This is a genomic window from Ruminococcus sp. AM26-12LB, from assembly GCF_003480785.1.
Lineage (GTDB): Bacteria > Bacillota > Clostridia > Lachnospirales > Lachnospiraceae > Blautia_A > Blautia_A fusiformis.
On record NZ_QUJX01000003.1, the window covers coordinates 1 to 230,686 of the forward strand.

General features: G+C 43.6%; 200 protein-coding genes, 8 tRNA genes, 1 other RNA gene, 5 pseudogenes and 1 riboswitch (1 of these 215 cut by a window edge). Of the genes and pseudogenes, 172 read left to right on the forward strand and 42 right to left on the reverse strand.

Translation table 11 applies throughout. The features are described from left to right. Nucleotides 1-431 precede the first annotated feature (431 nt). On the forward strand, nucleotides 432-1,043 hold the full coding sequence (locus DW694_RS02255; protein ID WP_118752486.1) for an ECF transporter S component: 612 nt from the start codon (nucleotides 432-434) through the stop codon (nucleotides 1,041-1,043). Between the two features lie 239 nt (nucleotides 1,044-1,282). Here the strand turns inward: DW694_RS02255 and DW694_RS17095 are convergent, their stop codons facing one another. Beyond that, the gene (locus tag DW694_RS17095) at nucleotides 1,283-1,585 is read right to left on the reverse strand and encodes an AraC family transcriptional regulator (protein WP_242981921.1); all 303 of its coding nucleotides are present in this window, start codon (nucleotides 1,583-1,585) and stop codon (nucleotides 1,283-1,285) included. 308 nt (nucleotides 1,586-1,893) lie between these two features. On the opposite strand from DW694_RS17095, the gene DW694_RS02265 reads away from it, so the two are divergent. After that, nucleotides 1,894-3,300, forward strand: a complete 1,407-nt coding sequence (locus DW694_RS02265) for an MATE family efflux transporter (RefSeq protein WP_118752488.1) — start codon at nucleotides 1,894-1,896, stop codon at nucleotides 3,298-3,300. On the opposite strand, the gene DW694_RS02270 is transcribed toward DW694_RS02265, so the two are convergent. The 3 genes from DW694_RS02270 to DW694_RS02280 form a co-directional block, all read right to left on the reverse strand. Beyond that, nucleotides 3,282-4,424: an RluA family pseudouridine synthase gene (locus tag DW694_RS02270; protein WP_118752489.1), complete on the reverse strand. Its 1,143-nt coding sequence runs from the start codon at nucleotides 4,422-4,424 to the stop codon at nucleotides 3,282-3,284. The two genes, DW694_RS02265 and DW694_RS02270, sit on opposite strands and share 19 nt — an antisense overlap. A 65-nt stretch (nucleotides 4,425-4,489) precedes the next feature. Then, nucleotides 4,490-5,110 carry a response regulator transcription factor gene (locus DW694_RS02275; protein WP_118752490.1) on the reverse strand — a complete coding sequence of 207 codons (621 nt, stop codon included), beginning with the start codon at nucleotides 5,108-5,110 and terminating at the stop codon, nucleotides 4,490-4,492. Nucleotides 5,111-5,243: 133 nt separating this feature from the next. Continuing rightward, the gene (locus DW694_RS02280) at nucleotides 5,244-6,425 is read right to left on the reverse strand and encodes a sensor histidine kinase (protein ID WP_118752491.1); all 1,182 of its coding nucleotides are present in this window, start codon (nucleotides 6,423-6,425) and stop codon (nucleotides 5,244-5,246) included. A 330-nt stretch (nucleotides 6,426-6,755) separates the two neighbouring features. On the opposite strand from DW694_RS02280, the gene DW694_RS02285 reads away from it, so the two are divergent. The 7 genes from DW694_RS02285 (at nucleotide 6,756) to DW694_RS02315 (ending at nucleotide 13,180) form a co-directional block, all read left to right on the forward strand. After that, nucleotides 6,756-7,697: an ABC transporter ATP-binding protein gene (locus tag DW694_RS02285; RefSeq protein WP_330591194.1), complete on the forward strand. Its 942-nt coding sequence runs from the start codon at nucleotides 6,756-6,758 to the stop codon at nucleotides 7,695-7,697. Between the two features lie 12 nt (nucleotides 7,698-7,709). Beyond that, complete coding sequence (locus DW694_RS02290; protein ID WP_118752492.1) at nucleotides 7,710-8,834, forward strand: ABC transporter permease; 1,125 nt, start codon at nucleotides 7,710-7,712, stop codon at nucleotides 8,832-8,834. Beyond that, nucleotides 8,821-9,966, forward strand: a complete 1,146-nt coding sequence (locus tag DW694_RS02295) for an ABC transporter permease (RefSeq protein WP_118752493.1) — start codon at nucleotides 8,821-8,823, stop codon at nucleotides 9,964-9,966. The genes DW694_RS02290 and DW694_RS02295 overlap by 14 nt, the downstream gene beginning before the upstream one ends. A 71-nt stretch (nucleotides 9,967-10,037) precedes the next feature. Then, complete coding sequence (locus DW694_RS02300) at nucleotides 10,038-11,009, forward strand: D-2-hydroxyacid dehydrogenase (RefSeq protein ID WP_118752494.1); 972 nt, start codon at nucleotides 10,038-10,040, stop codon at nucleotides 11,007-11,009. Nucleotides 11,010-11,147: 138 nt separating this feature from the next. Beyond that, nucleotides 11,148-11,747 (forward strand): NUDIX hydrolase, encoded by a 600-nt coding sequence (locus DW694_RS02305; RefSeq protein WP_114001704.1) that lies wholly within the window; start codon nucleotides 11,148-11,150, stop codon nucleotides 11,745-11,747. Between the two features lie 176 nt (nucleotides 11,748-11,923). After that, nucleotides 11,924-12,715: a uridine phosphorylase gene (gene udp, locus DW694_RS02310; protein WP_015524320.1), complete on the forward strand. Its 792-nt coding sequence runs from the start codon at nucleotides 11,924-11,926 to the stop codon at nucleotides 12,713-12,715. A 36-nt stretch (nucleotides 12,716-12,751) separates the two neighbouring features. Further along, complete coding sequence (locus tag DW694_RS02315; protein ID WP_118752495.1) at nucleotides 12,752-13,180, forward strand: cytidine deaminase; 429 nt, start codon at nucleotides 12,752-12,754, stop codon at nucleotides 13,178-13,180. A 172-nt stretch (nucleotides 13,181-13,352) separates the two neighbouring features. On the opposite strand, the gene DW694_RS02320 is transcribed toward DW694_RS02315, so the two are convergent. Together DW694_RS02320 and DW694_RS02325 are read right to left on the reverse strand one after the other, a co-directional pair. Continuing rightward, a tRNA-Trp gene (locus DW694_RS02320) sits at nucleotides 13,353-13,423 on the reverse strand. 127 nt (nucleotides 13,424-13,550) lie between these two features. Then, a tRNA-Ser gene (locus tag DW694_RS02325) sits at nucleotides 13,551-13,638 on the reverse strand. A 156-nt stretch (nucleotides 13,639-13,794) separates the two neighbouring features. Here DW694_RS02325 and epsC point away from each other — a divergent pair. The 5 genes from epsC to DW694_RS02350 all read left to right on the forward strand — a co-directional run bounded on the left by epsC (nucleotide 13,795) and on the right by DW694_RS02350 (nucleotide 15,168). Beyond that, nucleotides 13,795-14,715: a serine O-acetyltransferase EpsC gene (epsC, locus tag DW694_RS02330; RefSeq protein ID WP_022426729.1), complete on the forward strand. Its 921-nt coding sequence runs from the start codon at nucleotides 13,795-13,797 to the stop codon at nucleotides 14,713-14,715. Between the two features lie 124 nt (nucleotides 14,716-14,839). After that, nucleotides 14,840-14,910 (forward strand) — tRNA-Gly (locus DW694_RS02335). Nucleotides 14,911-14,913: 3 nt separating this feature from the next. Then, nucleotides 14,914-14,986, forward strand: a tRNA-Gly gene (locus DW694_RS02340). Nucleotides 14,987-15,021: 35 nt separating this feature from the next. Next, a tRNA-Gly gene (locus DW694_RS02345) sits at nucleotides 15,022-15,092 on the forward strand. Between the two features lie 3 nt (nucleotides 15,093-15,095). Next, nucleotides 15,096-15,168 (forward strand) — tRNA-Gly (locus DW694_RS02350). Nucleotides 15,169-15,273: 105 nt separating this feature from the next. Here the strand turns inward: DW694_RS02350 and DW694_RS02355 are convergent. Together DW694_RS02355 and DW694_RS02360 are read right to left on the reverse strand one after the other, a co-directional pair. Further along, entirely contained in the window at nucleotides 15,274-15,489 is a 216-nt protein-coding gene (locus tag DW694_RS02355) for a DUF378 domain-containing protein (RefSeq protein WP_015524323.1), read from the reverse strand. A 211-nt stretch (nucleotides 15,490-15,700) separates the two neighbouring features. Beyond that, nucleotides 15,701-16,864, reverse strand: coding sequence for a DUF5067 domain-containing protein (locus DW694_RS02360; protein ID WP_244095926.1), 1,164 nt, complete (start codon nucleotides 16,862-16,864; stop codon nucleotides 15,701-15,703). A 240-nt stretch (nucleotides 16,865-17,104) separates the two neighbouring features. Here DW694_RS02360 and DW694_RS02365 point away from each other — a divergent pair, with 240 nt between their 5' ends. The 3 genes from DW694_RS02365 to DW694_RS02375 all read left to right on the forward strand — a co-directional run bounded on the left by DW694_RS02365 (nucleotide 17,105) and on the right by DW694_RS02375 (nucleotide 20,151). Next, the gene (locus tag DW694_RS02365; protein ID WP_118752535.1) at nucleotides 17,105-18,043 is read left to right on the forward strand and encodes an alpha/beta fold hydrolase; all 939 of its coding nucleotides are present in this window, start codon (nucleotides 17,105-17,107) and stop codon (nucleotides 18,041-18,043) included. A gap of 97 nt (nucleotides 18,044-18,140) precedes the next feature. Next, the gene (gene malQ, locus DW694_RS02370; RefSeq protein ID WP_092071385.1) at nucleotides 18,141-19,685 is read left to right on the forward strand and encodes a 4-alpha-glucanotransferase; all 1,545 of its coding nucleotides are present in this window, start codon (nucleotides 18,141-18,143) and stop codon (nucleotides 19,683-19,685) included. Nucleotides 19,686-19,722: 37 nt separating this feature from the next. Continuing rightward, a complete protein-coding gene (locus DW694_RS02375; RefSeq protein WP_092071388.1) occupies nucleotides 19,723-20,151 on the forward strand; it encodes a hypothetical protein in 429 nt (142 codons plus the stop codon). A gap of 129 nt (nucleotides 20,152-20,280) precedes the next feature. On the opposite strand, the gene DW694_RS02380 is transcribed toward DW694_RS02375, so the two are convergent. After that, a complete protein-coding gene (locus DW694_RS02380) occupies nucleotides 20,281-20,811 on the reverse strand; it encodes a VanZ family protein (protein WP_022426633.1) in 531 nt (176 codons plus the stop codon). A gap of 224 nt (nucleotides 20,812-21,035) precedes the next feature. On the opposite strand from DW694_RS02380, the gene thyA reads away from it, so the two are divergent. Beyond that, entirely contained in the window at nucleotides 21,036-21,884 is an 849-nt protein-coding gene (gene thyA, locus DW694_RS02385; RefSeq protein ID WP_015524333.1) for a thymidylate synthase, read from the forward strand. Nucleotides 21,885-21,907: 23 nt separating this feature from the next. Next, complete coding sequence (locus DW694_RS02390) at nucleotides 21,908-22,402, forward strand: dihydrofolate reductase (RefSeq protein WP_015524334.1); 495 nt, start codon at nucleotides 21,908-21,910, stop codon at nucleotides 22,400-22,402. A 149-nt stretch (nucleotides 22,403-22,551) separates the two neighbouring features. On the opposite strand, the gene DW694_RS02395 is transcribed toward DW694_RS02390, so the two are convergent. After that, nucleotides 22,552-23,577 carry a branched-chain amino acid aminotransferase gene (locus DW694_RS02395; RefSeq protein WP_059085425.1) on the reverse strand — a complete coding sequence of 342 codons (1,026 nt, stop codon included), beginning with the start codon at nucleotides 23,575-23,577 and terminating at the stop codon, nucleotides 22,552-22,554. Between the two features lie 149 nt (nucleotides 23,578-23,726). On the opposite strand from DW694_RS02395, the gene DW694_RS02400 reads away from it, so the two are divergent. The 6 genes from DW694_RS02400 to DW694_RS02425 all read left to right on the forward strand — a co-directional run bounded on the left by DW694_RS02400 (nucleotide 23,727) and on the right by DW694_RS02425 (nucleotide 34,700). Next, the gene (locus tag DW694_RS02400; protein ID WP_092071403.1) at nucleotides 23,727-24,962 is read left to right on the forward strand and encodes a 5-bromo-4-chloroindolyl phosphate hydrolysis family protein; all 1,236 of its coding nucleotides are present in this window, start codon (nucleotides 23,727-23,729) and stop codon (nucleotides 24,960-24,962) included. Nucleotides 24,963-25,033: 71 nt separating this feature from the next. Next, on the forward strand, nucleotides 25,034-26,182 hold the full coding sequence (locus tag DW694_RS02405; protein WP_059085427.1) for a toxic anion resistance protein: 1,149 nt from the start codon (nucleotides 25,034-25,036) through the stop codon (nucleotides 26,180-26,182). Between the two features lie 84 nt (nucleotides 26,183-26,266). Beyond that, a complete protein-coding gene (gene ispG, locus DW694_RS02410) occupies nucleotides 26,267-27,331 on the forward strand; it encodes a flavodoxin-dependent (E)-4-hydroxy-3-methylbut-2-enyl-diphosphate synthase (protein ID WP_021651821.1) in 1,065 nt (354 codons plus the stop codon). Further along, complete coding sequence (locus tag DW694_RS02415) at nucleotides 27,331-31,824, forward strand: PolC-type DNA polymerase III (RefSeq protein ID WP_118752496.1); 4,494 nt, start codon at nucleotides 27,331-27,333, stop codon at nucleotides 31,822-31,824. Before ispG ends, DW694_RS02415 begins: the two co-directional genes overlap by 1 nt. A 98-nt stretch (nucleotides 31,825-31,922) precedes the next feature. Then, the gene (locus tag DW694_RS02420; RefSeq protein ID WP_021651819.1) at nucleotides 31,923-33,881 is read left to right on the forward strand and encodes a fructose-bisphosphatase class III; all 1,959 of its coding nucleotides are present in this window, start codon (nucleotides 31,923-31,925) and stop codon (nucleotides 33,879-33,881) included. 60 nt (nucleotides 33,882-33,941) lie between these two features. After that, nucleotides 33,942-34,700 (forward strand): hypothetical protein, encoded by a 759-nt coding sequence (locus tag DW694_RS02425; RefSeq protein WP_049947001.1) that lies wholly within the window; start codon nucleotides 33,942-33,944, stop codon nucleotides 34,698-34,700. A gap of 105 nt (nucleotides 34,701-34,805) precedes the next feature. Here the strand turns inward: DW694_RS02425 and DW694_RS02430 are convergent, their stop codons facing one another. Then, nucleotides 34,806-35,021, reverse strand: coding sequence for a helix-turn-helix transcriptional regulator (locus DW694_RS02430; protein WP_015524345.1), 216 nt, complete (start codon nucleotides 35,019-35,021; stop codon nucleotides 34,806-34,808). Nucleotides 35,022-35,241: 220 nt separating this feature from the next. On the opposite strand from DW694_RS02430, the gene DW694_RS02435 reads away from it, so the two are divergent. The 11 genes from DW694_RS02435 (at nucleotide 35,242) to DW694_RS02485 (ending at nucleotide 48,192) form a co-directional block, all read left to right on the forward strand. Continuing rightward, a complete protein-coding gene (locus DW694_RS02435) occupies nucleotides 35,242-36,777 on the forward strand; it encodes a YifB family Mg chelatase-like AAA ATPase (protein WP_227945533.1) in 1,536 nt (511 codons plus the stop codon). Between the two features lie 25 nt (nucleotides 36,778-36,802). Beyond that, entirely contained in the window at nucleotides 36,803-37,690 is an 888-nt protein-coding gene (gene dprA, locus DW694_RS02440) for a DNA-processing protein DprA (RefSeq protein ID WP_110103465.1), read from the forward strand. Between the two features lie 75 nt (nucleotides 37,691-37,765). Next, the gene (gene topA, locus DW694_RS02445) at nucleotides 37,766-39,838 is read left to right on the forward strand and encodes a type I DNA topoisomerase (protein WP_118752497.1); all 2,073 of its coding nucleotides are present in this window, start codon (nucleotides 37,766-37,768) and stop codon (nucleotides 39,836-39,838) included. 145 nt (nucleotides 39,839-39,983) lie between these two features. After that, nucleotides 39,984-40,769 (forward strand): GTP-sensing pleiotropic transcriptional regulator CodY, encoded by a 786-nt coding sequence (gene codY / locus DW694_RS02450; protein ID WP_015524350.1) that lies wholly within the window; start codon nucleotides 39,984-39,986, stop codon nucleotides 40,767-40,769. Between the two features lie 297 nt (nucleotides 40,770-41,066). Continuing rightward, a complete protein-coding gene (groES, locus tag DW694_RS02455; RefSeq protein ID WP_021651813.1) occupies nucleotides 41,067-41,351 on the forward strand; it encodes a co-chaperone GroES in 285 nt (94 codons plus the stop codon). Between the two features lie 47 nt (nucleotides 41,352-41,398). Continuing rightward, nucleotides 41,399-43,018, forward strand: a complete 1,620-nt coding sequence (groL, locus tag DW694_RS02460; RefSeq protein WP_021975898.1) for a chaperonin GroEL — start codon at nucleotides 41,399-41,401, stop codon at nucleotides 43,016-43,018. Between the two features lie 117 nt (nucleotides 43,019-43,135). Beyond that, nucleotides 43,136-43,639, forward strand: coding sequence for a DUF6106 family protein (locus DW694_RS02465; protein WP_021975899.1), 504 nt, complete (start codon nucleotides 43,136-43,138; stop codon nucleotides 43,637-43,639). Between the two features lie 67 nt (nucleotides 43,640-43,706). Further along, complete coding sequence (gene guaB / locus DW694_RS02470; protein ID WP_021975900.1) at nucleotides 43,707-45,161, forward strand: IMP dehydrogenase; 1,455 nt, start codon at nucleotides 43,707-43,709, stop codon at nucleotides 45,159-45,161. 112 nt (nucleotides 45,162-45,273) lie between these two features. Further along, nucleotides 45,274-45,990 carry a peptidoglycan recognition family protein gene (locus DW694_RS02475; RefSeq protein ID WP_044961668.1) on the forward strand — a complete coding sequence of 239 codons (717 nt, stop codon included), beginning with the start codon at nucleotides 45,274-45,276 and terminating at the stop codon, nucleotides 45,988-45,990. A 97-nt stretch (nucleotides 45,991-46,087) separates the two neighbouring features. After that, nucleotides 46,088-46,169, forward strand: a riboswitch (ZMP/ZTP riboswitch). An 86-nt stretch (nucleotides 46,170-46,255) separates the two neighbouring features. Beyond that, the gene (locus DW694_RS02480) at nucleotides 46,256-46,969 is read left to right on the forward strand and encodes an IMP cyclohydrolase (protein ID WP_015524355.1); all 714 of its coding nucleotides are present in this window, start codon (nucleotides 46,256-46,258) and stop codon (nucleotides 46,967-46,969) included. A gap of 38 nt (nucleotides 46,970-47,007) precedes the next feature. Beyond that, complete coding sequence (locus DW694_RS02485; protein WP_110103451.1) at nucleotides 47,008-48,192, forward strand: phosphoribosylaminoimidazolecarboxamide formyltransferase; 1,185 nt, start codon at nucleotides 47,008-47,010, stop codon at nucleotides 48,190-48,192. A gap of 164 nt (nucleotides 48,193-48,356) precedes the next feature. Here the strand turns inward: DW694_RS02485 and DW694_RS02490 are convergent. Next, nucleotides 48,357-48,429 (reverse strand) — tRNA-Gly (locus DW694_RS02490). A 166-nt stretch (nucleotides 48,430-48,595) separates the two neighbouring features. Beyond that, entirely contained in the window at nucleotides 48,596-49,285 is a 690-nt protein-coding gene (locus DW694_RS02495) for a lysozyme family protein (RefSeq protein ID WP_044961647.1), read from the reverse strand. A 162-nt stretch (nucleotides 49,286-49,447) separates the two neighbouring features. On the opposite strand from DW694_RS02495, the gene DW694_RS02500 reads away from it, so the two are divergent. Next, a complete protein-coding gene (locus DW694_RS02500; RefSeq protein ID WP_044961645.1) occupies nucleotides 49,448-50,527 on the forward strand; it encodes a 3D domain-containing protein in 1,080 nt (359 codons plus the stop codon). A gap of 104 nt (nucleotides 50,528-50,631) precedes the next feature. Here DW694_RS02500 and DW694_RS02505 read toward each other — a convergent pair. Together DW694_RS02505 and DW694_RS02510 are read right to left on the reverse strand one after the other, a co-directional pair. After that, nucleotides 50,632-50,704 (reverse strand) — tRNA-Phe (locus DW694_RS02505). A gap of 130 nt (nucleotides 50,705-50,834) precedes the next feature. Further along, the gene (locus tag DW694_RS02510; RefSeq protein ID WP_118752498.1) at nucleotides 50,835-52,019 is read right to left on the reverse strand and encodes an iron-containing alcohol dehydrogenase; all 1,185 of its coding nucleotides are present in this window, start codon (nucleotides 52,017-52,019) and stop codon (nucleotides 50,835-50,837) included. A gap of 312 nt (nucleotides 52,020-52,331) precedes the next feature. On the opposite strand from DW694_RS02510, the gene DW694_RS02515 reads away from it, so the two are divergent. The 3 genes from DW694_RS02515 to DW694_RS02525 all read left to right on the forward strand — a co-directional run bounded on the left by DW694_RS02515 (nucleotide 52,332) and on the right by DW694_RS02525 (nucleotide 55,509). Further along, the gene (locus tag DW694_RS02515) at nucleotides 52,332-53,234 is read left to right on the forward strand and encodes an FAD-dependent oxidoreductase (protein WP_021651805.1); all 903 of its coding nucleotides are present in this window, start codon (nucleotides 52,332-52,334) and stop codon (nucleotides 53,232-53,234) included. Between the two features lie 49 nt (nucleotides 53,235-53,283). Beyond that, the gene (trxA, locus tag DW694_RS02520; protein WP_021651804.1) at nucleotides 53,284-53,583 is read left to right on the forward strand and encodes a thioredoxin; all 300 of its coding nucleotides are present in this window, start codon (nucleotides 53,284-53,286) and stop codon (nucleotides 53,581-53,583) included. A gap of 102 nt (nucleotides 53,584-53,685) precedes the next feature. Then, nucleotides 53,686-55,509: a DUF6020 family protein gene (locus DW694_RS02525; protein ID WP_118752499.1), complete on the forward strand. Its 1,824-nt coding sequence runs from the start codon at nucleotides 53,686-53,688 to the stop codon at nucleotides 55,507-55,509. Here DW694_RS02525 and DW694_RS02530 read toward each other — a convergent pair. Continuing rightward, on the reverse strand, nucleotides 55,506-56,186 hold the full coding sequence (locus tag DW694_RS02530; RefSeq protein WP_021651802.1) for a Crp/Fnr family transcriptional regulator: 681 nt from the start codon (nucleotides 56,184-56,186) through the stop codon (nucleotides 55,506-55,508). The genes DW694_RS02525 and DW694_RS02530 overlap by 4 nt on opposite strands. Nucleotides 56,187-56,409: 223 nt before the next feature. On the opposite strand from DW694_RS02530, the gene DW694_RS02535 reads away from it, so the two are divergent. The 3 genes from DW694_RS02535 to trmL all read left to right on the forward strand — a co-directional run bounded on the left by DW694_RS02535 (nucleotide 56,410) and on the right by trmL (nucleotide 59,384). Next, entirely contained in the window at nucleotides 56,410-58,095 is a 1,686-nt protein-coding gene (locus tag DW694_RS02535) for a B12-binding domain-containing radical SAM protein (protein ID WP_118752500.1), read from the forward strand. A 104-nt stretch (nucleotides 58,096-58,199) separates the two neighbouring features. Then, nucleotides 58,200-58,811 carry an AIR synthase-related protein gene (locus tag DW694_RS02540; protein ID WP_243874182.1) on the forward strand — a complete coding sequence of 204 codons (612 nt, stop codon included), beginning with the start codon at nucleotides 58,200-58,202 and terminating at the stop codon, nucleotides 58,809-58,811. A 72-nt stretch (nucleotides 58,812-58,883) separates the two neighbouring features. After that, nucleotides 58,884-59,384 (forward strand): tRNA (uridine(34)/cytosine(34)/5-carboxymethylaminomethyluridine(34)-2'-O)-methyltransferase TrmL, encoded by a 501-nt coding sequence (gene trmL / locus DW694_RS02545; protein WP_015524365.1) that lies wholly within the window; start codon nucleotides 58,884-58,886, stop codon nucleotides 59,382-59,384. Between the two features lie 101 nt (nucleotides 59,385-59,485). Here the strand turns inward: trmL and DW694_RS02550 are convergent, their stop codons facing one another. The 3 genes from DW694_RS02550 to DW694_RS02560 are packed head-to-tail and all read right to left on the reverse strand — an operon-like array spanning nucleotide 59,486 to nucleotide 63,990. Then, complete coding sequence (locus tag DW694_RS02550; protein WP_118752501.1) at nucleotides 59,486-60,895, reverse strand: HAMP domain-containing sensor histidine kinase; 1,410 nt, start codon at nucleotides 60,893-60,895, stop codon at nucleotides 59,486-59,488. Beyond that, nucleotides 60,892-61,593, reverse strand: a complete 702-nt coding sequence (locus tag DW694_RS02555; protein WP_114001719.1) for a response regulator transcription factor — start codon at nucleotides 61,591-61,593, stop codon at nucleotides 60,892-60,894. The genes DW694_RS02550 and DW694_RS02555 overlap by 4 nt, the downstream gene beginning before the upstream one ends. A 15-nt stretch (nucleotides 61,594-61,608) precedes the next feature. Continuing rightward, nucleotides 61,609-63,990: an endonuclease MutS2 gene (locus DW694_RS02560; RefSeq protein ID WP_015524368.1), complete on the reverse strand. Its 2,382-nt coding sequence runs from the start codon at nucleotides 63,988-63,990 to the stop codon at nucleotides 61,609-61,611. Between the two features lie 307 nt (nucleotides 63,991-64,297). Here DW694_RS02560 and DW694_RS02565 point away from each other — a divergent pair, with 307 nt between their 5' ends. From DW694_RS02565 to DW694_RS02575, 3 genes are all read left to right on the forward strand, one after another. Next, complete coding sequence (locus DW694_RS02565; RefSeq protein WP_015524370.1) at nucleotides 64,298-65,245, forward strand: HD domain-containing protein; 948 nt, start codon at nucleotides 64,298-64,300, stop codon at nucleotides 65,243-65,245. A gap of 3 nt (nucleotides 65,246-65,248) precedes the next feature. Further along, nucleotides 65,249-66,610 (forward strand): 23S rRNA (uracil(1939)-C(5))-methyltransferase RlmD, encoded by a 1,362-nt coding sequence (rlmD, locus tag DW694_RS02570; protein WP_118752502.1) that lies wholly within the window; start codon nucleotides 65,249-65,251, stop codon nucleotides 66,608-66,610. 280 nt (nucleotides 66,611-66,890) lie between these two features. Further along, complete coding sequence (locus DW694_RS02575; protein WP_110103442.1) at nucleotides 66,891-68,516, forward strand: hypothetical protein; 1,626 nt, start codon at nucleotides 66,891-66,893, stop codon at nucleotides 68,514-68,516. 64 nt (nucleotides 68,517-68,580) lie between these two features. Here the strand turns inward: DW694_RS02575 and DW694_RS02580 are convergent, their stop codons facing one another. The 10 genes and pseudogenes from DW694_RS02580 to DW694_RS02615 all read right to left on the reverse strand — a co-directional run bounded on the left by DW694_RS02580 (nucleotide 68,581) and on the right by DW694_RS02615 (nucleotide 73,571). Further along, nucleotides 68,581-69,495 (reverse strand): recombinase family protein, encoded by a 915-nt coding sequence (locus DW694_RS02580; protein ID WP_243269366.1) that lies wholly within the window; start codon nucleotides 69,493-69,495, stop codon nucleotides 68,581-68,583. A gap of 35 nt (nucleotides 69,496-69,530) precedes the next feature. Then, nucleotides 69,531-69,878: pseudogene (locus DW694_RS17100) on the reverse strand (ATP-dependent helicase); the annotation flags it as partial. A gap of 1 nt (nucleotide 69,879) precedes the next feature. Further along, nucleotides 69,880-70,233 (reverse strand): annotated as a pseudogene (locus DW694_RS02590) (hypothetical protein); the annotation flags it as partial. 54 nt (nucleotides 70,234-70,287) lie between these two features. Further along, the gene (locus DW694_RS02595; protein ID WP_110103440.1) at nucleotides 70,288-70,473 is read right to left on the reverse strand and encodes a hypothetical protein; all 186 of its coding nucleotides are present in this window, start codon (nucleotides 70,471-70,473) and stop codon (nucleotides 70,288-70,290) included. A 66-nt stretch (nucleotides 70,474-70,539) separates the two neighbouring features. Further along, nucleotides 70,540-70,728, reverse strand: a complete 189-nt coding sequence (locus DW694_RS02600) for a hypothetical protein (RefSeq protein WP_015524375.1) — start codon at nucleotides 70,726-70,728, stop codon at nucleotides 70,540-70,542. Nucleotides 70,729-70,743: 15 nt separating this feature from the next. Beyond that, nucleotides 70,744-71,316 (reverse strand): DUF2815 family protein, encoded by a 573-nt coding sequence (locus DW694_RS17040; RefSeq protein ID WP_173740051.1) that lies wholly within the window; start codon nucleotides 71,314-71,316, stop codon nucleotides 70,744-70,746. An 18-nt stretch (nucleotides 71,317-71,334) separates the two neighbouring features. After that, nucleotides 71,335-72,447, reverse strand: a pseudogene (locus tag DW694_RS02605) (DUF2800 domain-containing protein); the annotation flags it as partial. A gap of 1 nt (nucleotide 72,448) precedes the next feature. Beyond that, nucleotides 72,449-72,763, reverse strand: a complete 315-nt coding sequence (locus DW694_RS02610; protein ID WP_110103439.1) for a DNA ligase — start codon at nucleotides 72,761-72,763, stop codon at nucleotides 72,449-72,451. Beyond that, nucleotides 72,699-72,908 (reverse strand): hypothetical protein, encoded by a 210-nt coding sequence (locus DW694_RS16815; protein WP_146207156.1) that lies wholly within the window; start codon nucleotides 72,906-72,908, stop codon nucleotides 72,699-72,701. The genes DW694_RS02610 and DW694_RS16815 overlap by 65 nt, the downstream gene beginning before the upstream one ends. A gap of 144 nt (nucleotides 72,909-73,052) precedes the next feature. Next, nucleotides 73,053-73,571: a hypothetical protein gene (locus DW694_RS02615; RefSeq protein ID WP_110103438.1), complete on the reverse strand. Its 519-nt coding sequence runs from the start codon at nucleotides 73,569-73,571 to the stop codon at nucleotides 73,053-73,055. 311 nt (nucleotides 73,572-73,882) lie between these two features. Here DW694_RS02615 and DW694_RS02620 point away from each other — a divergent pair, with 311 nt between their 5' ends. From DW694_RS02620 to DW694_RS02695, 16 genes and pseudogenes are all read left to right on the forward strand, one after another. Then, nucleotides 73,883-74,785, forward strand: a complete 903-nt coding sequence (locus DW694_RS02620) for a hypothetical protein (RefSeq protein WP_110103437.1) — start codon at nucleotides 73,883-73,885, stop codon at nucleotides 74,783-74,785. After that, complete coding sequence (locus tag DW694_RS02625) at nucleotides 74,775-75,422, forward strand: hypothetical protein (RefSeq protein WP_118752505.1); 648 nt, start codon at nucleotides 74,775-74,777, stop codon at nucleotides 75,420-75,422. Before DW694_RS02620 ends, DW694_RS02625 begins: the two co-directional genes overlap by 11 nt. A 41-nt stretch (nucleotides 75,423-75,463) precedes the next feature. Then, complete coding sequence (locus tag DW694_RS02630) at nucleotides 75,464-75,664, forward strand: helix-turn-helix domain-containing protein (RefSeq protein ID WP_008976224.1); 201 nt, start codon at nucleotides 75,464-75,466, stop codon at nucleotides 75,662-75,664. 21 nt (nucleotides 75,665-75,685) lie between these two features. Continuing rightward, the gene (locus DW694_RS02635) at nucleotides 75,686-77,962 is read left to right on the forward strand and encodes an AAA family ATPase (RefSeq protein ID WP_110103435.1); all 2,277 of its coding nucleotides are present in this window, start codon (nucleotides 75,686-75,688) and stop codon (nucleotides 77,960-77,962) included. Between the two features lie 83 nt (nucleotides 77,963-78,045). Next, nucleotides 78,046-80,148 carry a class I SAM-dependent DNA methyltransferase gene (locus DW694_RS02640; protein WP_110103434.1) on the forward strand — a complete coding sequence of 701 codons (2,103 nt, stop codon included), beginning with the start codon at nucleotides 78,046-78,048 and terminating at the stop codon, nucleotides 80,146-80,148. A gap of 12 nt (nucleotides 80,149-80,160) precedes the next feature. Beyond that, nucleotides 80,161-81,447, forward strand: a complete 1,287-nt coding sequence (locus DW694_RS02645; protein WP_110103433.1) for a restriction endonuclease subunit S — start codon at nucleotides 80,161-80,163, stop codon at nucleotides 81,445-81,447. Continuing rightward, nucleotides 81,447-82,205 (forward strand): toll/interleukin-1 receptor domain-containing protein, encoded by a 759-nt coding sequence (locus DW694_RS02650; RefSeq protein ID WP_110103432.1) that lies wholly within the window; start codon nucleotides 81,447-81,449, stop codon nucleotides 82,203-82,205. The genes DW694_RS02645 and DW694_RS02650 overlap by 1 nt, the downstream gene beginning before the upstream one ends. A 13-nt stretch (nucleotides 82,206-82,218) precedes the next feature. Continuing rightward, on the forward strand, nucleotides 82,219-85,290 hold the full coding sequence (locus DW694_RS02655; protein WP_180215018.1) for a DEAD/DEAH box helicase family protein: 3,072 nt from the start codon (nucleotides 82,219-82,221) through the stop codon (nucleotides 85,288-85,290). Nucleotides 85,291-85,305: 15 nt separating this feature from the next. Continuing rightward, complete coding sequence (locus tag DW694_RS02660) at nucleotides 85,306-87,702, forward strand: AAA family ATPase (protein ID WP_110103431.1); 2,397 nt, start codon at nucleotides 85,306-85,308, stop codon at nucleotides 87,700-87,702. Continuing rightward, nucleotides 87,699-88,769 carry a 5-methylcytosine-specific restriction endonuclease system specificity protein McrC gene (gene mcrC, locus DW694_RS02665; protein WP_118752506.1) on the forward strand — a complete coding sequence of 357 codons (1,071 nt, stop codon included), beginning with the start codon at nucleotides 87,699-87,701 and terminating at the stop codon, nucleotides 88,767-88,769. The genes DW694_RS02660 and mcrC overlap by 4 nt, the downstream gene beginning before the upstream one ends. A 65-nt stretch (nucleotides 88,770-88,834) precedes the next feature. After that, nucleotides 88,835-89,872, forward strand: coding sequence for a virulence RhuM family protein (locus DW694_RS02670; protein ID WP_110103429.1), 1,038 nt, complete (start codon nucleotides 88,835-88,837; stop codon nucleotides 89,870-89,872). Between the two features lie 422 nt (nucleotides 89,873-90,294). After that, nucleotides 90,295-90,468 (forward strand): annotated as a pseudogene (locus DW694_RS17105) (23S rRNA (uracil(1939)-C(5))-methyltransferase RlmD); the annotation flags it as partial. A gap of 19 nt (nucleotides 90,469-90,487) precedes the next feature. Next, entirely contained in the window at nucleotides 90,488-91,177 is a 690-nt protein-coding gene (locus DW694_RS02680; RefSeq protein WP_118752507.1) for a response regulator transcription factor, read from the forward strand. After that, nucleotides 91,153-92,418: a HAMP domain-containing sensor histidine kinase gene (locus DW694_RS02685; protein WP_118752508.1), complete on the forward strand. Its 1,266-nt coding sequence runs from the start codon at nucleotides 91,153-91,155 to the stop codon at nucleotides 92,416-92,418. The genes DW694_RS02680 and DW694_RS02685 overlap by 25 nt, the downstream gene beginning before the upstream one ends. A 177-nt stretch (nucleotides 92,419-92,595) precedes the next feature. Beyond that, on the forward strand, nucleotides 92,596-93,270 hold the full coding sequence (locus DW694_RS02690; RefSeq protein ID WP_006426335.1) for an ABC transporter ATP-binding protein: 675 nt from the start codon (nucleotides 92,596-92,598) through the stop codon (nucleotides 93,268-93,270). After that, complete coding sequence (locus DW694_RS02695) at nucleotides 93,267-95,711, forward strand: FtsX-like permease family protein (RefSeq protein ID WP_118752509.1); 2,445 nt, start codon at nucleotides 93,267-93,269, stop codon at nucleotides 95,709-95,711. Before DW694_RS02690 ends, DW694_RS02695 begins: the two co-directional genes overlap by 4 nt. Here the strand turns inward: DW694_RS02695 and DW694_RS02700 are convergent. Continuing rightward, the gene (locus tag DW694_RS02700; RefSeq protein ID WP_118752510.1) at nucleotides 95,655-96,161 is read right to left on the reverse strand and encodes a transposase; all 507 of its coding nucleotides are present in this window, start codon (nucleotides 96,159-96,161) and stop codon (nucleotides 95,655-95,657) included. The genes DW694_RS02695 and DW694_RS02700 overlap by 57 nt on opposite strands. Before the next feature lie 126 nt (nucleotides 96,162-96,287). On the opposite strand from DW694_RS02700, the gene DW694_RS02710 reads away from it, so the two are divergent. The 21 genes and pseudogenes from DW694_RS02710 to DW694_RS02795 all read left to right on the forward strand — a co-directional run bounded on the left by DW694_RS02710 (nucleotide 96,288) and on the right by DW694_RS02795 (nucleotide 117,816). After that, complete coding sequence (locus DW694_RS02710; RefSeq protein ID WP_256163680.1) at nucleotides 96,288-97,970, forward strand: recombinase family protein; 1,683 nt, start codon at nucleotides 96,288-96,290, stop codon at nucleotides 97,968-97,970. Nucleotides 97,971-98,251: 281 nt separating this feature from the next. Continuing rightward, entirely contained in the window at nucleotides 98,252-98,965 is a 714-nt protein-coding gene (locus DW694_RS02715; RefSeq protein ID WP_243269331.1) for a pentapeptide repeat-containing protein, read from the forward strand. Between the two features lie 328 nt (nucleotides 98,966-99,293). Continuing rightward, complete coding sequence (locus DW694_RS02720) at nucleotides 99,294-100,139, forward strand: MerR family transcriptional regulator (protein WP_173740228.1); 846 nt, start codon at nucleotides 99,294-99,296, stop codon at nucleotides 100,137-100,139. Nucleotides 100,140-100,156: 17 nt separating this feature from the next. After that, the gene (locus tag DW694_RS02725) at nucleotides 100,157-100,366 is read left to right on the forward strand and encodes a hypothetical protein (RefSeq protein ID WP_118752513.1); all 210 of its coding nucleotides are present in this window, start codon (nucleotides 100,157-100,159) and stop codon (nucleotides 100,364-100,366) included. Between the two features lie 221 nt (nucleotides 100,367-100,587). Next, nucleotides 100,588-100,722, forward strand: a complete 135-nt coding sequence (locus tag DW694_RS17110; RefSeq protein WP_256163681.1) for a hypothetical protein — start codon at nucleotides 100,588-100,590, stop codon at nucleotides 100,720-100,722. A gap of 20 nt (nucleotides 100,723-100,742) precedes the next feature. Beyond that, nucleotides 100,743-100,919, forward strand: coding sequence for a hypothetical protein (locus DW694_RS16820; RefSeq protein ID WP_173740227.1), 177 nt, complete (start codon nucleotides 100,743-100,745; stop codon nucleotides 100,917-100,919). A gap of 2 nt (nucleotides 100,920-100,921) precedes the next feature. Next, nucleotides 100,922-101,212: pseudogene (rhuM, locus tag DW694_RS02730) on the forward strand (RhuM family protein); the annotation flags it as partial. A gap of 359 nt (nucleotides 101,213-101,571) precedes the next feature. Continuing rightward, nucleotides 101,572-102,672, forward strand: coding sequence for a glycerol dehydrogenase (locus DW694_RS02735; protein WP_118752515.1), 1,101 nt, complete (start codon nucleotides 101,572-101,574; stop codon nucleotides 102,670-102,672). A 157-nt stretch (nucleotides 102,673-102,829) separates the two neighbouring features. Beyond that, a complete protein-coding gene (locus DW694_RS02740; RefSeq protein WP_286186774.1) occupies nucleotides 102,830-103,765 on the forward strand; it encodes an AraC family transcriptional regulator in 936 nt (311 codons plus the stop codon). Between the two features lie 87 nt (nucleotides 103,766-103,852). Further along, nucleotides 103,853-104,365, forward strand: a complete 513-nt coding sequence (locus tag DW694_RS02745; protein ID WP_021651763.1) for a hypothetical protein — start codon at nucleotides 103,853-103,855, stop codon at nucleotides 104,363-104,365. 319 nt (nucleotides 104,366-104,684) lie between these two features. Next, nucleotides 104,685-105,974 (forward strand): extracellular solute-binding protein, encoded by a 1,290-nt coding sequence (locus tag DW694_RS02750; protein WP_015524390.1) that lies wholly within the window; start codon nucleotides 104,685-104,687, stop codon nucleotides 105,972-105,974. Nucleotides 105,975-106,064: 90 nt separating this feature from the next. Continuing rightward, nucleotides 106,065-106,964, forward strand: a complete 900-nt coding sequence (locus tag DW694_RS02755) for a sugar ABC transporter permease (RefSeq protein WP_022426329.1) — start codon at nucleotides 106,065-106,067, stop codon at nucleotides 106,962-106,964. 94 nt (nucleotides 106,965-107,058) lie between these two features. Continuing rightward, complete coding sequence (locus DW694_RS02760) at nucleotides 107,059-107,787, forward strand: carbohydrate ABC transporter permease (protein WP_243148508.1); 729 nt, start codon at nucleotides 107,059-107,061, stop codon at nucleotides 107,785-107,787. Nucleotides 107,788-107,968: 181 nt separating this feature from the next. Next, complete coding sequence (locus tag DW694_RS02765; RefSeq protein WP_114001732.1) at nucleotides 107,969-109,993, forward strand: beta-galactosidase; 2,025 nt, start codon at nucleotides 107,969-107,971, stop codon at nucleotides 109,991-109,993. Between the two features lie 88 nt (nucleotides 109,994-110,081). Continuing rightward, on the forward strand, nucleotides 110,082-111,197 hold the full coding sequence (locus DW694_RS02770; RefSeq protein WP_015524392.1) for an aminoglycoside phosphotransferase family protein: 1,116 nt from the start codon (nucleotides 110,082-110,084) through the stop codon (nucleotides 111,195-111,197). A 33-nt stretch (nucleotides 111,198-111,230) separates the two neighbouring features. Then, complete coding sequence (gene gnpA, locus DW694_RS02775) at nucleotides 111,231-113,393, forward strand: 1,3-beta-galactosyl-N-acetylhexosamine phosphorylase (RefSeq protein WP_110103022.1); 2,163 nt, start codon at nucleotides 111,231-111,233, stop codon at nucleotides 113,391-113,393. Between the two features lie 193 nt (nucleotides 113,394-113,586). Beyond that, nucleotides 113,587-114,075 (forward strand): YitT family protein, encoded by a 489-nt coding sequence (locus tag DW694_RS17115; RefSeq protein WP_255620649.1) that lies wholly within the window; start codon nucleotides 113,587-113,589, stop codon nucleotides 114,073-114,075. Further along, a complete protein-coding gene (locus tag DW694_RS17120) occupies nucleotides 114,062-114,424 on the forward strand; it encodes a YitT family protein (protein ID WP_270389026.1) in 363 nt (120 codons plus the stop codon). The genes DW694_RS17115 and DW694_RS17120 overlap by 14 nt, the downstream gene beginning before the upstream one ends. A 157-nt stretch (nucleotides 114,425-114,581) precedes the next feature. Next, nucleotides 114,582-115,442: an alpha/beta hydrolase gene (locus tag DW694_RS02785; protein ID WP_015524395.1), complete on the forward strand. Its 861-nt coding sequence runs from the start codon at nucleotides 114,582-114,584 to the stop codon at nucleotides 115,440-115,442. Nucleotides 115,443-115,525: 83 nt separating this feature from the next. Then, on the forward strand, nucleotides 115,526-116,515 hold the full coding sequence (locus tag DW694_RS02790) for a guanosine polyphosphate pyrophosphohydrolase (protein WP_059085460.1): 990 nt from the start codon (nucleotides 115,526-115,528) through the stop codon (nucleotides 116,513-116,515). An 11-nt stretch (nucleotides 116,516-116,526) separates the two neighbouring features. Next, nucleotides 116,527-117,816, forward strand: a complete 1,290-nt coding sequence (locus DW694_RS02795) for an MATE family efflux transporter (RefSeq protein ID WP_118752516.1) — start codon at nucleotides 116,527-116,529, stop codon at nucleotides 117,814-117,816. Between the two features lie 125 nt (nucleotides 117,817-117,941). On the opposite strand, the gene DW694_RS02800 is transcribed toward DW694_RS02795, so the two are convergent. Continuing rightward, nucleotides 117,942-118,433, reverse strand: coding sequence for a DUF2798 domain-containing protein (locus DW694_RS02800; protein WP_118752517.1), 492 nt, complete (start codon nucleotides 118,431-118,433; stop codon nucleotides 117,942-117,944). Between the two features lie 487 nt (nucleotides 118,434-118,920). Between DW694_RS02800 and eno the strand changes: the two genes are divergently transcribed. The 19 genes from eno to rlmD (DW694_RS02895) all read left to right on the forward strand — a co-directional run bounded on the left by eno (nucleotide 118,921) and on the right by rlmD (DW694_RS02895) (nucleotide 143,040). Further along, entirely contained in the window at nucleotides 118,921-120,216 is a 1,296-nt protein-coding gene (gene eno / locus DW694_RS02805; RefSeq protein ID WP_044961624.1) for a phosphopyruvate hydratase, read from the forward strand. A 139-nt stretch (nucleotides 120,217-120,355) separates the two neighbouring features. Continuing rightward, nucleotides 120,356-121,132 carry an ABC transporter permease gene (locus DW694_RS02810; RefSeq protein WP_118752540.1) on the forward strand — a complete coding sequence of 259 codons (777 nt, stop codon included), beginning with the start codon at nucleotides 120,356-120,358 and terminating at the stop codon, nucleotides 121,130-121,132. 12 nt (nucleotides 121,133-121,144) lie between these two features. Beyond that, nucleotides 121,145-121,882 carry an ABC transporter ATP-binding protein gene (locus DW694_RS02815; protein ID WP_092072899.1) on the forward strand — a complete coding sequence of 246 codons (738 nt, stop codon included), beginning with the start codon at nucleotides 121,145-121,147 and terminating at the stop codon, nucleotides 121,880-121,882. Nucleotides 121,883-122,031: 149 nt separating this feature from the next. Beyond that, nucleotides 122,032-122,775 carry a nickel pincer cofactor biosynthesis protein LarB gene (gene larB / locus DW694_RS02820; protein ID WP_118752518.1) on the forward strand — a complete coding sequence of 248 codons (744 nt, stop codon included), beginning with the start codon at nucleotides 122,032-122,034 and terminating at the stop codon, nucleotides 122,773-122,775. Then, a complete protein-coding gene (gene larC, locus DW694_RS02825) occupies nucleotides 122,776-124,161 on the forward strand; it encodes a nickel pincer cofactor biosynthesis protein LarC (RefSeq protein WP_118752519.1) in 1,386 nt (461 codons plus the stop codon). 138 nt (nucleotides 124,162-124,299) lie between these two features. Next, complete coding sequence (locus tag DW694_RS02830) at nucleotides 124,300-125,328, forward strand: LacI family DNA-binding transcriptional regulator (RefSeq protein WP_022426319.1); 1,029 nt, start codon at nucleotides 124,300-124,302, stop codon at nucleotides 125,326-125,328. Nucleotides 125,329-125,735: 407 nt separating this feature from the next. Further along, nucleotides 125,736-126,770 carry a 5-dehydro-2-deoxygluconokinase gene (iolC, locus tag DW694_RS02835; RefSeq protein WP_015524405.1) on the forward strand — a complete coding sequence of 345 codons (1,035 nt, stop codon included), beginning with the start codon at nucleotides 125,736-125,738 and terminating at the stop codon, nucleotides 126,768-126,770. A gap of 18 nt (nucleotides 126,771-126,788) precedes the next feature. Further along, on the forward strand, nucleotides 126,789-128,720 hold the full coding sequence (gene iolD, locus DW694_RS02840; RefSeq protein ID WP_118608902.1) for a 3D-(3,5/4)-trihydroxycyclohexane-1,2-dione acylhydrolase (decyclizing): 1,932 nt from the start codon (nucleotides 126,789-126,791) through the stop codon (nucleotides 128,718-128,720). A gap of 16 nt (nucleotides 128,721-128,736) precedes the next feature. Then, the gene (locus DW694_RS02845) at nucleotides 128,737-129,522 is read left to right on the forward strand and encodes a 5-deoxy-glucuronate isomerase (protein ID WP_114001738.1); all 786 of its coding nucleotides are present in this window, start codon (nucleotides 128,737-128,739) and stop codon (nucleotides 129,520-129,522) included. Nucleotides 129,523-129,660: 138 nt separating this feature from the next. Continuing rightward, a complete protein-coding gene (locus DW694_RS02850) occupies nucleotides 129,661-130,812 on the forward strand; it encodes an iron-containing alcohol dehydrogenase (RefSeq protein WP_015524408.1) in 1,152 nt (383 codons plus the stop codon). 119 nt (nucleotides 130,813-130,931) lie between these two features. Continuing rightward, nucleotides 130,932-131,879 (forward strand): substrate-binding domain-containing protein, encoded by a 948-nt coding sequence (locus tag DW694_RS02855; protein WP_118752520.1) that lies wholly within the window; start codon nucleotides 130,932-130,934, stop codon nucleotides 131,877-131,879. Between the two features lie 306 nt (nucleotides 131,880-132,185). Next, nucleotides 132,186-133,553 carry a glycoside-pentoside-hexuronide (GPH):cation symporter gene (locus tag DW694_RS02860; RefSeq protein WP_015524410.1) on the forward strand — a complete coding sequence of 456 codons (1,368 nt, stop codon included), beginning with the start codon at nucleotides 132,186-132,188 and terminating at the stop codon, nucleotides 133,551-133,553. A 134-nt stretch (nucleotides 133,554-133,687) separates the two neighbouring features. Continuing rightward, nucleotides 133,688-135,427 (forward strand): sensor histidine kinase, encoded by a 1,740-nt coding sequence (locus tag DW694_RS02865; protein ID WP_118752521.1) that lies wholly within the window; start codon nucleotides 133,688-133,690, stop codon nucleotides 135,425-135,427. Further along, nucleotides 135,427-137,013, forward strand: a complete 1,587-nt coding sequence (locus DW694_RS02870; RefSeq protein WP_118752522.1) for a response regulator — start codon at nucleotides 135,427-135,429, stop codon at nucleotides 137,011-137,013. The genes DW694_RS02865 and DW694_RS02870 overlap by 1 nt, the downstream gene beginning before the upstream one ends. A gap of 15 nt (nucleotides 137,014-137,028) precedes the next feature. Continuing rightward, entirely contained in the window at nucleotides 137,029-138,072 is a 1,044-nt protein-coding gene (locus tag DW694_RS02875; RefSeq protein ID WP_015524413.1) for a LacI family DNA-binding transcriptional regulator, read from the forward strand. Nucleotides 138,073-138,820: 748 nt separating this feature from the next. Next, the gene (iolG, locus tag DW694_RS02880; RefSeq protein ID WP_015524414.1) at nucleotides 138,821-139,834 is read left to right on the forward strand and encodes an inositol 2-dehydrogenase; all 1,014 of its coding nucleotides are present in this window, start codon (nucleotides 138,821-138,823) and stop codon (nucleotides 139,832-139,834) included. A 25-nt stretch (nucleotides 139,835-139,859) separates the two neighbouring features. After that, nucleotides 139,860-140,759 (forward strand): myo-inosose-2 dehydratase, encoded by a 900-nt coding sequence (gene iolE / locus DW694_RS02885; RefSeq protein ID WP_118752523.1) that lies wholly within the window; start codon nucleotides 139,860-139,862, stop codon nucleotides 140,757-140,759. Between the two features lie 160 nt (nucleotides 140,760-140,919). Further along, nucleotides 140,920-141,765 (forward strand): class II fructose-bisphosphate aldolase, encoded by an 846-nt coding sequence (locus DW694_RS02890; protein WP_118752524.1) that lies wholly within the window; start codon nucleotides 140,920-140,922, stop codon nucleotides 141,763-141,765. A 102-nt stretch (nucleotides 141,766-141,867) separates the two neighbouring features. Next, on the forward strand, nucleotides 141,868-143,040 hold the full coding sequence (rlmD, locus tag DW694_RS02895; protein WP_059085471.1) for a 23S rRNA (uracil(1939)-C(5))-methyltransferase RlmD: 1,173 nt from the start codon (nucleotides 141,868-141,870) through the stop codon (nucleotides 143,038-143,040). On the opposite strand, the gene eutJ is transcribed toward rlmD (DW694_RS02895), so the two are convergent. Together eutJ and DW694_RS02905 are read right to left on the reverse strand one after the other, a co-directional pair. Further along, entirely contained in the window at nucleotides 143,037-143,861 is an 825-nt protein-coding gene (eutJ, locus tag DW694_RS02900) for an ethanolamine utilization protein EutJ (RefSeq protein WP_015524418.1), read from the reverse strand. The genes rlmD (DW694_RS02895) and eutJ overlap by 4 nt on opposite strands. A 59-nt stretch (nucleotides 143,862-143,920) precedes the next feature. After that, the gene (locus DW694_RS02905) at nucleotides 143,921-146,053 is read right to left on the reverse strand and encodes an alpha-amylase family glycosyl hydrolase (RefSeq protein WP_118752525.1); all 2,133 of its coding nucleotides are present in this window, start codon (nucleotides 146,051-146,053) and stop codon (nucleotides 143,921-143,923) included. A 214-nt stretch (nucleotides 146,054-146,267) separates the two neighbouring features. Between DW694_RS02905 and DW694_RS02910 the strand changes: the two genes are divergently transcribed. Continuing rightward, nucleotides 146,268-147,449: an ATP-binding protein gene (locus DW694_RS02910; protein WP_092070442.1), complete on the forward strand. Its 1,182-nt coding sequence runs from the start codon at nucleotides 146,268-146,270 to the stop codon at nucleotides 147,447-147,449. A 20-nt stretch (nucleotides 147,450-147,469) separates the two neighbouring features. On the opposite strand, the gene DW694_RS02915 is transcribed toward DW694_RS02910, so the two are convergent. Beyond that, entirely contained in the window at nucleotides 147,470-147,838 is a 369-nt protein-coding gene (locus tag DW694_RS02915) for a hypothetical protein (RefSeq protein ID WP_015524421.1), read from the reverse strand. A 263-nt stretch (nucleotides 147,839-148,101) separates the two neighbouring features. Here DW694_RS02915 and pap point away from each other — a divergent pair, with 263 nt between their 5' ends. Next, nucleotides 148,102-149,580: a polyphosphate:AMP phosphotransferase gene (gene pap, locus DW694_RS02920; protein ID WP_015524422.1), complete on the forward strand. Its 1,479-nt coding sequence runs from the start codon at nucleotides 148,102-148,104 to the stop codon at nucleotides 149,578-149,580. Nucleotides 149,581-149,644: 64 nt separating this feature from the next. Here pap and sigG read toward each other — a convergent pair whose 3' ends face one another. Both sigG and DW694_RS02930 read right to left on the reverse strand, forming a co-directional pair. Further along, nucleotides 149,645-150,424 (reverse strand): RNA polymerase sporulation sigma factor SigG, encoded by a 780-nt coding sequence (gene sigG, locus DW694_RS02925; protein WP_015524423.1) that lies wholly within the window; start codon nucleotides 150,422-150,424, stop codon nucleotides 149,645-149,647. 113 nt (nucleotides 150,425-150,537) lie between these two features. Next, complete coding sequence (locus tag DW694_RS02930; protein WP_015524424.1) at nucleotides 150,538-150,792, reverse strand: YlmC/YmxH family sporulation protein; 255 nt, start codon at nucleotides 150,790-150,792, stop codon at nucleotides 150,538-150,540. A gap of 138 nt (nucleotides 150,793-150,930) precedes the next feature. Here DW694_RS02930 and nrdR point away from each other — a divergent pair, with 138 nt between their 5' ends. Continuing rightward, complete coding sequence (gene nrdR / locus DW694_RS02935; RefSeq protein WP_021976805.1) at nucleotides 150,931-151,380, forward strand: transcriptional regulator NrdR; 450 nt, start codon at nucleotides 150,931-150,933, stop codon at nucleotides 151,378-151,380. Nucleotides 151,381-151,571: 191 nt separating this feature from the next. Here nrdR and gdhA read toward each other — a convergent pair whose 3' ends face one another. Next, nucleotides 151,572-152,906, reverse strand: coding sequence for an NADP-specific glutamate dehydrogenase (gene gdhA / locus DW694_RS02940; RefSeq protein WP_118752526.1), 1,335 nt, complete (start codon nucleotides 152,904-152,906; stop codon nucleotides 151,572-151,574). Nucleotides 152,907-153,126: 220 nt separating this feature from the next. On the opposite strand from gdhA, the gene DW694_RS02945 reads away from it, so the two are divergent. The 35 genes from DW694_RS02945 to feoB all read left to right on the forward strand — a co-directional run bounded on the left by DW694_RS02945 (nucleotide 153,127) and on the right by feoB (nucleotide 187,700). After that, a complete protein-coding gene (locus DW694_RS02945; protein ID WP_015524426.1) occupies nucleotides 153,127-154,344 on the forward strand; it encodes an aminotransferase class I/II-fold pyridoxal phosphate-dependent enzyme in 1,218 nt (405 codons plus the stop codon). Nucleotides 154,345-154,591: 247 nt separating this feature from the next. After that, nucleotides 154,592-155,953 (forward strand): citrate/2-methylcitrate synthase, encoded by a 1,362-nt coding sequence (locus DW694_RS02950; RefSeq protein ID WP_015524427.1) that lies wholly within the window; start codon nucleotides 154,592-154,594, stop codon nucleotides 155,951-155,953. A gap of 21 nt (nucleotides 155,954-155,974) precedes the next feature. Further along, complete coding sequence (locus DW694_RS02955) at nucleotides 155,975-156,481, forward strand: YqeG family HAD IIIA-type phosphatase (protein ID WP_110103007.1); 507 nt, start codon at nucleotides 155,975-155,977, stop codon at nucleotides 156,479-156,481. Continuing rightward, nucleotides 156,478-156,987 (forward strand): shikimate kinase, encoded by a 510-nt coding sequence (locus DW694_RS02960; RefSeq protein WP_015524429.1) that lies wholly within the window; start codon nucleotides 156,478-156,480, stop codon nucleotides 156,985-156,987. Before DW694_RS02955 ends, DW694_RS02960 begins: the two co-directional genes overlap by 4 nt. 86 nt (nucleotides 156,988-157,073) lie before the next feature. Further along, entirely contained in the window at nucleotides 157,074-157,631 is a 558-nt protein-coding gene (efp, locus tag DW694_RS02965) for an elongation factor P (RefSeq protein WP_015524430.1), read from the forward strand. A 261-nt stretch (nucleotides 157,632-157,892) separates the two neighbouring features. Further along, nucleotides 157,893-158,238, forward strand: a transfer-messenger RNA (tmRNA) gene (ssrA, locus tag DW694_RS02970). A 116-nt stretch (nucleotides 158,239-158,354) separates the two neighbouring features. Continuing rightward, complete coding sequence (locus DW694_RS02975) at nucleotides 158,355-159,515, forward strand: FtsW/RodA/SpoVE family cell cycle protein (RefSeq protein ID WP_110103029.1); 1,161 nt, start codon at nucleotides 158,355-158,357, stop codon at nucleotides 159,513-159,515. Between the two features lie 141 nt (nucleotides 159,516-159,656). Next, nucleotides 159,657-159,890 (forward strand): acyl carrier protein, encoded by a 234-nt coding sequence (acpP, locus tag DW694_RS02980; RefSeq protein ID WP_118752527.1) that lies wholly within the window; start codon nucleotides 159,657-159,659, stop codon nucleotides 159,888-159,890. Nucleotides 159,891-160,064: 174 nt separating this feature from the next. Continuing rightward, nucleotides 160,065-161,519 (forward strand): glutamate--tRNA ligase, encoded by a 1,455-nt coding sequence (gltX, locus tag DW694_RS02985; protein ID WP_015524432.1) that lies wholly within the window; start codon nucleotides 160,065-160,067, stop codon nucleotides 161,517-161,519. Continuing rightward, nucleotides 161,506-163,368 carry an ATP-dependent helicase gene (locus DW694_RS02990; protein WP_330409222.1) on the forward strand — a complete coding sequence of 621 codons (1,863 nt, stop codon included), beginning with the start codon at nucleotides 161,506-161,508 and terminating at the stop codon, nucleotides 163,366-163,368. The genes gltX and DW694_RS02990 overlap by 14 nt, the downstream gene beginning before the upstream one ends. Then, nucleotides 163,365-163,913, forward strand: coding sequence for a 4'-phosphopantetheinyl transferase superfamily protein (locus DW694_RS02995; RefSeq protein ID WP_110103006.1), 549 nt, complete (start codon nucleotides 163,365-163,367; stop codon nucleotides 163,911-163,913). Before DW694_RS02990 ends, DW694_RS02995 begins: the two co-directional genes overlap by 4 nt. Nucleotides 163,914-163,930: 17 nt before the next feature. Beyond that, complete coding sequence (locus DW694_RS03000) at nucleotides 163,931-165,079, forward strand: hypothetical protein (RefSeq protein ID WP_022426373.1); 1,149 nt, start codon at nucleotides 163,931-163,933, stop codon at nucleotides 165,077-165,079. Between the two features lie 84 nt (nucleotides 165,080-165,163). Beyond that, nucleotides 165,164-166,096 carry a stage III sporulation protein AA gene (spoIIIAA, locus tag DW694_RS03005; RefSeq protein ID WP_015524435.1) on the forward strand — a complete coding sequence of 311 codons (933 nt, stop codon included), beginning with the start codon at nucleotides 165,164-165,166 and terminating at the stop codon, nucleotides 166,094-166,096. After that, nucleotides 166,081-166,599 (forward strand): stage III sporulation protein AB, encoded by a 519-nt coding sequence (locus DW694_RS03010; RefSeq protein WP_158526436.1) that lies wholly within the window; start codon nucleotides 166,081-166,083, stop codon nucleotides 166,597-166,599. Before spoIIIAA ends, DW694_RS03010 begins: the two co-directional genes overlap by 16 nt. 58 nt (nucleotides 166,600-166,657) lie before the next feature. Beyond that, a complete protein-coding gene (gene spoIIIAC, locus DW694_RS03015; RefSeq protein ID WP_021650700.1) occupies nucleotides 166,658-166,852 on the forward strand; it encodes a stage III sporulation protein AC in 195 nt (64 codons plus the stop codon). Nucleotides 166,853-166,867: 15 nt separating this feature from the next. Further along, nucleotides 166,868-167,254, forward strand: a complete 387-nt coding sequence (locus DW694_RS03020; RefSeq protein ID WP_110103003.1) for a SpoIIIAC/SpoIIIAD family protein — start codon at nucleotides 166,868-166,870, stop codon at nucleotides 167,252-167,254. Then, nucleotides 167,251-168,393 carry a stage III sporulation protein AE gene (locus DW694_RS03025; RefSeq protein WP_110103002.1) on the forward strand — a complete coding sequence of 381 codons (1,143 nt, stop codon included), beginning with the start codon at nucleotides 167,251-167,253 and terminating at the stop codon, nucleotides 168,391-168,393. Before DW694_RS03020 ends, DW694_RS03025 begins: the two co-directional genes overlap by 4 nt. After that, complete coding sequence (locus DW694_RS03030) at nucleotides 168,390-168,962, forward strand: stage III sporulation protein AF (protein ID WP_158526435.1); 573 nt, start codon at nucleotides 168,390-168,392, stop codon at nucleotides 168,960-168,962. The genes DW694_RS03025 and DW694_RS03030 overlap by 4 nt, the downstream gene beginning before the upstream one ends. Next, the gene (locus DW694_RS03035) at nucleotides 168,928-169,242 is read left to right on the forward strand and encodes a stage III sporulation protein AG (protein WP_021650696.1); all 315 of its coding nucleotides are present in this window, start codon (nucleotides 168,928-168,930) and stop codon (nucleotides 169,240-169,242) included. Before DW694_RS03030 ends, DW694_RS03035 begins: the two co-directional genes overlap by 35 nt. Nucleotides 169,243-169,253: 11 nt before the next feature. Beyond that, on the forward strand, nucleotides 169,254-170,078 hold the full coding sequence (locus tag DW694_RS03040; RefSeq protein WP_110103000.1) for a SpoIIIAH-like family protein: 825 nt from the start codon (nucleotides 169,254-169,256) through the stop codon (nucleotides 170,076-170,078). Between the two features lie 87 nt (nucleotides 170,079-170,165). Continuing rightward, the gene (locus tag DW694_RS03045) at nucleotides 170,166-171,755 is read left to right on the forward strand and encodes a peptide chain release factor 3 (RefSeq protein ID WP_022426368.1); all 1,590 of its coding nucleotides are present in this window, start codon (nucleotides 170,166-170,168) and stop codon (nucleotides 171,753-171,755) included. 80 nt (nucleotides 171,756-171,835) lie between these two features. Continuing rightward, nucleotides 171,836-172,222, forward strand: coding sequence for an Asp23/Gls24 family envelope stress response protein (locus DW694_RS03050; RefSeq protein WP_015524453.1), 387 nt, complete (start codon nucleotides 171,836-171,838; stop codon nucleotides 172,220-172,222). Nucleotides 172,223-172,254: 32 nt separating this feature from the next. After that, nucleotides 172,255-172,731, forward strand: a complete 477-nt coding sequence (gene nusB / locus DW694_RS03055) for a transcription antitermination factor NusB (protein WP_015524454.1) — start codon at nucleotides 172,255-172,257, stop codon at nucleotides 172,729-172,731. After that, nucleotides 172,728-173,933, forward strand: a complete 1,206-nt coding sequence (xseA, locus tag DW694_RS03060) for an exodeoxyribonuclease VII large subunit (protein WP_022426367.1) — start codon at nucleotides 172,728-172,730, stop codon at nucleotides 173,931-173,933. The genes nusB and xseA overlap by 4 nt, the downstream gene beginning before the upstream one ends. Further along, on the forward strand, nucleotides 173,933-174,151 hold the full coding sequence (xseB, locus tag DW694_RS03065) for an exodeoxyribonuclease VII small subunit (RefSeq protein ID WP_021650691.1): 219 nt from the start codon (nucleotides 173,933-173,935) through the stop codon (nucleotides 174,149-174,151). Before xseA ends, xseB begins: the two co-directional genes overlap by 1 nt. Next, a complete protein-coding gene (locus DW694_RS03070) occupies nucleotides 174,123-175,028 on the forward strand; it encodes a polyprenyl synthetase family protein (protein WP_022426366.1) in 906 nt (301 codons plus the stop codon). The genes xseB and DW694_RS03070 overlap by 29 nt, the downstream gene beginning before the upstream one ends. Nucleotides 175,029-175,050: 22 nt before the next feature. Then, nucleotides 175,051-176,937, forward strand: coding sequence for a 1-deoxy-D-xylulose-5-phosphate synthase (dxs, locus tag DW694_RS03075; protein ID WP_182465472.1), 1,887 nt, complete (start codon nucleotides 175,051-175,053; stop codon nucleotides 176,935-176,937). Nucleotides 176,938-177,021: 84 nt separating this feature from the next. Beyond that, a complete protein-coding gene (locus tag DW694_RS03080; RefSeq protein WP_021650688.1) occupies nucleotides 177,022-177,831 on the forward strand; it encodes a TlyA family RNA methyltransferase in 810 nt (269 codons plus the stop codon). 23 nt (nucleotides 177,832-177,854) lie between these two features. Beyond that, complete coding sequence (locus DW694_RS03085; protein WP_015524460.1) at nucleotides 177,855-178,715, forward strand: NAD(+)/NADH kinase; 861 nt, start codon at nucleotides 177,855-177,857, stop codon at nucleotides 178,713-178,715. Between the two features lie 16 nt (nucleotides 178,716-178,731). After that, nucleotides 178,732-179,193: an arginine repressor gene (gene argR / locus DW694_RS03090; protein WP_021650687.1), complete on the forward strand. Its 462-nt coding sequence runs from the start codon at nucleotides 178,732-178,734 to the stop codon at nucleotides 179,191-179,193. Between the two features lie 42 nt (nucleotides 179,194-179,235). Continuing rightward, entirely contained in the window at nucleotides 179,236-180,921 is a 1,686-nt protein-coding gene (recN, locus tag DW694_RS03095; RefSeq protein ID WP_110102999.1) for a DNA repair protein RecN, read from the forward strand. Nucleotides 180,922-181,071: 150 nt separating this feature from the next. Further along, on the forward strand, nucleotides 181,072-182,277 hold the full coding sequence (gene spoIVB, locus DW694_RS03100; RefSeq protein ID WP_118752528.1) for a SpoIVB peptidase: 1,206 nt from the start codon (nucleotides 181,072-181,074) through the stop codon (nucleotides 182,275-182,277). Nucleotides 182,278-182,601: 324 nt separating this feature from the next. Next, a complete protein-coding gene (spo0A, locus tag DW694_RS03105) occupies nucleotides 182,602-183,408 on the forward strand; it encodes a sporulation transcription factor Spo0A (RefSeq protein WP_015524464.1) in 807 nt (268 codons plus the stop codon). A 58-nt stretch (nucleotides 183,409-183,466) separates the two neighbouring features. Next, the gene (gene glgA / locus DW694_RS03110) at nucleotides 183,467-184,912 is read left to right on the forward strand and encodes a glycogen synthase GlgA (protein WP_015524465.1); all 1,446 of its coding nucleotides are present in this window, start codon (nucleotides 183,467-183,469) and stop codon (nucleotides 184,910-184,912) included. Nucleotides 184,913-185,321: 409 nt separating this feature from the next. Further along, nucleotides 185,322-187,700: a ferrous iron transport protein B gene (gene feoB, locus DW694_RS03115; RefSeq protein ID WP_110102997.1), complete on the forward strand. Its 2,379-nt coding sequence runs from the start codon at nucleotides 185,322-185,324 to the stop codon at nucleotides 187,698-187,700. 10 nt (nucleotides 187,701-187,710) lie between these two features. Here the strand turns inward: feoB and DW694_RS03120 are convergent, their stop codons facing one another. Continuing rightward, nucleotides 187,711-188,586, reverse strand: coding sequence for a LysR family transcriptional regulator (locus DW694_RS03120; protein WP_110102996.1), 876 nt, complete (start codon nucleotides 188,584-188,586; stop codon nucleotides 187,711-187,713). Between the two features lie 171 nt (nucleotides 188,587-188,757). Here DW694_RS03120 and DW694_RS03125 point away from each other — a divergent pair, with 171 nt between their 5' ends. From DW694_RS03125 to DW694_RS03135, 3 genes are read left to right on the forward strand one after another with little or no spacing between them, the layout of a single operon-like run. Further along, the gene (locus DW694_RS03125; RefSeq protein WP_110102995.1) at nucleotides 188,758-190,224 is read left to right on the forward strand and encodes a UbiD family decarboxylase; all 1,467 of its coding nucleotides are present in this window, start codon (nucleotides 188,758-188,760) and stop codon (nucleotides 190,222-190,224) included. Beyond that, entirely contained in the window at nucleotides 190,221-190,790 is a 570-nt protein-coding gene (locus DW694_RS03130) for a UbiX family flavin prenyltransferase (protein WP_173733886.1), read from the forward strand. The genes DW694_RS03125 and DW694_RS03130 overlap by 4 nt, the downstream gene beginning before the upstream one ends. Next, nucleotides 190,775-191,155 carry a hypothetical protein gene (locus tag DW694_RS03135; protein WP_110102993.1) on the forward strand — a complete coding sequence of 127 codons (381 nt, stop codon included), beginning with the start codon at nucleotides 190,775-190,777 and terminating at the stop codon, nucleotides 191,153-191,155. Before DW694_RS03130 ends, DW694_RS03135 begins: the two co-directional genes overlap by 16 nt. Before the next feature lie 122 nt (nucleotides 191,156-191,277). On the opposite strand, the gene DW694_RS03140 is transcribed toward DW694_RS03135, so the two are convergent. Next, nucleotides 191,278-192,651 carry an MATE family efflux transporter gene (locus DW694_RS03140; protein ID WP_092070399.1) on the reverse strand — a complete coding sequence of 458 codons (1,374 nt, stop codon included), beginning with the start codon at nucleotides 192,649-192,651 and terminating at the stop codon, nucleotides 191,278-191,280. A gap of 277 nt (nucleotides 192,652-192,928) precedes the next feature. Here DW694_RS03140 and DW694_RS03145 point away from each other — a divergent pair, with 277 nt between their 5' ends. From DW694_RS03145 to DW694_RS03155, 3 genes are all read left to right on the forward strand, one after another. Further along, nucleotides 192,929-194,419: an AAA family ATPase gene (locus DW694_RS03145; protein WP_110102992.1), complete on the forward strand. Its 1,491-nt coding sequence runs from the start codon at nucleotides 192,929-192,931 to the stop codon at nucleotides 194,417-194,419. 225 nt (nucleotides 194,420-194,644) lie between these two features. Then, nucleotides 194,645-195,676 carry a LacI family DNA-binding transcriptional regulator gene (locus DW694_RS03150; RefSeq protein WP_110102991.1) on the forward strand — a complete coding sequence of 344 codons (1,032 nt, stop codon included), beginning with the start codon at nucleotides 194,645-194,647 and terminating at the stop codon, nucleotides 195,674-195,676. A gap of 87 nt (nucleotides 195,677-195,763) precedes the next feature. Beyond that, on the forward strand, nucleotides 195,764-196,267 hold the full coding sequence (locus DW694_RS03155) for a gamma carbonic anhydrase family protein (protein ID WP_059086860.1): 504 nt from the start codon (nucleotides 195,764-195,766) through the stop codon (nucleotides 196,265-196,267). A gap of 107 nt (nucleotides 196,268-196,374) precedes the next feature. Here DW694_RS03155 and DW694_RS03160 read toward each other — a convergent pair whose 3' ends face one another. Both DW694_RS03160 and DW694_RS03165 read right to left on the reverse strand, forming a co-directional pair. Continuing rightward, entirely contained in the window at nucleotides 196,375-197,754 is a 1,380-nt protein-coding gene (locus DW694_RS03160) for a sodium:alanine symporter family protein (RefSeq protein ID WP_353615791.1), read from the reverse strand. 219 nt (nucleotides 197,755-197,973) lie between these two features. Beyond that, nucleotides 197,974-198,882 (reverse strand): LysR family transcriptional regulator, encoded by a 909-nt coding sequence (locus DW694_RS03165; protein WP_059085489.1) that lies wholly within the window; start codon nucleotides 198,880-198,882, stop codon nucleotides 197,974-197,976. A gap of 114 nt (nucleotides 198,883-198,996) precedes the next feature. Between DW694_RS03165 and DW694_RS03170 the strand changes: the two genes are divergently transcribed. From DW694_RS03170 to DW694_RS03180, 3 genes are all read left to right on the forward strand, one after another. Continuing rightward, complete coding sequence (locus DW694_RS03170; RefSeq protein ID WP_021650670.1) at nucleotides 198,997-200,301, forward strand: NCS2 family permease; 1,305 nt, start codon at nucleotides 198,997-198,999, stop codon at nucleotides 200,299-200,301. 15 nt (nucleotides 200,302-200,316) lie between these two features. Next, nucleotides 200,317-202,053, forward strand: coding sequence for an adenine deaminase C-terminal domain-containing protein (locus tag DW694_RS03175; RefSeq protein ID WP_092070388.1), 1,737 nt, complete (start codon nucleotides 200,317-200,319; stop codon nucleotides 202,051-202,053). A 203-nt stretch (nucleotides 202,054-202,256) separates the two neighbouring features. After that, complete coding sequence (locus DW694_RS03180) at nucleotides 202,257-203,723, forward strand: sensor domain-containing diguanylate cyclase (protein WP_110102990.1); 1,467 nt, start codon at nucleotides 202,257-202,259, stop codon at nucleotides 203,721-203,723. Between the two features lie 90 nt (nucleotides 203,724-203,813). Here DW694_RS03180 and DW694_RS03185 read toward each other — a convergent pair whose 3' ends face one another. Beyond that, the gene (locus DW694_RS03185) at nucleotides 203,814-205,157 is read right to left on the reverse strand and encodes an MATE family efflux transporter (RefSeq protein WP_353615792.1); all 1,344 of its coding nucleotides are present in this window, start codon (nucleotides 205,155-205,157) and stop codon (nucleotides 203,814-203,816) included. Nucleotides 205,158-205,771: 614 nt separating this feature from the next. Here DW694_RS03185 and DW694_RS03190 point away from each other — a divergent pair. The 23 genes from DW694_RS03190 to DW694_RS03290 form a co-directional block, all read left to right on the forward strand. Continuing rightward, a complete protein-coding gene (locus DW694_RS03190) occupies nucleotides 205,772-207,238 on the forward strand; it encodes an aminotransferase class V-fold PLP-dependent enzyme (protein WP_015524484.1) in 1,467 nt (488 codons plus the stop codon). Nucleotides 207,239-207,243: 5 nt separating this feature from the next. Beyond that, on the forward strand, nucleotides 207,244-208,098 hold the full coding sequence (speE, locus tag DW694_RS03195) for a polyamine aminopropyltransferase (protein ID WP_015524485.1): 855 nt from the start codon (nucleotides 207,244-207,246) through the stop codon (nucleotides 208,096-208,098). 3 nt (nucleotides 208,099-208,101) lie between these two features. Continuing rightward, nucleotides 208,102-208,959, forward strand: coding sequence for an agmatinase (gene speB / locus DW694_RS03200; protein WP_110102988.1), 858 nt, complete (start codon nucleotides 208,102-208,104; stop codon nucleotides 208,957-208,959). A gap of 42 nt (nucleotides 208,960-209,001) precedes the next feature. Next, a complete protein-coding gene (locus DW694_RS03205; protein ID WP_022426348.1) occupies nucleotides 209,002-210,261 on the forward strand; it encodes a saccharopine dehydrogenase family protein in 1,260 nt (419 codons plus the stop codon). Next, nucleotides 210,261-211,478 (forward strand): carboxynorspermidine decarboxylase, encoded by a 1,218-nt coding sequence (locus tag DW694_RS03210; RefSeq protein ID WP_092070382.1) that lies wholly within the window; start codon nucleotides 210,261-210,263, stop codon nucleotides 211,476-211,478. The genes DW694_RS03205 and DW694_RS03210 overlap by 1 nt, the downstream gene beginning before the upstream one ends. 315 nt (nucleotides 211,479-211,793) lie before the next feature. Beyond that, complete coding sequence (gene yfcC / locus DW694_RS03215) at nucleotides 211,794-213,314, forward strand: putative basic amino acid antiporter YfcC (protein WP_021650661.1); 1,521 nt, start codon at nucleotides 211,794-211,796, stop codon at nucleotides 213,312-213,314. Nucleotides 213,315-213,346: 32 nt separating this feature from the next. Beyond that, nucleotides 213,347-214,495 (forward strand): beta-aspartyl-peptidase, encoded by a 1,149-nt coding sequence (gene iadA / locus DW694_RS03220; RefSeq protein WP_110102987.1) that lies wholly within the window; start codon nucleotides 213,347-213,349, stop codon nucleotides 214,493-214,495. Nucleotides 214,496-214,579: 84 nt separating this feature from the next. Next, nucleotides 214,580-215,614, forward strand: coding sequence for an alcohol dehydrogenase (locus DW694_RS03225; RefSeq protein ID WP_015524494.1), 1,035 nt, complete (start codon nucleotides 214,580-214,582; stop codon nucleotides 215,612-215,614). Between the two features lie 27 nt (nucleotides 215,615-215,641). Further along, nucleotides 215,642-216,004: a hypothetical protein gene (locus DW694_RS03230; protein WP_110102986.1), complete on the forward strand. Its 363-nt coding sequence runs from the start codon at nucleotides 215,642-215,644 to the stop codon at nucleotides 216,002-216,004. Between the two features lie 731 nt (nucleotides 216,005-216,735). After that, nucleotides 216,736-217,203 (forward strand): DUF6075 family protein, encoded by a 468-nt coding sequence (locus tag DW694_RS03240; protein ID WP_117548357.1) that lies wholly within the window; start codon nucleotides 216,736-216,738, stop codon nucleotides 217,201-217,203. Next, nucleotides 217,190-217,354, forward strand: a complete 165-nt coding sequence (locus tag DW694_RS16825) for a hypothetical protein (protein WP_166462287.1) — start codon at nucleotides 217,190-217,192, stop codon at nucleotides 217,352-217,354. The genes DW694_RS03240 and DW694_RS16825 overlap by 14 nt, the downstream gene beginning before the upstream one ends. Before the next feature lie 15 nt (nucleotides 217,355-217,369). Beyond that, nucleotides 217,370-218,146 carry an AAA family ATPase gene (locus tag DW694_RS03245; protein WP_096241086.1) on the forward strand — a complete coding sequence of 259 codons (777 nt, stop codon included), beginning with the start codon at nucleotides 217,370-217,372 and terminating at the stop codon, nucleotides 218,144-218,146. Continuing rightward, nucleotides 218,139-219,044, forward strand: a complete 906-nt coding sequence (locus DW694_RS03250) for a ParB/RepB/Spo0J family partition protein (protein ID WP_117548358.1) — start codon at nucleotides 218,139-218,141, stop codon at nucleotides 219,042-219,044. Before DW694_RS03245 ends, DW694_RS03250 begins: the two co-directional genes overlap by 8 nt. 13 nt (nucleotides 219,045-219,057) lie before the next feature. Continuing rightward, nucleotides 219,058-220,200 carry a DUF6017 domain-containing protein gene (locus DW694_RS03255; protein WP_353615793.1) on the forward strand — a complete coding sequence of 381 codons (1,143 nt, stop codon included), beginning with the start codon at nucleotides 219,058-219,060 and terminating at the stop codon, nucleotides 220,198-220,200. Nucleotides 220,201-220,206: 6 nt separating this feature from the next. Next, on the forward strand, nucleotides 220,207-220,545 hold the full coding sequence (locus DW694_RS03260) for a DUF6050 family protein (protein ID WP_117494604.1): 339 nt from the start codon (nucleotides 220,207-220,209) through the stop codon (nucleotides 220,543-220,545). A gap of 109 nt (nucleotides 220,546-220,654) precedes the next feature. Further along, nucleotides 220,655-221,011: a helix-turn-helix transcriptional regulator gene (locus tag DW694_RS03265; protein ID WP_083864366.1), complete on the forward strand. Its 357-nt coding sequence runs from the start codon at nucleotides 220,655-220,657 to the stop codon at nucleotides 221,009-221,011. A gap of 126 nt (nucleotides 221,012-221,137) precedes the next feature. Further along, a complete protein-coding gene (locus DW694_RS16830; RefSeq protein ID WP_004612798.1) occupies nucleotides 221,138-221,287 on the forward strand; it encodes a hypothetical protein in 150 nt (49 codons plus the stop codon). Nucleotides 221,288-221,456: 169 nt separating this feature from the next. Next, nucleotides 221,457-222,092: a sigma-70 family RNA polymerase sigma factor gene (locus tag DW694_RS03270; RefSeq protein ID WP_118408418.1), complete on the forward strand. Its 636-nt coding sequence runs from the start codon at nucleotides 221,457-221,459 to the stop codon at nucleotides 222,090-222,092. 3 nt (nucleotides 222,093-222,095) lie between these two features. After that, nucleotides 222,096-222,518, forward strand: coding sequence for a sigma-70 family RNA polymerase sigma factor (locus DW694_RS03275; RefSeq protein WP_005338497.1), 423 nt, complete (start codon nucleotides 222,096-222,098; stop codon nucleotides 222,516-222,518). A gap of 407 nt (nucleotides 222,519-222,925) precedes the next feature. Further along, nucleotides 222,926-228,907 carry a SpaA isopeptide-forming pilin-related protein gene (locus tag DW694_RS03280; RefSeq protein WP_118752531.1) on the forward strand — a complete coding sequence of 1,994 codons (5,982 nt, stop codon included), beginning with the start codon at nucleotides 222,926-222,928 and terminating at the stop codon, nucleotides 228,905-228,907. 100 nt (nucleotides 228,908-229,007) lie between these two features. Then, entirely contained in the window at nucleotides 229,008-229,160 is a 153-nt protein-coding gene (locus DW694_RS16835) for a hypothetical protein (protein WP_004612794.1), read from the forward strand. 39 nt (nucleotides 229,161-229,199) lie between these two features. After that, entirely contained in the window at nucleotides 229,200-229,715 is a 516-nt protein-coding gene (locus tag DW694_RS03285) for a PcfB family protein (RefSeq protein WP_117548360.1), read from the forward strand. A gap of 89 nt (nucleotides 229,716-229,804) precedes the next feature. After that, nucleotides 229,805-230,686, forward strand: partial view of a VirD4-like conjugal transfer protein, CD1115 family gene (locus DW694_RS03290; RefSeq protein WP_353615794.1) — the 5' portion only. It continues 921 nt past the right edge of the window; 882 of the gene's 1,803 nt are visible here — the first part of the coding sequence; it begins with the start codon at nucleotides 229,805-229,807; its stop codon lies off the right edge, out of view.

Here is a 230,686-nt window from a genome sequence, read left to right on the forward strand (position 1 = left end):
GGGGCGGAACAAGCTTGCTTGTGGAGAACCATTTATGGTACAGACTGGACATTTGCGAAGCAAATGACATCGAACGACGGAGTCGTGAGATGACCACCGCTGGAGTAGCCAAAAGAACAGGCGATGTAGCTTTAGCTGCGAGCCCGTGAAAAAAGGTGAATCGGTACGCAGGTTAAAATTGATTCAAAAAAGATTAACGATCATCAACAGAACATGTATGTAGTTTTGAATATACAATCATGAAAGAGTGGCTTAAACAGCCACTTTTTTATTACCCATAAAAACTGTCCCCTAAAAAAACATAAAAATTGCCCCTTGTAATATACCCAAACAAGCGGTACTATAACATCCAAGTTATTACATTCCTACATTAATACAATCATACATTAAAGTAATAACAAAGGTAATAACGAAACGAGAGGGGAATTATTATGAACACACAGAACAACACAGTAGTTAAACTTGCAGAAACTGCGTTATTAGCAGCTTTATGTTATGTATCCTTCACATTTCTGCAGATCAAGATCCCGGTGCCGGGCGGAGACGCAACATCCATTCATATTGGAAATGCTTTCTGCGTACTTGCAGCACTGCTTCTGGGTGGCGTATATGGCGGACTTGCCGGAGCTATCGGAATGGGAATTGCAGATATCATGGACCCTGTTTATATCACAGGCGCACCGAAAACCTTTGTACTGAAATTCTGTATCGGTCTGATCGTAGGTCTTGTGGCACACAAGGTTGCAAAGATCAATGAGAGTACAGATAAAAAATATGTTTTCAAATGGAGTGTGATCGCATCTGTCGCAGGACTTGCATTTAACGTAATTGCAGATCCTGTCGTAGGATATTTCTACAAACAGTACATTTTGGGACAGCCACAGGAACTGGCACAGGCACTTGCAAAAATGAGTGCGGCGGCAACCTTTATCAATGCAGTTGTATCTGTAATTCTGGTAGCGATCATCTATAATGCAGTACGTCCGGTACTGATCAAAAGTCATCTGATCACAGTTACCAACAACAAAAATCAGGTTGCGTAAAACGATATACTAAAAAAATAATAGAAAACAAGAAATAACACAAGACAGCGAAATGGAAGTTAAAATCCATTTCGCTGTTTTTTTATGCGGGTATAGGATCATTTTTTATATGGTTATCCGCACATAGAAAACAAATTTCGGAACAACCAAGATCTGTTTTGACGTATCCATGGCAGTGATCGCCGCAGTATTTTCCTTCGTATTTGCGGGAAGACTGGATGGTGTAAGAGAAGGTACTGTTATTTCCGCATATTCTCCCGCACCTTCGTAGGTGTGCACCCGAAGTGCTCTTGGAACATCCGTCGAAACAGCTTATAATTGGTGAATCCATGGCGTTCCAGAATCACATGCACAGGGTCTTTCGTATTGATCAGATCTTTGTAGATAAAAGAAAGTCTGTATTCATTCTGATATTCCAGAAATGTAACCCCCATCTTTTTCTTGAAAAAACGGCAGAAATATCCAGTCTGGAGATAAGCAACACCTGCAATCTCATCCAGAGAAATAGGCCGTTTGTAATTCTCAGAAATATAATTCAGCACCAGATTCAGCCGGTCCAGATCTTTTTTCAGCCGGCTTAGATCACTTTGAAAAACTTTGACACTGAAATTGTGACACGGCTGGAACAAAAGTTCAAAGATCAGGATATTGCAGACGAGAGTCGTATGGTGGAGTAAAAAGATACAAAAAAGCGGAGATTTATCGTTATAAAGACTATTGAAAATAAAAGAAGTTTGTAGTAAGGTAGTAGCTACAACGCTTACGAAAGGGAAGACTGTTTCGGGTGGGCAGTCTTCTTTTTGTGGAGAATTTTGGATGAAGGAAAACGAAAAACAAGGGGGAAGAATTTATGGAGAAGGTAAAAGAGAAATCTTCTTTTTTCCGAAAGTTCGTAGGAGATAAGAGGTTTTATCTGATGGTCCTGTCTATTGCAGTACCGATCATGGTACAGAACGGGATCACAAATTTTGTCAGTCTTCTGGACAATATTATGATCGGTCGTATCGGTACCGAACAGATGTCTGGAGCGGCGATCGTCAATCAGCTGATTTTTGTATATAATCTATGTATTTTCGGCGGGGTGTCCGGAGCGGGAATTTTTACAGCACAGTATTTCGGACAGAAGGATCATGAGGGTGTCCGCCAGACACTTCGTTATAAACTGTGGATGGCAGTGATTCTGACAGCGATCACCATTATACTGTTTCTGACAGCTGGGGGTTCACTGATCAGCATGTATTTAAAAGGTGACGGAACCGCACAGGAGATCAGGGATACTCTTATTTATGGGAAACAGTATTTATGGATCATGCTTCTGGGACTTCCGCCATTTATGATGGTGCAGGTCTATGCAAGTACCTTACGTGAATGCGGTGAGACCGTACTTCCAATGAAGGCCGGGATTGTGGCAGTGCTGATCAATCTGATATTTAATTATCTTCTGATCTATGGAAAATTCGGATTCCCGGAAATGGGAGTAAGAGGTGCGGCTGTTGCCACAGTACTCTCCAGATATGTGGAAGCCTGCATTGTCCTGAGCTGGACACATAAGCATACAGAAAAGAATATTTTTGCACAGGGTCTGTATTCAACATTAAAGGTTCCGGCGAACCTGACAAAGAAGATACTTATTAAGGGAACCCCGCTGCTTCTGAATGAGACTTTATGGGCAGCCGGAGTGGCTATGCTGACACAGTGTTATTCAGTCCGTGGACTGAACGTGGTTGCGGGATTAAATATTTCCAATACCATCAACAATGTATTTAATATCGTATTTATCGCACTTGGAGATTCGGTAGCCATTGTTGTAGGACAGCTTCTGGGGGCAGGTAAGATGAAGGAAGCCAGAGATACGGACAACAAGATGATCGCATTTTCTGTGTTCTGCTGTACCTGCGTGGCAGCTGTGATGTTTGTAATGGCACCACTGTTTCCAAGGCTTTACAATACCAATGCTGAGGCACGTACTCTGGCGAAATATTTTATTATGCTCACAGCATTTTTCATGCCGCAGAATGCATTCTTGCATGCAACATATTTTACTTTGCGTTCCGGTGGAAAGACCATCGTTACATTTCTGTTTGACAGTGTGTTTATCTGGGTGGTAAGTGTAACGATCGCATTTACCTTAAGCCGTTTTACAGGTCTGCCTGTACTTGTGATCTACGCAATGGTCCAGGCAGCGGATATGATGAAATGTGTCATTGGATTTATCCTTGTAAAAAAAGGCGTATGGCTTCAGAATATCGTTTCATAGAATTTTTTGAAATCTTCCGGGAGGGGTGCTTCCAGGGAGATTTCTTTTTTGGCATTTTTGTCATGATGCATGGAAGCCCGGGTGTCGGAAGCAGATTCATCAATTGAAAATGGAAGTTGAAATTTAAGCTTCCATGCGTGGAGTGCAGCCCGGGAAAACGGATTCGATATGTCCGATAAACAGTACAGAGAATCACCCAGAAGAGGATGCCCGAGAGATGCCATGTGTACACGGATCTGATGGGTACGGCCGGTTTTCAGACGGAGCATTACAAGAGAAGCCGGAGCTGCTGCGTCAGGGCCGGTAGATTTCAGAACAGAATAAAGGGTTTCTGCATGTTTGCTTCCGGGAAGCGTGCCATCTGTGGATACGACCATTTTCAGACGGTTATCCGGGTCAGGTGCAAGGGGAACGGAGATCCTGTGAAAAGCTCCATCTTCATCCACAGGCATGAAACCGGAAACTGCAGCCAGATAGGTTTTCTCTGAAATCCCTTCTTCACGCTGGTTCTGTAATCTGGCGGCAGCAGTCTGGTTCCTGGCAAAGAGCAGGATACCGGAGGTTTCTTTATCCAATCGTCCGATAGACCGGACTTTGGTAGGCTCTCCTTTGGAACGGAAATAGGAAGCCACCTGGTTGGCGAGACTGTCACTGTAGTGAGAACCGGAAGGATGAGTGACAATCCCGGCAGGTTTATTTATGGCGAGGATATCCTGGTCTTCGTATATGATCGCCAACTCAGGAAGAAACTGTGACGTTGCAGCCAGTGAATGATAAATGTGAGAATTGACATCAGAACCTGCAAATTCTGAAGTTGCGGAATCAGAATATGAAATTGCGTCTGCGGAGAACTGGAAATTGTGATTGGACGAATAGACGGTAAAGGATGAAGATTCCAGCTGGGCAGAATCCACATCGTCCGCTTCCAGGCATACTATGATCTGATCCCCGGGATAAGCGTTTTCCGTTACCCGGCACTGCTGTCCGTTTTTCCGGATACCACCGGGACGAAACTTCGCCTGGCTGATCTGCTTTTTTGTAAGACCTGCCTGCGTGCGAAGAAAGCGGGAGACAGGTGCCGGAACAGCTGTTTTCGGGATATAGATAGTAAGATAGCGGTTCATTGTGAGGAATCCTCCGATTCTATTAAATTAATAAATATTTACAGGAATTTGGATGCAGGAGATTTTTACTTATGCTGATAATAAAAAACAGCAACTTGAGTCCGATCCCTCAGCTGCAGTTTATCCAGAATGGAACTGAGATAATTTCGTACCGTTCCCTCACTGAGAAACAGTTCTGTGGCAATCTCCTTATTGCTGTATCCGTTGGCGATCAGCCGGATGATATCCAGCTCCCGTTCACTGATGTTTCTGGAAGCATAATCAAATCCGTCGGAAGACTGCAGGAGTTCAGGGATTTTGGATATGATCTCTGTGCCGAATACGGTCTGGCCGGAGTAAACCGCCTGAAGAGCCGGAAGAATGCTGGTATGATCCTGCTTCAGAAGATAACCCTTTGTGCTGAGGCGGAGGGCTTTTACAATATATTCATCATCGGAAAAAGTAGTCAGAAGAAGAATTTTTGCCTCCGGAAATTCGCCCAGGATCTTTCTGGACGCTTCCAGTCCGTCCATTCCTTTCATACGGATATCCATCAGAAGAATATCCGGAAGATACTCTCTGTACAGAGAGCAGGCTTCTTCACCATCAGAGCCGGTGGCAGTCACTTCGATATCCGGGTTTGCTTCAAGAATGGTTTTTAGTGCTCCTGCAACCAGGCAGTCGTCGTCTACGATTATAATTTTCATGTCAAAATCTCCTGTTTATGAGTTATAAAAAGTAAATTTACAGATCAGAAAAAACAGACGGATCCAATATGCCGGGAAAGTACTTTGATCAAATCAGGAAGGTTTCCGGCAAAGTGAGAAATATCTGTCTGATTCAATTAGAAACAGATTTCGGGATCGTCACAAAGATCCGAAAACCATTCTCCTGCGTAATCTGGACCGTACCGCCCAGCGCCTTTGCACGGTCACGGATATTGGACAGTCCCATACCACCGGAAATATTTTTGGCCTTATTGCTGTCTGATCCAGTTTGAATATCCGGAATTCCATTTTCCGGTGTCCCATTATCCTCAATGCACAATTGATAAAGTGCAGGATGCTCCCGCAGAAGAATATCCACAGAATCCGCATTACTATGCCGCATCACATTGGAAAGCCCTTCCTTTGTAATACTGATCAGACTGTATTTCACCTCTCTTGGAATCTGCCTAGACATATCACAAGTAAGATTCACCGGGCAGAAGGTGAAATCCTTTACAAGTCCTTTTATGGCATCTTCCAGATCTATCGCATCGTCATGAAGATCATGTACACTGGAACGGATGCTGTTCATAGCACCGTTCAGGGATTCTTCCAGATTTCCAAGCAGAGGATCAAGAGAATCATTTTTGTTGATGGTTTTGCAGGCAGCAGTCATAAGGATAGAACGGGATAGTACATGTCCCACATTATCATGGATCTCTCTGGCAATTCTGTTTCGCTCGCGCAATGTAGCAGCATAAATCTCGTAATCCTGTTTTTCCAGAAGTGCCTTGTTTTTTTCAGAAAGAAGAAGCGTATGTTCCTCACTGTCATCCCGGATCTGATGAAAATCCTGGTAAAGAGCCTGATATTTTCCGGCATAAAGCCAGAGAAAAAATGAGAGAACGAAACCAAAAATCCCAAGCAGACAAAGAACTGCCGGAAATCTATTGATCTGAAAAACCAGAAATCCCCAAAGTGGAAGCGCAGCCACTGCCAGAGGAAAAAGCCCGGCAGATAAGGTCTGATACAGCAGCAGCGGGAAAAACAGAAGAAAATCCGAAAACCATAGGGAACATAATCCAAAGATCACATAGCTTCCTGCAAGAACCGGAATGATATTTCCGGCGGGTTTCAATACTGGCAAAGAATTGTGGGAACAGGATTCTGTTTTACATACCCTGCACAGATAAGTAATGCAGCAAAGGATCACCGCAAAAAGGAGGGCAAACACAAGAGCCTGATCTGCAGGCACATAAAAAAATGTTAAAGTACTGTATAAAAGCAATAGTATGGAATCTGTAAAATAACGCATAAAAAATATACCCTCCTTTCTACTACAGCATTTTCCGAAAGTCAGGCAGATAACCGGCTAAAATTATCGTATCCTGTTCCGTGAGAACCCCTTTTGCTGCACAAATTTCTGAAATCAATGTGCCTTTATTATAATATACCGGTTCCTTCCCTGCAAAGAAAAATCTATCCTTCTGAAAAAGACATGACATTTGTCATTCGCAGGTGGTGACATTCAACACTTGGAGCAGACAGAAGAAAAGGATATAATGGCATCATAGAAGAAATATGAATTTCTGCGAAAAAGACATAAAAGTCCTGTTTAACGGACTGTAAAAAAGGAGGAAAACATATGCCACAGAGTATGGTCCACATAGAAAATCTGGTAAAACGATACGGTGATCTTACCGCACTGAATCATCTGGAACTGGATATCCGGGAGGGTGAGATCTTCGGATTACTTGGTCCCAACGGCTCGGGAAAAACAACGGCCATCAGCTGCCTTTTGTCACTTCTGAAATATGACAGAGGTGAAATAAAGATATTCGGAGAAGAGATGAAGCCGGACAGCTATAAGCTCAAGGAACAGATTGGGATCGTGCTTCAGAATGTAGCCGTTTTTGATGAGCTGACAGTGCAGGAAAATATCGATTATTTCTGCGGCCTTTACATACGGGACAGGAAACAGAGAAAAGAGCTGGTGGAGGATGCCATTGAATTTACAGGTCTTGAAGATTTTCGCAAAATGTACCCGAAGAAGCTTTCCGGGGGCCTTTTACGAAGATTGAACATTGCCTGCGGGATCGCCCACAAGCCAAGACTGATCATTATGGATGAGCCGACGGTAGCTGTAGACCCACAGAGCAGAAACAAGATCCTGGAAGGGATCCAGACGCTGAACCACCAGGGCTCCACCATTATCTACACATCCCATTACATGGAAGAAGTGGAGCAGATCTGTACCAGGATCGCCATCATGGATCACGGAAGAGTCATCGCTCAGGGAACAAAGGAAGAATTGAAGCAGATGATCAAAACAGGAGAGACCATCACCGTAGAAGCCATTGCCCTGGAAGAAAAAAATCTCCGGGATATCCGCACACTGGAGCATGTGTTTGATGTGCAGTATGAAAAACAGGTGCTGGTCGTGCGCTGTACCGATGCGAAGCATAACCTGATCCGGCTTCTTAATTATCTGCAAAGCCAGGATATTTCTTTTGGAAGAGTCTTTTCCGAACTGCCTACATTAAATGATGTCTTTCTGGAGATCACCGGAAAACAGCTGAGAGATTAGGAGGGATGGGAGATGTTGCATTTACTGAAATACAGTTTTCTTTCCAAGATCCGGAATTTTAACATTGTATTCTGGCCGCTGGTCTTTCCGCTTGTGCTTGGAACTTTTTTCTATTTTGCATTCGGAAATATCAATGAAGCAGATTTTCAGACGGTTCCGGTGGCAGTGGTGAAGGAAGCTTCTGCGGATACGTTTTTAATGACCTATCTGGATGAAGTGGAAAAAAGCAGCCCAGATCTTTTAAAAGCAGAAGAAATGTCGGAAAAGGAAGCGCTGGAAGCACTGCAGGATAAAAAAGTAGAAGGGATTTATTATGTGGGAAAAGAGCCTTCCCTTACAGTAGCAGGAACCGGAATAGAAGAAAGTATCCTTCAGACAGTTCTCGACAGCTGTGAAAACACCAGAACGACCATCACCAATATCATGAAAAAAAATCCGCAGATGGATATGGAAACCATGAAATCCTTGTTAAGTTCCGACAGCCTGGTAAGGGAAGTCTCTCTTGGCGGCCGGACCATTGACGGAAATGTGCAGTTCTTTTACGCACTGATCGCCATGGCCTGCCTGTATGGATGCTTTATCGGATTTGGCTCTGCGATCGGGATTCAGGCCAATATCACACCTCTGGCAGCCAGAAGGTGTGTAACGCCGACCCACAAGCTGAAGCTGATCCTTACAGACCAGCTGACATCTTTTGCTCTGGGCTATGTGGACGTGATCATTCTGATCCTGTATCTCCGGTATATTCTCAATCTGGATTTTCAGGGACAGATGGGAAAAATGCTGGTGGTATCTTTTTTCGGAAGTCTCATCGGTGTATCTATGGGAATGTTTATAGGCAGCTTCGGAAAAATGCAGGAAGGCGTCAGAATCGGGCTCATGCTTGGAATCTCTATGGTAAGCAGCTTTCTTGCCGGACTGATGAACGGAAATATGAAGGATATCGTGGAAAAAAGTGTTCCGTTTGTGAACCGGATCAATCCTGCATCACTGATCTCAGATGCGTTTTACTGTATCAATGTATATGATGATATGACCAGATACTATAGAAATCTGATCACACTGGCGGTAATGTGCGTGGTGCTGGTGATGGCATCCTTTTTCATGGTCAGGAGGGAACGTTATGACAGTATTTAAAGGCTATATGAGGATCATGAAAAAAAATACAGGTCTGATCCTCCTGTATCTGGGCATTTTTTTCGGAGTGACAATGGCACTTCAGGCAGCGGCCGGTAAGGAAACTTATACCAGCTATGAAAGCGAAAAAATAAAGATCGGAGTGGTGGATAAAGACAACGGACCACTTGCAGAAGGACTGGTAAAATGGCTTGAAGGTACGCATCACGTGACCATGCTGGAGGATAACAGAGAGAAGCTTCAGGAAGAGCTTTTTTACAGAAATGTGGAGTACATCGTGGTGATTCCTGAGGATTTTTATGAGAACTGTATGGTAAACGGCGAAAGTATTTCTGTGACCAAGGTGCCCGGATCTTATTCGGCATATTATGTGGATCAGCAGCTTGAGAGCTGCCTGAATACAATGCGGACATATCTGAAAGCCGGTTTTTCCCAGAAGGAAGCGGCAACAGCGATCCTGGATAAAAAAAGAGGAGAAGTCACCATGCTGGATACAGATGAAAACAGTGGTACGTCCGGATGGCTCTATTATTTCCGATATATTCCATATCTGTTTCTTGCATTACTTTGCTATGTGATGGGATATGTTCTGATGGCTTTCAAAAAAGACGATATACCAAAGAGAATGCAGGCATCTGCGATCTCTGCAAGACGACAGAGTCTGGAAGGGCTTCTGGCCATGTTTGTGATGGGTGGGGGCTTATGGGGAATCGGTATGGCTGGAGCTATCCTTATGTATGGAAAAACATTTCTCAGTTCAGAAAATTTAGGATACTATGTACTGAACACTCTGGTAATGATGGCAGTGGCACTTTCACTTTCCTATCTGATCGGTCTTTTTGTAAAAAACAGCAACATGTTAAGCGGAATCGCAAATATCCTGTCTCTTGGAATGTGCTTTCTGTGTGGTGTGTTTGTTCCCATGAATATTATGGACAGAAACGTCCTGAAGGTGTCTCAGTTTCTTCCTGTGTACTGGTATGAAAACGTAAATGAGACTCTTGGAAGTTATAGCCACCTAACAGGTGAGGCAGCTGTATCGGTGTGGAAAGGCATTGGACTGGAAGCTATGTTTGCGGTAGTTTTTGTCTGCATGATCCTGGCAGTGACCAGGTATCAGAGGCAGAAATAACAGAAAATAATAGCAGATGGCTGTTAATTATGGTAGGATATAGCTGATAAAGATGATTTGCGGAGAAAAACATGAAAAAAATACAAGTTTTACTAAAACCACAATGTAATGCAGAAATTCAAAATCAGTTTGCAACAAAATTCGGAGATCAGTGCGAATTTACATTTCAGGGCAAAGAAACTGAGGATGCGATCGCAGCAGCAGAAGTAGTGATCGGAGAGCCAGAGGAAGAAGAAATCCTGAAAGCAGAAAATCTTCGCTGGATCCAGCTGACCTGGGCCGGTGCGGACAAATATACAAAAATGAAAGCATTTCCGACAGGAGTTACATTAACCAATGCTTCCGGCGCTTTTGGAAAGATCATATCAGAATATGTGATCGGGAATATCATTGCGCTGTACCGTGAACTTCCGAACTACTGGAAGAACAAACAGAAACACCTCTGGGTACAGAATCGATCATCAGAAACCATATATGGAAAAAACATTCTCATCCTGGGAACAGGGGATATAGGAAGAAATATTGCCCATAGAATGAAAGCGTTTGAAACGCATGTGACTGGAATAAAAAGAACTGCAGTCCCGGAGCATTTGCAGCAGATGAAAGAGTTTGATGAGGTATATGATCTGACAGCGCTGGATCAGCAGCTTCAGAAAGCGGATATTGTGATCGGCTGTCTCCCGGGAACACCGGAAACAAAAGGCCTTCTGAATTACGAACGGCTGTATTCCATGAAAAAAGATGCAATTCTGGTTAATGTAGGAAGAGGAAGCCTCATTCCAACAGAAGACCTGATCAGAGTACTGGAGGAAGGCCACTTAAAAGGAGCGGTCCTGGATGTATTTGAAACAGAACCATTGCCGGAGACATCACCTCTTTGGAATATGGAAAACGTCCTTATCACTCCACACATTGCAGGCCCGAGTTTCGGTGGAAACGCTGAAGTCCAGGATATGATCTGGAACATCTGTATGGAAAATATGGAACGATATCTGAATGGAAAAAAATTAAAAAATATTGTCCGGTTAAAGGATGGGTATTAAATAAAAAAGATAGTTACAAGCTCCTTCTGATAAACTGTGAAGCAGTTATCCGGTTATGAGCAAGTAGCGAAGCGGATTCTTTTATCCGCTTGACTAAAAATACATTTATGGATATTTAAGAAAGAGACAGAGTGCATAATGATAACACGCCAGAAACTGATCGATCAGATAGAAAAATACAAGCCATATAATGAGCAGGAGGAAAAAGATAAAATCCTGATCCTGGACTGGATCAGGAATAATGAGAATGCTTTTTCCAGGGAAAATGCAGTAGCCCATATGACAGCTTCTGCCTGGGTAGTAAACAGAGAACGGACGAAAGTCCTTATGGTATATCACAACATATACAATTCCTGGTCCTGGCTTGGAGGACATGCAGATGGAGAGACGGATTTACTGTTCGTTGCTGTCAGAGAAGTAAAAGAAGAGGCAGGGATTTCCAATGTTCGTCCGGTGTCAGAAGAGATTTTTTCCCTGGAATCCCTGACTGTAGACGGCCATATGAAAAAAGGAAAATATGTATCCAGCCATCTGCACTTTAACCTAACATATCTCCTTGAGGCAGATTCAGAAGAGGCTGTTTCCATAAAAGCAGATGAAAACAGCGGTGTAGCCTGGTTTTCACCGGAAGAAGCATTGATGAGATCAACAGAACCGTGGTTTGTGGAACATGTTTATATTAAGCTTTTGAAGAAAATGAATCTATGTTATAATGGGATAAAGACAAAAGAGGTTTGACATTGACTGAGCAAATACGAAAATCTGACTGTAATGTAAGACAATACAGTTTTGCAGGAATCGACGGGAAGCAAGGCTAAAATAAAAGAATAAAGGACTGGATTGTATGAAAATGCAGTCTTTTTTTTATTCATAAGGAATAGGGAAACTGTTAGCTGAGAAAGGGGGAAACAAACATGAAAAATTATTCAGAGGATGCGGACAGACAGTATCACATTCAGGTAGCAAAAGGAGAAGTGGGACGTTACGTTATTTTACCGGGAGATCCGAAACGCTGCAAAAAGATCGCACAGTATTTTGATGATCCGGTTTTGGTAGCAGATAACCGGGAATACGTAACATACACCGGAACACTGGACGGAGTGAAGGTAAGTGTGACATCTACCGGAATCGGCGGACCGTCCGCTTCTATCGCAATGGAAGAGCTGTATCGGTGCGGGGCTGATACATTTGTACGCATCGGAACCTGCGGTGGAATGCAGCCAGAGGTAAAAAGTGGTGATATTGTTGTTGCAACGGGCGCGATCCGTATGGAGGGCACCAGCAAAGAGTATGCACCTATTGAATTCCCGGCAGTGGCAAATCTGGAAGTGATCAATGCACTTGTGGAAGGAGCAAAGAAAGAAGAATGTGAATTCCACACAGGTGTGGTACAATGTAAGGATTCCTTTTATGGCCAGCATGAGCCGGAAACCAAGCCGGTCAGCTATGAACTGATGAATAAATGGGAAGCGTGGAAACGTCTCGGCTGTCTTGCGTCGGAGATGGAATCCGCTGCTCTTTTTATAGTGGCAAGCCATTTAAAAGTACGTGTGGGCTCCTGCTTCCTGGTGCTTGCAAATCAGGAAAGAGAGAAGCTGGGTCTGGATAATCCTGTGGTACATGATACCGATAAGGCAATCCAGGTTGCAGTACAGGCGATCCGTGAACTGATCCGTGCAGATCAGGCACAGAAAAAAGAAGAATAACGTATACATGCCTGATTCAGGAAAGGTGGGAAAATCATGGAAAAGAAGCAGATCAAAGAAATGATCGATCTGGCGATCAGACAGATGGACTATTCCTATGCGCCATACTCACATTTTCATGTAGGGGCGGTACTTCTTGCAAAAAACGGTACCTATTATACCGGGTGTAACATAGAAAATGCTGCATATACTCCAACAAACTGTGCGGAAAGAACTGCTTTTTTCAAAGCGGTCAGTGAAGGCATGAGAGACTTTCAGGCAATCTGTATCGTTGGCGGCAAGGATGGTGTTCCTACAGAGTATGCAGCACCCTGTGGAGTATGCAGACAGGTTATGATGGAGTTCTGTGATCCGGAAACCTTTCAGATCATACTGGCAGTCAGCAGAGAAAAATATGATATCTTTACGTTAAAGGAACTGTTGCCATTTGGATTTGGACCGGATAATCTGAAGAAACTGAAGTGATAAGCGCATGTGGATACGTGCAGAGATTTTCACGATATGAATGCAGTGAGAAGTAAAATATTGAAAAGTGATCGCCCGGATGTTGATATGACAGGCCGGGCGATCACTTTTTCTGCCATACAATAAAAAACGCTGAAAATCCTTAATTAAGGTTTTTCAGCGATTCTAATAGCAGGGGATGAGAGAATCGAACTCCCACCAAAGGTTTTGGAGACCCCTATCATACCATTTGACCAATCCCCTATATTAAATTGTGTTTTCATCACTGTTGCAATTATACATATAAAATATACAATTGTCAAGAGATGAGAGTGCTTTTTGTATAATAAAATATAAATAAAATTCTTCCTGTCATAAATCGGCAGAAAAGCGGAGATGGAGGGATTTGAACCCTCGCGCCGGTTGCCCGACCTACCGCATTTCGAGTGCGGACCCTTCAGCCACTTGGGTACATCTCCGGATGCAAACCTTTATTATTATATAAGGTATCCGGAGAAAGGTCAATCTTTTTTAAAACTTTTCTTTTTTGTATTATTGACGAATCTTCCAGACTATAATATGATAATGAGATAAAGTGTACAGACAGAAGTGGATGTGCAGAAATGGAGGGAATTATGAGCGATAAGAAATCAGCGATTCTCAGAGCGGCGAAGGGTCTTACTGAGAATTATGCTTCAGAAGAACTTTTTATGCCGAAGAGCGGTAGACGTTTGCCGAACCGTTCGGTGATCATTGATATAGTAAGAGATCTGAAATCTATTGTATTTCCGGGATATTTCAGTACGGATACCAGTGCTACCGTATTTCCGGAGTATTATGTGGGACACAGACTGAATGATCTTTATGACAGATTGAAGAATCAGATCGAGATCGCACTTCTTTATCACGGAGAGGAACCGGAAGAAGCAGCAGCTCATGCAGACAGAACTGCATGTGGATTTTTTGAGCAGCTTCCTGAGATCCAGAGACTGCTTCTGACAGATGTACAGGCTGGTTTTGATGGTGACCCCGCAGCCAAGAGCAAGGAAGAAATCATTTTTTCATATCCGGGATTATTTGCTATCTACGTGTATCGTCTGGCACATGTTCTTTATAAAGAAGAGATCCCATTTATCCCGCGCGTGATGTCGGAATATGCTCATGGCCGTACAGGAATCGATATCAACCCGGGAGCGACCATCGGAGAGTATTTCTTTATCGATCATGGTACCGGTGTGGTTGTAGGTGAGACTACAGAGATCGGAAATAATGTAAAACTGTATCAGGGAGTGACACTGGGAGCGCTTTCCACAAGAAAGGGACAGCAGCTTGCCAATGTAAAACGTCATCCGACGATCCGTGATAATGTAACGATCTATTCTAATTCCACAGTGCTCGGTGGTGAGACGGTTGTAGGAGAGAATACGATTATAGGTGGTAATACCTTTATCACAGAATCCATTCCTGCAAATACCAAGGTCAGTGCAAAAAGTCCAGAGCTTGTGATCAAGAAACCGAAGGCCCAGGTTTCTGCCACAAATGTATGGGAGTATTGATAAAAAATCCAATAAATAAAAAAATAAAAAATTTCAAAAAACCTGTTGACAAATAAAACAGCATGCTATATACTAATCATCGTTGCAGCGGTCAAGTGATCGGTAATCACCGAAGCGACGATGCGCGGGTGTAGTTCAATGGTAGAACACCAGCCTTCCAAGCTGGATACGTGGGTTCGATTCCCATCACCCGCTTATGCGATAGTGGCGTAGTTGGTAACGCGCGACCTTGCCAAGGTCGAGACCGCGGGTTCGAGCCCCGTCTATCGCTCTCATCGAAGGATGAAGATTTACAATTTCATAACTGCGGGTGTAGTTCAATGGTAGAACACCAGCCTTCCAAGCTGGATACGTGGGTTCGATTCCCATCACCCGCTTGTGCGATAGTGGCGTAGTTGGTAACGCGCGACCTTGCCAAGGTCGAGACCGCGGGTTCGAGCCCCGTCTATCGCTCTTCGGAACTCTGAGGATGATCAGAGTTCTTTTTTGTTGCGAAAAAATCCTCTGCTTTATTTTTATGCAGCAGAGGATTTTTCGCGTTATGTGTTACTGCGTAGCTTATTCAGTTGTTTCACCCTGATCGATCAGAGTATAGAAGGTCAGAAGATAAAGCCCGCATAAGCCTACAAGTCCGTAGATGATCCGGGAGAGCCAGCTCATGCTTCCGAACAGGAATGCTACCAGATTAAAATTAAAGAAGCCGATCAGACCCCAGTTTATGGCACCGACCACAGCAATGGTCAGGGTGAAGTACTGCAGACATTTATTTGACATAAGTCACCATCCTTTCGTTATACATGAAATAGTTTTTCATGGAATCGAAAAAATATACACAGGAATGAGAAAAAGAAAAACGGAAATTTCTGCCAGCCATGAAAAAATCATGAAGGAGAAATTTCCGTTTTCCTTTCATATGCAAGATAAAATGTAAATTTCCGGTTTATCGAATTTGGATCGTAAATATCCGCCAGGCGATTCCGATATCTTACTTCAGCTTCAGAATCTGAGAGGTTGTCTGTCCGCCGCTTACATTCAGAGTTTCTTTGCCCTGAAGCGTTACATCACTGGTAGTATCCTTCAGAAGAAATACCTGGCATACAGTGACGGTTTTTCCGGGATCAATGGTGCTCATGTAGTTATCTACAGCATCATCGCTGGCTTCCGGATAAGTTCCTTCCAGAACTTCTCCGTTCTGGGAAGCCTGCAGGGTGAAGTCTACAAATGCACTGGACTGGGAATCGCCGGAGTTTGTATAGTCGTAGTAGATCATCAGACAGGGATTTCCGCCGTAGTCCTTGGAAATCGCAAACTGTTTGAAACGGACGGAGAATTTGTCAGTTGTAATATCAATGGATGCACTTGTGCCCTCAGCAGAGGCCGTGCTGCCTGGGGTGGAAGAATCCTCTGCAGCGGCAGAACTGCTATCTGTGCTGTCATCCGTAAGCTGGGATGATATTTCGTCTTTTACGCTTTTGAAGTTTGCACACATAACCTTGACTGTGGTGTCATCCAGAGAAACGATCTTCCAGTCGCTGCCGATTTTGATCAGAGGATAGGTAATATCGATCTCACTGTATTTCTCATCAGCTGTGGAAGCATTTTCGGCAAGAAGTGCAGCGAGCATTTCCTGGATATCATCCTGTGTCATTTCCTTTCCGGCATAGGCTGCGACAGCAACCTTACGGGTGTATTCCTGAATAGTTGCTGCATAGATATTGGTTCCGTCAATATATTTCATGTGAACCGTTATCCTGGCAGTTCCGTTCTGGATGTCAAATTTGTTTTTGGTGATCTTGTAGGTCATTTTTTTGTTGACGGTAGTGAAGAAATCTGTGTAAGCAGAATCACGGATATCTGCATCATCCAGAGCGCTGAGATCATGACTCTGGAGAAGGTTCTCCATTGTGGTAAAATCCATGTTCTGCATTCCTGTGAGAAATTTTTCTGTGGCTTCTACCGGTTTATGGCGCTGCATCATATACCAGGCGGTTCCGCCGGCTGCGGCAGCGATCAGAAGGATGATCAGACAGATCACGAGAGGCTTTTTGCTTTTTTTCTTTCTGTGGGGAGTGTCGCCTTCAAAATCATTGGAGATCAATGATCTGGAGAGCTCATCGTCATAAAAATCATTATTGTCTTCTGTATTCATTATTCCTCCTTACAATAAGTCATTCTGGTTTTCGGGTGGGTAAGTCAGAGGATATCTGTTTGCATTTGCGGGCAAACAGCATCACCCTGTGTTACCGTAACGATTATATCATAGGTTTACTGTTTGAGAAACCCCCTGTGTTATGATATACTGGAAGACACAGAAAAAGTGGTTGAGTACAGGTGACAAAGCGGAATGCGAATGCCCGCTTTATGCAGCAGAAAAGGTGAGGTGAAATATATGTTACGGACAATTCAGTATTCATTTCCTTCAAAAGCAGACGGATTGGAAATTTCCTGCCTGGCAGTAGTGCCGGAGTTGGAACGTAATGAGAAATACCGTGGGATCATACAGATCGTTCACGGAATGAGTGAGTACAAGGAACGCTACATTCCTTTTATGGAATATATGGCAGAGCGAAAATATATAAGTGTGATCCATGATCACCGTGGCCATGGGAAAAGCGTACGCAGTAAAGAGGATCTTGGGTATATGTACGGTGGGGGGGCGGATGCCATGCTGCAGGATATCCATACGGTGAACTGCTTGATCAAGGATCATTTCCCAGGTATTCCGCTGATCCTTTTCGGACACAGCATGGGCTCTCTGGCAGTTCGTGCCTATGCAGCGCATCATGACAGCTGTATGGATATGCTGATCGTCTGCGGCTCACCCAGCTATAATGTATTTCGTCCGGTCGGAGTAGCTCTGGCAAAGGCGGGAAAGACTGTTTTCGGGCCTAAACACAGTGCGGGTCTGATCGAGATGATGTCTTTTGGAAGCTATGCAATGCGCTTTAAAAAAGAAAAAAACCGTTTTTCCTGGATCTGCTCTGATCCGCAGGTTGTGCAGGATTATTCGGATTCAGAATACTGTGGATTTACCTTTACGGATGATGCATATCTGGCACTTTTTGACCTGATGAAAAGAGCCTATGATGTGAAGCACTGGAAGTGTACAAAGCCGGAAATGCCGGTGCTGTTTATCAGTGGGGCGGAGGATCCCTGCATGGGAAATGTGAGACAGTTTGCGAAGTCTGTCCGTGCCATGCGTTGTGCAGGATACCGGGATGTCCGGGGAAAATTATATCCGGGAATGCGCCACGAGATCCTGAATGAGAAAGACAGGGAAAAGGTTTATCATGATATATTTACATATATCTGCAAAAAAGGACTTTGAACGCTCTGTGACAGAGTGATATAATAAAAATCTGAGTGCTCCTGCAGACATCTGTGAGAGGGCGCAACTACTGAGAAAACAGGAGGATTCGTAAATTATGAGAGCAAGTGGGATTTTACTTCCAGTGTCCAGTCTGCCATCGAAATATGGGATCGGATGCTTTTCTGAGGAAGCATATGAGTTTGTAGACCAGCTGGCAAGAGCAGGACAGAAATACTGGCAGATTCTTCCTCTCGGACCTACCGGATATGGAGATTCACCATACCAGTCTTTTTCTACCTTTGCGGGAAATCCGTATTTTATTGATCTGGAGGCTTTTGTAAAAGAGGGATATCTGGATAAAAGTGATTGCGAGGACTGTGACTGGGGTACAAACGAGAGCTATGTGGATTATGAGAAGATTTATAATTCCAGATTTCGGCTTTTGAGAAAAGCCTTTGAAAATTATGACTGTGAGACAGATCAGGAGTACCGGAAGTTTGTAAAAGAAAATGCTGCCTGGCTGGAAGATTACAGCCTGTATATGGCAATCAAGGACAGCCTGAATGGGATCAGCTGGATCGAATGGCCTACGGAACTTAAAAACAGAGAAAAAGCTGCATTGGCTGAAGAAAGAGAGAAGCTTGCAAAAGAAGTGGGATTTTACTGTTTCCAGCAGTTCTGCTTTTTTAAACAGTGGACAGCACTGAAAGCTTATGCAAATGCTAAGGGAGTGGAGATGATCGGAGACATCCCGATCTACGTTGCGTTTGACAGTGCGGATGCCTGGGCACAGCCGGAATTGTTCCAGTTTGATAAGGAAAATATTCCGATCGGCGTTGCCGGATGTCCGCCGGATGCTTTTTCCGCCACAGGGCAGCTCTGGGGAAATCCGCTTTATGACTGGGAATATCACAAGAAAACAGGCTATGCATGGTGGACACGCCGAATGGCAAATTGTATGAAGCTTTATGATGTGGTAAGGATCGACCATTTCAGAGGCTTTGATGAGTATTATTCCATTCCGTACGGAGATAAAACTGCGGAGTTCGGTCACTGGGAAAAGGGACCGGGAATGGATCTGTTCCGTGCGCTTGAAAAGAATCTTGGAAAGCTGGATGTGATCGCAGAGGATCTTGGTCTCCTTACAGACAGTGTGATCGAGATGGTGGAAGAATCCGGATTCCCGGGAATGAAGGTATTGCAGTTTGCTTTTGACGAGAATGAGGACAGTCCGTATCTGACGCACAGATATGAAAGGAATTGCATTGTTTACACAGGTACTCATGACAATGAGACAACAAGAGGATGGTTCCGCAATCTGAGCCAGCATGACCGAAATTTTGCCAGGGCCTATATTGGCTGTGAGGGCAAGCATGAGACTGCGGCAGTGTGGAGCATGATACGTGCGGCGATGTCCAGTGTTGCAGATCGCTGTGTGATCCCGGTACAGGATTATCTCTGCCTTGGAAATGAGGCAAGGATCAATGAACCGTCAACTCTTGGTGACAACTGGAAGTGGCGTATGAAAAAAGGCCAGCTCAATGAAACAATTATTCAGAAGATTTATAAAATGACAAAGCTTTATGGAAGACTTGTAAAAGAAGAAACGGAAGAGAAGGAAAAAACAGAAGCTGACAGGGAAAAGATATCTGACAAATAGAGAAATATAAGGATATCAGAAAGGACAGAAATACATCATGGAAGAACAGAAAAGAGAAAATAAGGAAGAGCTGCAGCAGGAAACTGCTGAGGAAAAGAATTCCGGACAGGGAAATTCTTCCACAAGAAGCAGTCTTCTGTGGATCTTTGCAGGAGGCTATCTTGTGTATACAGGATATCGTCTCTGCGCCAGTGTCATAAGCGGAGCAGAAGACTCCGGTGTGGTATTTCTGGCAGCGGGAGGTATTTTTGTTGTGATCGGAGCAGTGCTTTTGATCATGGCGATCCGTAATCTTGCAAAGGCTGGCGCACAGAAACATGAGCTGGAAGAAGCTGCTGCGAAAAAAGCGGCAGAGGAAGCTTCTCAAAATCCGGAAACCGTGGCAAAGAAAAAAATGTCAATTGCGGAGCGGGCGCATCTTGCGGAAAATCTGGATGACGCACCGGAGGAGAAAGACGAAAAATAAAACTGGATGCAGGTGAGAGTAAAATGCCTGCTGAGATATGACGATTAGTAATAGCAAAAACGGAACATCATAAGGCCCAAAAATCCTTATGTATGTTCCGTTTTTTAGATCAGGCAGATCGCAAAACAGTTATCTGCGTCTTTGCGCGTTTCTGCGTTTTTTTCGAGATTTTTTTCTGTTGGGGGTATGTAAGGTAGACCAGCAGAATGCCTGTACCAGCAAAATTCCGATCATTGCTCCGCAACTGTCGATCCCTACATCCCTTACGGAAGGTCCGCGGGCCTCTACAAAAGACTGATGGTATTCATCCAGTCCGGCAAATCCCACACATACAAATCCGGCAAGGAGCATCAGCCAGATTCCCCGAACTCCGTATACATAGAGGGGGAAGGAAATAGATATGGCCAACAGGCAGTATTCTGTCATGTGAGCAGCCTTACGGACATAAAATTCGATACCTGCAGCTTCCTGGGAAAGCTGTTCCAGGCTTTTGCCGGAAGCTAATATTTCGTTTTTGGTTTCTACGATCTGGTAGCTGATCTTATAGCTCAGGGCACCGGAAACATCTCCGGTCTGTGCGGAAAAAGAGTAGATCACGCACATCATCAGGATCGCAGGTGCAAAAGAAAAAGGTTTTAATAATGTAATCAGTATTTTCATGGCTCTTAATATAGCACTCCCGCATGGAAAAGTCCAGAAAAATACAGAAAAAGAACAGGGAAAAGGAAAAACAGGGAGAGAAGGTTAAATGGGATAGGAGGTTAAAGGGGAAGTGGACAGTAAGGACTGAAATGTGTTAGAATATAAAATAAATTTCAGGGGCATTTTTAAGAAAAAAGCAGCCCGGGATCGAATAGAAGAAAATTACAGGAGGAAATCAACAAATGAGTCTTGCAGATAATATATTCATTGACATGTGCAAAGATGTCATAGAAAACGGAACCAGCACAGAAGGTGAGAAGGTACGTCCTGTGTGGGAGGATGGAACTCCGGCTTATACCATCAAGAGATTTGGTGTTGTGAACCGTTATGATCTCCGGAAGGAGTTTCCGGCACTGACTTTAAGAAAAACAGCGTTAAAGAGTGCAATGGATGAGATTCTATGGATCTGGCAGCAGAAATCCAATAATATCCATGATCTTCACAGCCACATCTGGGACAGCTGGGCAGATGAGAATGGTTCCATCGGAAAAGCCTACGGCTATCAGTTAGGTGTGAAGCATCAGTATAAAGAGGGAATGATGGATCAGGTAGACAGAGTTCTTTTTGATCTTAAGAACAATCCGTACAGCAGAAGGATCATGACCAATATTTATGTACATCAGGATCTCCACGAGATGAATCTTTACCCATGTGCCTATTCCATGACTTTCAATGTAACCAAGGAACCCGGAAAAGACAAGCTGGTCCTTAATGCAGTGCTGAACCAGAGATCGCAGGATATCCTGGCTGCAAACAACTGGAATGTGTGTCAGTATTCTCTTCTTCTCATGATGATCGCACAGGCCTGCGATATGGAAGCCGGAGAGCTTGTTCATGTGATCGCAGACTGCCATATTTATGATCGTCATATTCCGGTAATTAAAGAACTGATCTCCAGAAAACCGTATCCTGCACCGACAGTAAAACTGAATCCGGAGATAAAGGATTTTTATAAATTCACCACCGATGATCTGATCGTGGAGAATTATGAGACATGGCCACAGATCAAAAATATTCCCATTGCAGTATAATTGCATAAAGAAAGGAAGAAAGAATGAATATTATTGTTGCAGCAGATAAAAACTGGGGAATCGGAAGAAATAATGAACTTCTGGTAAGTATTCCGGCAGATATGAAGATGTTCCGTGAGGAAACTACAGGAAAAGTGGTTGTTATGGGAAGAAAAACACTGGAGTCTTTTCCAAACGGACTTCCTCTGAAAAACAGAACCAACATTGTGATCACCGGCAACAGGGATTATCAGGTAAAAGGTGCGGTGATCGTTCACAGCATCGAGGAAGCACTGAAGGAAGTGGAGAAATATCCGGCAGAGGATGTGTACTGTATCGGCGGAGACAGTATTTACAAACAGATGCTCCCGTACTGTGATACAGCTCATGTGACAAAAATCGATTTTGCATATGAAGCGGATGCGTATTTTCCAAACCTGGATGAGGACCCGGACTGGGAGATCACAGCGGAGAGTGAAGAACAGACATACTTTGATCTGGAATATGCGTTTGTAAAATACGAGAGAAAAGATAGGTAATGTGAGCACAGATCATAAAGCAGAATGAGAATGCCCGCTTTGTACAGAAAAACAATGAAGAAATAATAAAAAAACAGACCACCGAAAAAAATACGGCGGTCTGTTTTTTTTACTTAATGAATGTTATGTATAATATCAAAATCCGGTAATTACTCGATTACGTGGATCCATCCCTTCGGTGCTTCGATGCGTCCCATCTGGATACCGGTCAGTGTGTCGTACAGCTTCTGGATGACCGGACCCATCTTCTCCATTCCGCTTGGGAAGCAGATTTCCTTGCCGTGATCATTGATCTTTCCGACAGGAGAGATAACTGCAGCAGTACCGCAAAGACCACACTCTGCAAAATCTTTAACCTCATCGAAGTAGACCTCACGCTCTTCAGCTTCCAGTCCAAGGTATTCCTTTGCAACGTAGATCAGAGAACGACGTGTGATGGAAGGAAGGATGCTGTCAGACTTCGGTGTTACAACCTTGCCGTCTTTAGTAACGAAGATGAAGTTTGCTCCGCCTGTCTCCTCAACTTTTGTACGAGTCTTGGGATCAAGGTACATGTTCTCATCAAAGCCCTGTTTGTGAGCATCTACGATAGCATGAAGGCTCATTGCGTAGTTCAGGCCAGCCTTGATGTTACCGGTTCCGCAAGGTGCGGCACGGTCATAGTCGCTGACACGGATCGTGATCGGTTTGGCGCCGCCTTTAAAGTACGGACCAACCGGTGTTGTAAGGATACGGAACTGATATTCGTCAGCCGGTTTAACACCGATCACGGCGTTGGAACCAAACATGTACGGGCGAAGATAAAGTGTTGCGCCGGAACCATATGGCGGAACCCATGCAGCATTTGCCTTAACAACCTGCTCAACAGCGTCGATAAATCTTTCCTTCGGGAATACTGGCATTTCAAGTCTTGCTGCAGATGCAGCCATACGCTCTGCGTTCAGGTCAGGACGGAAAGTAACGATATGTCCGTCTTCTGTTGTGTATGCCTTCAGACCCTCGAATACACTCTGAGAATACTGAAGCACACCAGCACACTCGTTGAGTACGATATTAGGGTCTGTGCTTAAAGTACCCTCATCCCATTTTCCATCTTTAAAATTAGACACATATCTGTAGTCGGTTGGCATGTAAGCGAATCCGATGCTGGACCAGTCGATGTTCTTTTTTTCCATAACGATTCCTCCGTTTACAATTTTTACTTTTTACCATTGTAAAACTTTTACGTGATGACTTCAATAGTTTTTTGTTCCTTTTTTTCATTTGCTTGTAATTTTAATATGATTTCGATATAATAAAAATTATCTATGGACTGGAGGGAAAAATGGACAATCACGAATTTGAAGACCTTGGAAAAAAGATGCAGGATATTGTAGATAATGCAGTGAATTCAAACAGCTATCACGAATTAAGCCATACGATCAACCAGACAGTAAATAAGGCCATTGATTCCGGAAGCGAAGCGCTGAAAAATGCGCTGAATTCCGTGTTTGATCCGGGTGCTGATCCGGAATTCCGTAAGAAAAGCTATACATACCAGAGCCCTTATTACGGAAGAAGCAGAAAAGCAAAGCAGCAGGCTGCAAGGAAACAGTCGGAACTGCTCTACGGAAAGACTACCGGTGAGAATCTCAAAGGCATGATGATGGCAGTTTCCGGTGGGATACTTTTAAGTGGCATGGGGCTTGGAGCCATGGTGCTTCTGATCTGGATGGGCATTGGACACAGCGGTGCGCTTGCAGCAGGTGTGCTTGGAGTGATGTGTGCAGGCGCAGCAGGTGGCGGTGCTCTTTTGGGAGCAGGAACAAGCCGTCTCGGAAGACTGGGACGTTTCCAGAAATATATCCGTGCGCTGGGAGACCACACCTACTGTAATTTTCAGAAGCTTGCCCAGGCAGCAGGAAAGAACGAGAAATTTGTAAAAAAAGATATCAGCAGAATGATCCAGAAGGGCTGGTTTCTGGAAGGCCATGTGGATGAGCAGGGAACCTGTCTAATCACCAGTAATGAAACCTATCAGCAGTATCTGGAAACACAGAAGCAGCTGGAGCTTCGTAAACAGGAAGCAGATCCTAAGGTTCAGCTGGAGGAGAATATGAGTCCGGAAGCCCAGGAAGTCCTGAGAAAAGGAAATGAATTTCTTGTAAAGATCCGTGAGAGCAATGACGCCATTCCCGGGGAAGAAATTTCCGCAAAGATTTCCAGGATGGAAATGATCGTTCAGAAAATTTTTGAGCGTGCAGGAGAGCATCCGGAGGTGATTCCGGATCTTAAGAAAATGATGGATTACTATCTGCCCATGACTGTGAAGCTTCTGGATGCTTATGAGGATATGGATGGACAGCCTGTACAGGGCGAGAATATCACGGCTTCCAAGAAAGAAATTGAAGAAACCATTGATACACTGAATATTGCTTTTGAGAAACTTCTGGATTCCATATTCCGGGATACCGCATGGGATGTATCCACCGATATTTCTGTGCTGCATACAGTTCTGGCACAGGAGGGACTGACAGAGGATGATTTCGAAAAAATGAAACAGAATGCGGAAATGAAATAAGTACAACGAGCAGATCAGAAGCTGGAATACAGACATCTGCCGGAAGGTACAGCTGATCAAGGAGAATGCTTATGGGAGAAGAATTTAAAGACTTTGAGGTAGAAGCACCGGTGCTGACTTTGGAACCGGATCTCACGGAAGAAAAAGAAGAAATTGCAAAAAAAGAACCGGAGAAACCCCAGGAGCCTGCAGTAGAGGAACCGGTGTTATCTCCACAGGAACAGAAAATCGTAGAAGATTTTGCAGCAAAGATCGATATTGAAAATACAAACCAGATCCTGCAGTACGGAGCCGGCACTCAGAAGAAGATGGCAGATTTTTCTGATGCAGCGCTGGTAAATGTGAAGACACAGGATCTTGGGGAGGCAGGAGAGCTTCTTGCAAATGTGGTAGGAGAATTGAAGGATTTTGATGCCACAGAGGAAAAGGGATTTTTCGGCTTTTTCAAAAAACAGACAGCGAAGGTGGAAACTCTGAAAAACCGTTACACAAAGGCCGAGGGAAATGTGACGAAGATCACGGAAGCTCTGGAGCAGCACCAGATGCGTCTGATGAAAGATTCTGCCGTGCTGGATAAAATGTATGAGCAGAACCTTGCATACTTTAAAGAACTTTCCATGTACATTCTTGCAGGTAAAAAGAAGCTTAGGGAAGTCAGAGAAGGCAAGCTCAACGAATTGCATCAGAAGGCAGCGGCAAGCGGACTTCCGGAAGATGCACAGGCTGCCAATGATCTGGAAAGCAAATGTGACCGCTTTGAGAAAAAGCTTCATGATCTGGAGCTTACCAGAACCATTTCTATGCAGACTGCACCGCAGATCCGCATGATCCAGAACAATGATACGACGATGATCGAGAAGATCCAGACAACCATTGTAAATACCATTCCTCTCTGGAAAAGCCAGATGGTGCTGGCTCTAGGGATCGCGCACTCCACAGAAGCCGCACAGGCACAACGGCAGGTTACGGATTTTACCAATGAACTTCTGAAGAAAAATGCGGAAACGCTTCACCTGGCATCTGTGGAAACTGCAAAGGAATCCCAGCGTGGTATTGTAGATATTGAAACTCTGAAAAAAACCAATCAGGAACTGATCCAGACACTGGATGATGTGATGAAGATCCAGCAGGAAGGCCGTGAAAAACGTCAGGCAGCAGAGGCAGATATGAGACGTATGGAAAACGAACTGAAAACAAAGCTGCTGGAGATCCGACGTTAGGAGTAAGAGTAAAAAGATAGTTCGGAAAGGAAAGGCAGGGCGTTTGAAGACACCTGCCTTTCAGGATTCATAAAGGAGATTTTTATGTACAGAGATCATACAAAAGTAATAAAAATTGGAAATCGTGTTATCGGAGGAGGAAATCCGATCCTTATCCAGTCCATGACCAATACGAAAACTGAAGATGTAGAAGCAACGGTTGCGCAGATCCTTTCACTGGAAAAAGCAGGCTGTGATATTATCCGCTGCGCAGTTCCTACTATGGAAGCTGCGAAGGCTTTATCCCAGATCAAAAAACAGATCCATATTCCGCTGGTTGCGGACATCCATTTTGATTATCGCCTTGCCATTGCAGCCATGGAGAACGGTGCGGACAAGATCCGTATCAATCCGGGAAATATCGGTTCCAAAGAGAGGATCCAGGCAGTTGTGGATACAGCAAAGGAACGGAATATCCCTATTCGTGTAGGAGTAAACAGCGGTTCCCTTGAAAAAGAACTGGTAGAAAAATATCACGGTGTTACAGCCGAAGGACTTGTGGAGAGTGCTCTTGATAAGGTGCACATCATTGAAGAGATGGGATATGACAATCTTGTGATCAGCATCAAATCTTCTGATGTTCTCATGTGCGCCAGAGCCCATGAACTGATTGCAGAAAAAACACAGTATCCTCTTCATGTGGGAATTACAGAAGCAGGAACTCTGTATTCGGGAAATATCAAATCAGCTATCGGACTTGGGATCATCCTGTATCAGGGAATCGGAGATACCATCCGTGTTTCTCTGACAGGCGCGCCGCTGGAAGAAGTGAAATCAGCCAAAAGGATCCTGAAAACGCTGGGACTTCGCAAAGGAGGCGTGGAGGTTGTTTCCTGTCCGACCTGCGGAAGAACAAAAATCGATCTGATCGGCCTTGCAAACCAGGTAGAGACCATGGTACAGGATATTCCTCTTGATATCAAGGTTGCGGTTATGGGCTGTGTGGTAAACGGACCGGGAGAGGCAAAGGAAGCAGATCTCGGAATTGCAGGAGGCGATGGTGTTGGTCTTCTGATCCGGCATGGAGAGGTTGTAAAAAAAGTACCGGAAACGGATCTTCTGGATACACTTCGTCAGGAACTTCTTACCTGGAATGAGCAGGAGTCATAATGGAGAAAGATTTTTTTGATGTATTTCCGCATCTTAAAGTGAAGAAAGAGCTGGAAGAACTTCTGGACATGGTATTTGTGACAAAGGTTTCCATGAACCCCGGAAGAACTCATCTGAGGGTTTATATCGAAAGCAGCCGCTGGATACACAAGAAGAATATTTTTGCGCTGGAGGATGAGATCGAACGGCAGTGCTTTCCGGGGATTCCCATGACTGTAACAGTTGTGGAAAAATTTCATCTTTCCGAGCAGTATACACCGGAGAACTTTCTGGAAAGCTACCGTTCCAGTATGGAGATGGAGCTGCGCAACTATAACATGCTGGAGTACAATCTGTTCCGTAGATCAAAAATCATTTTTACAGGAAAAGATACCTTGCGTATGGAGCTTCCGGATACGGTTATTTCCAGACAGAAAAGCGAAATACTTGTTGAATATTTTCATAAGGTTTTCTGTGAACGCTGCGGTATGGATCTGAAAGTGGAACTGGATTTTGTGGAAGTGAAAGAGAGTAAATACCGGAAAAATGCTGCACTTCAGATCAAACAGGAAGTGGAAAATGTCCTGAAGCATGCCAAACTCAGCGGGGATCAGGAAAGCGAACCGAAGCAGGAGGATACAGCCAGGGAAGAGACAAAGAAAACCTCTGGAGATAAGAGCGGCGAAAAGACAAACGAGAAGAAATCCGTTGACAAAAAACAGCAGAAGGTTCAGAAGGGGGATTTCCGCGGCAGCTTCGGATTCCGCAGGGACAGCAATCCGGATGTGGTTTACGGCAGAGATTTTGATGGAGAAACGATTCCGCTGGAGAGCATTACCGGTGAGATGGGTGAGGTTATCATCCGATGTCAGGTTATGGATGTGGAAGCTCGTGAGATCCGAAATGAGAAAACGATCCTGATCTTCCCTGTGACCGATTTTACGGACAGTATTGTTGTGAAGATGTTTCTGCGTAACGAGCAGGTTCCGGAAGTGACGGAAAGTGTAAAAAAAGGCGCATTCCTGAAGCTGAAGGGAGTTACCACCATTGACCGTTTTGACAGTGAGCTTACTATTGGAAATATTACAGGTATCAAGAAAATCGCCAATTTTACCAGCACAAGAATGGATACCAGTCCTCAGAAGCGTGTGGAGCTTCACTGTCACACCAAGATGAGCGATATGGATGGTGTCAGCGATGCAAAGGCATTGGTAAAACGTGCCTATGAGTGGGGACATAAGGCTATCGCTATCACGGATCATGGCGTGGTGCAGTCCTTCCCGGAGGCAAATCACTGCTTTGATGCCTGGGGCGGTTGTGTTCCAAAGGAGTCTGATTTTAAGGTGCTCTATGGAATGGAAGCGTATCTGGTAGACGATCTGAAGGGTATGGTCACCAATTCCAAAGGGCAGCGGCTGGATGGAGATTTTGTTGTTTTTGATATTGAGACTACGGGATTCTCAGCACTAACCTGCAGGATCATTGAGATTGGCGCGGTAAAAGTGGAAAAAGGACAGATCACAGATCGTTTTTCCACCTTTATAAACCCGGAAGTGCCCATTCCGTTCCGTATTGAGCAGCTGACAAGCATCAATGATTCCATGGTCCTGGATGCACCTGTGATAGAGGAAGTACTGCCGAAATTCCTGGAATTCTGTGAGGGCTGCGTAATGGTGGCCCATAATGCGGACTTTGATATGAGCTTTATTATTGAAAACTGTAAACGGCAGGGGATTTCGGATGATTTTACTTATGTGGATACCGTTGGTATGGCTAGATTCCTTCTTCCTGCCCTGAACCGTTTTAAACTGGACACGGTAGCCAAGGCAGTAGGTGTTTCTCTTGATCATCACCACAGAGCTGTGGATGATGCGGCATGTACCGCAGAGATTTTTGTGCGGTTTGTAAAGATGCTGGAAGAAAGAGATATTTTTGATGTGGATGAGATGAACAGGCAGGGTGCGGTTTCACCGGATACCATCCGAAAGCTGCCCACATACCATGCTATTGTTTTTGCAAGAAATGAGACCGGAAGGATCAATCTGTACAAGCTGGTAAGCCAGTCCCATTTAAAGTACTATCACAGAAGACCAAGGGTTCCCAAAAGTGTGCTGGAAAAATACAGGGAAGGCCTTCTGGTGGGAAGTGCCTGCGAGGCAGGAGAGCTTTATCAGGCACTTCTTCGCAATGCACCGGATCAGGAGATCGCCAGACTGGTAAATTTTTATGACTATCTGGAAATCCAGCCTCTTGGGAACAATGCGTTTATGCTTGCGGATGAAAAACATGATATGATCAATTCAGAGGAAGACTTAAAAGAGATAAACCGGAAGATCGTAAAACTTGGAGAACAGTTCAAAAAACCGGTGGTTGCCACCTGTGATGTGCATTTTATGGATCCTCAGGACGAGGTTTACCGACGGATCATCATGGCAGGAAACGGATTTTCTGATGCAGATAACCAGGCCCCGCTTTATCTTCGTACAACGGAGGAAATGCTGGAGGAATTTTCCTATCTGGGAAGTGAAAAGGCGGAAGAGGTGGTGATCACCAATACCAATAAGATCGCGGATATGATCGAGAAGATATCACCGATTCATCCGGATAAATTTCCACCGGTCATTGAGAACTCCGAGCAGGATCTTAAGAATATCTGTTTCACGAAGGCCCACGAAATGTACGGAGATCCGTTGCCGAAGATCGTGGAGGACCGCCTGGACAGGGAGCTGAATTCTATTATCTCCAATGGTTATGCGGTAATGTATATCATTGCACAGAAGCTTGTGTGGAAGTCCAATGAGGACGGCTATCTGGTTGGATCCCGTGGTTCTGTAGGTTCTTCTCTGGCAGCGACCATGTCCGGTATCACGGAGGTAAACCCTCTGCCGCCTCATTATCTCTGTCCGAATCCGGACTGTAAATACAGTGATTTTGATTCCCCTGAGGTGAAAAAATACGCGGGTATGGCAGGATGTGATATGCCGGATAAGATCTGTCCGAAATGCGGTGCCAGGATGAACAAGGAAGGCTTTGATATTCCTTTTGAGACATTCCTTGGTTTTAAAGGTGATAAGGAGCCGGATATCGACCTGAACTTTTCCGGTGAATATCAGGCCAATGCCCACCGGTATACGGAGGTTATCTTCGGAAAAGGGCAGACCTTTAAGGCGGGAACCATTGGTACCCTTGCGGAAAAAACCGCATTTGGTTATGTGAAGAACTATTATGAGGAACGGGGGCAGCACAAGCGTTACTGTGAGATCAACCGTATCGTGAAGGGCTGTACCGGTGTCCGCCGTACCACTGGCCAGCATCCGGGAGGTATCATCGTACTGCCTATGGGTGAGGAGATTGAGAAATTTACACCTGTGCAGCACCCGGCCAATGATGTGAACAGTGATATCATCACCACACATTTTGATTACCATTCCATTGACGGAAATCTTCTGAAGCTTGATATACTTGGACACGATGATCCGACCATGATCCGTATGCTGGAGGATCTGACCGGCATCAGTGCAAGAACAGTTCCGCTGGACCAGAGAGATGTCATGTCCCTGTTTGCGGGAACGCAGGCTCTGGGGATCAGTCCGGAGGATATCGGCGGCTGCAGGCTGGGATGCCTCGGGATCCCGGAGTTTGGTACAGACTTTGCCATGCAGATGTTGATCGATACCAAGCCGAAATATTTTTCCGACCTGGTACGTATTGCTGGACTTTCCCACGGCACGGATGTATGGCTTGGAAATGCCCAGGTATTGATCCAGAATGGTACAGCTACCATTTCCACAGCAATCTGTACGCGAGATGATATTATGATCTATCTCATCGGAAAAGGAGTGGAAAGTGGTCTGGCGTTTACCATCATGGAGAGTGTCCGTAAGGGAAAGGGTCTTCGTGAGGAATGGATCCAGACTATGAAAGAGCATGATGTTCCGGACTGGTATATCTGGTCCTGTAAGCTGATCAAGTACATGTTCCCGAAAGCCCATGCGGCAGCCTATGTTATGATGGCGTATCGTATCGCCTGGTATAAAGTGTTTCATCCACTGGCTTATTATGCAGCATTTTTCAGTATCCGTGCCACTTCCTTTTCCTATGAACTGATGTGCATGGGAAAAGAACGTCTGGAATATTATATGGCGGAGATCCGGAAAAAAGGTGATGAGGCATCCAAGAAGGAACAGGATACACTGAAGGATATGAGGATCGTACAGGAAATGTACGCCAGAGGTTTTGATTTTGTGCCGATCGATCTTTATAAGGCAAAGGCACACCGGTTCCAGATCATCGGAGATAAACTGATGCCTGCTCTGGATACCATAGAGGGTCTTGGAGATAAGGCAGCAGAGGCAGTTGTGGATGCTGCCGCAAAAGGCAGATTCCTTTCCAAGGATGATTTCCGTGATCGTACCAAGGTCAGCAAGACCGTTATCGATCTGATGGATGATATGGATCTTTTTGGAGATATCCCGCAGTCCAATCAGATGTCACTGTTTGATTTTACGGGTTGATATATGATACCGGAAGGGCTTACAATAAATAAAAAATACTGCCGTTTATCCTGAAGGCTGATCTGGCAGTGAGAACTCCCAGGAGGATACCAGATACTATGAAAAAAGAAGAATTAAGATACCTGCAGCGACTTGCGGAGCTATATCCTACTATAGCAAAGGCTTCAACAGAGATCATCAATCTGCAGTCTATATTAAACCTTCCGAAAGGTACCGAGCATTTCATGTCGGACATTCATGGAGAATACGATGCGTTTTCCCATGTTCTTCGGAATGGATCAGGGGCTGTACGAAAAAAGATCGATGATGTATTCGGACATACCTTAAGCAACAGCGACAAACGTTCTCTTGCCACACTGATCTATTATCCGAAGGAAAAGATGGAGGTTGTAAAAAAACAGGAAGAAGACATGGAGAACTGGTACAAGATCACACTTTATCGTCTGATCGAAGTATGCAAGACAACGGCATCCAAATATACCCGTTCCAAGGTCCGTAAGGCACTTCCTGCAGACTATGCATATGTGATCGAGGAGCTGATCACAGAGAAAGCGGAAGTTCTGGACAAAGAAGCATATTACGATGCCATCGTCAATACGATCATTGAGATCGGCCGGGCAGAGAATTTTATCATTGCCCTGGCAGAACTGATCCAGCGTCTTGTTGTGGATCATCTTCATGTGCTGGGAGATATTTATGACAGAGGTCCGGGCCCGCATTTCATCATGGATCGTTTGATGAAATATCATTCGCTGGATATCCAGTGGGGAAATCATGATGTGGTCTGGATGGGAGCTGCTACAGGACAGAAAGCCTGCATTGCAACGGTGATCCGGAACAGCATCCGTTACCGAAATATGGATATTCTTGAGGATGGATATGGGATCAATCTCATGCCCCTGGCAACCTTTGCAATGGAGGCTTATAAGGATGATCCATGTACTGCTTTTGAGATGAAGGGAGATGCCAATAACTATAGTATTCTGGAAGAAGAGCTTGGACGGAAAATGCACAAGGCTATTGCCATTATCCAGTTTAAGCTGGAGGGGCAGCTGATCCGCCGGCACAAAGAATTCCATATGGAAAATCGTTGTTTGCTTCATAGGATCGATCCGAAAAAGGGAATGATCACACTTCCGGACGGAAAAGAATATCCGCTGACCGATACATATTTTCCTACTATTGACTGGAAAAAGCCATATGAACTTACTACAGAGGAAAAGGATGTAATGGAACGCTTGGATTCCGCGTTCCGAAACTGCGAGAAACTGCAGAATCATGTCCGGCTTCTTCTGGACAAGGGAGGCCTTTATAAAACTTATAATGGAAATCTTCTGTTCCATGGAAGTATTCCGCTTAATGAGGATGGAAGTCTGAAAGAAGTCCAGATTTATGGAAAAACCTACAAAGGAAAAGAATTGTACGATGTTCTTGAGACTTATGTGCGCCGGGCGTTTTTCTCTGTAAATGAGGATGAAAAGCGTAAAGGCAGAGATATTATGTGGTATATCTGGGCAGCTCCGAATTCACCGCTGTTCGGAAAAGACAAGATGACCACCTTTGAGCGTTATTTTATTAAAGATAAGGAAACACATAAAGAAACTAAAAATGCCTACTATCATCTTCTGGAAAATGAGGATGTTGTAGATGATCTGCTCCGTGAATTCGAACTGGATCCGGAAAAAGGTCACATCATCAACGGGCATGTGCCGGTTCACCAGAGTGAGGGAGAGAGTCCTGTAAAATGCAATGGCAAAGTTCTTGTGATCGACGGCGGTTTTTCCAGACCATATCAGAAGGTTACGGGGATTGCCGGTTATACACTGGTTTATAATTCCTACGGGCTGATCCTGTCTGCTCATGAGCCTTTTACTTCTGCGGAAGAAGCGGTAGCCAAGGAGCAGGATATTGTTTCCAACAGGGTGGCAGTTCACTACAATAACAAACGTACTCTGGTCGGTGATACCGATACCGGAACTGCTCTGAAGGAAAGGATCAGTGAGCTGATCCAGCTTCTGGAAGTTTACAGAAAAGGTATCATCAAAGAGAAAAAATAAGCAGAATTGAGAAATACAAGAAGGGTTTCCTGTATGCTATAGTAAACAGAGGTAATGCAGATGAGAAAAAACAAAAGAAGAAAAAAACGGCTGAGAGCAGTTCTGATCCTGTTGATCATTCTGTTTATTCTGGCAGGACTGGGAGGGATGCTGTATGTTTCCCACAGGGATAAAGTGGAAAAAGAACAACGAAGAGAGGCCGCATTGGCTGCATTGGACAGTATTCCGGAGGTGACAGCAACTCCGGCAGCAACAGCAACACCGGTTCCGACAGCGACGCCGACACCGTCATTGACACCGGTCCCGACAATCCTTCCGGCATTTGAACCGGAAAATTATCAGGGAATCTGGTACAGCGAAGACGGGCTGACAACGATCGATATTTATGATATCAGTCTGAAATCTGTTTCCTTTACCTATAAGAGAGTGAATGGAAAAGATCCTTCCATGACCGCAGAAGCAGATGTGACTGCAGAGGTAGCAGGAAATGCCACACAGTTCCGTTTTAAGGATTCCGAAGGGAATAAGGCAAAAGGAGAGTTTGTTTTCGATAAAAGTGGTGAGCTTTATGTGAAGGTAAAAACATATGAACGGGGAGATGGATCTCTGACCTATCCGAAAACAGAGTCTATTATGACCCGGCAGGAGCCATCCCTGGAAGTATCCGAAAATTCCGAAGAAGATGCTTCCTATAATGAAAGCAACGAAAGTTCCTATGAACAGGAATCCTACAGCGAAAGCAGTGAAGATTCTTCTGATGAAAATACAGAAGAATATGAGATTCCCTACGGAGAAGAAGAAACCTATTATACAGAATGATCAAAAAAAATAAAACACGGTAAAATAAAGAATCCCCGGATTTTGGCAATCAGGGAATCCCGATACAGGAATTCCCGAAACTGTTCCACATTTCCGGGGATCTCTTTATTTGATCATTTTTTTGCGGTCTGTGCGGCCGACGAGATAATCGATGCTGGTGTCGTAATAATTTGCCAGCCGGATAAGCATTTCGATAGGAATATTACGGGATCCCGTTTCATAATGGGAATAAGAACGCTGACTGATATGAAGAATCTCACTTAATTCTCTCTGGGACAGATCCGCGTCTGTACGTAAATCCTGAATACGCTGAAATTTCATTGTGCTCACCTCTTCTTTCTATTGAAAGTATAAAACAGAACGAAATGCACCCTTGCAAAAGAGAGCAAAATGGACTATACTAAATTTATTATCTTCTAAAATTCAGAAAATGTCTATCTGAAAATTCCCTTGTTTTTAACCAATGCGGATTTCGAATATCCGCCTGACCTGAAAAGACGAAAAGATGGAAGATCGGGATCCGTTTTTTTCGCAGAAAGGAATGTATTTGTTTGCGAGTGTTTTATCAGCAGCGATCTACGGAATGGAAGTACGTGAGATCCAGGTTGAGGCAGATGTCAGTGATGGTCTGCCTTCTTTTGCTATGGTAGGATTTCCCTCTGCCCAGGTGAGAGAGGCCCAGGAAAGAGTCCGGACTGCATTTAAGAACAACCGACTTTGTCTGCCACCAAAAAAAGTAACTGTAAATTTTGCACCTGCCGATATGAAAAAGGAAGGAGCCGGTTTTGACCTGCCTGTGGCGGCTGCAGTACTTGCGGCTGCCGGAATTCTGGAACCGGATCTTCTGGAAGGAGTTATGATCGTAGGAGAGATCAGTCTGAATGGAGAGATCCATGGGGTTGCCGGAGTTTTGCCACGGGTGATCCGCGCAAGAGAGATGGGCTTACGCTTTTGCGTTATTCCGGAGGAAAATATCCGGGAGGGGAATCTGGTGAAGGATATGCCGGTGTTTGGAGTAAAAAGTCTGAATGACATGATCCGATGTCTGAGAGACCCAAACACTTATACAAATGAGTATCAGGAAAAAGAAAAAACAGAAAATAAACCGGAAAAACCAAATGTTGATTTTGCGGACATCTGCGGGCAGGAAGGAGCCCGGCGCGCGGCCGAGATCGCAGTGAGCGGTTTTCATAATATTCTTTTTATCGGACCGCCAGGATCCGGAAAGACCATGCTGGCAAGACGTCTGCCTACTATTATGCCGGAGATGACATTTGAGGAAAGCCTGGAAATCACCAAGGTATACAGTGTGGCAGGACTTCTCACGGAAAAAGATCCGCTGATCCGGCAGAGGCCTTTTCGAAGTCCGCATCATACCAGTTCCCCTCAGGCTCTGGCAGGTGGCGGCAGGATACCGGGACCGGGGGAGATCACTCTTGCACACAGAGGTGTGCTTTTTCTGGATGAGATGCCGGAATTTTCCAGAAAAAGCCTGGAGATCCTGCGTCAGCCGCTGGAAGATAAGGAGATCCATCTGTCCAGAGCTGCCGGAACTTATATTTTTCCGGCCAGTTTTATGCTGGCGGCAGCGATGAATCCCTGTCCCTGCGGATTTTACCCGGATATGAACAGATGTCGCTGTACATCAGGGGAGATCACGCATTATCTTGGAAAGATCAGCCAGCCTCTCCTGGAGCGTATTGATATCTGCACGGAAGTTCCGGCAGTGAGTTTTTCAAAAATGAAAAAGAAAATTGCAGGGGAATCCTCTGCTCAAATAAGAAAGAGGGTGGAAGCAGTACAGGAGATCCAGAGAGAACGTTACAAAAAGGAAAAATTTTGCTTCAATGGGGAGCTTGACGGAAGAAAACTGGAGAAATACTGTGTAATGACGGGAGGGGCAGACAAACTTCTGGAGCAGGCATATGAGCAGTTTCAATTCAGTACCAGAGCATATCATAAGATCCTGAAAACGGCCAGGACCATCGCGGATATGGAATCTTCCGAAAAGATAAAGGAAGAACATATCTGCGAGGCGTTGGCTTACCGGGCATATGACAAGAAATACTGGTCATAAAACAGAAAAAAGGAAGGTATTTTATATGGAAGAAATACAGCAAACAAGGATCCGGTGTGCCCGGAAGGACAGTAGTGTTTATCCGGCAAGACTTAAGGAACTTCCCGGTATGCCAAAACAATTATATTACATTGGAAGCTTTCCGGATGATGCCAAACCTACAGCGGCGATCGTGGGAGCAAGGCTGTGCAGTCCTTACGGACGGATACAGGCCTTTAATTACGGAAAATTCTTAAGCGAACATGGTGTACAGGTGATCAGCGGTATGGCGGCCGGCATTGATGCTGAGGGCCACAAGGGTGCTCTGGAAGGTGGTACCCCGACCTTTGCCGTGCTGGGAAATGGTGTGGACATCTGTTATCCTTCATCCAGCAGAGGTATTTACCGGAGGATCCCCGAAAAAAACGGAGGGATCATCAGCGAATATGAACCAGGTACCAAAGGCAGGGCATATTATTTTCCGGCAAGGAACCGGATCATCAGCGGACTGGCAGATCTGGTGCTTGTGGTGGAAGCAAAAGAAAAGAGCGGATCACTGATCACAGCTGCCTGTGCACTGGAACAGGGGAAGATGGTATACGCCATTCCAGGAGCGGTAAATGATGCGCTGAGCAGAGGCTGTCACAAGCTGATCTACGACGGAGCAGGAATTGCATACTCTCCGGAAATACTTCTGGATGAGTGGGGATTATCTGTGAAAAAAAAGACAAATTTGTCTGAAAAAAGCAAGTTAGGTCTTGCAACGGATTTGGATTTGGTGTATAGTTGTCTCGATTTACGACCAAAAAATCTGGATCATATTATCAGAAAAACCGGTTTTTCACCGGGAAAAACAGCCGGGATCCTGGGACAGCTTATTTTGATGGGGCTTGTGAAGGAAACCGGGAGACAGTATTATATCAGACTTGAATAAATGCTTTTTTGCCCGGAGATTTAGCAGGAGTTTTTAAGCCGGACAGGAAGGCAGAATGAGATTAGGAGAGGTAAAATGGCCAAAAATCTGGTGATAGTAGAGTCACCTGCTAAAATGAAGACAGTAAAGAAATTTCTGGGGGCAAATTATACAGTAGAAGCGTCCAACGGTCATGTGAGGGATTTTCCCAAGAGCCAGTTTGGTATTGACGTGGACAATGATTTTGAACCGAAGTATATTACAATACGGGGAAAGGGTGAGCTTCTTGCAAAACTTCGTAAAGAAGCAAAAAAAGCAGATAAGATCTATCTTGCAACTGACCCTGACCGTGAGGGAGAAGCAATTTCCTGGCATCTGATGCAGGCTTTGAAGACAGATACTGCAAAGATGCACAGGATCACATTTAATGAAGTAACAAAAACAGCAGTTAAGGCGTCCATCAAGCAGGCCAGGGAACTGGACATGAATCTGGTAGATGCACAGCAGGCCAGGCGTATGCTGGATCGTATGGTAGGTTATACCATCAGTCCGCTGCTCTGGGCCAAGGTAAAAAGAGGCTTAAGTGCAGGCCGTGTACAGTCTGTGGCACTGCGTATCATCTGTGACAGAGAAGATGAGATCAATGCATTCATTCCTGAAGAATACTGGAGCCTGGAGGGTGAATTTCAGGTAAAGGGTGAGAAGAAACCGTTGACAGCCAAGTTCTATGGAACAGATAAAAAACTTCCGATCAGAAACCGGCAGGAAATGGATGAGATCCTGAAAAGTCTGGAAGACTGTAAATATGAGATCACAGAAGTAAAAAAGGGTGAGAGGATCAAAAACGCTCCCCTTCCGTTTACCACAAGTACTCTGCAGCAGGAAGCTGCCAAGACACTGAATTTTTCTACGCAGAAGACTATGCGCCTGGCACAGCAGTTATATGAAGGTGTGGATGTAAAAGGCAGTGGTACGGTAGGTCTGATCTCCTATCTGCGTACAGATTCTACTCGAATTTCAGAGGAAGCAGATGCAGCAGCAAGAACTTATATTTCTGAGCAGTATGGTTTGGATTATGTTTCTCAGACAGAGAAGGCGATCAAAAACGGACAGAAGATACAGGATGCTCATGAGGCGATCCGTCCTACAGATATTGCGAGGACACCAGTTCAGGTGAAGGAATCCCTGACCAGGGATCAGTTCCGTTTATATCAGCTGATCTGGAGACGTTTTGCGGCGAGCAGAATGGCACCGGCACGTTATGAGACCACGTCTGTCAAGATCGGAGCAGGTGAGTATGTGTTCACGGTTGCAGCATCCAAGGTTGCCTTTGATGGCTTTATGTCTGTGTACACAGAAGAGGGCGATGACAAAAAGGGCAATGTTTTAAGTCAAAGTCTGGAAAAGGGTATGGAGCTGAAGCTGAAAGAACTGAAGCCGGAGCAGCATTTTACACAGCCGCCGGCACATTACACAGAGGCTTCACTTGTAAAGACTATGGAAGAGCTTGGAATCGGACGTCCAAGTACGTATGCGCCGACCATCACAACGATCATCAGCAGACGCTATGTATCCAAGGAACAGAAAAATCTTTACGTCACAGAGCTTGGAGAGGTTGTTAATAATATTATGAAACAGGCTTTTCCAAGTATTGTGGATGTAAACTTTACAGCAACTATGGAGGGACTTTTGGACTGCGTGGAAGCAGGTACCGTACAGTGGAAAACGGTTGTACGTAACTTCTATCCGGATCTGAAGCATGATGTGGATGAGGCTGAGAAAGAGCTTGAGAAAGTTGATATACAGGATGAGGTTACGGATGTGATCTGTGACAACTGTGGCCGCAACATGGTGATCAAGTACGGTCCTCATGGAAGATTTCTTGCATGCCCCGGATTTCCGGACTGTCGTAATACAAAACCATATTATGAGAAGATCGGTGTTGCATGTCCGAAGTGCGGCGGCGAAATTGTCATGAAAAAAACGAAAAAAGGCAGAAAATATTACGGATGTGAGAATAATCCGGAATGTGATTTTATGTCCTGGCAGAAACCTTCTGCAAAGAAATGTCCGAAATGTGGTAATTATATGCTCGAAAAGGGAAATAAGCTGGTTTGCAGCCAGGAAACCTGCGGATATGTGGAACAAAAACCAAAAGATGAAGATTGATTGAATAAATGCTTTTCCACCAATTTTCAGAAAATCCCGTTAAAAATAAAAAAATATAAAAAAGTCTTGTAAATTTCCAGAATAACGTGTAATATTAGACTAGAAAAACGATTTCTTTCAAAGTACGAAAGTGAAAGGAGGAAAAATGAGCGTTCAGTTGCTAGATAAAACTAGAAAAATCAATAAGCTTCTGCATAACAGCAGCTCAAGCAAGGTAGTGTTTAACGACATTTGCCAGGTGCTCATGGAAACCTTAAGTTCCAATATCCTGGTACTCAGTAAGAAAGGTAAGGTTCTGGGAGTCAGTATCTGCCCGGGTGTGGATGAGATCACAGAGCTGATCGATGACAAAATCGGCGGACATATCGACCCATTATTGAATGAGAGATTTCTTGGTGTTCTTTCCACAAAGGAGAATGTCAATCTCCAGACACTTGGCTTTGAGCATGTACCCGGAAATTATCAGGGAATCGTGAATCCGATCGATATTGCAGGTGAGAGACTGGGAACGTTATTCATGTACCGCAATGATCATCCCTATGATATTGAGGATATTATTGTCAGCGAGTATGGTACAACAGTTGTAGGCTTGGAAATGATGCGTGCGGTTCATGACGAGAACGCAGAAGAAGACAGAAAACAGCAGATCGTTAAATCGGCATTCAGTACACTGTCCTTCTCAGAACTTGAGGCGATCATCCATATTTTTGATGAGCTGGATGGGGATGAGGGTATCCTGGTTGCCAGCAAGATCGCTGACCGTGTAGGTATCACCAGATCCGTGATCGTAAATGCACTGCGTAAATTCGAGAGTGCAGGTGTGATCGAATCCCGTTCATCCGGTATGAAGGGAACTTACATTAAAGTTCTTAATGAAGTGATCTTTGATGAGCTTGAGGAGATAAAAGCACAGAGAAGCAAGAAGGCATAATGTGATCAGCACTGTCAGATGCTTGATATAAGATAAAGAACGTGACAAAAGAGACTTCCCGCTAGCGTGGGAGTCTCTTTTTTGTCTGTTTCATAAAATCAAAATAAATAATGAAATTGAGAAAACAAGAGAAAACAAGAGTATAAAAGAGATAAAATCAGAATAATATAGAAAAACCATATCTTAAAAGGGTTGCGAAAATATGTGAAATTCACTAATATAGCCATAGTGATTAGCACTCGTATAAAGTGAGTGCTAGCAGACGAAGATGGAACTTATAAAGGAGGAACATAGATCATGAAGTTAGTACCTTTAGGCGACAGAGTAGTATTAAAACAGGTTGAAGCAGAAGAGACAACAGCATCCGGAATCGTACTTCCGGGACAGGCACAGGAGAAACCACAGCAGGCAGAAGTTATCGCAGTTGGTCCTGGCGGAGTTGTAAATGGCAAAGAAGTAAAGATGGAAGTAGAAGTCGGAAACACTGTTATTTACTCCAAATATGCAGGAACAGAAGTTAAGATGGATGGTACGGATTACATCATTGTAAAACAGGAAGATATCCTGGCAGTTATTAAATAATATAAACATCTTATCGTATATCAATATAAATAGGAGGTCATTTTATCATGGCAAAAGAAATTAAATATGGCGCAGAAGCAAGAGCAGCACTTGAAGCTGGTGTAAATAAACTTGCAGATACAGTAAGAGTAACACTTGGACCGAAAGGAAGAAACGTAGTACTTGACAAATCTTTCGGTGCTCCGCTTATCACAAACGATGGTGTTTCCATCGCAAAAGAGATCGAGCTTGAGGACGGATTCGAGAACATGGGTGCTCAGATCATCAAGGAAGTTGCATCCAAGACAAACGATGTAGCAGGTGATGGTACTACAACAGCGACTGTACTTGCTCAGGCAATGGTTCATGAGGGAATGAAGAACCTGGCAGCAGGTGCCAACCCGATCATCCTCAGAAAAGGTATGAAAAAAGCAACAGATGTTGCAGTAGAAGCGATCAAGAACATGAGCCAGGCAATCAACGGCAAAGAGCAGATCGCTAACGTAGCAGCAATCTCTGCAAGTGATGAGCAGGTTGGACAGCTTGTTGCTGATGCTATGGAGAAAGTTTCCAAAGACGGTGTTATCACTGTTGAGGAGTCCAAGACCATGCATACAGAGCTTGACCTTGTAGAAGGTATGCAGTTTGACCGTGGATATATTTCCGCATACATGTCCACAGATATGGAGAAAATGGAGGCAACTCTTGATGATCCGTACATCCTGATCACAGACAAGAAGATCAGCAATATCCAGGAGATCCTTCCACTTCTTGAGCAGGTTGTTCAGGCCGGTGCGAAACTTCTCATCATCGCTGAGGATGTTGAGGGTGAGGCCCTTACAACTCTGATCGTCAACAAACTGAGAGGAACCTTCCAGGTAGTAGCTGTAAAAGCTCCTGGCTATGGTGACAGAAGAAAAGAGATGCTTCAGGATATCGCGATCCTGACAGGCGGACAGGTGATCTCCGATGAGCTTGGTCTTGACCTGAAAGAAGCTAAGATGGAGCAGCTTGGACGTGCAAAATCTGTTAAAGTTGCAAAAGAGAACACAGTTATCGTTGATGGTCTCGGTGACAAAGATGCCATTGCAAAACGTGTTGCACAGATCCGTGCGCAGATCGAGGAGACAAAATCCGAGTTCGATAAAGAGAAACTTCAGGAGAGACTTGCAAAACTGGCTGGCGGCGTAGCTGTTATCCGTGTAGGTGCTGCTACTGAGACAGAGATGAAAGAAGCAAAACTTCGTCTTGAGGATGCTCTTGCAGCAACAAGAGCAGCTGTTGAGGAAGGTATCATCGCAGGTGGCGGATCTGCTTACATCCATGCTTCCAAAGAGGTTGCAAAACTTGCAACAACACTTGAAGGAGATGAGAAGACAGGTGCTTATGTGATCCTGAAAGCTCTTGAGGCTCCGCTGTTCCACATCGCTGCAAACGCAGGACTGGAAGGCGCTGTTATTATCAACAAAGTAAGAGAGTCTGAGATCGGTACAGGCTTCGATGCTCTCAATGAGAAATACGTAAACATGGTTGAGAACGGAATCCTTGATCCGGCTAAGGTTACAAGAAGTGCTCTTCAGAATGCTACAAGTGTTGCATCTACACTCCTTACAACAGAGGCTGTAGTTTCCACAATCAAAGAAGATACTCCGGCTCCGGCTGCAAACCCGGGAATGGGAATGATGTAATTATCAGCTGAGCAGGTGAAATAATTAATTCACAAAATGAGAGGGCCTGCGCCATAGACGCGGCTCTCTTTTTGTGTTATAATCAAAAAGTCAGTAAATTACGAAAGGAAGAAACAAATGAGTGACTTATATTCAGAGCTTCTGGTAAAAAAGAAGCAGACAGCGAAAGATCTGGTTGTGAAATACGGTCTGATAGCGCTGACGGTGATCATGGTCCTGGGAGGCCTTGTGCTGAATGTACTTTTGCTGGTACCGGCTATTGCACTTGGTATTGCATGTTATTTTGTAATACCGAAGACAGATCTGGAGTACGAGTATCTGTTTGTTAACGGAGAACTGGACATTGATATGATCATGTCAAAATCAAAAAGGAAAAGAGTGAAATCGCTCCAGCTTGCGGAGGCAGACCTTGTGGCACCATTAAAGTCCCACAGAATGGACTATTATAATGGCAATCAGAAGATGAAAGAGTATGATTTTTCATCAGGAATTGAGGATCATAAACGCTATGCAATGATCATAAGAGACAGTGGAGAAACCTGCAAAGTGATCCTGGAACTGGATGACGCACTTGCAAATACCATGAAAAATTCTGCACCAAGTAAAGTTTTTTTGGATTGACATGAATCTTGTTTTTTGTTACACTAGTTCACAAATTTAAAATATCTTACACAAGGGAGGAAATGCAATGGGTACTATTATTGGTGAAGGCATTACGTTTGATGACGTCCTTCTGGTTCCGGCTTATTCTAAAGTGATTCCGAATCAGGTAGATGTTTCAACGTATTTAACCAAGAAAGTAAAGCTGAATATCCCCATGATGAGTGCGGGAATGGACACAGTTACAGAGCACAGAATGGCAATTGCCATGGCCAGACAGGGTGGTATCGGTATCATCCACAAGAATATGTCCATCGAAGCACAGGCAGAAGAGGTTGATAAGGTTAAACGTTCTGAGAACGGTGTTATTACAGATCCATTTTATCTTTCACCGGAGCATACACTGAAAGATGCCAATGATCTGATGGCGAAATACCGTATTTCCGGTGTTCCGATCACAGAAGGCAGAAAGCTTGTAGGTATTATCACAAACCGTGATCTTAAATTTGAGACAGATTTCAGCAGAAAGATCAAGGAGTGCATGACTTCTGAAGGACTGATCACAGCCAAGGAAGGAATCACACTTGAGGATGCCAAGAAGATCCTTGCGAAATCCCGTAAGGAGAAATTACCCATTGTAGATGACGACTTTAATTTAAAAGGACTCATTACCATCAAGGATATCGAGAAACAGATCAAATATCCGCTTGCAGCCAAGGATGCACAGGGACGTCTTCTCTGTGGTGCGGCAGTTGGTATCACAGCCAATGTACTTGCACGTGTAGATGCACTTGTGAAAGCGAATGTGGATGTAATCGTAATTGATTCCGCACATGGTCATTCTGAGAATATCTTAAAAGCAGTCCGCGAGATCAAGGCTGCATATCCGGAACTTCAGGTTATCGCAGGTAACGTTGCAACAGGAGCAGCTACCAAGGCACTGATCGAAGCTGGTGTAGATGCAGTTAAAGTTGGTATCGGACCTGGATCTATCTGTACCACACGTGTTGTTGCAGGTATCGGTGTACCGCAGGTTACTGCTGTTATGGATTGCTATGAAGTAGCCAACAGCTACGGAATCCCGATCATCGCAGATGGTGGAATCAAGTATTCCGGAGACATCACCAAGGCTATCGCGGCAGGCGCCAATGTCTGCATGATGGGCAGCATGTTTGCTGGATGCGATGAGAGCCCGGGAACATTCGAGCTCTATCAGGGAAGAAAATATAAAGTATACCGTGGAATGGGATCTATTGCAGCTATGGAGAACGGCAGCAAGGATCGTTACTTCCAGGAGAACGCCAAGAAGCTTGTTCCAGAAGGTGTTGAAGGACGTGTTGCATACAAAGGACACGTTGAGGATACCGTATTCCAGTTAATTGGCGGTTTAAGATCCGGTATGGGTTACTGCGGAGCAGAGAACATTGAGAAGCTGAAAACAACAGGCAGATTCATTAAGATCTCCGCTGCATCTCTCAAGGAGTCACATCCACATGACATCCATATCACAAAAGAGGCTCCAAACTACAGTGTAGATGAATAATAAAGGAAAAAAAGGTAAGACCGGTAAAAAGTCACCCAGGCCGTCCCATAGCGGGCGGCCTGTTTCCGTAAAGAAAACTTCCTCCGGGTCTTCCAGAAGAAAAAAGAAGTCTTTGAGAAAAAAGAACCCGATCAAGATCCTGCAGAGGATTGTGCTGATATGTATCATTGTGATCGTTGCTTTTGCTGCGTGTGCGTTAGGATACGCATTTTTTGAGATGCGCATGGAACAGAGTGAAACTCAGTCCGGACAGGAAGAAATATCCGGGAATGCCAGCGGAAATGGCGGACCGGAACAATGGCAGGCAGAAGGAGCACCTTTTATTGATGTGGAGCTTCTGACACCGAATTCCTATTCCAGACCACAGATTTCTATCGAACAGGTAAATTATATAGCCATTCATTATACGGCCAATCCGGGATCTACTGCCATATCCAACCGGAATTATTTTGAAAATCTTGCGACAACGCAGGACAACAAAGTCAGCAGTCATTTTGTGATAGGTTTGGAGGGAGAAGTGGTACAATGTATTCCCACTTCAGAAATATCCTATGCCACAAATTCCAGAAATGTAGATACCATATCCATTGAATGCTGCCATCCGGATGAAACAGGGCAGTTTAATACAGCAACCTATGATTCGGCGGTAAAGCTGACAGCGTGGCTTTGTACACGCTTTGGACTGACTTCGGATCAGGTGATCCGTCATTATGATGTCACAGGTAAAGACTGTCCGAAGTATTACGTGGAAAATCCCGATGCATGGATCCAGATGAAATCAGACATTGCAGCACAGATCCAGACAGATTATGCATTACAGGGGAAATAAAGTGTTATTGTTTATTTTGTGAGCAACAAGAAGTCTGGAAAAATAATTTCTGAAAATAGGGGCTTGAAAATTAAGAAGAAGTATTGTAGTATAACAGCAGAAGCTGCATGACTGGCGGAAAGTAGGATTACCTACAGGGAGTGCAGTGAAGTGAGAAGCCGACCGCCTGGGCAGCCTGATAAGGGGTGTCCAGGCGGTTTTTTGTTACCGTTCATATCCTGGGATAAGCCCCGGGCCTTACATTAGACAAGGAGGACTGTGAAAAATGACGACATTTTCACTTGAAAAAGAACTGAAAGAAAATTCCTATCCGGGAAGAGGAATTGTGATCGGACGTTCCGCTGACGGGAAACATGCAGTTACTGCATATTTTATTATGGGAAGAAGCGAGAACAGCAGAAACCGTATTTTTGTTGAGGATGGGGAAGGAATCCGTACACAGGCTTTTGATCCGTCCAAGCTTACAGACCCGAGCCTGATCATTTATGCACCGGTACGTGTCCTTGGAAATAAGACCATCGTAACAAACGGTGATCAGACAGATACGATCTATGAGGGAATGGACAGACAGCTCACCTTTGAACAGTCTCTCCGCAGCAGAGAGTTTGAGCCGGATGCGCCGAACTATACACCTCGTATTTCAGGTGTTCTTCATGTTGAAGACGGTAAATTCAATTATGCGATGTCTATTTTAAAGAGCAATAACGGAAATCCGGATTCCTGTCTTCGTTATACATTTGCCTATGAGAATGCGGCGGCAGGACAGGGACGTTTTATCCATACTTATAAATGCGATGGAAATCCACTTCCAAGTTTCGAGGGAGAGCCGAAGCTGGTAGAGATCCCAAGCGATATTGATGAGTTTACGGATCTCCTCTGGAAGAGCCTGAACCAGGATAATAAAGTTTCTCTCTTTGTTCGTTTTATTGACATTGAGACAGGAAAATATGAATCCAGGATCGTAAACAAGAATAAATAAGAAAATAGGGATATCACAGAGAACGGAGGAGCTTTTTCATGAAAGAATTACAGTTAAAATACGGATGTAACCCAAATCAGAAACCATCAAAGATCTATATGGCAGATGGAAGTGAGCTTCCGATCCAGGTACTCTCCGGAAGACCAGGATACATCAACTTCCTGGATGCCTTTAATGGCTGGCAGCTGGTACGTGACCTTAAGAAAGCAACCGGACTTCCGGCAGCAACTTCATTTAAGCATGTATCTCCGGCAGGTGCTTCCATCGGACTTCCGCTGAATGAGACACTGGCAAAGATCTACTGGGTAGGTGATATGGACTGGAAGAATTTTTCCCCGCTTGCATGTGCGTATGCAAGAGCAAGAGGTGCAGATCGTATGTCATCATTTGGTGATTTTATTTCTCTTTCTGATGTCTGCGACAAAGATACCGCAATGCTGATCAAGAGAGAGGTTTCTGATGGTGTGATCGCACCAGGATATACAGAGGAGGCTCTTGAAATTCTGAAGCAGAAGAAAAAAGGCAATTACAATGTGATCCAGATCGATGAAAACTATGTTCCAGAACCTTTGGAGCACAAACAGGTATTTGGAGTCACCTTTGAGCAGGGCCGCCAGGAGCTGGCAATTGATGATGCGCTGATCTCCAATATTGTAACAGAGAATAAAGAGCTTACGGAAGAAGCCAAGAGAGATATGAAGGTTTCTCTGATCATCCTGAAATATACACAGTCCAATTCTGTATGCTTTGTTAAGGACGGACAGGCTATCGGCGTTGGTGCAGGACAGCAGTCCCGTGTACATTGTACACGCCTTGCAGGTCAGAAGGCAGATAACTGGTATCTCCGTCAGTGTCCGAAAGTACTGGAGCTTCCGTTTAAAGACACGATCACACGTGCGGAGAGAGATAATGCCATTGATGTTTACATTGGTGAGGAATATATGGATGTCCTTGCAGATGGTGCATGGGAAAAGACATTCACAGAGAAGCCGGAAGTGTTCACAAAAGAAGAGAAGAGAGCATGGCTGGATGGTCTTACCGGCGTGACACTGGGATCCGATGCATTCTTCCCATTCAGTGATAATATCGAGCGCGCATATAAGAGCGGTGTAAAATATATTGCAGAGCCGGGTGGATCTGTACGTGATGACGCAGTTATCGATACATGTAATAAGTATGGAATGGTGATGGCATTTACAGGAATCCGCCTTTTCCACCACTAAAAGATGCATGCCTTGGCCATGATATGCAGCTGAAATAAAAGATAAAAAATATAAAGTCCCGAATCTGAATTTCTGGAAAAAAGAGATCAGACCCGGGACTTTTTGATCGAAAAAGGATAGTTTTAAAAATAAAAAAGAACTCTGAAAAACTCAGAGTTCTGAAGAGCGATAGACGGGGCTCGAACCCGCGGTCTCGACCTTGGCAAGGTCGCGCGTTACCAACTACGCCACTATCGCATATGTCTTATCGTTTCAAGTGTTTCCCTCAGCGACAAGACATATATTAGCATAGATTTTATATTCTGTCAAATGTTTTTTGGAATTTTTTTGAAATTATACACAACATATAAAGTTTATTCCAGACGTCTGAAATAGAACTTGTATATGACAATATTTCGGTGGTTTATGAGTTATTGTCTAAGTGGTAATAGCGCAAAACATGATCCGGATAGTATTGGTCACCATAGTCCCATGGACCGGCAGGATCATGAAGGGGATCATCTTCATCACGTTGTGTGCCGCCGCTTGCCATCTGAGCAAAGGCCTGAGCACTTTGGGCCGTCCACACAGTCTGACCGTTTTCTTCCAGATAAGCAAAATAGGAATCGGCTCCGAAATTGTATGCCTGCAGAGCCAGACGGATTTTGGAAAGATCAGTCGGACCGGTACAGACGGCCTTTTCCAGAGCATATTTCAGTTCCTGGATGCCACAGGAAATAGAGTAAGAAGGATCTGTGATACCATTGGGCTGCTGAGGATATCTGGTGTTGTAGGCTCCTTCTGAGGACTGCATGGGATCGGTACCCTGTCCGGAGCTTTCCTGCATCATCACAGCCAGGATCAGGTCTACATAGTCGGACATATCATATTGTGCTGCTTCGCTGGAAACCTCATCGCGATAAGCTTCACAGGCTGCATTGATCTGATGGGTTTCCTTCTGCCTGCCGGAAAATTTGGAAAAACGCAGAAGGATACAGCCCACGATCAGCAGAAAAAGACATGTCAGAAAGATCTTCTGCCTTCGCACCTGCTGTACACGGAGTTTGTGGCGCTGTTTTTTAGTAAGGGTTGGTTTCTTGTGTTTTGTATTCATATAAGTATTGTATCCGTTACGGATAGATTTGACCAGTTAAAAAATATGATCTTTTTGTTAAAAATTTCTGAAGACTGTCCTGTGAAATTGCAAAATATGATCTGATATGCTATGATAGTCGGGACAAACCGTAGAATGCCGGAAGAAAGGAGGCAAGATTTCATGCGAAAAAAGCTTCTGGCAATTATTTTATGTGCTTCTATGCTTTTCCCTGCATCCGTATCAGCAGAGGTACTGGGATATGAAGCAACACTGGATACATATACAAAGGAGAAAAAAACACCTCAGCAGTTTCAGATCGATGATGGGGCGGGAAATACAGTAAATGTTTTGGCGAAGAGTGATACGCTTTATGTTACAGCGAAAAATACGGAAATCCGGTCCAATCCGGGAGACAGTGGTACAGAGCTGCGTTCTGTGATCCTGGGAACGAAACTTGAAAGAATTGCAGTCTGTGACAATGGCTGGAGCAAGGTGACCTTCCAAAAGAAAGGTGAGGACAAGATCATCGGTTATGTTTCGGACAGCGTGCTCAGTGATACGGAGATCGTAAATAAATTTACAGATACAGTTACAGCGGCACAGGACAGTGATATCCTGGATTATCCCGGCAAGAAGGACGGAGAGGTTGTAGGAGAGGTCCTTCAGGATGATGAGCTGAAAAGAACAGGTACGGTAGATGCTATCTGGAGCAGGATCGTTTACACAGATGACAGTGGTTCAGATCACGTCGGCTATATTCCGACCAGCTGCCTGGAAGGTTATCAGGCTACGGAAGTGGCCAAGGCAGAGCAGGAAAAGAATACAAAAGCAGGATCCCTTACTAAGAGTTCCGGGGAGGGCGTTTTTGCGGATGCGGTAGATGGTGTAACTTCCACAGGTGGTTCCGGAAGTACCGCATCTGGCGTACAGATCGGAACGCCGGTATCAGTATCTTCTGACGCGACACTGAAACCACTGGGAACATTCCGGATCACGCATTATTGTCCGTGCAGCATCTGTTGCGGACCATGGGCGAATGGAATTACTTCCACAGGAGTAACGGCCACTACCAACCGTACGATCGCAGTGGATCCGAGTCAGATCCCATACGGTTCCAAAGTAGTGATCAATGGACAGGTTTATGTTGCAGAGGACTGCGGAGGAGCGATCCGGACCAATTGCATTGATGTATATGTGGCAACACACTCCGAAGCAGAGCAGAAGGGCGTGTTTTATACAGAAGTTTATTTGCTTCAGTGATCAGAAAAAGACTGCTGTAGATTCCACAAGGGATTTGCAGCAGTTTTTTGTATAAAAAAACTCTGACCAGCAGAGGCTATTCTGCGATCAGAGTAAAAAAATAATGCCCAGAGCCGGAATCGAACCAGCGACACGAGGATTTTCAGTCCTCTGCTCTACCAACTGAGCTATCTGGGCATGTCTCTTTCGAGTACTTTGTTACTTTAACACATTTATGTAGAGAATGCAAGGAAAAAATAAAAAAAGCAGATGTTTTTCTGAAAAATCTGATTTTCAAAAAAACATCTGCAATATTATGGCTACAGATTTATCTGGCAGCAAGATAGATTTTTTCCATATCTTTCATGTTCAGCTGTTTGAACACACCGATGGTACGGGTGTCTTCAAAGCTGCATTTAAACGCCAGATCATGAATCTCCTTTTCTGTAAGATCAAGACCAAGCTCATGAAGGCTGGTAGGCATCTGGATGGAACGGAAATAGTCTTCCATGGCTTCTATGCCGGCAAGAGCAGTTTTGTTGAAGTCGGTACTGCAGGGAATGTCAAAGATATTGACTGCAAACTGGGCAAAGCGTTCCGGATTTGCATCATAAACGTAACGTGCCCAGCTTCCCCACAAAGCGGCAAGACCGGCTCCGTGAGCCACATCGTAGGTGCCGCCCAGTTCATGCTCCAGCTGGTGACAGGCCCAGTCACCACCGCCGGTTCCGCAGCCGGTAAGTCCATTGTGGGAAAGACTGCCGGCCCACATGATCTCTGCCCGTGCAGTATAATTATCCGTCTCCTTCATCAGGATCCGGGAGTTATAGATCACGGTCTGCATCAGAGATTCGCTGATACTGTCGGTGATCTCCATGGTTTCGATATTTACAAAGTACCGTTCCATAGTATGCATCAGGATATCCACACAGCCGCTTTCGGTCTGATATTGCGGCAGGGTATAGGTGAGGCGGGGATTTAAAATAGCAAAACGTGGGCGGCACAGATCGTTGCGGGCACTACTTCGTTTCAGCCAGCCCTCTTCATTGGTGATCACACAGGATCCGCTCATTTCACTTCCGGAAGCTGCGATCGTCAGGATAACGCCTACAGGAAGACAGGCTTTTGGGGTTTCGGTGCGGAGAAAAAAGTTCCATACATCTGTATCCGGATTGGCAAGTCCATAGCCGATGGCCTTGCAGGAATCAATAACGCTGCCACCGCCAACAGCCAAAAGAAAATCAACCTGTTCTTTGCGGCAAAGCTCAATACCCTCACGTACCTTGGAGAGACGGGGATTGGGAACCACACCGCCAAGAGTGACATAGGAAATTCCAGCTTCATCCAGAGAAGATCGGATCTCATCGATCAGACCGGAGCTTACTGCACTGTGGCTGCCATAATGGATCAGTACTTTGTTGCAGTTCTGCTCTTTTAGAACAGTGCCGATCTTAAGGTGTGTATCTTTTCCGAAAATAACCCGGGTAGGGGTAAAATATTCAAAATTTCTCATAGAGATTAGGCTCCTTTTTATGATTCATGATCTATTGATAAATATAAGGAATCTGTTTCCTTACAGGTCAAGCAGATATTTATGATCCCGCAGGGGTATCATCTTGATTCATTTAATTGGTTTAAAGTCGTTATAATAATAGCATAGAAGAGAAACAGACGCAAATAAAAGCTATTGAAAAAAAGGTGTAATTTTGGGGGAATGTGATATAATGACTTCTGTGAAGGAAAAGTGACCTGATCACAGAAACAGACCAATGCGAAGCGTATATTATAGAACAGATCCAAACGAAGAAGAAAGCAGGTGTCTGAAATGGAGAATATCATTATCATAGGAGCAGGTCCGGCCGGGATCTCGGCAGCACTTTATGCGGCAAGAGGAAATATGGATCCGCTGATCATAAATACAGGGATCGGTTCACTGGAAAAAGCGGAGAAGATCGAGAACTATTACGGACTGGAGCAGCCGCTGTCCGGCAGAGAGCTTTTCGAAAGAGGTCTTGCCCAGGCAAGAGCACTTGGAGTACGGATCCTGGATGCCCAGGTTGTGGGAATGGGTGGTTTTGATACTTTTGAGGTGAAAACTACCGCAGGAGATTTTGAGGCACGCAGCGTGATTCTGGCAACCGGAAGCAGGAGAGCTTCTGCCAGGATTCCGGGAGTAAAGGAATTTGAGGGAAAAGGTGTCAGCTACTGCGCAGTATGTGACGCATTTTTTTACAGAGGAAAAGAAGTGGCAGTGCTTGGAAACAGTGATTTTGCTCTTCATGAAGCAGAAGAACTTTCTCATACCGCTTCCCGTGTGACGATCTTTACAGATGGAAAGAAACCGGAATTTTCAAGAGAAAATCCGCTTCCGGTTAACACCATGAAGATCCAGGCGATCGAAGGAGATGAGCGTGTTTCCGGCATCCGCCTGAAAAGTGATGTGTCCATGCAGGAAGCAGGTACCGGAGCAGATTCTTTTGTGCCGGCAGAGGGAGTCTTTGTAGCACTTGGTACAGCCGGAAGCTCGGAGATGGCCCGCCAGATCGGAGCAGAACTGAATGAAAAGGGAAATATCCGGGTCAATGAAGAGATGGAGACTACAGTTCCGGGACTGTATGCAGCAGGTGATTGCACCGGTGGACTTCTCCAGGTGGCAAAAGCTGTTCATGACGGTGCCCAGGCAGGACTTTCCGCCTGTCAGTATGTGCGGAAGCTTCTGAAGGCGTAAGCATAAGCTGATACTAAAAATAAATACAGGATCAAGGAGGAATTTTATCATGGCAAAAGTTTTTACAACAGACAATTTTGAAACTGAGGTATTAAAGGCAGAAAAGCCGGTACTGGTAGATTTTTGGGCAACCTGGTGCGGACCATGCAGACGTCAGGCTCCGGTCGTGGAAGAGCTTGCAGAAGCCGGATATGAGGTTGGCAAGGTTGACGTAGACAAAGAGCCATCATTGGCACAGCAGTACAAGATCATGAGTATCCCCACACTGCTGGTATTCAAAGAAGGAAAAGAGACCGCACGTTTTGTGGGACTGACATCAAAGACAGAGCTTGAGGCAGCGCTTCAGTAACCAAAACAGAAAACAGAAAAAACAGATACAGCTCTGGGAACCGAAATGGTTTCCGGAGCATTGTTGGTTTACTGAAAATTTTAGACAAGGGTTAATAAAAATATGGATGAGAAAATAATAAAAAAGAATGCAGTGCCTGTGATCGCGGCAATGATCACAGCGCTGGCCTTTTCTTTTACGGGCCTTCCAATGGATGGAAATACTTCTGTAGAAAAAATGAGCGATGTTTATAATGGATTGGGATGCATGAGCTTGCTTGCATGGATCCTGCTTCTTATTTTATACGTGAAAGGATGGGAGGGCTACCGGAAATACAGAAACTGGCAGGCACATGTTTTGGCAGTGATCTTTTCGGCGGGAATGCTTCTTGGAACTTCTTATTTTACAAATGGAAGCTGGGATTTTCTGTTTGGCGCAAAGAAACAGATCCTGATCTCAGCCGGATGCTTTATAGGATTTTATATTATCTGTGATATGGGAATCACTTATTTCTGGAGGATTCCTGAGATGGAGTTTTTCCGAAAGGCCTGCGGGCGTATCCCGGCCAGAGAGGAAGAAGTAATGTGGTTCCGCCTGGCAAAGATATCTATGATCATTGGATGGACACCGTTTATCCTGGCATTTCTCCCAGGTTCGATCCCGGCAGATGGATTTCGGCAGCTGGATGTATTTTTGGGAGCTATGCCGCTGGACAATCATCATCCATGGGTCCTGTCGATGATCATGGGTGGACTGCTGACACTTGGAAAAACTATCTGGTGTTATAATTTTGGAGTATTTTTGATCGTCATTGTGTTTACTTCTGTGGAAATCTGGTGTTACAGTGCGGTAGTCCGCTATCTGTACAGATGGAAGGCTCCAAAATGGATACTTTTTGGTACTGTTCTGCTGTTTGCATTTGTTCCCATATTTGGAAGCTATGCCCAGGCAGTGATCAAAGACGGATTGTATACGGCAGTCATTACTTTGTATTTTGCAGTGTATATAGATATTTGTCATTCCTTTTCCAAGAGAAAGGCAGTATATTTATTTCTTCTGGGAATCAGTGTTTGTCTTACCCGAAATAATGGCATTCATCTGGTCCTGCCTTCTTTGATCCTTTTGTTTTTCTTCCTGGTAAAGGGTGCGAGGAAATATGCATTTATTGTGGCTGTCTGTGTTTTTGCCTGCTATCTGGGCGTAGAAAAGGGGGCAGCACCTGCCCTTGGCGTGGCACCTGGATCCCGATGTGAAATGCTTTCGGTACCGTTTCAGCAGACTGCCCGATATCTGAGAGAATATCCGGATGATGTAACCGCAAGTGAGAAGAAAGCGATCAACAGGATCCTGGATTATGATGTTCTTGCCGAGAAGTATAATCCGGAACTGTCGGATCCTGTGAAAATTACATTCAGGTTCAGAGATGATGATAATGATCCTAAATTGGATGGATACATGAAAGATTATTTTAAAGCCTGGTTTGCCATGTTCCGTCGTCATCCGGGAGTATATATCCAGGCGACATTGAATAATATCTACAGTTATAATGATCCGTTCCATATGGGAAGAGGACAGCAGGGCGTGTACCGGTTTTACATAGATAAACTGTATCAGAAAAAATCCGGGATCGATGTCAGCTATGTGGGCCCAAAAAAGATCCAGTATCTATTCAGGCTTTATGATGAATTATGGATGCGTGCACCTGGGCTGGGACTTATCTTAAGTGCAGGAACGTATACCTGGCTTACTCTGTTGCTGATGGGGTATCTTCTGGTGAAGAAGCAATGGAAAAAACTTCTGATCTTTGCCATACCGGTGCTGAATATACTGATATGTCTTGTGTCTCCTGTAAATGGGATGATCCGTTATATGTGGCCAGTAATGACTATTATGCCGATGCTGTTCTGGTGGATCCTGCAGCCGGCACCTAAAACATCTTCAAATTAAAAAGTATTCATCATTTCATAAAGACGTCTTTTATCCAGAATACGGATCGATCCCCGTGAGATCTGGATAGAGCCGTCTTTATTCATTTTTTTAAGGCTGCGGCTGACAGCTTCTCTGGCACTTCCGATGGAGCGGGCGATGGCTTCCTGTGTGAGAGCGAGCTCATCGGAACCGGTATCTGCAGCTTCATCCAGAAGAAAGGCTGCGATTCTCTGAGTCAGGGTCATAAAAAATGTCCGTTCGATTCCTGCGATCACATCTGAGAAATGTTCAGTTGTCCGTTTGTAGATGAAATTTTCCAGATAGATATTGTTTTTCATCAGCCGGGAAAAAGGAACTGCCGGAAGCAGAAGCAGATCACAGTCTGTTTCTGCATCGATCTGTACATCAAATGTAATGGCAGAAAGCATGCAGGAGGCGGAAAGAGTGCAGATGTCACTGTCCCTTAAACGGTACAGGGTTGCCTCTTTTCCCTGAGCGGACAGTAGATAAACACGGAGAACTCCCTTCAGAAGAAAAAGAGTTCCCAGGCACTGGCGCTCTTCAGACTGTATGGCAGCACCTGCCGGGTAATGAAGCTCGCGAATGTTATCAAGAAGAAAATTCCGATCTTCTTCCGTCATATGTTCCCAGAAGGGAAACGCCTGAAAATAATTCAGACAGCTGTTTCGATCCATAAAAAGATTACTCCTTTATAAAAATATATAGTACTCATTTTAACGCTGTTTGGATGGAAATACAACAAAAACGGCATTTTTGCGGCAGGAGGGAAATCCCTGTTTTTCTATTTACATCCGGTGGCGGGAACGTTATAATCATAAAGCGAAAAGGATCAACAGAGAAATAATGAAAACTGCCGGGGAAAGAAATTATCCGACAGAAGTTAGGAGAATATAAAATTTGAAAATCTTACTTGCAGCATGCAATGCAAAATATATCCATTCCAATCTTGCGGTATATAACCTGAAATCCTGTTCCGGAGAATACAGCTCCAGGGTTGTGGTCAAAGAGTATACGATCAATCAGATCAGGGATGACATTTTAAAAGATATTTATCTGGAGCAGCCGGATGTGGTCTGCTTTTCCTGCTATATCTGGAATATTTCTTTTGTCAGGGAGCTGGTGCCGGATCTTAAGAAAATCCTTCCACAGGTGGAGTTTTGGGCAGGAGGCCCGGAGGTATCCTACGATGCGGTGGAATTTCTGAAAAAGAATCCTGCGTTTTTTGGAGTGATGGTGGGAGAAGGAGAGGAAACCTTCCATGAACTGGCAGGTTATTATATAGAAAGAAAACCGGAAACTTTGAGCGGGATCCGCGGAGTGGCTTTTCGTGATGAAAACAAAGGCAGGGATATTGTACACACGGGCTGGCGGGAATTGATGGATTTAAGTAAAGTTCCGTTTGCATACAGCAATCTTACAGAGTTTAAAAACCGCATTATTTATTATGAGAGCAGCAGGGGATGCCCCTTTTCCTGCAGTTACTGCCTTTCTTCCATAGATAAGAAGCTTCGGTTCCGTGATATTGAGCTTGTAAAAAAGGAATTGCAGTTTTTTATTGATAATAAAGTTCCTCAGGTCAAATTTGTGGATCGTACCTTCAACTGCAAGCATGACCATGCCATGGAGATCTGGAGGTATATTACGGAGAATGATAACGGGATCACCAATTTTCATTTTGAGATTTCAGCAGATCTTCTCCGTGCGGAGGAGCTGGCGCTGATGAAAACCATGCGTCCGGGCCTGATCCAGCTGGAGATTGGTGTACAGTCCACCAATCCTCAGACCATCAAAGCCATTCGGAGAACCATGGATTTTGAAAAGCTGAAAAGGATTGTAGAGCAGATCCACAGCTTTGGAAATATCCACCAGCATCTGGATCTGATCGCAGGACTTCCCTATGAGGGATACGACAGCTTCCACAAGTCCTTCTGCGATGTTTACGCACTGCGTCCGGAACAGTTTCAGCTTGGTTTTCTGAAGGTGCTGAAGGGATCATACATGATGGAAATGACAGGGGAATATCAGATTCTTTACAAGGATCGGGAACCCTATGAGGTACTTTCCACAGCCTGGCTGACCTACGGGGAGATTTTAAGGCTGAAAATGGTGGAAAGTATGGTGGAAGTGTATTATAATAGTGGGCAGTTCAAAAATACCCTTGTATTTCTGGAGAAGTATTTTGACGATCCTTTCCGGATGTATGAGGCACTTGGCAGATTTTATGAGAAAAAAGGATACTCGGAGATCTCTCATTCCAGGATGAGGCGCTATGAGATCCTTATGGAGTTTGCCGGAGAACAGAAAGAGATTCCGTCGGAAGCACTTTCCGATGTAATGCTCCTGGATCTTTATCTTCGAGAGAATTTAAAGAGCAGACCATCCTTTGCTTCAGACCAGAAGCCGTATGAGCGGCTGATCTGGGATTACCGGAAAGCGAAAAAAATCCCGAAAACCGCCCATATCGAGGTGTTCCGGGATGGAAAGAAGCTTCTTTTTGATTATACAGACAGGGATCCTTTGACCAACAATGCGCAATTAACGGATATTACAGATGAGGTGAATGATAATTATGGGAATGTTTGATCCGAAAAAAAGAAAAGTGATCACAGCGATCATCGCAGTTATTCTGGTACTGGCAATGGTAGTTCCGACTGTGCTTTCGCTTATCATTTATTAAGGCGGCAGTTATGAAACTTGGAAAAAAAGCACTGGAGGCGCTTCAGGCAGAGATAGACGGACGGCTTATGCCGGGAGACGAGCTGATCGTGGCAGGTCCTGTGGCAGCAGAAGGAACTGCATGGATCACAAAGAATTATTATGACAGGCTGCGGGAGTTTTTTGCAGAACGGTTTCTCGAGGATGCTGTAAAGCTTCCTGAGGTTTACGGAACAGGAACAGAGAATGATAAAATTTGGAAAATGGCGGAAGAGTCCGGAGCCAGTGCCCGATATCGGATGGGAGAAGGCGGCTTTCTTGCTGCCCTCTGGAAAATGGCGGAGGCATCCGGAGTAGGTCTTAGTGCAGATCTTCGAAGTGTGCCCATCCGACAGGAAACCATAGAGATCTGTGAGATCCTTGATGTGAATCCGTACAAGCTGCTTTCCGGCGGAAGTATTCTTATGGGAATCCATGGCGGTGATGCGTTTGTGCAGCAGTTGCGGCGAGAGGGGATCATGGCAGCAGTGATCGGGCAGACCGATTCCGGAAATAACAGGCTTCTTTACAGCGGCGGAAATGCCAGATATCTGGAACGCCCGGCAGAAGATGAGACCAAAAAGCTTGGCTTTTTGATCTCATGAGCAAGCAGCGAAGCGGATTGCGAATGCATATTTTGTATATTTAATGCTATGTAGAAAAGAGGAAAAAAATAAATGGGAGTTTTGAATATTGTGCTCCATGAGCCGGAAATTCCGGCAAATACAGGAAATATCGGCAGAACCTGTGTGGCAACAGGAACCAGGCTGCATCTGATTGAACCGCTTGGTTTTCGCCTGAATGAAAAGGCCATCAAGCGTGCAGGTATGGATTATTGGGAACATCTGGATGTGACCAGATATCTGGACTATGAGGATTTTCTCAAAAAGAATCCGGGAGCAAAGATTTATTATGCAACCACCAAGGCACCTCAGACTTATACAGATGTGCAGTATGAGGATGACTGTTTCATTATGTTTGGCAAGGAGAGTGCGGGAATCCCGGAGGATATCCTGGTAAACAATCAGGAAACCTGCGTGCGGATCCCGATGATCGGAGATATCCGTTCCCTGAATTTAAGCAATTCAGTTGCCATTGTGCTTTATGAGGCGCTGCGACAGCATAATTTTACGCATATGAATCTGGAAGGCCATCTGAGAAATTACGACTGGAAATAAGCCTGCAAAGAGTAAATAAAAACCTCTGATCCGGAAATACTGTAGGAGATATTGAGAGATATTTCTTTTACAGCCTTCCGGATCAGAGGTTTTTTGATGTTTTATTTTGCTTTTTCCAGTGTAAAGATAAATTCTGTTCCAACACCTACGGTGCTGATCACATTGATATTCTGCTTATGAGCGTTGATGATCTCTTTTACAATGGCAAGGCCAAGCCCGGTACCCTTGCGGTCTTTTCCACGGGAGGCATCGATCTTATAGAAACGATCCCAGATCCTGGAAAGACTTTCCTTTGGAATTCCGCTTCCATGGTCTTTGACTGAGACAAAAACCTTGCCATGATTGACCGTGGTTTCCAGTGTGATAGAAGAATTGTCGCTGCTGAATTTTACTGCATTGTCCAATAAATTGTATAGTACCTGCTGGATCTGTTCCATATCTGCACGGACAAAAAGCTCTTTTCCCGCAAGGAGGAGCTCCAGACGGATGTTTCGTTCCGAACAGGTTCCCTCAAAGGTGGCGGCTGTGGTACGGATCGTTTCATTGATATCAAAACGCCGCATATGCATCATACGCTTTTTGACATCCAGTTCGTTTAAGGTAAGGAGACTTCGGGTAAGCTTTTCCAGACGGGTGGATTCAAAAGCAATGACTTTCAGATAACGTTCCTGCATTTCCGGTGGGATGGTACCGTCCAGCATGGCTTCCACATAGCCTTTGATGGAGGTCAGAGGCGAGCGGAAATCATGGGACACATTGGAAATGAATTGTCGTTGATACTCTCCGTTTTTGTTCAGCTTGTCTGCCATGTAATTCAGGGAGTGGGAAAGATATCCCATCTCATCTTCAGAATCTACGGGGATCGTGTAGGTAAGATTTCCGTTGGCAAATTCCAGGGCACCCTTTAAGATTTCTTTCAGAGGTTTGTGGACCCTGTAAAAATAGATCAGAAGAAAACTGAAAAACAGTGCATAGATCACAATAAAGATCAGGATCATAACCTCTACGATATTGCTGCGGCTTTCGTAGAGGTTTTTCATAGGGTAGTGGATCACCAGATAACCAGTCACCAGATCCGTATCTTTTATGGGAACGACTGTGCTTAGCTGTGTGGTTTTTAATGTCCCGTAAAACGTACCGGAGGAATAGCAGGTATCTTCGTAATCTTCCGGTCGGAAGTTCCTGACGGTGATATCACCGGAATCAGAGGACTGCTGGTTTGTGTTTATCAGAACGTTCCCATCTGTATCCATAACCCAGAAATCTGCATTTTGAAAGGCTGCTGCAGAGGAAAGAGCCAGGGTGAGGGATTCGTTTTTGGGGTTTTTTACAGCCTGACGAAGTTCATTTTTGGAAACCAGCTGGCTGGCAGTGCGGTAAAGGGACTCTCCGGTAGAGCGCTCCAGCCTTTTTTCTACCAGGTAGGAGCCACCGGAGGAAAGTAGCAGAAAGCAGATTCCGCCCAGCATAAAGTACAGGATCAGCAGTTTAGTATAAAGATGCTGTTTCATGAATCCTTTACCTCAAATTTGTAACCGATCCCCCAGACTGTGGAAAGAGCCCAGTTTGGGTTATCCTTGATCTTCTCACGTAGACGTTTGATGTGAACGTCTACGGTTCTGGTATCGCCAATGTATTCATAGCCCCAGATGTGATCCAGAAGCTGTTCTCTTGTGAAAACCTGATTGGGAGAAGCTGCCAGGAAATAGAGAAGCTCCAGCTCCTTTGGCGGCATATCGATCTGGTGTCCCATATAAGTTACAGAATAGTTGGTCAGGTTGATCACCAGATCCGGATAGGAAACACATTTTTCCTTTGGCGCGGTAGACGGAGATTTTACATGAAATCTGCGCAGTACCGCACGGACACGTGCCACCAGCTCTTTGGAGTCAAAAGGCTTGATGATGTAATCATCCGCTCCAAGTTCCAGTCCCAGGACTTTGTCAAAGGTTTCTCCCTTGGCGGAAAGCATAATGATCGGTATATCGGAGGTGTGACGGATCTCACGGCATACCTGGTATCCGTCAATGCCCGGAAGCATGAGATCCAGAAGGATCAGATCCGGGTGAAAAATATGGAACTGCTTCAGGGCTTCCTCGCCGTCATTTACGATCTTAGTCTCAAAGCATTCTTTTGTGAGATAGAGAGCAACCAGCTCTGCAATGTTGTTGTCATCGTCAACAATGAGGATTTTCTGTTTTGTAGCCATGGCTTCAGCTCCTTTTTATTTCTTGAATTCTACAATGGTCACGCCGGCATCGCCTTCTCCGAATTCGCCGAGACGGAAGGAAGCTACGTGTTTTTGGCGCTTCAGGTAATTGTGGACACCTTTGCGGAGGGCACCGGTACCTTTTCCGTGAACGATACGGACGGATTTCATGTGTGCGATATAGGCGTCATCCAGATATTTATCCAGCTCTGCAACTGCCTCATCTACGGTTTTTCCCAGAAGATTGATCTCTGTGGAAATGCTGGCTGCCTTGGACATACGGATCTTTCCGGCGCCGGTACGCTGCATGGACGGAGTGGTGATCACCGGCTCGTCCACAAGCTCCAGATCGGAGATATGAACCTTGGAACGGATGATACCCATCTGCACAAAGAGATATCCTCTGGAATCCGGATGACTGGAAACTGTTCCTTTCAGATTCAGGCTGAGCACCTTTACGGTATCGCCAAGAGAAAGATCGGATGGCTTCAGCTGTTTCTTTGGCTTTTGCTTCTGCTGCCTGGAAGACATTCCATTTTCGGCTTTTGACATACGTTTTTTCAGGTTCTGGCGTTCTTTTTCCACGGAAGCGGTATCTACGTGATCCTTCTGGAATTTATGGAAAAGCTTCATGGTCTGATCTGCGTATTCCTTGGTATCGCGGAGAATCGCATGTGCCTGTTCATTGGCTTCTCTGAGAATCCGCTCTTTACGTTCATCCAGTTTTTCTTCTTTTTCCTGAAGGGATTTTTTCAGCTCTTCTACCTGCTCTTTGTAACGGGCAATTTCAGCACGCTCGTTTTCGATGGTGACACGGCTCTGCTCCAGGGATGTCAGAACATCTTCGAAAGATTCATCCTGCTCGCTGATCTGTTCCTTTGCTTTGTCGATGATGAAATCCGGAAGCCCCAGCTTGGAAGAAATGGCAAATGCGTTACTTTTTCCCGGAACACCGATCAGAAGGCGGTAGGTCGGACGTAAGGTTTCTACATCGAATTCACAGCAGGCATTTTCCACACCTGGAGTGGAGAGGGCATAGATCTTCAGTTCGCTGTAATGGGTGGTTGCCATGGTACGGATACCCTGCTCGTGAAGATGTGACAGGATCGCAATGGCAAGAGCGGCACCCTCTGTAGGGTCCGTACCTGCACCAAGCTCATCGAAGAGGACCAGGGAATCCTGATCTGCGGATTTCAGGAAGGAAACCACGTTTGTCATATGAGAGGAGAAGGTACTTAAGGACTGTTCAATGCTCTGCTCATCTCCGATATCAGCATAAACCTCGCGGAAAAGTGCAAGTTCGGAACGATCCAGCGCCGGGATATGGAGACCCGACTGTCCCATCATGGTAAGAAGACCTACGGTTTTCAGAGAAACAGTTTTACCACCGGTGTTTGGTCCGGTGACAACCAGGAGGTCAAAATCATCCCCGAGACGGATGTCAATAGGAACGGCTTTTTTCTTATCGATCAGTGGATGACGGGCCTGGCGAAGCCGGATCCGGCCTTCTGTGTTGAAAACAGGTTCACTGGCGTTCATGTCCATGGCAAGTGCGGCACGGGCAAAAATAAAGTCCAGCTGTACCATGATGGAAAGATCTGCGTGAATAGCCTCCAGCTCAGCAGCTACCTGCTGGCTTAAGGATGCAAGGATCACTTCGATCTCTTTCTGCTCTTTCAGCTCCAGCTCGCGGATGTCGTTGTTCAGCTTGACAACAGCCATAGGCTCAATGAAAAGAGTGGAACCTGTGGCAGACTGGTCGTGGATCATACCGGGAACCTGGCCTTTATATTCAGCTTTTACCGGGATACAGTAGCGGCCGTCGCGCATGGTGATAACGGAATCCTGAAGATAATTCCTGGCACTTCCTGCAACCAGAGAAGAAAGCTGGGTGTGTATCCGGTCATTGGTGGCCTTGATGCTGCGGCGGATCTGGCGGAGCGTGCTGCTGGCATCGTCACTGATCTCATCCTCGGAAAGGATACAGCGGCGGATCTCTGTGCTGAGTGGTGTCAGAGGTTCCAGTGCCGCAAACATTCCGTCAAGGGAATCGGTCATTCCGTCATCACGGTCACTTCTGGAATAGGCCTTTACACGACCGGTATTCTCAAGAAGACTGCAGACAGAAAGCAGCTCCGGTGCATTCAGGGCGCTGCCAACAGTAAGACGTTTTAATGTGCCGCGGATGTCCTTGACGCTGCCGAAGGAAATGCCGCCTTTTTTGAACAGGCGTGCAAGGGCATCGTGTGTCTGCAGCTGCATGGCCCGGATCTCTTCAATGTCTGTGGAAGGGGTAAGCTTCCGACAGAGATCCTTTCCCATGGGGGAGGATGCCTTGTCTGTGAGCAGATCTATGATTTTATAGTATTCAAGTGCTTTGTATGCTTTTTTGTTCATTGTTGCTATAGTTACTCCTTTTTGTTACTTCTGTTACTTCTGTGCTTTTCTGCGTAACACAGGATATGCAAAAAAACACTTCGTTTCCTATTTTACATGATTTCCATAGCAAAGGAAAGTAAAATGTGTTATGATACTGAATAAAGCCCGGAAGTAAGTGGAAACTGTGCAAAAATGCCAGAAAGCCCGGACCGGGATGCGGCCAAAGATCATAAAGAAAGTCTGGCTATGAATGCAAAGTGTGAAGCGGATGTGTTCGTGAGTATGTCTGCTTTGAAAGTAAAAAGAACAGAAAGGCAAGAATTTTATGCGTTTTTTAAATGAATTACATGAGGGAGACAGAGTAAACGGGATCTATCTCTGCAAACAGAAACAGGCAGCTACAACGAAGAATGGCAAGCCCTATGAGAATCTGATCCTTCAGGATAAAACAGGTGTGATCGATGGTAAGATCTGGGATCCCAATTCTCTGGGAATTGATGAGTTTGATACTCTTGATTACATTGAGATCATGGGAGATGTGACAAGCTTTGCAGGCGCCATGCAGCTGAATATCAAGAGAGCACGCAAGGCAGGAGAAGGGGAGTATGATCCGGCAGATTATCTTCCTACCAGTGAGAACAGTGTGGATGATATGCAGAGCCAGCTACGAGAGCTTATCAACAGTGTGAAGAATCCCTATCTTTCCCAGCTTCTGAAGAAGCTCTTTGTGGAAGATCAGGAATTTATGAAGATATTTGAGGGACATTCTGCAGCGAAGACCGTACATCATGGCTTTATCGGCGGGCTGATGGAGCACACTCTTGGAGTGACCCGTCTCTGCGATTATATGGCGAATGCATATCCACTATTGAACCGAGATCTTCTGATCACAACCGCACTTCTTCATGATGTGGGCAAAACGAAGGAGCTTTCTGCTTTTCCGATGAATGATTATACAGATGAGGGACAGCTTCTTGGACATATTGTGATCGGGGCACAGATGGTGCATGATCTTGCAAAAGAGATCCCGGATTTTCCGGAGAAGCTTGAAAATCAGGTGATCCACTGTATTCTTGCACATCATGGTGAGCTTGAGTACGGTTCTCCCAAGAAACCGGCACTTGCAGAGGCAGTTGCCCTGAATCTGGCAGACAATACAGATGCAAGGATGGAGACACTGACAGAAATTTTTCACGCAGACAAAGGCAAAAAAGAATGGCTTGGTTTCAACCGGCTTTTTGAGTCCAATTTAAGAAGAACAGGAGATATTTAATACATGGAATTCCGTAAAAACGATATACTCACTTTAGATATAGAGGATTGCGGAGTTGACGGTGAAGGTATCGGGAAAGCCGATGGCTTCACCGTTTTTGTGAAAGACGCCGTGATCGGAGACCGGATCAAAGCCAAGATCATCAAGGCAAAAAAGAACTATGGCTATGGCCGCCTGATGGAGGTGATCACACCGTCTCCATACCGTGTGAAACCTGTCTGCTCTATTGCCCGCCAGTGCGGAGGATGCCAGCTTCAGGCATTATCCTACGAGCAGCAGCTGAAATTTAAAGAGAAAAAGGTTCGTGGACATCTGGAAAGAATCGGAGGTTTTCAGAATCTTGATATGGAACCGATCATGGGGATGGAAGACCCCTATCATTATCGAAACAAGGCACAGTTTCCGGTAGGAAAAAATAAAGACGGAAAGATCATCACAGGCTTTTATGCAGGAAGAACCCACTCCATCATTGATAACCGAGAATGTATTCTGGGAGTGAAACAGAATAAAGAGGTTTTGGACCGTGTGATCGGACACATGGAAAAATATCATGTACAGCCCTACGATGAGGCCACGGGAAAAGGTCTTGTACGTCATATTATGATTCGTTACGGCTTCCATACAGATGAGATGATGGTCTGTCTGATCTTAAACGGAGATAAGATCCCTGCAGAAAAGGCTCTTGTGGAATCACTCTGTGAAATTCCGGAAATGACCAGCATTACCATCAATGTTAATAAAAAACGGAACAATGTGATCCTGGGTGATCAGCTTCGCCTCCTTTGGGGACAGTCCTATATAACGGACAGCATCGGAGATATTTCCTATCAGATCTCTCCCCTGTCCTTTTTCCAGGTCAATCCCATCCAGACCGAAAAACTGTATGGAAAGGCTCTGGAGTACGCCGGCCTTACGGGAAATGAAACTGTCTGGGATCTGTACTGCGGAATCGGAACTATCTCCCTGTTCCTGGCCCAGAAAGCAAAATTCGTCCGCGGCGTGGAGATCGTACCACAGGCCATTGACAATGCAAGAGAGAATGCGAAGCTCAATGGCATTGAGAATGTAGAGTTTTTTGTCGGAAAAGCAGAGGAAGTGCTGCCGAGAGAGTATGAGAAGAATGGCGTTTATGCAGACGTTATCGTGGTAGACCCGCCACGGAAGGGCTGTGATGAGGTACTTCTGAATACGATCCTTAAAATGAAGCCGGAGAGGGTTGTGTATGTGAGCTGTGACAGTGCGACACTGGCGAGGGATCTGAAGGTGCTGTGTGCGGAGGATTATGAACTGGTGCGGGTTTCTACTACTGATATGTTTCCGCAGGGAGTCCATGTTGAGACTGTGTGTTTGCTGTCAAGAAAATAAAATCAAGTGCTGAAAAGCGGCGTATTTCCGGGCTTTTTGTAAGGTTGGTATCATCAGAGAAGCCTTGCGGAAAGCTCGGTTTTATTATATGGAAACATATCTACTTTTCGGTCTGATTGGAGAGAAATTGAGTACCGGAGAATAGCGGTAGGGTTTAGGCTGTGGATTAGATGTCAGAGGTTGTGTCACTAGGATTGTTGTCAGAGCCGACCGCAGTTTAAGCCACTCGATACTAAGGGGCAGACTTGGCAGTGGAATAGATAACAGGAGGATTTGAAAGATGATGGATAAAGATTATTTGTATCAGATTGATATTCGAGAATGGATAGAGAGAGGATTAGATGCTGACATAATGGTTCCTGTATCAGGAAATAAAATTGATAAAAAGTATGATATATACCTTCAGAGTTTTCTTCTTCCTTTGAATGAAGTTGAAAATGATATGGAAAATGATACATATAATGCACATACATTGATGCCTGGAATTACAGTTTACGGTTCTTGGGAGGATGATGAAAAGGTTTATCATCGTTGGGGAAATGACAATGGTTATGAACCACTTGTTATAAAAAGAGAATATAATGGCGTAGCTACAGATTCAATAGAAATTGTTGAAGAGTTTCGATTATTATTCAATCTGTATTTCAATTCACAAAAAAATGAATATATTGATGTTTCTAACGGTGAAGGAATTACCGTAGTGAAAATGAATGATAATGGGTATGTAACTATACATAAAAGATACTTAAAAACGTATCTAGCAGTAAAAGAAAAAGTATTGATGATACATATTGATAGCAGGTGCGTTTCTATCGATAATTCGGAAAAAATCAAGGAAGATGGATTGGTTTATAGAAATAGCGAAAACACAATTTTTTATGCACTTAATATCGGAAATACATCAACTGGACTAAAAAGGAAAAATTATTCCATCATTTATGCAAAAAATGTTGTCTCAGGTTGCAGTTTATGTGATAGTAATATTTGGCCGTATAATGAAGAAAAGACTTATGTTGATTTTATTATTGGTATAGATGAGAACGGAAAAGAAATACGCCATACTTGTAATCCGAAAGAATTAAACAACTACTTCGGGGCAAATCCAACAGCGCCGCACTATTTAACACCTGTATATTTTGACAGTGCAGTACTGAATAAGTATTATTCGAAACCTGAAATTTATAAAGTCGAAGATGGAATTATTCGATGTGGTGTATTGTGGTCATTGTATATTGATAATAGTAATTCAGATTATGTATCAGCTTATTTAGGTGATTTAGGAAGAGATTTACCAAGTGAAGCCGAGCAGCATTATTGGAGGGGATTTAACAAGTCGATTGGAGGAAAATTGAGCAAAACAAAAATAAAGAGAGATTTTATGTGTATTGCATCAGACTCAGAGTCTCCAGATTTTGTTTTTAAGAAAGCTTATACACGATTAAATAGAGTTTTCACTGAAAAGTATGGATGGCCTTTATTTTTATCATTAACAGAGCAGGATGCTTATAATTTTGAAATATTACGAGTTCCAGTAAATAATTCAATTACTGAGATGGATATGCTGGTTCTTTCTTTAGTCAAAATACTGATTGATTCTTTAAATGAAAAGAGCATTTCAAAACGGTTAACTGGTAATTACGAAAAACTTGTAGGTAGCATTTCAAAAATAGAAGCTTGGCTATGTGAAAGTAATATCGAAAACTATAATGAGCATATTAAGTTCTTGAGAAATCTACAGGAGTTACGTTCAAGTGGAACGGGACATCGTAAAGGAAAGGGATATCAAAAAATTACGAAAAAGCTTGATGTGAAAAAAGAAAACTATGCAGAAACCTTTTCCTGTTTGTTAAAAGATGCTACTAACTTTTTAACGTTCATGGAATTAAATATTGAAAATTTGAAATAAAATGAAAAGGCTCCCCATCACCGGGAATTATCCAGTGGTGGGGAGCCATTGTATATCTATAGAGTTATGCATCCACATCAATGCTGACGCCAGATTTCAATTCAACTATTATGCGGTCATCCCAGATGGTGATCTGCTTAATCCAGCGTCGCACCAGTGATTCATCGAATTCAGTAAGGAGGGCGGTCTGCTGTGAGATGTAATCCTGCAAGTCGTTAATTCTCTTTATCTGTTCATCCCTTGCGGCGGTATCGACAGTGGTTTTCTGACGAAGTTCTCGGAATCTGAAGATCTCATCCGCTATTTCGTCGTAGTCCTCTTTACTGTTGGCTTTTTGAATCAGCTCCTGTTGCAGGGCCATTAGCTTCTTGTCAATGCTGTCTATGGCTGTTACCTGTGAAGCTCGGATGACTGCGGCAATGTTAAGCTGGAGCTGTGCCTGATAGTTATTTTTGTCGCCGAGTAATTGATTGATGGCATTGACAACGGCATCCTGAAGAACCAGCTCATTGATGGTTCGAGCGTGGCATTCAAGTCCGGTGGATTCCAGCCTGCTGATGCAGCGCCAGACAATTGATTTGACGCCTCGATTGTTCCAGTGGAGTCTTCGGAACATTTCACCGCATTCGCCGAAAATGACGATTTGGGAGAAGCAGTGATTGCAACTGTAGCTTCGTTTTTTGCCATTGTCACTGGTTTTTACCACTCGTCTGCGGACAAGTTCTTCCTGTATCTGCTGGTAAATGTTCTTCGGAATAAGGGCTTCGTGATCGCCTTCTACATAGTATTGTGGAACAAGACCGTTATTTTTAACTCTGGTCTTGTTTAGAAAGTCTGTAGTGTAGGTCTTTTGAAGCAGGGCATCACCGATGTATTTCTCGTTTCGGAGAATTTTGTTGATGGTGCTTGTGTGCCACTTTTCCCCTCCGGCACCGGTAAGGATACCGTCACGCTCCAGGCCTGCAGCAATCTTGTCCATACTGAGACCTTCTAAATATTCTCGATAAATGCGCTTTACGATTTCTGCCTGTTCTGGATCGATGATGAGGTTGCCGTCCGCGTCTTTCGTGTATCCAAGAAAACGATTGTGGTTGATTTGTATTTTCCTTTTGTGATGATATGCTCTATCACCACGGTTCCGGCGGCTTGGCCCTGTCTCCAAAGTCGGGCGTTGGTCTGCTGATATAATTCCAGTGACCATGTCAGACCAAACCAGATAAGGGTGGAACCGCCAGCCTGTAGATTGAGTCCATGACCAGCAGATGCAGGATGAATGACTGCGACTGGTATCTTTCCAGCATTCCAGTCGGTGATGTCCTTGCTGGACTTTATTTCTCTCACATCAAAGCGCTTTTTGATTCGTGACACCTTCCAAGGAGAGTGGAAGCCCCATCGTGGCGGACCATATCATAGAGCAACGCCAGCTTTCCGGTTTCAGATATTCTCCGGTCGGATAACCTAAGAAACGAGAAAGACAGATGCGTTCAAAGGTAGCGTTGAAGGCCCACTTGATGACACATTCATCCTCTAGAGCAAGAAGGATTTCTTTTGGAATCTGTTCTCCGCAGGCAAGATCAATGACCTGAACGGGCTGGTTATCTACACTGTAGGCAAAGAGTAAGATTTCAAAATCAGGTGACTCTACATAGCGATATACTCCGGTTTTCTGAAGTGGCACATCGCTGTAGGTTTCAATATCGATACTAAGTGTTTTCATGAGATTGTCCTTTCTACAAAACAGGCAGCAGAGAAATCCCTGCCGCCTGCCTTGTTACTGTTTATCTTTATTGGATTTATATTTATTGATGTCACGACGAATGTGGTATACCGCATAACTAACAAGGTAAAAAATGATTTTTCCTACGTTGTAGATGATGAAGCCATATACCGCCGCAAAAAAGGTATAGGAGATGACATTAGCAATAAATAGATTTAAGATTTCTGCAAATTCATTCATAGGTTGTCTCCTTTTGTCAGAAAATGTGCTGGCGGCAGTGAGTTCCACCGCCAGCAGGTTGATAGATTACTTAAAGTCTTTCATGCGCTTTTCGTGGTATTCGAGGTCGCGCTTGTCTTTTTCCTGCTCACGCTTTTCACGTTTATGGTCGTTGATGATACTCTGAATCATAGAGATTGCAGTAGTGAGACCGACGCAAGCGAAGCAGCCGATACAGATGTTTACAAGAATTGTGCTAATCACGATTGTCTCCATAGTTTGCTACCTCCATTAGTCAAGAAAATCATCGTCGTTATCAGTTGCAAAGTCAGATTCAGCAGATGCCTTACCGCCAAGAGGCTCGCCATCATGAATCTTCTGCAAATTGTTAAGGCCACAGGCGATGCCTTTATTGCCAGAGCTGTTGAAAGCGTAAAAACTGATGCTGGCACGACCGTAGATTCCAGAGTAAACCTCAGAACGAGTGAGGATAGGATTGCGGTCTGCATCTACGATACCAGGTGCAGAGGTTGCATTTGCATTCACAAAGAAGCTGCCAGCGTATGCAGGATCGTCCGGTCTTTCAAGATCTCCGTCACGAAGAGGCGTCTTAAGTACAGAAAGAGCAGGTACGGATTTACCATTGCCCTTGAGCTTTGCTTCACCTTCACGGTATGCAGCCTCGATAGCAGCTTCAATCTTTGCAACAGTCTTTGTGTCGGATTTTGGGATAATCAGGCTGACACTATATTTCGGAGTGCCACCGTTGATGGATTTAGGTTCCCAGACGTTGGCATAGCTCCAACGTGTGTTAGGACCAGTGATAACCTTCATGGGATTTGTCATTTTTACATTTTTACTCATTGTCATATTCCTCCATAAATCATTTTTTGCTGTGTTCATTGCCGGGCGTTTATCGCTTTCCGGCACAAGAGTAGGTTTGCCTTGTGGCTTTTCAATATAGGCTGCAAGGAGTTCCTCGAAGCGAGATTTGCCGAGTAGCTTTTGCATAGCAGTGATACCAAGTAGCTTCTTTTCATAAGGGTCAAAACCAGCAGATTCGACAGCCTTTGATACAGCGGCTTCGTTGGTATATCTGCGATTAGAGCGACCTTCGACCAGCTTCCAACCGGTCCATTCTTTACCGCTGATTGCCTGCTGGAGTGCATACTCCTTGATGTCGTTGGCCCAGGAGACCAGCTCGTCGACACGGGAAAGAATGACTTCAATTTCTGAATCCGTAAGCAGTGGTGGCAGTTTGAAATCGTGCTGTGCGAGTAGAAGATTGGCTTCTGCTCTGGCCCGGCATTCATGCTTTGCCTTACAGAATCCGCACCATTCACCGCACAGGAAGTTTCCATCACTGGCAAAGGCGAGGTCTGCGGTAGGCTTCAGAACTTCATCGGCCCACTGATACAGGTCATCCTTACTGACTTCATAGGTAGAAACGTTCTGACGTCTGGGCTGGTAGATGGTCATGCTGACCGTATCGATGTCATAAATATCATCGAAAAGCTCCAGAGCGCCAAGAGCGTAGCATTTCATCTGTGGATTGTCTTCAGCGCAAACAAGTATTCCAAGACCGTGTTTGTAGTCAATCACATGCATAGTTCCATCGCTGATGAGAATAGCATCTGAGGTTCCGAAGCCTTGTTCCACCCAACGGGAAAAGTCCACTCGTTGTTCAATCAGAACAACTGGATCGGAGCAGGTCTGCTTGGCATCTTCCAAAAGCTCCATAATAAAGCTGGCGTACCCGGTGGCACAATCTTCCATTTCGGCGTTGTACCAGTCGAGACTTTTGGTTGGATCAGTAGCTTCCATGCCGAGAGCTTTAAGGAGCTTGTATTCACAAAGAGCGTGTGCGTCGGTACCTTCTGCAGCATAATCACTACCTTTATCCTCATAGGTTTCGCAGAGTCTTGCTGACGGTGGGCAGTGGAGCCAGCGGTCAGAAGATGATGCGGAGAGGATTGAATGTCCTTTAGGTGGCATATTAGAGCACCTCCACTTCCCTAAGCAGGGCTTCATAATGTTTCGGGTCTACGAGTGACAACTTGCTTGCACCGTACTTTTTAAGAAGCTCTCGAATTTCAGCTGTATGCCCGGCACGAGATTTATCAGCCAGAACAGCTCGAACTTCCTCAAGGGTCAATGCAGTTTTCGCAGGAGCAGCAGGGGCTTCTGCTTTTTCAGTAGCTTCGGATGCTCCTCCAAACTGCTGTGCGAGCCAGTTTGCTACATCGTTAATAGCAGCGGCGGCATTTCTCAGCTCTTCGATGGTCATAGCCATATCGCTCATTTTTGACATTTTCTGTTCCTCCTTCCTCGGATTGTCTGTGTGCGGCGATGATTCTGAGATTCTTCGCCATTCTTGCGGATACCTGACTGATTGCAGTGAGAGTAGCAATCACTTCTGCGTCAGTGCCGCTTCGGTTGTGAAAAGTCTGTTTCACGATGTTCACCTCGCTTTCTGTAGGTCGCTTTGTTTCGCCTTACACTACTCAATGGAGGTGAGATTGCCGTTTGGCCGAAAAAATATAAAAAAGTTTTTGAAAAGAAAAATCGTCCCCTAAAAAATCAGAGGACGACCATTCATATTAGATGTAGTCCTTAAGCTCGGAGCGGAGCTTCTGGAACAGCTTGTCCCTGCGATACACGAATGTATTACGAGAGAGGCCCATTTCCTTGCCGCAGTCACGTTCCGATTTTCCTTCCATAATAAGCTGGCAGATAAGACGGCCTTCCGGGTCCAGCTCGTTCAGCTTTGCGTAGAGGGCACGAAGAAGTTCTGCGTCCTCCATTAATTCAGCGATAGCTGCGGATTCATCCGGCATGTCATCAAGCCAGCTCTTTTCATTTCCTTCACCGTCGCTTACGGTGTTATCGAGAGAAAGCTGATCGCCAGCCTTGACATACGGACAGGTCATACAGTCCATGTCGCATAAATAGCGTTTGCTTGCAGGGCAGACACAACGGCCATGTTCCTGCTGGCGTTTACGGTAGGCGTTGATGTCACGGTAGTAGTTCGTGTAGAACTCCTTGTTTACGTCTACCCAGCTTTTGGATTCCTTGATGTAGATACGATACTGTTTGCTCTGATTGTCTTTGTTTGCCATAACATTTACCTCCTGTGATTGGCATAGATTTGTGACCAGTCACAGGTGGAAACAGAGATTTCAGGCATATTTCGCTGTAGAGTTTATTGTTCGTTCATACTCGCTACATTGAAAATAATGTCGAAAAGTGTTATGATGATTTAGTAGGGTTTGTTGGGGGTTGCTCTGGTTTATATTCATCAGATTCGACGGCCGACAAACATCAAAAAATCCCTGTGGCTTTTCACAGGGCTAGAAAATAGTAAGTTGAGTAGGCCTGCCATTCACAGTTGAGTAAGTTGAGTAGGTAAATTTGGTTAGAGGGACAATCAATGACAAAAAATGAAAATTTAAGACTGTGTGGCGGTACGTTTTTCACCTTGCTTTTAGAGGCTAGAAAGCAACTGCTGGGTGCAAATGAACACTACGCAGGAAAAAAAGATGGATTAACTGAATATGAAACTTTGATTGGTTTGGCCAGAGTGATACGTTCTGATTTAGCGACACCAATGCCGACTGAAATTAAAACAATTCAGGGTAACGCTTCAGAATATAAGAAATGTAAGAATGCAGGCGGAGGCTACTTCCCGTTCGGTGATAAAACGGCATTGAGAGTTTTTGACGAAAGAGTGAAGAACGAGTATGTGGATACATTGAGAAAAATGTGCCGCTTTGTGGATGACTTCATTGATGCTGGAGGAGATATAAAAAAAGACGAGCTACTCGTGAAAGCACTCGTCGAATTAATATCGTTGGATAATTGCATTGATGATAGCCAATCTTTCTATATCAAAGAAGATGGAACAACAGCGCAGAAAAAAGAACTCATAAATATGAAAGAAATTCCTTTGCAGTCATTTCTATTAGGTATATTTCATTATTCGGTATGTAGTGTTGATAATGTAGTTGGAGCTGAAACATTCGATTTCTGGTGTCCGTCTGCCGGTGGAGCAAAAAGGACTTACAAAGGAGATATTGGTGCCGATTGGCCAGTAGATATCAAACTCAGATACATTCAGCTTGAAGATTGTGACATAGCTGAGAATGATGCTAATGGCTCACCAGAAGATGTCATAGTTGAAGCGGACTGTGAAGATCCTCATCAGAACAAAGAAAAATCTAAACAGCAAATGGTTTTTAATTTCAACGTAACTGGAAATAACAATAGCTTCATTCAGCATGTCGATAGCATTACGAACAATTATTATGGAGGGCAGAAAAAAGATGGAGAATAAATTACAGCCATCACAACCGGGAGCTTTGCAAGCGCAAACACCGAATACGACATTTAATTTGCCCGGTAACAATAATACATTGGTAGCTCATACAGACGCTGTGAACAATACCTATAGCGTAATGATGGTGGGTGGGGCACCACCCATGCCGGGAAGCCCTAACGCAGTGCACACCATTACATTAAATACAGATTTCTATCACCTTCTGGTTGTTGGAGATGATGAATTAAATCCTCAGTACTGTCATTGCCTTGTTCGAAAGGACAGAGCAATAACGGAAAGTACCTCAAAAGAACTGAAAGCAGCTTATGCGGCTTTGCCAGAAGATGCAATATCGGTGCTGAAAACCTATCCGGCAATTATTGCGACTGAGAACCACACTTATGGGAAAACAGATGAAGACCACTATGCTGCGTATGGGTTGATTGTTGATGTAAAGATTCAGGACAATGGCATTAAAGTATATTATCAAATACTTAACTGGATACCACAGCAGAAAATAAATGAACTTCGGTTTGAACTCGGAATCGAAGGCTGCAGCGGAACGAATGAATTGAATCGTATGCACTGGGCAATAAAAAAGATAAATGCAGTAGAGGTATTAAGGGAAGCTGGGATACAAGTCTTTTCTTTATAAATACGCAACCACTCATCTGGAATCGAACATGGAGGAATAATATGAGTGCAGAATATGAAAACATGCAAGTTGAAAAATGGGTAAACCTTGAAGATGTAGCAGAACACCTAAGTTTGAGTCAGGATACAGTCCGTACTTGGATAAAAGAAGGAAAATTACCTGTATATAAAGCTGGAAAACGATATAAATTCAAAATCTCTGAAGTTGACGAATGGGTCAGAGAAGGAAAAATTAAAGAATAGAAGCAGGAGGTAGATTTGCATATGAACCCTAAAATGAAATCAGCAATAGAAAAAATAACGTTAAACGATGCCACATTTTCCAATGAGGTTATAGAACCGACGTATGTAAATTTCTTCTATGGGAAGAATGGTGCAGGCAAATCTACCATTGCACGAACGTTTAAGGCAAACGATGAGCGTTTACAGTGGCAAGCTGGGAAGGCATCAACTGACTATGATGTTCTTGTGTATGATACAGATTTTATAAATGCTAACTTGCGTAACTATGGAAATCTTGCTGGTGTATTCACCGTAAATGAAACTAATATTGCTATTCAAGAGCAGGTTGATACACTCAATGCAGAACGCAAGAAAATGGGTGAGGAATATAACGGACATAAGGCCGCTATAGACCAGAAAACAGCGGATAAGAATACCGCTTTATCGACATTTCAATCAGACTGCTGGAGCAAGAGTGCGGAAGCCAGAACACTATTCGATGAAGCTATTAAGGGTAAGAAAAAAGCTGCATTATTCGCTCAAGAAATTTTAGCAATTACGCCGGTTGCTCATGATGTTGAAGATTTAAAAACTCTATATGGGACCGTTTTTTCTGGCGATGCACAGCAGTACAACATGCTGTCTAAGGCAGGTAAAGTTACCTATGCATCCCTGCCGGGATATGAATTGATGGGAAAACCAATCTCCAGCAGCAGTGATACGGACTTTGCAAAATTTATTAAAGCCCTAAAAGCTACTGATTGGGTGCGAAGTGGTCATACTCATTTTGCTGGCCAGACAGACGGAAAATGCCCATATTGCCAGCAAAAACTCCCGTCTAACTTTGATAAAGAAATAGCTGCATGCTTTGATGCACAGTATCAAGATGACATCTCTGCGATTAATGCTTTTCAAAGAACATATGAATCAGAGATGGATTCCGTTGTAGCAACGCTGGAGGGCAATGTATCTGCTGCTATGCCGGAATTAGACTTGTCAGAATATGAAGTAAAAGTTCAGCTTCTTGTGGATGCGATAACCATTAATAAACAGAGAATTGCAGCAAAGATTAAAGAGCCGACATCCATTGCTTCCTTAGAAGATACTGATAGTTTGCTCATTGAGATTGGCACTCTGATTGATGGCTTTAATAAGAAAATCAAAGAAAATAACGAGATAGTCAGAGACCTCAAAACAAAGAAGGTTCTATGCAAAAAGCAGGTGTGGGAGTATCTTGCAGAGCTTTTGAAAGCTGATGTAGCTGCGTACAACAAAGCACTGTCTGATTTGGACACTGAAATAAAAGCATTGAAAGATAAAATGGAACAGTTAAAAAAGGATGCTACTGCCAAGAAGAAAGAGGCCAATGAACTAAACAAACAGATTGTGAATACTGAGGCCACTATCGATAGCATCAATGTTCTGCTTGATAATTCTGGTTTTGAAGGTTTCCATCTTCGTGCAAAGGACGGAGTAGCAAATACATATGAGGTTATTCGGCCGGATGGAACTGTTGCAGAAAAACTGAGCGAAGGTGAAAGAAACTTTATTGCATTCTTGTATTACTATCACCTTGTGAAAGGAAGCCTTAATAGTGAAGCTGTAAAAGATAAAATTGTTGTTATTGATGACCCGGTATCCAGTATGGATAGTGGAGCATTGTTCATCGTCAGTGCTCTGGTCAGAGAGATGATTGAGGTTTGTTACAACAATACGGACTATCGAAGCCATAAAGTCGACGGCGACTATATTAAGCAGATTTTCATTCTGACTCACAATGTTTATTTCCATAAGGAAATTACGCATCACCAAGCAAAGAGATATCACAGCGTTTCGTTCTATATGATTCGTAAGATAGAAAACATTTCTTCAGTTAAACTTTGTGTGCGTCAGAGTCAGAGAGTACCTACCGAGCAAGAGAACTATAATCCAATTCAAAACTCGTATGCTGCTCTGTGGGATGAATATAAGGAACTGAAAACAGCAAATACGGTGAAGAATGTAATCCGACATATTCTTGAATACTACTTTATTCAGATATGTGGCTACGAAGGAAACGACCTTCACAAGATTGTTCTGGAACAGAATAAGCTGTTGTTTGTGGATGAAGTGGAAGGACAGAAGCCTAATTATGACCGATACAACCTTGCTTCAAGCATGCTCACATATATGAACGACGGCCCAGCTGTTATAAGTGATGGCTTCAACTATATTGATGATGGCAGTGATGTGGAACAGTGCAAAAAAGTGTTTGAGTTGATTTTCACTGCCATGCATCAGGAACAGCACTATAAGATGATGATGGGAATCGAGGACTAAGTCCCGATTTTTGGACACTTAAACATATAAAATTAACAATGACTAGGGTTAGGAAGCTCTTAGTCTGATTGGAGGAAAATATAATGGCACAAAAGCAGACTATCGATGCAATGTGGGACGATAGCCCTATCGATGTATCAACAGAGGTGAATTTTATCTGGTCTATTGCAAATAAGCTGCGTGGTACATACCAGAGTGATAAATATAAAGATGTAATCATTCCGATGGTTATCATCAGACGTTTTGAGTGTGCGCTGGAACCTACCAAAGACAAGGTGGTTGCACAGTTTAAAGCAAACCCAAATTACCCGGCAAAAGCTATGTATCGTATTTCGGGGTTTCAGTTCTACAATACTAGTGAATTTACACTTGCAGAATTGATTAATGATGCCGACAATTTAGCAGCCAACTTTAAAGCGTATCTTCAGAGTTTTTCTCCTAATGTGCAGGAGATTATTGTGTCTGCTGAGAAAGGTTTGGACTTTTATAAGCAAATTGACAAGATGGATAAAAACGATCGCCTGTTAAGTGTCGTCAAAGCATTTTCAGAATTGGATTTGAATCCTCGCACGATTGATAACGTAAAGATGGGATACATTTTCGAGGATTTAATTCGTAGATTCTCTGAAAACGCTGAGGCTGGTGATCATTACACTGGACGAGATATCATTAAATTGATGGTAAATATTTTGTTAGCTGAAGGCTGTGACGATATCTTTGACGACGGAAAAGTAATTACAGTTTTGGATCAAGCATGTGGTACAGGTGGTATGCTCTCCACAAGCTATAACTTCATTAAGAGATATAATCCTACTGCAGATGTTCGTCTTTTTGGGCAGGAAATCAATCCGGAATCTTATGCTATCTGTCTTGCAGAAATGCTCATCAAAGGTCAGAATGCAGAGAATATCTGCTATCAGGACACTATGAAGAAAGATCGATTTGCTGAAACCAAGATGCGCTTTGTTATTGAAAATCCGCCATTTGGTACTCCGTGGGGAGGTAAAGATGCAGCTGAAGGTGTAGAAAAAGCAGTTAATGATGAATATGCAAAGGGATTTGAAGGCCGTTGGGGTGCTGGGCTCCCTGGTTCCGGCGATATGCAGATGCTGTTTTTGCAATCTGCTATTGACAAAATGGATGATAACTTTGGTCGTGCTGCTATTATTGAAAATGGTAGTCCATTATTTTCAGGTGGTACAGCTTCTGGCGAAAGCCAAATTCGTCGTTGGATGTTAGAAAACGATTTAATCGAAGCAATTATTGCATTGCCAACAGATCTGTTTTACAACACGGGCATAGCTACATATATCTGGGTGCTTTCAAAAAATAAACGTGCTGAGCGCAAGGGCAAGATTCAGTTGATAGATGCTTCGTCCTTCTTCCACAAACTGCGCAAGGCTCTGGGTGATAAGAAAAATGAAATATCTCCGGAAGACCGCAGCACCGTAACGAAGCTCTATGCAGAATTTGCAGAAAACGAGTACTGCAAGATTTACGACAACGAGGAGTTCATTTACCGTGAGTACACGGTTATGCAGCCTCTTCAGCGTAGCTATGCCATTACAGAGGAGCGTATCGAAGCTATGCTGTCTAAGGGTGCGCTTTCTTCTCTCTATGATCAGGCTAAGGTTAATGAATTGGAGAATGCTGAAGAACTAACTGGCAAAGAACAGAAAAAATTGGAATCATTCCAAAACAATCAGGCCTTATACGATGAGATTATTACTACATTGAAAGCTGTCACTTCAGAACAAGTATATAATTCACCGACTGAGTTTATGCCTGTACTGACTAAGGCACTTGCTTCGGCAACATCTGATAAAAAATTGCTCGACAAGATTGCTAATGGCCTCTCTATTATGGATAAGAATGCAGAAATTCAACGTGACCGCAAGGGAAGGATTATTTACGACAAAGAAACCAAGGACACCGAACTGGTGAAATGGGAGGAAAGCATCGAAGATTATATGGCACGTGAGGTTTTGCCTCATATCCCGGATGCCGCCGCTTTCTTTGAGGAAGATCTTGGAAAGAAAAAACCTGTCATCAAGACCGGTGCTGAAATCCCATTCACGCGGTATTTCTACAAATATCAGGCATCAACGCCAAGTGAAGAGCTGGAAACAAAGTTTATGGAACTGGAATTTTCGGTTTCAAAGCGTGTGGCAAAGCTGTTTGAGTAAGGTGGTGCTGATATGAGAGAAATGAAAGCGAGTGGAATCTCTTGGTTGGGAGAGCTTCCCTCCAATTGGGAACTAAGAAAAATAAAATACTGTTTGCAAGAACGAGTTGAGAAAAATAATCCTGTTAGGACAACAGAAATTCTTTCGTTGACTGCTAAACAAGGCGTCATTCCATACGATCAAAAAGAAGGTGGAGGAAACAAACCTAAAGAGGATGTGAGTGCATACAGACTGGCTTATCCTGGGGATATCGTAATGAATAGCATGAATATATTGTCTGGCTCTGTGGGGCTGTCGCAATATTTTGGTTGTGTTAGTCCTGTTTATTATATGCTTCGCCCTTGGAATGCAAAGGAAGATGTACGCTACTATAACTATATCTTTCAGACAACGATGTTTCAACGCAGTTTGTTTGGACTTGGAAATGGCATTCTTATTAAAGAATCTGGAAATGGAAAATTGAATACAATTCGAATGCGCATTCCGATGGATAAGTTTGGCGGCCTTTTTATACCGGTTGCTCCAACAGGTGAGCAGCACCGCATTGCCGATTTTCTCGATGCTAAATGCGCTGAAATTGATGTGCTGACCACCGACATTCAAACTCAGATCGACACGCTGGAGCAGTACAAGCGGTCTGTTATCACCGAAACTGTCACCAAAGGACTGAATCCCGATGCCGAGATGAAGGACAGCGGGATTCAATGGATTGGCAATATGCCTTCACATTGGGAGGTTATTCGTGGCAAGTACATTCTACGATATATGCAGAAGCCGGTGCGTGATGATGATGGTGTAATAACCTGTTTCCGCGATGGTGAGGTAACCCTGAGAAGCAATCGACGTGAAGATGGTTTTACGATGTCTGATAAAGAAATCGGTTATCAAGGCATTGATATCGGTGATCTGGTTGTACATGGTATGGACGGCTTTGCAGGCGCTATTGGCATTTCTGATTCAAGAGGCAAGGCGTCACCTGTGCTTAATGTTTTAGATACCAACCAAAACAAGCGATACATTATGTACTATCTTCGTAGCATGGCGTACAGTGATGTATTCCTTGCACTGGCAACCGGAATTCGAGTTCGTTCTTGTGATTTGCGTTGGAACAAGTTAGCGGATCTTTCATATCCTGTTCCACCGCTGGATGAACAAAAAGCGATTGTTGAACATGTCGATGCAGTGCTTGCAAAGGCGGATGATGTTATCTCTGATAAGAAAGAGCAGCTTGCAACACTTGACGAATATAAGAAATCACTCATCTTTGAGTATGTAACTGGGAAGAAGGAGGTTGTCTAATGGCTACTTTTGAAGAACAACTTAATAATCTGCTAGAAAGGACTCATTCTATTAAAAGCCCAATTAATGCAGCGGCAATCGGTACGGATATAAACGAATATAATCGTCCGAGTGAAGTATGGATCAATGATGTAGAGATTTTTTACAATAATTATCTTAAAGAACATCCATTAGGCGACCGCATGAAAACAATTCTGTTTCATAGAAATCTGGATGCTTACAAAAATCTCGTTGGATGTTTGGAGAGCATCAGTAAGGACCAAGATTTTATAAATAAAATGAACGGAATTTCAATGGTTAGTGTACCAAAGTATCAGGCAAAAACCTTGCCTGAATTTGATGTGTTTATTTCCCATGCTAACAAGGACAAAGAAGATTTGATTGAAGAATTATATCAGTCATTAAACAAACTGGGGATTAAGATTTTTTATGATAAAGAGTCTTTGGAGTGGGGAGATAATTGGAAGGATCGTATTCTGAACGGCACGAAAAAAGCAGAGTTTGCAATTATCGTTATTTCGGAAAACTTCTTTGATCGAGAGTGGACCGAGCGTGAATTGAATGAGTTTTTAAATCGACAGAATAGAAATGGACAGAAGCTGATTCTTCCGATTTTGCACAACATTACGGTTTCACAGTTACAAGAAAAGTATCCATCTATAGCGGATATACAAGCGATTGACTCATCCAAGTATAGTTGCGACCAGATTGCTTTGCTTTTTGCACGTCAACTAATCAAACGGCTGAAAAGTGAGTAAGGAGGGATAATCAATGGATGATAAAACGATAATTGATATTACGAACTTGGATGCGGAAAAACATGCAGAAAATGCTGCAAAACGAGTTGCTTCATACAGCGAGAAGCTTCTTCATCACGCATCAATTCTTTCCGAAAAAGAATATCAGAAATTTCTTCTTGAAAGACTGGAAAAGGATAATGGTTACGTTATTCGTAAGGCAAGTGACTTTGATCGTTATTTTGCAGTTGACCGTGAGATGCTCTTTAAGTTTCTAGAAGATACTCAGCACGAAACGATGGAATATCTGAGAAAAATATATAAGTCTGATTTGGAAGAGACGATTGTTAGTTTTATCAATGCTGAAACGACAAAAACTCGTGGCAGCCTTCTTGATGTGCTGAAGCATGGAATCGAAATTTCTAATCAGAAGCTGGAACTCATGTACACAAAACCGGCAACTACATTCAATCCAGATTTGACTAGAAAGTATGGACAGAATATTTTCTCTGCAATGGAGGAAGTGTGGGCCAGCGATAAAGAACGAATTGATGTTGTTATCTTTTTGAATGGACTAGCTATTATTGCATTTGAACTTAAGTGCAATGCAGCTGGGCAGTCTTATCAGGATGCAATTTATCAGTTCCGAACCGACCGTAGCCCCAAAACACGTCTTTTTATGTTCAAAGCAGGTACGTTGGTAAACTTTGCTATGGACTTAGAAGAAGTGTATATGACAACAAAACTCGCAGGTGACGCTACATTCTTCCTTCCTTTTAATATGGGAAACGGAGAAGGTGTAACTGCTGGTGCTGGAAATCCTGCGTTTGAAGATAAGTATAGCGTATCTTATATGTGGGAAGATATCCTTACAAAGGATACGATTTTGGACTTAATAAGTAAGTTTATTTTTGTCGAGACAAAAGAAAAAGTAGATGATAAGACCGGGAAAATCAAACGTTCTGAGAATTTGATATTCCCTCGTTATCACCAGCTGGATGTTATTCGAAAAGTGCTTGCCGATGTTAGAGAAAATCGCACTGCACAGAATTACTTGATTCAGCATAGCGCTGGATCTGGAAAAACAAATTCTATAGCATGGTTGGCACATCGTTTAACATCTCTTCATGACGAAGAAAACAAGATAATTTTTGACAACATCATTATTGTCACTGACCGAGTTGTTGTTGACCGTCAGCTTCAAAAAGCAATCATGGGAATGGAGCATAAGGCCGGATTGATTCGTGTTATGGACGATAAGTGCAATTCAGCTGACCTTGCGATTGCATTGAATGGTAATACAAAGATTATTGCAACCACAATTCAAAAGTTCCCGTATATTGTTGATAGTGTAAAGGACCTTAAGAATAAAAGTTTTGCAGTAATTATTGATGAGGCACATTCTTCTACTGCAGGTAAAGATATGGCTGCGGTAACAATGTCGCTTGGTTCTGGTGATCAAACTGAATCAGATGTTGAAGATATGATTTCAAGTGAAATCAAAAGAAACGGTAAGCAAGCAAATGTATCAATTTTTGCATTTACAGCTACACCTAAGCCGACAACAATTCAGTTGTTTGGTCGTTTGAATACGCATGGCCAGAGAGAAGCATTTCACGTTTATTCGATGAAGCAGGCTATAGAAGAGGGCTTTATTCTTGATGTTCTGCAGAACTATACAGAGTATTCAACTTTTTACCAGCTTAACAAGGAAATCGAAGACGATCCTCGTTGTAAAACGAATGCGGCAAAGAGGCAGATTGCACGCTTTATAGAATTGCATGATACTAATATTGCACAGCGTGTAGAAGTAATTGTTGAGCATTTCCGAACAACGGTAATGCAGGAACTGGGTGGCCAGGCTAAGGCAATGGTTATTACCGCGTCCAGACAAGGTGCTGTTAAATATAGACAGGCTTTTGAGGAGTACATTACCAAGAAAGGTTACGACGGAATTCATGCTCTGGTTGCATTTTCTGGAAAAGTAAAACTACCGGATGATGATAAAGAATATACAGAGGCATCTATCAATGGTTTTCCGGAGGATAGACTCACCAAAGAATTTGATACAGATAATTATCAAGTGCTTTTGGTTGCTAATAAATATCAGACAGGTTTTGATCAGCCAAAACTGTGCGCAATGTATGTTCTGAAAAAACTAAGAGGTGTTAATGCTGTCCAGACACTTTCGAGACTGAATCGTATTTGTGCTCCATATGATAAAAAGACATTTGTGTTAGATTTTGTAAATACATACGAGGATATCAAAGCTGCATTTGCTCCATACTACACCACAACATTACTGGCAAATTCAGTAACGCCTAATGCAATTTACGACTTGGAAGCTACTATTGATGCCTATGCATTATTTGATCCGGCTGACATTGAAGCTGCAAATGATATATTGTATTCACAGAAAGTAACAGGAAAACAGAAGCAAAGATTGACATTCTTCCTGCAGAAAAGCAAGAAGCTACTGGAACATTATGAATATGAAACACAGCGTCAAGCTGTGGCAGATATGCGTGGATTTGTTCGTTATTATGAGTTTTTGCTTCAAGTTTCTAGTTTTGAAGATACTGATTTGCACAAGAAATATAACTTTATTTCATACCTGTTAGCTTATATCAATATTAAGCATCCGGGTGGTGGTTTTAATTTAGATGGAAAGATCAAAGCCTCTCAATTTGTTCAGAAAAAGGGTGAAGAACATGTTTCATCTGATCTGGTTGCAAAGCCGGTAATGAAATTGCCAACGGCGGAACACTTTGGTTTGAGTGAGGATAAAGAAAAGAGACTGTCTGAAATAATCGATGAGATTAACAGCAAGACTGGCAAGAACTATGATAACGATGTTGTTGTAAAGGCTATGCTGCAGATTAGAGATATCCTTATGAAATCAGATAAACTTAAAACAAGTGCTAAGAATAATACACAGCAAGACTTTGAGTTCTCTTATTTTGATGATATTGATGATGCACTTATTGAAGGATTGTCACAGAATCAAGATTTCTTTTCAATGTTGTTGTCAAATGATGAAATGAAACATCAGGTGATGGGAATTTTTTCTGATGAGATTTATAAAAGTCTTAGAGAATCAGTATAAAGGCGGTGAAAGACAGTGTTCGATAAATTTCGACTAAAAGAAGTGCTGGTAGAGTACAAAAAACGCTTTGTGCAACAACAGTGGCCTAATGAAAAATATAAATGGGAGGCTGTGCAATGCTTTCAGTTAAATTGGGATGTCAATTCAGATGATTTTGCACAGATGCTAACAAAGTCACTTGCTCAGACGGCTAATTTGTTGACATCGGTAAATAACTTCCCAGCAAGAATGATTACCAAGTTTGCAGAGATTGCGCCAGAAGAAGTACGCTCAATGTATATTGAACTGTATGATGAGAGCAAGGATTTATACGAGAGAGTAGCCAGCTTCAAAAATAAATCTAATACGTTATTAGAGAGGTATGGCAATGGAGCGGCTCAGCATTACCAGTATGAAAATGCGATAATGACATATTTATGGCTTCGATATCCGGATAAATATTACATCTACAAATTGAGTGAAGTAAAAGCTGTCTCGTCGGAGCTGGAAAGTGATTATCGATTCAAAAAGGGTGCTTATGCTGATAACATCAGGAATTTTGTGGCATTTTATGATGAGATTTGTGCTGAACTTCAGCAGGATGATGAACTTAAAAATCTGCTTAATTCTCAGCTGACATCTACATGTTACGCTGATCCTGAATTACGAACTCTTACAATAGATGTGGGCTTCTTTATTTCTCGCTATTGGAACAAGGAGGAACCAGGTCCTAAAGCGGATGAGTGGTGGCCGACTGATTATACTCCGGCATTAACGGTAGAGGATTGGTTAGAGCTTCTGACAGATAAAGACGTATTTAATGAGAGCAGTCTCGAAATCATGAAACGAATGAAGGATTATGGTGGAAAGGCTACTTGCACTCAGCTTGCTGTGAAATATGGAGAAACCAAGAACTTTTATAATAGTGGATCTGTTGCATTGGCAAGACGTATTGTTCAAAAAACTGGATGTCCAGTAATTGCAAGAGATGAAGAAAACTCTCGATTTTGGCCTGTATTATATGTTGGTAAGAATGCTGCAAAAGATGAAGAAGGATCTTATGTTTGGAAACTTCGTGATGAATTAGCAGAAGCTCTAGATCAAGTCGATTTATCAGAAGTCCTTTTGTATGCGCAAGATGAAGAAGGAGAAGAAGATCATAGATACTGGTTTTTGAATGCAAATCCCAAAATATGGAGTATGGCTAGCATGCCAGTTGGAGAAGTACAGGATTATACATTATATAATGATAATGGCAATAAACGGCGTATTTTTCAGAATTTCTTAGATGCAAAGGCTGGAGATATGATAATCGGCTATGAGTCCACACCGGTAAAGCAGGTAGTTGCAATTCTCAAAATTAGTGCGGAACAAGATGGAAAATCAATTTATTTTGAAAAAGTAGAAGGGCTGTCTTCTCCAATTGATTATGCAACTCTGAAAGCTTGTCCAGAACTTGAAAAGATGGAGTACTTTGGTAATCCGCAGGGTAGTCTGTTCAAACTGACAAAGGGTGAATATGATTTCATTTATGACATGATTCGTGATGAAAATCCAGCACCACCTGCAGCAGATAGTATTGAAAAATATGACAAAGAAAAGTTCTTAAATGATGTATATATGACTGAAGCAAAGTATGAGCGCTTAGTTGCAGTTTTGAAAAAGAAGAAAAATATTATTCTTCAAGGTGCTCCAGGTGTTGGAAAGACATTTGCGGCAAAGAGACTTGCATATTCGATTATGGGTGAGAAGGATGATGATCGCATAGAGTTTGTGCAATTCCATCAAAATTATTCCTATGAAGATTTCATGATGGGGTATAAGCCGGTTGAAGATGGATTTGAATTGAAGTATGGTATTTTCTATAGATTTTGTCAAAAGGCTGCAAACCATCCTGATAAAGATTATTTCTTTATCATTGATGAGATCAACCGTGGAAATATGAGTAAGATCTTTGGTGAGTTACTCATGTTAATTGAGGCAGATTATAGAGATACGAAAGCAACATTAGCCTACAATGGCCTAAGTTTCTCTGTCCCAAAGCGTCTACATATCATTGGTATGATGAATACTGCTGATAGAAGTCTGGCGATGATTGATTACGCACTTCGTCGTCGTTTTAGCTTCTTTGATATGGAACCGGGATTTGATTCAGAAGGTTTTATTAAATATCAGGAAGGATTCGCAAACGACACATTCAATACTCTGATTGACCGTATTAAGGAATTGAACCAAGAAATTGCTAAAGATAAATCACTTGGTAAAGGTTTCTGTATTGGGCATAGCTATTTCTGTAACACAGATGAGTGTACAGAAGAATGGATGCAAGATGTGGTTGATTTTGATGTGTTGCCTATGTTAGCAGAATACTGGTTTGATGATACAGACAAACTGCAACGTTGGGAGAATATTTTGCACGGTGTATTTCAATGACAAAGGATAAGAGCATTTTAATCAATAATATTTATCATATGCTTTCTTATGCTTTTCAGGCACTGAACCAAGAAACCTATGAAGATGTTGCAGTAGAGTCTTTTGACGAGATGTATAATCTGCTGGCAGCGATTCTGTCTAAGGGAATTGGATTGCAGTTAAAGCAAGGGCTATATAGAGAATACATAAGTCGTCAGGAAGAACTTTCAGTTATGCGCGGCAAAATAAATATGCCGGGTACAATTAAAAATAGGTTGGCACATAAAAGGGTACTTACTTGCGACTTTGATGAGTTGTCAGAAAACAATTTACTGAATCAAATACTGAAAACAACTGTTACGCTTCTTTTACGCAATGGAAAAGTGCAAGCAAAATACAAAGATGATCTAAAAAAGAAAATGTTGTATTTTTCAAATGTAGAGATAATAGAACCAACAGGAATTAAATGGTCGTCCATTCGTTTTCAGCGTAACAATCAAACATATAGAATGCTTGTAAGTATTTGCCAGTTGATTATTGAGGGGATGCTTATTACAACAGATTCAGGTGACTATAGGTTAGCCTCTTTCGTAGATGAGCAACGTATGTGTAGGTTGTATGAGAAATTTATTCTGGAATATTACAGCAGACATTATCCTGAATTATCTGTCAGTGCATCACAGATTCCGTGGTCACTGGATGATGGTATTGGAACCATGCTTCCGGTCATGCAAAGTGATATTCATCTGCAACGTGGCAATACTGTACTTATTATTGACGCAAAATACTATAGTCACACAACACAGTCCCAGTTTGATAAACATACGATTCATTCCAATAATTTGTATCAGATTTTTACATACGTAAAAAATCGGAGTTATCAATTTGGAGAGGAGAAAAATACAGTTTCTGGAATGCTTCTCTATGCAAAGACAGAAGAAGAAATACAACCGGACAATGTGTATCAAATGCATGGAAGTCAGATAAGTGTTAAAACTCTAGACTTGAACCAGCCTTTTGCGGAGATTGCTAATCAGATGGATAGAATTGTGGAGTCACATTTTTCTGGACTTGCAAAGAAATATTAAAGCCATCAATTTTGTTGTGATTTTCAATTGGTGAAATGAGAAGAAACCAGAAGGAGGTCTCTTATTTGAAAAAGAAAAAAGATGAAATAACCATCCGTTCCAGCGCTGCAGAATATTTGACTTATGTTGCTTCTGTCGGTGATCAGCAGGACAGCATTGAGATGCGCTATGAGGATGAGAATATATGGCTGACACAGAAGATGATGGCCACGTTGTACGATGTGGATGTTCGCACCATAAATTATCATGTAAAAAAAATCTTCAGTGATAGCGAATTACAAGAGGATTCAGTTATCCGAAAATTTCGGATAACTGCCGCTGACGGAAAAAGCTACAGCACAAATCACTATTCCTTGGAGATGATTATTGCAGTAGGCTTTAAAGTAAATTCAGAGCGTGCGGTTCAGTTCCGTAAATGGGTCAATCAAATTGCCAAGGACTACACCATCAAAGGCTGGGTTATGGATGACGAACGTCTAAAAAATGGTGGATCAGTGCTTACAACAGAATATTTTGATCGTTTGCTTGAGCAGATTCGTGAGATCCGTTTATCTGAGCGTAGATTCTATCAGAAGATAACGGACATCTATGCTACAGCTCTTGATTACGACCGCACATCCAAAACAACAAAGCAGTTTTTTGCCAAGGTGCAGAACAAGATGCATTATGCAGTTCACGGACATACGGCAGCAGAGTTGATTTATGAGCGAGCAGATGCTGATAAGCCACATATGGGGCTGACCACGTGGGCAGCAGCACCGGAAGGAAAGATTGTAAAAAGTGATGTGAGTGTTGCGAAGAATTATCTTTCAGAGCAGGAAATGCGTTCATTAGAGCGTATCGTTTCTGCTTATCTGGATCTGGCCGAGGATCGTGCAGAACGTTACATTCCGATGACAATGGAGGACTGGGCAAAGCGTCTGGATCTATTCCTGATGGCTGATGACAGAGAGGTCCTTCAGGATGCAGGAAAGATCACGGCAGAGATTGCCAAGGCTAAAGCCGAGACTGAATTTGAAAAGTATCGTGTTATTCAGGACAGATTGTTCATGTCTGACTTTGATAAATACATGTTGGAACTGGAAGAGAATGCGAAGAAGTAATAGGATCGGTCCTCTCTTTCAATGCTGGATTTTCAGGTATGATAAGGTCGAGTGCATGGAAACCTGGCTATCAGTTAGGACGAAAAATAGCTGTTGACCTGTTTTTGTAGGAAGAACGGACAAGGTTGAGGCGATGGAGGTTCCTTGCAAAATTTGACTTTTATGTTTGAATCACTATAATAGTAGAAACGAATAAAAAAGTTGAACTTTTTCCGTGAACAGGCGAGGTTTAGGCTGTGATATGGATAGCGGAATGTATCAAGAATTTTCTGCTACAGAATTTGTAGATATGTTTCCGCAAACAAACGGAGATATTTTGGTACATACCATATTAGTCTGGATAGGTTCCCGATGACCGACATCAATCCGGACCTATCGAGCCATGTGGAGACTGTGGTTCTTTTGTCCCAACTGAAACAAAAGCCGGCATGAAGGTTTCCAATCTGTATATCTCACAGGTAAAGAGAAAATGCGGAATTGAGGTTGGAAAGAATTATAATTTACCTAAAAATGAAGATAGCAGGCAACCGCAGTGTCCAGAAGATAAAGAGAGTGCAATTGTGGAGGCATTGAAGCATTTTAAGATGAATAGTTAATAAAGAGAGGTCAGATGCTATGCCAGGTATACTCGTGGTTGAAGATGATGAAAATTTAAATCGTGGAATTACATTTTCACTGAAAAAATCCGGATATGAGGTTTTTTCAGCAGAATCAGTGAAAAAAGCGAAAAGAATTGCAAATGATAATAATGTGGATGTTACCATTTGTGATGTGAATCTTCCGGATGGGAATGGACTGGAATTTGTAAGGTGGATGAGATGCAATTATAATACATACATTATTTGTCTTACAGCACTAGATCAGGAGATGGATCAGGTCATGGGATATGAAGCAGGGGCAGATGATTATATTACAAAGCCGTTTAGTCTTTCGGTACTTCTTTTGAAAATAGAAGCACATTTCCGCCGCAGACAGGAGAAAACGGAAGCCGGAAAGATGATTTCGGGAGATATCGTATTTATCGCAGGAGAAATGAAAGTCCTGATAAAGAGTCGTGAAATCAGTCTGACAAAAACGGAGTTAAAAATGCTGACTTTTTTTCTTCAGAATCCGAAACAGATTCTTTCAAAAACACAAATATTGGAAAATGTGTTTGATCTGGAAGGGGATTTTGTGGATGAAAATACAATCGCTGTCAATATCAGAAGACTCCGTGAGAAAATTGAAGACAATCCGGCTGCACCGGTCTATATAAAGAATATCAGAGGTCTTGGGTATATATGGAATCAGGAGGTAAGGCAGTGACAAAGAGATATCACAGGAAACTCACATCAGCCTTGTCTTTGGTATTGCCGGTCATATTAGTGTTTGCAATATTAAATTGCTTTACCACGTATGTGTTTTATGAAGATTATAAATATAAAATGAATCTTATGACAGAGATTGCTGCAAAGGAAGAATTTTCCGGGCTGGATGCTGTTTCGGAATTGCTTAAGGATAAGGATATTGAAACTAACGAACAGGGAAGGCGATTATTGGAGCAATATGGATACTGGGGGAATAAAGGGAATGCATTTTATTCGCAATTCCGGCATCATGTTATGGTGACCGGTGCTGTAAGCACTGTGATATGCGTGCTTCTTTTGACTTTTTTACTTTATTGGAAGAAAAAAGAAGATGCGTGTCATCAGAAAATTTTAGACCAGTTGGAAGAAATTCTGATCAGATTCCGTGAAAATAAATTTGATGATTTACTGAAAACGGAAAATCATGCAGAACTGGAAAAATTGAATGACCAGCTTGAAGCAATCGGACATCATATTCAGTTGATAAAGGAAGAAGCAAGGGCAGAAAAGGAGAACACGAAAGAAATGGTTTCTGATATTTCTCACCAGTTAAAGACACCGGTTGCAGCTTTGGATACATGTTTTAGTGTGCTGATGCAGAATGACTTAAGTGCCACAGAACAGGAGGAGTTTCGTATCCGTTGTCGGAGCGCTCTGGATGGACTGGAGACATTATTGCAGTCGCTTCTTGAAATATCCAAGATGGAAACTGGACTGATTCAGATTAATAAGAAAAAACTTCCGCTTATGGATACTGTCATATCTGCTGTGAACCGCACTTATCCTAAAGCGGATGAGAAAGAAATTGAATTCGTTTTTGACTATGAAAAAGAGCTGGAAACATGCACGATTATGCAGGATAAAAGGTGGCTTGGTGAAGCTGTGATCAACGTTCTGGATAATGCGGTCAAGTACAGTCCGTGTGGTTCAAAAATATTTATCCGGTTACAAAAAAGAAACGATCTTGTAAGAATGGAAATTGAGGATCAGGGAATTGGTATTCCGCAGAATGAGTATCACAAAATTTTTCAACGATTTTACAGAGGAAGTTCCAAGGAGGTCATGGAAAAGAGTGGTACAGGAATCGGACTTTTTCTATCGAGAGAAATTATCGAAAAACACGCAGGTACGATTACGGTAACCTCCGGCAAAAAGAAAAAAGGAAGCACGTTTGTGATTCAATTACCATATGTTGGTTAAATTTTAAGTGAGCAGAAATCTTACAATTCTGTAAGATTTCTGCTCGTTTTTTGAAAGTGAAATGAAAGATTGTCCTGATACAATTTGGATGTAGGTTGAAAAATGACCAAATATATAAACAGGCAAAGAAAGCGTGCTGAAAAGGTACGCTTTACAGAATTGAAAAGGAGGCAACACATGAGTGTGATATTAGAAACCAAGCAGCTTTGTAAGTTTTATGGCGCAGGTGAGAATCAGGTCAAAGCGGTCAATCAGGTGGACATTCAGATTGAGCAGGGAGAATTTGTCGCAATTGTTGGAAAGTCAGGTTCCGGTAAAAGTACATTACTTCATATGCTTGGAGGGCTTGATACCCCGACAAAAGGCAGTGTTACTTTAGCAGGGAAAGATTTATACAGGATGAAGGAAGATGCCCTTGCTGTTTTCCGCAGAAGAAAAATCGGATTTGTTTTTCAGGCATTTAATCTGGTTTCATCTGTTAATGTCTGGGAAAATATTGTACTGCCACTGGGGCTGGATGGAAGAAAAGTGGATGAAGCGTATGTAAATGATATTATTGCAACTCTGGGGATTGAAAACCGGATTTATAATCTGCCAAATCAGTTATCCGGAGGACAGCAGCAGAGAGTAGCAATTGCAAGAGCACTGGTGAATCGTCCGGAAATTATATTTGCAGATGAGCCGACAGGAAATCTTGATTCTAAGACCAGTGATGAGGTAATCGCTCTGCTTAAGATGACAGCAAAAAAATATGGACAGACAATTGTAATGATTACCCATGATGACGAAATTGCACAGGTCGCTGACCGTATTCTGGTGATTGAGGACGGACAGGTGGTGGATTTCAGATGAAGACAATAAGCAGGATTGCATATAGCAATGACAAAAGGAACAGGACAAGAAGTATACTGATCATGATGGCAATCTGTCTGACCACGATGCTGCTTGTTATCATCAGTACTGTGGGAAATGGGGTAATTCATTTACAGAAAAGTCAGGCGGCAGGATCATATGGAAGCAATTATGGTCTGTTTGTTTCCGCAGACGGATCGCAGTTAAAAGAAGTAAACCGCCGTGCGGAAATAGATGCTACAGGCACTATGTGCACCGAAGGTATCATAAAAGGCAATGAAAAAGGCGGGTTTGTCTGCATGGATGAGACTGCAAGAAAAATGCTTCCTTATAATAAAGAATATGAGTTGAAGGAAGGAAAGTATCCGGAAAAAATGCAGGAAATTGCCGCAGGAAGAGCATTTTTTCGTGCAATGGGGTATGGTGATGTAAAGATCGGAGATACGGTTACACTGGATTACCGCGCAGGGATGCAGTCAGAATATAAGCCGGAAGAATTTGTTGTCAGCGGAATCCTATATGATCGGGATGAGTATACCATCGAGGCATCTTATGTTGCTTTCGGATCACAGGAGTTTTATGATGAGCACGCCGCAGAGAATGACAGACAGTATAATATTTATTTTACTTTAAATGATTCTGCAAATGTATCTATGAATAATATTGAGTCGGTTATAAAGCAGATTGCAGCAGCTTGTGGGATCGAAGAAAAAAACGTTATAGTCAATGATCTCTATTTGCAATGGGTCTTGCAGCCGAGTTATGAAACGATTGCGGTATGCGGGGTTTTGATTCTTGCAATTGTACTTTTCTCTGTTGTGGTCATTTATAATATTTTTCAGGTCGGTATTGCCAACAAGATACAGGAGTATGGAAAAATCAAGGCTCTGGGAGCGACAAAAAAGCAGATGAAACAACTGATCTTCAGAGAGGGTATGTTTTTGACAATTTCTTCAATACCAGTTGGATTGCTTCTTGGTTTTCTGATTGCAAAATGCGGTTTTAACTGGCTGGTAGAACAGGGAAACCTTGTATCAACCGGAACTGGCTCTATGGGAGTCCAAAATCAGCAGATGCCACTGTTTTCCCTGCCTGTTATGCTTCTATGTATTTTCGTGTCATTTTTTACCGTTGCTTTGGCGCTGCGTAAACCAATGAAAATTGTTTCACGGATTTCACCTATCGAAGCAACACGGTATTTAGAAAATGCAGAAACACACAAAAAAGGAAAACGAAATGGCAGAAAAAATGTCACCGTGTTTTCTATGGCAATGGCAAATATAACGGGTAATCCAAAAAGAACCATTGGTACCATCCTCACACTGGGGCTTTCCTGCGCATTGTTTGTGATTATCTCTAATTATGTAGGAAATATTGATACGGAGCATGAAGCACGTCTTTCCGTTAATCATGGACAATTTGAACTGCAGCTTGACTATTCTGCTGAGTACGATGAAAGATATCCGGAGAATAATCTGGATACGATTCTGACGGATAATCCATTGAATGATTCAATGATTGAAGAAATCAAAAGCATTCCAGGAGTGACAGATGTCATGACGAGAGAGATTGTCTCTGTAAATCTGAACGGAACAAGATTTCCGGCTGATATTGTGAGTAAAAATGATTTTGATTTTATGCGCCAAGACGGGGATATTGGCTCTATGGACTATGATCAGGCGGTAAAGAATGGTGAAATTTTCTTTGGTTGGTTGATGTGGATGGAACAAGATGGATATGCTCCGGGTGAATCCATTGCATTTGACTTTGAGAATGGAAGTGAAACCTATACCTATCAGGGAAAGATTGCAGGATCCTTTGTAAGCGCGGACACTTATCTTGTCATTCCGGAAGGTGTATACCGTTCCATGAATCCGAGGGGAACAGCCTATGGCTATCTGTGGGTGGACTGTGATAAAAAAGATGTTGCATCTGTGGAACAGAGTCTGAATACTTTGATTTCTAATACTTCGCATATAAAAATGGATACCTATCATGCACAGTTACAATCTGCAGAATTCACAGCTCGCATGATGAAGCTTGGCTGTTATCTGTTTATGGCGGTTGTAGGACTCATCGGTTTTATGAATATGGCAAACACCATAATCATGAATATTACGACAAAAAAGCAGGAATATGGTGTATTACAGGCTGTGGGTATGACAAATAAACAATTAAATTTATGTCTGCAGTTACAGGGAATGATGTTTACGGTTGGTACCATATGCGTAGCTTTGATCATTGGTCTGCCGCTCGGCTATGCACTTTTTTCCTATGCAAAACATAATGGAATATTTGGAATGAATATCTATCATGTTCCAATCGTACCAATTTTTATTATGATTTTTTTGGTCGGTCTGTTGCAGATTGTACTTTCCTGCGTTTTAAGCAGTAATCTGAAAAAGGAAACGCTGGTAGAAAGAATAAGGTATCAGGGATAGCAAATCCTCCAGTTCTTTCTGGGAGATTTCAAAGGGAAGATTTGTCATAAGTGCCAATTCTTTTCCGGAAGGAAGTATGGAGGTCATAATTCGCGTATGTGTACTTACTTTTTCTTTCATATGTTCGAAACGATCAGGATGTCTTTTCCTTATTTTCTCTAATTGCTGATGGGTATGCCGCAAAATAACGGCTTCGTCAGTGGATACCATATTGTTGCGCTCAAATTTATAATCATTGGAGGATAGACGGAATAAGTAATTGATCTTTTCCGTTTCCAGAAAGTCAACAAATTCTATGGATGGATACCCCCTGTCAAAAATGACTAATACCGGCTGTTTGATATTCATGCGCTTTAAATGATTCAGGTTTTTCTTGGCAAGCTCTGTCTCATTGGTAGAAATATGTGAAATCTCGATATCCAAGTAAAATTGATTCAAAATGTCGTACATGGCATGGCGGGATGAATCTACTTGGAAAAGCTGATGTCTGGGATAACTTAATGCGTATCAGAAATTCACAAGTTGCAACGGAATTGTTGGAAATTGCTTTGGGATGTTCTGAGGAGAGGAGGAAAAGTGAATAAAAAGATAAAATGTGATATCTATACCAGAGTATCCACAACCATGCAGGTAGATGGCTACAGTCTGGATGCTCAGAAAGAAAAACTCAAGAGATATGCGGAATTTCAGAACATGGAAATCGTAAATGAGTATTCCGATGAAGGTAAGTCTGGAAAAAGCGTAGAGGGCAGACCGGAATTTCAGAGAATGTTGGATAATATTGAGAATGGAACAGATGAGGTGCAGTTTGTACTGGTGTTCAAGCTTTCCAGATTTGGTCGTAATGCGGCAGATGTTTTAAATTCTTTGCAGAGGATGCAGGATTTTGGAGTGAATCTGATCTGTGTAGAAGATGGAATTGACAGCTCAAAAGATAGTGGAAAGCTGATGATTTCTGTTCTGTCTGCGGTGGCAGAGATCGAACGAGAGAATATCCTTGTTCAGACAATGGAAGGACGTAAGCAGAAAGCCAGGGAAGGAAAATGGAATGGTGGATTTGCTCCGTATGGTTATGAATTAGTAAATGGAGAATTGCAGATTGCAGAGGACGAAGCAGAGATTATTCGTCTGATCTATGACAAATTTATTCATACCAATATGGGAATCTCTGCGATTGCTGCATGGCTGAACCAGCATGGATACAAAAAGAAAAAACGACAGAATAATACACTGGACGCATTTGCCGCTTCATTTATAAAGGGCGTTCTGGATAATCCGGTATACTGTGGAAAGCTGGCTTATGGACGAAGGAAAAACGAGAAAGTTTCTGGTACAAGAAATGAATACCGCATTGTAAAGCAGGAAAATTATATGCTGCACGATGGTATCCATGAAGGGATTGTTTCAGAAACAGACTGGGAGCTGGCACATCAAAAACGGGAAAAAACAGGTGTGAAATATGAAAAGACACATAGTCTCGATCATGAGCATATTTTATCCGGAATATTGAGATGCCCATTATGTGGAAGTGGTATGTATGGAAACGTGAACCGAAAGAAAAAGAAAGACGGAACTTTATATAAGGATTATTTCTATTATGCCTGCAAACATCGTCGCCTGGTAGATGGTCATAAATGTGGATATCGTAAACAATGGAGTGAGGAGAAGATTAACAATGCAGTGGAAGAAGTTATTCGGAAGCTGGTGAAGAATCCTAAATTTGAAGAAGCAATTCTGAATAAAATCGGTTCAAGAATAGATACAGAAGAAATAGAAAAAGAGATTGAAAGACTGGAAAAACAGCACAGGCAGCTGACCGGAGCAAAAGCAAGACTTGGACAGCAGATGGACAGTCTGGATATTATGGATAAATTTTATGAAAAGAAATATCAGGATATGGAGACACGCTTATATCGTCTATATGATGAAATTGAAGGCGTGGAGAACAGTATAGAAGAAGTCAAGAATCGCCTGCTGAATATCCGGCAACAGAAAATATCAGAAGAAAACGTCTATCAATTTCTTTTATATTTTGATAAACTATATGATAAGTTCACCGACCTGGAGAAGAAAGAATTTCTTAACAGCTTTGTGGAACAGGTGGACATTTATGAGCAGGAGCAGCCAGATGGCAGATTCCTGAAGCACATAAAGTTCCGTTTTCCGGTGTATTTTGGAGACAGGGAAACACAGGAACTTTGTTGGGACAACAAAAGTACCGTTGAGACGGTCTGTTTGCTGTCAAGAAAAGATAAATAAAGGCTAAAAAGTGGCGTATTTCCGGGCTTTTTGTAAGGTTAGTATCATCGTAAGAAGCCTTGCGGAAAGCTCGGTTTTCTTGTATGGAAACATATCTACTTTTCGGTCTGACTGGAGAGAAATTGAGTAACCGGAGAATAGCGGTAGGGTTTAGGCTGTGGATTAGATGTCAGAGGTTGTGGCACCGGGATTGTTGCCAGAGCCGACCGCAGTTTAAGCCACTCGATACTAAGAGGCAGACTTGGCAGTGGAATAGATGATATGGAAGGAGGAAGATACCGTTGGGGAGAGCAAAGAAAAAAAGAGTAGCAAAAAGAAGAAAGCGTATGTTTAACAGAAACTCTATAAGAGCAAAAATGGGGAAACCTGTATTTTTCACTTTGACTCACTGCAATAAAAAGATGAGTGGTATCTCGAATAAATACAATTATAAAGCGAATATGCATAAGCTTTGCTTTGTAAGTGCACGTTTTTATAATGTAAAGTATCAGGCCTCTATTATGACTGATTGTAATTATCGAGATGCAAATATCATTGGAGTGGATTATTTCAATTGCAACATGCGTGAAACATCATTTAAAAATGCACGATTAAAGAATGTAGTATTTTTTAATTGTAATCTCAAAGGCGTGGATTTTGCAGGAACTCAATTTGATGATGTTACATTTATTAGTACAAATCTGCAGGAGCCAAAAAACCTTAATCTTGATAATCCGGGAATCAGAATTTTACGTACTTATAGGACGATTAATATTGATAGATTAGTTGAGGACAGATTATTAGTATTGGCGAAGAATAAGTCGATATTTAATGCTAAGGTACTTCATGTGAATAAGAATAAATTAAATCAATGGACGATTGGCTTAATTTATGACAAGTATGGTATCGATGGAATAGACACACTTAGTCGGATTCTATGCAAGAAAGAAAAGTGGAATAATATGTACACTGTCTTTTCGTATATGTTGCTAATTGAAAATTGGAATAAAAAATGATATAATAATTAAGTCCTGCTCCGGAACCAGTGATGGTGTATGCTAACTTGTATAAATGAGGACACATAACATTAGCAAGTATTCGAGGAGGGATGTCTATGATTAGTAATATCTTAACGGTTTTATCTTTTGTTGTATTATTGTTGAGCTCTATAATTGATTGTAACTTCCTATCCCGATTACTCGGGGTTTCGAGCAAATAATAAGTATTTTCACCCTCTTAGGCAGTTTTGTCTCGGAGGGATTTTTTTTACAAATAATTCACAAAAAAGTATTGCTTTGCCATCAGGGCAATGTTTTATAATGGATTGTGTCAGGAGGTGGTGTAGTGGGATACAAAGTTAAATGGGTAGAAGACCATCTTGGAATTTCGCGTAAGGCATTACGTAACTATGAAAGACTTGGTTTAATGCCACCAAATAAAGGTGGAAAATATCGAGATTATTCGGATGAAGATATTGACCGTATATGGAGTATAAAACTTCTTCAAGGTGTAGGGTACTCGTTAGCAGAAATTCGCGAGCTCATGGATAATCCAGAAGCAGATTTTTATAAATCAATCTCAGAGAAAGTTGTTGAGCTTGAAAGAAAACGAGATGACATTACAAATTTCATAGAATTTGCGAAAACCATCAAGCTTACAGGTCGAGTTCCAACCACTAAAGAAGTGGGTAGCATTAGGTATTCCGAGTTCATGGAGTATTCAAGGGAAAATTGGAACTTTTATATTGAACCAAAAGCGGCTTCCTATTTAGATGCAATGGAATTAACACAGAATGCTAATGAACAGGAACTTTCTGAAATTGATATTGACAGATTAGAGTCTCTTGCAAATTTGATGAGGGATTATAAGGAAATGCAATACACATATACGATAAATGCCTACTATCAAATATTATCAAGAATGAAGTCACTTGACTTTAACAGTGAAGCAGTACAGACTGTGGTTGAACAGTTGTTCTGTTTTCTTTCAGAGTGTGATACAGCTAAGGAAATTGGAGAAAAATACATACCTGTTTTCTTTTCAAAATTTACAGCACCATTTTTCTTAGAGGGAAGTGATATTGGAGAAATAAACATTGCTACATATGGAAGAGAAGGGGCTGAATTTATTGCAAGGGCTATAGCTTTCTTTGGAGGCTTTGATTCTCTAGATGATTTATACGAACTGTAAGGAATGGAGGAAAAGAAATGCTTGTTTTAGGAATTAACAAAATTTTGAATTGGTGTCAAATTATTTCCGGAGGCAGAACATATACTTGTCCGACGAAGCTGATTGACGGAAAGTTGGTTTTTCATTTCAAGAAAGAATGGCATAGTGTGGCAGAGTTTGTTTCTGACCATGCGGAGGAACTTGTTTCAGAAGGCGGTAAGATTTTCTCTCGCCCATTCAAAAAGTAGGAGGTAATTGTTATGAGATGTGCAAATTGTGGAAATGAAGATGAGAATACTCTATGGGACGAGGGAGGTACAATTTATTGTTCTCGCTGTACTCATAGAACGAGAACCTCTGATGGAGAAGAGGACTTGGTTGAATGCCCTCATTGTCATGAGATGAGAGATAGCAAGGCATATTATTGCAGACATTGTAATATGCCGTTCTAACAGAGGAAGGTGAAAAAATGACCAGAGATGAACTTAAAGAACAGATTGATGAGTTGATGAGAGAGTATGCTGATGAAGAAATTGATGGTGCTACATACTCACAAAGAATGAAGGAGTTAACCACAACAGCTCAGAATGAAAACGATGATTGATAGAAGGGAGAAAGTGTATTATGACAAAAAGTGAAGCAGAAATTTTTATTGATGAAATGGAATCAATAGGTGATGTTTGGACAGTGGAGCAGGTTATGGATGTGTATGGGAATGTCACATTAGAAATGGCTTTAAAAGATCGTAAGGCATCAGTGGGAACATTTATGAATATTATAAGTGCTGTAATTCAGAAATAACTCTTGATGTTATTATTTCTGTTGGCTATCGTGTAAAATCAAAACGAGGAATACAGTTCAGAATCTGGGTAACCGGGATTCTAAAAGAATACATGAGAAAAGGTTTTGTCTTAGATGACGATCGTTTGAAAAATCTGGGTGGTGGTGGATATTTCAAGGAATTATTGGAGAGAATCCGTGATATTCGTGATATTCGTGCATCCGAGAAAGTGTTTTATCGTCAGGTACTGGAAAGTTATGCAACGAGCATAGATTATGATCCGAAAGCGGAAATATCCATTGTATTTTTCAAAATGTAGTTGCCAAGAATTATGGAGCGATCTGCTTGATCAGTATGCCAAATATCATAAAACACTGCACTTTGATCAAATCAATTAAGTCCCCTGAAACATACCATGTTCCTTATACAGAAGTCGTAAGCTGTAAATTCCAAAACGATGCAAATTTGGGTGGGCACTGCAATGTTTTCTGACATATGCAGGATAGTAGATTGACTGGGAGAAAAAGAAAATTGCTTAACAGCTTTTCAGATCAGGTGATGCTGCATAAATCCTCAAATACTCCTTGCAATAAAAAAATACAGCAATTATAATATAAATACAAAAGCCGGATGCGGAGGCTGACTTCTGAAAACAAAGAAAGGAAGTATAAAATGGCGAAAATTTTAATCAGTCCGTCCAAATATTTACAGGGTGCGGGAGAAATGAAGAATCTTGGAACTTATGCTGCAAAGAGCGGAAAAAAAGCGTTGGTTCTGATCAGTAAAGGCGGATATAAAAGAATCGGTAAAACGATCGAAGAGAGCTTTGCTGAGAGTACCTGTGAGGTGGTTTTTGATTATTTTAACGGAGAATGCTGTAACAGTGAGATTGATCGTCTGGTAAAGATCGTAAAAGATGAGCAGTGTGATCTTACCATTGGTATTGGTGGAGGAAAGATCTTTGATACAGCGAAGGCAGTTGCATACTATGCGGGAACACCGGTATTTATCTGTCCGACGATCGCATCTACAGATGCCCCTTGCAGTGCTTTGTCTGTTATTTATACAGAAGAAGGAGTTTTTGAAAAATATCTGTTTCTTCCGGCGAATCCGAATCTTGTTCTGATGGATACAGATATCATCACCAAATCGCCGGTTCGTCTTACTGTGGCTGGTATGGGAGATGCACTGGCAACATATTTTGAGGCAAGGGCATGCAAGAGAAGCGGAGCAACTTCCTGTGCAGGAGGTAAGACAACAGAGGCTGCCATGGCACTGGCTGAACTTTGTTTTAATACCTTGATGGATGAGGGCGTAAAAGCTAAGATAGCTCTGGAAGCAGGCGTATGCACACCGGCAGTTGAGAAAGTGATTGAGTCTAATACACTTCTTTCTGGAATTGGTTTTGAAAGTGCAGGACTTGCAGGTGCACATGCGATCCATAACGGATTTACTGTACTGGAAGAATGCCATCATATGTATCATGGAGAAAAAGTTGCATTCGGAACCATCACACAGCTGGTACTGGAGAATATTCCCCAGGAAGATCTGGAAGAGATCATCTTATGGTGCATTGAAGTAGGACTTCCTGTTACTCTGGCAGAGCTTGGAGCTGGGAAGGTAACGGATGAGCAGCTTATGGAAGTTGCCACAACTGCATGTGCGGAGAATGATACACTTCACAACATGCCATTTGAAGTTACACCGGAAACTGTATTTGCAGCAATCAAAGCGGCAGATGCATATGGAAGATATTACCTGGATGAGGAATAAACAGATAAAAAGTAAATAGCTGATATAAAAATTGCAATCTGCAGAAACAAGAGTTATCAAGTATTGTTATCCTGCAGGTTGCTTTTTTTTATGTATGGCTGTAATATAACAGAAAGATCAGTAAATATTGGAACAGAAAACATACGGAGGAATATTTGTGGCAAAAAAACGAAAACCCAAAATGGAGCTTCGATATTATAAGATGCCGGAGGGGAGCCCCATCCTTGCATTGCTTGGACAGAAGTGGGTTCAGAATTATGGGAACGATATCGATTATCTCCATTTTCATAATTATCTGGAAATCGGATTCTGCTATGAAGGACAGGGATTTATGATACTTGGAGAGGATAAGGTACAGTTTCATGACCGGGATTTTACGGTGATCCCATCCAATTATCCACATACCACAAACAGTGATATTGGAACTATCAGCCGCTGGGAGTATCTTTTTATTGATGTAGAAGGATTCCTGGATAAATTTATTAATAATTCGGTAAAAAAAGAAAAAATCGTTCAGCGGATCAACTCCAGATCGCTTTTTCTGAATGAAAAAGAAAACCGATCCATGGCAGGTAAGATCCTTAAGATCCTGGATATCATGCGGGATGGAGAGGAATTTTATCTGGAAGAAGCTAAGGGAGTTTTGGCATCGCTTCTTATGGAAATCGCAAGGATAAACCGGGATTCAAGCGAAGAACGTTGCAGCGAAGGCAGAGGAAAAGTCATGGATATGATCTCCAGGTTCCAGGATTATATTTCTGATCATTACATGGAGGATCTTCGTATTGACGAACTGGCAGAATACTGTCATATCAGTGAAACTCATTTGCGCCGGATATTTACGACTTATATGAAGATGAGCCCGCTGGAATACATTAATACGATCCGTATCCAGGCGGCCTGTGATTATCTGAAAAAAACAGATCAGCCAATTGCAGATATAGCACATAAGTGTGGTTTTACCACCAATTCCACATTTAACCGGAATTTTCGTCAGGTTACGGGAATGACACCTCTGGAGTGGAGAAAACGTCCGGAGAACTATGAACAGCAGCTTCTTAAGTTTGACATCCATTCAGAGGAAGGCTGGTAAAACAACAAAACCAGATCTGTGGATCTGTCACGACAGAATAGAAATATCAGACTGTATGCGGATCAGGCAGATAGAAAGAGGTAAGAAATGTACGATTACAGGATTGTGGAGCAGGTCTCCAGAAAAAAGAAACATATGTCAGGAGCTCTCAGAAAAGTAATGGTGATCTTTGCGGCAATTTTTGTACTGATGGGTATCACGATCTCTCAGGCATTCATGCTTCCGGGATTTCTTCTGGCGCTGCTTTACTTTGCTTATGACATATTCAGCCAGAGAGACTATGAATATACCATGGAAAACGGACAACTGACCATAGATGTGATCTATGGTAAAAAATATCGTAAAACAGCTCACGTGCTGAAGCTTGAGGAGATGGAAGTGACAGCACCTCACTATCATGAAAAAGTGGCAAAATATAAAAAGAATACCGGAACGGAGAAACTGAAAAAATACGATTATACCTCTTATGAAGATGATGTGCCTTACTATACCATGATCATTCAGGAAGATGGACGTAAAATAAAACTTCTTCTGGATCTGACAGAGGAAATGCTGCATACGATGAAAACGCAGTTTCCTGAAAGGGTTTATTTTGCATAATATGCAGAAATGTTTGTGAAATATGTATGAAAAACAACATAAAATTTTATGAAATAGAAACAAAAACCTTCTTTTTTGACAAAAAATGTTCGCACAATGTCAAAAAAGAAGTTTTTTTTGGGCATCCTGACGAATGTAAAAAGAAAAAATCCTCAAAGTGCATATTTTTTGTAAAAATATAGCGTGACAATAGTGCACAATCAATAAAATGGTTGAAATTGCACATTATATGAACAATTCTGCAAACTATAGAGGAAATACGGATGCTATAATCTATTCATAAGCAAACGGGAAATGCTTAATAAAGGAGGAAAAGTAAATGAAGAAAAAATTACTCGCAGTATTAATGACAGGTATCATGGCAATGTCTTTTGCTGCAACTACTACAGCAGTATATGCAAAAGGTGATGACGATAACACCCTGACTGTATGGGCATGGGATCAGAACTTCAACATCAAGGCTATGAATATTGCAGGTGAGCAGTATGCAAAGGATCACGAAGGATTCAAGGTTGATGTAGTTGAGACATCTTCTGATGACTGCCAGACCAAACTTACAACAGCAGCAAACGCCGGAGATTACAGCACACTTCCGGACATCGTTCTGATGCAGGACAACAGCTATCAGAAATATCTGAAGAGTTATCCGGATGCTTTTACAGATCTGAAGGATATGGATATCAACTGGGATGATTTCGGAAAACTGAAACAGTCCTACTCCATGGTAGATGACACACATTACGGAGTTCCGTTTGATAACGGTGCAACAATTGCCTGCTATCGTACAGATATCCTGGAAGAAGCAGGATATACCATTGATGATCTTACAGATATCACATGGAGCAAATTCATGGAGATCGGAAAAGACGTTCACGAAAAAACAGGTAAATATCTCCTTACAAGTGAAGCAACAGGTGGCGATACTCTGATGATGATGATCCAGTCCTGTGGAGCAAACTTCGTAAATGATGACGGAGAGGCTTATATCGTTGGCAACGATGTAGCAGAGAAATGCGTAGATCTTTATGTGGATCTTGTAAAGAACAATGTTGTTAAATTAGTAAATAACTGGGATGAGTACATCTCCACAATCACAGGCGGAGAGGCTGCCGGTATCGTTAACGGTAACTGGATCACAGCTACACTGATGGGAACAGAGGATCAGAAGGGTCTGTGGCAGATCACAACAATGCCGAAAGTTGACGGCGTTGATACAGCTACAAACTATGCAAACAATGGCGGATCTTCCTGGTACATTACATCCAACTGCAAGAATGTAGAGCTTGCTGAGGACTTCCTTGCAAGCACATTTGGTTCCAGCACAGACTTCTATGATGCAATCCTTCCGGAAACAGGTGCAATTTCCTGCTACCTGCCGGCTGGTGAGTCTGAGGTTTACAATGAGCCAAGCGAGTTCTTCAATAACCAGCCGATCTTCTCAACAATTGTAGAGTACTCTTCACACATTCCGGAATTTACAAAAACTCCGTACCACTATGAGGCAAGAGAGTGCATCAACACAGCTGTTGTTAATATTGTAAACGGCGCAGATAAAGAATCTGCACTTCAGGAAGCACAGGATACACTGGCATTCAAGATGACAGAGTAAAGCTGAAATATTAAAGAAATACAGGGCAGGGGACTGCATGCAGTCCCTTGTCTTATGTAAAGGTTTAGATGTTTGAAAGGAGGAGTTCCTGTGAATTCCAAAAAAAGTGGCATGTCTCTGGTAGCGAAACAAAGAGCGGCCGGCTGGATCTTTCTGGCACCGGCAACCATTATGATCGCTGTCATGAGTTTTTATCCGATGATCCGCGCATTTATCATTTCTTTACAGACAGGTGCCGGAGCAAACATGAGGTTTGCGGATCCGATCTTCAGTAACTATAAACGTATCATGATGGATAAGGTATTCCAGCAGTCCATCGTCAATACTTTCCTGTATCTTATTATTCAGGTACCGATCATGCTGGTCCTTGCGATCCTGCTTGCACAGCTTCTGAATAACAAGGATCTGAAATTTAAAGGCTTTTTCCGTACATGTGTATTTCTTCCATGTGCAACATCTCTTGTATCTTATTCTCTGATCTTCCGTTCTATGTTTGCAACAGACGGTCTGATCAACAGCATCCTGATCAAACTTGGAATTTTAACAACTGGCTATAACTTCCTGGGTAACTCCACAAGTGCAAAGATCGTGATCATCATCGCACTGATCTGGAGATGGACAGGATATAACATGGTGTTCTATCTGGCAGGTCTTCAGAATATTGAATATTCTGTATACGAGGCAGCAAAGATCGATGGTGCCAATGGCTGGAAGACCTTCTGGAAAATTACCGTACCACTTCTGAAACCGACAATTATCATGACATTTATTATGTCGATCAATGGTACACTGCAGTTGTTTGATGAGTCTGTCAACCTGACAAAAGGTGGCCCGGCGAACTCAACCATCACAATGTCCCATTATGTTTATAATACATGCTTCATCAACGTGCCAAACTTCGGATATGCGGCAGCAATGTCATTTATCATATTTATCATGGTAGCGATCCTGGCCTTTATCAATTTGAAAGTAGGTGATACACGTGACTGAGAAAAAGAATAAATCCGCAATTCAGAGAAGATTGATCCCTACATATATTTTTCTGATCATCGTATCATTTATCTCTGTATTTCCACTGTATTGGATGATCTCTGCGGCAACCAATACATCCACAGATGTATCCAGAGGCCGTATCCTTCCGGGTACATATTTTATGCAGAACTTTAAAAACCTGACTGCACAGCAGCCGCTGTGGAGAGCTCTTGGAAACTCTCTGTTTTATGCAGTTCTTACTACAGTGATCTGCCTTCTGATCTGTTCTATCGCAGGTTATGGCTTTGAGGTATATCATGACAGATGGAAAGACAGACTGTTTTCCACCCTGCTTCTTGCAATGATGGTTCCGCAGGTTGCAACGATGGTTCCTTTATTTAAGATGTTTTCAAAAGCCGGACTCTTAAATACAGCGGTAGGTTTTATCCTTCCGATCATTTCCACACCATTTATGATCATGATGTTCCGTCAGAATGCCAGAGCATTTCCTATCGATATCATTGAGGCAGCACGGATTGACGGATTAAGCGAGGTAAGGATCTTTTTCCAGATGTTTATCCCGACTATGAAATCTACTTATGCGGCGGCAGCAGTTATCACATTTATGAATGCATGGAATTCCTATCTGTGGCCGAAGGTAATCATGACAGATAATAAGGCGATGACCATGCCGATGTTGATCGCCAATCTGATCACAGGATATGTAACGGATTACGGCATGCTGATGTGCGGCGTATTATTCTGTTCCATTCCGACCATGATCGTATTCTTCGTATTACAGAAACAGTTCGCAGAGGGTATTACCGGAGCTGTAAAATAATTTTAAAACAAAAAGGATGCTGCCGAAATCTGTAGGTATATTGTATAATATGCTTTAACTGGATCACGCAGCATTCTTTTTATACCAGATCAACTGTGGATCAGTTGTCTGGTATAAATTTTCTCAGAGAAGAGGATGCTTTTGTCCGCTTGATGTGAATCAAATCATAAGGAGATAAAAAATGGCAGAGCAGATTAGATACAGCCATTATCTGCACGGTGGCGATTACAACCCTGAGCAGTGGCTGGACAGACCGGATATTCTGAAAAAAGATATCGAATATTTCAAAAAAGCCCATATCAATACCGTTTCCATGGGAATGTTTTCCTGGGCAGTGCTGGAGCCAGAAGAGGGAAGATATAACTTTGACTGGCTGGAAGAAGTGATCGATAATCTGTATAAAGAAGGAATTTATACGATACTTTCCACACCATCCGGAGCAAGACCGAAATGGATGGCAGATAAATATGAAGAAGTTCTTCGCATGGATCCGGATCGCACGAGAAGATTTTTCGGTGGAAGACATAATCACTGTTATACTTCTCCAGTATACAGGGAAAAAGTCTACAATATTAATAAGAAGCTTTCTGAACGTTTCGGAAAACATCCCGCAGTGCTTTTGTGGCATATTTCCAATGAATATGGCGGAGAATGCCACTGTCCTCTGTGCCGGGAAAAATTCCGGGAATGGCTGAAAGAAAAATACGGGACCATCGAAAATTTAAATTCCAGCTGGTGCACAACGTTCTGGAGCCATACCTATAACAGCTTTGATCAGATCGAAAGTCCTTCGCCAAAGGGGGAAAATGCTCTTCATGCACTTACCTTGGACTGGAAACGTTTTGTTACAGACAGGACTGTGGATTTTATGAAGCATGAGATTTCTGCGATCCGTGCAGGTGGTTCCGAGCTTCCGGCAACCGCCAATCTGATGTATGACTACAACGGACTGGACTATAAAAAATTTAAGGATGTTATGGATATTGCATCCTGGGATAATTATCCAAGCTGGCATAAAAAAGACAATTATACCACAGCGTTGGACGGAGCCATGCAGCATGATCTTATGCGAAGCATCAAGAAAGCACCGTTTCTTCTGATGGAATCCTGTCCCTCTGCGACCAACTGGAAGCCTATCAACAAGCTGAAAAAACCAGGAATACATCTGGCTGCCTCTCTGCAGGCAGTTGCTCATGGTTCAGACAGTGTTCTGTATTTCCAGCTTCGTCAGAGCCAGGGAGCCTCTGAGAAATTCCATGGTGCGGTGATCGATCACTACGGTGGGGATGATACCCGTATTTTCCGCGAAGTGACAGAGGTAGGAGAAGCGTTGGAGCAGATCCGGGAAACTGCTGGAAGCGTGACGAAGTCTCCGGTGGCTGTTCTCTATGACCGGGAAAATGACTGGGCGCTGAAGGATGCGCAGGGACCTCGAAACGAGGATATGCATTATCAGGAAACTGTACTGAAACAGTATCGTGCTCTCCGAAGAAAAGGCTATAATACAGATGTCATCAATATGGAACATGATCTGTCCCGGTACCGTTTGGTAACGGCACCGATGGCCTACATGTTTTATCATGGATATGCCGAAAAGCTTCGCGCTTTTGCAAAAAACGGTGGTACTTTGGTAATTTCCTACTGGTCCGGACTTGTAGATGAAACAGATAAATGTTATCTGGAGGGAACCCCTCACGGACTGATGGAAGCAGCTGGTATCCGTACGGAAGAGATCGATGCACTTTATGACTGGGAAGAAAACGTAGGTATCCCGGAAACAGGAAATCATCTCAGACTTACAGAAAGCTATACCTGCAAAAATCTCTGTGAGCTTGCAGAGGTTTCCGATGCGGAAGTACTGCTGCGTTATGGAAGGGATTTCTATCAGGGGTATCCGGTACTGACTCACAAGAAATATGGAAAAGGCCATGTTTACTATGTAGCGGCAGATATGGAAGCAGCCTTTTATGAGGATTTTCTGGGAAGGGCAGCAGAGGAAGCAGGCGTGAAGATGCCGCTTACATTTATACCGGAAGGTATTTCTGTGACAACCAGAGAAAATGAGGATACGGAATATCTGTTTATCCAGAACTTCGGAGAAAAGACAGAAACAGTTTCTGTCTCGGGGGATTACGAAGTTCTCTACGGATCAACAGATGAAAATATTGCTCCGCTTGCCACCAGGATTTTAAAGCGGAAAAAATAATCACAGTAAAAAACACAGCAAAAAGTATAAAGCATATTTGTTTTCGGACGGTATGCTTTTTACTGCTGTCTGGGAAAGAGAAGGTAAAATGGCAGGTACACCAAAAGAAGAGATAAAAAGAATAGCGGATCAGTTTGCATTTACCGGAGAACTGGTTTCCTGCGGCCCCTGCGGAAGCGGGCATATCAACGAAACCTATATGCTTAGATATCGGATCGGAGAGATGGGGTCCATTAAGGTGATCCTTCAGAAGATCAATCGGGAGATCTTTCAGAAACCGGAAGAACTGATGGAGAACATTGCCGGAGTCACCGGGCATCTGAAAAAGAAAGTTCTTCAGAAGGGAGGAGATCCGGAACGGGAGGTTCTGAACCTGATTCCGACAAAGGACGGGAAGGCATTCCTGACAGATGAAAACGGAGAATGCTGGAGAGCTTATATTTTTATTACCGATGCAGTAAGCTATGATCTGGCAGAAAAACCGGAGGATTTTTATGAAAGTGCAGTTGCATTTGGAAAATTCCAGGAAATGCTAGCAGATTACCCGGCAGAGACTCTGCATGAAACGATAAAGGATTTCCATGATACAAAGAAACGTTTTCAGACTTTGAAAAATGCCATAGAGAAGGACAGCCGCCATCGTGCTGCATCCGTAAAAGAAGAGATCGCATTTGCGTTTCAGCATGAGTATCTGGCAAATGTATTCGGTGAGCTGCTGGCAAAAGGTGAGGTGCCCCTTCGGGTAACGCACAACGATACGAAGCTGAATAACGTTATGATCGACTTGGAAACAGGAAGGGGAATCTGTGTAGTGGACCTGGACACGGTTATGCCGGGACTTGCCATGAATGATTTTGGAGATTCCATTCGTTTCGGGGCCAGCACTGCATTGGAGGATGAGAAAGATTTAAGCAAAGTTTCCTGTGATATGGAGCTCTATGAAATCTATGTAAAAGGCTTTCTGGAAAGCTGTGGAGATAAGCTTAGTGCAAAAGAGATCGAGATGCTTCCCATGGGAGCTAAGGTGATGACTTATGAATGTGGCATTCGCTTTCTTACCGATTATCTGGAAGGAGATCATTATTTTAAGATCGACCGGGAAGAACACAATCTGGACCGCTGCCGCACACAGTTTAAGCTGGTGGCTGATATGGAACAGAAATGGGATACTATGCAGACGATCGTGAAAAAATATCAGAAATAAAAAAACAGGAATTTTTACAATGGAGGTAAAGTGATGAGCGAAACAAAAGGAAGAGTGACCATTCCGACAGATCTGGATGTGATCCCGGAGACACTGAAAATGCTGGATGAGTGGGGTGCAGATGCCATCCGTGACTGTGACGGAACGGAATTTCCGGCAGAGCTGAAGAAAACCGGCGCAAAGATTTATGCAACTTATTATACCACCAGAAAGGATAATGCCTGGGCAAAGGCCCATCCGGAAGAAATCCAGCAGATGTATATCATGACATCTTTTCACACGGCAGTGTCGGATACTCTGGAGATCCATCTGATGGATCATTTGTATCCGGATATGCTGGCGGTGAATACAAGAGATGATATCAGAAGATGGTGGGAAGTCATTGACCGGACTACAGGGGAAGCTGTCAGTACAGAGGAATGGTCATACGATGAAGAAAACGGAAATGTTGTGATCAGGCCGGCGAAAGAGTTTCATGAGTATACGGTAAGCTTTCTTGCATATATCATGTGGGATCCGGTACATATGTACAATGCAGTTGTCAATGACTGGAAAGATGTAGAACCTCAGATCACTTTTGATGTGCGTCAGCCGGCAACACGTGCACATTCCATGAATCGCCTCCGCAGATTTCTGGATTCCCATGATTATGTGAATGTAGTACGATTTACTACATTTTTTCACCAGTTCACACTGATCTTTGATGAGATGGCACGGGAAAAATATGTAGACTGGTTTGGATATTCCGCTTCGGTGAGCCCCTATATCCTGAAACAGTTTGAGCAGGAAGTGGGATATAAGTTCCGTCCGGAGTTTATCATTGATCAGGGATATATGAACAACACCTACCGTATCCCATCAAAAGAATTTAAAGATTTCCAAGCTTTCCAGAGACGGGAAGTGGCGAAGCTTGCAAAGGAAATGGTAGACATTGTCCATGAATACGGAAAAGAGGCCATGATGTTCATGGGTGATCACTGGATCGGTATGGAGCCCTTTATGGATGAGTTTGCTTCCATCGGGCTGGATGCGGTAGTGGGAAGCGTCGGAAACGGAGCGACCCTACGTTTGTTCAGTGATATTAAACATGTAAAATATACAGAGGGAAGATTTCTGCCGTACTTTTTCCCGGACACCTTCCATGAGGGCGGGGATCCTGTAAAAGAGGCAAAAGTAAACTGGGTGACTGCAAGAAGAGCTATCCTTCGAAGTCCGATCCAGAGAATTGGATACGGCGGTTATCTGAAACTGGCTCTGGAATTTCCGGATTTTGTACAGTATATCAAGGAAGTCTGCCAGGAATTCCGTGTGCTCTACGACAATATCCAGGGAACCACACCATACTGTGTAAAACGTGTGGCTGTTTTAAATTGCTGGGGAAAAATGCGCTCCTGGGGCAACCATATGGTACATCATGCCATCTATTACAAGCAGAATTATTCCTATTTCGGAATTATCGAGGCATTAAGCGGTGCGCCTTTTGATGTGTCCTTTATCAGCTTTGATGATATCCGTCAGGATAAAGATCTGCTGAATGATTTTGATGTGATCATCAATGTAGGTGATGCGGATACTGCACAGTCCGGTGGTGAGAACTGGGCAGATCCGAAGATTCTTACAGCTGTGCGGAAATTTGTCTATAATGGCGGCGGATTTATTGGCGTCGGTGAACCGGCAGCTCATCAGTGGCAGGGAAAATTCTTCCAGCTGGATGACATCCTTGGTGTAGAGGAAGAAAGAGGATTTAATCTTAATACCGATAAATACAACTGGGAAGAGCATAAAGATCATTTTATCCTGAAGGATACAGACGGAACCGTAGATTTCGGTGAGGGGAAAAAGAATATCTTCGCACTTCCGGATACGAAGATCCTTATCCAGAAGGACCAGGAAGTCCAGATGGCAGTAAAAACCTTCGGAAAAGGCAGAGGTGTTTACATCAGCGGACTTCCGTACAGCTTCTGCAACAGCCGTATCCTTTATCGTGCTGTGCTCTGGTCAGCAGCGGCAGAAAATGAGCTTTTCTGCTGGTTTTCTTCCAATTATAATGTGGAAGTACATGCTTATGTGAAAAATAAAAAGTATTGTGTGGTAAACAACACCTATGAGCCACAGGACACTACGGTTTACACAGGGGATGGAAAGAGCTTTGACCTTCATCTGGAAGCTAATGAGATCCGCTGGTATCAGATCTGAGAAAGCAGGATACAGGTTTACTGATAAAGAAAAGCTGTGAAATTGTCTGAGGGCGTTGACAGAGAAAAAAACTTATAATATAATAAATCCATTCCAAAAGTAGGAAAACAAAGCTGTTGTAATAGAGAAAATCTATTATAACAGCTTTTTGTTATTGTTGACAAACAATTTTGCTTACAAAGAGGAGGCCTTTATGAACAAAAAGATTAAGACAGTGTTTTCATATCTGATGATCATTGTGGGAGCAATCCTGGCCAGTTTTTCTGTTGCCTGTATTTTGCTTCCCAATGATGCCATCGATTACGGAACTGCCGGAATCGCCATTATTATAAGCAAGCTGACAGGGTATAATCTGTCGTTATGTGTGCTGCTTGTGTTTCTGCCGTTTCTCATAGCTGGGGTCATTCTTATCGGTAAGTATTTCTTTGTAAAAACGTTCGTGGGTTTTGTTGTCTACACAATAGGTCTTTCCTACTTTGAAAAAATCCCTTTTGAGCTGAATACAGAGCATTTTATTGCAGTAGCCTTTGGAGGTGCGATCCTTGGTGTGGGACTGTCTCTGATCCTTCGAAACGGTGGCTGTATTGACGGTTCTGAGATCTTTGCCAATATCATTGTAAAAAAAGATCTACAATCATTCCGGAAAGGACTACAGTATTTCCTACATATTGATCGCATTTAATGCCTGTGTATATGGAGCTGTGTTTGTACTTCTTGACAGAGATTCCGCACTTTTAAGTCTTCTGGTATACATTGTGGCGACTTCCATCATTGATCATTTCACAGATCATTTTGAGGCACTGAAACAGGTGACGATCATCACAAAGGATCCTGATGCGATCATCTGTGATATTAAGGAGGAACTGAACAAAACCTGTACCATCATCAACTCTTCCGGCGTGATCGCAGGAGAGAACAAGACTCTGATCTGCTATGTAAATTATTTTGAACTGCAGAAAGTAAAAGAGATCATTTCAAGGAATAAAGGATCTTTCAGTACCGTTTCCACCATTGACGAGATCCTGCGGTAAGGCATGTCTGTAAATGAGAATGCAGATATTTCTTTTGCAGAAAAAGAGTGCTTTTTCTCCGAAAAATAAAAGCAGAAAAAGCAGTATTGTGATAAAATAGAAGAAAAATATTTCAAAGACAAACTAAAATGATCAGAAGAAAAGAGGTAGATAGATTATGATAAAAGCAGAAAAAAAGACACTGAAGCTTTCGGTAGAGAAGCCTCAGTATATTACAGTAAATGATATTACTTACGCACAGGTGGATTCCTGGTTCGGACATTGCAGGCGGGATCTGAAACTGGATATAATCTACCCGGAAACAAAAGATGGAAAAATCTATCCCTGCATCCTCTGGATCTGTGGAGGCGCATGGCTGATGATGGATAAATCCGCACATAATCTTTATCTGAGCAGACTGGCATCCAGTGGCTTTGTAGTGGCAAGTGTGGAGTATCGTACTTCCAATCAGGGCCCGTATCCCATGCCGCTGCAGGATGTAAAGGCAGCTATCCGTTACCTGAAAGCCCATGCAGACCGGTTCCGCATCAACAAAGAGCAGATAGGAGTTATGGGAGAGTCTGCCGGAGGATATCTTACCTGTATGGCTGCGCTGGACAATGATCCGGCTCTGGATGTGGGAGAGTATCTGGAAGAATCCAGTAAGGTACAGGCTGCCTGCCCATGGTATCCGCCTACGGATCTTTCCGCATTTCCATGTGAATCTGCAGAAAAATGTGCTTCTTCCGCAGAATCCCTTCTGCTTGGATTTAATTCCATGTTAAATAAAGAAAAGGCATACCAGAGCAGTCCGGTTTCCAAGGTTACGAAGGATGCACCGCCATTTCTGATCATTCATGGCAACTGCGATCAGGTCGTTCCTTATGTTCAGTCGGAAACTTTATACGGACTTCTGGAGAAAAAAGACTGTGATGTCACTTTGCTGACACTGGATGGTGCAGACCATGCAGATATCCAGTTTTTCCAGGATGAGGTGTGGAACCGGATCGCAGAGTTTTTCCATGAAAAACTGAAATAAATAAAAGACAGGAACACAGATCATCCAGCAGTTGTTGTAAATATGTGATCCTGAAAAGACCAAAATAGAAAAGAGAAACACAAATGATAACATTAAACGATTATCTGTATTCCGGAGATACTCTTCTCCGGATACTGAAGAAATACATTCGGGATCTTAGGACAGAGGCGAAGGAAAAACATAATGAGATCGATCTGGTACACTGTAATTTTTTGATCCAGATCCAGGAGCTTCTGGAGCATAATGATTTCCTCACTGCCCAGTCTCAGAAGATCCGGGAATTTTATAAATATATGGCAGGGGAATATCCGTTTCTGGCGTTTACCTTCAAGGGAAGAATCAAATCCCTGATCCGTGCGGAGGAAAAATTTAACGGATATGTAGTAGAATTTATTTATGACTACTATAAAGAATATGGGGAATATCCTTCCGTATCCCAGATCAAGGAACGGTTAAGCTGTTTCCGCGATTTTATTGCCTACAGGATCGTTATCGCCATGCCCAGATGTCATCTGAAAAATGGTGAGAATGTCAGAGAAGAAGAGCTTCGTTATCTTTATGAGATCGCCAATATACTTCCGGGATTTCTGGAAGAAAGAGGATTTACCGCAGAGCCGGCCAGAGGAGTGCAGGAAAGTACATCGCCACTGCTCAGCAGGGAAGCAAAGCCTTACTATAGGGATTACATCTGTAATAACAGTGAGGATGATTATCAGTCCCTGCATATCACGTTTTATGATAACAGTTCCCGAAGCTATATGGAAGTACAGCTGCGGACCAAAGACATGGATGATGTTGCGGAGATTGGTTCCGCCAACCATTTAAGCTATGAGAAAAAACAGGAAAGTGAACGCAGGAGAAGGGACGCGATTCCCCAGGGGGAATGTATCTATTTTGATGAGGCTTATGAGCGGGGTATGCGACTTCTTGGACTGGATCTTGCTGCGCTGGACGTTAATATGTTTGGTGCGGTAAACAACAGCCTGATCAATGATGGCTGCGGACTGTTCCGCGGAAGGATGATCCTTCCTTATGAGCATCTTTCCCGTTTTCAGAATGATATCGTTGACTGAGGGAGGATGACATGAAAGACTTGACAAAAGGGAAGCCTTCCGCATTGATCCTGTCCTTTGCGCTTCCTGTATTTCTGGGAAATATCTTGCAGTTGACGTACAGCCTGGCAGATACCCGGATCGTGGGAAGCTTTCTTAAAGAAGATGCGTTGGCGGCAGTAGGGGCCACCAGTCCTTTAAGCGGGCTGATCATCGGTTTTCTGATGGGCCTTGCAAATGGATTTGCCATTGTCACCGCACAGAAATTCGGTGCCGGAAACCGGGAAGAAGTACGAAAATCTTTTGCACTGTCTCTTGTAATGGGCAGCGTGATTTCTCTGATCCTGACTGTTTTAGGACTTTTGTTTCTGCATCCGATCCTGAGGTTCCTGAATGTTCCGGATCATTTGACGGGAACCGCCAGGCAGTATATCTTTATTATTATCGCAGGTATGCTGGCAACGTTTCTTTATGATACCTGCGCGGCATCTCTGCGCGCACTTGGGGATACGGTGACGCCTCTTGTGATCCTGGCAGTGTCTGTAACTTTAAATATCGCAGGAGATCTGTTTTTTATTCTGGTAGTAAAAGCAGGAGTTCAGGGAGCAGCCATTGCCACGGTACTTTCACAGACGCTGGCATTTTTTATATGCTGGTTTTACATGATCCGCAGGTATGAGATCCTGCGGCTGAAAAAAGAGGATTTTTTCGGTCTCGAAAGAAATATGATGAAAAATATGCTGAGTGCCGGACTTTCTATGGGACTTGTAAGCTCTCTTGTAAATCTTGGTACACTGGCACTGCAGACTTCCATCAACCGGCTTGGAAGAGATATCATCGTGGCACATACAGCAGCCCGTAAGATCACAGAGATGTTTATGATCATGTTTGGCGTGTTCGGGCAGACTATGGCAATCTTCTGCGGCCAGAACGCAGGAGCAGGGAGGATGGACCGGGTACGTCATGGAATCGGTCTTGCAGTTCTGTATACCTGTATCTGGTCCGTGATGACAGTGATCTTCAGCTTTACCATTGGAAAACAGCTGATCTATCTGGTCACAGGAAGCTATAATGAAACGGTGATCCGCAATGCCGCCAATTATCTTAAATTTGATACGATCTTTTATTTCGTAACGGCTGTGATCAGTGTCCTCAGAAATGCTATGCAGGGCCTTGGAGAAACGGTGATCCCTCTGGTTTCCAGTGCGCTGGAGATGATCGGAAAAGTAGTGATCGCGGTGACTCTGGTGCCACTTCTCGGTATGGTGATCCCGCTGATCGTGAAGATACTTAAGATGCCTGAATTAAAGAAAACAGTCTGAGAGATTCGAAGATCCGATGAGAAAGATTCGCGTGAAAAATAAAAAGCACATTGTATGGAATGAGCCGCCACCGGAAAGTATGACTTTTGGGGTGGTTCAACCATAGCAATGTGCTTTCTTTAATTTTACATAGTTGCTGTCGCTTCTTTTACGTTTTCCTTTTCAGGAAAGATATGTCTGAAAATAAAACGTACGATCGGACCTGCATAGATCAGCTGCCAGAAGAATGCCATCGGGAAGTTGAATGCGGTTGTCTGAAGCCATACAGCTACAAACTGATTTCCGGCATCCTTAAAGAGAATGGTTGCCGCGAGGCTCATTAACGGGCACATGAAAGCAACGGAAGGAACGGAGATCGCAAGGATCTTGCTGAACGGATGGCAGTTTTTGAAATCTACCATGCGCATTGCACAACCAAAGGCAAGCTTGGATACAATAAAGAAGTCAAGGATAAATGCGATCGGTCCCATGATCACCAGTTCATGAAAAGCGTCAAGGAACACACGGTTTGTCATACTCCCTGTGTTCAGGGAAATGTTGTAGCAGATCATGGCGTAAACCATAAAAAATACCATGATAAGGGTAAAGATAACTTCCTGAAATTTGTTTTTTGGCATAAAAATCCTCCTTTAAAATGATTAAGTGATAATGTAAAACCTCAGAGCATGTGTTGTTCGTTAATCATTCAGGAGAATGTGCGTTTCCAATATATGACAGGATTTTGTCATAAACCATATTCGGTTTTTTGACCAAATCAAACTGCGAAGCAGTTATTTGGCTGTAAGCAGGCAGCAGAGCGGTTTACGAATATCCGCTTGATACCGGCGGTTATGATATCATAAGTAGTAAAGCCTTGTCAATAAGTAAAATTCGCAACATCCTGCGGAATGTTCTGAAAAAACATGGAAATATCAGAAGAGTAATTGAGAAAAAAATGGCAATAACTCCTCTTGACCGTTAAAGTTAGATATAGTAAACTTGTAAACGGTTAGCGGATTCTAACTAATGCGTAAAATTTGTGGCGGGCCGTATCCCTTGACAAAATGCGGCCTGAACAGGAGTTACGGACAGGGCGAAAAGACCAGACAGGAGGATAAATATCAAATGGATTATTTAGAGATTGAGAAGGTCATTGGAAGAGAGATTATTGATTCAAGAGGAAATCCGACCGTAGAGGCAGAGGTTTATCTGGCAGATGGAACGGTCGGAAGAGGAGCAGCACCAAGCGGAGCGTCCACAGGAGAATTCGAAGCACTTGAGCTGAGAGATCAGGATAAAAGCCGTTTTGGAGGAAAAGGTGTTTCGAAGGCCATTGAAAATATCAATACAGTAATTAATGATGCGTTGGCAGGAATGGATGCATCTGATATTTATGCAGTGGATGCTGCCATGCTCAAAGCAGATGGAACAAAGGACAAATCAAAACTGGGCGCAAATGCCATTCTTGCGGTTTCTATTGCGTGCGCACGTGCGGCTGCGATTTCTCTTGACATCCCCCTTTACAGATTTCTTGGTGGGGTGAACGGAAACAGACTTCCGGTTCCGATGATGAATATCCTAAACGGTGGTGCACATGCTGCGAATACCGTTGATGTTCAGGAATTCATGATCATGCCGGCAGGAGCACCAAGCTTTAAAGAGGGACTTCGCTGGTGTACGGAGGTATTCCACGCTCTTGCTGCACTTCTGAAAGAAAAAGGCCTTGCAACAAGCGTTGGAGATGAAGGTGGTTTTGCACCAGACCTTGGAAGCGATGAGGAAGCCATTGAGTACATCCTTGAAGCAGTGAAAAAAGCAGGATATGAGCCTGGAAAGGATTTTGTACTTGCCATGGATGCTGCATCCAGTGAGTGGAAAGGAAACAAAAAGGGGGAGTATGTTCTTCCGAAATGCGGAAAGAAATTTACATCTGCGGAGCTTGTTGATCACTGGAAAAATCTGATCGAAAAATATCCGATCTACTCTATTGAGGATGGCCTTGATGAGGAAGACTGGGAAGGCTGGCAGATCATGACAAAAGAACTTGGAGGAAAAGTACAGCTTGTAGGTGATGACCTGTTTGTTACAAATACAGAGCGTCTTGAGAAAGGTATCAGCCTTGGCTGCGGAAATTCTATTCTGATCAAACTGAATCAGATCGGTTCTGTATCCGAGACTCTGGAAGCCATCAAAATGGCACATAAAGCTGGTTATACAGCGATTTCTTCCCATCGTTCCGGAGAGACAGAGGATACAACCATTGCAGATCTTGCAGTGGCACTGAATACCTGCCAGATCAAGACAGGAGCTCCTTCCAGAAGCGAACGTGTGGCAAAATATAATCAGCTTCTCCGTATTGAGGAAGAGCTTGGAGATGCAGCAGTATATCCGGGATTCCGGGCATTCAATATCAAGAGATAAGATCATAACTAACACATTTCTCAAAAAGGTACGCTTTGGCGTGCCTTTTTTTGGCGAAAATAAGGTTGCCAGATTTCTCAAAATAGTATATTATGATTTACAGCCGTGTGAAAAAATAAAATTGAATATTGGAGATGCTATGAAAGAATACGTAAATACTTTTATACGTTACAGGTTTCTTCTGGGAGAGCTTGTAAAAAAAGGAATCAAACTGAAGTACAGACGTTCCTATCTTGGTATCATCTGGTCTCTTCTTGAGCCTCTGCTTACCATGATCGTACTAACGATCGTATTCGGTACCCTGTTCGGAAACAAGGATCGGACATTTCCTGTATATATCCTGACAGGACGTCTTCTGTACACATTCTATTCCAGTGCCACAAAAGCGGCATTGAAATCAGTAAGAGCGAATTCGGCAATGATCAAGAAAGTTTATGTGCCAAAATATCTCTATCCGCTGTCAAGTGTACTTTTTAACTATGTGATCTTCCTGATCTCGCTGATCGTGCTGGTTCCGGTAGGAGCAGTACTTGGTGTGGAGCCGACACTTTATATGCTCCAGATCCCGATCGCGCTGATCCTGGTATTTCTGTTGTCTTATGGTTGTGGAATGATCCTTGCTACGATTGGCGTTTTTTTCAGAGATATGGAATATCTGTGGTCAGTAGCGCTGATGCTGATCATGTATACCTGTGCGATCTTTTATTATCCGTCCAGACTGCTGAAAAGTGGTTTTTCATGGATCCTGAAATATAATCCGCTGTACTGTACCATCGATGTTTTTCGTTCGGGAATGTTCGGAGAGCCGATGAATCTTCATTATGCGGCATACGCACTGGTATTCAGCCTTGTGACGATTGCCATCGGAATGTTCTGTTTCAAGAAGAAACAGGATGAATTTATCCTTTATATTTAACAGGAGAAAAATATGGAAAAACCTGCAGTAGTTGTAGATAACGTAAGTATGAAGTTTAATCTCAGTAAAGAAAAGGTAGACAGCCTGAAGGATTACGTGATTAAATTCTTAAAAAAAGAAATTAAATATAATGAATTCTGGGCTCTTCAGAATGTTGATTTTGAGGTGAAAAAAGGTGACCGTGTAGGAATCCTGGGACTTAACGGAGCGGGAAAAAGTACTCTGCTCAAAGTAATTGCCGGTGTATTCAAGCCTACCGAAGGCAAGGTGGTCCGAAACGGACGTCTGGTCCCTCTTCTGGAACTGGGAGCCGGTTTTGATTCGCAGTATACAGGACGTGAGAATATTTTTCTGTATGGTGCGATGCTCGGATATTCCAAGAAGTTTCTGGAATCGAAATTTGATGAGATCGTTGAGTTTTCTGAACTGAAGGAATTTATCGATGTCCCTATTAAGAATTATTCTTCCGGTATGAAGGCAAGACTTGGATTCTCCATTGCCACACTGGTATCACCGGATATCCTGATCCTGGATGAAGTCCTTTCTGTAGGAGATGCCAAATTCCGGAAAAAGAGTGAAAAGAAAGTCTTAAGTATGTTTGATAAGGGCGTTACGGTACTGTTTGTATCCCATTCTCTGGAACAGGTACAGCGCTTGTGCAATAAAGCAATGATACTTGAAAAAGGAAAACTGATCGCATATGGAGATATTGATGAGATCTCGGCCAAATATGCGGAGATGATCAGATAAAGAACAGAAGGCGGCCCAGGCAGTCGCATAAATAAAAAGAACTGGACAGTGAACGGTTTGAATAGCAGATAGCCAGACGATTTGCGGAAATGATGCAAATGTCTGGCTATTATGTTATTATATTACGAAGAAAACAGGGAGGCAAAAAGATGACTTTACAGCAGATCCTTGAAAAGGTAAAAAAAGGCCAGCTCTCTGTGGAGCATGCAGAGGACCTTCTAAAAAAAGAGGGATATGAAGAAATGGATTATGCGAAGCTGGATACTGCCCGAAAAGCGAGGACCGGTTTTGCGGAGGTAGTTTACTGTGCGAGAAAAGCAGACGAACATCTTTTGAATATCTATCAGAAGCTTTATGAGGAAGATGGAGAAGTCTTTGGAACAAGGGCGTCAGAACATCAGTATGAACTGGTAAAAAAGGTTCTTCCTGATGTGGTTTATGATCCGGTTTCCGGAATTTTGAAGATTGAAAAAGAGAAGGAGCATATCGGAAAGGTGGCAGTGTGTACAGCCGGAACAGCAGATATTTCTGTTGCGGAGGAAGCTGCCCAGACAGCAGAGTATTTCGGCACACATGTGGAGAGAATCTATGATGTGGGAGTCAGTGGTATGCACAGACTCTTTTCCAGGCTGGATACCATCCAGGAGGCTAACTGTGTGGTTGCGGTAGCAGGAATGGAGGGTGCGCTGGCAAGTGTTATGGGTGGTCTTGTGAAACGTCCGGTGATCGCGGTACCTACTTCTGTGGGATATGGCGCCAGCTTTCATGGATTGTCAGCGCTTCTGACAATGATCAATTCCTGTGCCAACGGGATTGCAGTAGTAAATATTGACAACGGATTTGGGGCAGGATATCTGGCAACCCAGATCAATCGGCTTGCGGAGGGAAAATAAATGAGAAACAAATTATATCTGGAGTGTGCCTCCGGGATCAGCGGGGATATGACAGTTGCGGCTCTTCTGGATCTGGGTGCAGATCGGAAAAAACTGGTGAGAATTCTTAAAAGTCTGCCGGTAAAAGGTTTCGACATAAAGGTCAGCCGTGTGATGAAATCAGGGATCGATGCCTGTGATTTTGATGTACTACTGGATCATGAGAATCATGATCATGATATGAAATATCTGTATGGGCATGATGGAGATTCTCACAGCCAGGATCATGAGGAACATCATTATCAACATAGTCATGAAGCCCTGGAAGCCCATGAGCATCCCCATTCTCATGAACATCATGTACAGGAAACCCATGGAAACAGTCATACATATACAGAAACGATGCATTCCCACCACGGACACCATCACCATGAACACCGTGGCCTTAACGAGATCATGGAGATTATCGACCATGCAGATATGACAGATCGTGCAAAATCCTATGGAAAAAGGATTTTTAAGATTCTTGCCGAGGCAGAAGCAAAAGCCCATAATGTACCGGTGGATCAGGTCTATTTCCATGAAGTGGGTGCAGTGGATTCCATTGTGGATATTCTTTCTGTTGCAATCTGTATGGATGATCTGGATGTGGAGGAAGTGATCGTTCCAAGACTTTGTGAGGGTAGCGGAACGATTCGCTGTCAGCACGGAATCCTTCCGGTGCCGGTACCGGCGGTAAGTAATATTGTAAGTGCTCATCAGCTGAAGCTGCATATCACATCGGTGCAGGGTGAACTGATAACGCCTACAGGAGCAGCCATTGTGGCGGCATTCCTTACATCAGAAAAACTGCCTGAAGATTTTACGGTGGAGAAGATCGGTATCGGAGCAGGCAAGCGCCAGTATGAGTGCCCGGGAATTCTCCGTGCCATGCTGATCCGGGGATCCGGGGAGGAGGCTTCAGGCAATGATGCTTGTACGGAAGCAGATACCATTATAAAGCTGGAATCCAACATTGATGACTGTACAGGAGAAACGCTTGGCTATGTTATGGAGCTTCTGTATGAGGCAGGAGCCAGAGAGGCCAATTACATGCCTGTATTTATGAAGAAAAACCGTCCGGCATGGCTGCTTACCGTTCTATGTAAAAAAGAACAGGTTTCAGCGATGGAGCAGATCATTTTCAGAGAAACAACAACCATTGGGATCCGTCGCCAGGAGATGGAGAGAACCATTCTGAAAAGAGAGAAAAGAACGGTTACAACCCCGCTGGGAAATGTAGAAGTGAAGGTCTGCACTTTTGACGGACAGGAATATTATTATCCGGAATACGAAAGCGTAAAAAAACTTTGTGAAAAAACAGGGATTTCTTATAAAGAAGTATATCATATGGCTGTGCGGGGATAAGATCGGGTTGGTTGCCTTGTATAATGCACTTACATATTGACACCTTTTCGAAAAAACTATATAAATGTATATAGAAAGATTATTGCCGGACGGAACAGTTGGCAACGACACAGTAAGGCAGAGGCAGGAGAAGGATTTATGGCGGTAACAATACAGCAGATTGCAGAACAGGCAGGGGTTTCCAGGGGAACCGTGGACAGAGCGTTGAACCACAGAGGACGGATCAATCCGGAGGTGGCAGAGAGAATCTGCCGTCTGGCGGACGAGATGGGATATGTACAGAAAGAACGGAAACATTCCAGAACAGCTAAAGATGAAAGATTGAAGATCGGAGTGGTGACACAGCTTGCCAGATCTTCTTTTATGCAGGAAGTAAACCGTGGTATTGAGAAGGCAGCCGTGGAACTGAAAGAAAAAGGGATCCAGCTGATCCTGAAAGAGGGTCTTTCCGTTGATGAAGAGGAACAGCTGCAGGCCATTGAGGAACTGGAACAGGAAGGAATCCGGGGACTTGCGATCATGCCGGTAGACAGTGAGACTGTCCGGGAGAAACTGAATGCTTTGATCGAAGAGAAGAATATCCCAGTAGTAACCTTTAACTCTGATATTGTAGGAACGAGAAGAACCTGTTTTGTGGGAATGGATAACCGTAAAAGTGGACGTACCGCAGCCGGACTTCTTGGAATGCTGACAAGAGGAAATGGAAAGATCCTGATCATCACCGGATATTTCAGCAATCATGTTGACAATCAGCGAGTGGATGGCTTTGTGGAGGAAGCCAAGCGGGCTTTTCCACATCTGGAGATCGCCGGTGTTCACGGAAGCTTTGATGAAGCAGCTGAGGTGGAGCACATTATAGAAAATGCCATGATGAGTACTTCAGGGATCAGCGGGATCCTGGTTGTATCCGGAGGCCAGGCAGGAGTGGGGAAAGCATTTGAAAAGCTGAGACTTGACCGCAGGCCCTACGTTGTGATCTACGATCAGACTCCGAAGAATGAACGGGCACTGAAGAATGATCATGTGGATTTTCTGATCGACCAGAATGGATATGTCCAGGGGTATGAACCGCCAAGGATCCTGGCGGATATCCTGACAAAAGGACAGGAGCCGGAGAGAGAATATCTCTTTACAGATATCAAGATCAAAACAAAATATAACCTTTGAACATGTATTGTGCAAAGTATCATATAAAATAGTCTGCAGAATGAAAACTGCAGGCTTTTTTATATTACAGGAAATCTGTAAGATACTACGATATGAAATATAGATTCCAAGAAAACGACTGTCTGGATACATTTGATCGCGTGCTAATAGCGTGCTAAAAAATCAACACGCAAATGCACATGTAGATAATAGCTACTTTGAACAAAACAAAACTACAAAAATTGTATAGAATAACTGAAAAAAAGAAAAATGAAAAGAAGTACTTGCCCAAATTGTAAAACGGTGCTATATTAACATCATAAGAAACACGCAAGAAAGCACGCTAAATAAAAGAAAAAGCACGCAAATCAAAAAAGCACATAAAAAAGAAGTAAAAAATAAACCATCAAACAAACGGAGGTAAGATCATGAAGTATATCGAATTTGATGAATCCAGACCAATGGACCTGGTGCTCCTTGGAAGAGTTGCCATTGATTTTAATCCTGCTTACAACGATCAGGTAAAGGAGGAGTTCAAACCCCTGAAGAAGGTACATATGTTTGAGAAATTTGTAGGAGGATCTCCTGCAAACATCGCTGTAGGTGTTACCAAGCATGGCCTGAAAGCAGGATTTATCGGAAAGGTTTCGGATGATCAGTTCGGTGAGTATGTTGTAGATTATTTTGATGAGAGAGGAATCGATACCTCACAGATCACAAAATGTACAAACGGAGAGAAGCTGGGACTTACCTTTACCGAGATGCTTTCTCCAAAGGAAAGCAGTATCCTCATGTATCGTAACCGTATCGCAGATCTGCAGCTTCATGTAGACGACATCCACGAGGATTATATCAAAAATGCAAAAGCGATCCTCATTTCCGGAACTGCTCTTGCAGAGAGCCCTTCCAGAGAAGCAGCGATCAAAGCGGTTATGCTTGCTAAGAAAGTAAACACAAAGATCATTTTTGATATTGATTACAGAGAGTACAACTGGAAGAATGCAGATGAGATTTCCATCTACTATTCCATCGTAGCTAAGGAAGCTGACATCATCATGGGCTCCAGAGAAGAGTTTGACCTTACAGAGAAACTGATCAAAGAAGGCATGACTGATGAGGAGAGTGCAGCTTACTGGCAGGCAAAAAATGCAAAGATCGTTGTCATCAAACACGGTATGAAGGGTTCCACAGCCTACACAGTTGACGGACAGAAGTTCAGCATCAAGCCATTCCCGGTTGAGGCAAGAAAAGGCTTCGGCGGCGGCGACGGATACGGCTCCGGATTCCTGTATGGACTGTATCAGGGCTGGGAGATCATTGACTGCCTGGAGTTTGGTTCTGCTGAGGCATCCATGATGGTTAAAAGCAACAACTGCTCCGATTCCCTTCCGGGACCGGATGAAGTTCACGCATTCATTAAAGATGAAAAAGAAAAATTCGGCGAAATGATCGCAAGAGTATAAAGAAAAGGAGTGGGAAAAATGGCAAAGACAGTAAGAATGACAACTGCACAGGCAATTGTAAAATTTCTGGATAATCAGTATGTTTCCATGGACGGAGTGGAGACAAAATTCGTAGAAGGATTTTTCACGATCTTCGGACACGGTATTGCTGTAGGACTTGGTGAGGCACTGGATACAAATCCGGGACAGCTGAAGGTTCTTCAGGGAAGAAATGAGCAGGGTATGTGTCACGTTGCTACCGCTTTTGCAAAACAGAGCAACCGCAAAAAAATCATTGCATGCGCTTCCTCCATCGGACCTGGAGCTGCAAACATGGTAACAGCATGTGCAACAGCAACTGTAAATAATATTCCGCTTCTTGTATTCCCGGCAGATACTTTTGCATCTCGCCAGCCTGACCCGGTTCTCCAGCAGCTGGAGCAGAGCAGCAGCCTTGCCGTCAGTACGAACGATGCATTCAAGCCAGTCTGCAAATACTGGGATAGGATCACAAGACCGGAGATGGTCATGACCGCTCTGATCAATGCAATGAGAGTTCTTACAGATCCGGCTGAAACAGGTGCATGCTGCATCGCGCTTTGCCAGGATGTTGAGGGTGAGTCCTTTGACTTCCCGGAGTACTTCTTCAAGAAGAGAGTGCACAGGATCACAAGACCGGTTGCAGTAGAGGAAGAGCTTGAGGATGTGGCAGAGGTCATCGCAGGAGCGAAGAAACCGCTTATCGTTGTTGGTGGTGGTGTCCGTTACTCAGAAGCTGGAGAAGCTGTTGAGAAATTCTGTGAAGAGTTCAAGATCCCATTCGGCGAGACACAGGCCGGAAAGAGTGCCTGCCAGTCTGGCAATCCGTACTGTCTTGGCGGTATCGGTGTAACAGGAACCTACGCTTCCAACATCATCGGTAAAGACGCAGACGTGGTAATTTCTATCGGTTCCAGAATGTCTGACTTTACAACAAGCTCCAAGCATCTGTTCCAGAATGAGGATGTTCAGTTTGTAAGTATCAACAACTGCAGATTCCACGCATACAAGATGGATGCAGTAAAAGCAGTGGGTGATGCAAAAGCTACCGTAGAAGCACTAGCAGAAAAGCTTCGTGCAAGAGGATATAAATCTGCATACACAGATGAGATCGAGAAAGCAAAAGCTGCATGGGATAAAGAGATGGAGCGCCTTGGAAGCATTGAGTACACAGGAGATGATTTTGAGCCGCTGATCAAGGCAAGAGATCCTCGTACGATTCCGGAATATGTAAAGCTTACAAACGGAAAGATCACACAAACAGCAGCACTTGCAGCAATCAACAGAACTATCGACAAAGATGCAACCATCATCACAGCAGGCGGTTCCCTTCCAAGCTGTATGCAGCGTATGTGGAGAACAGACAAACGTGGCGGATATCATGCAGAGTACGGATATTCCTGTATGGGATATGAGGTTGCCGCTACCCTCGGTGTGAAATTTGCTGAGCCGGATAATGAAGTATACTGCGTAGTTGGAGATTCCAGCTTCCAGATGCTCCACAGTGAGATCATGACTATCATGCAGGAGAGACAGAAAGTCAATATCATGGTATTCGATAACTGCGGATTTGGCTGCATCAACAACCTTGAGATGAACCACGGAATCGGAAGCCTTGCAACAGAGTTCCGTTATACAGACGGCAAGAAACCGACCGGAGATCTGATCCCTGTAGATTATGCGAAGATCGGCGAAGGCTATGGTCTGAAGACCTATACCTGCCGCACCATCCAGGAATTGGTAGACGCTCTGGAAGATGCCAAAAAGCAGGAGATTGCATGCCTCTTTGATCTCAAAGTTATCCCGAAGACCATGACAGACGGATATGAGTCCTGGTGGGATGTAGGAATCGCAACAACATCTGAGAAAGAAAGCGTAAGAAAGGCCTGCGAGGGAGTTATGAAAGGCCGTGAAGAGGCAAGACTGTACTAATCTGGGAGGTAAGAAAATGAGTAAAGTATTTGGTTATCCGGAATATGACGAAAAAGGCGAAAAGATTCTTACAACATACGATAATGAGTACAAGGCCATGATGATGGACATCCGTGTTTACCGTATGAAATCAGGAGAGACAAGAACATTTTTAAGAGAGGGTGAGGAGACAGCAGTTCTCCTCCTCTCCGGAAACATTACCTATAAATGGAACGGAAACGAAGCTGCAGCAACCAGAAAAGACGTGTTCACAGAGGGACCATGGTGTGTTCACGGATGCACAGGAACTGAGATTACAGTTGTAGCAAATGCAGAGTCACAGATCCTTGTTCAGTGCACAAAGAACGAGAAAGATTTCGGTGCAAAACTCTACAAACCGGAAGATGCTCCGTGGGGATATTCCTGCGTAGGCAAGTTCGGAAATGTTGCGAAGAGAAGAGTAAACACCATCTTCGATCATGACATTTCACCGGAGTCCAATATGGTACTTGGTGAGGTTCTCAATGACAGAGGAAACTGGTCCGGATACCTGCCGCACAGACATCCGCAGCCTGAGACATACTTTTTCAAATTTGATCATCCGGAAGGATTTGGAGCAAGCTTTGTCGGTGATCAGGTATTTAAGAGTACAGACGAGAGCTTTTCCGCAATTCCAGGAGGAGAGCTTCATCCGCAGGCAGTTGCACCTGGATATCAGATGTATACATGCTGGATGATCCGCCACATTGACGGAAATCCGTGGCTGCAGACAGACCGCTGCGAGGATGAGAGATATACCTGGCTTCATGACGCCGAGTTTTAAGGATTCGGAGATACTGATACTGGATCGTAAATAACAGGCAGCAGGAAGAGGAAAATGCTGTTGTTCGTGAGGAGCGGACAGCAGTAGACCTGCTGCTATTATGAAAAAAATTGTACTGACTGAAGGGAGATTTTGACAATGGCAAGAGAATTTATTGTACCTGGAGAAATTATTTCCGGTTCCGGAGCACTGGACATGGCAGAAGGAGCACTGAAACTCCTTGGTAAAAAAGCTCTGATCGTAACCGATAAAGTAATGATCGACCTGGGAAACTGTGCAAAAGTTGAGAAGGCGCTGACAAATCAGGGCATTGAATACAGCATTTATTCTGACATCTGTGGTGAGCCAACAGATACCATGATCGAAAAAGGCTTACAGATCTATAAAGATGAGAACTGTGACTTCCTGGTAGCTCTGGGAGGCGGAAGCCCCATTGACTCCATGAAAGCCATCGGCTCACTGGTAGTAAACGGTGGAAGCATTTCCGACTACATGGGAAAAGTGATCGATGTAAAGATGCCGCCAATGGCGGCGATCCCTACCACAGCAGGAACGGGATCTGAGGCAACACAGTTCACGATTATCACGGATACCAAAAAAGACATCAAGATGCTTCTTAAAGGCAAAGTTCTCATGCCGGATCTTGCCATTATCGACCCACAGTTTACTATGACTGCACCTCCAAAGATCACAGCAGCAACAGGTCTTGATGCACTTTGCCACTGTGTGGAAGCTTATACATCCAGAAAAGCACAGACACTTTCCGATACTTTTGCAGTATCTGCAGTAAAGAGGATCTTTAAATATCTTCCGGTTGCATATAAAGACGGAAAGAATGAAGAAGCTCGTGTACAGATGTCTGTCGCTGCTCTTGAGGCAGGAATCGCATTTAACAATGCATCTGTTACCATTATCCATGGAATGAGCCGTCCGATCGGAGCACTGTTCCATGTAGCACACGGACTTTCCAATGCCATGCTTCTGAAGGAGTGCCTTACCTTTGCGCTTCCCGGAGCATACGACAGATTCGGAGCGTTGGGACGTGATATTGGTGTGGCGGATGCAACTGATTCTGATCAGGAAGCAGCTGAGAAATTCCTGAAAGCAGTAGAGTCACTTGTAAATGAACTGGATACTCCGACTCTGGAGCAGTTCGGTATCAATAAAGAAGAGTTCTTCAACGTCATCGACAAAATGGCACATGATGCCATGGACAGTGGAAGTCCTCAGAATACCATGCGTGATGTAACAGAAGAGGAAGTAAAAGAAATCTACAGAAAACTCTGGTAAAATGTAAATGTAAACCCTGCATTGCCAGATAGGAAAAGACTCCGGACCGGAGAAAAAGGCTCCGGAGTCTTTTTTCCCGTGGCAAATATAGCTGCAAAAGAAAAGGAGGCATATCCTTCATGAGAAAAAAGTATATCTGTATTCTGGTGGCAGTCATAGGAGTTTGCAGCCTTTCCGGATGCGGGTCTTCTGCAAAGAAAACAGAAGAAGAGCAGGTAACGATCGGTGTTGTTACAAAATCTAAAAGCAGTGAATATTGGTTGTCTGTCTGCGACGGAATGAAAGATGCGGCAGAAAAATATCATGCAGATGTGGTGATTCTGTCTCCGGATTCCGAAACAGAAGAAGAGGTTCAGAAAAATATGATCCGGGATCTTCTGAAAACCGATATCCAGGCGATGGCAGTTTCTCCTATAGATTCCTATGAATGCGAAGATTATTTAAATTTCGCAAGAGAAAAGGGGATTTCTGTATATGCCTGTGATACTCCCATAGAGGATTCAGAAATCCCTTATATTGGAATTGACAATGAAAAACTGGGTTATGAGCTGGGTGAGCAGCTTGCAAAGGCTCTGGATCATAAAGGAAAGATTGGCGTGATCGCCGGTGATTTTAAGCAGGCCGGACACCGAATGCGTGTTGCCGGATTTGAAAAATATATGGAAAAAGAGCCTGGGATCACCATTGAAATGGTTCGAAACGGATACAGCAATATGCGGGTTTCCCAGAAGGATGTGGATGAGATCCTGGTGAAGTATCCGGATCTTAACGGAATCATGACCACAAGTGCAGTGACGGCCCTGGGGCTTTCAGAGGCAACTGAAGGACGGGAGATTTCTATTGTTTCCGTAGATGCTCAGGAAGATGCCTTAAAAGCGGTTCAGGATGGGCGTATCGTGGCGCTTGGCGCGCAGTCCGGTTATCAGATCGGTTATGAAACCATCCGGTATATTGTGAAGGATCTGGAGGGAGAGGGAACAGGAGAAGATGAGATTCTGGATTCCCAGGTGCTTACCGAAGAAAATATTGATACATATATGAAGGATGACGGACATTCTCATCCCTGATACAAGCAGGTTTCCATCCGCTGCTTATTATTTTTTACAATCCGGCAGAGGCATTGACTGATTCGGTAAAAAGTCAGGCTGGTATCCAAAAATAAAACACAAAACATAAAAATAGGACAAAAGAAGGATGTAGAGATATCAGAAGCAGAAAAACTTTGGTACAGATTTAACAGTCAGGTAAAAATAATACCGAAAAAACTAAAATTTCTCATACTATGATAATCCCGTATTTTCGATAAAATAGAATCATCAAAAGGAAAGCGAAAATAAAAAAAACGAAAAGAAATGAAAGGGCGGGATAATAAGATGGAGAAGAAAAAACTTTCGGTATCAACAGGGCTGTGTTATGCTGGAGGAGATGTAGGATGTAATATCGTGTTCGGAATGATCGGAACACTGCTGACGCTGTTTTACACAGATTATGTAGGGATAAGCGCAGCAACAGTAGGACTGGTAATGTTACTTTCCAGATGCTTTGATGGATTTTCCGATTTGGTCATGGGTGTCATTGTAGAGAGGACCAATTCCAAATGGGGAAAATCAAGACCCTGGCTTCTGTGGATGAGCATTCCATTTGCGCTGTCAGCAGTACTGCTTTTCACAGTGCCGCGTACAACAGGGATGCTTCAGTTTCTGTATCTCTTTGTAACCTATAACTTCTGTACGACCATATGCTATACAGCGATCAATCTTCCATATGGAAGCCTTTCTTCAATGATGATCCGCGAATCATCAGAGAGAGATAAACTCAGTGTATTGAGAATGGGACTGTCACCTATCGGAAAGATCGTTGCAGCAACCTGTACACTGCCGCTTGTAAAGCTTCTTGGAAATGATCAGGCTGCATGGATCAAGGTTATGAGTGTATGGGCAGTGCTTGCACTTGCACTTCTGCTTCTCTGCTTCTTCAGATGTGAGGAAAAGGTTCAGATCGAAGCAAGAAAGAAAGATGAGAAGCTTCCGATTCCGACAATGCTGAAGGCACTTTTTGCAAATCAGTATTTCTGGGCAGTAATGCTTCTGTGGACAGTACAGAGTGTATCCTTTACGATCACAGGAACCATTCTTCCGTACTACTGCAAATATATTTTCAACAATGATACATGGATGTACAGCGCACTGTTCCTTACAGAAACCCTGGTTCTGGTAGTGGGAATCTTCATCTGCTCACCGTTGATCAAGAAATTCGGAAAAAGAAATATCGCATTTGTCGGCGGATTTGTTGCACTTGGCGGCCAGATTTTGTTTTTCCTGAATCCATACAGCTTCGGCTTCATGGTTATGAGCTGTGTCACACGTGCCATCGGACTTGCTCCACTGAACGCAGTTGTATTCAGTATGGTTGGTGATGTAGTAGAGTTCGGACAGTGGAAAAACCATATCCGTCAGGAAAGTCTGATCTTTGCAGGTGGTTCCATCGGAACAAAAGTTGGCGCAGGTCTTGCCTCCGCAGTGATCACAGGTCTTTTAAGCAGTTCCGGATATGTAAGCTCATCTGCAGGAATAACTGCACAGCCGGAAACAGCACTGGAGATGATCGTTTCTCTTTATAAATTTGGACCGATCCTCATTGCAGCAGTGATCATTGTAACGCTTTTCGGATATAAGCTTGACAAAATGTATCCGGCGATCATGCAGGAGCTTACCGAGCGCGAGGCACACGGACAGTTATAAATATTTTATTGTAAAACATATATTCAACCGCAAACAGGAAATCAGGCAGGGGTAGGATACTCCTGCTGTTTCCTGCGTTTATGGGCATATAGCATAGAGAGGCATATATCCGCTTTACAGAAGGGAGGAGTTCTATGTTAAAAAGTATCCGGGCAAAGATATTACTGGCGATCCTGACAGTAACCATGTTTACTGCCTGTTCTCTTACGGGGGTATTTTATTTTCGGGCAGCAGGGATGATCGAAGAAAATTATTCAGGTATCCTGTATGGACGGATGCAGCAAACTATAAAAGATCTGGACGAATCCCTGAAAGAGATTTATTATGTGAATACGAGAACTGCCTGGGATACAGATATACGGAATAATGCGAAGGAATACAGCTGTACAGGAAATGAAAACAGCCTGGAAAATATGGCTGGGCTTCTCCGGGAACACAGTCGGGAATATAAAGATATCAACTCCCTTTACTTTGTCTTTCCAGACAAAAAAATGGCTGTGACTTCTGAGGAATTTCCGGTAAACAAGCAGGGGATTTCAGGAGAACATATCGAGGAATTGGAAAAAATACAGGAACTGGATTCCTTTCCGGTTCTTGTGGAATCTCCGATCCATGAAGGCGGCAGCTTTCTTTCTGTGATCCAGAAGGTAGAGGATGATAATGGAGAGATTCTGGGGTATGTTGTCGCAGATATCAGGGAACGGGCAATTTATTACGAATATCTGGAAGCTGTCAATGATGAAAAGATCACCAGAATAGTTCTGGTAGACAGAAATGATGAAATCGTGACATCCGGAGACTACAGTGACATTGGAAAAACATTTCCGGAGATTACAGACCAGAATGCTCCCAAAATGGAAGGCTATGCAGAAAAAAACGGTGTGATCTCTTTTTTCAGCAGAGGTAGCTTTTCAGACTGCGGCTTATATCTGGAGGTACCGAAAAAAGAAGTTTTAAGCGGACTTTCCCGGATGCGGCTCTTTCTGATCGGAATATTTGGTGCAGTTTTTGTGGCAGCTGTGCTGCTGGCACTGTGGCTCTCCAGAGTAGTCTGCGGACCGCTCAGATCCATGACTGGCACGGTTGAGAAGGTTGGTGAGGGAGATCTGAGCCTCCGTACAGAAGTGACTACTGCTGATGAGATCGGAACCCTCGGAAAAGAATTCAACCACATGCTGGATTATATCGAAGCTCTGATCGCCCAGGTGATTGAAGAGGAACAGCAGAAAAAAGATGCAGAGCTGGAAGCACTGCAGTATCAGATCACACCGCATTTTATGTATAATACATTGAACTCCATCAAATTTGCGGCATTTCTGAAAGGGGAAAAAGAGCTGGCGGGGCTTATTGGAGATTTCGTGGAGCTTCTGCAGGCCAGTATCAACAAAAAGGGAAGCTTCCTTTCTGTTGCCGATGAGATCCATATACTGAAAAATTATATCCATCTGCAGGATTTTCGCTATCAGGGAAGCTTTCAGGTGAAATATGAGATCTCTGAGGAAGCATACCGGTGCTATATTCCGAGACTGATCCTTCAGCCGCTTGTGGAGAATGCTCTTCTTCACGGGATCGACATCAAGCGGCAAACAGGAAAAATCTGGATCAGCGGAAACGTAAGTGAAGGAAAGCTGATCCTCATAGTAAAGGATAACGGCAGAGGAATGACAAAAGAGCAGATCCGAGATCTTTTTAACAGTCATGCAAAAAAAACAAACGGACTTTCCGCAGTGGGGATTCCAAATGTAAAAGAACGCCTGGAGCTTTATTACGGGACACAGGGAGGAATGGAATACGTAAGCAGTGGAAACGGTACGGAGGTCACGGTATTTCTGCCTGCAATCTATGATATGCCTGAAGAAGGGAGAAAAAATTAATGTACAGAACACTGGTGGCAGATGATGATTTTCTTGTAAGGAGCTATCTCAAAACCCTGGATTCCTGGGAAAAAGCAGGATATGAGATCGTGGATGATGCAGAAGACGGGGAGGAAGCTTATGGATTCCTTCAGAAAGAAAAAATCGATGTTCTTGTGACGGATCTTACCATGCCTGTGATGGATGGAATTGAGCTGATCAGAAAGATCCGTGAGGAAAACAGGGATATCTATATTATCGTGCTCAGCTGTCATGATGATTTTGAATATGTAAAAGAGGCCATGCGTCTTGGGGCGGATGAATATGTATTAAAGAACAGTTTGGACGAGGATAGTCTTTATGATACTCTGGAAAAATCAGCCCGGCTGATCGAGAAGCGCAGAGAAAAAAGTCAGGAACAGGCACGGACGAGAAAGCTGATCCATCTGGGAAGTCACGCTCTGAAGTATTATTTTTTTAACGGACTGATCTCGGGGATGCTGAAAAATCAGGCACGTGAGGAAAAGCGTGTGGAAGCCGGAATCGCCGGGAAATATTTTAACAGTGCTGTGATCTGTATGTTTATGGAGAACTGGGCAGAGAGGGAAAGACAATGGACGCCGCTGGAAGTGGAACAGTATTCCCATCATTTCCGCCACAGACTGCTGGAACGTACGGAGGAGCTTCTTGGGACAGAAAGTGAATTTACGGAAGTGGTCTATCTTGGCGCAGGGATTTTTTGCTGTTTTCTTGATCTTTCCGGAGACTGCAGGACATCGGCTATGCAGCAGAGACTGACTGAGGCAGCAGCGATCTGCTACCGGCACTGTCAGGAGGATCTTTGTGATTTTGGTATCAGTGTCAGCAGTGTCTGCATGGGAGAGGATGGGATCCGCCAGGCTTATCAGCAGGCCAGAGAAATGATGAAGCTGCATTTTTATGAGAAAAAAGAGATCCTTTATTTTGAAGGGCGGAAGAAAGCGGACAGTGTTCTGCCGGAAAGTGCTGAGAAGCTGGAAGAGCAGATTTCCAAGCTGAAGGCAGGGAAAGACCGAAAGAAAGCGGAGGAGCTTTGGACACAGGTTCTCGCTGACTGTCAGGATCGCTATACCGACGGAAGACTTCTGGTACAGTGGCTTAAGAAATTGAATCAGACAGCCGGAATTGAGAAAGAGCCCATCTGGTATGGAGATATCGAAAGCTTTGAGAAATTCAGGGAAAAGGGCAGTGCCTGTATTTCACAGCTTTTTGTGGGGGAAGAGGATGCTGTTCCGGAGGGAATCTCTGCTGCTGTGAAAAAAGCACTGGAGTTTATCCGGGAACATTATGAAGCGCCGATCAGCCTTCAGGATGCAGCAGATGCGGCGGAGGTGAATCCTGCTTATCTCAGTTATCTTTTCAAACAGGAGATGAAGATCGGTTTTTCCAATTATGTACAGGAGCTTCGGATCGACTGTGCAAAGAAGCTTCTTTCAGAGACGAACTGTAAAGTGAAGGATGTGGCATTGCGTTCCGGTTTTGGAGATTATCATTATTTTTCCAAGACATTTAAGAAGTTTACGGGCTTAAGTCCTGCGGAATACAGAAAAGAATCCAGATTATCATAGAAAGAGGTGCTTAGTATGGGAGTTACTATAAGGCAGATCGCGGAAGCTGCCGGTGTTTCCAGAGGTACTGTTGACAGAGCGTTAAATAACAGGGGCAGGATCCGTCCGGAGGTTGCTGAGAGGATCCGTGCCATCGCTGATGAGATGGGGTATAAGCCGAATCAACTGGGCCGTGCTCTATCCATGAGCAGAAATAATATTAAGATCGGCGTGATCCTGCAGGGTGCGGAAACACCTTTTATGAAAGAAGTTCTGAAGGGAATCCAGGAGGCGTGCGCTGAGGTGGATAATCTTGGTGGTACAGTCCTGGTCCATAAGATCGAGCATCAGAATGCGGAGGATGTTATTCTCGCCATGGAGAAGATGCGGATGGAAGAGGTTAGTGGTATTGCCATGGTTCCTTTGGATGAGGAACGTGTGAAAAGGGAAATTGACCGGTTTGTAGAGGAATTTCGGATCCCGGTGGTGACGTTTACTTCGGATGTGGAGGATACGAAACGGCTTTGCTTTGTAGGGCAGAACGGTGTGCAGTGTGGCCGTGCGGCTGCGGGGCTTATGGGGGAGCTGACCGGTGGAAAAGGAAAGGTTGCTGTGATTTCCGGCTATAGTACCAATACTTCTCTGAGCAGCAGGGTGGTTGGATTCCGTGAGGAAATTGCGCGGAAGTATCCTGGGATTGAGATCATTGGGCCGGAGTATTGCTTTGAGGAGAATGGCAGGGCCAGGGAGATTACGGAAGGGATATTTAAGGATGTTCCGGATCTTGACGGGATATATCTTACTTCTCATGGGGAGGAGGGTGTGTGTGAGGCAATCGCCGGAGCGGGGAAAGCTGGTCAGGTGAAGATGGTTGCCAATGATTTTATGGGGCGGAATTATGAGCTGATGAGGGAAGGGTTTATTCATTTCCTGATCGGGCAGGATGCCAGGATACAGGGGTATGAGCCGGTGATGATTTTGTTCCGGCTGCTGTTTAATGGGGAAGCGCCGGAGAGGGCGAAGATTTTTACGGAAATATATATAAGGAATGAGTATACGATTCCGGAGGGGAGACACTGAAGTGGGGTGTCTCCTTTTTTTGTGCGGAGGGACGCCGCGGAAGGGGATGCTGTCTGGTCTGCGGCTTCGTTGGGGGCTGGCTTCTAGGACGCCGGAAATCTGCTAAAAGCGTTTTTCAAAAGTCCGAACTCGCGGCCTGCTGCCGCTCAGACAGCGGACTTTTGAAAAACAACGCAGATTCCCGCCGTCCAAGAATCAGCTCCCCTCCTGCAGAAGCAGAGCCAGACAGCATCCCCTTCCGCGGCTGGTGTTTCCAGCGAGAAAAAATGTCGTTTGACGATAGGTTGTGGGTCGTCAGCGCTGCGCTGGACGACTGCAAGGGCTGAGTTTGCGCCTGTTTGCAGGGAGAGTTTGGGCATCGGCGCTGTGCTGGATGTTTGAAGGGATGTGAGCTGTGATGCTGCGCTGGATGTTTGAAGGGATGTGAGCTGTGATGCTGTGCTGGATGTTTGAAGGGATGTGAGTTGTGATGCTGTGCTGGATGTTTGGATGGTGGTGGGGTGTGAGAGGTTTGGGGTGATTATATGGGGATGTGTTGGAGATGTTTTCGGCGAAGTTGACCTAAAAATATTACATATTGTGGCTAAAAATAGTTCTCGTCATTTTTAATAGAAAAAAGATGGTAATATTGTACAATATTAGGGGTTGCGATTTGTGTGTTGCGATGATATTATATTAAGCATAAAGAGCGTGTTCGGACACGCAAAGAGATTACATTGGGAAAATAAATCAAAAGGAGATCAAAACTATGATTAAAGTTGGTATTATCGGAGCAGGTAGAATTGGTAGAGTTCATATTACCAGTATCACAACAAGGGTGCCGGATGCGGTGATCAAGACGGTTGCAGATCCTTTCTTAAATGATGAGACTGCTGCATGGGCTAAGAGCATGGGTGTTGAGCACACGACTAAGGATTATAAGGAGATCATCAACGACCCTGAGATTTCCGCAGTTCTGATCTGTTCTTCTACAGATACTCATTCTCCGATTTCTGTAGAGGCTATCAAGGCTGGCAAGCATGTTTTCTGTGAGAAACCGATCGATCATGACATTGCCAAGATCAAAGAGGTTATCGATGCTCTTGAGGGCACAAATCTGAAATATCAGGTTGGTTTTAACAGAAGATTTGACCATAACTTTGAGTCTCTTCAGCAGGCTGTTGCAGCTGGTAAGGTTGGTAAACCGGAGATCATCAAGATCACTTCCCGCGATCCTGAGCCGCCTAGCATTGATTATGTTAAGGTTTCCGGTGGCATGTTCCTGGATATGACAATTCATGATTTCGATATGGTTCGTTATCTTGCAGGCTGCGATGCTACAGAGGTTTATGTTCAGAGCGCAAATCTGGTTGATCCGGCTATTGGTGAGGCTGGGGATGTTGATACAGCTGTTATCACTCTTCAGATGGAGAATGGTGCTATTGCTGTTATCGATAACTGCAGAAGAGCTTCCTATGGCTATGATCAGAGAGCTGAGGTTTTCGGTTCTGATGGTATGGCTGCTATTTCCAATGACAGCCAGTCTTCCACAGTGATCAGCAATGCTGAGGGTGTTACAGGTGAGAAGCCGATGTTCTTCTTCCTTGAGAGATACATGGATGCTTATGGTAAAGAGGTTGCAGCATTTATTGATGCGATCGTTAATGACAAAGAGACACCTCTTAATGTTTATGATGGTCTGAAACCGGTATTAATGGGTCTTGCAGCTAAGAAATCCAGTGAGGAGCACAGACCGGTTAAGATTTCTGAGATTATGGAATAATTCAAATAAAAAGGAGAATTGACCAATGTTTGATAAGAATAAAGTAAAGCTTGGTATTGCACCAATTGCATGGACAAATGATGATATGCCGGATCTTGGCAAAGAGAATACTTTTGAGCAGTGCGTCAGTGAGATGGCTCTTGCCGGTTTCACAGGCTCCGAGGTGGGCAACAAGTATCCGAAGGATCCTGAGGTTCTTAAGAAGGCTCTTGAGCTTCGTGGTGTTGAGATCTGTAACCAGTGGTTCTCAAGTTTCCTGATCACCAAACCGTTTGAGGAGGTTGAGAAGGAGTTCCGTGCACAGCTTACTTTCCTGAAAGCTATGGGTGCGAAAGTGATCGGCGCATCTGAGCAGAGCCACAGTGTTCAGGGCCAGATGGATACTCCGATTTTCGGACATAAATATGAGATGAATGACGAAGAGTGGGATACCTTCTGCACAGGCATGAACAAGCTTGGTAAGATCGCAAAAGAGGAGTATGGTATTGCTCTTACTTTCCATCATCATATGGGTACTGTTGTACAGAGCCTTGCTGAGGTTGACCGTATGATGGAGAATACAGATCCTGAATATGTAAGTCTTCTTTTTGATACCGGTCACTTTACATACTGTGGAGAGGATCCTCTTGAGGTTGTAAAGAAATATGTTCACAGGATCAAACATGTTCATCTGAAGGATATCCGTCCGGAAGTTGTTGAGCAGGTTAAGAAAGAAAACATGAGCTTCCTTGCAGGCGTAAGAGCCGGTGCCTTCACGATTCCGGGAGATGGATGCATCAACTATGATCCGATCTTCAAGGTTCTCGAGGATGCAGGCTACGAAGGATATATGGTTGTTGAGGCTGAGCAGGATCCGGCTAAGGCTAATCCGCTTGAGTATGCGATCCGTGCAAGAAAATTCATTGCTGAGAAGACAGGCTTATAATTACGACAGGGAAATAGGTGCATGCTGATGTACAGTTAAGCGGAATAAAGATGTCCGCTTTGCATAGAAAAAGCGGTATCAGCCAGTAGTGCTTTGACACCGCTTTTTTCTGTAAGAAGATGCAAACAGTGTACGATAAACAGGACAGGAGGGCCGAATCATGGCACTTGTGAAAATGAAAGATCTGCTGAGATGTGCCGAAGAGAAAAATATTGGCTGCGGTGCTTTCAGTGTTGGTAATATGGAAATGGTAAGAGGTGCGATCCGCGCAGCAGAAGAACTGGATACTCCGATCATCCTTCAGATCGCGGAGGTGCGTTTGAAAAATTCTCCGCTTCACCTGATGGGACCGATGATGGTACAGGCTGCAAAGGAGGCTAAGGTGGATGTGGCTGTCCATCTGGATCATGGTCTTACTTTTGAGACGGTTGACAAGGCTCTGGAGCTTGGCTTTACATCGGTTATGCTGGATGCTTCTACGCTTCCTTTTGAGGAAAACATCGCCAGAGTAAAGGCCGTTGTGGAGAAAGCACGTAAATACGGCGCTACAGTTGAGGCTGAGCTGGGATTTGTGGGCGGAAGTGAGGATGGAAGCTGTGACCACGGTATCCGCTGCACAGATCCAGATGATGCGGTCGTTTACGCAAGAGAGACAGGTATTGATGCGCTTGCAGTTGCCATCGGTAATGCCCATGGTAATTATCCGGTAGCGCCGACGCTTGCTTTTGATGTATTGGAGAAGATCCATGAGAAAGTGGATATTCCGCTGGTTCTTCATGGCGGCAGTGGTATCACTGATAAAGATTTCCAGAGGGCGATTTCTCTTGGCATCCGTAAGGTGAATATTGCCACAGCAAGCTTTAACAGCCTGACAGCTCATGTGGAGAAATATATGGAATCAACAGACAAGCATAATTTCTTTGACCTCAATGATGCTATGGTTCAGGGTACTTACGAGAATGTGAAGAGACATATTCTTGTATTTAATGAGCCATATCAGGAGTAGGCCAAGGATTTTCTTGTAAAAAAAGAAAAGGTCTGATAAGATGTTCTCAGTGAAAATAACTGGGAACATCTTTTTTGTGCCCATAAAAGAGGAGAGATAAAAATGGAACAGAAAGAGACTGTCTGTTCAGTTGCGAAGAAATGCGGCGGTTGCCGTTATCAGGGTGTATCCTACCAGGAGCAGCTTCGCAGGAAACAGAGAATTACAGAAGGCCTTCTGAAAAAATTCGGAAAAGTAGAGCCGATCATTGGAATGGAAGATCCCTATTATTACAGAAACAAAGTTCATGCAGCTTTTGGCCGTGACCGGAAGGGAAACGTAATTTCCGGGATTTATGAGGAGAAGAGTCATAGGATCGTTTCCGTAGATGACTGTATGATCGAAGATAAAAAAAGTCAGGAGATCATCCGTACCATACGTGGTATGCTGAAATCCTTTAAGATCAAGACTTATGATGAGGATACAGGATATGGACTTCTCCGCCATGTGCTTGTGCGGAGAGGCTTTTCCACAGGAGAGATCATGGTGGTATTAGTTACGGTTTCTCCAATATTTCCATCTAAGAATAACTTTGTAAAAGCTCTCCGTAAAGAGCATCCGGAGATCACTACGGTGGTTCTCAATGTCAATGACAGACAGACAAGCATGGTACTTGGAGACCGCAATATCGTACTTTACGGACCGGGATTCATCAAAGATCGACTTATGGGACTGACCTTCCGTATTTCTCCATCTTCTTTTTATCAGGTAAATCCTGTGCAGACAGAAGTACTTTACGGAAAGGCTATGGAGTTTGCGGCAATGACAGGAAAAGAGAGGGTGATCGATGCTTACTGCGGCACAGGTACTATCGGGATCATCGCTTCCGGGAATGCCAGGGATGTCATTGGTGTAGAACTGAACCGTGATGCTATCCGTGATGCCAGAATGAATGCCAGGGAAAACAAGATCCGTAATGTTCGTTTTGTTCCGGGAGATGCAGGATGGTTTATGGAAGGAATGGCAGCAGAGGGAGAGAAGGTGGAGGTTGTTCTAATGGATCCGCCACGTTCCGGAAGTGACCGTAAATTCCTTCACTCCCTTTTGACTCTTTCACCGGAAAAAATTGTTTATGTATCCTGCAACCCGGAAACCCTAGCAAGAGATCTTGCCTGCCTTACTAAGAGAGATTACCTGGTAAAGAAGATGCAGCCGGTTGATATGTTCCCGCTCACCGATTCAGTGGAGGTTGTTTGCCTTCTGGAGAATCGTAGGACCAGACCGGGAAGAGCTTAGATTTTTGGCAGCTCACAGTGATATGCGATGCCAAGGGGCGTAACAAGAAGCGGATGGACCGGACGGTATACCGGAAGCTTCAGCCTCTTTTCAAAAACGGTAGTAAATTCCTTAAACATGGAAGAACCGCCAACTACATAAACAGCCGGAACCTGATAGCCCTTTAGAAATTTCTCGGTGATCACAGCCATTTTTTCTACAGTGGCCTTGATCACAGGGAAAATTTCGTCTTCTTTTTCCGGAGTAGTTTTCAATACTTCGGCTTCCTCATAAGGGATCTTATAGTGACCGGCGACTGTCATGGTCATATGGCTGCCGCCAGTAGCCTCATCATCGGTGTAGATAACTTTTCCGTCTTTCAGGATGCTGATACCGGTTGTGCCGCCACCCACATCCACAACAGCACCGTCTGTGATCTTAAGGACAGCAGCTGCGGCAGTAGGCTCGTCCACGATATTTGTAACTTCGAAACCGGCACCCTCCAGAACATAGCCGATGCTTTTGACACTGCCTTCGGAAACTCCGGGAGGAATGGCAGCAGCACCGTAAGTAAGTTCTGTGCCAAGCCTTTCCTCCAGCTCATTTTTAAGCTTTGTCACAAGCTGGACAGATTCATAGTAATTGACGATCACTCCATCCTGGATCGCATGGGATGGTGCGGAAATTCCGGCTATGGGACGGTTATTTCGGTCGACAACGGCAAGAACGGTATTGGCAGTACCAAGGTCGATGCCTGTCTTCAGACGACCGCGGAATTTTTTGCATTCACCTGTCTCTACAAGTTCTGCAAAATTGGATAAAGTTCTGTTTTTTAATTCCATTCAAAATACTCCATTTCTTTCAGACAGGGACAAAAAGAATTTTGCCCCTGATATAAATTCTAATAATTGCGGCCGGTAAAGATGGCAACGGATCTGGGCCGCATGCAGAAATCGTGTTCAATGCGTGGCTCCTGGCCTTTTTCGTAGAAATAACGGCCATTTCCGTCACCGAACGTGTTGACACAGAGATACCATGCACCGGGACGGGCAAGCTCCGGAAGTGTGACCGTTACGTCCTCCCAGTATGCGTTGATCACAATGTAGATCAGGTCATCAGTGCCTTTGCTCTTATTATAGCCTGCAAAGCTTACAGCGAAGGTGTGGGCATCTCTTGGAATGGTCACATCCCTTGCGTCAATGTTATGAGTGTGGATATTTTCCATACCGCATACTGCGTTGGGAAGCTTCCGGGAGATAACAGGGTGGTCTTTACGGAACCGGATCATAAATTTGAAAAATTCAAAAAGATCGTGATTTTTCTCCAGAAGCTTCCAGTTGATCCATGAGGTTTCGTTATCCTGACAGTAGGTATTGTTATTTCCGTGTTTTGTGTTTCCGAATTCATCACCTGCAAGGAACATCGGGGTTCCGCGGCTGGACATCAGTACAGCACAGGCATTCCGTATCATGCGGAAGCGGAGGGAGAGCACTTCAGGGTTGGTGGAATCGCCCTCTTCTCCACAGTTCCAGCTGCGGTTATCGTTGGAACCGTCGGTGTTATTCCAGCCGTTTGCTTCGTTGTGTTTTTCATTGTAGGAATAAAGATCATACATGGTGAAGCCATCGTGGCAGGTAAGGAAATTGACACAGGAATTGTATCCTGCATAATTGTCATTATGATCAGAATAAAAGCCTCCGTACAGATCACCGGAACCGGAAATACTCCATGCAGCGTCCCAGGCATTCCAGAAATCTCCCTTCAGGAAGGAACGGAGGCAGTCACGGTAACGGCCATTCCATTCAGCCCATCTGCGGCTGGCAGGGAAAGAACCAACCTGATACAGCCCGCCGGCATCCCAGGCTTCTGCGATCAGTTTGACATTTCTAAGGACCGGATCGTAAGCGAGAAGCTCCAGAAGGGGCGGATTGTTAAGTGGAGAACCGTCCTCATGGCGTCCGAGAATGCTGGCAAGATCGAAGCGGAAGCCGTCCACACGGTAGTTGATGGTCCAGTAACGTAAGCATTCAAGAATCATCTGACGTACAATGGGATGGTTACAGTTCAGAGTATTTCCACATCCGCTGAAATTGTAGTAATTTCCCTCTGGAGTCAGCATATAATAAACCTTATTGTCAAAGCCCTTAAAGCAGAAGGTTTTTCCCAGCTCGTTTCCTTCGGCGGTATGATTGAATACAACATCAAGAATTACTTCGATGCCATTTTCGTGGAGCTCACGGATCAGCTCTTTCAGCTCAGTTCCCTCACAGTTATGCTCCGGCTTGGAAGCATAGCTGGTGTTTGGAGAAAAGAAGTTGACAGAATTGTATCCCCAGTATTCCAGAAGCCGTTTGCCATTTACAGTACGGGCATTCATATTCTCGTCGAACTCGAAGATCGGCATCAGCTCTACGGCGTTGATCCCCAGTTCCTTGAGATAAGGGATCTTTTCACGAAGACCGGCAAAGGTTCCCGGGTGCATAACACCGGAAGAAGAATCCTGTGTAAAGCCGCGGACGTGAAGCTCATAGATGATCAGGTCACTGATCTTACGGGTGGATTGCGGCATGTCTTCCCAGTCAAAGGAATCACGTACCACACGGGCATGATAGCTTCCGATCTTTTGCTGGCCCCATTCACGCTGACCGGCAACGGCTTTGGCATAAGGATCAAGAAGAACCTTTGTTTTATCGAAGATGTGACCCTTTTCCGGTTCGTAAGGACCGTCAATGCGGTAGCCGTACTCCAGATCTTCGATGTCCAGTCCCATGACGATCATGGAGTAGACATCACCGATACGACAGGCATTGGGAAAAGGAAGGACTGCGAAGGGTTCCTCTTCTCCGGAGTGGAAAAGAAGAAGCTCGCAGGATGTACCGTGGCGGGTATGTGCGGTAAAGTTGACTCCGTTGGAAAGAGGAGTAGCGCCATTTAATTCAAAAAACCCGGGACGTACAGGAAATCCCGCAATAATATCTGTGGGCCGGGATGTCAGTGTATTCTCAGAGAGCATAGTCTGATTCTGTGTTTTCATTTCCGGTATCCTCCTTGGTGAAAATTTTTTTACAAACAAAAATATTATAACTGATTTTCAGAAAAAAGTACAGGCTGGGTTGTTGAGAACAAAGTGAACAGCAGCATTCCAATAACGCGGGAACCTTCGGGAAAATCTTCTTGAGGTTTTTGACGGGAAGGCTTACAATATGAACCAGAAACTTTGAAAATGTAAGGAAAGGAATAATAGCAGTATGAATGAAGAAACACTGGAGATTTCTTTTGACCAGATAGAGAAAGAACGGGGGAAATATCTTCTGATAGATACCCGTGATAAAGTAACTGTAGAATATGGAATGATCCCGGGAGCAATCTCTGTTCCGGAACAGGAACTGGAAGAGCGGGCAGAAGAACTGAGGGGGGATAAGATCCCGGTCCTTTACTGTACAAGAGGGCTTTTCAGCCAGGAGGGTGCAGAGATGCTCCGGGAAAAAGGAATTCCCGCACTGAGCCTGAAAGGTGGATATACAGGATGGCTTTTTCAGCAGATGCAGAAAGAATCCGGTAAAGAGAACAGTGAAGAAGAGGAAAATGATGCAATGGAACAGCGGCGGAAGGATATCGAGCTGAGTATCCGCAAAAAGTTCCATAAGCAGCTGTTTTCCAGATTTGCCAGGGGAATCAACGATTATGAGCTGGTGAAGCCGGGAGATAAGATAGCAGTCTGTATTTCCGGTGGTAAGGATTCCATGCTGATGGCCAAACTGTTCCAGGAACTGAAGCGTCATAACAAGTTTCCCTTTGAACTGGTGTTTCTTGTGATGGATCCGGGATATAATGAGGCAAACCGTGCGGTGATCGAGCACAATGCCAGGCTTCTCGGGATTCCGATCACAGTGTTTGAGACTGAGATCTTCGATGCGGTTTATAATATAGAAAAATCCCCATGCTATCTCTGTGCCCGTATGAGAAGGGGCTATCTTTACAGCAAGGCAAAGGAGCTTGGCTGCAACAAGATCGCTCTTGGACATCACTATGATGATGTGATCGAGACGATCCTGATGGGAATGCTTTACGGAGCGCAGGTACAGACTATGATGCCGAAGCTCCATAGTACAAATTTTGAGGGAATGCAGCTGATCCGTCCTATGTATCTGATCCGGGAGGCAGATATCAAACACTGGAGAGATTATAATGACCTTCATTTTATCCAGTGTGCATGTAAATTTACCGATACCTGTACTACCTGCCGTACAGATGGTACCAGTGTTTCCAAGAGAATGGAGATCAAGAATCTGATTGCAGAACTTAAGAAGGTAAATCCACATGTAGAAAGTAATATTTTCCGAAGTGTGGAAAATGTTAATCTTCATACAGTTATCGCATACAAAAAAGATGGAGTGAAACATTCTTTTCTGGAAGGGTATGAGGACTGACAGATATAAATAAAAGCTGCTCAGGCGTTAGCCCGGGCAGCTTTTACTTTTTCCCGCTGTTTGGTAAGATCATAATATTCATCAGAGATGATCCCGCGACTGGAAAGTGCTTCGTAGGTTTTCTGCTGTGCGGGGGTCATCTTCATTCCGATCGTGGAATTGACATCGGTCAGTACGCAGCTTGTTTTTTCTACCAGCCAGAAAAGTGCGGAATCATCATCGGGGATCATTTTCCAGATTTCGTTTTCTGTATATGGAAGAAGGGACATGAGAGTTTTTAAGTGTCCATCCTGGATCAGACGGTAATCCCCGTCCGGCATGATGATGCCATCGCCATAGAGTTCTTTTTTCTGTTCCATTTTCTGCAGAAGTTTTTCTGTGAGTTTCATGATCGGCTCCTTGATCTTTATTATTTCAACAGTTTTCAGGCACTGCTTTTTTATGAAGTTAAAAAAATAACAATCAGCGTCTATTGTATGAAGCGGCGACAAAAATGTCAAGAGGTTAAAAAGATTTTCGATGCTTATGAATGATTTTTGTTGTGCAATTTGTTTGCTTTTGTGAGGCTAAAGGTTAAAATTATGTAAAAATTATCGTAAAATAAGATCTTCTGTGGTATAATATGAATATTCAAAAAATTCAAGGAAGGACGATGCAGATGTTGAAAAACTGGAACCCGGAACAGATTCCGGAAAAAGAGGATATCAAAGTGCGTTTAAGCGCTGCAAGAACCAGATTATATGAATTGCAGATGGCTCTGAAAGAGCATAAGATTCCGGTGATCGTGCTGTTTGAAGGCTGGGGAGCTTCCGGAAAAGGAAGTACCATAAGTAAGGTGATCAAGAATATCGATCCTCGTTTCTTCAAAGTTGCGACTATGTCAGCACCTACAGAGGAAGACCTTCGGAAACCATTTCTTTACCGATATTTCAGGGAAATCCCGGAAGCGGGCAAGTTTACATTCCTGGATTCAGGATGGATGGATCAGACCTGTCGTGAACGTATGGATAAAAAGCTGAAGGGTGACAATTATTCAAAACGGATTGACAGTATCCGGAGATTTGAACGTCAGCTGACGGATAATGGATATGTACTCCTGAAATTTTTTATGCAGATCGACCGGAAAGAACAGGAAAAACGTATGGGCATCCTTCTGGAAAGCAAGGATACCAGATGGAGAGTCAATGAATATGATCTCTGGCAGAATGATCATTATAAGAAGTGCAGAAAGATTTTCGACCAGTATATGCAGGATACCAATACATCTGCGGCTCCATGGTATATTGTCGATGCCGGTGACCGGAAGTGGGCAGAACTGCAGGTACTGGAAACCATGATCAGCAATATAGAGGTTGCCATGGAAAACAGCAAACATGCAGTGCCGATCCTGCAGAATGTTTTTCCTCTGGTGGAGATGCCCAGATTAAGCGAGATTCCTCTGGATGGAAAAGAAGTGGGGGATGAAGAGTACAAGGCAGAGCTTAAGGAACTGCAGGCAAAGCTTGGAAGTCTGCATAACCGTCTTTACCGAAAAAGAGTGCCTGTGATCATCACCTATGAAGGCTGGGATGCTGCCGGAAAGGGAGGAAATATCAAGAGGATCACGGAGGCTCTTGATCCCCGTGGATTTGAGGTACATCCTATCGCAAGTCCGGAGCCTCATGAAAAAGCCCGTCATTATCTGTGGCGTTTCTGGACAAGGCTTCCCAAGGATGGTCACATTGCCATCTTTGACCGGACGTGGTACGGAAGAGTGATGGTAGAACGTCTGGAGGGCTTCTGCAGCGAGAATGACTGGAGACGTGCCTACAATGAGATCAATGAATTTGAGAAGGAGCTTTCTGACTGGGGCGCTGTGATCGTGAAATTCTGGGTCCACATTGATAAGGACACCCAGCTTGCCAGGTTCAACGACCGCCAGAGCAATCCGGAAAAACAGTGGAAGATCACGGATGAGGACTGGAGAAACCGTGAAAAATGGGATCAGTATGAAACAGCAGTAGATGAGATGCTTCAGAAAACCAGTACTGCTTATGCACCATGGCACATTCTGGAATCCGTAGATAAGAAATATGCAAGGCTGAAGGCGCTTCGGATCGTGATCGAAGAAATTGAGAAAGCGCTGAAATAAGAGATAAAAGCTGCGGCAGGATAACAGATATTCTGCTGCAGCTTTTTGTCTGAAGAGAGATGAATCAATTCCGGAGATAGTTTCGCATACTGCGAAGAGCATGTTTTTCCAGTCGGCTGACCTGAGCCTGGGAGATACCAATCTCATCAGCTACCTCCATTTGGGTTTTTCCCTCGTAGAAGCGGAGATCGATAATGTGACGTTCACGCTCTCCAAGCCGGTTCATGGCATCTCGAAGAGAAATATCCTCCACCCAGTTTTCTTCCAGGTTCTTTTTATCACTGATCTGATCCATAACATATAGGGTATCTCCGCCTTCGGAATACACGGGCTCAAAAAGGCTTACCGGGCTCTGGATCGCATCCATGGCATAGACGATCATTTCCTTGTCGATACCGATCTCATCAGCGATTTCTGCAATGGTAGGCTCTTTGAGATGCTGCCGCATATAGTTTTCCCGGGTATAGATGGTTTTGTAAGCGATATCCCGCAGAGAACGGCTGACCCGTATGCTGTTGTTATCACGGAGATATCTTCGGATCTCTCCGATGATCATGGGAACTGCATAGGTGGAAAATTTTACCTGAAGAGTGGTGTCGAAATTATCGATCGCTTTGATCAGGCCGATGCAGCCGATCTGAAAAAGGTCATCCGGATTTTCACTGCTGTTCTGAAAACGCCGGATCACGCTTAAAACAAGCCGCAGATTGCCTTTGATGTACAATTCCCTGGCTTCTTCATCGCCAGCTTTGATTCTTTTAAAGAGCTCCGCCTTTTCTTCCTGATCGAGAACGGGAAGGGTTGAGGTATTTACTCCGCAGATTTCAACTTTATTCAGTGCCATCTTAGAATCCTCCTTGTCTTGTCAGTACATTAAGATGATTCTCAGAGGGCGGTTGAAATATACTTTTTCAGGGAAAATATAAAAAATAAAGGGCCTTGACAATAAGGAGGTATTTATTCTCCGGACAGCAGTTTTTCATTACGGAAATCAACAAGGATGATATCTTCGCCGATCTGGCGGATGCAGTCCCATGGAATGGAATATTCATTTTCTTTGGAAAAACACCAGCAAAATTTCCCCGGTTCCGGCATGATCAGGGCTTTCAGACGTGCGGTTTCACAGCAGAATTCCACATCAAGAGGGCAGCCAAGACTGCGGCAGGTATGGATATTGATCACTTCTTTTTGTTTCAGCTCACAGATGCGCATAAATTCATCACCTGGTATGATTTTATGGAAAATCTGTAAAATTTATGCAAGTCCGATTATTGACACATTATGTGCATTTATTTTATAATAAAAACGAATTTAGTAATGATTTACTGATCCGGAAAGGGGGAGAGTTCTGTGAGATGTCCGTTCTGTAACCAGGATAATACAAGAGTTGTAGATTCCAGACCTGTAGAGGATACCAATTCCATCCGCCGCCGCCGTCTCTGTGATGCCTGCGGAAAGCGTTTTACAACTTATGAGAAGGTGGAAACGATTCCGCTGACTGTGATCAAGAAGGATCAGAACCGGGAAAGCTATAAACGTTCTAAGATCCAGGATGGTGTTCTTCGTGCCTGCTATAAGCGCCCCATTCCCATTGAGAGAGTGGAAGAGATGATCGATTCCATAGAAGGAGATATTTTCCGGTCAGAAGACCGTGAGATCAGCAGTACCAAGATCGGAGAGATCGTTATGGAGCATCTGAAGGATCTGGATGCGGTGGCGTATGTACGCTTTGCGTCTGTATACAGAGAGTTTAAAGATGTCAGTACCTTTATGGATGAGCTGAAGAAGCTGATCAATTAAGAGATTAAATGAATAGACCGCAAATGCAGGAGATTTCAGGCCGATTGTCAAAAGACAACCGGCCTTTTTTGAAACATGAATGTTTGATTTTTCAGAGATCGTAAAAGTGGATACAAAAAAAACAGGAACCGCATGGGAAAATCCTCTGCGGTCCCTGCTATAAATATACATTAATGATTCAGGAAACTTAATTAAACAATACCCTGAGCTTTCATAGCGTCAACAACTTTTTCGAAGCCGGCGATGTTTGCACCTACAACATAGTTGTCTTCCATACCGTAACGTTTAGCAGCGTCATCAGTTTTGTGGAAGATATCGATCATGATGTTGTGGAGTTTCTCATCAACCTCTTCTCTTGTCCAGGAAAGTCTCATGGAGTTCTGGCTCATCTCAAGTGCAGATGTGGCAACACCGCCAGCGTTTGCGGCTTTACCAGGCATGAAGAGAACACCGTTCTCCTGAAGGTATGTTGTTGCATCAAGAGTAGTAGGCATGTTTGCACCTTCAACGACGTATTTGCAGCCATTTGCAACCAGTGTTTTAGCTCCGTCAATACCAAGCTCGTTCTGAGTAGCGCATGGAAGGTAGATATCACATTTGATATTCCAGATGCCAAGTCCCTCAGTGTAGGTAGCGCCCTCAACACGGTCTGCATATTCTTTGATACGTCCACGTTTTACTTCTTTGATATCCTTTACGACGTCAAGGTTGATTCCGTTCGGATCGTAGACATATCCGTTGGAGTCGTTCATTGCAACAACCTTGGCACCAAGCTGAGTAGCTTTCTCAACAGCGTAAATAGCTACATTACCGGAACCTGTTACAACGATTGTTTTTCCTTCTACGGAATCATTGTGAGCTTTGGCGATCTCGTTGAGCATGTATACAACACCGTAACCGGTAGCCTCTGTACGGATCAGGGAACCTCCGAAGGAAAGACCCTTTCCTGTAAGGACACCCTCATAAAGGCCACGGATTCTCTTATACTGTCCGAAGAGATAACCGATCTCACGTCCGCCGACACCGATGTCACCAGCCGGAACATCTGTATCTGCGCCGATATATTTGCAAAGCTCTGTCATAAAGCTCTGGCAGAATGCCATAACCTCTCTGTCAGATTTACCCTTAGGATCGAAGTTGGAGCCACCTTTTCCACCGCCGATCGGAAGGCCTGTAAGAGAGTTTTTAAAGGTCTGCTCAAAACCAAGGAATTTCAGGATACCCTGATTTACAGAAGGATGGAATCTTAAGCCGCCTTTGTATGGTCCGATGGCGCTGTTGAACTGAACACGATATCCCTTGTTAACCTGTACAGTTCCGTTATCATCGATCCACGGTACTTTGAAGGAGATGATCCTCTCTGGCTCTACAAGACGCTCAAGGATAGAAAGTTTACGATACTCTTCCTCATTTTTGTCAATTACGACTTTAAGGGAATCGAGAACTTCCTTAACTGCCTGATGGAATTCTGGCTCGCCAGGATTCTGTGCTACAACTCTTTCATAAACTTCTTCTGTGTAAGACATTGTTGTTTCCTCCTCATCACATATTAAATTGCGTTGAAAACTAAATTCGAGTGCTATTATACATTAACATGCTAAAAAAGGGAAGTGCTAAATTTAATTTTTTTAAATTTTTATTTCTTGCGTTGAAAGCCTAAATGTGAGATGATATAGAATAAATATTTTTTGACTATGAAATTAAAATGGTTAAATAATAGTGAAAATTAGAAGAGGAGTGGTTTTTATGAGAACATTCGGGAAATCATCAAAGCTTGACAACGTGCTGTACGATGTGCGCGGACCGGTTGTGGATGAGGCTGCCAGAATGGAAGAAGATGGAATGGAGATTCTGAAGCTGAATATTGGTAATCCGTATCCGTTTGGGTTTTCAGCACCTCAGGAAGTGATCCTGGATATGCTGAGTAATGTTCGTACTTCCCAGGGATATTCCGATTCCAAGGGCATTTTTTCTGCAAGAAAAGCGATCATGCAGTATGCACAGCTTCGCGGGATCCCGGGAGTTACCATTAATGATATTTATACGGGAAATGGTGTCAGTGAACTGATCAACCTCTGTATGCAGGCGCTGCTTGATAACGGGGATGAGATCCTGATCCCGGCTCCGGATTATCCGTTGTGGACAGCTACTGCAACACTGGCAGGCGGAAATGTAGTTCATTATATCTGTGACGAACAGTCTGACTGGTATCCGGATATTGAGGATATCAAGAGCAAGATCACACCAAGGACCAAGGCGATCGTTATCATCAATCCCAATAACCCTACAGGTGCAGTATATCCGAAGGAGATCCTGGAACAGATTGCAGACATTGCAAGAGAAAATGAGCTGATCATCTTTTCTGATGAGATCTATGACCGTCTTGTTATGGATGGATATAAACATACATCGATTGCATCCCTTGCACCCGATGTGTTCTGTGTAACATTTTCAGGATTGTCCAAGTCTCATATGATCGCAGGTTTCCGCATCGGATGGATGATTTTAAGTGGTGCAAAAAGTAAGGCGAAGGGTTATATAGAGGGAATCAATATGCTCTCTTCCATGCGTCTCTGTTCAAATGTTCCGGCACAGTCCATTGTACAGACTGCACTTGGCGGATATCAGAGTGTCAATGAATATACGCAGCCGGGCGGACGTGTTTATGAGCAGAGAGACTTTATTTACAAGGCACTGAATGATATTCCGGGAATTTCCGTTGTAAAACCACATGCGGCATTTTATATATTCCCGAAGATCGATACTGAGAAATTCAATATTTTCAATGATGAACAGTTTGCTTTGGATTTTCTTCATGAGAAACAGGTGCTTGTTGTTCCGGGCAAGGGATTCAACTGGAACCAGCCGGATCACTTCCGTATTGTTTATCTGCCGGATATCCGCCAGCTTGACAAGGCAATGAAGAAGATGAAAGAGTTCTTTGCTACATATAAGCAGGGCTGATCGCAGATAGACAAGAAGAGATTTGCGATCCGCATTCGCTGCCTGCTCATAACCGATAAACTGTAAAGCAGGTATTCGGTTATATTTTCGGCATAGACCGGAACCGAAAAAAATGTTATAATATATCTGAAATATCCCGGCCAGCTACGCCGGGATATACAAATAAGACCAGAATTGCTTGAGAGGGGAATGAGGAGGGACCGTTATCGAACAGCAATAAAACAGAAATCGAAAGGGGAAATAACTGATGAGCAAATTCAACATGAAAGTGACACCTGAGATTGAGAAACTTACCCAGATCTGTCGTGAGAATGACAAACTGGATCTGTCTTTATATGGTAAATACGATGTCAAGCGAGGCTTGCGTGACCTGAATGGAAAGGGTGTCCTTGCAGGACTGACCCAGATCTCCAATGTCCAGGCAACGAAGATCGTGGACGGAAAAGAGGTTCCCTGCGCAGGTAAGCTTTCTTATCGCGGGTATGACATTAAGGATCTGACAAATGGTTTTATCAATGACCGGCGCTTCGGCTTTGAGGAAGTAACCTATCTGCTTCTTTTCGGAAAGCTTCCGGATCAGGAAGAACTGAATGGATTTTCCGGGATTCTTGCGAACCAGCGTATGCTTCCGCGGAATTTTGTAAGGGATGTCATTATGAAGGCACCATCCAGAGATATTATGAACGCTCTGTCAAGAAGCGTGCTGACACTTTATTCCTACGACAAAGACCCGGATAATATTGAACTGGAGAATGTGCTCCGTCAGTGTATCAACCTGATCAGTGTTTTCCCGCTGTTATCTGTTTATGCATATCAGGCCTATAACCACTATGAGAGAGGCGAGAGTCTTTATATCCATCAGCCTAAAAAGGAGCTTTCCACAGCTGAGAATATCCTGCGTCTGTTAAGACCGGATAAGAAGTATACGGCACTGGAGGCAGAGATCCTTGATATTGCTCTGATCCTTCATATGGAGCATGGCGGTGGTAATAACTCTACTTTTACTACACATGTGGTTTCCTCTTCCGGGACAGATACGTATTCTGCGATCGCGGCAGCACTAGGTTCTCTGAAAGGCCCGAAACACGGCGGTGCCAACATCAAAGTCGTAAAAATGTTTAACGATATGCGTAAACATGTACATGACTACAGTGATGAAGAGGAGATCAGTGCATACCTTAAGAAGCTTCTTCATAAAGAGGCCTTTGATAAACGTGGACTGATCTATGGTATGGGACATGCGATCTATTCTGTTTCAGATCCACGTGCAGAAGTCTTTAAAGGCTATGTGGAACAGCTTGCAAGAGAAAAGGGCAGAATGAAGGATTATCAGCTGTATGCTGCAGTAGAGCGTCTTGCACCAAAGGTTATCGCAGAGGAGCGTAAGATCTATAAGGGTGTCAGTGCCAATGTGGATTTTTACAGCGGATTTGTTTACAGCATGCTGGATCTGCCGCTGGAGCTTTACACACCGATGTTTGCTATTGCACGTATCGTAGGCTGGAGCGCACATCGTATGGAAGAGCTTATCAATGTGGATAAGATCATCCGTCCCGCATATAAGAATGTCCTTCCGGAAGCAGAGTATATTCCTCTTTGCGAGCGATAGGAAAGGACTGAGGTGGAATAGATGTTCAGATGCTTTTTTCCGGATGAATATCTGGATTCTGCGTATGGGATCGATTATGAGAAGCTTTACAGAGAAGGATACAGAGGGCTGCTCTTTGATATCGATAATACCATTGTTCCCCACGGGGCACCGGCAGATGACCGGGCAAAGAAACTGTTTGAAAAGCTGAGGGCTCTCGGGTTTCGATACTGTTTTGTATCCAATAACCAGAAACCTCGTGTGGAGCCCTTTGCCAAAGCAGTAGAGGGGGATTTTATAGAAAATGCCCATAAACCGGCTGTGAAAAATTATAAAAAAGCCTGCCAGGTGATCGGAATCGATCTTGACAGGACGATCTTTATAGGAGATCAGTTGTTTACGGATATTTATGGAGCAAAGAGAGCAGGGATCCGGACGATCCTTGTGAAACCGATTCATCCAAAAGAGGAGATCCAGATCGTACTGAAGCGATATCTGGAAAAAATAGTATTACATTTTTACCAAAAAGAGGAGGGAAAGAATTCATGAACCATATTGTAATCATCGGCTTTATGGGTTCAGGAAAGACACGAGTTGGAAAGAGACTGGCGAAGGACCTGGGGCTTCCGTTTATTGACGTGGACAGACTGATCGTGAAAAAAATGAACATGTCAGTAAAGGAGGTATTTGAACGCTTTGGAGAAGCATTTTACCGTGCGCTGGAGACTATGGCAGTCAAGGAACTGTCCACAGACAGCGAACGGAAGGTAATCTCTGTAAGTGCGGGATTGCCTCTTCAGGAGCAGAACCAGAAATATCTCCAGAGTATGGGAACGATCATCTATCTGAAGGGATCTGCTGCAACGTTGATCAAACGTCTGGAAGGAAGTAACAATCCCACATTGGAAGGAACTGAGAATAAAGAAGAGAAGATCAAGAAACTTCTGAAACAGAGAGATCCGGTTTATGAGAAGTTTGCGGACATTAAAGTTGTCACAGGAGTGAAGCCTTTTGATGAGCTGATCGCAGAAATTGAAGAAAAATTGAAGGCTTAAACAAAAAAACAGTTGAAAAATGGCAAAAGGTATTATAGAATAATCCATAGCGAAAAAGAACCGCATATATTAAGGAGGAAATATTTATGATTTCAGCAGGTGATTTCAAAAATGGTATCACACTTGAAATTGATGGAAACGTATGTCAGATCGTTGAATTCCAGCATGTAAAACCAGGAAAAGGCGCAGCCTTTGTAAGAACAAAATACAAGAACATTATCACAGGCTCTGTAGTAGAGAAATCCTTCCGTCCTACAGAGAAATTCCCGGCAGCACGTATTGAGCGTGTAGATATGCAGTATCTGTATCAGGATGGTGGTTTATACTACTTCATGAATACAGAGACATATGATCAGGTTGGTCTTACAGAGGAGCAGGTTGGCGATTCTCTGAAATTTGTTAAGGATAATGAGATGGTTAAGGTTTGCTCTCATAACGGAGAGGTATTCGCAATCGAGCCACCTCTTTTTGTAGAGCTTGAGGTTATTGAGACAGAGCCAGGATTCGCAGGAAATACAGCACAGGGTGCTACCAAACCGGCAACTGTTGAGACAGGTGCACAGGTTCAGGTTCCTCTGTTCGTAAACCAGGGCGACAAACTGAAGATCGATACAAGAACAGGTGAGTATCTCTCACGTGTATAATGCAGCAAAAAACCCGCGTAAGCGGGTTTTTTTGTGCCATAAAATTAAAAGATCATTTTGACAGTATTTAAAATACCAAAGTTTGAATGCATATTCCAGACTGTACAGGTAAGAAAAAACGGTACAGTCTGGACTTTTTTTGAAATATCCTTGACACGAAAAATCATTCTGGTATAATTAAACCCAGTCAAAAAACTGACTAAGAAGTTCGTCTGTCCACCAGAGATGACCGGAAATGATCCTGTCACAGAAGTCTTTTAAGGGCTTGTACTGGTTTCGACGGGGGCTTTGAAGTTAGGGAAGCCATCCGCAGACTCCTGGACTGCGTACCAACCGGGAACTAAATATAAACGCAGACGAAAAGTTAGCGTTAGCAGCCTAAGCTGCTCGTCAGCCCCGTTGCACTCACACATCGGGAATCTGGCGTCGACCATGTGAGAAACCTTGCCGGGTAAGCTTTGCCCCGGTAGATGTATCATGAAGCTACTGAAGCAGTAAGCCTGTCGGTGGGCGTACTGCTGAGGGAATGTTAAATCAGCGACTGTGATGGGAGATGCCTTAAGGGATAGGCTTTCGGACAGGGGTTCGATTCCCCTCAGGTCCATTTATGGAACGTCCCGGAAAGACAGCATTTATGCGGCTTTCCGGGAATTTTTTTTACTTTCTTTATTACTCGTGGATATCAGGGAATTCTTCGCAGATACAGAAAGCGATGGTGATAGAATGAAAAAAACTCTGCTTAACAGAAAAAAGCAGAATAAGAAATCTGATTATTATGATTATAATCTGGTAGCTGTTATTGTACTGCTGGTGTGCTTTGGACTGGTCATGCTTTACAGTACCAGTTCATATATGGCAGAAGTGAATTATGGCAACGATATGTTTTATTTTAAGAAACAGGTACTGATCAGTGCAGCATGTCTGATCGGAGCGTTATTTATTTCAAAAATACTGGATTATCATATCCTTCTTCCTTTTACAACTGCGTTGTATGTGGCTTCGCTGATCCTTATGGGACTTGTGCGGACTCCGCTGGGACATTCCTCTCATGGTGCTACCAGATGGCTGTATATCGGACCGATCAACTTTCAGCCTGCCGAGCTGGCAAAGATCGCGGTTATTATCATGATGGCTTACATGATCGGAAAAATGGGACGAAAGGTGAAAACTTTAAAGAGCTGTATGATCCTGGGACTTCCGGGGGCAGGACTTGCGCTTGCGGCTTATATACTTACAGATAACCTGAGTACAGCCATGATCATTTTGGGAATAACAGTTGGAATGGTGTTTGTGGCACATCCGGATATGCGTCCGTTTATTGCTGTGGCAGCGGCAGGAGTGATCCTTATTGTGATCGGAGTACTTTTTCTGGTTGCGACGACCAAGAATAGTGACAGCTTCCGTGTTATGCGAGTACTTGTATGGCTTCAGCCTGAGAAATATTCCGATGAAGGCGGTTATCAGACGCTGCAGGCATTGTATGCCATTGGCTCCGGAGGGCTTTTTGGCCGCGGGCTTGGAAATAGTATCCAGAAGCTTGGAAGTGTTCCGGAAGCACAAAATGATATGATCTTTTCAATTATCTGTGAGGAGCTTGGAATTTTCGGAGGGATTTTTGTACTGATCCTGTTCGGATATCTTTTGTACAGGTTGTTTTTTATTGCGCAGAATGCACCGGATCTGTTTGGCTCACTGATCGTTACCGGGATTTTTATACATATTGCGCTGCAGGTGATCCTTAACATTGCCGTTGTACTGAATCTGATGCCCAATACAGGTGTCACCTTGCCCTTTATCAGTTACGGAGGAACGTCCATTGTGTTCCTGATGCTGGAGATGGCAATAGCTCTCAGCGTGGCCCGTCAGATAAAATTTCAAGAGTAAAATAGTTTTAAAATCAAAATATTTTTGCTCTGGAGCCATTTTTTGGGAAAATCCTCTTGACAACTGTTTTTGCAGACTATATACTTTGCTCAAAAAGAGGAAACAGATTCGATCTGTAACGATTAAAGGAGAGAATAAGACATGTTAGAAAAAATGAAAGAAATGCTTGCAGAGCAGTTAAATTGTGAGGCATCTACAATCACACAGGAGACATCTTTCAAGGATGATCTTGGTGCAGATTCTCTTGACCTGTTTGAACTGGTCATGGCTCTTGAGGATGAGTACAATGTTGAGATCCCGGCAGAGGAGCTTACAGATCTGAACACAGTTGGAGATGTGATCGATTATCTTAAGAACAAAGGCGTAGAAGCATAAGCAGAAATCTAGGATCCTCTGGGACGACAGTGTCTCAGAGGATTTTTTTTGTATATGCGAAGATACATGAGAGGGATGGCAGGGTATTCCGCCGGAAAACCTATGGACATTTTGAAGGATTTGGGTATATAATAGCACCTATAAAGAGAAACAACAAAAATGAGGAGAAAAGAAATGACAAAGATCAGAACAAGATTTGCACCGAGCCCTACAGGAAGAATGCATGTGGGTAATTTAAGAACAGCTCTTTATGCTTATTTGATCACAAAACATGAAGGCGGAGATTTTATCCTCCGTATTGAAGATACAGACCAGGAACGTTATGTGGAGGGAGCTGTAGATATCATCTACCGTACTCTTGAGAAAACAGGACTTCTCCATGATGAGGGACCGGACAAGGATGGCGGATTTGGCCCGTATGTACAGAGCGAGCGTCAGGCAACAGGCATGTATCTGAAATATGCCAAACAGCTTATTGAGCAGGGAGATGCATATTACTGCTTCTGCGGCAAGGAAGAACTGGAAAGCATGAAACGTACTGTTGCAGGTAAGGAGATCTCTATTTATGACAAGAGATGTCTCCATCTTTCCAAGGAAGAGGTTCAGCGCCGTCTGGATGCAGGTGAGCCGCATGTTATCCGCTTTAATATGCCAACAGAGGGAACCACTACATTCCATGATGTTATTTACGGAGATATCACCGTTAACAATGAGGAGATGGAGGATTTGATCCTGATCAAATCTGACGGTTATCCGACCTACAACTTCGCAAATGTAATTGATGATCACCTTATGGGAATCACACATGTTGTAAGAGGTAACGAATACCTTTCCTCTTCACCGAAGTATAATCGTATTTATGAGGCATTCGGATGGGAAATCCCGACCTATGTTCACTGTCCGCTGATCACAGACGAGACACATCAGAAGCTTTCCAAGAGATGTGGACATTCTTCCTATGAAGATCTGATCGATCAGGGATTTGTGACAGAGGCAGTGATTAACTATGTTGCACTCCTTGGATGGAGCCCGGCAGACAACCGTGAGATCTTTTCTCTTCCGGAGCTTGTGGAGGCATTTGATTATCATCATATCAACAAATCACCGGCAGTTTTTGACATTGCCAAGCTGAAATGGATGAATGGTGAGTATATCAAGAAGATGGATCCGGAGGCATTCTATGAGAGAGCACTTCCGTATCTGAAAGAAGTTCTGAAAAAAGACTTTGATCTTAAGAAGATCGCAGGAATGGTTCAGACCAGAATTGAAGTATTCCCGGATATTCCGGAGCTTGTAGATTTCTTTGAGGCAGTTCCGGAGTATGACAGTGCGATGTACCGTCACAAAAAGATGAAAACAACAGAGGAGACTTCTCTTGCAGTTCTCAAGGAAGTGCTTCCGGTACTGGAAGCGCAGGAGGATTATACCAATGATCCGCTGTATGCATCTTTAAGCGCTTTTGTAAAGGAGCACGGATATAAGAATGGTTATGTTATGTGGCCGCTTCGTACAGCAGTATCCGGCAAGCAGATGACACCGGCCGGTGCAACAGAGATCATGGAGATCATTGGCAAGGAAGAGACACTGAAACGTGTACATGCAGCAATCGAAAAGCTTGAAAATAAATAAGAGTGTGATCGATAATCCAGTTATGAAACGAAATCCATCTCAGAAAAGGGCGATCGCCCACCTGTCAGGACCTATGATGGTTCTGGCAGGCCCCGGTTCGGGGAAAACTTCCGTCATAGTAGAAAGAACAGCACATATGATCCAGGAAGGGAAGATACCGGCTTCCTCTGTTCTTGTTGTGACTTTTTCCAGGGCAGCAGCAGTGGAAATGAAAGAACGGTTTCTGAAATTTACCGGTGTTCAGCGAACCGGCGTTACTTTCGGGACTTTTCACGGAGTGTTTTACGGGATCCTCAAACAGGCTTATGGTCTGAATGGAGGAAATATCCTGTCAGAAGAAGAAAAATATGCGATCTTAAGAGAACTGGTGGTAAACTGTGCTGCAGAACAGTCCCAGGAAGGGGATTTTGTGGAAGATATTGCCAAGGAGATCAGTGTTGTAAAAGGTGGAAGGATCTCTCTGGAACATTATTATTCTTCCTGCTGCCCGGATGAAGTATTCCGACAGATTTTTCAGGGATATCGAAAAGTCCTGAATGAAAGAAGAAAACTTGACTTTGATGATATGCTGTTAAGCTGTTATGAACTTCTGAAAAAGCGAAAAGATATCCTGTCTGCATGGCAGAAGAAGTTTCACTATATTCTGGTGGATGAGTTTCAGGATATCAATCATCTTCAGTATGATATCGTGAAGATGCTGGCAGCACCGGAGAACAATCTGTTTGTGGTGGGAGACGATGATCAGTCTATCTATCATTTCCGTGGCGCTCACCCGGAGATCATGCTGAATTTCCCGGAAGATTTTAAAAATGCGGAGACGGTGATCCTGAATATCAATTACCGGTGCAGTGGAAATATCTTGGATACAGCCATGAAGGTGATCGATCATAATGAAAACCGTTATGTGAAAAAACTTTCCACACCAAATGAACCGGGAGAGCCGGTGCAGATAAAAGAATTTCGAAATCCCAGAGACGAATATATGGCAGTTGCAGGCCTGCTGCGGAATCGGATGGAAGAAGGGGATAATATTGAAGATACAGCGCTGCTTTTCAGGACTAATCAGGAAGCCGAAGGACTGGTCGCTGCGTTGATGGAGTATGGGGTTCCTTTCACTATGAAGGAAAAACTGCCCAACCTGTTCCGACACTGGATCTGCCGGAATATGATCGCTTATTTGAAAATGGCAGAAGGAGACCGGAGCCGCAGTACATTTCTGGAGATCATGAACCGGCCAAACCGATACATAGCCAGAGACGCTCTGACAGAAAAAAACATTGATTTTAAAGCATTGGGAGAGTTTTACAAAGACAAGGACTGGATGTGTGACAGGATCACAACGATGGAGACACATCTTCGGATCTTAAAGACTATGGCCCCTTATGCAGCCATTAATTTTATCCGGAATGGCATGGGATACGAAGAATACTTGCAGGAATATGCAAGGTATCGTAAAATAAAACCGGAAGAGCTTATGGAAACCCTGAACCGGATCCATGAAAGTGCCAGAGGAATGAAAACATTGGAAGAATGGATGGCCTATATGGACGAGTATACCAGAAAGCTGGAAGAACAGGCGAAGAAACAGGATGTGAAACGGGAAGGAGTGGTGATATCCACTCTTCATGCGGTCAAAGGTCTGGAATATGACAATGTATATATCATGAATGTAAATGAAGGCAGCATGCCTTATCGGAAGGCAGTCCTGGAGGCACATCTGGAGGAAGAACGGAGGCTTTTCTACGTTGGTATGACACGGGCAAAGAAGAAACTCTGCCTGTATTATGTAAGACAGCAGTATGAGAAGGAACGGGAACCGTCCCGTTTTCTTGAGGAGGCCGGATTATGAATGGGATTATTTATTATACGAAGATCAGAGATGAATATAACAGCAAGAACATGGAGCATATGATCGGGGAAAAGCTTCTGGAAATCGGACTTGAGCGGGAATTTGGACGGAAGCTTGCTTTTGAGCCTCGGTCAAAGGGGGAACATGGGAAACCGTTTTTTACCCTGCTTCCAAGAATTCATTATAATATCACACATTCCGGAAAATATGTGATGTGTCTGTTTGCCGGAGAAGAGGTGGGCATTGATGTGCAGATCCACAAGAAGGTAAATTACGAACGGCTCCTTGAAAGAATGGTGCCGGCAGATATGATACGGGAAATCCTGGATGCAGATGATATGGAGAAAGCCTTTTTTGCCCAGTGGGTTTTGAGAGAGGCATATATCAAATGGACCGGAGAGGGACTGTCCAGGGATCTGCGTACGATTTCCATGGATAAGGGAAATTACATAATGCTGGAGCTGGAACCGGGATACAGTGGTGCGATCTGGTCCAGAGACAGCCTGGAATTACGATTTGAATACGAAGACATCATTTTGAGATAGCAAATAGAGACGATGAAATGAACAAAGAGATGAAACACAGCTTCAGGATTTTCATTCTGAAGATCCTGGCAGTTGTTTTTGTGCTGTGCATATGTTATTTTTTATATGCATTTGTTTACCGTGCAAAAACTGAGCTGCCCACAAAAGCTGTGGTGACAAACCGAGGTGCTGCAGTGTATACACTGCGGGGACAGAAACAGATGCTTTCCCAGAAAGAGGATTTTTCTTATTTTGCCTTTGATGGGAGAGAAAAAGAGAAGGAATATGGAACATATGTCATTCCCGGGCTGAAGAATACCAGGACGCTGCTCACAAAAAAAGGTGCCACTCCTGCCATGTGTACATCCATGACGCCTCAGGGACTGGCGGTTACAGAGGATTATGTGCTGGTCAGCGCTTACTGCAGCACACAGAAACATAATTCGGTCATTTATGTGATCGATAAGGAAAAGCATAATTTTATTAAAGAAGTGATACTGCCTGGACAGCCTCATGTGGGAGGACTTGCCTATGACCCGGAGCATAAGTTATTATGGTATTCCTCCAATATCAACGGGATCGCACAGGCAGTGAGTATAAAGATGGATACAATAGAAGCCTACGATTATGATGACAGCCATCTGCCGGTGGATACTTTCCAGATAGTCAGTCTTTATGGGATCGTGAGAGATTCTTTTATGACCTTTTATGAGGGGTGTCTGTATGTAGGCTGCTTTGAAAAATATAACGAAAGTGTAATTGCACGATACGGAGTTGACGAAGAGGGAAAACTGATCAATACCATGGACGAGAAACTGGGCATGGATTTTGAAATGGCAGTTCCGTTGGATTATTCCACCATATCGGAGCAGGTTCAGGGAATTGCTTTTTATAATGATAAGCTTTTGATCTCTCATTCTTTTGGAATCCTGCCATCCAGGCTGGTATTTTATGAACAATCCGATAAGCGTTTGTATGTAAACGAGAATTCTGCCAGAACTTATCGTTTTCCGGAACGACTGGAACAGATCGTGGTGGAGGGTGACAGTCTTTATGTGATGTTTGAATCCTGTGCCTATGCATACCGTGCGTCCTCCGTAAATATTGTGGATCGGGTCCTGAAGCTGAATCTTTCGAAGATGGAGACCTATGACGAAGAAGAAAGTCTTTTTTTTCTGTCGGAATAAAGAAAAAACGAGAGAGCATCAAAAAAGACAACAGGTACTAAATCCGGCATGTCCGCAATATATTTAAGTGTAAGAGGTGAAAACATGGACGCAAACCAGATCCAGAACCTGTTTGCCAGTAATGTCCGCCAGCTTCTGGTGGATGCAGACCTTGATTATGATAAATTATATGAGATACGTCTCCGCGTAGGAAGACCTCTGTTCCTCACTTATGATGGGGGAGAATGTTTCCTCCGGCAAAAAGATACAGAACCTTATCTGGTTACGCGGGAAGATCTTAAGGAAACACTGGAGTATGTCAGCGGTTATTCCCTGTATGCTTATGAAGATGAGATTCGCCAGGGGTTTTTGAGTGTACAGGGTGGGCACCGTGTAGGAGTTACCGGAAAGGTGATCCTGGACGGAAACCGTATCCGTGGGATGAAATATATTTCCTGCATCAATGTCCGTCTGGCACATGAGATCCAGGGATGTGCAGAAGAAGTGCTGCCATATATCCAGACAAGAGAGCAGATCATGCATACCTTGATCGTCTCTCCGCCCAGATGTGGGAAGACCACGCTTCTTCGGGATATCATCCGGCAGATGAGTAATGGATGGGGAAATATTTCCGGTGTTACGGTAGGAGTAGTCGATGAGCGCAGTGAGCTGGCCGGATGCTATCAGGGGATCCCTCAGAATGACCTTGGAATGCGTACGGATATCCTGGACGGCTGTCCGAAAGCAGAAGGGATGCAGATGCTGATCCGGTCAATGTCGCCGGTTGTGGTTGCTGTGGATGAACTTGGAAAAGAAGAAGATTTCAAGGCTGTGGAATCAGTTATCCACTGTGGATGTCGTCTGATCGCAACTGCACATGGAGCTTCCATGGAAGAAACATTATCCCAGCCGTTTTTCCGGAAATTGTGGGAAGCGCGGGTTTTCCAGAGATATATTTTTCTGGGAAAGCATGAACGTGCAGGAATCGTGGAAGGAATCTATGATGAAAACGGGAAATGCCTATGTACCGGATTGTAGGATGTATTCTGGTAGTGGTTGCAGGAGCCGGAATGGGATTTTCCGGAAGTATGAGACTTTCGGAGCAGATTCGTATACTGGAAAAACTGCTTCAGATGGTGATCTGCCTGAAAGGCGAGATCCGCTGCGGGAATGCATCACTGCCGGATGCTTTTTATGGAGCAGCAGGAAGAATGAATGGAAAATACAGAGAGTTTCTCATCAGTGCCGCGGACAGGATGAAAGCGGGAACAGGAGAAAAACTTTCACAGATATGCAGGGAATGTGCGGAAAGCGCCCTGAAAAAAAGCTGCCTTACCCATGGGGAAAAGGACGCTTTTTTTTCTTTCGGAGAATATCTGGGCTATATGGATCTGGAAATGCAGATGCGACAGCTTTCCCTGTATGAAAATAATCTGGAAGCAGAGATTTTGAAGCGGAAAGCGGAGGTTTCCGGAAAGAAAAAACTGTACCAGGGAATTGGGATTCTTGGAGGCCTGCTGCTTGCGGTTCTCCTGGTATAGTATTGTTTATCAGACAGTAGTAAGAAGGACAGGCTTTCAGAAGAAAAGGAGGGATCATTTGGAGGTCAGTATCATATTTAAGATCGGTGCAGTAGGGATCCTGGTCTCTGTTCTTTCTCAGATCCTGAAACATAGCGGAAGGGAGGAACAGGCTTTTCTGGTGAGTTTTTCAGGACTTCTTTTAGTACTGTTCTGGATCGTGCCGTATATTTATGAACTTTTTAAAAATATCCAGCAGCTTTTTGTACTGTAGGGGAGGGAAAGAACCGTGGATATTCTGAAGATTTCTGTTCTGGGAGCGGCAGGGGTTCTTCTGGGGATTCTTCTGAAAGACCGCGCACCGGAGTATGTAAGCCTTGTTACGATGGGAATAGGTCTTGTGATACTGGGATTAGTGGTAGGGAAGATCAGCTATCTGTTCCAGTCCCTGGAGAGACTGAAACAGAGTCTCCCGATTGATGGAAGCTATATCACTACTTTGCTGAAGATGATCGGGATCACCTATATCGGACAATTTTCATCCGGTATATGCAGAGATGCAGGATATTCCTCCACTGGTGCACAGATCGAACTGTTCTGCCGGTTATCTGTAATGGTTTTAAGTATGCCGGTTCTTCTGGCACTGCTGGATACTATACAGGGATTTCTTGCATGAAAAGATATTGGTCAGAGATTTGTGCAGCCCTGTTTCTGGCTGTAGTTATAAACTGTTTTGGCGGTGTGATCGTTTATGCTTCTTCGGCGGAACAACAGATCACAGATCAGATGGAGCTTACCAACCTGCAGTCCATGGTAGATGAGATGCTTGGAGAAAAAACATTTTCTGTTACAGAAGCGTTTCACAGACTGTTGTCAGGGGAAGAGGTGCTTTCGGAGGAGAGTGTGCGGGAATTTTTGCACAGTCTCCTTTTTTATGGCATTGAAAGAGAAAAAGAGCTGATCGTGAAGTTACTGCTTCTGCTGTTGTTCGCTGCCGTTTTTTCCGGGTTTGCCGGTGCCTTTGATAACGGGCAGGTGGGAGAGATCAGTTTTTATGTGGTGTATCTTCTTGTTTTTACTCTTCTGATGAACAGTTTTTCCGGTTTGAGTGCATCACTGCTTTCAATGCTTGCGTGGATCACGGAGTTTATGAAGGAACTCTCACCGGTGTATTTTATGGCAGTGGCAGCAGCGTCAGGTGCATCCAGTGCAGCTGCTTTTTATCAGGGAGTACTGCTTCTGGTGTGGCTTTTTCAATGGATCCTGGAACGAGTACTGCTTCCCGGAGTGAGTTTATATATTCTTCTGAGATTTGTGAATCATCTTTCCAGGGAAGAAATGCTGGGAAAAATGGCTGAGCTGATCGAGACTGTGATTTCCTGGGGGCTTCGGACATTACTTGGAGTGGCAGCAGGACTGCAGGTGGTGCGTGGGCTTGTAGCTCCGGTAATGGATTCTCTGAAGCGGAGTGCTGTGGGAAAAACTGCAGGTGCTCTTCCTGGGATTGGGAGCGCGGTAAATGCAGTTACGGAACTGGTCCTTACCACAGCTGTTCTTGTAAGAAACAGTCTGGGCATTGCGCTTTTACTGGTGATCCTGGCGGTGGGGGCGGGGCCATTGGTCCGATATGGACTTTTGTCACTGACCTATCGCTTTCTGGCGGCTGCGGCGCAGCCTGTATCAGACAAACGGCTGGTAGAAGCCTTTGGCACCATGGCAGAGGGATGTGCACTTCTGATGAGAATCCTGTTTACTGCGGAAATTTTATGTATGCTTACATTTCTGATCCTGATGGCAGGAGGAGGCTTGGGATGAGAACAGAACTTTATCAGTGGATGAAAAGCCTGGCTTTTTTTCATGTACTTACTACAGCACTTCTGCATATTCTGCCTGATAAGCGTTATGAGCAGTATATACGGCTGTTTATGGGGCTTCTGTTGGTGCTTTTGATCTGTACGCCTATATTTGCCGTAGTGGGAAAAAGTGAAGAACTTCTGTCCGGATTCAGCAATAATTATGGGAGAGAAGAACAGGTACGTATGAAGACAGAAGCAGAAGGAATAAGGGAAACATTTCTTAAAGGAGCATATGAACAGGAGTTGAAGGATCAGGTTCAGGGTATCCTCAGGAAAGAAGGGGTTTTTTCGGCAAAAACAGAAGTAGATATGGAGAAAGAGCTTCAGCTGACCATAACACTTTATGGAACAGTCACAGAAAAACAGAGGGAGGCGGTGAAAAATGAGCTCGAAAGAATCTGCGGACTCAGGAAAGGACAGTATCAGATCCTGGCTTCTGAGGATGGGATGGAAGGAGTGGGGAGTTTTCCTTCTTCTGGGAATCCTTCTTCTGGTGGCAGGACTTCCGGTAACCCGAAAGAACAGTAAAACAGCAGAGGATCAGAATGCGGAGAAAACCCGCCTGGAGAGCCGCCTTGAGGAACTGCTTTCCAATGTGGAAGGAGTCGGAGAAGTGGAAGTGATCATTATGACCGGGGATGAGGGAAATACGGAAAACTTTTCCATAAGCAGCAAAAATGAAGTTACCGGTGTGCTGGTGGCGGCTCAGGGAGCAGGCAGCGCAGTGACAGTCCAGAATATTCAGCAGGCAATTATGGCATTATTTCAGATCGACGCTAATAAAATTAGAATAATGAAAATGAAATGAGGAGAGTAGAAGTGAAAAAGATCATGAAGAAAAATCAGGTAATCATCACCTCGCTGGCCATTCTCATTGCTGTGGCCGGATATCTGAATTTCGCAGATGTGGATCTGGGATTTAAGGATAAGGAGACGAGTACAGACAGCAGCAGTATCCTGGATGATGTGGATTATGACCTGACCGATGAAACAGCCCTTCTGGATGAGAACGGGGCAGATGGCACAACCCAGTCGGAGGTGATGGATACCGCATCCCCGGGCGAGGCCGTACTTACCGGTGCTTCGGATTTTGCAGCACAGGCAAAAGTCAGCAGGGAGCAGGTGCGTTCCCAGAACAAAGCGGACCTGCAGGCGATCATCAGTAATAAAGACATCAGCGATGAGGAAAAACAGAATGCCATTAACACAATGGTTTCCATGACAGATCTTACAGAAAAAGAGGCGGCTGCAGAGCTTCTTCTGGAGGCGAAGGGCTTTGAAAATGTGATCGTAAATCTGACGGGTGAAACTGCGGATGTTGTGGTGCCGGATGCAGATCTGGAGGATGCAAAACGTGCACAGATCGAGGATATTGTAAAGAGGAAAACCGGTGTGGCAGCAGAGAGCATTGTGATCACGCCTCTAAGTCAAAGTAAAAATGCATCGGATGTCATAAATACTGCAGATGAAGCTGAAAAAAATACGGGAGGTGCAGAGGATAATGCGGAAAGTACAGGTGAGGAGGTGCAGGATACCGCTGCATCTGTGGAAAGCGATCCGGCGGATCAAACATCTGAGGACGCAGAGACGGCTGCAGATATCCAGAACGATCAGACTATTGATACAGAGGGAATTTACGACTGAATTGCCTTGACAGCAAAGCCTTGTCTATACTAGAATAGGAAAGGTTATAGTAAAATAGAGATATCAGAGAATATACAGGAGGCTCACGTGTCGAAGTATACGAAAGAAATAGAAAAAAGAAGAACATTTGCCATCATCTCTCATCCGGATGCTGGTAAAACAACATTAACAGAAAAATTTCTGCTGTATGGAGGGGCCATCAATCTGGCCGGAAGTGTAAAGGGTAAGGCTACGGCCCGCCATGCAGTATCAGACTGGATGGAGATCGAGAAGGAAAGAGGTATTTCCGTTACTTCATCCGTTCTTCAGTTCCATTATGACGGATATTGTATAAACATTCTGGATACACCTGGACATCAGGATTTCTCCGAGGATACCTACCGTACATTGATGGCTGCGGATTCAGCAGTTATGGTCATCGATGGATCCAAGGGTGTTGAGGCACAGACCCGTAAGCTTTTCAAGGTCTGTGTTATGAGACACATTCCGATCTTTACTTTTATCAATAAGATGGACAGAGATGCCAACGATACTTTTGATCTTCTGGATGAGATCGAAAAAGAGCTTGGTATTGCAACCTGTCCGATCAACTGGCCAATCGGCTCCGGTAAGAAATTCCGGGGTGTGTTTGATCGTAATACAAAGAAGATCCTTACCTTCTCCGATACACAGAAGGGCACCAAGGAAGGTGTGATAGAAGAGATTGATATTAATGATCCCCGTGCAGATGAGGTCATGGATCCTGAGCAGAAAGAGCAGCTGATGGAAGAAATCGAGCTTCTGGATGGCGCAAGTGCGGAGTTTTCTCAGGAAGAGGTCAGCAAAGGACAGCTGACACCGGTATTTTTCGGTTCTGCTCTTACCAACTTTGGTGTGGAAACATTTCTGGAGCATTTCCTGAAGATGACCACTTCTCCGCTTCCGAGAACTGCAGACTGCGGACCGGTAGATCCTATGAGTGATGATTTTTCAGCCTTTGTATTTAAGATCCAGGCGAATATGAACAAGGCTCACAGAGACCGTATCGCATTTATGAGGATCTGTTCAGGCAAGTTTGATGCGACCAAAGAGGTTTATCATGTGCAGGGAGACAAGAAGATGCGACTTCTTCAGCCGCAGCAGATGATGGCAGAATCCCGTCATGTTGTGGAGGAGGCTTATGCAGGTGATATCATCGGTGTCTTTGACCCGGGTATTTTTTCTATTGGAGATACCATCTGCGCACCTGGAAAGAAATTTGCCTTTGAGGGGATCCCGACCTTCGCGCCGGAGCATTTCGCACGTGTGCGTCAGATCGATACCATGAAGAGAAAACAGTTTGTAAAAGGTATCAACCAGATCGCTCAGGAAGGTGCAATCCAGATATTCCAGGAGTTTAACACCGGTATGGAAGAGATCATTGTGGGTGTTGTAGGTATCCTGCAATTTGATGTCCTGAAATACCGTCTGGAGAATGAGTATAATGTAGATATCCGCCTGGAAACACTTCCATATGAGCATATCCGCTGGATTGCCAACAAGGAGACTGTAAAAGTAGACAAGATCGTGGGAACTTCTGATATGAAGAAAGTCACAGACCTTAAGGGAAATCCGTTGCTGCTCTTTGTCAATGCATGGAGTGTTGGCATGGTTGAGGACAGAAACCCTGATCTGGTACTGACAGAATTCAGTAAATAAGCCCTTTTATTTCATAACTTTTTTTGATATAATAGTATAAAATTACGAACAAAAATATTATATCCGTAGGAGGGTTTCCCATGGCAGAAAAAAGAACAACATATAAGATACAGGATTTGGGCGGAATCGGTGAAGTTCACATTGCAGATGAAGTTGTTGCAATCGTTGCAGGACTTGCAGCAACAGATGTGGATGGAGTTGCTTCCATGGCAGGAAATATCACCAATGAGCTGGTAAGTAAACTTGGAAAGAAGAATCTGTCCAAGGGCGTGAGAGTAACCATTCTGGAAGGAGTCGTTACCGTGGATCTGTCATTGAATATCGAGTATGGCAGAAACATTCTTGAGACAAGCAAGAAGGTTCAGGAGAAGGTTAAATCCGCTATTGAGAATATGACAGGGCTTGAGGTTGCAGATGTAAATATTCATATTGCCAGCGTGGATATGGAGAACGAAAAAGGAAAGTAAACCTTTCCTTTTTTCCGTCTTAGGAGGAAATTATGAGAAGAAGAGAACAGAGAGAACATGTATTTAAACTTATGTTTATGACAGAGTTTAATTCAGAAGAAGAGATGACAGAACAGCTCTCTCTTTATTTTGAAGGTCTTGGAGAACTTTCAGAACAGGACCAGGAATATATGAAGAAGAAGTACGCACATGTGAAAGAACATCTGGAAGAGATCGATGCACAGCTGAACAGTGCAAGCCGTGGATGGAAGACAAAGCGTATGAGCCGTGTGGATCTTGCGGCACTTCGTCTAGCAGTATATGAGATGGAATATGATGCAGACGTACCGACAGGAGTAGCTATCAACGAAGCGGTAGAACTTGCCAAAAGATTTGGCGGAGATGCTTCCGGCTCCTTTGTAAATGGAGTACTGGGTAAGATCGCATCTGAGAAGGATGAAAAGAAAAACGAGGAGGAGACTGCTGACACAGAAGAGAAGGCAGCAGAAGCCCCGGAAGAGAACGCATGAGAAATGTCTATTCTGTCGGTCAGGTAAACCATTATGTCAAAAATATGTTTACCCAGGATTACTTTCTCCGGAAAGTCTATGTAAAGGGAGAGGTATCCAACTGTAAATACCATACCAGTGGACATATTTATTTTTCCCTGAAGGATGAAACAGGCACATTAAGCTGTGTGATGTTTGCGGGACACCGTAGGGGTCTTGCTTTTCGCATGAAGGACGGGGATAAGGTAGTTGCAGGCGGAATTGTAGACGTATATGAGAGAGACGGGCGTTATCAGCTTTATGCAAAAGAGATCACACTGGAAGGTGCTGGTGCCCTCTATGAACGGTATCTGGCACTGAAACAGGAACTTGAGGATATGGGGATGTTTGCACAGGAATATAAGCAGCCCATTCCTCATTTTATTCATACCCTTGGCGTGGTGACAGCACCTACTGGTGCAGCAGTACAGGATATCCGCAATATTGCAGGCAGAAGGAATCCATATCTGCAGGTGATCCTTTATCCGGCACTTGTGCAGGGAGAGGGAGCGGCGCAGAGTATCGTAAAGGGAATCCGGATGTTGGATAAAGCAGGGGTGGACGTGATCATCGTCGGCCGTGGAGGTGGCTCTATTGAAGATCTCTGGGCCTTTAACGAGGAGAGCGTTGCCCGTGCTATTTTTGAGTGCAGGACACCGGTGATCTCGGCAGTGGGACATGAGACGGATTTTACCATTGCGGATTTTGTAGCAGACCTGCGGGCACCTACACCATCTGCTGCAGCAGAGCTGGCAGTGGATGATTTTCGCAGTGTTCTGGAGAGCTTTCATATGTACGGAGACCGTCTGCAGCGTGCCATGAACAGTAAGACAGAACTTTTTGCCGCAAAACTTAAGGCCTATGAGAACAGATTCCAGTATCTGAGCCCGGAGTCCATGTTACGTGAAAAACGTCAGTATGCATCGGAGCTGGAGGAATGCCTGCGTTCTTCCATGGAACAAAAGCTTACAGAGAAAAGACATGAACTGGCAATATGGATCCAGCGGTTTGAGGGACTTTCTCCATTAAGAAAGCTAAATGGAGGATATGCATTTGTGTCCGACTCAGACGGACATGCGGTGACAGAGATCAGTCAGATAAAAAAAGGTGACAGGATCTCCATTGCAGTAACCGATGGAGTCATAGAAGCAGTTGCGGATCGCATCAGGAAGGAAGAGCGATAATGGCAGAAGCAAAGAAAGAAGAGAAATCCATAGAAGATACTTTTGGGGAGCTTGATCTGCTTGCCCGGAAGCTGGAGGATAAAGAAACACCTCTTGAGGAGTCTTTCCGCCTCTACAGACAGGGAATGGAGCTCCTAAAGGATCTGAACGGAAGACTGGATACTGTAGAAAAAAAGATGCTTCAGATGAATGAGGATGGGACATTTCGTGAATTTTAAGGAAGAACTGAAAAGAAGAACAGAAGAAGCAGAACATGTGATCCGGGAATATCTTCCGGAAGAATCCGGTTTTGCAAAAACCATGGCAGAGGCCATGAATTACAGTATGACGGCAGGTGGAAAGAGACTCCGCCCGATCCTGATCAGGGAAACCTACGAGCTGTTTGGAGGAAAGGATAAGCTTTGTGAGCCTTTTATGGCGGCTATGGAGATGATCCATACACATTCGTTGATCCATGATGATCTCCCTGCACTGGATAACGATGATTACCGAAGGGGAAGGCTGACCACACATAAAGTATACGGAGAGGCCATGGGCGTTTTAAGCGGTGTGGCACTCCTTAACAGAGCTTATGAAGTGATGCTTTCCGCCTTTGATCTGACCGAGGATAAAGACCGTGTGATAGCCGCCATGCGGATCATTGCAGATAAGACCGGCATCAACGGTATGCTTGGTGGACAGAGTGTTGATGTGGAGAATGATGGGAAACCTCTGGAACACAAGATGCTGGATTATATTTACAAAAACAAGACCTCCGCATTGATCGAGGCTTCCATGATGACCGGTGCTGTGCTGGCAGGGGCATCTGAGAAAGAACTTAAGGTTGTGGAGCAGGCTGCAGAAAACATCGGGCTGGCTTTTCAGATCCAGGATGATATCCTTGATGTGACCAGTACCCAGGAGGAACTGGGAAAACCGATCCACAGTGATGAAAAAAACAACAAGGTTACCTATGTAAGCCTTGTTGGAGCCCCGGCAGCAGCCAGCAGGGTTAAAGAACTTTCTGACCATGCGGTAGAACTTTTAGACGACCTTGACAGGAAGAACGGATTTCTGGATCTTCTTGTGGAAAGTCTTGTCAGCCGCAGGAAATAGAAAGAACAAAGGAAGGGTACAAATGATTCTGGAAAAAATTAAAAAGCCAAATGATATTCATAAAGTTTCATTGGAGGATTTTCCGCGCCTTGCCGAGGAAATCAGGAGCTTTTTGATCCAGAGTGTAAGTGAGACAGGTGGCCATCTGGCATCCAATCTGGGTGTGGTGGAGCTGACTCTTGCTCTGCATAATGTGCTTGATCTTCCACAGGATAAGCTGATCTGGGATGTGGGACATCAGGCTTATACACATAAAATCCTTACAGGAAGAAAAGACGGCTTTAAGGATCTTCGTAAAGAAGGAGGTTTAAGCGGTTTTCCAAAAAGGAATGAAAGTGACTGTGATTCGTTTGATACCGGACACAGTTCCAATTCCATTTCCGCAGGACTTGGCTATGTCCGTGCCAGAGACCTGATGGGAGAGAAATACCATGTGGTTTCCGTGATCGGAGATGGTGCGCTTACCGGTGGGATGGCTTATGAAGCATTGAACAATGCGGCTGAGCTGAAGACTAATTTTATTATTATCATCAATGATAATAACATGTCTATTTCCAAGAACGTAGGAGGAATGTCCACCTATTTAAGCGCTCTGCGTACAGCTGAGACTTATACAGGAATGAAGATCGGCGTGACAAAAACACTCAAAAAGATTCCCCATGTTGGAACCGCCGTGGTAGATACGGTCCGAAAGACCAAGAGCAGCATCAAGCAGCTGATCATTCCCGGAATGCTTTTTGAAAATATGGGGCTGACTTATCTGGGACCGGTAGATGGCCATAATATGCGCCAGATGATGAAGCTTTTTAATGAGGCAAAGAGAGTGGAGGGACCGGTTGTTGTCCATGTCCTTACAGAAAAAGGCAGAGGCTATGGACCGGCATCTTCCCATCCGGAGCGTTTTCACGGAACAGGTCCTTTTGACATCCAGAGTGGCAGACCTCTTACAGCAAAAACAGCGCCGACATATACAGATCATTTTTCCGGTGCAATATGTTCTTTGGCAGAGAAGAACAAAAAAGTAGTTGCTATTACAGCTGCTATGCCAGATGGAACCGGACTGAACCGATTCCGGAAGAAATTCCCGGAGCGTTTTTTTGATGTGGGTATTGCGGAAGAACATGCAGTAACCTTTGCGGCAGGCATGGCACTTGGGGGAATGATCCCGGTTTTTGCGGTATATTCTTCGTTCCTGCAGAGAGGGATCGATCAGATCCTTCACGATGTATGTATGCAGGATCTTCATGTGATCTTTGCCATTGACAGGGCAGGATTTGTCGGAGCAGATGGTGAAACACATCATGGATGCTTTGATTTATCCTATCTGTCCATGATTCCCAATATGACAGTTATGGCTCCCAAGAATGGAAAAGAGCTTGAGGAGATGTTGAAATTTGCAGTAGAAGAGCTGGATGGTCCCTGTGCGATCCGATATCCGAAAGGATCGGCATGTACCGATATGGAAGAATGTCATGAGCCACTTAAGAAGGGAAGAAGTGAAGTGATCACTCCAGGCAGTGAGATTGCAGTTCTCGGGGTTGGCAGCATGGTTTCTGTCTGTCAGAAGGTCTGTGAAGAGATAAGAGATCACAAAATAGCAGGAGCTACGTTTGTCAATGTCCGTTTTGTAAAGCCTCTGGATACAGAGCTTCTTGATCGGCTTTCGCAGAACCACAGTCTTTTGGTCACTGTGGAGGAGAATGTAAAAAGCGGTGGGTTCGGAGAACATGTATCTGCTTATATGGAAGCCTGTCATCCGGAAGTAAGAGTTCTTCCACTGGCAATACCGGATCATTTTATTGAGCATGGAACGGTGGACCGTCAGCGAATGAAAATAGGTTTAAATGTACAGGGAATCCTGGATGCGGTAGAACAGAGCTGGGAAAATCTTGTGAATAACAGAAAATAAAGGACATAGCCTTTGCAGAAGAATACGAAGCTGTGAGGCATTTTACAGCCCGGCACATAAAGAGCCGGGCTGTTGGAGGATAATATGAAAAAAAGACTGGATATCATGATGGTGGAACAGGGACTTGCACCGTCACGCGAAAAAGCAAAAGCGTATATCATGGCCGGGGAAGTATATGTCAACGGTCAGAAGGAAGACAAGGCTGGCTCCATGTTTGCTGAGACTGTCAAGCTGGAGGTAAGAGGAAAGACTCTTCCTTATGTCAGCAGAGGCGGACTGAAGCTGGAAAAAGCCATGAAAAATTTTGGCGTGACACTGAAGGATAAGGTGTGCATGGATGTAGGCGCATCCACCGGTGGTTTCACAGATTGTATGCTTCAGAACGGAGCGGTCAAAGTCTATTCCATTGATGTGGGATATGGACAGCTGGACTGGAAACTCAGGAATGATCCAAGAGTTGTATGCATGGAAAAAACAAATATCCGCTATGTGGTACCGGAAGATCTGGAAGGTCCGGCAGCATTTTCTTCGATCGATGTTTCTTTTATCTCCCTTACAAAAGTGCTTCTTCCTGTAAGAAACCTTCTCACAGAGGACGGAGAGATCGTATGTCTCATCAAACCTCAGTTTGAGGCCGGCAGAGAAAAAGTCGGAAAAAAAGGCGTTGTCCGTGATCCGAAGGTCCATGAAGAAGTCATTGAGAAAGTCAGAGATTATGCCATGAGCATTTTTATGGAGCCCTGTCATCTTTCCTTTTCTCCCATCAAGGGACCTGAAGGAAATATTGAATATCTCCTTCATCTGAAAAAACATCCGGAAGGAACAGAAGTACCTGTGAGTCTTGACGTATCCGTAGAGGATGTGGTAAAGGAAGCCCACGGACAGCTGGACTGATGTTTGGAAAGGACTGAAGCAATATGGACAGATTTTATATAATTCCAAACAGTGCCAAGGATCCGGAACTGACATTTTCTAATAGGATCATTGCCTATCTGGAGAAGCATGGTGCCAGGTGTCATGTGCAGAAGATCACCGAAAAAATGGAAGGACCGTATCATTATACGGACCCGGATGGGATTCCGCAGGATACACAGTGCATTATTGTACTGGGTGGAGATGGAACACTTCTGCAGGCTGCAAGGGATGTGGTGCATCTGGATATCCCTCTTCTTGGAATCAATCTGGGAACTCTGGGATTTCTTGCCGAGGTGGATAAAAATTCCGTGTATCCGGCTCTGGATCGGCTTCTGTCAGATGACTATGAGCTGGAAGATCGTATGATGCTGGAAGGAAAGATCTATCGTGGAGAAGAACTTATTGGAAAAGATATCGCATTAAATGACATTGTGATCGGAAGAGAAGGACATCTCCGTGTGATCCGTTTCAAGAATTATGTTAATGATGCATATATGAATTCATACAATGCAGATGGTATCATCATTTCCACTCCGACCGGTTCTACCGGATATAGTCTGTCAGCGGGAGGTCCCGTGGTTTCTCCCAGTGCCAGTATGATGATCATGACCCCCATCGCTCCCCATACCATGAACACCCGAAGTATCATTCTTTCCGGGGAAGAGGCAGTTACAGTAGAGATCGGTGAGGGAAGACATAATACCATTGAGAAAGCGGTGGCCTCTTTCGACGGGGATACCCAGATATCCATGGTCACCGGTGACCGGATCGTGATCCGGAAAGCCACAGTCAGGACAAAAATCCTCAAGCTGAACCATCTGAGCTTTGTGGAGGTTCTGAGACAGAAAATGAGTAACAGCTGATGCAGGAGGTTCAATTTTGAAAGTAGCAAGACATGAAAAAATTATCGAACTGATCCGTCAGTACGAGATCGATACACAGGAAGAACTTGCAGCAAGACTGAATGAGGCCGGTTTTAAGGTTACGCAGGCTACCGTATCCAGAGATATCCGTGCTCTGAAAATGACAAAGGTTGCAGGCAGCAACGGAAAGTCCAGATATGCGATCCTGGAAGAACATACACCGGATGTGTTAAGTGATAAATATTCCAGAGTTTTGAAAGATGCAGTGATCGCTATGAACATCGGACAGAATATCGTAGTGGTAAAAACAATTCCGGGAATGGCCATGGCGGCAGCAGCAGCTCTTGATGCCATGAAATGGCCGGAAATCCTGGGATGTATTGCCGGAGATGATACCATTATGTGTGTGGTGAAAACCTCTGAACAGGCACCGGGTGTAGTTCAGAAGCTTGGCGGGATCTTATCCAGAGGAAAATAAAATGACAGAATATGTAAATGCTTTATACCAGAAAGGAAATCAATGTTAGTACATCTGCATGTAAAAAATCTTGCACTGATAGAGGAATCAGAGGTGGAATTCGGACCAGGCTTAAATATCTTAACTGGTGAGACCGGAGCCGGAAAATCCATTCTGTTAGGATCCATACAGCTTATCCTGGGTGGAAAAACTTCCAGAAGCATGATTCGTGAAAATGCTTCCTATGCCCTGGTAGAGTTGCTGTTTCAGGTTGAAAACACGAAAGCCAGAGAGTCCCTTGCGGCGCTTGACATCTATCCGGAAGACGGACAGGTGCTGATGTCCCGCAAGATCATGGACGGCAGAAGTATCAACAAGATCAACGGAGAGACAAGTACTGTCAGCCAGATGAAAGCAGCAGCAGCCTGTCTTCTGGACATTCACGGACAGCATGAGCATCAGTCACTTCTTTATGGAGACCGCCAGCTGGCTATTTTGGATGTATATGGAAAGGAACAGATCCTTCCTGCCAGGGAGAAGGTCCGGAAAGCTTATCAGGAGTATCGGGACTGTGTGGATCAGCTGAAAGCACTGGATATGGATGAGGAACAGCGCAACCGTGAAAAAGCCTTTCTGGAATTTGAGATCAATGAGATCGAGGAGGCAGCTCTTATTCCGGGAGAGGACGAAACACTGGAGGATCGCTACCGGAAGCTGAGCAATGCCAGAAGGATCATGGAAACAGCACAAATGGTTCGTGGGATGACCGGATATGAACAGGGCGCCGCAGATATGACCGGAAATGCCCTGAAAGAGTTTTCAAGAATTGCAGATTACGATAAGGATCTTGCACCTTTACAGGAAGCTCTTATGGAAATCGATTCACTTCTCAGTGACTTCTGCCGTGATCTGTCCTCTTATATGGATAGTTTGACTTTTGACGAAGAAACTTTTTTTGAAACAGAAAAAAGACTGGATCTGATCAATAGTCTGAAGGCAAAGTATGGACAGACGATCCATGAAATTTTGTCTTATCAGAAGGAACAGCAGGAAAAATTAGAAAAACTTCAAAGATTCGAAGAAAATTTCCGGTTACTGAAAGAAAAACTTATGCAGGCAGAAAAGATTCTTGAGGAAGCTTCGCATGAACTTTCAGAGATCCGGAAAAAATACAGTAAACAGCTGGATGAAAAGATTATCGAAGGATTGAAGGAACTGAATTTTGAGGATGTGGATTTTTCTATCCGTTTTGACCGCAGAAAAAATTATACAGATAATGGTTATGATGCGGTGGAATATGAGATTTCCACAAATCCAGGTGAGAGTAGAAAACCGCTGGGACAGATTGTATCCGGTGGTGAGCTTTCCAGGATCATGCTTGCCATCAAAGCGATCCTTGCAGATAAAGATCAGATCGATACACTGATCTTTGATGAGATCGATACAGGGATCAGTGGGCGTACTGCACAGAAGGTCTCTGAAAAAATGGCAGTGATCGGACAGCACAGGCAGGTGCTTTGTATCACACATCTTCCACAGATCGCAGCAATGGCAGATACCCATTTTGAGATTGAGAAACATGTAGAAGGAACAGAAACCATCACCCAGATCCATCCTCTGGAAGGAGAGGAATCTGTTCGTGAGCTTGCCAGACTTCTGGGCGGTGCCCAGATCACGCCGGCTGTTCTTGGAAATGCAAGAGAGATGAAGGAATTGGCACAGCAACAAAAAAATACAAGACTGAAATAATTTATACGTTACATACTAAGAGAGGACGGCCGAAAGGTCGGTCCTCTTTTTTAACCGAATCAAGTCAGTCCCCTGCTTCAGTTGCGAAAAGCAATAAGCAGTGGGTGGGGATTTGCTTGTATCAGAAAATTACAAAGGATGTGACGTAAGATGAACAGAAAAAGAAAATACCGATGTTGGCTCCTTGTATTTCTTGCGCTGGATCTGATTCTGATGGGATGGCTGGGCTACCGGCTTCTGGACAGAAAAATCCCGGATCAGATTCTGGTGGATCATGAGGACAGCCGGGAAGTAGCCAATCTTCTTAAACGCCCTTTTATCAGCTTTGATGATGCGATCACCGTTTCAGGAAAAGACAGCTATAAGTTGCACTGCAGACTCTTGGGAGTGATCCCTTTTAAGGATGTGAAGGTAAAAAATATAACTGCAAAAGAAGTATATGCAAGCGGAGATGCAGTAGGTATTTATATGCAGACGAAAGGAGTTCTGATCATTGATACAGGCGAGATCCTTTCGGAAAGTGGTGAGATGGAAGAACCGGCCCGGGACATTGTAAAGCCGGGAGATTATATTGTGGCTTTTGATCAGAACCGGATCCAGTGCAAGCAGGATCTTCTGGAGGATCTTGCAGATCTTTGCGGAGAATCTGTAACATTGAAGGTCCGCCGGGGAAAAGAGACGATTCCCCTGTCCCTGACGCCGGTGAAAGATGAGAAAGGAAACTATAAGCTTGGCATCTGGGTGAGGGACGATACACAGGGAATCGGAACCCTGACTTATGTGGACGAAAATGGAGGGTTCGGTGCTCTTGGTCACGGGATCAGCGATGTGGATACCGGCGAACTTTTAAGTATCGCAGATGGAAATCTTTACAACGCCCAGATTCTGGGGATCCAGAAAGGAGAAAAAGGAAATCCTGGAGAACTATCTGGTCTGATCCGATACGAAGCTGACAATATCCTGGGTGAGATTTCCGAAAACAGTAAAAACGGCATTTTTGGAACTGTGGATGCTGATCAGGTGAAAAATCTGGATCTGAAGAAGATTCCTGTGGGTTACAAACAGGATCTGAAAATTGGACCCGCATCTGTTCTCTGCTGCACAGACGGCGAAGTAAAAGAATATGCCGCGGAGATCACCAGGATCGATATGAACCATGAGGATTCTAATAAGAGCTTCGTGATCCAGATCACAGATAAAGAACTCCTGGAAAAAACAGGTGGGATCGTTCAGGGAATGTCTGGAAGTCCTGTGCTTCAGAACGGAAAACTCTTTGGTGCCGTGACTCATGTATTTGTGCAGGATTCTACCGGCGGATATGGGATTTTTATTGAAAATATGACAGGCAATGCATAATCTGCAGTTGAGGAAAGAGGCACAAAAACATGGAAAAAGTCCGGGAAAAGTGCCTCTTTTTTATATGGGGAAAAATGCCGGATACAGATTGAAATACCTACATTTTGGTGAATTTTGTGATATATAAGAGAAAAAATGTCGAAAAATATCGTACGAAAGTGTGATAAAATAACTACTTTTATCTTGATTTTACTACAGGATTTCCACTATAATAATTTTGTCGCCAGCAAGGGGAAAGCGCAGGCAGCTAACAGTGTCGGTTACTGCCGTGGTGACAGGGGGTATGTCTGGAAACCCAAGGAGATAGAAGTTAGGAGGGTCCTCATGGACAAATTAAATGTTGCAATTGCTGATGATAACGCGAAAATGACAGACATGCTCGGTCAGATGATCGAAGAAGATAAAGACCTTGAACTGGTCGGAAAAGCACACAACGGAGAAGAAATCTGTAACATAATCAAAGATAAGGAGCCGGATGTGGTGATTCTCGACATCATTATGCCGAAGATGGACGGCCTTTCCGTTATGGAGAAATTTTCCCATAACGCAAATGTCAAAAAAGTTCCAGTGTTTATCGTATTATCTGCAATTGGACAGGAGAGGATTACAGAGGATGCATTCAGTCTTGGAGCAGACTATTATGTTTTGAAGCCTTTTGACAACACCACACTTTTAAACCGGATCAAACATATTCGGAAGATTGGGGACAGAAGAGTGCGGGAGATTGCAAGGCCAGGTATCACAGAAACCAAAAAGCCTCAGCCGGAGAGGAATCTGGAAACCGATGTGACGAATATCATTCATGAGATCGGAGTTCCGGCACACATCAAGGGGTATCAGTATTTAAGGGATGCGATCATTTTGTCTGTCAATGACATGGAAATGCTCAATTCCATTACTAAGGTATTATATCCAACCATTGCGAAACGCCATCAGACAACACCGAGCAGAGTGGAGCGGGCGATCCGACATGCGATCGAGGTGGCATGGAGCCGGGGAAAGATGGATACCATTGATGAATTGTTTGGATATACTGTAAGCACCGGAAAAGGGAAACCCACGAATTCTGAATTTATAGCACTGATCGCAGATAAAATCAGACTAGAATATAAAAATCGGTCTTTAAATTAGATGAATTTTGGAGTATAATCATAAATAAAAACGGGTGTACCCAGGGAGGGGAATACAGATGAAAAAAATTCTGTTTGCTACATCAGAAGCAGTACCTTTTATCAAAACAGGAGGACTCGCTGATGTTGCCGGCTCACTGCCTAAGTGCTTTGACAAAAAATATTTTGATATACGCGTGATCTTGCCGAAATATGCCTGCATGAAACAGGAATGGAAAGACAAAATGGAGTATGTGACCCATTTTTATATGGATCTGGGATTTAAGAACTGCTATGTAGGCATTATGCAGATGCAGTATGACGGGATCCAGTTTTACTTCATTGACAATGAATATTATTTCAGCGGTCCGAAACCATATGACAGTGCACCATGGGATCTTGAGAAATTTGCTTTCTTTTCCAAAGCTGTGTTATCGGTTCTTCCGGTGATCGGATTCAGACCGGATATCATCCATTGTCATGACTGGCAGACAGGACTTGTTCCGGTTTACCTTCACGATTCTTTCCAGGAGAATGAATTCTTCCGTGGAATCAAGACTGTTATGACAATACATAACCTGAAATTTCAGGGTGTATGGGATGTTAAGACTGTTAAGGATATCACAGGCCTTTCCGATTACTACTTTGCGCCGGATAAACTGGAAGCATACAAGGACGCAAACTTCCTGAAGGGCGGTATGGTATTTGCAGATGCCATTACCACAGTAAGTAATACCTATGCAGAAGAGATCAAGACACCGTTTTATGGTGAGAAGCTGGACGGACTTCTCAATGCGAGAGCCAACAGCCTGCGTGGTATTGTAAATGGTATTGATTACAATGAATTCAATCCGGAGACAGATCCGAATATCACCAAGAATTACAATGCAAAGAACTTCCGCAAGGAGAAGATCAAGAACAAGATCCAGCTTCAGAAAGATCTTGGACTTGAGCAGGATCCGAAAGCTATGATGATCGGTATTGTATCCCGCCTGACAGATCAGAAGGGATTTGATCTGATCGCTTATATCATGGACGAACTGTGTCAGGATGCGGTTCAGATCGTTGCTCTTGGTACCGGTGAGGAACGTTATGAGAATATGTTCCGTCATTTTGACTGGAAGTATCATGGCAAGGTATCTGCACAGATCTACTATGATGAGGCAATGTCTCACAGAATTTATGCAGCATCTGACGCATTTCTGATGCCGTCACTGTTTGAGCCATGTGGCTTAAGCCAGCTGATGAGCCTTCGTTATGGAACTCTTCCGATCGTCAGAGAGACCGGTGGTCTGAAGGATACAGTTGTCCCGTACAATGAATTCGAGGGAACCGGAACAGGATTCTCCTTCGTAAATTATAATGCACATGAAATGCTTGCTACGATCCGTTATGCAGAGAGTGTATATTATGACAAGAAACGTGAATGGAATAAAATGGTAGATCGCGCGATGGCTGCAGATTTTTCCTGGAACAATTCCGCACGTCAGTATGAGGAAATGTACAATTGGTTAATTGGTGAGTAAGGATTCACCGAAGCGGTTCTCGCAATAAAAAGGCGCAGACGACAGATAATATGTCGTTTGCGCTTTTTTATTGCGGGAATATACATGGATGTTATTGTATGTCTGCAAAAAAAATATGAAGATGTTTGTTTATCAAACAGGAATTGTGCTAAAATGAGAAAAAATATAAATGTTAATGATAAATAACTTTTGAATTGGTATTATTTATATGAAACTTATCAGATTAATCAGTTATTGTCAAATAACTTAAATTGTGTTACATTTATATTAGTACATCGTTTTTGAAATAACTATACCATTCACTTGTCTGTGAATCCGATTGATATAGTTATTTACGAAACGATGTAACAGTGGATAATACAGATATATGTATTGACCATGTAAATTGTACTTAAGATGAGGTGACAATATGACACTGGACAAATTAAAGACTGGAGAATGTGGCAGAATCATCAGTGTTCGTGGCGAGGGGGAGCTGAGACATCATCTTCTGGATATGGGGCTTACACCGGGGACAGAAGTGTCTCTTCGTAAAACAGCTCCTATGGGAGATCCGGTACAGCTTGTGCTGCGCGGATATGAGCTGACATTGCGGCTGGCGGAAGCTGCAAAGATTGAGATCGTATCGATCGAATCCATGACGGAAACGAAGAAAGAAAATGAACGGCATCAGCCGATTGCTCATCCTGGTGTGGGAGAACTTGGAAAGGCTCGAGATTATCGTAAGAACCGGATCGGTGATACGATTCCCAAAGGGGAACCGATCACGTTTGCACTGGCAGGTAATCAGAACTGTGGAAAGACAACTCTTTTTAATCAGCTGACAGGTTCCAATCAGCATGTTGGTAACTTTCCGGGTGTAACTGTTGACAAGAAAGAAGGAAGCATCCGGAGGCATCCGGAGGCAACGGTAACGGATCTTCCTGGAATCTATTCACTTTCCCCGTATTCCAGCGAGGAAATCGTAACAAGAGATTTTCTGCTGAATGAGAAGCCGACAGGAATCATTAATATTGTAGATGCTTCCAATATTGAGAGAAATCTTTATCTTACCATGCAGCTGATGGAGCTTGGAATCCCAATGGTGCTGGCCTTAAATATGATGGATGAGGTAAGGGCAAATGGAGGCTCTGTTCGGATCAATGAACTGGAGGAGATTTTAGGAATTCCGGTTGTACCTATTTCAGCAGCGAAGAATGAAGGAATTGATGAGCTGATCGATCATGCAGTCCATGTTGCAAGATACAGAGAAGCACCGGGAAGAATTGATTTCTGTACTGACAATCAGTCACCGAAGGATCCGGTAGGCGCACTTCACAGATGTATCCATGCAGCCGTTCATCTGATCGAACCCTATGCAAAAAAAGCAGGACTTCCTGTACGTTTTACAGCTACGAAGATCGTAGAGAAAGATTCTCTGATCGAAAAACGTCTGGCTTTGCCTGAAGGTGAAAAAAAGGTTCTTGATGGGCTGGTACATGTTATGGAGAAGGATGGCGGTCTGGACCGTGAGGCAGCTCTTGCGAACATGCGCTTCAATTTTATTGAAAAGCTTTGTGAGAAAACTGTGGTAAAACCGGCAGAAAGCCGTGAACATAAACGAAGTGTCGCCATAGATCGTATCCTTACCGGAAAATATACAGCAATTCCCTGTTTTGTAGGAATTATGGCAATTGTATTTGTGATGACGTTCAATTATCTGGGAGCCTGGCTTTCAGACGGAATGACTATGGTCGTGAACTGGGTAATTGCACTTATTGGCAGGGGACTGGAGTCAGCGGGTGTCAGCTCAGTACTGCAGTCACTGGTTGTGGATGGAATTTTAAGCGGTATCGGAAGCGTGATCGGATTTCTTCCTACGATCGTTACTTTGTTTTTCTTCCTGTCAATCCTGGAAGATACCGGATATATGGCTCGTGTAGCCTTTGTTATGGACAAGCTCCTTCGAAAGATCGGACTTTCCGGAAGAAGCTTTGTGCCGATGCTGATCGGATTCGGCTGTTCGGTGCCGGCCATTATGGCAACCAGAACATTATCCAGTGAACGTGACCGGAAAATGACGATCCTGCTTACTCCGTTTATGAGCTGCAGTGCCAAGCTTCCAATCTACGGACTTCTCACCAGTGCATTTTTCCCGAAGCAGTGGAGAGGAGTTGTGATGATCAGCCTTTATTTTGCAGGAATTCTCTGCGGGATCCTGTATGCGCTGATCCTGAAAAAGACGAAATATAAGGGAGAGCCGGTTCCGTTTGTCATGGAGCTTCCCAATTACCGACTTCCTTCTGCAAAAAGTGTAGGACAGCTGATCTGGGAAAAGGCGAAGGACTTTATCCAGAAAGCGTTTACAATTATTTTTGCGGCAACGCTGATCGTGTGGTTCCTGCAGAACTTTGATGCAGGTCTTAACCTTGTTACCAGCACAGATCAGAGCCTTCTGGCAAGGATCGGAAGCATCGTGGCACCACTTTTTGCTCCGCTGGGCTTTGGTGACTGGAGAGTATCCACCGCATTGATCACGGGCTTTATGGCAAAAGAGAGCGTTGTGTCTACGCTGACAGTCCTTCTGGGCGGAAATACGGCATTGCTTCAGACTTTATTTACACCGTTTACTGCTTACGTATTTTTGATCTTTACCTTGCTCTATACACCCTGTGTTGCAGCTATTGCAACTGTGCGTCGGGAGATGGGAACTGTAAGAGCTGCCGCTGGTATTGTAGCAGTACAGTGTGCCACTGCATGGATCGTTGCGTTTGCGGTACACGGTGTGGGAATGATGCTTGGATTATAGAAAAAATACCTTACATATGGCTTTTCACAAACTGCAGAAAACATTCTGCAGAGGCTGTGAGAGCCATATTTTTTTTATGGGCAATTCCAACAGATAGCTTTTCTAGTCCATTAACCGGGACAGCAACAAGCGAAGGCTGACGAAAGAACTGAAAGCTGCTTTCTGTAAGAAGGCTGATCCCTTCGCCAATTTCCACTGCGCTGACAATAGATTCTGCGCGGGCAGTACGCAGAAGCTGAGGGTGGATCCCTGCATTATGAAAACTTTGCATACAGAAACGGTAAATGGAGGTGTGCGGAGGCATCAGGATAAAAGATTCTTTTTTCAGTTCGGAAAGAGAGACCGATTTTTTGGACGCAGAGGGATGCGCTTCAGGAAAAACAGCAACCAGACGATCTTCTGTGAGAGCATGAAAAGTATAAAGCTCCGGGTCTATCATGTGTTTTCGTACAAAGATCAGATTAAAAAAGTCTTTTTCAAGACCGGAAAGAAGTTCTTCGTCTTCTACCTCCTTCAGAGAAAAAGAAAGCTCCGGGTGTGTATCACAAAAACTGTGTATCACAGAAGTAAGATGGTACTGAGAAAGAAAAGGAAGTGTTCCAATATGAAGTGCCTGGAGCTTACTGTCCTTAAAATGGTACACTGCTTCCAGAGAACGATGATACTGTCTGGAAATCTTAAGTGCTTCTTTGTAAAAAAACTCTCCTTCAGGAGTAAGCACAGCAGTACGCTTGCTGCGGTCCCATAAGGTAAGCTCCAGTTCTTTTTCCAGTTTCATGATCTGCTTGGAAAGGGAGGACTGGGAGATATGCATAGCTTCTGCAGCATCAAAAAAAGTCCGGGATTGAGCTGCACAGATAAAATAGTCGATCTGTTCAAGAGTCATGGTAACACCTGCCTTTTAGAAAATAGTGACGAATCATTCCATATTGGAAACAATTATATCATAGAAAGAATTGATTCACCATGTAAAAAAGAGATAAAATAACATAAGAAAATAAAGATGTTACTGAGAACGGAGTGAACAGTAATATAAAGATAACGCAGGAGGTTTTTTATGGCAGAAAAAGTAAGAGATCTGAGAAGTGCTCTGGCACTTCTGGAGCAGATGCCAGATCAGCTGATTGAAACAGAGGTGGAAGTTGATCCGATGGCAGAGCTTGCAGGGGTATATCGTTATGTAGGAGCCGGTGGAACGGTGAAGCGTCCCACAAAGGAAGGACCTGCCATGATCTTTAATCGTATAAAAGGACACCCGGATGCAAGGGTAGCTATCGGTCTTCTGGCAAGCAGAAAAAGAGTTGCTGCTTTACTTGACACTCAGCCGGAAAATCTTGGAAAGATGCTCTGCAAAAGCGTGGAGAATCCAATTCCACCGGTCGATCTTGAAGGCGATGCACCGTGTCAGCAGGTGGTGCATAAGGCAGCAGATCCGGATTTTGACCTCTATAAGCTGGTTCCTGCGCCAACGAACACACCGGATGATGCGGGCCCGTATATCACACTTGGCATGTGCTACGCCACACACCCGGATACTGGAGTTCACGATGTGACCATTCACCGTCTCTGCATTCAGGGAAAAGATGAGCTTTCCATTTTCTTTACACCTGGTGCCAGACATATCGGAGCAATGGCAGAGCGTGCTGAGGAGCTGGGACAAAGGCTGCCGATTTCTATCAGTATCGGAGTTGATCCTGCTATTGAGATCGGTTCCTGTTTTGAGCCGCCTACAACACCACTGGGGTATGATGAGCTGTCTGTAGCCGGTGCACTGCGCAAAGAGCCGGTGGAACTCTGTAAATGTTTAACCGTTAACGAGCGTGCCATCGCCAATGCGGAATACGTGATCGAGGGAGAAGTGATCCCGGGTGTGCGTGTAAAGGAAGATCAGAACAGCAATACCGGATACGCCATGCCGGAGTTTCCGGGATATACAGGGCCTGCAAGTGATCAGTGCTGGCTGATCAAGGTTACAGCAGTGACACATCGTGAAAATCCGATCATGCAGACCTGTATCGGGCCAAGTGAGGAGCACGTATCCATGGCGGGAATCCCTACAGAGGCCAGCATCTATGGCATGGTGGAAAAAGCAATGCCTGGAAGGCTTCAGAACGTATACTGCAGCAGTGCCGGAGGTGGAAAGTATATGGCTGTCCTTCAGTTTAAAAAGCTTTCTCAAAGTGATGAGGGAAGACAGCGTCAGGCTGCACTTCTTGCATTTTCCGCCTTTAGTGAGCTGAAAAATGTATTTCTGGTAGATGAAGATGTGGACTGCTTTGATATGAATGATGTACTTTGGGCGATGAATACGAGATTCCAGGGGGATGTGGATGTGATCACCATTCCGGGTGTCCGTTGTCATCCTCTTGATCCGTCCAATGATCCTGCATTTTCTCCAAGTATCCGTGATCATGGAATTGCATGCAAGACTATTTTTGACTGTACGGTGTCTTATGATCTGAAGGAAGATTTTCACAGAGCCCGTTTTATGGAACTGGATCCGGAGAAATGGCTGAAAAAATGAAAAAGAGAATTATAGTTGGTGCGACAGGTGCAAGCGGCCTGCCGCTCCTTGTAAAATGTCTGGAGATCATCCGGGAGAATCCGGATTTTGAGTCTTATCTGATCATGAGTTCCAGTGCAGAGATGACTCTTCGCCAGGAGACGGAGCTGGAACCGGAGGATGTGAAACGATTGGCAGATCATGTATGTGCACCGGGAGAGATCGGGGCAAAACCGGCCAGTGGTTCTTTCAAAACAGAGGGGATGCTGATCGTGCCCTGCAGCATGAAGACGATCGCGGGGATCCACAGTGGCTATGCGGATAATCTTATTCTGCGTGCGGCAGATGTGACGGTCAAGGAACAGAGAACACTGGTGCTGGCAGCCAGAGAAACACCGTTAAGCGGGATTCATCTCCGAAATCTTTATGAGCTATCCATGCTTCCGGGAGTACGGATCATTCCGCCGATGCTGACGTTTTATCATAAACCGGAGAGCATTGATGATATGGTGTATCATATTGCGGCAAAGCTTTTGGAACCGTTTGGGATCGAAGCAAAGGAGTATCGCAGATGGAATGGATTGTAAAAGAGTGTGTGGAGACTGCAGGCTGTAAGCTGGAGGTCAGTGCTGCATTTGTCGGAGAGGATGTGCTTATCTGTCTGAAAGGCGGAGAGAGACCTCATCTGGGATGTGTGGTGCAGACGGAACCGAGAGTGTCTCTGACAGGGGATGGTTCTGTGAGTGCGACTTCTTCAGTTTTGAATTTTCCGGGACATAAGGACGAGGTGATCTGCCGGTGGATGGCGGAGAAGGTTTCGAAAGAGCTGGGAAAGAGAGTGGTTTGCACCGGGGGATTTCATAAGGATGGTATTTCGGAGAAAGAGATCCGGGAGGTACAGGGAAGTGTTGTGCGTCTGACGGAGATGGTGATAGAAGGACTGCAGCGGTAGTTGAGTAACGAACGGCTGGAACCTGCTAAAGTTATTTTCCAAAAGTCCGAGACTTTCTTCGCTCAAACAGCGAATTTTTGAAAAATAACGCAGATTCCAGCCGTCTAAAATGTTTCTGTATTCTATTTATTTTCAAATATATTCTCGCGGGTAATATTCTTAGCCCACTTCCCACTAAGATACCTTTTGATCACCCATGGCCACTTCACAAATTCATCCGTACAGAGCAGAAAATACACCCACATAACCGGCAGCTTCAGTACAAAAGCAGCGAAGAATCCAAGGGGTACTGCATATACCCACATATCAATGGTATCACAGATCAGACCAAACTTTGTATCACCACCTGCCCGGAACACACCGGCGATCAGGGTTGTATTTACGGCAGACCCCATAATATAATAGCTGTTGATCAGAAGCATATATTTCAGATAATGCATGGCAGTGGGTGTCAGGGACGCAAATCTCATTACGAACGGTGTGATGGCAAGAACGATAAGTCCGCCCAAAAAACCTGCAATAACAGTAAGCTTCAGTGTTTTGGAAGCATAACGCCTGGAACGTTCCAGATCGCCCTGCCCCATAACATTGCCTAGAAGGATACCTCCTGCACTGGCAATACCGAAACAGAAAACAGAGCCGATATTACGGACTACTACAACCAGAGAATTGGCAGCAACCGCATCCGTACCAAGATGCCCCAGGATCACAGAGTACATGGAAAAACCAATACTCCAGGAAATATCATTGCCAAGAGCCGGCAGGGAAAGCCGCACGAAATCACTGAACAGCAGTTTGTTTTTTGTGAACATACATCGGAGATCCAGTCGGACATTTTTGCTGAAAGCAGAAATAATAAAACAGGCAATCAGCTCGATCATTCTGGAAAGTGCAGTAGCAATAGCCACACCGGTAGCACCAAGCTTGGGTGCTCCGAACAATCCGAAGATAAAAGTCGCATTCAAAAGGATATTCAGTCCAAATGCCAGCATATTCATCGCCATGCTGGTAGTTACCCGGCCAATGCTTCGAAGGACAGCCAGATAAACCTCCGTCATACCCCAGCAGATATAGGTGATACCCATAATGCGGATATAGGAAGAACCAATGGCCAGAAGCTCCGGATCGTTGGTGAACAGTCTCATCATCATCTGTGGCATGGTAAATGCAACGAGTGCCACGAGAACAGAGATGATCATGGAAAAACGAAGAGCGATTCCCTCGATGATCTGAATGGCTTTGTAATCTCCCTTTCCATAATACTGGGCACAAAGCAGGGTGGCTCCCGTACCAAGACCGTAATAAACCATAAACAGGACATTGGAATAATTCGCTGCCAGGGATACTGCGGAGATGGATGACTGACCTACAAAGTTCAGCATGATAACATCGGCGGAATTGACCGCTGCACTTAGCAGATTCTGAATGATGATGGGGATGACAAGCTTAACGATCTGTGGATAAAAATCATCCTGCTGTGAAAGTTGATTTCTCATTTCCTCCTCCAAAAAAATACAATTACAATGACGTGAAAAACAGTAAATCACATACATGGTAACTGTGTCAGCTTTCGTAAAAGTGAAAGCAGACATGATTGCACGATAACATAGTTTACAGGCAGTGTCAATCGGCAAACTGCAAAATTGTTTAAACAACTTACGGAAAAATGACGAATACAAAAAATGCATAAAAAATTATATCAGCAGTTGTTGAGATTTCCAATCCATGATAAACTGAATGAAGATATTTTTCAGAGAAAGAGGAGTAAAAAATATGCCAGTTTTTGATTTCAGCGCAGCGCCGGCAGATAAAAAAGAGACAAAAAGCCAGTGCACATATACAACATTTCGTTCTAATGAAACAAAAGCCACACCGGAGAAACCGATGCTGATCCTGGATAACAGCAAAAGAGAGTGGAAACATCATTCCTGCGGATATTTTTCCAATCCTGCGAAGCAGACTGCATTTGAGTTTAAGGAAGAGGACGGTGTTTTTCCGGCAGACATCCTGAAGATCGATTCCCGTTTTACAAGCCTGATCAAATGGCTCGGAGAAAATCATATCAACATCCGTCTTTCAGGACAGAATACAGAGGAAGGATATGCTGTTTACAAAATCCGTGAGATCGCTTTTGGCGGAGGCACCAAGCTTTCTGCTGAGGACGGATTTCTTCAGTTTATGATCGAGCGTCTGTTTGCAAGCAGTGCGCCGGCAGAAGAAAATGAGAACGATGAGGAGGAAGAAGACGGTGACGATATGAAGCTTACCAGTATTCAGAGTATCACCGACTTTATGAACTGTGCCGGAAAGACTATGCCGGATAATATCCGTCTCTGGGCAAGAAGAAATCTGGCAGTTGCCCGTTCTCATGAGGTTTCTCAGGAGGAAAGACGCCATGCCCAGAGAGCACTTTCCATCATGATGAATATTCAGTGGAAGCATAATTATTTTGAGTCTATTGATCCGAAGGAAGCACGTCGTATCCTGGATGAGGAGCTTTATGGAATGGAGCGTGTAAAACAGAGGATCATTGAGACGATCATTCAGATTAATCGTACTCATACACTTCCTGCCTACGGACTGCTTCTTGTAGGACCTGCAGGTACCGGTAAATCTCAGATCGCTTATGCAGTTGCAAGAATCCTGAAAATGCCGTGGACAACCTTGGATATGAGTTCGATCAATGATCCGGAACAGCTTACAGGAAGCTCTCGTGTTTATGCAAATGCCAAGCCTGGAATCATCATGGAGGCTTTTTCCATGGCAGGAGAATCCAATCTGGTATTTATCATCAATGAGCTTGACAAGGCTGCATCAGGTAAAGGAAACGGAAATCCGGCAGATGTGCTTCTGACACTGCTGGATAACCTTGGTTTTACAGATAACTATATGGAATGTATGGTTCCGACAGTTGGTGTCTATCCTATTGCCACAGCCAATGATAAGGCACAGATCAGCGCACCTCTGATGTCACGTTTTGCAGTGATCGATATTCCGGATTACACACCGGAGGAAAAGAAGATCATCTTTTCCAGATTTGCGCTTCCCAAGGTTCTGAAACGTATGAGTCTGAAACAGGAAGAATGTATCGTAACGGATGAGGCGCTGGACGCAGTAATTAAGAAATTTGAAGATACCACAGGAATCCGTGATCTGGAGCAGGCTGCGGAGCATATTGCGGCCAATGCCCTGTATCAGATCGAGGTGGATCATGTGAAGGCTGTAACCTTTACCCCCGAGATGGTACAGGAGCTTCTGGACTGACAAAGGGATCTGTTTTGCAATGATAAAAATGCTTCCGGAGATTTTTTCGGAAGCATTTTTGGCTGAGGGAATGCACCTGTTTATGCCGGGCCTGTCTGATCGTAAAGGAAAATTATAAAAATAATGAAATCAGGGATTGCCTGAGAAAGTGTAAATGTGTATAATGGGATAAAAGAGCGTGCGCGTGAACACAAAGCACACAGGAGAGGTTTTGGAGGGTAAAATATGGCAGTAACATTACAACAGATTGCGGAAGCAGCAGGAGTTTCAAGAGGCACTGTGGACAGGGCACTGAACAACAGAGGCCGTATCCGCCCGGAAGTAGAGGAAAGGATCAAAAGGATCGCCCGGGAGATGGGATATCAGCCCAGCCGTGCCGGTCGTGCCCTTGCCATGGCAAAGAGGAAAATCCGTATCGGTGTGATCCTTCAGTATATGGAGACTCCTTTTATGCAGCAGGTTTTAAATGGGGTCCTGGAAGCAAAAGAAGAAGTGGAGAGCTTTGGCGGAACAGTAAAGATCTATGAGATCGAGGGCGTGGAACCAGAAAAAGTAATGGCTGCAATGGAAGAACTCCGGGAAGAGGGCTTTAATGGAATCGCGCTGACTCCATCAGAAGATCAGCTTTTGAGAGCGAGGATCAATCAGTATCAGGAAGAGTATGGAATTCCGGTAGTTACCTTTAATGCGGATCTGGAAGATACAAAAAGGTTATGCTTTGTGGGACAGGATACCTTTCAGGCCGGTCGTACGGCAGCAGGCCTGATGGGGGAGATGACAGGCGGAAACGGGCAGGTTGCCATAATTTCCGGACAGGTTGCCAATCCTGGTCTGATCAGCAGGCAGAAAGGATTTACGACAGAGATTAAAGAAAGCTTTCCGGGAATCGAGATCGTGGATATAAGGTATTCTTATGATGACGAATGGGTGGCATCCAAGATCGTGGAAGAATTTCTGGAGCTATATCCGGAGCTGACCGGGATCTATATTACGGGTCATGGCGTAAAGGGTGTCTGCCAGACCTTGCAGAAGCTTGGAAAGGATAAAACCATGCATGTGATCGCCAATGATTTCCTGGAAGAAAATCTGAAATGGCTGAAAGAGGGGACGATCAATTTCCTTATCGGTCAGGATGCGGCTGTACAGGGACATTCTCCGGTGATTATTTTGTTCCAGCTTCTCTTTGACAGCAAGGCACCGGAAAAGGAATACCAGTATACAGATATTGTGATCCGGACGAAATATAATATGGGTTAAAAAGGAATTGCTGTTGCGTATAGAACCCATGATCAGAAATATCATATGGCAGAATCCTGTACAGGGAAAGCAGATTCAGGAGGAAAAATGAATTATAAAAATGTAAAGATCGCAGAAGGTGCCAGGATCGCAAAGCAGTCTGTGATCCTTGGAAATGTAACGATCGGCCGTGACAGCTGTGTATTATATTATGCGGTGATCCGCGGGGATGATGCGCCGGTAGTGATCGGAGAAGAAACAAATATCCAGGAAAACTGTACCATTCATGTGAGCCACAACATGCCGGTCCATATCGGAAACAACGTTACTGTGGGACATAATGCGGTGATCCATGGATGTACCATCGGAGACCGGACATTGATCGGAATGGGAGCCGTGATCCTGGATGGTGCAAAGATCGGAAACGACTGTATCATAGGAGCCGGCAGTCTTGTGACTAAAAATGCGGTGATCCCGGATGGTTCTCTGGTAATGGGAAGTCCGGCCAGGATCAAACGAAATCTTACCTGGGAAGAGAAGCTTGGTATCGTGGAAAACAGCAAAGAATATCTTGCTGTGTCCGAAGAGATGAAAGCACAGGATGTATTATAAAAAAGTGAAGAAGACATTTGTAAACGGACAGCTCCGACTGCTTTGTAATATGAGAAGCAGTCGGAGCTGTAACTTTGTTATATAAAATGCTTATATTTATCGTTTTTTTATTTATCGATCACTTCCACCGGTGTGTCATCCCGTGCATCCAGATCGTTGATATATTTTTTGGTCTCTTTTACGATCACATTGGAAAGCAGTAGTACTGCGATCAGGTTTGGAATAGCCATCAGTGCATTCAGGATATCCGCTACGGTCCATACCAGGTTCAGAGAAATAACAGGGGAGATGGCAGCTACCGCAATATACAGCACACGATAGGGGATGAGTCCCTTTTTGCCGGAGAAATACTCCACGCACCGCTCGCCATAATATGCCCATCCAAGGACTGTAGAATATGCGAAGGAAATGATACCCACTACAAGGATCACAGGACCAAGAACCGGGATCTGCTGAAAAGCCAGTGTAGTAAGAACACCGCCATCAGTGATATTTCCCATGTCGATCGAAGGATTTTTCATAATACTGGTTACCAGAACAAGACCGGTCATCAGACATACCACAACGGTATCCCAGAATGTACCGGTGCTGGAAACGAGAGCCTGACGAACCGGATTTCTTGTCTGTGCGGCAGCAGCGGCGATGGGGGCAGAACCCATACCGGATTCATTGGAAAAAAGTCCTCTTGCGATTCCATACTGCATGGCCATCATGATACCACGTCCTACAAGACCTCCTGCAGCAGCACCAGGGGTAAAAGCAAATTTGCAGATGGTTTTTACTGCGGGAATGATAAAATCGAAATTGATCCCCAGGATGATGATACATCCGATCACATAGAAAAATGCCATAAACGGAACAAGACGTTCACATACATTGGCGATGGATTTGATCCCGCCGAAAATAACAAGGGCAGTAAGAACTGCCACAGCAATGCCGATCGCTGCCGGCGAAATATGAAGGTTCTCATTACATACCGTTGCAATGGCATTGACCTGGGTAGCACATCCGATTCCAAAGGAAGCAAAGCCACCGAAAAAGGCAAAGATCAGACCAAGCCAGCGCATATTTAATCCGCGCTCTAGGGCATACATAGCACCACCCTGCATACGGCCGTCTTTGGTTTTGACGCGGTATTTTACAGCGATGAGAGACTCACTGTATTTGGTGGCGATTCCGAAGACACCGGTAAGCCAGCACCAGAGGACTGCACCGGGACCGCCAAGAGCAATGGCAGTACCGACACCGATGATATTTCCGGTTCCAATAGTGGAAGCAAGGGCTGTTGTCAGGGCGCCAAACTGGCTTACTTCACCTTCCGCATTGGTATCTTTGGTGACAGACAGGCGAATGGCGGTACCAATCTTACGCTGGATCACACCGGTACGGATGGTCATGAAAATATGGGTGCCCAGAAGTAAAATGATCATCCACCAGCCCCACACCAGACTGTCGATCTGGTTTATCACACTTCCGATTGCATTCATCATAGAAATCTCCTCCCTTTCTCAAAGCGAAATATCCGCAGGACTGCAGAAATAACACAAAGGCGTACAGACACAGGAAATATGTGCTGTACGCCCTTGTACGTTACGCTCTTAAGTTTTGATTATTGTGTCAATTATACAGGAATATTCAGAATAATGCAATAAAAATATTCCCTCTGAACAGAAGATTTTTTGCTTCAATATATGTTGATCAAAACACTACAGGACCTTCTTCGCAGTACATATAAAATCCCGGGCGTACTGTGGGAGATAGGTACCTCTTCGGTATGCAATTGTCAGTGTGCTGAAGACGCCATCTTCACCAATGGAAAAACAGGCTGGTTTTACAGGGAGGTCCATATTTTGAACATAGGTTTCCGGGGTGAAACACATACCAAGTCCTTGCATGCAGAGTTTGACACAGGTTTCTGTGTTGCGGCTCTGTATTGGCACATAAGGCTTGATATGGGCAGCTTTCAATGCTTCCAGCGAAAGCTGTCCGGTAGTCTGTTCCGGAAAATGCAGGATAAAAGGCTCTTCTGCCAGAAGTGAGAGATCAAGCTTCGGGTATATGCCGTGAGTGGATACACTGCCGGCAGCAGCCAATGGGTGCTCCGGAGGCATGATCAGAAGGATTTCTTCTTTTTTCAGCAGTTCGTATTCCAGCTTGGGGTGTTTATGTACTTCATTGAAAATGCCAAAATCAAGCTGATCATTGAGCAGAAGTTTTTCCTGGATAGAATATGCCTCTTCCAGGATATTGACCTTTACTTTAGGATATTTTTGAAAAAAAGAGGTCATGATCTGAGGAACCATACAGGTACTCCTCATCAGTGGGAAAGCAACGTTCAGTTCTCCTTCATTATTTTCTGTAAGATCTTTCAGCTCTTTTTCCCAGTCCTGTTGTATCTGCAGGATCTTTCGGGTATACTCCATATATTTGCGGCCCGCAAAGGTAGGTGTATAGCTGTTTCCGCTGCGGCTGAACAGCTTGGTCCCCATTTCTCGTTCCAGTTTCTGGAGATGCTTGGTCAGGGTTGGCTGGGAAATATAAAGCTCCTGTGCGGCTTTTGTAAGATTCTGATATTTGGCAATGCAGAGAATGTACTTCAGTTCATGATAGTTCATGTTTTCCTCCAACTATTCCATTTTGGCATAATTTTTATGTATAATATGAATTTGACTTCCTGATATGCATATTTTACAATACATCCTATCATCATATCAAGGGGGAAAAAATAAATGAAAAACTGGCTGGAAAAACAGTTCAGACTGTCTGAGTTCAATACAAATATAAAAACAGAACTTCTGGCAGGACTGACAACTTTTGTAACTATGGCGTATGTGCTTGCTACGATCCCAAATATTCTGGCAGGCGCCGGTTATGATAAACACACGACTCTGACAGCTATGATCATTCTGATCATTGTGACCAGCTGTGCAATGGCATTGGTTACCAATCGACCGTTTGCTCTGGCTCCGGGACTTGGAAGCGTTGGAATTATTGCATCTATGATTACCAATGAAGGCGTAAGTATGCCGATCGCAGCAGGTGTGATATTCTGGAGTGGTGTTCTTTTTATCATAATTTCATTCTTTGGTCTGCGAGAAGCCGTGGTACGTGTGATCCCGGTAAGCCTGAAACAAGCGGTTAGTGCCGGTATTGGTCTGTTTATCGCACTTCTTGGTGCAAAAAACTGTGGACTGATCGTGGCAAATGATGCAAAAAACTGTCTTTCCTTTGGAGATCTTGCATCTCCATCTGTGATCGTAGCAGTGATCGGATTTCTGATTCTTCTGGTGATCAAGGTACGAAATATTCCGGGTGGTATGATTCTTGCGATCCTGCTGACCACTCTGGCAGGAATTCCTTTCGGTGTTACACATGCTCCGGAATCCATTTTTGCATTTCCGGCAGGTATCGGCCATCAGTTCCTGAAAGTTGATTTTATGGGAGCGCTGAATTTTGCTTATATTCCATTTCTGATCGCTCTGTTTGTACCGGATTTCTTTTCTACATTCGGAACAGTTCTGGGAGTAGGAGCAAAGGCAGGCTATCTGGATAAGGATGGAAATCTTCCGGGTATTGATAAATGCTTTAAGGTAGATGCGATTGCAACAAGCTTTGGAGCATTGTTTGGAATGCCGAGTCTTACTACTTATCTGGAGTCATCTGCAGGCGTAGAAGCAGGAGGAAAAACGGGACTTACGGTTATTTTTACAAGCATTTTCTTCGGACTTTCGCTGTTTCTGGCACCACTGGCTCTTGTGATCCCATCTGCGGCAACCGGTCCGGTGCTGATCTATATCGGCATCAATATGCTTGGTGCTATGAGAAATATTGATTATTCGGATATTACAGAGTATATTCCGGCATTTTTATGTGTAACCTTTACGATTTTTGCAAATAATATCGCAAATGGTATCTGCGTGGCGCTTCCGGCTTATCTCGTTATGAAGATCGCAGCAGGAAAGATCAAAAAGGTTGAACCGGTCATGTATGTACTAGTAGCAGTCTGTCTGTTGTATTTTTATTCAATTATCTAAGGATGGTGAAATGGTATGGAGCAGGTTCATCTGCTGATCAAAAACGCAAAGGTATTTAATTCCTATCTTAAGAAATTCATATCTGCCAATGTTGCGGTGAAAGATGGAAAATTTTATTACATAGACAGAAAACAGGATACGGATCTTCAGACTGACAATGTGATCGATGCAAAGGGATCATACATGATTCCAGGACTGACAGATATTCACATGCATATTGAGAGTTCTATGGCCACACCGGCTTTTTTTGGAAAATGTGCAGGAGAAAATGGGGTGACGACGGTGGTTTCAGAGCCTCACGAAATGGCCAATGTCAAAGGGATCCGAGGGATTCTGGAAATGATCTCTGCGGCAAAGAATGCACCTATCGATATTTTTTACGGGATTCCAAGCAGCGTTCCGTCAACCAGTGAAAAGCTGGAAACAACAGGCGGGATCATTGACTGCAGTGCAATGAAGCATCTGCTGGAAGAAAAAGATGTGGTATGTGTAGGCGAAATCATGAATTACCGGCAGATCATCCGGGAAAATGATCTGGAGATCAGCCGGTTTCTGGAATATCTGAAAAAAGACCATCCGGGATATGTGATCGAGGGACACTGTCCGTCATTACTGGATCTGGATCTTGCAAAGTTTCTTTATCTGGGTATTAATGGTGATCATACAGAACATACTCTTGAGGAAGTAAAGCAGCGGATCGAAAACGGAATGTTTTTTGAGATCCAGGATAAAATGTTGAAACCGGAAATCCTGGAATATATCTGCCAGAACCAGCTCTACGAGTATTGTTCCTTTGTAACAGATGATACTATGGCAGATGTTTTGTATGAGCAGGGACCGCTGAATGCAGTGGTACAGAAAGCGATCGATATGGGATTTCCGATGGAACAGGCAATCTACTGTGCCACATATACACCATGTCAGCGGATGCATTTTTATGACAGAGGAGCTATCGCACCGGGAAAACTTGCGGACTTTATGCTGCTTAAAGATCCGTCCGTTCTTAAACCGGAAGCTGTATTCAAAAATGGTGTTCCGATTTATGCAAAGGATGAACCGCAGTTGCCGCTGTCTGCTTCCACATATGAATTTCCGGCAGATTTTTACCGGAGTGTACAGCTTCCGGAGATTTTTCTGAAAGATTTTCAGGTGAATGCTCCTTTTCAGGAAGGATATGCAACGGTTCGTGTGATAGAGATCAATCCGGATCGTACCCACACTACTGAAAAACTGGTGGAAATGCCGGTGAAAGCCGGAAAGATCTGTTGGGAAAACAGCGGATGTCTTCTGGCTATGGTGGTGGAACGTCATGGGAAGAACGGAAATATCGGCTATGGATTTCTTACAGGCTCCTGCTTGAAAAAGGGAACTGTGGCAACAACATATTTTCATGATCATCATAATCTCTTTGTGGCAGGAAGCTCTCCGGATGATATGTTATTTGCTGTAAATAGGATCCGGGAACTGCAGGGGGGATTTCTGACAGTAAAAGATGGAAGGATCCTTTCTGAACTTGCACTTCCGGTATGTGGGCTTTTATCCGAAAAATCAATCAGGGAGAATGGCCTTGCATTGAAGGCGGTAAGAAAAAGCCTTACAGATCTGGGATATGTGCATAATAATCCGATCATGTCAGTGGCAACACTTGGATTACCGGTAAGCCCGGCACTGAAGCTGACTGATAAGGGACTGGTGGATGTAAAAAAAGGAGAAATTGTTCCGCTGATCGTAAACACAAAGAAAAATAAATAACGTTGTTCTTATTGCAGCAATATAAGCCGGACGTGAGTTGCGGAAGGCAGCATAATAAGGCATAATAATCAGATATCGTTGTAAAAAATCTGCATTTTTCAATCTTATGATTGGAATCTGCAGATTTTTTGTTATAGAGAAAAAACAAAAATCATGGTAAAATAAAAATGCATGACAAAAAAGGTTAGATCAGGAGAAAACGTATGAAAAAGAATCACTTTGAATTAAAAAATTATGTTATGGCAACCGGCGTTTTTATCTTGGCGGTTATAGCAGGGATTCTTATTTTTTTCGAGTGTGTGCAGAGGGCTGTACAGGTGAATTCTCAGAATACATTGAAGATAAATGTGCAGAGACAAAGTGAACATTTGCGGACGATACTGGATATTAATTATCAATATCTGAATGAGATTGCCTCTGCAATGGGAAGATCAGAAGAACTTTTTTCAGAAGAAAATAAAGAACGACTGATATCCATTTATGAAAAGACAGACCTGGAGAGGGCTGCTCTTATTGATAAGAATGGAGATGCATACTACGACAATGGAGTAACCAAGAATGTTTCTCATCGCAGATATTTTCAGGAGGCTATCAGTGGAGCGCAGACCATCAGCGATCCCCTGGAAAGCAGTGTGGACCATAAGGTGCGGGTGGTTTTAGGTGTGCCGGTATACAAAGACCATAAAGTGATCGGTGTGTTGGGCGGATCCTGTAATGTTACAGCGCTGAGCCATATGCTTTTTAATGATCTTTTTGATGGAGCGGGAAACAGTCTTCTGGCTACAAGTGATGGAGAGATTATTGCCTTTGACAGTGGTTCGGCGTCTGGTACGGAGATCACATATGGAATCAATCTTTTTAAATATTACGGAGAAAAAAATCTCAAAGGAAAGCATGCTCTTCAGGATATTCAGGAAGATTTTAAAGTTGGCGAAAGTGGTCTGGTGAAGCTTAGTCTCAAAGAGAGAAAAGAAGCAGACCGGTATCTGGCATATATGCCTCTTGGATACAACGACTGGATGATCTGTTATGCAATTCCTGTAAAAAGTGCACAGCAGGCTTATGAATTCATTTCCGGTTATGAAATCCTATTTATGGGAAGCTTCTGTATTCTGGTGCTTCTCCTGCTCCTGTATATTGTTGTAAGAAATAATCAGGAGAAAGCGGAATTGGTGCGTTCTGCCCAGAAGGATGCGCTTACAGGCGTTTATAACAGAGAGAATACGCAGAAGGTGATCGATGCTATTCTGAGAGAAAAAGCTCCGGAAGACTTTCATGGCTTCCTGATCCTGGATATGGATCATTTTAAAGAAGTGAATGATGTTTACGGACATGTCATGGGAGATAATGTATTAAAAATGCTGGGAGGTTTTCTTAAAGAGCAGTTCCGGGAACAGGATGTGATTGGGCGTATCGGCGGGGATGAGTTTGTAATCCTGCTCTGTAATATCGGTTCACGGGAAAATATGGAGAGCAGAATAAAAAAACTTCATGAAAAGCTCAGGGAGATCCGTATGGAAGGCATGGGAGAGCATACATTTACTTTTAGTGCAGGAATTGCTTTTGCACCACAGGATGGAGATACCTTTATGGAACTGTATCAAAAAGCAGATTTTGCCCTTTATCAGGTAAAACGCTCCGGAAGGGATGGCTACCGGATCTATAAATAACAATAAAAAAGACAGAAGATATCCTGAAGAGAAAAAAGGAAATCTTCTGTCTTCTTTTTGTATAAATTGGAATGGGAAGCTTTGATGTCCTTAGGCTTCCGGAATTTTTTGAATGATCGTTCTGTTTATGACAACCAGGAAAGCTACGGACACGATCAGAGAAATGATCTCCGCAATGGGGAAAGACCACCATACTGCGTGAAGTCCGCCGATGGAAGCAAGGATATAAGCAGCAGGTACCAGGACAAACAGCTGACGCATGATAGATACGATCATACTGAATACAGCTTTTCCGAGTGCCTGGAATACAGTTCCCGCAATGATACAGAACCATGCGATCAGATAGTGGATTCCTATGATACGAAGTGCAGGGATTCCGATGGTAAGCATATCTTCGGAAGCACTGAACAGCCCCAGCAGTGTTTTCGGAATAAATTCAAAGGCAAGAAAACCAATGAATGTAAAACAGAATGCGATGAACATGCTGACTTTGACAGTTTTAAGCATACGCTTTCTGTGGCGTGCACCATAATTATAGGCAATGATCGGTGTAATGCCGTTGTTAAGTCCAAATACAGGCATGAAGAAAAAACTCTGCAATTTGAAGTAAACACCAAATACTGCAGTTGCAGTGACTGTAAACTGTACCAGGATCAGATTCATGCAGTAGGTCATGATAGAACTGATGGACTGCATGATGATCGATGGAATACCTACTGCATAAATATGGCCGATGATCTTAAGGTCAGGACGGAAGCCCCTGAAGCTGAGCCGGACTTCATGATTAAATTTATGGTTGCAGATTCCTGCAACGATGCAGGCTACACACTGTCCGATCACAGTAGCTACAGCAGCTCCGGTAACACCCATTTTCGGAGCACCGAACAGACCAAAGATCAGGATCGGGTCAAGGATGATGTTGGTGATGGCACCGCACAGCTGAGAAGTCATGCTGAATATGGTTTTTCCTGTGGATGTGAGCAGACGTTCAAAGAAAAACTGTCCAAGCAGACCAAAGGAGAATATCATAACTGTGCTCAGATATTCAATCCCAAATTTAAGGATCTCAGGGTCTGCGTTATGTACCTGGCTGGCATAAAATGGTTTTACTACTGTAAATCCAAGGATCAGGAAAACCAGATAGCTTAAGCCATACAGGAAAGCAGCATTGCTGGCTGTCCGATCAGCTTTTTTAAAATTCTTTTCTCCAAGGGATTTGGAAAGCAGTGCGTTCATACCCACACCGGTACCTGCACCTACTGCGATCAGAAGTGTCTGCAGTGGAAAAGCCATGGAAACTGCCGTCAGAGCATTTTCGGAAAGCATGGCAACGAAAACACTGTCTACAATATTGTACAATGCCTGCACCAGCATGGAGATCATCATTGGCAGAGACATGTTTAGTACAAGCCTTCCTACGGGCATGGTCCCCATTTTGTTTTCTGCTATGGGAGCAGATGTACTTTTTTGATTCATATTTCCTCCATTTTGTATTTTGTAGTTTTTGACCTAATTATACATATTAGCATGAAAATATGAGGGATTCAAGAAAAGAATATCCTTCTGACATTATTATAAATGGTTCATACTATAAGTATTTAAACGATTTTGATAGTTGACATGAATTTTCAGATATGCTATGATTATGAAGATTTTGAAGGACAAGAAAGAGTCTTTTCAAAGCAATTATTTTGGACCACTCCATTTTGGGGTCAAGGCCATACGGACAGCCGGGTCCACTGCCGCTGATGGTAACTTTGGTTGCCTTATTGATTGAGTTAGAAGCTCAAATTTTATAAGTTGGTTCCTTTGATAACCGTCATGCGCCTGTTGCGCAGACTTGTGAAACGGTCAATAAGAGTAGTAAAAGTATGATTGCTATATAGACTCTGACATATATCATCCGGATTCTGATCTCATGTAAATATGGGGATTCTCATATTTATATGCGATGAAAATAAAATCAGGAAGAATGATCTAAGCAGGTTTACGGTTTTGTATCGGCCTGCTTTTTTTGTGCGGATAAAGGAACTGGAAATGGAGAAGCAATGAACAGAAGTCGTTTTAAACTGGACCAGAATCATGCTCCAATTCATGAAGCTCTGGAAAAATTCCTGCGTATGAGAGTAGTACCTTTCGATGTGCCGGGACATAAAAGAGGGAGAGGAAATCCGGAGCTTACTGAATTTCTGGGACAAAAATGTGTAGGTGTGGATGTAAACAGCATGAAGCCGCTTGATAATCTCTGTCATCCCGTATCTGTGATCCGGGAGGCGGAAGAGCTGGCAGCAGATGCCTTTGGAGCAGCGCATGCATTTCTTATGGTTGGAGGAACTACAAGCTCAGTACAGACTATGGTGCTAACAGCCTGTAAGAGGGGGGATGAGATCATTCTTCCCCGAAATGTCCACAGAAGTGTGCTGAATGCGCTGGTTCTGTGCGGAGCAATCCCGGTCTATGTGAATCCGGAGGTGGATCAGAGACTTGGGATTTCTCTTGGAATGCGACGTGAACAGGTGGCAAAGGCAATTAAGGAGCACCCAAATGCGGTGGCTGTGCTGGTGAACAATCCCACCTATTATGGAATCTGCAGTGATCTTCGCGCAATTGTACGCATGGCTCATGAAGCAGGAATGCTGTGTCTGGCAGATGAGGCACATGGAACCCATTTTTATTTTGGCGGAGGTCTGCCGGTTTCGGCAATGGCAGCCGGTGCAGATATGGCGTCTGTATCCATGCATAAAAGCGGCGGAAGCCTGACCCAGTCCAGCCTTCTTCTTACAGGACCAGGTGTTCATGCCGGTTATGTCCGTCAGATCATCAATCTGACTCAGACTACTTCAGGCAGCTATCTTCTGATGTCAAGTCTTGACATTTCGCGCCGGAATCTTGCACAGCGAGGACGCCAGATTTTTCATCAGGTAGCAGATATGGCAGAGTATGCAAGGGAAGAGATCAATGCTATTGGCGGCTATTATGCATTTGGAAAAGAGCTGGTGAATGGAGATTCGGTTTTTGATTTTGACATTACGAAATTAAGTGTACATACCCTGGATATCGGACTTGCAGGGATCGAGGTTTACGATATACTGAGAGATGAATATGATATTCAGATCGAATTTGGTGATATTGGAAATATTCTGGCTTATCTGTCGATCGGAGATCGTGCCCAGGAAATAGAGCGGCTGGTAAGTGCTCTTGCGGAGATCCGCAGGCGATTCCAAAAGGATAAATCAGGATTGCTGGATCAGGAATATATCGATCCTCAGGTAGTGACAAGTCCTCAGGAAGCTTTTTATGCAGAAAAATGCAGCCTTCCTCTCAGAGAAACCGAAGGCAAAGTATGCAGCGAGTTTGTAATGTGTTATCCTCCGGGAATCCCGATTTTGGCTCCGGGGGAACGAATCACTCCGGAAATCCTGGATTATATTGAATATGCCAAGGCAAAAGGATGCAATATGACAGGCCCTGAAGATCCGGATATATTGCGTTTAAACGTACTGGCAGGGAGGTAAAGAAAATGGAAATGTGGTTTTCGGAATTTCATACACCGGATGTGAAGCATAGTATCCGGGTAAACCGTCAGCTTTATTCAAAGCAGAGTGACTATCAGAGAATTGATATTTTTGAGACACCGGAATTTGGCAGGGTGCTCACACTGGACGGTAATGTAATGCTCACAGAGCGTGACGAATTTATTTATGACGAAATGATCACTCATGTACCTATGGCTATTCACAAAGAAGCCAAAGATATTCTTGTGATCGGAGCAGGAGACGGCGGAGTTGTACGTGAACTGACCAGGTATGACCGTGTCAGCCATATTGATCTGGTAGAGATGGATCCTATGGTAGTAGAAGCCTGTCGCGCATATCTTCCGGGAAATGCCTGCAGGCTGGATGACAGGAGAGTGCACCTTCATTATGAAAATGCGTTGAAATATATACGCCGCTGCGAAAATAAATATGATCTTATTATTGTAGATTCCTCGGATCCCTTTGGCCCATCGGAGGGATTATTTACCCGTGAATTTTACGGAAACTGCTATAATGCGCTGAAGGCGGATGGAATCATGGTTAATCAGCAGGGAAGTCCTTTTTATTCCGAGGATGCGCATGCCATGCAGCGCAGTCACAAAAGAATTGCCAGTACTTTCCAGATCAGCCGTGTTTACCAGGCTCATATTCCTACCTTTGCTGCCGGCTACTGGCTGTTTGGCTTTGCAAGTAAAAAATATCATCCTGTGGATGACCTGGATTCGAAGGCATGGAATTCACTGAATCTTCGTACCCGTTACTATACTACAAGGCTTCACAAAGGTGCATTTTATCTTCCGGCTTTTCTGGAGGAAATGCTTCAGGAGGTGGAGGACTGATTTATGATCTTACCAAATATTGAAAATTTTATCGGTTGTGACAGCAGCTTTGAGGAAGCAGAAATTGTTCTTTACGGAGCTCCCTTTGATTCGACCACAAGCTTTCGTCCGGGAGCCAGGTTCGGTCCTTCTGCCATTCGTCATGAAAGCTTTGGACTGGAAACCTACAGCCCTTATCAGGATCGTGACCTTATGGATATCCGGGTATTTGACAGTGGAGATCTGGAGCTTTGCTTCGGCAGCAGTGAAAAGGCGCTTGCTGATATACAGGATCGTGCAGAGGAAATCCTGAAAGAGGGAAAAATGCCGCTGCTTCTGGGGGGAGAGCATCTGGTGACACTGGCTGCTGTGAGAGCTGTCGCCGGGAGATATTCGGGACTTCATATTATTCATTTTGATGCGCACGCAGATTTAAGAGACGATTATCTTGGTGCCTATTTAAGTCATGCGTGTGTTATCCGCAGATGCTATGATATTCTGGGAGATGGGAGGATACATCAGTTTTGTATCCGAAGCGGTGAGAGAGAAGAATTCCGGTTTGCAAAAGAGCATACAGATTTTCATCCCTTTACCTTTGAAGGCCTGGAAGAAACCGTACAGGAATTGGCCAGGAAGCAGGTTCCGGTATATTTTACCATTGATCTGGACTGTCTGGATCCATCTGTATTTCCGGGAACCGGTACACCGGAGGCAGGAGGCGTAAGCTTCCTTGAATTGCTCGCTGCTATCCGGAAGGTATCAGAATTAAATATTGTGGGAGCAGATGTCAATGAGCTGGCACCTATGCTGGATCCAAGCGGTGTTTCCACAGCTACAGCATGTAAGGTGGTCAGGGAACTGCTGCTGGCGGTGGCAAAATAAAAACAGTTACGAAAATTGAGTATAAAAAAGGAGACAAAAAACATGAGCAGAGTACTTGTAATCGGCTGCGGCGGAGTAGCCAGTGTAGCAATTCAGAAGTGTTGTCAGGCAGATACTGTATTTACAGAACTGTGTATAGCAAGCAGGACAAAAGAAAAATGTGATGCACTTGCCCGGAAACTGGAAGGAAAAACAAAAACAGTTATTACCACCGCAAAGGTGGATGCGGATGATGTAAACCAGCTGATCCAGCTGATCAATAGTTACAAACCGGATCTGGTAATGAACATTGCGCTTCCGTATCAGGATCTGACCATCATGGATGCATGTCTGGCATGTGGTGTAAACTATATGGATACGGCAAACTATGAGCCGGAGGATACGGATGATCCCAAATGGCGTGCTATTTACGAAAAACGCTGCAAGGAAGCGGGATTTTCCGCATATTTTGATTATTCCTGGCAGTGGGCATACCGGAAGAAATTTGAAGAGGCAGGACTTACAGCACTTCTTGGCTGCGGATTTGACCCGGGTGTTACCCAGGCATATTGTGCATATGCATTAAAGCATGAGTTCGACCAGATCGATACCATTGATATTCTGGACTGCAATGGAGGAGACCACGGATATGCATTTGCAACCAACTTTAATCCGGAAATCAATCTTCGTGAGGTAAGTGCGCCCGGAAGCTACTGGGAGAATGGACATTGGGTGGAAATTCCTCCGATGGCGATCAAGCGGGAATATGATTTTGATCAGGTCGGCGATAAAGATATGTATCTTCTGCATCACGAGGAGATCGAGTCCCTTGCCCAGACAATTCCGGGAGTAAAGAGAATCCGTTTCTTTATGACCTTCGGACAGAGCTATCTGGATCACATGCGCTGTCTGGAGGATGTGGGAATGCTTTCTACTACTCCGATCAACTATAATGGACAGGAAATCGTTCCTATCCAGTTTTTGAAGGCTCTTCTCCCGGATCCGGCCAGCCTGGGTCCACGTACTAAGGGAAAAACTAATATTGGCTGCATTTTCACCGGGGTAAAGGATGGAAAAGAGAAAACCTATTATATTTATAATGTTTGTGACCACCAGGAATGTTATAAAGAGGTTGGAAGTCAGGCAATCAGCTATACGACAGGCGTTCCGGCTATGTGCGGAGCATTAATGATGCTTACCGGAAAATGGATCCGCCCGGGAGTGTACACAGTAGAAGAATTTGACCCGGATCCGTTCCTGGAAGCACTTGACAAATATGGACTTCCACGCAGCGAAAATCATGATCCGGAGCTGGTGGATTAATGGAAAGAACAGATACAAGACCACCCTTTGCAGCGTCCGGCGGAATTATTCCGCCGGAGCTGCGGAAGATCAAAACACCTTGTTATGTTCTCGACGAAGCGGCACTTATAAAAAATGCAGAATTAATGGGGAATATTGCCAAGAGAACAGGCTGCAAAATGCTCCTGGCACAGAAGGCTTTCAGTAATTATGACTGCTATCATCTTTTGGAACCATATTTGACAGGAACAGAAGCAAGCGGACTGTACGAAGCCAGGCTTGGTGCCCAGGAGATGCCCGGAAAAGAGGTACATGTATTTTGCGCCGGATATCGTGAGGATGAATTTGAGGAGCTGCTTAGCTTTGCAGATCATATAGTGTTTAACTCTCCTTCTCAGCTTCTTCGCTTTGGAAAAAGAGTGAAGGAGGCCGGGAAAAGTGCAGGGCTTCGGATCAATCCGGAATGCTCTACCCAGGAGGGGCATGCTATTTATGATCCCTGTGCCCCAGGCAGCCGCATGGGTACCACAAGAGCACAATGGGAGACTGCTGTGAGAAAGCATCCGGAGCTGATCGGATTATTGGATGGTATTCATTTTCACACCCTTTGTGAGCAGGACTCTTCTGATCTGGAAACTACTCTTACAGCAGTAAAGACGAAATTCGGAGATCTGATTTCTCAGATGAAATGGCTGAACCTGGGAGGTGGACATCATATTACAAGACCAGGCTATGATATTGCACGGCTTGAGAAGTGCATTAGAGCAGCAAAGGAAGAATGGAAGGTAGATGTTTATCTGGAGCCCGGAGAGGCATGGGCCTTAAATGCAGGATTCTTTTTGACAACTGTTCTGGATGTGCTGCAAAATGGTGATACCCGGCTTGCAATTTTGGATGGAAGTGCTGCCTGTCATATGCCGGATGTTCTGGAAATGCCTTATCGTCCTCCTCTTCTTGGAGCAGATGAACCGGGAGAAAATGCAGTCACAATCCGGCTCGGAGGACCAACCTGCCTGTCAGGAGATATCATAGGAGATTACAGCTTTTCAGAGCCGTTGAAGTACGGAGATATCCTCATGTTTGGTGATATGGCCATTTATACAACCTGCAAGAACAATACCTTTAATGGAATGCCTTTGCCTGATATATGGCTGAGACATGGCGATAAAACCATGGAACGTCTTACTGATTTTGGGTATGAAGATTTTAAAGGCAGACTTGGACGCTGCAGGAAATAAGAGCAGTTTTTTTGAAAAATAATATTGACAGGTTTAATGAAAAATGGTGCTGAACATAATATCCAACATCATTTTTTTATATAGTCTGGTCCAATGATCATAATCTGACATGGTGTAGCTATTGGTGTCATAAATACAGGAAATACTGGGATTATTTCATGTTTCAAAAAGGTGTGGATCTGCATTTGGTTAAGATGATTTGACAGGTTCTTATAAAATAAATAAATTTGATAAAATATGTAAAGTTTTAGTTGGATTTTAAGCATTTTGTGGTACACTAATATAGTATATCAAAAATGGGAGGGAGATTCAAAAATGAGCAAAAACGAAGGAAAAGGGTTAAAGTCTTTTAACAAGGGATTCCAAGTGCCTGATACCTACATTATCATCTTTTTTGTAGTTGTTTTCGCAGCACTTATGACATTTCTTGTACCAAAGGGATTTTACGAAACACAGGATATTTCATATATGATCAATGGTGTTGAGAAAACCCGTACAGTAATCAAAGACGGAAGTTTCCAGTATCTGACAGATGATACAGGAAATGTAGTAACAGAAGGAGTAGCACTCTTTAGTGGAGATGGTGGAACAGGATTTTTTAACTATATGTATAACGGAATCGTAAATAGTTCTGCAATCGAGATTATCGCATTTCTTATGGTAGTAGGTGGTGCATTCGGTATCATGATCCGTACAGGTGCGATTGAATCCGGATTGATCGGATTGATCCGTAAGGCAGAGGGAGCAGAAAAACTACTGATTCCGATACTTTTCGTACTGTTTTCTCTTGGTGGAGCAGTTTTCGGGATGGGAGAAGAAGCGCTTCCGTTTACTATGATTCTTTGTCCGTTGTTTGTAGCAGTTGGATATGATTCAGTTATCGCAGTTCTTGTTACTTATGTTGCAACACAGATTGGTTTTGGTTCATCTTGGATGAATCCATTCTCTGTAGGTATTGCACAGGGTATTGCAGGTATTGACGTATTCTCCGGAGCAGGATTCCGTATGGTAATGTGGGTAGTATTTACAGCACTCGGCTGTGGAATGACTATGTTCTATGCATCAAAGATCAAAAAGACTCCGACAATCTCAATCGCATATAAGACTGATTCATATTTCCGTGAGCAGAATGAAAAAACAGGAATTGACGAAGGACATTCATTTGGTCTTGGACACATTTTAGTTCTTCTGACACTGGCTGCTACAGTAGTATGGGTAGTTTGGGGAGTTATGACTCAAGGATACTACATGCCGGAGATTGCTACACAGTTCTTTATTATGGGAATTGTTTCCGGTGTGATCGGAGTTATCTTTAAACTGAACGATATGAAACTAAATGATATTGCAATATCATTCAAAGATGGGGCAAAAGATCTGATTGGTGCTGCACTTGTTGTTGCTATGGCACAGGGTATCATGCAGGTTCTTGGTGGATCTGATCCGACCACACCTACAGTTATCAATACAATTATGTATAATATTTCAAATGCATTGTCTGGAGTTTCCGGAGCGGTTGCAGCAGTACTTATGTATCTGTTCCAGTCCGTATTTAACTTCTTTGTTGTATCCGGAACAGGACAGGCTGCGATCACAATGCCGATCATGGCTCCACTGTCAGACCTGTTAGGTGTTTCACGACAGACAGCTGTAGTTGCATTCCAGCTTGGTGATGCATTTACAAATCTGATTGTTCCTACATCCGGATGTCTGATCGGATCTCTTGCAATTGCAAAGATCGAGTGGTCTAACTGGATTAAATTCATGTGGAAATTCCTTGGCGTCTTAATGATTGGTGCAATCATTACAGTTCTTATTGCAGTTGGGATTGGATTCTAAAACATGCATTGGATAATTGGGAGTGATTTATGATGAAATTAATTCAGAATATTGATGTTTATGATCCACAGCATCTGGGGAAAAAAGATGTACTTGTGATCAATGATAAGATTGTTAAGATTAAAGATCCAGGTTCTATATCCGCAGACGGATTTCTTTCTGAGGCAGAAATGATCAATGGAGAGGGGTTACTTTTAACTCCGGGATTCATTGATAGTCATGTTCATGTACTAGGAGGCGGTGGCGAAGGTGGATTCGCCAATCGTACTCCAGAAGCAACTATGGAAGGACTTACGAAGTTTGGAGTAACAACAGTTGTTGGCTGTCTTGGAACAGATGGGATCGGTCGTGATATATGTGCACTGGTTGCAAAGACAAAAGGATTGAATGAGCAGGGAATGTCTGCATACTGTTATACAGGCAGTTATCAGATTCCGGTTCGTACGTTGACTGACAGTATTGTGAAAGATATTATGATGATTCAGGAAATCATTGGAACTGGAGAAATCGCGATCTCTGATCATCGGTCTTCACAGCCGACTTTTGAGGAATTTGTACGTGTCGTTGCGGATACAAGACTTGGTGGTGTTCTTTCCGGGAAAGCTGGTATTGTAAATGTTCATCTTGGTGACAGTCCGAGATGCTTAGATCTTATTGAACGGGTGGTAGATGAGACAGAGATACCGGCTTCTCAAATATTGCCAACACATATCAATCGAAATGAGCTGCTTTTCTGCAAGTCAATGGAATATGCGCTGAAAGGCGGAGCAGTAGATTTTACCGGAAATGAAGATATTGACTATTGGGAAACTATCTGTGATGAGGTACGAGTATGTAATGGTATCAAACGGATGTTAGATGCAGGAGTAAATCCTAACCGCATGACAATTTCTTCTGATGGACAGGGAAGCCTTCCGATGTACAGTAGTGATGGCGAATTCCTTGGAATGGGCGTTGGACAGTCCAGCTGCCTTCTGAAGGAAGTTAAAGAGTGTGTGTTTAAAGCGGATATCCCGTTGGAAATTGCACTTTCAACAATAACATCCAATCCGGCAGAAATCCTTCGCCTTAATGGAAAAGGAAAGATTGAAGAGGGCTATGATGCGGATCTTTGTATCCTGGATCAGGACCTGCAGCTTGTTGAGGTAATAGCAAGAGGTAAAACAGTGTATACAAAATAGAATCAGAAATATCCGGTATAAGAACAGATGTGTTCCGTACCGGATATTTTACTAGCATACATTCTAATAGATGGGGGCAAAATAATGCTGACTTATACATATGTTTCAAAGGGAAAATTTGAACTAATGGAAAAACCGAAACCAGTGCTCATGCATGAACGAGATGCCATTGTAAAGGTGACACTGGCCAGCATCTGTTCCAGTGACCTGCATATTAAACACGGAAGTGTTCCGCGTGCAGTCCCGGGAATTACAGTTGGCCATGAGATGGTAGGTATTGTTGAGGCAGTCGGTTCTAAGGTGACGCATGTAAAACCGGGAGACCGGGTGACTGTAAATGTAGAAACCTTTTGCGGAGAGTGTTTTTTCTGTAAGAAAGGATATGTAAACAATTGTACCGACAAGAATGGTGGCTGGGCACTTGGCTGTCGTATCGATGGGGGACAGGCAGAATATGTCCGGGTTCCTTTTGCAGATCAGGGATTGAATAAAATCCCGGAAGGTGTTACGGACAGACAGGCTTTACTGGTAGGAGATGTTCTTGCTACTGGTTATTGGGCAGCACGTATTTCTGAAATCACAGAGGAAGATACTGTACTAATCATTGGAGCCGGTCCAACGGGAATATGTACTTTACTTAGTGTTATGCTGAAAAATCCAGCGAAGATCATTATATGTGAAAAGGACGAGACACGTATTCGCTTTATTAATGAGCATTATCCGGAGATTCTTACTGTTTCACCGGAAGACTGTAAAGAGTTTGTTAAGACTAATAGTGAGCATGGTGGAGCTGATGCAGTCCTTGAAGTTGCCGGAGCAGAATCGACATTTAAACTGGCGTGGGAATGTGCCCGACCAAATGCAATCGTGACAGTGGTTGCGCTTTACGATAAAGCGCAGATGTTACCACTCCCAGATATGTATGGTAAAAATCTCACTTTTAAAACAGGTGGAGTGGATGGCTGCGATTGCGAAGAAATTCTGAAGCTGATATCAGAAGGTAAGATCAACACGGAACCGCTGATTACGCATACATATCCGTTAAACAGGATTGAAGAGGCATATGAATTGTTCGAAAATAAGAGAGATGGTGTGATTAAAGTAGCAGTGGAATGCTGAGAAACAGGTACGGGAGGCTGAACAATAGTGAGTTTATCACAAGTAATTTTACCCGTGATCATAATGCTTATTATTGGGATAATCTGCAGAGAGAAAAAACTGATCCGCCCAGAGGGAATTGAAGGACTTCAGGCATTGGTTATGAATTTTACACTTCTAATCTCATTGTTTTATACTTTTTATCGGGCAAGTATTAAAGCAGATACTGTGATATTTCCAGTTACCTTCTTCGGAGTGACCGCAGGTGGGATTTTTGCAGGAAGGCTGCTTTGTAAACTTGTAAAAGAAAAGGATATCTATTTTCCCTTTACACTGACAGGATATGAGGCTGGAATGCTGGGATATGCTTTGTTTGGTATTCTGCTTGGAAATGATAAGATCACGCAATAACTTGCTTAATCTTGCCCCATTTTGCCAAGATGGCAGCTAAAACACACATTTCACAAATCCCCGAAATCCATTGCAAAACAGGGCATTTCCGGGCAAATCAAGGAGAAATAAAACAATGATAAAAATATTTTTCATCTGCCACGGCAGAACTCCATGACTACTCGCAATCCTCGGAATAATGGGGCAAACTGGGGCATAATTTGGCGTCCGCCGGGGGTGAGACTACCAGGAGACTACAAATAAACGACTTTAAATTCGGGAATGTAGGGGCAATCGTTAATCGGGTATATATTGTATGCACCCCTTGCTGATAATCGTTAATCGGGTTCTACCAGGTGACTACTACACTTCAAAATTAAAAGTTTTCTTTCCATAATATATGGATTTGTTCTCTTGCACCGCCCATGTGGAGACTGTGGTGTTGCTACAAAGGAAAAATATGTAGAAATCCTTGAATTTACGCACTTTGTGGAGTTTTTCAGTTTCAGAAAAATAGGTGAAAATCACAAAGAAAAGAGCCTTGTGAAGAAAGTAACCGTTGTTGTTGCGTTAGACCTCGAGACGGGGAACACAAAGAATCTTGAATATGAAAATGAATAGAGAGCTATCAGATTATTGATAGATTATAGGGATACTTGTCAAAAGCGGGTGTCCCTATTTTTTATAGGGCATTCCAGAAATGGAGTGTCTTTTTTATACCAAAATATTAAAAATTCAGGAGGAAAACGAAAATGACAAACACAGCGTTAAGAGCAGAGAATAGCAATTCTCGCACAATTACTTTCAAGAGTAGGGAACACGAAAAATTTTATGAGGAATATCTGAAAAAATGCAGATATCAGGATGTCTACCATCGGGCTTTGATTTATTGCCTGGGTATCGACAGAGACACAAGAGATAATGTGAATAAAATCTATAATTTTAAAACTGGATGTGTAAAAACGGAATGCCTGCAGGAAGGGTGGCAGACCAGTGGAAGTTTACGAATTGTCCGTATGGCATTTAACCTGTATTGTAATGGAACACCAAGCGTCGGAGATTACGAAGCAGAAGAAGATCAGTTGAAAGAATGTCAGTGTTATACCGTAGAGGATCTGTTTTGCTGTGGATATGCCCGGTATTTCTGGGAAGCTATTAAAATCCGTTATCCAGAGTATTGCTTTTACAAAGACTGGGAGGATATATATGCTGAAAATTAGATTACAGGGTACTTTGAGGGACATTCAATGGTTTCGACGTATTTTGGAAAATCATAAGGAATTGGATGTCCTGGAAGTATCTGATGCTTATGCAAATAAAGGAACAAGTAAATATTTTCGTGTTTATGTAGAAGTAGAAGAAAAACAGTAAATCGGAGGAAGGTATATGTGTAAAGTAATTGCTATTGCAAATCAGAAGGGCGGAGTAGCCAAAACAACGACAACCATCAATCTGGGAGCCGGACTGACAAAGAATGGGAAAAAAGTAGTGCTGGTAGATGCAGATCCGCAGGGACATCTGACAATGGGAATGGGATTTCCCAAAAATCTCAAAGTGACTTTAAAGAGTATGATGGAAAATATCATCATGGGACTGGAGTTTGATCCAAAGGAAGCAGTCTTGCACCATGAAGAAGGGATGGATCTGATTCCGTCCAATAAATTGCTTGCCGGAATGGATATGTCCTTATTTACTGTTGAGGATAGGGAAAAAGTACTGAAAGAGTATCTGGAACTATTGAAAGATGAATATGATTATATTCTGATTGACTGTATGCCATCATTGGGAATGTTGACAATCAATGCGTTGAGTGCAGCGGACAGCGTTCTGATTCCGGTACAGCCACAATATTATGCGGCGGATGGACTTATGGAATTACTGAAAGTGGTAAAAGGAATCCATCAGAGGTTTAATCCGGAATTGCAGATAGAAGGTATTTTGTTCACAATGGATAATTGCCGTTACAATAATGCAAAGAGAAACAAACAGGCAATTAAAACTACATATGGAAATGACATTAAGATTTTTGAGCAGACGATTCCGAGAACGGAAAGTCTTGCAGAAACAGCATCTGAAGGTGTAAGTATATTTGCTTATGATGGAAAAAGCAAAGGGGCAGACAGTTACAGAGAACTGGTTCAGGAGGTGTTGAAACATGCGTAGACCGAAAAAAGAGATTCAGCTTACCTCTTATGATGAGTTACTGGGATTAGAAGAATCACCGGAAAAGAGTATGAACCAGGTTGTGGAAATAGAACTGGAAAAGCTCTATCCTTTCAAAAATCATCCATTTCATGTAAGCGATGATGAAAAAATGGCTGAGACAGTAGAGAGTATTAAAAACTACGGTGTTTTAAATCCTGCTCTGGTAAGACCCCGATCAGAAGGTGGATATGAACTGATTTCAGGTCACAGGAGAAAAAGAGGCTGTGAACTGTGTGGCAAAACAACTATGCCGGTCCTTGTCCGAAACTATACAGATGATGAAGCTGTCATAATTATGGTCGATTCCAACATTCAGCGTGAAAATATTCTGCCAAGTGAAAAGGCCCATGCCTATAAGATGAAATATGATGCTATGAAGCACCAGGGAAGTAAAGGTGAAAAATATACGGCAGATATGGTTGGTGAAACAGCCGGGGACAGTGGAAGAACTGTGCAGAGATATATCCGTCTGGCTTCATTATCAGATGGATTATTGGAATATGTGGACGATAATAAAATCCCTATGATAGTGGGAGAAAAATTGTCTTATCTGAAACCACAGGAACAGGAATGGCTTCTGGAAGGAATTGTCAACAGTAATATCTTTCCGACAAAACAACAGGCAGAACAATTAAAGGAATGCAGTGCAAATGGAAAATTAAATCAGGGTTATATCTATGCCGTTTTATTGAAAAAAGAAAACAGTAAAATCAATGTAACCATTCCGGCAAAAAGAATCGGCAATTATTTTCCAGAGACATATTCTAAAGAACAGATAGAAGAAGTTATTTTTATGCTTTTGGATAAATGGAAACAAAACAGAGAAGGAGTAGCAGATGCAGAAGATACAGTTTGATTATTTTACGGGAATGGAAGCGGAACAATATAGCTTTTATCGTGTCCCGAAAGTGCTGTTTACAGAACCATGCTTTAAAGCTCTTTCTTGTGAAGCAAAGGTATTATACGGTCTGATGCTGGACCGTATGAGCCTGAGCATTAAGAACCGATGGCTGGATTCAGAGGACAGAGTATATATTATTTTCACGGTGGAAGAAATTGCAGAGCTGATGAACTGTGGAACCCAAAAGGCAGTGAAGCTGGTAAAAGAGTTGGACAGTAATAATGGGATTGGACTGATTGAAAAGAAACGTCTGGGTCTGGGAAAGCCTAATGTTATTTATGTGAAAAATTTTATGCTCAGAGAAGTGCCAGACCAAAAGCCGATGGATAGCTGTGCAGATTTGCAATCAGAGCAGAAAAATTATAGAAAATGTGCAGATCTGCAATCTGAGCAGGGAAACCATGAAGAGTGTGCAAATCTGCAATCAGAAGCTGAGAATAGGGAAAAAACAGGCACTTTTCTGAATTGTGAAAATCATCATTCAGGAGTAGTGAAATCCACAATTCAGGATTGTGTGGAATCACAATTACAGAATGGTGAAAATCACAATTCAGGAATGATGAAAACCACAAATCAAGAATTTCCAGAATCACAATTCCAAAATTGTGAAAATCATCATTCAAGAATAGTGGAAATCACAAAACCAGAATATCCGAAATCACAATCTAATAATACTGATATTAACAAGACTGATATTAGTGAAACTGAGATAAATCAATCCTATCCAATCATATCAGGCAATCTGAAAAAGAAAAGAGATGTGATGGAGGAGATGCGGGCATATCGTGAAGTGATTCATGAAAACATAGATTATCAATATCATGCCAAAGAAGATGTGGATGAACTGGTAGAACTGATGATTGAAGTTATGATGATGCCGGAGGACAGTATGATTCGGATCGCAGGGACAGAAAAGCCAGTTGCTTTGGTGAAAAGCAGGTTTATGAAGCTGAATTATTCACATATCGAATATGTGCTGTTTTGTCTGAATCGAAATACGACCAAGGTTGGAAACATTAAAGCATATCTTTTGACTGCCCTGTATAATGCCCCGGCAACGATAAACAGCTATTATCAGGCAGAGGTTAATCACGATATGTATGGAGGATAAAGGAACATGAGAAATATGATAAAAAAAGTTATTGTTCCAGCACTGGTGATTGTTGTATTGTTTGCAGTGCTGAGACCGCTTTGTATCCAGGATGGGAAGTGCAATTATTTATTGCTGTTGCTACTGATGGGGATACCATTCGGAATTGGAAAAATGTGTGTCTGGATGGTTCCAAGAGGGTTTGACCTTGGAGGAACACTGGCAGTATGGATAATGAATTTTCTGATCGGAGGATTGATAGGAAGTGTCGTTCTTCTGGCAATGGTTGGACAGGCAATCATTTATCTTAGTGTTTTCTTGCTCACAGTTATTACAGGAATACATAAAATACCGAGAATAAAATGAAATAGATCTTTTGAAAAGCAGCTAAGACAAAATTAGCTGCTTTTTTTCTGGAAACTTTGCGACACAATGTCGTAAAGCTGGGATAAATTGCAGGAAAGGAGACACCGTATTGAGCAATCGTGCAATTTCCACAGAACTTATTGAATTGGGAGAACGGATCAGAAAACGCAGGCAGGAAATGAAGTTGTCACAGGAATCTTTTGCGGAAAAAGCAGGTATCAGTGTCAATACGGTCAGCAGGATAGAAGGAGGGCAAACGGCAATGTCTGTTGAGATTTTCAGGAAGATGATTGAGATCCTGGAAACAGATGCCAATATCCTGATGGGAAAAGAGAGGGACGATGCAGAAAAAAGAAAGCAGTTTGAGGAAGTATTTTATCGTATTCAGAAGATGGAATGGAAAGAGCAGAAAATTATCATGCAGACAATAGATTCACTGATAGAAAGTTTTAATGAGTACAGGTGAAATTTCACCATATATGGGGTGTAAAACAAAAAAACTCCCCATATATGCTAAGGATAATAGTTTTTTGTGCTGTTAAAATAGCAAACAGAGAGAAAGAGACAGAAACAAGGAAGGGAGACAGGATTGATGACCAGACAAGAAAATTTAATCTATCGGAAGCAGTGTCCCTATGATGCAATGGGAGACTATTCTGTTTTGATGGAAAATGAAAAGAACATAAAAACAGAAAGAAATGCAAAGAAGTCTGACCGGGACATCAGACGGAAAATAAAATAGAGGCTGCTGTAAATTAGCAGAAAGGGCAGTAAGGAAGTTTCAGGCTCTCGTTAAAAAAAACGGGTGTGCCGGAAGCTGTTTTTTACTGCCCTTTTGCCAGTAGATCAGTAATAATCCTATCCTTTCTGCTGATGGGCACCTGTTGCCAGCAGGCAGAAGGGTGGTAATCATGCTGACATTGCAGGAATTGAAACAGGTTGTAGGTAACAGGGAAGAAAGAAGAAAGGTTCCATCCGCCAGGTATTTAAGAGAAAACGATGTGGCAGTTGTAAAGCATAGACTGATAGATGGTGCGGAAATTATTGCGTATCAGACAGGATATGTTTTCTATTGTGCAGGTGATTATGGAACGGTTTTTTCTTTATTTACCTGTCGAGATTATGTATATGAAGCAGGAAGAAAAATAATAGTTGTTAAGGAAGATTTTTTTGATAATCAGCCCTGGTATGTGCGGTTGATATTAGAAGGTGAAGATCGGCTGTGCAGGAACAGGGAGGTACGAGAACATAATAATTGCATTTCATATAGCCATATTTCAGAAGGCTGGTGTGAATTGGTGGACAAAAGGCAGAATGTACTTGAAAAACTGATTATAGAAGAAGTTATTGGAGAATTCATGGATCTGCTGACTGACCGGCAGAGACAGGTGATCCATCAAATTTATTTTCAGCAACGGACACAAAGAGAAGTGTCACGGGTGTTTGGAATTACAGAACCGGCAGTATCAAAATGTATTTCACAGGCAAAGCAGAAAATGAGAAGAAATGCAGGCAGACTGATCGGAGTGCTTCAGAAGGGAGAATAAAAGATGCGTGGTAAAAAACCAAAGGAAAGACAACGGTATGTGCTGCGTGTAAATGAAACTCTCGTAGAAGTTACCAGAGACGTATATCTGGCATGGTACCAGTCAAGAAGAAAAGAAAGATACCAGCTTGAAAAAATGCAGAAAAATGGTGTATGCGGAATAGAAAAAGTAGGAGAAACGAGTTACAACAGTTATTTGCATATATTATCACCAGAAGAAATAGTCATCAGGGTGTCAGAAATACAAGAGCTGCAGGAAGCACTGAAATATTTGTCTGAAGAAGAAATGGAATTGATAAGACTATTATTTTTTGAAGAGTACACAGTTAAAAAAACAGCACAGTATTTCGGGTGTTGTACAAAGACAATCAGAAACAGGAAAAACAAAGTATTGCAGAAACTAAAAGACAGGCTGGAAACTTTGTAAATTTTTGCTGTTTCAAAAAATTTTCTAAAAAAATTTCAAACAGGTTAATTTTTGCCCTTTCACACATGCGGTTAGTGGAGGGGCAAATGTCTATTTTAATTCAAAACAATAAATTCCCTCCTAAAAGTGAACCTTGACAATTTCATATCAGCAGCAAGAGGATACCTGAATTTCCCAGCTACGCATCTGGCGGCGGGTATTCGGTGGCAACGTGAAGGGCAATGGATGAGAGGCACCCTTGGCAGGAATGATTACGAATTACCTCTTGCGGCTTAATAGCTCAATCCTGTTTTTATTTAAAAGTCAATCCAAGACACAAGGGAGGTGGTTTATATGATTGATTCATGCAGGTGTAAGCCTGAACGAAAGTGGAGTAAATTATCGAAGAAAGAGAGGACTCAGTCAAAATGAAAATGCGATTTAAAAGATTCTTGTCGGGATTTATGGCAGTTGCAACTTTGGCGTCTGTTATCGTTCAACCAGTCACGGTTTCTGCTTCTGAATTAGAACCGGAGACAACTTCATTTGAACAGCAATATCCGGAACTGCAGTATGTGCAGGATACTCTTGATGAAGATGAAATTGTGAAAGCAAAGGATATTGAGATTCCCTATGGAGAAGAATTTGAAGTGGAAGTCGATCTGTCCGGTATAGAGGGCGTGAATGAAAAAAAGGTGAAAGTTTTATTCCATGAAGCAAAGAGTGAAGCCGGTACAGATTTTGACGCACATACACCGGATACCTACAAAGCTGTCTATGCAGTAGAGCCAGTCAGCGGTCACCCAGCTTACAGAGTAAGCAGAAACATTACGGTAAAAGAGCCGGAAACAGAAGCACAGACAAAGAGTTCTTCTGAAAATACAGCTGGTGAAGGAAATGCCGGTGAAACAGAAGATTCCGGTAATGCGGATGAAGATGCTGATTCGGACGGGTCAAAAGAAATTGTAACTGATCTTACAGATGAGCAGGAAGTGACGACAGATGAAGAATCCGGTCTGGCTGTTTCAGAAGTAATGGATCAGGCAGCGGAGAACGGTATCGACCTTTATTCTATGGAAGAAGGAGAAGCGGTTACTTTCATGGCAACAGACATTGCAACACAGAGTACCAAGAAAGTTACAGTAACAAGAGGAACCTGTTATCAGTATTCGGATTACGGGTATGGAAGTTATCTGACTTACAAATATACGGTTCAGTTTGGTAATGTTTCTGCAACAGCATATTGCGTGGAGCCTTCTAAATCCAGTCCGGGAAGTGGTACTTATGATATTACAAAGCTCAGTGATGGTAAGAAGCTGGCAAAGGTTTGTTACTATGGCACAAAGGCTTCCGGTGATGAAGGATTTTTCACAGAGGAAAATGGATATGGAAACCTAAGTGCAGGTGCCAGATTTATTCTGGTACATCTGGCAGCATCTTATGCTAATGGTGGAGATTCTGCCTTTTCCGGTGCAAGCGGTACAGCAAAGACACTTGCAATGAAACTGTATAATTACTGTATTTCACAGCCGGAGATTCCAGATGTAGATATGAGTTTTTCTGATGCAGATGTGACAGCCTATGTAGATGGCAACAGCCAGAGAACAAAGGAAATCATTTTTAAAGCAGATGAACTGCAGAGTATCACAATGAAACTTCCAAGTGGTGTGAAACTTCACAACGTGACAACCGGAAAGACAAGCAAAGCTGGTGAAGCAGTGGAAATCAGTGGTGGAACCAAGTTTTACTTATCTGCACCTCTTACACAGGTACAGGATGTCGCAGGAAGCTGGTCGGCAACGATGAAAGGCAGTGTAACAAAAGATTATTCTGCATATAAGATCAGTACCGGATCTGGTTCACAGGACCTGGCCCTGGTATTTGGTGAAGGTGTTGATGATGAGAAATATGTGGACTTCAAAGTAACCTGGGTGCAGCACGCAAGTGTGAAGGTGATTAAAAAAGATGCAAAAGCAGACGCAAAGCTGTCTGGTGCAGTGTTTGGTTTATACAGTGATGCAAACTGTACAAAGCTGATCACAAAGTTACCGGCAACCGATGCGAACGGGGAATCGTCCGTACAGATCATTAAGACACAGGACACTGTATATCTGAAAGAGATTACAGCTCCGACAGGATACCGTATCAATGCAACTGCCTACAATGTAAAACTGGAAGTCAGCAAAACAACGACTGTGACTGTTCCGGATGAAGAACAGATGGGACAGCTGACTGTTTATAAAGAAGGTCAGGTTCTGACAGGTGCAGATGTCACCGAGAATGGAACAACATTTAAGTATGAGAAACGCAGACAGAAAGGTGCGATTTATGATGTGTATGCCGGAGCAGATATTAAAACTGCTTATGGTGCCAAGGTTTACAGCAAGGGTGATCTGGTCAAAGAGAATCTGACAACAGACTCGAATGGGGCAGTCATTCTGAAAAACCTGCATCTTGGTACATATATCATCAAAGAAAAACAGGCTCCGACCGGATTTTATAATGCCGGGGAAGAAAAGTCAGTCACTCTTTCTTATGCAGGACAGAATGTAGATGTTGTTTTTTCTGAGACAACTTTTACGAATGACAGACAGAAAGCAGAAGTAGTTGTGACAAAGCAGGATAAGGATACAGAAAATCCTCTGGATGGAGGAATTTTTGGACTTTATGCAGCCAGTGACATTAAAAATGCAGATGGAACGGTTGTTGTAAAGAAAGGCACTCTGATTGAGAAAGTGACAACTGGAAATGATGGAACGGCGAAGTTTACCGCAGATCTGCCGCTGGGATTTTCCTATGATGTAAAGGAAGTACAGGCTCCGGAAGGCTATCTGAGAAATGCGGATGATATCTATACGTTTACTTTTTCTTATACAAACGATAAGGAAGCGAAACTGACATTTAAGCATACCTTCAAAAACGAGCGTGTGACAGCAAAGATTTCCTTACAGAAGCAGGACAAAGAAACAAAGAAGGCTGTTCCACAGGGAGATGCTACTTTAGAAAAGGCAGTCTATGGACTATATGCCCGTGAGGATATTGTCCATCCGGATGGAGCAACTGGTGTGATCTACGAAGCGGGTGAGCAGGTTGCCACTCTTACAACAGATAAGAATGGACAGGCTTCTGTAGATGGATTATATCTTGGCAATTACTATGTAAAAGAGATTACTCCTCCAACGGGTTACCTGGCAGATGAAGAAGAACATGATCTGGTCTGCAACTATGAGGGTGATTTTGTAGCGGAAGTAAAACGTGACTGTCTGTCTCTGGAACAGGTAATGAAGCAGCCATTTGAAATCATCAAGGCAGCGAACAACGGAAAGACAGATGCCGATTTACTGAAAGGTGCAGGATTTACCGCTTATCTGGTATCTTCCCTGACAGTAAAAGAAGATGGCAGCTATGACTTTGGTTCTGCCAAGCCGGTAGTGATCGGGGAAAATGGTGCAACAGAGATCTTTACAGATGAGAAAGGGTATGCCCGCAGTATTGCGATTCCGTATGGAACTTACATCGTCCGTGAAACAACCACACCACATAATTACACTCCGGTCAATGATTTCATCGTACAGATTACAGAGAATCATCCGACTACACCGCAGGTATGGAGGGTGCTGCTTGACAAAGAGTTTGAAGCGAAGCTGAAGATTATCAAACAGGACGATGAGACAAAGAAAGCAGTCCTTCAGAAAAATACGGAGTTTAAGATTTTTAACCTGGATACAGAAAAGTATGTGGAGCAGGTAACAACGTATCCGACGACGGTAAAACACAAATCTTATTTTACAGATGAGCAGGGATACTTAATCCTTCCACAGAATCTGAAGATTGGACATTACCGTATTGAGGAAGTGAACGCACCTTATGGATATACGCTCAATGAGAATTACTATGAGGTAGATGTAGATTCCAATACAGCATATCAGATGGACGGAACTTCCGGCGATGTGATCATTGAGATCGCATACGAGAATCATCCGGTTAAGGGAGAACTGAACATCGTAAAACAGGGTGAGGTCTTAAATGGTTATAAAGATGACTTTACTTATCAGAAAGAAACTCTGGAGGGAGCAGTCTTTGAGGTATATGCTGCCGAAGATATTTATACAGCAGATTTCCAGAAAGATGATAATGGAAACCGTATCCTGGAGTATGCTTCTGGGGAACTGGTAGGAACTGTTACCACGGATAAGGATGGAAAGGCACAGATCGCTGACCTTCCACTTGGAACCTATAAGATTGTTGAAAAGACAGCACCAGAGGGCTTTGTGTTAAATGAAGAAGCACAGACAGTAACATTTGAATACAAAGACCAGAAAACACCAGTTATTGAGCAGACAGCAACCTTTGAGAATGACCGCCAGAAAGTGGAAGTGTCCGTAGTCAAACAGGATGCAGAGACAAAAACGGTTGTGGCGGGTGCAGAGTTTGGTATCTATGCAAAAGAAGATATTCTGGCACATGAAGAAGTGATTGTGAAGGCAGATACCTTACTTGGAAAAGCAGTCAGTGGGGAAGATGGAAAGGCAGTATTTGACGTTGACCTTCCATTTAGTACTTACTATATCAAAGAACTTGCAGCTCCGGCAGGGTATGTCTCTTCTTTTGAGACTTTGGAAGTGACTGCCAAATATCAGGGACAGGATGTGAAAATGGTAGAGCTGGAATCTGTATTTAAGAACCAGCCGACAAAAGTAACCTTTACGAAGTCCGATATTACGACAGGCGTGGAACTTTCCGGGGCAACGCTTACGGTGCTTGATAAGGATGGAAATGTGGTAGATACATGGAAGTCTGTAAAGGGTGAGGAACACTTGATTGAAAGACTCACAGCCCGGGAGACATATACTCTTCGTGAAGAAATGGCTCCTTATGGCTATCTGATGGCGGAAGAAGTTTCCTTTACTGTGGACGATACTGCTGAAATCCAGAAGGTAGAGATGAAAGATGCAGTGCCAACCGGAACACTTATCATCAATAAAAAAGGTGAGTTCCTGGAGAAAATATCTGCACTGGATTCCATTGGCGGATGGATGAAGCATCTGTTTGAATATCTTTCCGGTTCCCTGAAAGACGTTACTTTTGAGGTTTATGCCTTAGAAGATATAAAAGCGGCGGATGGTGAGAGTGAAGATTACTACAAAAAGGATGCACTGATAGCAACGATCACGACGGATGAAACAGGAGTGGCGAAACTGACAGACCTTCCTCTTGGCAAATACTGTGTCAAAGAGAAAGAGACAGCAAATGGATATGTCCTGGATGGAGAAGCTCGTGAAGTGGATCTGACTTACCGTGACCAGAATACCGCAGTTGTTACTTATTCTGCTGACTGGCAGAACAAACGCCAGAGAGCAGAAGTAAACGTGTTAAAGAAAGAAAAAGATTCCGACCGTGTACTGGAAGGGGCTGTATTTGCCCTGTGCAATAAAGAAAATATTGTCAATGCAAAGGGCGATGTGATCTTGAAAGCGGATACGGTTATTGAGGAGCAGGCTACGGATAAGGAAGGAAAACTGACCTTTACGGCAGATCTGCCACTTGGCTATACCTACTATGTGAAAGAAACTTCTCCGGCACCGGGATTTGCGACAACAGACCAGGTACAGGAATTTACTTTTGAATATGGTGGGGCAGATAAGGAAACACTGTCTTATGTGTTTACTTTTGAAGATGAGCCGACAACCGTAGAGTTTACCAAAACATCCCTGACAGACGGAAAGGAGATTGAGGGAGCAAAACTGAAAGTTACAGATGAGAGTGGAAACACTGTGGATGAATGGACTTCTGGTAAAGAACCACATATCATCAAAGAACTGACCGCTGGCAAGAAGTACACCATGACAGAAACACTTCCTGCGGACGGTTATGTGACAGCAGAGAGCATCACTTTTACGGTGGAAGATACCGGTGAAGTACAGAAGGTGGAAATGAAGGATGATGTGACAAAAGTGCAGATTTCCAAGACCGATATTTCCGGTAAGGAGCTGCCAGGAGCGAAACTGACGATCCTTGATAAAGATGGAAAGACCGTAGAAAGCTGGACATCTGAGAAAAAACCACACTATATTGAGATGCTTCCAATCGGGGAATATATCCTCCGTGAAGAAACTGCACCGGATGGTTATCTGGTTGCAGAAGATGTGAAGTTTACGGTCAAAGATACTGGAGAAATCCAGAAGGTTGTGATGAAGGATGAGGCGAAACCAGAGGAAACTCCAACAGAGACACCGACGGAAACACCAGAAACCACACCAACACCGGAGACAAAAACCACAGAAGAAACAAAGAAATCGACTTCACCAAAGACAGGAGATAATACACCGATTCTGTTCTGGATTCTGCTTGCAGGGGCTGGAATGGCTGGTCTTGGTGGAACAGTGATTCTTCGCAAAAAGAAGAAATAAGAGATCATAAGATTTCTTAGTAATGGATGAGGGCATTTATGGACACAGGATTCATAGATGCCCTTTTATAAAATTTCAAAAGAATTAGGGAGAAAAGAAGATGACAAAAACAGTATTGATCGTTGCTGCAGCTGCAGTATTTCTGGTATATGGATTTGTCCTTTGGTGCTGTATCAAAGTGGGGGCAGAATCAGAAAAAGAATATATGAAACTGGCAGAAAAGAGAGGAAAGGAGCAGCAATGTGATAAATGAGGATAAGACAGCAGTGAAAGAAGAAAGGGCGTGGTGTGATTGCAGGATGAAGTGAATGAGAAAACAGTCTCACTTTGTATCCGCTGCGGCAAGGTCACTGCCAACTTGCTGAAAGCTGCCATGGTAAAGGCTCTTGCAAAGATGGAGCAGGAGAAAAAACAGCAGGGACAGAAACAGCCCCAGAAGGAAAAGGAGGATAAGACCTATAAGGGAAAACAGAGTCTTGATAAGCTGATGAAGCAGAATGTACAGCTGTCCAACATTGAGATCACAGATGGAAACATCAAGTCTTTTGAACGGGTAGCAAAAAAGTACAGCATTGATTTCAGTCTGAAAAAAGATGTGACTGCTGACCCGCCAAGATATTATGTGTTCTTTAAGGCAAGAGATGCCGATGTGATGACTGCCGCTTTTAAGGAATATACAGGACAGACGTTGAATAAGGACAAAAAACCATCTGTGAGGAAGAAGTTACAGCAGGCAATCACCAAATCGCTTGCAAAGCACAGAGAACTGGAGAAAACAAAAGGAAAGGAGAAGGAGCCGTCATTATGAGCAGATTACAGAAATTGCTTGGTGTAGGAAAAGGATACCTGGAGAGGTTACCGCCGGTGGATGTACATAAGCTGCTTCGGATTGTTCTGATGAATCTTCCGTATATCGTGATCTTTTATGTGGGAAATAAGCTGGCATGGTTATATCAATACTGTGTGGGTGATTCCATGATAGAAAGACTGATGGTACTGGTCTTAAATTTCCAGATGGCATTCAGCAGGATTCTTCCAAGTATGCATAAAAATGAATTGCTGGTTGGGATTACAGGAGCCGTGGCGGTGAAGCTCTTGGTCTATATGAAAGGGAAAAATGCCAAAAAGTTCCGGCAGGGAGTGGAGTATGGTTCGGCAAGATGGGGGACGGCAAAAGACATTGCACCCTTTATCGACCCGGTATTTGAGAACAATATCCTGCTGACCATGACGGAACGGCTGACCATGAATGGCAGACCAAAGAATCCGAAATTTGCGAGGAACAAGAACGTGATTGTGATTGGCGGATCTGGCTCAGGAAAGACACGTTTTTATGTAAAACCCAACTTGATGCAGATGGGAAAATACATCAGTTATGTGGTCACGGACCCGAAAGGGACGATCATCATTGAGTGCGGAAAGATGCTGGTACGGCATGGATATAAAGTGAAAGTATTGAATACGATTAATTTTTCCAAGAGTATGCACTATAACCCCTTCCACTATATCCATTCAGAAAAGGATATTTTGAAACTGGTAAATACGATTATGGTGAACACGAAAGGGGAAGGCGAGAAGTCCAGTGAGGATTTCTGGACGAAAGCAGAGAGGCTTCTGTACTGTGCCCTGATCGGCTATATCTGGTATGAAGCACCGGAAGAAGAACAGAACTTTGCGACCCTGCTTGAGTTTATCAACGCTTCGGAAACAAGGGAAGATGATGAGACATTTAAAAATGCAGTAGATATGCTGTTTGAGGAACTGGAAAAGGAAGAACCG

Coding starts and splice junctions, on each gene's coding strand:
- DW694_RS02255 (WP_118752486.1), top strand. CDS start 432: ATGAACACACAGAACAACACAGTAGTTAAACTTGCAGAAACTGCGTTA.
- DW694_RS02265 (WP_118752488.1), top strand. CDS start 1,894: ATGGAGAAGGTAAAAGAGAAATCTTCTTTTTTCCGAAAGTTCGTAGGA.
- DW694_RS02270 (WP_118752489.1), bottom strand. CDS start 4,424: ATGAACCGCTATCTTACTATCTATATCCCGAAAACAGCTGTTCCGGCA.
- DW694_RS02275 (WP_118752490.1), bottom strand. CDS start 5,110: ATGAAAATTATAATCGTAGACGACGACTGCCTGGTTGCAGGAGCACTA.
- DW694_RS02280 (WP_118752491.1), bottom strand. CDS start 6,425: ATGCGTTATTTTACAGATTCCATACTATTGCTTTTATACAGTACTTTA.
- DW694_RS02285 (WP_330591194.1), top strand. CDS start 6,756: ATGCCACAGAGTATGGTCCACATAGAAAATCTGGTAAAACGATACGGT.
- DW694_RS02290 (WP_118752492.1), top strand. CDS start 7,710: ATGTTGCATTTACTGAAATACAGTTTTCTTTCCAAGATCCGGAATTTT.
- DW694_RS02295 (WP_118752493.1), top strand. CDS start 8,821: ATGACAGTATTTAAAGGCTATATGAGGATCATGAAAAAAAATACAGGT.
- DW694_RS02300 (WP_118752494.1), top strand. CDS start 10,038: ATGAAAAAAATACAAGTTTTACTAAAACCACAATGTAATGCAGAAATT.
- DW694_RS02305 (WP_114001704.1), top strand. CDS start 11,148: ATGATAACACGCCAGAAACTGATCGATCAGATAGAAAAATACAAGCCA.
- udp (WP_015524320.1), top strand. CDS start 11,924: ATGAAAAATTATTCAGAGGATGCGGACAGACAGTATCACATTCAGGTA.
- DW694_RS02315 (WP_118752495.1), top strand. CDS start 12,752: ATGGAAAAGAAGCAGATCAAAGAAATGATCGATCTGGCGATCAGACAG.
- epsC (WP_022426729.1), top strand. CDS start 13,795: ATGAGCGATAAGAAATCAGCGATTCTCAGAGCGGCGAAGGGTCTTACT.
- DW694_RS02355 (WP_015524323.1), bottom strand. CDS start 15,489: ATGTCAAATAAATGTCTGCAGTACTTCACCCTGACCATTGCTGTGGTC.
- DW694_RS02360 (WP_244095926.1), bottom strand. CDS start 16,864: ATGAATACAGAAGACAATAATGATTTTTATGACGATGAGCTCTCCAGA.
- DW694_RS02365 (WP_118752535.1), top strand. CDS start 17,105: ATGTTACGGACAATTCAGTATTCATTTCCTTCAAAAGCAGACGGATTG.
- malQ (WP_092071385.1), top strand. CDS start 18,141: ATGAGAGCAAGTGGGATTTTACTTCCAGTGTCCAGTCTGCCATCGAAA.
- DW694_RS02375 (WP_092071388.1), top strand. CDS start 19,723: ATGGAAGAACAGAAAAGAGAAAATAAGGAAGAGCTGCAGCAGGAAACT.
- DW694_RS02380 (WP_022426633.1), bottom strand. CDS start 20,811: ATGAAAATACTGATTACATTATTAAAACCTTTTTCTTTTGCACCTGCG.
- thyA (WP_015524333.1), top strand. CDS start 21,036: ATGAGTCTTGCAGATAATATATTCATTGACATGTGCAAAGATGTCATA.
- DW694_RS02390 (WP_015524334.1), top strand. CDS start 21,908: ATGAATATTATTGTTGCAGCAGATAAAAACTGGGGAATCGGAAGAAAT.
- DW694_RS02395 (WP_059085425.1), bottom strand. CDS start 23,577: ATGGAAAAAAAGAACATCGACTGGTCCAGCATCGGATTCGCTTACATG.
- DW694_RS02400 (WP_092071403.1), top strand. CDS start 23,727: ATGGACAATCACGAATTTGAAGACCTTGGAAAAAAGATGCAGGATATT.
- DW694_RS02405 (WP_059085427.1), top strand. CDS start 25,034: ATGGGAGAAGAATTTAAAGACTTTGAGGTAGAAGCACCGGTGCTGACT.
- ispG (WP_021651821.1), top strand. CDS start 26,267: ATGTACAGAGATCATACAAAAGTAATAAAAATTGGAAATCGTGTTATC.
- DW694_RS02415 (WP_118752496.1), top strand. CDS start 27,331: ATGGAGAAAGATTTTTTTGATGTATTTCCGCATCTTAAAGTGAAGAAA.
- DW694_RS02420 (WP_021651819.1), top strand. CDS start 31,923: ATGAAAAAAGAAGAATTAAGATACCTGCAGCGACTTGCGGAGCTATAT.
- DW694_RS02425 (WP_049947001.1), top strand. CDS start 33,942: ATGAGAAAAAACAAAAGAAGAAAAAAACGGCTGAGAGCAGTTCTGATC.
- DW694_RS02430 (WP_015524345.1), bottom strand. CDS start 35,021: ATGAAATTTCAGCGTATTCAGGATTTACGTACAGACGCGGATCTGTCC.
- DW694_RS02435 (WP_227945533.1), top strand. CDS start 35,242: ATGTATTTGTTTGCGAGTGTTTTATCAGCAGCGATCTACGGAATGGAA.
- dprA (WP_110103465.1), top strand. CDS start 36,803: ATGGAAGAAATACAGCAAACAAGGATCCGGTGTGCCCGGAAGGACAGT.
- topA (WP_118752497.1), top strand. CDS start 37,766: ATGGCCAAAAATCTGGTGATAGTAGAGTCACCTGCTAAAATGAAGACA.
- codY (WP_015524350.1), top strand. CDS start 39,984: ATGAGCGTTCAGTTGCTAGATAAAACTAGAAAAATCAATAAGCTTCTG.
- groES (WP_021651813.1), top strand. CDS start 41,067: ATGAAGTTAGTACCTTTAGGCGACAGAGTAGTATTAAAACAGGTTGAA.
- groL (WP_021975898.1), top strand. CDS start 41,399: ATGGCAAAAGAAATTAAATATGGCGCAGAAGCAAGAGCAGCACTTGAA.
- DW694_RS02465 (WP_021975899.1), top strand. CDS start 43,136: ATGAGTGACTTATATTCAGAGCTTCTGGTAAAAAAGAAGCAGACAGCG.
- guaB (WP_021975900.1), top strand. CDS start 43,707: ATGGGTACTATTATTGGTGAAGGCATTACGTTTGATGACGTCCTTCTG.
- DW694_RS02480 (WP_015524355.1), top strand. CDS start 46,256: ATGACGACATTTTCACTTGAAAAAGAACTGAAAGAAAATTCCTATCCG.
- DW694_RS02485 (WP_110103451.1), top strand. CDS start 47,008: ATGAAAGAATTACAGTTAAAATACGGATGTAACCCAAATCAGAAACCA.
- DW694_RS02495 (WP_044961647.1), bottom strand. CDS start 49,285: ATGAATACAAAACACAAGAAACCAACCCTTACTAAAAAACAGCGCCAC.
- DW694_RS02500 (WP_044961645.1), top strand. CDS start 49,448: ATGCGAAAAAAGCTTCTGGCAATTATTTTATGTGCTTCTATGCTTTTC.
- DW694_RS02510 (WP_118752498.1), bottom strand. CDS start 52,019: ATGAGAAATTTTGAATATTTTACCCCTACCCGGGTTATTTTCGGAAAA.
- DW694_RS02515 (WP_021651805.1), top strand. CDS start 52,332: ATGGAGAATATCATTATCATAGGAGCAGGTCCGGCCGGGATCTCGGCA.
- trxA (WP_021651804.1), top strand. CDS start 53,284: ATGGCAAAAGTTTTTACAACAGACAATTTTGAAACTGAGGTATTAAAG.
- DW694_RS02525 (WP_118752499.1), top strand. CDS start 53,686: ATGGATGAGAAAATAATAAAAAAGAATGCAGTGCCTGTGATCGCGGCA.
- DW694_RS02530 (WP_021651802.1), bottom strand. CDS start 56,186: ATGGATCGAAACAGCTGTCTGAATTATTTTCAGGCGTTTCCCTTCTGG.
- DW694_RS02540 (WP_243874182.1), top strand. CDS start 58,200: ATGAAACTTGGAAAAAAAGCACTGGAGGCGCTTCAGGCAGAGATAGAC.
- trmL (WP_015524365.1), top strand. CDS start 58,884: ATGGGAGTTTTGAATATTGTGCTCCATGAGCCGGAAATTCCGGCAAAT.
- DW694_RS02550 (WP_118752501.1), bottom strand. CDS start 60,895: ATGAAACAGCATCTTTATACTAAACTGCTGATCCTGTACTTTATGCTG.
- DW694_RS02555 (WP_114001719.1), bottom strand. CDS start 61,593: ATGGCTACAAAACAGAAAATCCTCATTGTTGACGATGACAACAACATT.
- DW694_RS02560 (WP_015524368.1), bottom strand. CDS start 63,990: ATGAACAAAAAAGCATACAAAGCACTTGAATACTATAAAATCATAGAT.
- DW694_RS02565 (WP_015524370.1), top strand. CDS start 64,298: ATGCGTTTTTTAAATGAATTACATGAGGGAGACAGAGTAAACGGGATC.
- rlmD (WP_118752502.1), top strand. CDS start 65,249: ATGGAATTCCGTAAAAACGATATACTCACTTTAGATATAGAGGATTGC.
- DW694_RS02575 (WP_110103442.1), top strand. CDS start 66,891: ATGATGGATAAAGATTATTTGTATCAGATTGATATTCGAGAATGGATA.
- DW694_RS02580 (WP_243269366.1), bottom strand. CDS start 69,495: ATGGACAAGATTGCTGCAGGCCTGGAGCGTGACGGTATCCTTACCGGT.
- DW694_RS02595 (WP_110103440.1), bottom strand. CDS start 70,473: ATGAATGAATTTGCAGAAATCTTAAATCTATTTATTGCTAATGTCATC.
- DW694_RS02600 (WP_015524375.1), bottom strand. CDS start 70,728: ATGGAGACAATCGTGATTAGCACAATTCTTGTAAACATCTGTATCGGC.
- DW694_RS17040 (WP_173740051.1), bottom strand. CDS start 71,316: ATGAGTAAAAATGTAAAAATGACAAATCCCATGAAGGTTATCACTGGT.
- DW694_RS02610 (WP_110103439.1), bottom strand. CDS start 72,763: ATGTCAAAAATGAGCGATATGGCTATGACCATCGAAGAGCTGAGAAAT.
- DW694_RS02615 (WP_110103438.1), bottom strand. CDS start 73,571: ATGGCAAACAAAGACAATCAGAGCAAACAGTATCGTATCTACATCAAG.
- DW694_RS02620 (WP_110103437.1), top strand. CDS start 73,883: ATGACAAAAAATGAAAATTTAAGACTGTGTGGCGGTACGTTTTTCACC.
- DW694_RS02625 (WP_118752505.1), top strand. CDS start 74,775: ATGGAGAATAAATTACAGCCATCACAACCGGGAGCTTTGCAAGCGCAA.
- DW694_RS02630 (WP_008976224.1), top strand. CDS start 75,464: ATGAGTGCAGAATATGAAAACATGCAAGTTGAAAAATGGGTAAACCTT.
- DW694_RS02635 (WP_110103435.1), top strand. CDS start 75,686: ATGAACCCTAAAATGAAATCAGCAATAGAAAAAATAACGTTAAACGAT.
- DW694_RS02640 (WP_110103434.1), top strand. CDS start 78,046: ATGGCACAAAAGCAGACTATCGATGCAATGTGGGACGATAGCCCTATC.
- DW694_RS02645 (WP_110103433.1), top strand. CDS start 80,161: ATGAGAGAAATGAAAGCGAGTGGAATCTCTTGGTTGGGAGAGCTTCCC.
- DW694_RS02650 (WP_110103432.1), top strand. CDS start 81,447: ATGGCTACTTTTGAAGAACAACTTAATAATCTGCTAGAAAGGACTCAT.
- DW694_RS02655 (WP_180215018.1), top strand. CDS start 82,219: ATGGATGATAAAACGATAATTGATATTACGAACTTGGATGCGGAAAAA.
- mcrC (WP_118752506.1), top strand. CDS start 87,699: ATGACAAAGGATAAGAGCATTTTAATCAATAATATTTATCATATGCTT.
- DW694_RS02680 (WP_118752507.1), top strand. CDS start 90,488: ATGCCAGGTATACTCGTGGTTGAAGATGATGAAAATTTAAATCGTGGA.
- DW694_RS02685 (WP_118752508.1), top strand. CDS start 91,153: ATGGAATCAGGAGGTAAGGCAGTGACAAAGAGATATCACAGGAAACTC.
- DW694_RS02690 (WP_006426335.1), top strand. CDS start 92,596: ATGAGTGTGATATTAGAAACCAAGCAGCTTTGTAAGTTTTATGGCGCA.
- DW694_RS02695 (WP_118752509.1), top strand. CDS start 93,267: ATGAAGACAATAAGCAGGATTGCATATAGCAATGACAAAAGGAACAGG.
- DW694_RS02700 (WP_118752510.1), bottom strand. CDS start 96,161: ATGTACGACATTTTGAATCAATTTTACTTGGATATCGAGATTTCACAT.
- DW694_RS02725 (WP_118752513.1), top strand. CDS start 100,157: ATGCTTGTTTTAGGAATTAACAAAATTTTGAATTGGTGTCAAATTATT.
- DW694_RS17110 (WP_256163681.1), top strand. CDS start 100,588: ATGACCAGAGATGAACTTAAAGAACAGATTGATGAGTTGATGAGAGAG.
- DW694_RS16820 (WP_173740227.1), top strand. CDS start 100,743: ATGACAAAAAGTGAAGCAGAAATTTTTATTGATGAAATGGAATCAATA.
- DW694_RS02735 (WP_118752515.1), top strand. CDS start 101,572: ATGGCGAAAATTTTAATCAGTCCGTCCAAATATTTACAGGGTGCGGGA.
- DW694_RS02745 (WP_021651763.1), top strand. CDS start 103,853: ATGTACGATTACAGGATTGTGGAGCAGGTCTCCAGAAAAAAGAAACAT.
- DW694_RS02750 (WP_015524390.1), top strand. CDS start 104,685: ATGAAGAAAAAATTACTCGCAGTATTAATGACAGGTATCATGGCAATG.
- DW694_RS02760 (WP_243148508.1), top strand. CDS start 107,059: ATGATCTCTGCGGCAACCAATACATCCACAGATGTATCCAGAGGCCGT.
- DW694_RS02765 (WP_114001732.1), top strand. CDS start 107,969: ATGGCAGAGCAGATTAGATACAGCCATTATCTGCACGGTGGCGATTAC.
- DW694_RS02770 (WP_015524392.1), top strand. CDS start 110,082: ATGGCAGGTACACCAAAAGAAGAGATAAAAAGAATAGCGGATCAGTTT.
- gnpA (WP_110103022.1), top strand. CDS start 111,231: ATGAGCGAAACAAAAGGAAGAGTGACCATTCCGACAGATCTGGATGTG.
- DW694_RS17115 (WP_255620649.1), top strand. CDS start 113,587: ATGAACAAAAAGATTAAGACAGTGTTTTCATATCTGATGATCATTGTG.
- DW694_RS02785 (WP_015524395.1), top strand. CDS start 114,582: ATGATAAAAGCAGAAAAAAAGACACTGAAGCTTTCGGTAGAGAAGCCT.
- DW694_RS02790 (WP_059085460.1), top strand. CDS start 115,526: ATGATAACATTAAACGATTATCTGTATTCCGGAGATACTCTTCTCCGG.
- DW694_RS02795 (WP_118752516.1), top strand. CDS start 116,527: ATGAAAGACTTGACAAAAGGGAAGCCTTCCGCATTGATCCTGTCCTTT.
- DW694_RS02800 (WP_118752517.1), bottom strand. CDS start 118,433: ATGCCAAAAAACAAATTTCAGGAAGTTATCTTTACCCTTATCATGGTA.
- eno (WP_044961624.1), top strand. CDS start 118,921: ATGGATTATTTAGAGATTGAGAAGGTCATTGGAAGAGAGATTATTGAT.
- DW694_RS02810 (WP_118752540.1), top strand. CDS start 120,356: ATGAAAGAATACGTAAATACTTTTATACGTTACAGGTTTCTTCTGGGA.
- DW694_RS02815 (WP_092072899.1), top strand. CDS start 121,145: ATGGAAAAACCTGCAGTAGTTGTAGATAACGTAAGTATGAAGTTTAAT.
- larB (WP_118752518.1), top strand. CDS start 122,032: ATGACTTTACAGCAGATCCTTGAAAAGGTAAAAAAAGGCCAGCTCTCT.
- larC (WP_118752519.1), top strand. CDS start 122,776: ATGAGAAACAAATTATATCTGGAGTGTGCCTCCGGGATCAGCGGGGAT.
- DW694_RS02830 (WP_022426319.1), top strand. CDS start 124,300: ATGGCGGTAACAATACAGCAGATTGCAGAACAGGCAGGGGTTTCCAGG.
- iolC (WP_015524405.1), top strand. CDS start 125,736: ATGAAGTATATCGAATTTGATGAATCCAGACCAATGGACCTGGTGCTC.
- iolD (WP_118608902.1), top strand. CDS start 126,789: ATGGCAAAGACAGTAAGAATGACAACTGCACAGGCAATTGTAAAATTT.
- DW694_RS02845 (WP_114001738.1), top strand. CDS start 128,737: ATGAGTAAAGTATTTGGTTATCCGGAATATGACGAAAAAGGCGAAAAG.
- DW694_RS02850 (WP_015524408.1), top strand. CDS start 129,661: ATGGCAAGAGAATTTATTGTACCTGGAGAAATTATTTCCGGTTCCGGA.
- DW694_RS02855 (WP_118752520.1), top strand. CDS start 130,932: ATGAGAAAAAAGTATATCTGTATTCTGGTGGCAGTCATAGGAGTTTGC.
- DW694_RS02860 (WP_015524410.1), top strand. CDS start 132,186: ATGGAGAAGAAAAAACTTTCGGTATCAACAGGGCTGTGTTATGCTGGA.
- DW694_RS02865 (WP_118752521.1), top strand. CDS start 133,688: ATGTTAAAAAGTATCCGGGCAAAGATATTACTGGCGATCCTGACAGTA.
- DW694_RS02870 (WP_118752522.1), top strand. CDS start 135,427: ATGTACAGAACACTGGTGGCAGATGATGATTTTCTTGTAAGGAGCTAT.
- DW694_RS02875 (WP_015524413.1), top strand. CDS start 137,029: ATGGGAGTTACTATAAGGCAGATCGCGGAAGCTGCCGGTGTTTCCAGA.
- iolG (WP_015524414.1), top strand. CDS start 138,821: ATGATTAAAGTTGGTATTATCGGAGCAGGTAGAATTGGTAGAGTTCAT.
- iolE (WP_118752523.1), top strand. CDS start 139,860: ATGTTTGATAAGAATAAAGTAAAGCTTGGTATTGCACCAATTGCATGG.
- DW694_RS02890 (WP_118752524.1), top strand. CDS start 140,920: ATGGCACTTGTGAAAATGAAAGATCTGCTGAGATGTGCCGAAGAGAAA.
- rlmD (WP_059085471.1), top strand. CDS start 141,868: ATGGAACAGAAAGAGACTGTCTGTTCAGTTGCGAAGAAATGCGGCGGT.
- eutJ (WP_015524418.1), bottom strand. CDS start 143,861: ATGGAATTAAAAAACAGAACTTTATCCAATTTTGCAGAACTTGTAGAG.
- DW694_RS02905 (WP_118752525.1), bottom strand. CDS start 146,053: ATGAAAACACAGAATCAGACTATGCTCTCTGAGAATACACTGACATCC.
- DW694_RS02910 (WP_092070442.1), top strand. CDS start 146,268: ATGAATGAAGAAACACTGGAGATTTCTTTTGACCAGATAGAGAAAGAA.
- DW694_RS02915 (WP_015524421.1), bottom strand. CDS start 147,838: ATGAAACTCACAGAAAAACTTCTGCAGAAAATGGAACAGAAAAAAGAA.
- pap (WP_015524422.1), top strand. CDS start 148,102: ATGCAGATGTTGAAAAACTGGAACCCGGAACAGATTCCGGAAAAAGAG.
- sigG (WP_015524423.1), bottom strand. CDS start 150,424: ATGGCACTGAATAAAGTTGAAATCTGCGGAGTAAATACCTCAACCCTT.
- DW694_RS02930 (WP_015524424.1), bottom strand. CDS start 150,792: ATGCGCATCTGTGAGCTGAAACAAAAAGAAGTGATCAATATCCATACC.
- gdhA (WP_118752526.1), bottom strand. CDS start 152,906: ATGTCTTACACAGAAGAAGTTTATGAAAGAGTTGTAGCACAGAATCCT.
- DW694_RS02945 (WP_015524426.1), top strand. CDS start 153,127: ATGAGAACATTCGGGAAATCATCAAAGCTTGACAACGTGCTGTACGAT.
- DW694_RS02950 (WP_015524427.1), top strand. CDS start 154,592: ATGAGCAAATTCAACATGAAAGTGACACCTGAGATTGAGAAACTTACC.
- DW694_RS02955 (WP_110103007.1), top strand. CDS start 155,975: ATGTTCAGATGCTTTTTTCCGGATGAATATCTGGATTCTGCGTATGGG.
- DW694_RS02960 (WP_015524429.1), top strand. CDS start 156,478: ATGAACCATATTGTAATCATCGGCTTTATGGGTTCAGGAAAGACACGA.
- efp (WP_015524430.1), top strand. CDS start 157,074: ATGATTTCAGCAGGTGATTTCAAAAATGGTATCACACTTGAAATTGAT.
- DW694_RS02975 (WP_110103029.1), top strand. CDS start 158,355: ATGAAAAAAACTCTGCTTAACAGAAAAAAGCAGAATAAGAAATCTGAT.
- acpP (WP_118752527.1), top strand. CDS start 159,657: ATGTTAGAAAAAATGAAAGAAATGCTTGCAGAGCAGTTAAATTGTGAG.
- gltX (WP_015524432.1), top strand. CDS start 160,065: ATGACAAAGATCAGAACAAGATTTGCACCGAGCCCTACAGGAAGAATG.
- DW694_RS02995 (WP_110103006.1), top strand. CDS start 163,365: ATGAATGGGATTATTTATTATACGAAGATCAGAGATGAATATAACAGC.
- DW694_RS03000 (WP_022426373.1), top strand. CDS start 163,931: ATGAACAAAGAGATGAAACACAGCTTCAGGATTTTCATTCTGAAGATC.
- spoIIIAA (WP_015524435.1), top strand. CDS start 165,164: ATGGACGCAAACCAGATCCAGAACCTGTTTGCCAGTAATGTCCGCCAG.
- DW694_RS03010 (WP_158526436.1), top strand. CDS start 166,081: ATGTACCGGATTGTAGGATGTATTCTGGTAGTGGTTGCAGGAGCCGGA.
- DW694_RS03025 (WP_110103002.1), top strand. CDS start 167,251: ATGAAAAGATATTGGTCAGAGATTTGTGCAGCCCTGTTTCTGGCTGTA.
- DW694_RS03030 (WP_158526435.1), top strand. CDS start 168,390: ATGAGAACAGAACTTTATCAGTGGATGAAAAGCCTGGCTTTTTTTCAT.
- DW694_RS03050 (WP_015524453.1), top strand. CDS start 171,836: ATGGCAGAAAAAAGAACAACATATAAGATACAGGATTTGGGCGGAATC.
- nusB (WP_015524454.1), top strand. CDS start 172,255: ATGAGAAGAAGAGAACAGAGAGAACATGTATTTAAACTTATGTTTATG.
- xseA (WP_022426367.1), top strand. CDS start 172,728: ATGAGAAATGTCTATTCTGTCGGTCAGGTAAACCATTATGTCAAAAAT.
- xseB (WP_021650691.1), top strand. CDS start 173,933: ATGGCAGAAGCAAAGAAAGAAGAGAAATCCATAGAAGATACTTTTGGG.
- DW694_RS03070 (WP_022426366.1), top strand. CDS start 174,123: ATGAGGATGGGACATTTCGTGAATTTTAAGGAAGAACTGAAAAGAAGA.
- dxs (WP_182465472.1), top strand. CDS start 175,051: ATGATTCTGGAAAAAATTAAAAAGCCAAATGATATTCATAAAGTTTCA.
- DW694_RS03080 (WP_021650688.1), top strand. CDS start 177,022: ATGAAAAAAAGACTGGATATCATGATGGTGGAACAGGGACTTGCACCG.
- DW694_RS03085 (WP_015524460.1), top strand. CDS start 177,855: ATGGACAGATTTTATATAATTCCAAACAGTGCCAAGGATCCGGAACTG.
- recN (WP_110102999.1), top strand. CDS start 179,236: ATGTTAGTACATCTGCATGTAAAAAATCTTGCACTGATAGAGGAATCA.
- spoIVB (WP_118752528.1), top strand. CDS start 181,072: ATGAACAGAAAAAGAAAATACCGATGTTGGCTCCTTGTATTTCTTGCG.
- spo0A (WP_015524464.1), top strand. CDS start 182,602: ATGGACAAATTAAATGTTGCAATTGCTGATGATAACGCGAAAATGACA.
- glgA (WP_015524465.1), top strand. CDS start 183,467: ATGAAAAAAATTCTGTTTGCTACATCAGAAGCAGTACCTTTTATCAAA.
- feoB (WP_110102997.1), top strand. CDS start 185,322: ATGACACTGGACAAATTAAAGACTGGAGAATGTGGCAGAATCATCAGT.
- DW694_RS03120 (WP_110102996.1), bottom strand. CDS start 188,586: ATGACTCTTGAACAGATCGACTATTTTATCTGTGCAGCTCAATCCCGG.
- DW694_RS03125 (WP_110102995.1), top strand. CDS start 188,758: ATGGCAGAAAAAGTAAGAGATCTGAGAAGTGCTCTGGCACTTCTGGAG.
- DW694_RS03130 (WP_173733886.1), top strand. CDS start 190,221: ATGAAAAAGAGAATTATAGTTGGTGCGACAGGTGCAAGCGGCCTGCCG.
- DW694_RS03135 (WP_110102993.1), top strand. CDS start 190,775: ATGGAATGGATTGTAAAAGAGTGTGTGGAGACTGCAGGCTGTAAGCTG.
- DW694_RS03140 (WP_092070399.1), bottom strand. CDS start 192,651: ATGAGAAATCAACTTTCACAGCAGGATGATTTTTATCCACAGATCGTT.
- DW694_RS03145 (WP_110102992.1), top strand. CDS start 192,929: ATGCCAGTTTTTGATTTCAGCGCAGCGCCGGCAGATAAAAAAGAGACA.
- DW694_RS03150 (WP_110102991.1), top strand. CDS start 194,645: ATGGCAGTAACATTACAACAGATTGCGGAAGCAGCAGGAGTTTCAAGA.
- DW694_RS03155 (WP_059086860.1), top strand. CDS start 195,764: ATGAATTATAAAAATGTAAAGATCGCAGAAGGTGCCAGGATCGCAAAG.
- DW694_RS03160 (WP_353615791.1), bottom strand. CDS start 197,754: ATGAATGCAATCGGAAGTGTGATAAACCAGATCGACAGTCTGGTGTGG.
- DW694_RS03165 (WP_059085489.1), bottom strand. CDS start 198,882: ATGAACTATCATGAACTGAAGTACATTCTCTGCATTGCCAAATATCAG.
- DW694_RS03170 (WP_021650670.1), top strand. CDS start 198,997: ATGAAAAACTGGCTGGAAAAACAGTTCAGACTGTCTGAGTTCAATACA.
- DW694_RS03175 (WP_092070388.1), top strand. CDS start 200,317: ATGGAGCAGGTTCATCTGCTGATCAAAAACGCAAAGGTATTTAATTCC.
- DW694_RS03180 (WP_110102990.1), top strand. CDS start 202,257: ATGAAAAAGAATCACTTTGAATTAAAAAATTATGTTATGGCAACCGGC.
- DW694_RS03185 (WP_353615792.1), bottom strand. CDS start 205,157: ATGGGGACCATGCCCGTAGGAAGGCTTGTACTAAACATGTCTCTGCCA.
- DW694_RS03190 (WP_015524484.1), top strand. CDS start 205,772: ATGAACAGAAGTCGTTTTAAACTGGACCAGAATCATGCTCCAATTCAT.
- speE (WP_015524485.1), top strand. CDS start 207,244: ATGGAAATGTGGTTTTCGGAATTTCATACACCGGATGTGAAGCATAGT.
- speB (WP_110102988.1), top strand. CDS start 208,102: ATGATCTTACCAAATATTGAAAATTTTATCGGTTGTGACAGCAGCTTT.
- DW694_RS03205 (WP_022426348.1), top strand. CDS start 209,002: ATGAGCAGAGTACTTGTAATCGGCTGCGGCGGAGTAGCCAGTGTAGCA.
- DW694_RS03210 (WP_092070382.1), top strand. CDS start 210,261: ATGGAAAGAACAGATACAAGACCACCCTTTGCAGCGTCCGGCGGAATT.
- yfcC (WP_021650661.1), top strand. CDS start 211,794: ATGAGCAAAAACGAAGGAAAAGGGTTAAAGTCTTTTAACAAGGGATTC.
- iadA (WP_110102987.1), top strand. CDS start 213,347: ATGAAATTAATTCAGAATATTGATGTTTATGATCCACAGCATCTGGGG.
- DW694_RS03225 (WP_015524494.1), top strand. CDS start 214,580: ATGCTGACTTATACATATGTTTCAAAGGGAAAATTTGAACTAATGGAA.
- DW694_RS03240 (WP_117548357.1), top strand. CDS start 216,736: ATGACAAACACAGCGTTAAGAGCAGAGAATAGCAATTCTCGCACAATT.
- DW694_RS16825 (WP_166462287.1), top strand. CDS start 217,190: ATGCTGAAAATTAGATTACAGGGTACTTTGAGGGACATTCAATGGTTT.
- DW694_RS03245 (WP_096241086.1), top strand. CDS start 217,370: ATGTGTAAAGTAATTGCTATTGCAAATCAGAAGGGCGGAGTAGCCAAA.
- DW694_RS03250 (WP_117548358.1), top strand. CDS start 218,139: ATGCGTAGACCGAAAAAAGAGATTCAGCTTACCTCTTATGATGAGTTA.
- DW694_RS03255 (WP_353615793.1), top strand. CDS start 219,058: ATGGAAGCGGAACAATATAGCTTTTATCGTGTCCCGAAAGTGCTGTTT.
- DW694_RS03260 (WP_117494604.1), top strand. CDS start 220,207: ATGAGAAATATGATAAAAAAAGTTATTGTTCCAGCACTGGTGATTGTT.
- DW694_RS16830 (WP_004612798.1), top strand. CDS start 221,138: ATGACCAGACAAGAAAATTTAATCTATCGGAAGCAGTGTCCCTATGAT.
- DW694_RS03270 (WP_118408418.1), top strand. CDS start 221,457: ATGCTGACATTGCAGGAATTGAAACAGGTTGTAGGTAACAGGGAAGAA.
- DW694_RS03275 (WP_005338497.1), top strand. CDS start 222,096: ATGCGTGGTAAAAAACCAAAGGAAAGACAACGGTATGTGCTGCGTGTA.
- DW694_RS03280 (WP_118752531.1), top strand. CDS start 222,926: ATGAAAATGCGATTTAAAAGATTCTTGTCGGGATTTATGGCAGTTGCA.
- DW694_RS16835 (WP_004612794.1), top strand. CDS start 229,008: ATGACAAAAACAGTATTGATCGTTGCTGCAGCTGCAGTATTTCTGGTA.